This is a genomic window from Sorangium sp. So ce834 (assembly GCF_051521425.1).
Taxonomy (GTDB): Bacteria; Myxococcota_A; Polyangia; order Polyangiales; family Polyangiaceae; genus Sorangium; species Sorangium cellulosum_D.
Genome location: NZ_CP150351.1, coordinates 9,555,423 through 9,782,655, shown reverse-complemented (window position 1 = coordinate 9,782,655; position 227,233 = coordinate 9,555,423). Strand labels below are relative to the sequence as shown.

203 protein-coding genes, 1 tRNA gene and 1 pseudogene (1 of these 205 running past the window's edge) are annotated in these 227,233 nt (G+C 71.3%); 107 read left to right on the top strand and 98 right to left on the bottom strand.

Annotated elements, in window-relative coordinates; translation table 11 throughout:
• The first annotated feature begins 1,136 nt into the window (after positions 1–1,136).
• Both WMF20_RS35895 and WMF20_RS35890 read left to right on the top strand, forming a co-directional pair.
• Positions 1,137–2,021 (top strand): hypothetical protein, encoded by an 885-nt coding sequence (locus tag WMF20_RS35895; protein ID WP_437606305.1) that lies wholly within the window; start codon positions 1,137–1,139, stop codon positions 2,019–2,021.
• 800 nt (positions 2,022–2,821) lie between these two features.
• Complete coding sequence (locus WMF20_RS35890) at positions 2,822–3,283, top strand: hypothetical protein (RefSeq protein ID WP_437606304.1); 462 nt, start codon at positions 2,822–2,824, stop codon at positions 3,281–3,283.
• Positions 3,284–3,484: 201 nt separating this feature from the next.
• On the opposite strand, the gene WMF20_RS35885 is transcribed toward WMF20_RS35890, so the two are convergent.
• Positions 3,485–4,093, bottom strand: a complete 609-nt coding sequence (locus WMF20_RS35885) for a hypothetical protein (protein ID WP_437606303.1) — start codon at positions 4,091–4,093, stop codon at positions 3,485–3,487.
• Positions 4,094–4,511: 418 nt separating this feature from the next.
• A complete protein-coding gene (locus WMF20_RS35880; protein ID WP_437606302.1) occupies positions 4,512–4,778 on the bottom strand; it encodes a hypothetical protein in 267 nt (88 codons plus the stop codon).
• Between the two features lie 218 nt (positions 4,779–4,996).
• Here WMF20_RS35880 and WMF20_RS35875 point away from each other — a divergent pair.
• The 3 genes and pseudogenes from WMF20_RS35875 to WMF20_RS35865 form a co-directional block, all read left to right on the top strand.
• Positions 4,997–6,133: pseudogene (locus WMF20_RS35875) on the top strand (tyrosine-type recombinase/integrase); the annotation flags it as partial.
• Positions 6,134–6,344: 211 nt separating this feature from the next.
• Positions 6,345–6,428: transfer RNA gene (locus WMF20_RS35870), tRNA-Leu, on the top strand.
• 711 nt (positions 6,429–7,139) lie between these two features.
• Positions 7,140–7,340, top strand: a complete 201-nt coding sequence (locus tag WMF20_RS35865; RefSeq protein ID WP_129578501.1) for a hypothetical protein — start codon at positions 7,140–7,142, stop codon at positions 7,338–7,340.
• A 334-nt stretch (positions 7,341–7,674) separates the two neighbouring features.
• On the opposite strand, the gene WMF20_RS35860 is transcribed toward WMF20_RS35865, so the two are convergent.
• Complete coding sequence (locus tag WMF20_RS35860) at positions 7,675–8,022, bottom strand: hypothetical protein (RefSeq protein WP_437606301.1); 348 nt, start codon at positions 8,020–8,022, stop codon at positions 7,675–7,677.
• Between the two features lie 107 nt (positions 8,023–8,129).
• Positions 8,130–9,689 carry a histidine ammonia-lyase gene (hutH, locus tag WMF20_RS35855; RefSeq protein ID WP_437617200.1) on the bottom strand — a complete coding sequence of 520 codons (1,560 nt, stop codon included), beginning with the start codon at positions 9,687–9,689 and terminating at the stop codon, positions 8,130–8,132.
• 332 nt (positions 9,690–10,021) lie between these two features.
• On the opposite strand from hutH, the gene WMF20_RS35850 reads away from it, so the two are divergent.
• Positions 10,022–11,734: a hypothetical protein gene (locus WMF20_RS35850; protein WP_437606300.1), complete on the top strand. Its 1,713-nt coding sequence runs from the start codon at positions 10,022–10,024 to the stop codon at positions 11,732–11,734.
• A 187-nt stretch (positions 11,735–11,921) separates the two neighbouring features.
• The gene (locus WMF20_RS35845; protein WP_437606299.1) at positions 11,922–12,911 is read left to right on the top strand and encodes a D-cysteine desulfhydrase family protein; all 990 of its coding nucleotides are present in this window, start codon (positions 11,922–11,924) and stop codon (positions 12,909–12,911) included.
• 64 nt (positions 12,912–12,975) lie between these two features.
• Here the strand turns inward: WMF20_RS35845 and WMF20_RS35840 are convergent, their stop codons facing one another.
• The gene (locus tag WMF20_RS35840) at positions 12,976–13,743 is read right to left on the bottom strand and encodes an NTP transferase domain-containing protein (protein WP_437606298.1); all 768 of its coding nucleotides are present in this window, start codon (positions 13,741–13,743) and stop codon (positions 12,976–12,978) included.
• Positions 13,744–13,886: 143 nt separating this feature from the next.
• Between WMF20_RS35840 and WMF20_RS35835 the strand changes: the two genes are divergently transcribed.
• Positions 13,887–14,660, top strand: a complete 774-nt coding sequence (locus WMF20_RS35835) for an acyl-CoA desaturase (RefSeq protein ID WP_437606297.1) — start codon at positions 13,887–13,889, stop codon at positions 14,658–14,660.
• 130 nt (positions 14,661–14,790) lie between these two features.
• On the opposite strand, the gene WMF20_RS35830 is transcribed toward WMF20_RS35835, so the two are convergent.
• The gene (locus WMF20_RS35830) at positions 14,791–15,885 is read right to left on the bottom strand and encodes a hypothetical protein (protein WP_129578496.1); all 1,095 of its coding nucleotides are present in this window, start codon (positions 15,883–15,885) and stop codon (positions 14,791–14,793) included.
• A 130-nt stretch (positions 15,886–16,015) separates the two neighbouring features.
• Between WMF20_RS35830 and WMF20_RS35825 the strand changes: the two genes are divergently transcribed.
• Complete coding sequence (locus WMF20_RS35825; protein ID WP_129578495.1) at positions 16,016–16,933, top strand: TIGR01777 family oxidoreductase; 918 nt, start codon at positions 16,016–16,018, stop codon at positions 16,931–16,933.
• A 519-nt stretch (positions 16,934–17,452) separates the two neighbouring features.
• Here WMF20_RS35825 and WMF20_RS35820 read toward each other — a convergent pair.
• Positions 17,453–19,324, bottom strand: coding sequence for a HEAT repeat domain-containing protein (locus WMF20_RS35820; RefSeq protein WP_129578494.1), 1,872 nt, complete (start codon positions 19,322–19,324; stop codon positions 17,453–17,455).
• Between the two features lie 904 nt (positions 19,325–20,228).
• Between WMF20_RS35820 and WMF20_RS35815 the strand changes: the two genes are divergently transcribed.
• The 8 genes from WMF20_RS35815 (at position 20,229) to WMF20_RS35780 (ending at position 36,854) form a co-directional block, all read left to right on the top strand.
• Entirely contained in the window at positions 20,229–27,536 is a 7,308-nt protein-coding gene (locus WMF20_RS35815; RefSeq protein ID WP_437606296.1) for a SpvB/TcaC N-terminal domain-containing protein, read from the top strand.
• Positions 27,537–27,580: 44 nt separating this feature from the next.
• On the top strand, positions 27,581–27,928 hold the full coding sequence (locus WMF20_RS35810; protein ID WP_129578492.1) for a hypothetical protein: 348 nt from the start codon (positions 27,581–27,583) through the stop codon (positions 27,926–27,928).
• Between the two features lie 219 nt (positions 27,929–28,147).
• Positions 28,148–30,232, top strand: a complete 2,085-nt coding sequence (locus WMF20_RS35805) for an RHS repeat-associated core domain-containing protein (protein WP_437606295.1) — start codon at positions 28,148–28,150, stop codon at positions 30,230–30,232.
• A 4-nt stretch (positions 30,233–30,236) separates the two neighbouring features.
• Positions 30,237–30,746 carry a hypothetical protein gene (locus WMF20_RS35800; RefSeq protein WP_437606294.1) on the top strand — a complete coding sequence of 170 codons (510 nt, stop codon included), beginning with the start codon at positions 30,237–30,239 and terminating at the stop codon, positions 30,744–30,746.
• Between the two features lie 596 nt (positions 30,747–31,342).
• Entirely contained in the window at positions 31,343–33,862 is a 2,520-nt protein-coding gene (locus tag WMF20_RS35795) for an RHS repeat-associated core domain-containing protein (RefSeq protein ID WP_437606292.1), read from the top strand.
• On the top strand, positions 33,859–34,245 hold the full coding sequence (locus WMF20_RS35790; RefSeq protein WP_129578491.1) for a hypothetical protein: 387 nt from the start codon (positions 33,859–33,861) through the stop codon (positions 34,243–34,245). The genes WMF20_RS35795 and WMF20_RS35790 overlap by 4 nt, the downstream gene beginning before the upstream one ends.
• 412 nt (positions 34,246–34,657) lie before the next feature.
• On the top strand, positions 34,658–35,206 hold the full coding sequence (locus WMF20_RS35785; RefSeq protein WP_129578490.1) for a barstar family protein: 549 nt from the start codon (positions 34,658–34,660) through the stop codon (positions 35,204–35,206).
• A gap of 406 nt (positions 35,207–35,612) precedes the next feature.
• A complete protein-coding gene (locus WMF20_RS35780) occupies positions 35,613–36,854 on the top strand; it encodes a glycosyl hydrolase family 18 protein (protein WP_437606291.1) in 1,242 nt (413 codons plus the stop codon).
• Between the two features lie 35 nt (positions 36,855–36,889).
• On the opposite strand, the gene WMF20_RS35775 is transcribed toward WMF20_RS35780, so the two are convergent.
• Complete coding sequence (locus tag WMF20_RS35775) at positions 36,890–37,975, bottom strand: acyltransferase family protein (protein ID WP_437606290.1); 1,086 nt, start codon at positions 37,973–37,975, stop codon at positions 36,890–36,892.
• Between the two features lie 387 nt (positions 37,976–38,362).
• Between WMF20_RS35775 and WMF20_RS35770 the strand changes: the two genes are divergently transcribed.
• On the top strand, positions 38,363–38,950 hold the full coding sequence (locus WMF20_RS35770; protein WP_437606289.1) for a thioredoxin family protein: 588 nt from the start codon (positions 38,363–38,365) through the stop codon (positions 38,948–38,950).
• On the opposite strand, the gene WMF20_RS35765 is transcribed toward WMF20_RS35770, so the two are convergent.
• The 8 genes from WMF20_RS35765 to WMF20_RS35730 form a co-directional block, all read right to left on the bottom strand.
• Positions 38,901–40,202 carry a tyrosine-type recombinase/integrase gene (locus tag WMF20_RS35765; RefSeq protein ID WP_437606288.1) on the bottom strand — a complete coding sequence of 434 codons (1,302 nt, stop codon included), beginning with the start codon at positions 40,200–40,202 and terminating at the stop codon, positions 38,901–38,903. The two genes, WMF20_RS35770 and WMF20_RS35765, sit on opposite strands and share 50 nt — an antisense overlap.
• Positions 40,199–40,558 carry a hypothetical protein gene (locus WMF20_RS35760; RefSeq protein WP_437606287.1) on the bottom strand — a complete coding sequence of 120 codons (360 nt, stop codon included), beginning with the start codon at positions 40,556–40,558 and terminating at the stop codon, positions 40,199–40,201. The genes WMF20_RS35765 and WMF20_RS35760 overlap by 4 nt, the downstream gene beginning before the upstream one ends.
• Positions 40,555–41,499 (bottom strand): hypothetical protein, encoded by a 945-nt coding sequence (locus WMF20_RS35755; protein WP_437606286.1) that lies wholly within the window; start codon positions 41,497–41,499, stop codon positions 40,555–40,557. The genes WMF20_RS35760 and WMF20_RS35755 overlap by 4 nt, the downstream gene beginning before the upstream one ends.
• Positions 41,496–41,858, bottom strand: coding sequence for a hypothetical protein (locus WMF20_RS35750; protein ID WP_437606285.1), 363 nt, complete (start codon positions 41,856–41,858; stop codon positions 41,496–41,498). Before WMF20_RS35750 ends, WMF20_RS35755 begins: the two co-directional genes overlap by 4 nt.
• Positions 41,855–43,033 (bottom strand): hypothetical protein, encoded by a 1,179-nt coding sequence (locus WMF20_RS35745; RefSeq protein ID WP_437606284.1) that lies wholly within the window; start codon positions 43,031–43,033, stop codon positions 41,855–41,857. Before WMF20_RS35745 ends, WMF20_RS35750 begins: the two co-directional genes overlap by 4 nt.
• Positions 43,034–43,239: 206 nt before the next feature.
• Entirely contained in the window at positions 43,240–44,196 is a 957-nt protein-coding gene (locus WMF20_RS35740; protein ID WP_437606283.1) for a BRO-N domain-containing protein, read from the bottom strand.
• A complete protein-coding gene (locus tag WMF20_RS35735; protein ID WP_437606282.1) occupies positions 44,193–44,465 on the bottom strand; it encodes a hypothetical protein in 273 nt (90 codons plus the stop codon). The genes WMF20_RS35740 and WMF20_RS35735 overlap by 4 nt, the downstream gene beginning before the upstream one ends.
• A 287-nt stretch (positions 44,466–44,752) precedes the next feature.
• Positions 44,753–45,424, bottom strand: coding sequence for a hypothetical protein (locus WMF20_RS35730; protein WP_437606281.1), 672 nt, complete (start codon positions 45,422–45,424; stop codon positions 44,753–44,755).
• Positions 45,425–45,555: 131 nt separating this feature from the next.
• Here WMF20_RS35730 and WMF20_RS35725 point away from each other — a divergent pair, with 131 nt between their 5' ends.
• The 33 genes from WMF20_RS35725 (at position 45,556) to WMF20_RS35565 (ending at position 72,798) form a co-directional block, all read left to right on the top strand.
• Complete coding sequence (locus WMF20_RS35725) at positions 45,556–45,876, top strand: helix-turn-helix domain-containing protein (protein ID WP_437617199.1); 321 nt, start codon at positions 45,556–45,558, stop codon at positions 45,874–45,876.
• Between the two features lies 1 nt (position 45,877).
• Complete coding sequence (locus tag WMF20_RS35720) at positions 45,878–46,495, top strand: hypothetical protein (protein ID WP_437606279.1); 618 nt, start codon at positions 45,878–45,880, stop codon at positions 46,493–46,495.
• A 69-nt stretch (positions 46,496–46,564) separates the two neighbouring features.
• Positions 46,565–46,921: a hypothetical protein gene (locus WMF20_RS35715; protein ID WP_437606278.1), complete on the top strand. Its 357-nt coding sequence runs from the start codon at positions 46,565–46,567 to the stop codon at positions 46,919–46,921.
• A gap of 88 nt (positions 46,922–47,009) precedes the next feature.
• On the top strand, positions 47,010–49,112 hold the full coding sequence (locus WMF20_RS35710; RefSeq protein WP_437606277.1) for a hypothetical protein: 2,103 nt from the start codon (positions 47,010–47,012) through the stop codon (positions 49,110–49,112).
• Complete coding sequence (locus tag WMF20_RS35705; RefSeq protein WP_437606276.1) at positions 49,109–49,825, top strand: peptidoglycan-binding protein; 717 nt, start codon at positions 49,109–49,111, stop codon at positions 49,823–49,825. The genes WMF20_RS35710 and WMF20_RS35705 overlap by 4 nt, the downstream gene beginning before the upstream one ends.
• Positions 49,825–50,238 carry a hypothetical protein gene (locus WMF20_RS35700; RefSeq protein WP_437606275.1) on the top strand — a complete coding sequence of 138 codons (414 nt, stop codon included), beginning with the start codon at positions 49,825–49,827 and terminating at the stop codon, positions 50,236–50,238. Before WMF20_RS35705 ends, WMF20_RS35700 begins: the two co-directional genes overlap by 1 nt.
• Positions 50,228–50,800 carry a hypothetical protein gene (locus WMF20_RS35695; protein ID WP_437606274.1) on the top strand — a complete coding sequence of 191 codons (573 nt, stop codon included), beginning with the start codon at positions 50,228–50,230 and terminating at the stop codon, positions 50,798–50,800. Before WMF20_RS35700 ends, WMF20_RS35695 begins: the two co-directional genes overlap by 11 nt.
• A complete protein-coding gene (locus WMF20_RS35690) occupies positions 50,797–52,119 on the top strand; it encodes a DEAD/DEAH box helicase (RefSeq protein WP_437606273.1) in 1,323 nt (440 codons plus the stop codon). Before WMF20_RS35695 ends, WMF20_RS35690 begins: the two co-directional genes overlap by 4 nt.
• Positions 52,120–52,126: 7 nt before the next feature.
• Positions 52,127–52,519, top strand: a complete 393-nt coding sequence (locus tag WMF20_RS35685; protein WP_437606272.1) for a VRR-NUC domain-containing protein — start codon at positions 52,127–52,129, stop codon at positions 52,517–52,519.
• Positions 52,519–54,231, top strand: coding sequence for a hypothetical protein (locus tag WMF20_RS35680; protein WP_437606271.1), 1,713 nt, complete (start codon positions 52,519–52,521; stop codon positions 54,229–54,231). The genes WMF20_RS35685 and WMF20_RS35680 overlap by 1 nt, the downstream gene beginning before the upstream one ends.
• 702 nt (positions 54,232–54,933) lie before the next feature.
• Positions 54,934–55,188 carry a hypothetical protein gene (locus WMF20_RS35675; RefSeq protein WP_437606270.1) on the top strand — a complete coding sequence of 85 codons (255 nt, stop codon included), beginning with the start codon at positions 54,934–54,936 and terminating at the stop codon, positions 55,186–55,188.
• Positions 55,189–55,413: 225 nt separating this feature from the next.
• On the top strand, positions 55,414–55,623 hold the full coding sequence (locus WMF20_RS35670) for a hypothetical protein (RefSeq protein ID WP_437606269.1): 210 nt from the start codon (positions 55,414–55,416) through the stop codon (positions 55,621–55,623).
• A 20-nt stretch (positions 55,624–55,643) separates the two neighbouring features.
• Positions 55,644–55,865 (top strand): hypothetical protein, encoded by a 222-nt coding sequence (locus WMF20_RS35665; RefSeq protein ID WP_437606268.1) that lies wholly within the window; start codon positions 55,644–55,646, stop codon positions 55,863–55,865.
• Entirely contained in the window at positions 55,862–56,392 is a 531-nt protein-coding gene (locus tag WMF20_RS35660) for a hypothetical protein (RefSeq protein WP_437606267.1), read from the top strand. The genes WMF20_RS35665 and WMF20_RS35660 overlap by 4 nt, the downstream gene beginning before the upstream one ends.
• A gap of 77 nt (positions 56,393–56,469) precedes the next feature.
• Positions 56,470–57,093 carry a hypothetical protein gene (locus WMF20_RS35655; protein WP_437606266.1) on the top strand — a complete coding sequence of 208 codons (624 nt, stop codon included), beginning with the start codon at positions 56,470–56,472 and terminating at the stop codon, positions 57,091–57,093.
• The gene (locus WMF20_RS35650) at positions 57,090–58,784 is read left to right on the top strand and encodes a hypothetical protein (RefSeq protein WP_437606265.1); all 1,695 of its coding nucleotides are present in this window, start codon (positions 57,090–57,092) and stop codon (positions 58,782–58,784) included. Before WMF20_RS35655 ends, WMF20_RS35650 begins: the two co-directional genes overlap by 4 nt.
• Positions 58,781–60,154, top strand: coding sequence for a phage portal protein family protein (locus WMF20_RS35645; protein WP_437606264.1), 1,374 nt, complete (start codon positions 58,781–58,783; stop codon positions 60,152–60,154). The genes WMF20_RS35650 and WMF20_RS35645 overlap by 4 nt, the downstream gene beginning before the upstream one ends.
• On the top strand, positions 60,151–61,332 hold the full coding sequence (locus tag WMF20_RS35640) for an HK97 family phage prohead protease (protein ID WP_437606263.1): 1,182 nt from the start codon (positions 60,151–60,153) through the stop codon (positions 61,330–61,332). The genes WMF20_RS35645 and WMF20_RS35640 overlap by 4 nt, the downstream gene beginning before the upstream one ends.
• A 1-nt stretch (position 61,333) precedes the next feature.
• Positions 61,334–61,744, top strand: a complete 411-nt coding sequence (locus WMF20_RS35635) for a hypothetical protein (RefSeq protein ID WP_437606262.1) — start codon at positions 61,334–61,336, stop codon at positions 61,742–61,744.
• A gap of 15 nt (positions 61,745–61,759) precedes the next feature.
• The gene (locus WMF20_RS35630) at positions 61,760–62,731 is read left to right on the top strand and encodes a Mu-like prophage major head subunit gpT family protein (protein ID WP_437606261.1); all 972 of its coding nucleotides are present in this window, start codon (positions 61,760–61,762) and stop codon (positions 62,729–62,731) included.
• 105 nt (positions 62,732–62,836) lie between these two features.
• Complete coding sequence (locus WMF20_RS35625) at positions 62,837–63,310, top strand: phage protein Gp36 family protein (protein WP_437606260.1); 474 nt, start codon at positions 62,837–62,839, stop codon at positions 63,308–63,310.
• Positions 63,307–63,699: a hypothetical protein gene (locus WMF20_RS35620; RefSeq protein ID WP_437606259.1), complete on the top strand. Its 393-nt coding sequence runs from the start codon at positions 63,307–63,309 to the stop codon at positions 63,697–63,699. Before WMF20_RS35625 ends, WMF20_RS35620 begins: the two co-directional genes overlap by 4 nt.
• Positions 63,696–64,232 (top strand): hypothetical protein, encoded by a 537-nt coding sequence (locus WMF20_RS35615; protein ID WP_437606258.1) that lies wholly within the window; start codon positions 63,696–63,698, stop codon positions 64,230–64,232. The genes WMF20_RS35620 and WMF20_RS35615 overlap by 4 nt, the downstream gene beginning before the upstream one ends.
• A gap of 1 nt (position 64,233) precedes the next feature.
• Positions 64,234–65,694 (top strand): DUF2586 family protein, encoded by a 1,461-nt coding sequence (locus WMF20_RS35610; RefSeq protein WP_437606257.1) that lies wholly within the window; start codon positions 64,234–64,236, stop codon positions 65,692–65,694.
• Positions 65,695–65,698: 4 nt separating this feature from the next.
• Positions 65,699–66,199 (top strand): hypothetical protein, encoded by a 501-nt coding sequence (locus WMF20_RS35605; protein WP_437606256.1) that lies wholly within the window; start codon positions 65,699–65,701, stop codon positions 66,197–66,199.
• A gap of 2 nt (positions 66,200–66,201) precedes the next feature.
• Positions 66,202–66,687, top strand: a complete 486-nt coding sequence (locus tag WMF20_RS35600) for a hypothetical protein (protein WP_437606255.1) — start codon at positions 66,202–66,204, stop codon at positions 66,685–66,687.
• A 177-nt stretch (positions 66,688–66,864) separates the two neighbouring features.
• The gene (locus WMF20_RS35595; RefSeq protein WP_437606254.1) at positions 66,865–68,916 is read left to right on the top strand and encodes a hypothetical protein; all 2,052 of its coding nucleotides are present in this window, start codon (positions 66,865–66,867) and stop codon (positions 68,914–68,916) included.
• On the top strand, positions 68,913–69,479 hold the full coding sequence (locus tag WMF20_RS35590; RefSeq protein ID WP_437606253.1) for a hypothetical protein: 567 nt from the start codon (positions 68,913–68,915) through the stop codon (positions 69,477–69,479). The genes WMF20_RS35595 and WMF20_RS35590 overlap by 4 nt, the downstream gene beginning before the upstream one ends.
• A 2-nt stretch (positions 69,480–69,481) precedes the next feature.
• Positions 69,482–70,162, top strand: a complete 681-nt coding sequence (locus tag WMF20_RS35585) for a hypothetical protein (RefSeq protein WP_437606252.1) — start codon at positions 69,482–69,484, stop codon at positions 70,160–70,162.
• Positions 70,159–70,680: a hypothetical protein gene (locus tag WMF20_RS35580; protein WP_437606251.1), complete on the top strand. Its 522-nt coding sequence runs from the start codon at positions 70,159–70,161 to the stop codon at positions 70,678–70,680. The genes WMF20_RS35585 and WMF20_RS35580 overlap by 4 nt, the downstream gene beginning before the upstream one ends.
• On the top strand, positions 70,677–71,189 hold the full coding sequence (locus tag WMF20_RS35575) for a hypothetical protein (RefSeq protein WP_437606250.1): 513 nt from the start codon (positions 70,677–70,679) through the stop codon (positions 71,187–71,189). Before WMF20_RS35580 ends, WMF20_RS35575 begins: the two co-directional genes overlap by 4 nt.
• Complete coding sequence (locus WMF20_RS35570) at positions 71,186–71,641, top strand: hypothetical protein (protein WP_437606249.1); 456 nt, start codon at positions 71,186–71,188, stop codon at positions 71,639–71,641. Before WMF20_RS35575 ends, WMF20_RS35570 begins: the two co-directional genes overlap by 4 nt.
• Entirely contained in the window at positions 71,641–72,798 is a 1,158-nt protein-coding gene (locus WMF20_RS35565; RefSeq protein ID WP_437606248.1) for a baseplate J/gp47 family protein, read from the top strand. Before WMF20_RS35570 ends, WMF20_RS35565 begins: the two co-directional genes overlap by 1 nt.
• A 5-nt stretch (positions 72,799–72,803) precedes the next feature.
• On the opposite strand, the gene WMF20_RS35560 is transcribed toward WMF20_RS35565, so the two are convergent.
• Positions 72,804–73,643: a hypothetical protein gene (locus tag WMF20_RS35560; protein WP_437606247.1), complete on the bottom strand. Its 840-nt coding sequence runs from the start codon at positions 73,641–73,643 to the stop codon at positions 72,804–72,806.
• A gap of 35 nt (positions 73,644–73,678) precedes the next feature.
• On the opposite strand from WMF20_RS35560, the gene WMF20_RS35555 reads away from it, so the two are divergent.
• From WMF20_RS35555 to WMF20_RS35515, 9 genes are all read left to right on the top strand, one after another.
• Positions 73,679–74,488, top strand: coding sequence for a hypothetical protein (locus WMF20_RS35555; RefSeq protein WP_437606246.1), 810 nt, complete (start codon positions 73,679–73,681; stop codon positions 74,486–74,488).
• Positions 74,489–74,491: 3 nt separating this feature from the next.
• Entirely contained in the window at positions 74,492–75,073 is a 582-nt protein-coding gene (locus tag WMF20_RS35550) for a hypothetical protein (RefSeq protein WP_437606245.1), read from the top strand.
• 15 nt (positions 75,074–75,088) lie between these two features.
• Positions 75,089–75,667 carry a hypothetical protein gene (locus WMF20_RS35545; protein WP_437606244.1) on the top strand — a complete coding sequence of 193 codons (579 nt, stop codon included), beginning with the start codon at positions 75,089–75,091 and terminating at the stop codon, positions 75,665–75,667.
• A gap of 175 nt (positions 75,668–75,842) precedes the next feature.
• Complete coding sequence (locus WMF20_RS35540) at positions 75,843–76,241, top strand: hypothetical protein (protein WP_437606243.1); 399 nt, start codon at positions 75,843–75,845, stop codon at positions 76,239–76,241.
• A gap of 1 nt (position 76,242) precedes the next feature.
• Positions 76,243–76,449, top strand: a complete 207-nt coding sequence (locus WMF20_RS35535; RefSeq protein ID WP_437606242.1) for a hypothetical protein — start codon at positions 76,243–76,245, stop codon at positions 76,447–76,449.
• Positions 76,450–76,455: 6 nt separating this feature from the next.
• The gene (locus tag WMF20_RS35530; RefSeq protein WP_437606241.1) at positions 76,456–77,055 is read left to right on the top strand and encodes a hypothetical protein; all 600 of its coding nucleotides are present in this window, start codon (positions 76,456–76,458) and stop codon (positions 77,053–77,055) included.
• Positions 77,052–77,399: a hypothetical protein gene (locus WMF20_RS35525; protein WP_437606240.1), complete on the top strand. Its 348-nt coding sequence runs from the start codon at positions 77,052–77,054 to the stop codon at positions 77,397–77,399. Before WMF20_RS35530 ends, WMF20_RS35525 begins: the two co-directional genes overlap by 4 nt.
• Positions 77,396–77,581 (top strand): hypothetical protein, encoded by a 186-nt coding sequence (locus tag WMF20_RS35520; protein ID WP_129576612.1) that lies wholly within the window; start codon positions 77,396–77,398, stop codon positions 77,579–77,581. Before WMF20_RS35525 ends, WMF20_RS35520 begins: the two co-directional genes overlap by 4 nt.
• Positions 77,582–77,591: 10 nt before the next feature.
• Positions 77,592–77,894 (top strand): hypothetical protein, encoded by a 303-nt coding sequence (locus tag WMF20_RS35515; RefSeq protein ID WP_129576611.1) that lies wholly within the window; start codon positions 77,592–77,594, stop codon positions 77,892–77,894.
• A 163-nt stretch (positions 77,895–78,057) separates the two neighbouring features.
• On the opposite strand, the gene WMF20_RS35510 is transcribed toward WMF20_RS35515, so the two are convergent.
• The 8 genes from WMF20_RS35510 to WMF20_RS35475 all read right to left on the bottom strand — a co-directional run bounded on the left by WMF20_RS35510 (position 78,058) and on the right by WMF20_RS35475 (position 81,530).
• On the bottom strand, positions 78,058–78,342 hold the full coding sequence (locus tag WMF20_RS35510; protein ID WP_129576610.1) for a hypothetical protein: 285 nt from the start codon (positions 78,340–78,342) through the stop codon (positions 78,058–78,060).
• A gap of 14 nt (positions 78,343–78,356) precedes the next feature.
• Positions 78,357–78,935 (bottom strand): hypothetical protein, encoded by a 579-nt coding sequence (locus WMF20_RS35505; RefSeq protein WP_437606239.1) that lies wholly within the window; start codon positions 78,933–78,935, stop codon positions 78,357–78,359.
• Positions 78,932–79,138, bottom strand: a complete 207-nt coding sequence (locus WMF20_RS35500; RefSeq protein WP_437606238.1) for a hypothetical protein — start codon at positions 79,136–79,138, stop codon at positions 78,932–78,934. Before WMF20_RS35500 ends, WMF20_RS35505 begins: the two co-directional genes overlap by 4 nt.
• Positions 79,113–79,706: a hypothetical protein gene (locus WMF20_RS35495; protein ID WP_437606236.1), complete on the bottom strand. Its 594-nt coding sequence runs from the start codon at positions 79,704–79,706 to the stop codon at positions 79,113–79,115. Before WMF20_RS35495 ends, WMF20_RS35500 begins: the two co-directional genes overlap by 26 nt.
• Before the next feature lie 79 nt (positions 79,707–79,785).
• On the bottom strand, positions 79,786–79,956 hold the full coding sequence (locus WMF20_RS35490; RefSeq protein ID WP_437606235.1) for a hypothetical protein: 171 nt from the start codon (positions 79,954–79,956) through the stop codon (positions 79,786–79,788).
• A gap of 95 nt (positions 79,957–80,051) precedes the next feature.
• Positions 80,052–80,582, bottom strand: coding sequence for a hypothetical protein (locus WMF20_RS35485; RefSeq protein ID WP_437606234.1), 531 nt, complete (start codon positions 80,580–80,582; stop codon positions 80,052–80,054).
• Positions 80,579–81,244 (bottom strand): hypothetical protein, encoded by a 666-nt coding sequence (locus tag WMF20_RS35480; RefSeq protein WP_437606233.1) that lies wholly within the window; start codon positions 81,242–81,244, stop codon positions 80,579–80,581. Before WMF20_RS35480 ends, WMF20_RS35485 begins: the two co-directional genes overlap by 4 nt.
• 82 nt (positions 81,245–81,326) lie before the next feature.
• Complete coding sequence (locus WMF20_RS35475; protein ID WP_437606232.1) at positions 81,327–81,530, bottom strand: hypothetical protein; 204 nt, start codon at positions 81,528–81,530, stop codon at positions 81,327–81,329.
• 379 nt (positions 81,531–81,909) lie between these two features.
• Between WMF20_RS35475 and WMF20_RS35470 the strand changes: the two genes are divergently transcribed.
• From WMF20_RS35470 to WMF20_RS35420, 11 genes are all read left to right on the top strand, one after another.
• A complete protein-coding gene (locus tag WMF20_RS35470; RefSeq protein ID WP_437606231.1) occupies positions 81,910–82,095 on the top strand; it encodes a hypothetical protein in 186 nt (61 codons plus the stop codon).
• A gap of 125 nt (positions 82,096–82,220) precedes the next feature.
• Entirely contained in the window at positions 82,221–82,454 is a 234-nt protein-coding gene (locus tag WMF20_RS35465; RefSeq protein WP_437606230.1) for a hypothetical protein, read from the top strand.
• Between the two features lie 373 nt (positions 82,455–82,827).
• Entirely contained in the window at positions 82,828–83,031 is a 204-nt protein-coding gene (locus WMF20_RS35460; protein ID WP_129578484.1) for a hypothetical protein, read from the top strand.
• A gap of 83 nt (positions 83,032–83,114) precedes the next feature.
• Positions 83,115–83,393, top strand: coding sequence for a hypothetical protein (locus tag WMF20_RS35455; RefSeq protein ID WP_437606229.1), 279 nt, complete (start codon positions 83,115–83,117; stop codon positions 83,391–83,393).
• Positions 83,390–83,632 carry a type II toxin-antitoxin system RelE family toxin gene (locus WMF20_RS35450; protein ID WP_129578482.1) on the top strand — a complete coding sequence of 81 codons (243 nt, stop codon included), beginning with the start codon at positions 83,390–83,392 and terminating at the stop codon, positions 83,630–83,632. The genes WMF20_RS35455 and WMF20_RS35450 overlap by 4 nt, the downstream gene beginning before the upstream one ends.
• 761 nt (positions 83,633–84,393) lie before the next feature.
• Complete coding sequence (locus tag WMF20_RS35445) at positions 84,394–85,104, top strand: hypothetical protein (RefSeq protein ID WP_437606228.1); 711 nt, start codon at positions 84,394–84,396, stop codon at positions 85,102–85,104.
• A 348-nt stretch (positions 85,105–85,452) separates the two neighbouring features.
• On the top strand, positions 85,453–86,190 hold the full coding sequence (locus WMF20_RS35440; RefSeq protein WP_437606227.1) for a hypothetical protein: 738 nt from the start codon (positions 85,453–85,455) through the stop codon (positions 86,188–86,190).
• A 191-nt stretch (positions 86,191–86,381) separates the two neighbouring features.
• Complete coding sequence (locus WMF20_RS35435) at positions 86,382–86,660, top strand: hypothetical protein (protein WP_437606226.1); 279 nt, start codon at positions 86,382–86,384, stop codon at positions 86,658–86,660.
• Between the two features lie 411 nt (positions 86,661–87,071).
• Complete coding sequence (locus WMF20_RS35430) at positions 87,072–87,257, top strand: hypothetical protein (protein ID WP_437606225.1); 186 nt, start codon at positions 87,072–87,074, stop codon at positions 87,255–87,257.
• A gap of 553 nt (positions 87,258–87,810) precedes the next feature.
• Positions 87,811–88,677 (top strand): STAS domain-containing protein, encoded by an 867-nt coding sequence (locus WMF20_RS35425; protein ID WP_437606224.1) that lies wholly within the window; start codon positions 87,811–87,813, stop codon positions 88,675–88,677.
• A gap of 35 nt (positions 88,678–88,712) precedes the next feature.
• Positions 88,713–89,468, top strand: a complete 756-nt coding sequence (locus WMF20_RS35420) for an SAM-dependent methyltransferase (RefSeq protein ID WP_437606223.1) — start codon at positions 88,713–88,715, stop codon at positions 89,466–89,468.
• Positions 89,469–89,683: 215 nt separating this feature from the next.
• Here WMF20_RS35420 and WMF20_RS35415 read toward each other — a convergent pair whose 3' ends face one another.
• Entirely contained in the window at positions 89,684–91,174 is a 1,491-nt protein-coding gene (locus WMF20_RS35415) for a hypothetical protein (protein ID WP_437606222.1), read from the bottom strand.
• A gap of 2 nt (positions 91,175–91,176) precedes the next feature.
• The gene (locus WMF20_RS35410; RefSeq protein ID WP_437606221.1) at positions 91,177–93,405 is read right to left on the bottom strand and encodes an SUMF1/EgtB/PvdO family nonheme iron enzyme; all 2,229 of its coding nucleotides are present in this window, start codon (positions 93,403–93,405) and stop codon (positions 91,177–91,179) included.
• 487 nt (positions 93,406–93,892) lie between these two features.
• Here WMF20_RS35410 and WMF20_RS35405 point away from each other — a divergent pair, with 487 nt between their 5' ends.
• Positions 93,893–95,320: a porin gene (locus WMF20_RS35405; RefSeq protein WP_437606220.1), complete on the top strand. Its 1,428-nt coding sequence runs from the start codon at positions 93,893–93,895 to the stop codon at positions 95,318–95,320.
• Between the two features lie 237 nt (positions 95,321–95,557).
• The gene (locus WMF20_RS35400; RefSeq protein ID WP_437606219.1) at positions 95,558–96,379 is read left to right on the top strand and encodes a hypothetical protein; all 822 of its coding nucleotides are present in this window, start codon (positions 95,558–95,560) and stop codon (positions 96,377–96,379) included.
• Between the two features lie 358 nt (positions 96,380–96,737).
• On the opposite strand, the gene WMF20_RS35395 is transcribed toward WMF20_RS35400, so the two are convergent.
• From WMF20_RS35395 to tssI, 5 genes are read right to left on the bottom strand one after another with little or no spacing between them, the layout of a single operon-like run.
• The gene (locus WMF20_RS35395; protein WP_437606218.1) at positions 96,738–98,222 is read right to left on the bottom strand and encodes a hypothetical protein; all 1,485 of its coding nucleotides are present in this window, start codon (positions 98,220–98,222) and stop codon (positions 96,738–96,740) included.
• A gap of 10 nt (positions 98,223–98,232) precedes the next feature.
• Positions 98,233–98,649 carry a PAAR domain-containing protein gene (locus tag WMF20_RS35390; protein WP_437606217.1) on the bottom strand — a complete coding sequence of 139 codons (417 nt, stop codon included), beginning with the start codon at positions 98,647–98,649 and terminating at the stop codon, positions 98,233–98,235.
• Positions 98,650–98,683: 34 nt separating this feature from the next.
• Positions 98,684–99,667 carry a hypothetical protein gene (locus tag WMF20_RS35385; protein WP_437606216.1) on the bottom strand — a complete coding sequence of 328 codons (984 nt, stop codon included), beginning with the start codon at positions 99,665–99,667 and terminating at the stop codon, positions 98,684–98,686.
• Between the two features lie 36 nt (positions 99,668–99,703).
• Positions 99,704–101,377, bottom strand: a complete 1,674-nt coding sequence (locus tag WMF20_RS35380; protein WP_437606215.1) for a hypothetical protein — start codon at positions 101,375–101,377, stop codon at positions 99,704–99,706.
• A gap of 51 nt (positions 101,378–101,428) precedes the next feature.
• Positions 101,429–104,086 (bottom strand): type VI secretion system tip protein TssI/VgrG, encoded by a 2,658-nt coding sequence (tssI, locus tag WMF20_RS35375; protein WP_437606214.1) that lies wholly within the window; start codon positions 104,084–104,086, stop codon positions 101,429–101,431.
• A 308-nt stretch (positions 104,087–104,394) separates the two neighbouring features.
• Between tssI and WMF20_RS35370 the strand changes: the two genes are divergently transcribed.
• Complete coding sequence (locus WMF20_RS35370) at positions 104,395–104,853, top strand: VOC family protein (RefSeq protein WP_437606213.1); 459 nt, start codon at positions 104,395–104,397, stop codon at positions 104,851–104,853.
• Positions 104,854–105,004: 151 nt separating this feature from the next.
• Here the strand turns inward: WMF20_RS35370 and WMF20_RS35365 are convergent, their stop codons facing one another.
• The 9 genes from WMF20_RS35365 to WMF20_RS35325 form a co-directional block, all read right to left on the bottom strand.
• Positions 105,005–105,682: a hypothetical protein gene (locus WMF20_RS35365; RefSeq protein ID WP_437606212.1), complete on the bottom strand. Its 678-nt coding sequence runs from the start codon at positions 105,680–105,682 to the stop codon at positions 105,005–105,007.
• Positions 105,683–105,850: 168 nt separating this feature from the next.
• A complete protein-coding gene (locus WMF20_RS35360; RefSeq protein ID WP_437606211.1) occupies positions 105,851–106,903 on the bottom strand; it encodes a hypothetical protein in 1,053 nt (350 codons plus the stop codon).
• On the bottom strand, positions 106,903–108,186 hold the full coding sequence (locus WMF20_RS35355) for a lactonase family protein (RefSeq protein WP_437606210.1): 1,284 nt from the start codon (positions 108,184–108,186) through the stop codon (positions 106,903–106,905). Before WMF20_RS35355 ends, WMF20_RS35360 begins: the two co-directional genes overlap by 1 nt.
• Before the next feature lie 52 nt (positions 108,187–108,238).
• The gene (locus WMF20_RS35350) at positions 108,239–108,919 is read right to left on the bottom strand and encodes an NrsF family protein (protein WP_437606209.1); all 681 of its coding nucleotides are present in this window, start codon (positions 108,917–108,919) and stop codon (positions 108,239–108,241) included.
• Complete coding sequence (locus WMF20_RS35345) at positions 108,909–109,595, bottom strand: RNA polymerase sigma factor (RefSeq protein WP_437606208.1); 687 nt, start codon at positions 109,593–109,595, stop codon at positions 108,909–108,911. Before WMF20_RS35345 ends, WMF20_RS35350 begins: the two co-directional genes overlap by 11 nt.
• Positions 109,596–109,648: 53 nt before the next feature.
• The gene (locus WMF20_RS35340) at positions 109,649–110,674 is read right to left on the bottom strand and encodes an HvfC family peptide modification chaperone (protein WP_437606207.1); all 1,026 of its coding nucleotides are present in this window, start codon (positions 110,672–110,674) and stop codon (positions 109,649–109,651) included.
• Entirely contained in the window at positions 110,671–111,552 is an 882-nt protein-coding gene (locus WMF20_RS35335) for a DUF692 domain-containing protein (RefSeq protein WP_437606206.1), read from the bottom strand. The genes WMF20_RS35340 and WMF20_RS35335 overlap by 4 nt, the downstream gene beginning before the upstream one ends.
• A 31-nt stretch (positions 111,553–111,583) precedes the next feature.
• Positions 111,584–111,994, bottom strand: a complete 411-nt coding sequence (locus tag WMF20_RS35330) for a hypothetical protein (RefSeq protein ID WP_437606205.1) — start codon at positions 111,992–111,994, stop codon at positions 111,584–111,586.
• Positions 111,995–112,179: 185 nt separating this feature from the next.
• Complete coding sequence (locus WMF20_RS35325; protein ID WP_437606204.1) at positions 112,180–113,028, bottom strand: hypothetical protein; 849 nt, start codon at positions 113,026–113,028, stop codon at positions 112,180–112,182.
• 402 nt (positions 113,029–113,430) lie between these two features.
• On the opposite strand from WMF20_RS35325, the gene WMF20_RS35320 reads away from it, so the two are divergent.
• Positions 113,431–114,066, top strand: a complete 636-nt coding sequence (locus tag WMF20_RS35320) for a hypothetical protein (RefSeq protein ID WP_437606203.1) — start codon at positions 113,431–113,433, stop codon at positions 114,064–114,066.
• A gap of 384 nt (positions 114,067–114,450) precedes the next feature.
• Positions 114,451–114,825 carry a hypothetical protein gene (locus tag WMF20_RS35315; RefSeq protein ID WP_437606202.1) on the top strand — a complete coding sequence of 125 codons (375 nt, stop codon included), beginning with the start codon at positions 114,451–114,453 and terminating at the stop codon, positions 114,823–114,825.
• 56 nt (positions 114,826–114,881) lie between these two features.
• Here the strand turns inward: WMF20_RS35315 and WMF20_RS35310 are convergent, their stop codons facing one another.
• The 3 genes from WMF20_RS35310 to abc-f form a co-directional block, all read right to left on the bottom strand.
• A complete protein-coding gene (locus WMF20_RS35310) occupies positions 114,882–115,139 on the bottom strand; it encodes a hypothetical protein (protein ID WP_129578458.1) in 258 nt (85 codons plus the stop codon).
• Positions 115,140–115,240: 101 nt separating this feature from the next.
• On the bottom strand, positions 115,241–117,793 hold the full coding sequence (locus tag WMF20_RS35305; RefSeq protein WP_437606201.1) for an ATP-binding protein: 2,553 nt from the start codon (positions 117,791–117,793) through the stop codon (positions 115,241–115,243).
• Positions 117,794–117,897: 104 nt separating this feature from the next.
• A complete protein-coding gene (gene abc-f / locus WMF20_RS35300) occupies positions 117,898–119,520 on the bottom strand; it encodes a ribosomal protection-like ABC-F family protein (RefSeq protein ID WP_437606200.1) in 1,623 nt (540 codons plus the stop codon).
• A gap of 196 nt (positions 119,521–119,716) precedes the next feature.
• Between abc-f and WMF20_RS35295 the strand changes: the two genes are divergently transcribed.
• From WMF20_RS35295 to WMF20_RS35285, 3 genes are all read left to right on the top strand, one after another.
• A complete protein-coding gene (locus WMF20_RS35295; RefSeq protein ID WP_437606199.1) occupies positions 119,717–120,892 on the top strand; it encodes an SMP-30/gluconolactonase/LRE family protein in 1,176 nt (391 codons plus the stop codon).
• Positions 120,893–121,006: 114 nt separating this feature from the next.
• On the top strand, positions 121,007–121,363 hold the full coding sequence (locus WMF20_RS35290) for an arsenate reductase family protein (RefSeq protein ID WP_020739063.1): 357 nt from the start codon (positions 121,007–121,009) through the stop codon (positions 121,361–121,363).
• A 277-nt stretch (positions 121,364–121,640) separates the two neighbouring features.
• Positions 121,641–122,495 carry a hypothetical protein gene (locus WMF20_RS35285; protein ID WP_437606198.1) on the top strand — a complete coding sequence of 285 codons (855 nt, stop codon included), beginning with the start codon at positions 121,641–121,643 and terminating at the stop codon, positions 122,493–122,495.
• 16 nt (positions 122,496–122,511) lie between these two features.
• Here WMF20_RS35285 and WMF20_RS35280 read toward each other — a convergent pair whose 3' ends face one another.
• From WMF20_RS35280 to WMF20_RS35260, 5 genes are all read right to left on the bottom strand, one after another.
• Complete coding sequence (locus WMF20_RS35280) at positions 122,512–123,225, bottom strand: hypothetical protein (RefSeq protein ID WP_437606197.1); 714 nt, start codon at positions 123,223–123,225, stop codon at positions 122,512–122,514.
• Between the two features lie 299 nt (positions 123,226–123,524).
• A complete protein-coding gene (locus WMF20_RS35275; protein WP_437606196.1) occupies positions 123,525–124,583 on the bottom strand; it encodes a hypothetical protein in 1,059 nt (352 codons plus the stop codon).
• 113 nt (positions 124,584–124,696) lie between these two features.
• Positions 124,697–126,268 carry a serine/threonine-protein kinase gene (locus WMF20_RS35270; protein ID WP_437606195.1) on the bottom strand — a complete coding sequence of 524 codons (1,572 nt, stop codon included), beginning with the start codon at positions 126,266–126,268 and terminating at the stop codon, positions 124,697–124,699.
• A 75-nt stretch (positions 126,269–126,343) separates the two neighbouring features.
• Positions 126,344–126,565 carry a hypothetical protein gene (locus tag WMF20_RS35265; RefSeq protein WP_437606194.1) on the bottom strand — a complete coding sequence of 74 codons (222 nt, stop codon included), beginning with the start codon at positions 126,563–126,565 and terminating at the stop codon, positions 126,344–126,346.
• Between the two features lie 75 nt (positions 126,566–126,640).
• Positions 126,641–128,728, bottom strand: a complete 2,088-nt coding sequence (locus WMF20_RS35260; RefSeq protein ID WP_437606193.1) for a hypothetical protein — start codon at positions 128,726–128,728, stop codon at positions 126,641–126,643.
• A 386-nt stretch (positions 128,729–129,114) separates the two neighbouring features.
• Here WMF20_RS35260 and gndA point away from each other — a divergent pair, with 386 nt between their 5' ends.
• Positions 129,115–130,647 carry an NADP-dependent phosphogluconate dehydrogenase gene (gene gndA, locus WMF20_RS35255; protein ID WP_129578449.1) on the top strand — a complete coding sequence of 511 codons (1,533 nt, stop codon included), beginning with the start codon at positions 129,115–129,117 and terminating at the stop codon, positions 130,645–130,647.
• Positions 130,648–130,723: 76 nt separating this feature from the next.
• Here gndA and WMF20_RS35250 read toward each other — a convergent pair whose 3' ends face one another.
• The 5 genes from WMF20_RS35250 to WMF20_RS35230 form a co-directional block, all read right to left on the bottom strand.
• Positions 130,724–131,212 (bottom strand): hypothetical protein, encoded by a 489-nt coding sequence (locus tag WMF20_RS35250; protein WP_165374357.1) that lies wholly within the window; start codon positions 131,210–131,212, stop codon positions 130,724–130,726.
• Between the two features lie 362 nt (positions 131,213–131,574).
• The gene (locus WMF20_RS35245; RefSeq protein ID WP_129578447.1) at positions 131,575–132,717 is read right to left on the bottom strand and encodes a hypothetical protein; all 1,143 of its coding nucleotides are present in this window, start codon (positions 132,715–132,717) and stop codon (positions 131,575–131,577) included.
• 130 nt (positions 132,718–132,847) lie between these two features.
• The gene (locus WMF20_RS35240) at positions 132,848–133,996 is read right to left on the bottom strand and encodes a hypothetical protein (protein ID WP_437606191.1); all 1,149 of its coding nucleotides are present in this window, start codon (positions 133,994–133,996) and stop codon (positions 132,848–132,850) included.
• A 250-nt stretch (positions 133,997–134,246) separates the two neighbouring features.
• The gene (locus tag WMF20_RS35235) at positions 134,247–134,711 is read right to left on the bottom strand and encodes a response regulator (protein ID WP_437606190.1); all 465 of its coding nucleotides are present in this window, start codon (positions 134,709–134,711) and stop codon (positions 134,247–134,249) included.
• Positions 134,712–135,028: 317 nt separating this feature from the next.
• Positions 135,029–139,144 carry a chemotaxis protein CheB gene (locus tag WMF20_RS35230; protein WP_437606189.1) on the bottom strand — a complete coding sequence of 1,372 codons (4,116 nt, stop codon included), beginning with the start codon at positions 139,142–139,144 and terminating at the stop codon, positions 135,029–135,031.
• Positions 139,145–139,401: 257 nt separating this feature from the next.
• Here WMF20_RS35230 and WMF20_RS35225 point away from each other — a divergent pair, with 257 nt between their 5' ends.
• Positions 139,402–140,073: a hypothetical protein gene (locus WMF20_RS35225; RefSeq protein ID WP_437606188.1), complete on the top strand. Its 672-nt coding sequence runs from the start codon at positions 139,402–139,404 to the stop codon at positions 140,071–140,073.
• A gap of 159 nt (positions 140,074–140,232) precedes the next feature.
• Here WMF20_RS35225 and WMF20_RS35220 read toward each other — a convergent pair whose 3' ends face one another.
• Both WMF20_RS35220 and WMF20_RS35215 read right to left on the bottom strand, forming a co-directional pair.
• On the bottom strand, positions 140,233–140,847 hold the full coding sequence (locus WMF20_RS35220) for a hypothetical protein (protein ID WP_129578442.1): 615 nt from the start codon (positions 140,845–140,847) through the stop codon (positions 140,233–140,235).
• A 98-nt stretch (positions 140,848–140,945) separates the two neighbouring features.
• Positions 140,946–143,447: a M1 family metallopeptidase gene (locus WMF20_RS35215; RefSeq protein WP_437606187.1), complete on the bottom strand. Its 2,502-nt coding sequence runs from the start codon at positions 143,445–143,447 to the stop codon at positions 140,946–140,948.
• A 363-nt stretch (positions 143,448–143,810) separates the two neighbouring features.
• Here WMF20_RS35215 and WMF20_RS35210 point away from each other — a divergent pair, with 363 nt between their 5' ends.
• A complete protein-coding gene (locus WMF20_RS35210; protein ID WP_437606186.1) occupies positions 143,811–145,025 on the top strand; it encodes a hypothetical protein in 1,215 nt (404 codons plus the stop codon).
• A gap of 11 nt (positions 145,026–145,036) precedes the next feature.
• Positions 145,037–146,503: an OmpA family protein gene (locus WMF20_RS35205; RefSeq protein WP_437606185.1), complete on the top strand. Its 1,467-nt coding sequence runs from the start codon at positions 145,037–145,039 to the stop codon at positions 146,501–146,503.
• Between the two features lie 111 nt (positions 146,504–146,614).
• On the opposite strand, the gene WMF20_RS35200 is transcribed toward WMF20_RS35205, so the two are convergent.
• The 5 genes from WMF20_RS35200 to WMF20_RS35180 form a co-directional block, all read right to left on the bottom strand.
• Positions 146,615–147,664 (bottom strand): hypothetical protein, encoded by a 1,050-nt coding sequence (locus WMF20_RS35200; RefSeq protein ID WP_437606184.1) that lies wholly within the window; start codon positions 147,662–147,664, stop codon positions 146,615–146,617.
• Positions 147,642–149,297: a protein kinase domain-containing protein gene (locus tag WMF20_RS35195; protein WP_437606183.1), complete on the bottom strand. Its 1,656-nt coding sequence runs from the start codon at positions 149,295–149,297 to the stop codon at positions 147,642–147,644. Before WMF20_RS35195 ends, WMF20_RS35200 begins: the two co-directional genes overlap by 23 nt.
• 81 nt (positions 149,298–149,378) lie before the next feature.
• Positions 149,379–150,431 (bottom strand): TOMM precursor leader peptide-binding protein, encoded by a 1,053-nt coding sequence (locus WMF20_RS35190; protein ID WP_437606182.1) that lies wholly within the window; start codon positions 150,429–150,431, stop codon positions 149,379–149,381.
• Between the two features lie 22 nt (positions 150,432–150,453).
• Positions 150,454–151,236 carry a SagB/ThcOx family dehydrogenase gene (locus WMF20_RS35185; RefSeq protein ID WP_437606181.1) on the bottom strand — a complete coding sequence of 261 codons (783 nt, stop codon included), beginning with the start codon at positions 151,234–151,236 and terminating at the stop codon, positions 150,454–150,456.
• Positions 151,237–151,247: 11 nt separating this feature from the next.
• Positions 151,248–153,368 (bottom strand): TOMM precursor leader peptide-binding protein, encoded by a 2,121-nt coding sequence (locus tag WMF20_RS35180; RefSeq protein ID WP_437606180.1) that lies wholly within the window; start codon positions 153,366–153,368, stop codon positions 151,248–151,250.
• A 2,219-nt stretch (positions 153,369–155,587) separates the two neighbouring features.
• On the opposite strand from WMF20_RS35180, the gene WMF20_RS35175 reads away from it, so the two are divergent.
• Positions 155,588–157,333: an amidohydrolase family protein gene (locus WMF20_RS35175; RefSeq protein ID WP_437606179.1), complete on the top strand. Its 1,746-nt coding sequence runs from the start codon at positions 155,588–155,590 to the stop codon at positions 157,331–157,333.
• A 52-nt stretch (positions 157,334–157,385) separates the two neighbouring features.
• Here WMF20_RS35175 and WMF20_RS35170 read toward each other — a convergent pair whose 3' ends face one another.
• Positions 157,386–158,477, bottom strand: coding sequence for a serine/threonine-protein kinase (locus WMF20_RS35170; protein WP_437606178.1), 1,092 nt, complete (start codon positions 158,475–158,477; stop codon positions 157,386–157,388).
• Between the two features lie 871 nt (positions 158,478–159,348).
• On the opposite strand from WMF20_RS35170, the gene WMF20_RS35165 reads away from it, so the two are divergent.
• The 3 genes from WMF20_RS35165 (at position 159,349) to WMF20_RS35155 (ending at position 162,767) form a co-directional block, all read left to right on the top strand.
• Positions 159,349–160,617, top strand: a complete 1,269-nt coding sequence (locus WMF20_RS35165) for a hypothetical protein (RefSeq protein ID WP_272826401.1) — start codon at positions 159,349–159,351, stop codon at positions 160,615–160,617.
• Between the two features lie 116 nt (positions 160,618–160,733).
• Positions 160,734–161,387 carry an MBL fold metallo-hydrolase gene (locus WMF20_RS35160; RefSeq protein WP_129578431.1) on the top strand — a complete coding sequence of 218 codons (654 nt, stop codon included), beginning with the start codon at positions 160,734–160,736 and terminating at the stop codon, positions 161,385–161,387.
• A gap of 258 nt (positions 161,388–161,645) precedes the next feature.
• Positions 161,646–162,767: a branched-chain amino acid aminotransferase gene (locus WMF20_RS35155; RefSeq protein WP_437606177.1), complete on the top strand. Its 1,122-nt coding sequence runs from the start codon at positions 161,646–161,648 to the stop codon at positions 162,765–162,767.
• Between the two features lie 83 nt (positions 162,768–162,850).
• Here the strand turns inward: WMF20_RS35155 and WMF20_RS35150 are convergent, their stop codons facing one another.
• The 10 genes from WMF20_RS35150 to WMF20_RS35105 all read right to left on the bottom strand — a co-directional run bounded on the left by WMF20_RS35150 (position 162,851) and on the right by WMF20_RS35105 (position 176,134).
• A complete protein-coding gene (locus tag WMF20_RS35150; RefSeq protein WP_129578429.1) occupies positions 162,851–164,245 on the bottom strand; it encodes a sigma-54-dependent transcriptional regulator in 1,395 nt (464 codons plus the stop codon).
• A 189-nt stretch (positions 164,246–164,434) separates the two neighbouring features.
• Entirely contained in the window at positions 164,435–164,833 is a 399-nt protein-coding gene (locus WMF20_RS35145; protein WP_165374354.1) for a CBS domain-containing protein, read from the bottom strand.
• Positions 164,834–165,085: 252 nt separating this feature from the next.
• Positions 165,086–165,535 carry a response regulator gene (locus WMF20_RS35140; RefSeq protein ID WP_437606176.1) on the bottom strand — a complete coding sequence of 150 codons (450 nt, stop codon included), beginning with the start codon at positions 165,533–165,535 and terminating at the stop codon, positions 165,086–165,088.
• A 69-nt stretch (positions 165,536–165,604) separates the two neighbouring features.
• Positions 165,605–167,206, bottom strand: coding sequence for a protoglobin domain-containing protein (locus tag WMF20_RS35135; protein WP_237244377.1), 1,602 nt, complete (start codon positions 167,204–167,206; stop codon positions 165,605–165,607).
• Between the two features lie 11 nt (positions 167,207–167,217).
• Positions 167,218–167,751: an adenylyl-sulfate kinase gene (locus WMF20_RS35130; protein WP_129578425.1), complete on the bottom strand. Its 534-nt coding sequence runs from the start codon at positions 167,749–167,751 to the stop codon at positions 167,218–167,220.
• The gene (locus tag WMF20_RS35125; protein ID WP_437606174.1) at positions 167,748–168,950 is read right to left on the bottom strand and encodes a phosphotransferase; all 1,203 of its coding nucleotides are present in this window, start codon (positions 168,948–168,950) and stop codon (positions 167,748–167,750) included. The genes WMF20_RS35130 and WMF20_RS35125 overlap by 4 nt, the downstream gene beginning before the upstream one ends.
• A gap of 160 nt (positions 168,951–169,110) precedes the next feature.
• Positions 169,111–171,075 carry a multicopper oxidase family protein gene (locus tag WMF20_RS35120; RefSeq protein ID WP_437606173.1) on the bottom strand — a complete coding sequence of 655 codons (1,965 nt, stop codon included), beginning with the start codon at positions 171,073–171,075 and terminating at the stop codon, positions 169,111–169,113.
• A 290-nt stretch (positions 171,076–171,365) separates the two neighbouring features.
• Entirely contained in the window at positions 171,366–173,285 is a 1,920-nt protein-coding gene (locus tag WMF20_RS35115; RefSeq protein ID WP_437606172.1) for a multicopper oxidase family protein, read from the bottom strand.
• 297 nt (positions 173,286–173,582) lie between these two features.
• Positions 173,583–174,677, bottom strand: a complete 1,095-nt coding sequence (gene xylF / locus WMF20_RS35110; protein WP_129578424.1) for a D-xylose ABC transporter substrate-binding protein — start codon at positions 174,675–174,677, stop codon at positions 173,583–173,585.
• 74 nt (positions 174,678–174,751) lie between these two features.
• Entirely contained in the window at positions 174,752–176,134 is a 1,383-nt protein-coding gene (locus WMF20_RS35105) for a glycoside hydrolase 5 family protein (RefSeq protein WP_437606171.1), read from the bottom strand.
• A gap of 730 nt (positions 176,135–176,864) precedes the next feature.
• On the opposite strand from WMF20_RS35105, the gene WMF20_RS35100 reads away from it, so the two are divergent.
• Positions 176,865–177,983: a sterol desaturase family protein gene (locus tag WMF20_RS35100; RefSeq protein WP_129578422.1), complete on the top strand. Its 1,119-nt coding sequence runs from the start codon at positions 176,865–176,867 to the stop codon at positions 177,981–177,983.
• 78 nt (positions 177,984–178,061) lie between these two features.
• Here the strand turns inward: WMF20_RS35100 and WMF20_RS35095 are convergent, their stop codons facing one another.
• The 3 genes from WMF20_RS35095 to WMF20_RS35085 all read right to left on the bottom strand — a co-directional run bounded on the left by WMF20_RS35095 (position 178,062) and on the right by WMF20_RS35085 (position 181,362).
• A complete protein-coding gene (locus WMF20_RS35095) occupies positions 178,062–178,541 on the bottom strand; it encodes a nucleoside deaminase (protein WP_437606170.1) in 480 nt (159 codons plus the stop codon).
• A 172-nt stretch (positions 178,542–178,713) separates the two neighbouring features.
• Entirely contained in the window at positions 178,714–180,519 is a 1,806-nt protein-coding gene (locus WMF20_RS35090; protein WP_437606169.1) for a carbohydrate binding domain-containing protein, read from the bottom strand.
• 216 nt (positions 180,520–180,735) lie between these two features.
• A complete protein-coding gene (locus WMF20_RS35085) occupies positions 180,736–181,362 on the bottom strand; it encodes a hypothetical protein (protein WP_237244374.1) in 627 nt (208 codons plus the stop codon).
• Between the two features lie 18 nt (positions 181,363–181,380).
• On the opposite strand from WMF20_RS35085, the gene WMF20_RS35080 reads away from it, so the two are divergent.
• Positions 181,381–182,445, top strand: a complete 1,065-nt coding sequence (locus WMF20_RS35080; protein WP_437606168.1) for a DUF4423 domain-containing protein — start codon at positions 181,381–181,383, stop codon at positions 182,443–182,445.
• Positions 182,446–182,470: 25 nt separating this feature from the next.
• Here the strand turns inward: WMF20_RS35080 and WMF20_RS35075 are convergent, their stop codons facing one another.
• From WMF20_RS35075 to WMF20_RS35065, 3 genes are all read right to left on the bottom strand, one after another.
• The gene (locus tag WMF20_RS35075; protein ID WP_437606167.1) at positions 182,471–183,049 is read right to left on the bottom strand and encodes a superoxide dismutase; all 579 of its coding nucleotides are present in this window, start codon (positions 183,047–183,049) and stop codon (positions 182,471–182,473) included.
• 286 nt (positions 183,050–183,335) lie between these two features.
• Entirely contained in the window at positions 183,336–184,718 is a 1,383-nt protein-coding gene (locus WMF20_RS35070; protein WP_437606166.1) for a DUF1552 domain-containing protein, read from the bottom strand.
• A gap of 44 nt (positions 184,719–184,762) precedes the next feature.
• The gene (locus WMF20_RS35065; RefSeq protein WP_437606165.1) at positions 184,763–186,394 is read right to left on the bottom strand and encodes a DUF1592 domain-containing protein; all 1,632 of its coding nucleotides are present in this window, start codon (positions 186,392–186,394) and stop codon (positions 184,763–184,765) included.
• A gap of 597 nt (positions 186,395–186,991) precedes the next feature.
• Between WMF20_RS35065 and WMF20_RS35060 the strand changes: the two genes are divergently transcribed.
• Together WMF20_RS35060 and WMF20_RS35055 are read left to right on the top strand one after the other, a co-directional pair.
• A complete protein-coding gene (locus tag WMF20_RS35060) occupies positions 186,992–187,825 on the top strand; it encodes a helix-turn-helix domain-containing protein (RefSeq protein ID WP_437606164.1) in 834 nt (277 codons plus the stop codon).
• Positions 187,826–187,916: 91 nt separating this feature from the next.
• Positions 187,917–188,381, top strand: coding sequence for a VOC family protein (locus tag WMF20_RS35055; protein WP_437606163.1), 465 nt, complete (start codon positions 187,917–187,919; stop codon positions 188,379–188,381).
• A gap of 124 nt (positions 188,382–188,505) precedes the next feature.
• Here the strand turns inward: WMF20_RS35055 and WMF20_RS35050 are convergent, their stop codons facing one another.
• Entirely contained in the window at positions 188,506–189,078 is a 573-nt protein-coding gene (locus WMF20_RS35050; protein ID WP_437606162.1) for a response regulator, read from the bottom strand.
• Between the two features lie 777 nt (positions 189,079–189,855).
• On the opposite strand from WMF20_RS35050, the gene WMF20_RS35045 reads away from it, so the two are divergent.
• From WMF20_RS35045 to WMF20_RS35035, 3 genes are all read left to right on the top strand, one after another.
• Complete coding sequence (locus WMF20_RS35045) at positions 189,856–191,079, top strand: hypothetical protein (RefSeq protein ID WP_437606161.1); 1,224 nt, start codon at positions 189,856–189,858, stop codon at positions 191,077–191,079.
• Positions 191,076–191,834: a ferritin-like domain-containing protein gene (locus WMF20_RS35040; RefSeq protein ID WP_437606160.1), complete on the top strand. Its 759-nt coding sequence runs from the start codon at positions 191,076–191,078 to the stop codon at positions 191,832–191,834. The genes WMF20_RS35045 and WMF20_RS35040 overlap by 4 nt, the downstream gene beginning before the upstream one ends.
• Before the next feature lie 153 nt (positions 191,835–191,987).
• Positions 191,988–193,310, top strand: a complete 1,323-nt coding sequence (locus WMF20_RS35035) for an esterase/lipase family protein (RefSeq protein ID WP_437606159.1) — start codon at positions 191,988–191,990, stop codon at positions 193,308–193,310.
• A 261-nt stretch (positions 193,311–193,571) separates the two neighbouring features.
• Here WMF20_RS35035 and WMF20_RS35030 read toward each other — a convergent pair whose 3' ends face one another.
• Positions 193,572–194,513 carry an NAD(P)-dependent alcohol dehydrogenase gene (locus WMF20_RS35030; RefSeq protein WP_437606158.1) on the bottom strand — a complete coding sequence of 314 codons (942 nt, stop codon included), beginning with the start codon at positions 194,511–194,513 and terminating at the stop codon, positions 193,572–193,574.
• Positions 194,514–194,725: 212 nt separating this feature from the next.
• Between WMF20_RS35030 and WMF20_RS35025 the strand changes: the two genes are divergently transcribed.
• Complete coding sequence (locus WMF20_RS35025; protein ID WP_437606157.1) at positions 194,726–195,655, top strand: undecaprenyl-diphosphate phosphatase; 930 nt, start codon at positions 194,726–194,728, stop codon at positions 195,653–195,655.
• Here WMF20_RS35025 and WMF20_RS35020 read toward each other — a convergent pair.
• Positions 195,637–195,921 (bottom strand): cupin domain-containing protein, encoded by a 285-nt coding sequence (locus tag WMF20_RS35020; RefSeq protein ID WP_437606156.1) that lies wholly within the window; start codon positions 195,919–195,921, stop codon positions 195,637–195,639. The genes WMF20_RS35025 and WMF20_RS35020 overlap by 19 nt on opposite strands.
• A 538-nt stretch (positions 195,922–196,459) precedes the next feature.
• Between WMF20_RS35020 and WMF20_RS35015 the strand changes: the two genes are divergently transcribed.
• The 3 genes from WMF20_RS35015 to WMF20_RS35005 all read left to right on the top strand — a co-directional run bounded on the left by WMF20_RS35015 (position 196,460) and on the right by WMF20_RS35005 (position 197,499).
• The gene (locus tag WMF20_RS35015; RefSeq protein WP_437606154.1) at positions 196,460–196,849 is read left to right on the top strand and encodes an RNA recognition motif domain-containing protein; all 390 of its coding nucleotides are present in this window, start codon (positions 196,460–196,462) and stop codon (positions 196,847–196,849) included.
• Positions 196,850–196,957: 108 nt separating this feature from the next.
• Positions 196,958–197,140, top strand: coding sequence for a hypothetical protein (locus WMF20_RS35010; RefSeq protein WP_437606153.1), 183 nt, complete (start codon positions 196,958–196,960; stop codon positions 197,138–197,140).
• An 8-nt stretch (positions 197,141–197,148) separates the two neighbouring features.
• Positions 197,149–197,499 (top strand): hypothetical protein, encoded by a 351-nt coding sequence (locus WMF20_RS35005; protein ID WP_165374351.1) that lies wholly within the window; start codon positions 197,149–197,151, stop codon positions 197,497–197,499.
• Positions 197,500–198,712: 1,213 nt separating this feature from the next.
• On the opposite strand, the gene WMF20_RS35000 is transcribed toward WMF20_RS35005, so the two are convergent.
• A complete protein-coding gene (locus WMF20_RS35000) occupies positions 198,713–199,117 on the bottom strand; it encodes a hypothetical protein (RefSeq protein WP_437606152.1) in 405 nt (134 codons plus the stop codon).
• A gap of 525 nt (positions 199,118–199,642) precedes the next feature.
• Between WMF20_RS35000 and WMF20_RS34995 the strand changes: the two genes are divergently transcribed.
• From WMF20_RS34995 to WMF20_RS34980, 4 genes are all read left to right on the top strand, one after another.
• Positions 199,643–200,608: a DUF72 domain-containing protein gene (locus WMF20_RS34995; RefSeq protein ID WP_437606151.1), complete on the top strand. Its 966-nt coding sequence runs from the start codon at positions 199,643–199,645 to the stop codon at positions 200,606–200,608.
• Positions 200,609–200,715: 107 nt separating this feature from the next.
• A complete protein-coding gene (locus WMF20_RS34990) occupies positions 200,716–204,003 on the top strand; it encodes a hypothetical protein (RefSeq protein ID WP_437606150.1) in 3,288 nt (1,095 codons plus the stop codon).
• Between the two features lie 68 nt (positions 204,004–204,071).
• Positions 204,072–205,175: a deoxyhypusine synthase family protein gene (locus WMF20_RS34985; RefSeq protein ID WP_437606149.1), complete on the top strand. Its 1,104-nt coding sequence runs from the start codon at positions 204,072–204,074 to the stop codon at positions 205,173–205,175.
• A 14-nt stretch (positions 205,176–205,189) separates the two neighbouring features.
• Complete coding sequence (locus WMF20_RS34980) at positions 205,190–205,735, top strand: hypothetical protein (protein WP_437606148.1); 546 nt, start codon at positions 205,190–205,192, stop codon at positions 205,733–205,735.
• A 12-nt stretch (positions 205,736–205,747) separates the two neighbouring features.
• On the opposite strand, the gene WMF20_RS34975 is transcribed toward WMF20_RS34980, so the two are convergent.
• From WMF20_RS34975 to WMF20_RS34960, 4 genes are read right to left on the bottom strand one after another with little or no spacing between them, the layout of a single operon-like run.
• The gene (locus tag WMF20_RS34975; protein WP_437606147.1) at positions 205,748–206,908 is read right to left on the bottom strand and encodes a homogentisate 1,2-dioxygenase; all 1,161 of its coding nucleotides are present in this window, start codon (positions 206,906–206,908) and stop codon (positions 205,748–205,750) included.
• A complete protein-coding gene (locus WMF20_RS34970) occupies positions 206,908–208,059 on the bottom strand; it encodes a 4-hydroxyphenylpyruvate dioxygenase family protein (protein WP_437606146.1) in 1,152 nt (383 codons plus the stop codon). The genes WMF20_RS34975 and WMF20_RS34970 overlap by 1 nt, the downstream gene beginning before the upstream one ends.
• 39 nt (positions 208,060–208,098) lie before the next feature.
• The gene (gene maiA / locus WMF20_RS34965) at positions 208,099–208,764 is read right to left on the bottom strand and encodes a maleylacetoacetate isomerase (protein WP_437606145.1); all 666 of its coding nucleotides are present in this window, start codon (positions 208,762–208,764) and stop codon (positions 208,099–208,101) included.
• Positions 208,761–209,738, bottom strand: a complete 978-nt coding sequence (locus tag WMF20_RS34960) for a fumarylacetoacetate hydrolase family protein (RefSeq protein ID WP_437606144.1) — start codon at positions 209,736–209,738, stop codon at positions 208,761–208,763. Before WMF20_RS34960 ends, maiA begins: the two co-directional genes overlap by 4 nt.
• Positions 209,739–209,876: 138 nt before the next feature.
• Between WMF20_RS34960 and WMF20_RS34955 the strand changes: the two genes are divergently transcribed.
• Positions 209,877–212,303 carry a substrate-binding domain-containing protein gene (locus tag WMF20_RS34955; protein WP_437606143.1) on the top strand — a complete coding sequence of 809 codons (2,427 nt, stop codon included), beginning with the start codon at positions 209,877–209,879 and terminating at the stop codon, positions 212,301–212,303.
• Between the two features lie 40 nt (positions 212,304–212,343).
• Here the strand turns inward: WMF20_RS34955 and WMF20_RS34950 are convergent, their stop codons facing one another.
• Entirely contained in the window at positions 212,344–212,697 is a 354-nt protein-coding gene (locus tag WMF20_RS34950; RefSeq protein ID WP_237244369.1) for a DUF1801 domain-containing protein, read from the bottom strand.
• A 226-nt stretch (positions 212,698–212,923) separates the two neighbouring features.
• Positions 212,924–214,330 carry an NAD-dependent succinate-semialdehyde dehydrogenase gene (locus WMF20_RS34945; RefSeq protein WP_129578397.1) on the bottom strand — a complete coding sequence of 469 codons (1,407 nt, stop codon included), beginning with the start codon at positions 214,328–214,330 and terminating at the stop codon, positions 212,924–212,926.
• A gap of 237 nt (positions 214,331–214,567) precedes the next feature.
• Between WMF20_RS34945 and WMF20_RS34940 the strand changes: the two genes are divergently transcribed.
• From WMF20_RS34940 to WMF20_RS34930, 3 genes are read left to right on the top strand one after another with little or no spacing between them, the layout of a single operon-like run.
• Positions 214,568–215,578: a hypothetical protein gene (locus tag WMF20_RS34940; RefSeq protein WP_437606142.1), complete on the top strand. Its 1,011-nt coding sequence runs from the start codon at positions 214,568–214,570 to the stop codon at positions 215,576–215,578.
• On the top strand, positions 215,575–216,321 hold the full coding sequence (locus WMF20_RS34935; RefSeq protein WP_129578395.1) for a metallophosphoesterase family protein: 747 nt from the start codon (positions 215,575–215,577) through the stop codon (positions 216,319–216,321). Before WMF20_RS34940 ends, WMF20_RS34935 begins: the two co-directional genes overlap by 4 nt.
• 36 nt (positions 216,322–216,357) lie before the next feature.
• Positions 216,358–216,852: a metallophosphoesterase family protein gene (locus WMF20_RS34930; protein ID WP_437606141.1), complete on the top strand. Its 495-nt coding sequence runs from the start codon at positions 216,358–216,360 to the stop codon at positions 216,850–216,852.
• Here the strand turns inward: WMF20_RS34930 and WMF20_RS34925 are convergent.
• The 6 genes from WMF20_RS34925 to WMF20_RS34900 form a co-directional block, all read right to left on the bottom strand.
• A complete protein-coding gene (locus tag WMF20_RS34925) occupies positions 216,849–217,685 on the bottom strand; it encodes an alpha/beta hydrolase (RefSeq protein ID WP_129578393.1) in 837 nt (278 codons plus the stop codon). The genes WMF20_RS34930 and WMF20_RS34925 overlap by 4 nt on opposite strands.
• Before the next feature lie 1,121 nt (positions 217,686–218,806).
• Positions 218,807–219,166 (bottom strand): hypothetical protein, encoded by a 360-nt coding sequence (locus WMF20_RS34920; protein ID WP_437606140.1) that lies wholly within the window; start codon positions 219,164–219,166, stop codon positions 218,807–218,809.
• A gap of 115 nt (positions 219,167–219,281) precedes the next feature.
• The gene (locus WMF20_RS34915) at positions 219,282–219,827 is read right to left on the bottom strand and encodes a hypothetical protein (RefSeq protein WP_437606139.1); all 546 of its coding nucleotides are present in this window, start codon (positions 219,825–219,827) and stop codon (positions 219,282–219,284) included.
• Positions 219,828–219,938: 111 nt separating this feature from the next.
• On the bottom strand, positions 219,939–220,406 hold the full coding sequence (locus WMF20_RS34910; RefSeq protein WP_129578390.1) for a peroxiredoxin: 468 nt from the start codon (positions 220,404–220,406) through the stop codon (positions 219,939–219,941).
• 110 nt (positions 220,407–220,516) lie between these two features.
• On the bottom strand, positions 220,517–221,725 hold the full coding sequence (locus WMF20_RS34905; protein ID WP_165374350.1) for a serine/threonine protein kinase: 1,209 nt from the start codon (positions 221,723–221,725) through the stop codon (positions 220,517–220,519).
• A 99-nt stretch (positions 221,726–221,824) separates the two neighbouring features.
• Positions 221,825–223,255 (bottom strand): hypothetical protein, encoded by a 1,431-nt coding sequence (locus tag WMF20_RS34900; RefSeq protein ID WP_437606138.1) that lies wholly within the window; start codon positions 223,253–223,255, stop codon positions 221,825–221,827.
• A gap of 131 nt (positions 223,256–223,386) precedes the next feature.
• Here WMF20_RS34900 and WMF20_RS34895 point away from each other — a divergent pair, with 131 nt between their 5' ends.
• Entirely contained in the window at positions 223,387–224,121 is a 735-nt protein-coding gene (locus WMF20_RS34895) for a hypothetical protein (protein WP_437606137.1), read from the top strand.
• A 213-nt stretch (positions 224,122–224,334) separates the two neighbouring features.
• Here the strand turns inward: WMF20_RS34895 and WMF20_RS34890 are convergent, their stop codons facing one another.
• From WMF20_RS34890 to recA, 4 genes are all read right to left on the bottom strand, one after another.
• Positions 224,335–225,306 carry an HDIG domain-containing metalloprotein gene (locus WMF20_RS34890; protein ID WP_437606136.1) on the bottom strand — a complete coding sequence of 324 codons (972 nt, stop codon included), beginning with the start codon at positions 225,304–225,306 and terminating at the stop codon, positions 224,335–224,337.
• 180 nt (positions 225,307–225,486) lie between these two features.
• Positions 225,487–226,227, bottom strand: a complete 741-nt coding sequence (locus WMF20_RS34885; RefSeq protein ID WP_237244367.1) for a hypothetical protein — start codon at positions 226,225–226,227, stop codon at positions 225,487–225,489.
• Positions 226,228–226,664: 437 nt separating this feature from the next.
• The gene (sixA, locus tag WMF20_RS34880; protein ID WP_129578385.1) at positions 226,665–227,168 is read right to left on the bottom strand and encodes a phosphohistidine phosphatase SixA; all 504 of its coding nucleotides are present in this window, start codon (positions 227,166–227,168) and stop codon (positions 226,665–226,667) included.
• Positions 227,169–227,185: 17 nt separating this feature from the next.
• Positions 227,186–227,233 carry the final stretch of a recombinase RecA gene (recA, locus tag WMF20_RS34875; RefSeq protein ID WP_437606135.1) on the bottom strand. Its footprint extends 1,131 nt past the window's final position, so the window shows 48 of its 1,179 coding nt (coding positions 1,132–1,179); its start codon lies beyond the right edge, outside the window — the gene reads right to left on this strand; it ends in the stop codon at positions 227,186–227,188.

The window sequence follows — 227,233 nt, the reverse complement described above, 5'->3', positions numbered from 1 at the left end:
CGGCGTTCCTGCGCGGACGGCCGATAGATCCAATCCCACCCGTCGTGCCCCTCCTGCGCATCGTGGGGAGGTAGCGTAGCCGACGGCCAACCCGACATGTCAAGCCTTCGGAACGAGTCGATAAGGCGATTCGATCGACGCACTGTTGCGACGCGTCGTAGGCGGCGGCGACGCCGGAGGTGGCGAGGTCAGCGGAGGGCCGATGCCCTTCGGCAACGGGGCGGCATCGCCTCGCTGGCGCTTGAGGAGAGCCCCAAGCCTTAGCAACGGCCCGAGGGGGCGCCATCTTGCGCCGTCGTCGGGTGCTCCGACATGATCCGAACAGCCGTTCCGACGCGATCCGAGCGGTCGTTCCGACGGCGCCCGGGCAGATGTTCCGGTGACCGGAGCGGTCGTTCCGGCGACACCCGAGCACCGGTACCGGAGACCCCGGCAGCCGCCCCGACGACACTCGGGCGCTGCGACGGCGCAGGTGACGCGCGAGCGGGGGACGCGCGCGCTGGGTTGGCAGGGCGGAGCGATGACCGTCAATCGGCTGGTCACACGGGGGACACGGCGCGTGCACAGGCCGCGCGGTGACGGCGCACTGACGGCCGCACGCTCAGAGCTGGACGACGGCGCTCATGCGCGACCAAGCGTTCCCCGCGAGCACGGCCCTCGTCGCCGGCAATCTGCCAGAGCTCGGCGAAGTGGACGAGAGCTCGCCGACACGCGCGTTGCCCTCTCCGTGGCCGTCCCATCGCCGATGCTGCGCGCTCCACCGCGTGCCCGCCGTTCGCCGATCTTGGTGAGACCGGCTACAGCTGATCTGATGGGGGGGTCCTGGTCGGAAAACTGCTCTCGCGGCGCAACCTGGCGGGAAGAACGAGCCGGTCAAGTGAGCCGTGTTTGGCCGATCGGCGTGATGCTTGCTGCTCGCGCGCAGCGCCGCGCTGCGCCCTCTCGCATCGGACCGCGCTCTAAGCCATGGAGATCCTTCGGCTTTGCCGTTGGTGCTCCATGCCACAGAGCGGCTGGAGTGCGAGGATCTAACTTCGCGAAATGATTCGGCATCCGGAAACGAAGGCGATCGATTTACGTCGCCGTAAATAGAGGGCAGATTCGACCCGACCGCCTCCGTCAGTACGATGGTGCGGATGGACGCCCCTCCCCCGAAGCCGCAGCCGCCGCCGCTGCTCGAGCTCCTCGCTGTTGCCGCCCCGGCGACCGTTGCGCTGCTCACCCAGGACCACACCGACCACCACACGCGCGAGATGCAGATCGCCCTCGAGCGCCGTCAGCTCGAGCAGGCGCGCGCGGAGCTCGTGCGAAGGGAGCGGGCGCTCGAGCGCCGAGAGGCGGAGCTCGAGCGCGCGCGGCTGCAGGCCGAAGCCGCGCGCATCGCGCAGCACACGCCAGCCGGCAACGCGGGGCGCCACCAGCGCCGCAGGAGGCCCGCGCCGCCCGGCAGCACGACCGCCTGCGGCTACGACGACAACCACCAGTTGCGGCTGCTGTTGCCGGAATGCATCACGTATGCCTGGTGCGTTGCCTTCTACCGGGCGTCGCTTGACGTGCGCGCGGAGGTGTCGCAGGCGCGCCGGAGCCAGTACCGGCGGATCGCCCGGCTCCCGCCCTATCTGGGAGAAAAGCTCGACAAGGCTGGCGTCCCGTTCGCTGCGCTGCGCTTCGTGGCGTACGGCGCGACGCTCGTGGAGCAGGAGGAGAGGGCCCGGAAGATCCTCGCGGGCGAGCGGCCGCCGCGCCGGATGCCGCGACCTGAAGAGCCGAACGCCTCCGAGCCGAACAAGCGCCGGAGGGGACGACCCGCCTACCCCCGCGCGCGACCCAGCGAGAGGCAGAAGCCCCGAGCCGCTGAGCAGAGCAGCCCCATCGCGCAGCCCCACGGCGATGATGTCGCCGCGCGGCATGCCACCAAGCTCCGCGAGTTCGCCTCCGCGTTCGCCTACCACCTCATCACCAAGCGCGACCCCGACAGCGAACGGGCCGACGACGTCGTCGAGGGGGAGGACCCGATCTAGCGCACACTGTGGATCGTCGTGTTCGAGCATGCGCGCTGGCTACCGTTCGTCACTTCGCCGGTGACGGCGTGCTGGGCGGTCCGTCGCCAAGCGACCCGGTGCGACTGGTTTCGGAGCGCGTCCCAGAGATTGTCCTCGGATCGGGCCGGTACTTGCCGTACCTTACGGCGTTCCTGGCGGCGATGAGCAGCTGCTGGTTCCAGGCGACATCACCCGGATTGAGCCGGGGGCGGAGTGGTAGCAGGAACTGCGCCAGAAGGTAGCCCTGCAGAGCTCGGTCACGACGGGCGCGTTCGGCCGACCTGCGGCTGGCGTGGCATCGAGCTGATCTCCGACTGTGCGCCCCACGAGCGATACCGCACGGAATCGACGCAGGTCCGCGCCCCGTCGTGCTCCGATGTGCAGTGGAGAAAGTCCGATGCCGCCGATGAACCCTACCGCCACGGTCCGGCCACCCCCGCGATCGCTGCCGGTCTCGGCGCAAACCCCGGCCTGCCTCCACGCGGCACCGCGGGTTACTCCGAGATACCAAATTGACCCCTTCGGACCCCCTCTCTCTTGCCCCCTCAGCAGCGCTTCCCAGGGTAGCTAACCCCGCGTGATAACAGCGATTCTCCCCATGAGCATACAAGGGTAATTCGCGTAGAGATACCTTCGGCTCCGAGATACCTTTTCGGGCCTCTTCCGGCAGCGTCGGTCACGGTTGCCCAAGAACCCTACACGGATGGAGGTACGGCATGGCATCGGTGGCTCTTGCGCGTGTATCGTCACAGCTTGCTATCTGTGGGGCTGACAACAGTATGCGCGCGATCGAGAGGACGTTCCCGGCGACGCCCATGGGCGGATCGCAGCGCCCCAGGGTGAGCAACCCCTCTGCCACGGCCACTGCGACGCTCGCGATCCCGCTTGACGGGCTCACCATCGCAGCGCCGCAGCCGGAGATGCTCTCGCAGAAGAACGTCGAGTCGGTCACCGGCATCCCGGCGCGCGTCTTCCTCGACACCATCCGCGCGCCGGGCTTTCCCCTGCCGGTCACGAAGCTCGGCAAGCTGCGCCTGGTCCAGCGCGAGGCGTTCGTCGGCTACCTCCAGGTGCTGGCCAGTGGTGACCCGGCACCGCGCCGAGCCGTGGCGGCGGACGAGCGGACGGGGGTCGCCGCGGTGCTAGCCGCTGCCGGCCTTGAACCGGTCCGGCAGCCGCGAGCTGGCCGGGCGAGCGCTCCTCCCGAAGGCACGAGGCGTGGCAGGCTGCCGCCAAAGTAGAGTGGTCCGCTTGGCGCTACCACCGGCTCGGCGCGGACGCGTGTGGCTGGCCGGGGGCCATTACGACAGCGCCGGCCTCCCAGCTCCCGGTGCTGGGCGCTCCGCGCAGGGCCGCCTGTGGCTCGCGAGCGTGCGCGCCAGCTGAGCGCGCGGCCCAGGCCGAGGTGGACCACCTCCACACCCGAGGTCCGCAGAGGCCTCTCAGGGCGTGGATTCGCGAGGTCGCCGGCCCCTCTTCGAAGGCGCCTCAGGCGTGGACGCGACCGGCGGCGCAGCGAGGCCGGCCTTCTGCGCGAGCGCTCCCGAGCGGGCGCCGATCCGATCGACGAGCGCGCCGAGCGCGGCTTGCACCGCGGCGTCGGCTTCGTGGAGCTTGTCGAGACGGCGCACCCAGGTCGAGAAGCGCACGCCCGGCGGTCGTTGCGGGATCGGCTCCCGCGGGTCTGGCCCGGCGCCGAGCGCGGCCCGTGCCCTCGTCCGGCGTGCGAGAGCCTGCTCGAGGACACGCTCCTCGGGACGATGCCGTGGCGAACGATAGACGAGCCCGGCGCAGCGACGGCAGCGCAGGCCTGGCGCATCGATGTAGAGCACCGCCGCCCGTGCGGAGCACCCGGGGCAACGCACCCAGACCCGGAGGCGGCCCGCGGCCATGCGGGTCGTCTCGAGCGGCAGGGCGACCGTTCCGGCCAGCACGAGGCGCGCGTCGGCGATGTCGATCTCGACATCGGTGTCGACCTCGCCGCGTCGTGCGGCGCTGGCAAGGGCAGCGATGTTGACAGAGGCGATCTCAGCGGTGGTGCGCCTGGGCACGCCGGCAGCGTAGCAGGGTTTGAGGCCGGCAGGCGGCTGCGAATGTCAGAGTTCCGGTGCGGGACGTCGTGCCGGCACGTCCTGCCCGCACGCACGCACCTTAGGAGTTCAGTCCACCCTCCAGGGCATCGAGGCCGGCGCGCGCTTACCTCCGCGACGACCTTTTCGTGCGGGATTCAGGGTCCGTCAGCTGGCTTCGCGACTGCCTTACGCTCCTCGTCGGTGATCATTTCGCTCTCGACCACGGGCGCGCGAAGAAACGCCTGCCAGACCGGATCGTCTGCGGATAACCCGCTGGCGAACGGCAGCGGCGGTGCTGTTTCGTCGAGGGCTCATGGATCAGGGCCACGACGGGACGCCTGTTGGATCGACGACGCCAAATTTGGAAAGCGCAGACCGCAGCGCGCAATGGACCACCTCAACGTCGCGCGTTTTCCCGCTCCCAGCGCTCCTGCGCCGCGATCGCGTCGTCCGCGGCGCGGACACCCGAGACGAAGAGCGCTGCGTCCGCAGGGTCGTCCAGGTCGAGGCCAAACCGGAGCATCACGGCGCGGTCGCGCGGCGGGACGGAGCGGAGGATCTCCGCGGCGGAGCGGTCGCGGCGGTAGGAGGGCACATTACGAGCATACCAGACGTTCCGTGCTGACGTCGTAAACGAGAAGTAGAAGAAGGTGCCGCTCGTCATCACCTTGTCGGGCGAGCGGCGTTGATGGCCCGGCTCGACCCGGCTCGAGACGAAGCATCACGCCGCCCCCGCGCTCCCGGAGCGCTCCCGGAGGACGACCCGAGCAAGGGGGCGGCGCAGCGGCGGTGCTCCGTGAGGTCGGCCTCCGGCTGGCCCCCACGCCGGCGGGCCGCCCCAGGCGTGAGCGCGGCCGCAATTCGCGGTAGAAGAGAACCGCCATGCCCCGCAGGCCCACTGGATCGCTCTTCCGCAACGCCGCTGACCGGCTCTACGTCCGCGTCCTCGTTGGCGACAACGACCGCGAGAGCTTCCCGCTCGACCCCAAGCTGACCGAAAAGCAGGCTGAGCAGCGCAAGGAGCTCGTCGCCGACCTCGCCGCGCGGCTGCGCGCCTCGCGCAACGTCACGCGGGACGCCATCGTCGCGCTGCTGGAGCGTGCGGCGGTACGCGAGGGCAGGGCGCTCCGCGACGTCATTGAGGCGGTCGAGGTCGTCTGCCGGGGTGGCGCACAAGCGAAGGTGGTCCCCGGCGGTGGCTCGGTACCGAAGCAGGTCACCCTCCAGCAGTTCGGTGAGCTCTGGACCTCGGGCGAGCTCGCGCGCATGTACCCCGACCACGTCAAGCCGAAGCGCAGCGTGGAGCAGGACGTCTACCGCTTCGACCGCCACATCTACCCGATCGCCGGCCGCGTCCCCGTCGCGGCCTTCACGCTCGACGACGCCGAGCGCGTCATGCGCGCACTCCCGCCGATGTCCCCCGCGTCGCGCCGTCACATTGCGCAGCTCCTGCACCGGCTCATGGCGATGGCCGTCTTCCCCTGCCGCCTCCTCGCGACGAACCCGCTCCCCCGCGGCTTCCTCCCGAAGCTCGGCCCTGCGAAGGCGAAGGCCTGCCTCTACCCAGACGAGGACGCTCGCCTGCTGGCCTGCACCGCGATCCCGCTCTGCTGGCGCGTTCTCTGGGGCTTCCTGAACCGCGAGGGCCCGCGCATCAGCGAGGCGGCGCGCCTGCAGGTGCAGGACGTCGATCTCGACCGTGGGGCGCTGCGCCTCGAGAAGAACAAGACGAACGACCCCCGCGCCTGGGCGCTCTCTCCCGGCGTGCCCCAGGCGCTCCGCGCCTGGCTCGCCCTCCGCGGCAACCCGCCCCCCTCCGCCCCGCTCTTCGTCAACGAGGAGGGCGGCCGCTTCAGCGTCGAGCACGCCGCCGAGCGGTTCCGCGCTCATCTCCAGCTCGCCGGCATCGATCGCCCCGAGCTCTTCGAGGACTCCGACGAGCGCCAGCAGGTCCGCGCCCACGACACGCGCTCGACCTTCATCACGGTCGCGCTGGCGAACGGCCGCAGCGAGACCTGGGTCGCCGACCGGACCGGGCACCGGAGCTCGATCATGATCCAGAGGTATCGCCGGGCGGCCAGGACGTTTGCAGAGCTAGGCCTTGGCGAGCTAGCTTCCCTCGCCGAGGCGATCCCCGAGCTCCGGGGCAGGGGAAAAGGCACAGGAAACGGCACAGAACAGGGTGGGGGTGGGACAAGAATCCGGATAACAGAAGTAAAATCAACAACTTGGCCCCGTGGCGAAATGGCAGACGCGGTGGATTTAAAATCCGCGGCCCCTCGCGGGCGTGCCGGTTCGAGTCCGGCCGGGGCTACCTCATGGGGGACGTGCCGAGCTGGCCCACGCTGTGACGTGATGGGGGCGCTCGGTGCTTCCAGCTGGAAGCCGCCGGGCGGCGCGAGCTTCGCCCCGGAGGCGGGCGGGCCCTGCCGGGAGTGCGCGTCGACGACCTACAGCTGTCGAGCTCTGCCAGTTCCGCCGGTTCCGCGTGACCGCGTGCCCTCCAGGCTCGTGGGCGTCCTGCCGTCCCTCGCGATCCCTTACCCCTGAGCTTCCTGCCTGAGACGCTCGTCCTGAGCCCTCCCTGACACACGCTCTGCCGTCGCTCATGGCATCTCACACCCTCCGGGGCTGTGGAGTGTTGCACCTGCCCTGCGGTGAGCTCGGAGCTTCACATGACGTCCCGCGTCATACTCGGGCGGGAGCCGAGCGGAAGCCGCAGCGCCCATCCACGGCGACGGCTCGCCCATCGGCGGCGACGTCTCGCCCATCGGCGGCGACGTCTCGCCCATCCACCGCGACGTCTCGCCCATCCTCCGGCGACGTCTCGCCTGAGCAGCTTGCTCGCCTCGAACGGGACCAGGTCGCTCTGTGTCCCACGTGGCGCCGACCTGCCGGGGACGTCGCGCGCCTGTCACGGTCTGATGGCGCTTGTCGTGGTCTGAAGGGAGGCGGCGCGCGCCCCGTTGGGGGTCCTCTGGGGCTCGACAAACCAAGTGGATTCGAGTAATGGGAGCGCCACTACATGGATCTGGACATCGATTGTCTGCGTGAGGCGAAGGTAGAGAACGTAGAACGTCTTGCACACGCTCTGGGCGTCAGGCTGCCCGAGCACAAGCGTCATGACAGGCGTGCTTACACCCGCGAGCTCATTCGCGTGGTGATGCAGGGCATCCGGCGCGATGCCGAGCGGTCCCGCGGCCGCAGGTTCTTCGGTCGCAGCTGACGATTCTACCCACACAGTACGCACCCTGAGCGTGCCGGCTGGACTGTCCGTTCCCGCCGAGCCCCGCTGTTGTGCCTCTGCTGTGGCCGTCCCTTGCTTCTGGCCGTCCCTTGCTCCTGGCCGAACCGTAGGCCCCCGGAGGGGCTGTTCTCCGCGCGGTGTGGGGGATGGGCCGATGTTTGAGCCTTTGCCTTTGCTCCTCCGGCTTGCCGGAGGAGCAAAGGCAAAGGCGAGTTCGGCGGGGCCCCCGCACCGCGCGGAGAACAGCCCCTCCGGGGGCCGATCCGCGTGGAACCTCCTCCCGGCTCCCTCGCCCCGCTTCCTCGCCGCCCCCCTACCGCCCCTGGGGCTTGCTCCGCATGGCCAGCCGGCTCCCCGTCACGCGGCTCCGCGCCGCCAGCAGGAGCGGCGCCGCCGGCGTGAGCGGATCGACCAGGTCGTTCACCTGGAGCATCGCCTTGTCCGTCACCTTCCACGCCGCCGAGTGACCCGACACCCCCTGCTGGGGCGACCCCGCCAGATCCAGCGCCCGGCTCAGCTCCCGCCCCACCTGCGCGATGCGCGCCAGCTCCTCCCGCGACGCCCCCCCGTCCTTCGCCGCCGCGTAGATCGCCCGCACCACGCCGAGCAGATCTCGAACGGCATCGAATGGAAACGGCGGGGTGCTGACCGGAATGGGCACTGCGCCAATGTACAGCAACTCGCCCTTCGATGGAGCATTTGCATTCCGATGAGCCGCGTCAGATTTCCACAGGATCGTCTCAGTTGTAATTCTTAAAACAGAAAAAATCAGTTGAGCGGACCCACCGCCTCCTCCACCGCGGCGATCAGCGCTCCGCTCCGGATGAGCTCGGTGGCCGCCGCGATGTCCATGTAGAGCGGCCGGTCCTCGACCAGCTCGGGCACCACCCGGCGGATGGCGGCGTGGGCCGCGACCACCCCCGCGCTCGGGCGGAGCGGGCGCCGCTGGTCCACCCCCTGCGCCGCCGTGATGAGCTCGATCGCCAGCGAGCTGCGGACGTTCTCGATCACCTGCGCGAGCTTCCGCGCGCTGATGCTGCCCATGCTCACGTGGTCCTCGCGGCCGGCGCTCGAGGGGATCGAGTCGACGCTCGCCGGGTGGCAGAGCACCTTGTTCTCGCTGACCAGCGACGCGCTCGCCACCTGGGCGATCATGAACCCCGAGTGCAGCCCGCTCCGCGGCGCCAGGAACGGCGTGAGGCCGGTCGAGAGCGCAGGGTTGACCAGCTGCTCGACCCGCCGCTCGCTGATGTTCGCGAGCTCCGCCGCCGCCACCGCCGCGAGATCCAGCGCCAGCGCCACCGGCTGCCCGTGGAAGTTGCCGCCCGAGATCAGCTCCGCGACCCCCCCTCCGCCCCCTTCTCCGCCCCCCTCGCCGAGGAACACCGTCGGGTTGTCCGTCACGCTGTTGACCTCCCGGGTCAGCACCTCGGCGGCCCAGGCGAGCGCGTCGCGCGTCGCGCCGTGCACCTGGGGCATGCAGCGGAGCGAGTAGGCGTCCTGCACCCTCGGGCAGTCCGCGTGGCTCTGCATGATCTCGCTGCCCCCGAGCAGCGCGCGCAGGTTGCCGGCCGTGCCGGCCTGGCCCGGGTGCGGGCGCACCCGCATGAGCCGCTCGTCGAACGGGCGCTTCGAGCCCATCAGCGCCTCGAGGCTCACCGCGCCGGCGATGTCCGCCACCGTGCAGAGCGCGGCCGCGTCCCGCAGCGCGAGCGCGCCGAGCGCCGTCATGTACTGGGTCCCGTTGATCAGCGCGAGCCCCTCCTTCGCGGCGAGCTCGATCGGCGCGAGGCCGGCCTTCGCGAGCGCCACCGCGCTCGGCATGAGCTGCCCCTCGAGCCGCGCCTCCCCCTCGCCGATGAGCGACAGCGCGAGGTGCGCGAGCGGCGCGAGATCGCCCGACGCGCCGACCGAGCCCTGCGCAGGGATGCGCGGGCACACGCCGCGGTCGAGCAGGGCGGCGAGCAGGTCGAGCACCTCCGTGCGCACCCCCGAGTGCCCCAGCGCGATCACCTGCGCGCGCAGGAGGATCATCGCGCGCACCTCGGCCTCGCCGAGATCCGGCCCGACCCCGCAGGCGTGGCTCCGCACGAGGTTCCGCTGGAGCGCACGGATGTCGTGATCGGCGATGCGCGTCTCCGCGAGCGCGCCGAAGCCGGTGTTGATCCCGTACACCGCAGGCGCGGCGTCGCCCGCCGCCGCGATCGCGTCGATCGCGCGGCGCGAGGCCGCGGCCCGCTCGCGCGCCTCGGCGCAGACCGCCACCGGCCGCCCGCGTCGCGCGACCTCCTCGAGAGCCGCGAGCGAGAAAGGGCGGCCCAGGAGCAACGGAGAAGGAGAAGGAGAGACGGCGGCGCGCGGCGTGGAGAGGGTCACGGGGGCGCACGCTAGAGCGGCGGATGCCTCGAGAAAAGCCGCTGGCGCCACGATCCGCGGCGCCGCCCGGCCGCCCGCCGGCGACGGACGAGGCCCGGCAGCGCCCCGGCTGGAAAGCGCGGAATCGCGCTCCGCCGCCGCCGATGAGCGCGGAATCGCGCTCCGCCGCCGCCGACGGGCCGCCCCGTCTGCGCCGGAAGAAGAATCCAGTGCCCCGCAGGGATCGATCCGCCTATCCTGCCGGCGCGCTCCGGCCTGCGCCGGCACGCGGCCGCTTGCTTCCGATGCGCTTCGCCCTGGCCCACCTCGCCCCCCTTGCGCTCGCCGTCGCGCTCGCCTCGCCGGGCGCCGCGCAGCCCGTCGAGGGCGCGAACGCGGGGCAGGGAGCGCCGCCGGCCGCGGCAGACGCCGACCGCTTCGAGGAGCGGCTCGTGCTGGACACCGGCCGCTCGCCGCCCCCCCCGCCGGACCCGACCCGGTCGACGTTCTCGGTGCAGGGCGAGTACCAGCTCCGCTACCGCGCCATGACCGACCTCCGGCTCCGGGCCCCGCGCCTCTCGGATCCGGGCGCGACGACGCTCGGCCAGAACCAGTACATCGCGCACTGGCTGCGCCTCTCGCCGCGCTTCCACTACAAGGACAAGGCGTCGATCGTGGCCCAGATCGACGTCGTCCGCGGGCTCATCGCCGGCGACACCACGCGGCACGTCGAGCAGGTGCGCGACGCGCGCGCCGCCCTGGCCTGGTACGACGTGCACCCGCGCCACCTCTACCTGGAGCTGCCGTCGTCCGTCGGCGTCTTCCGGCTGGGCCAGCAGGGCGCGCACTGGGGGATGGGGCTCGTCGTCAACGACGGCGAGCGCGCGACCCTCTTCGGCGACCACGAGCGCGGCTCGCTGGTCGAGCGCGTCATGCTCGAGGCGACGCCGATGGGGCGGGCCGGGCCGCTCGTCGTGACGGTCGCGGCCGACCTCGTGTTCGAGGACAACGCGGCCGACCTGCTCGGGAACGACGTCGAGGGGCAGGACGAAGGGGAGGGCGATCGCGCGGTCCAGGCGGTCGTGTCGGCGCTCTGGCGCGAGCGGCGCGGCGAGGTCGGGATCTACGGCGCCCTCCGGCGGCAGGCCCGCGAGCGCCGCGCGAAGACGAGCCCGGCCCGGTTCACCGAGGCGCTCGCGGCGGCGGTGATCGACGTGGCCGGCAGGTTCGACGCGCCGGTGCCGGGGGGCGGCGCCCACGTCTACGGCGAGCTCGAGGCCGCGGTGATCCTGGGCGCGACGTCGTTCGTCCCGCGCGGGCCCGCGCCGCTCGCGGGCGCGGCGGCGGGGCGCGCGCCCGTGGCGGTGCGCTCGGTCGGCGGCGCGGCCACGCTCGGGGCGGTGCACGTCGCGGGCCGCGGGCGGCGGCCGGCCGAGCGGTGGGGGCGCGTCGTGACCGAGCTCGAGGCCGGCTACGCGTCGGGCGACGACGACCCCAGGGACGACGTGGCGCGGCGGTTCACCTTCGACCCGAGCCACAACGTCGGGCTCCTCCTCTTCGACCAGGTGCTCGCCTGGAAGACGGCGCGCTCGGCCACGATCGCCGAGCGGGAGCTCTTCGCCGCGTCCCCCGAGCCCGGGATCAGGTCGCTGCCCTCCAAGGGCGGCGTGTTCGGCGCCGCCTACGTGAACCCGCGGATGGTGGTGCGGCCGGCGCGCTGGCTCGACCTCAAGGCGGGCGCGGTCATCGCCGAGGCGACGGCCGACGTGGTCGACCCGTACGGCACCCGGTCGGGCGGCAACCTCGTCAACTACGACGGCGGCGACAGGCGCCGCCGCGATCTCGGCGTCGAGCTCGACCTCGGCGTCGACGCGCGCATCGCGATGGGCAGGCTCGTCACCATCCAGCTCGGCACCGAGGCCGGCGTCCTCTTCCCCGGCGGCGCGTTCGACGACGCCGCCGGCACGGAGCTCCCCGATCAGTACCTGCTCACGCTCAAGCTGGGCGTGATCCACTGATCCGGCCGGGGCTCGCCGGCCCTCGAGCGAGCTCGCGCGCGACACGGCAGACGAGGGCCGCCCAGGGTGGTAGAGGGCGTCTGCGTGGCGGGCGCGGCGCGGCGCGGCGGGCGCGCGGCTCGTCGAGGTCGGGCGACGGCGCCGGCCGCGGCCTCGCCCTCCGGAGGAGAGACATGGGAGAGAACCGATGCGCAAACGACTCGCGCTGAGCCACCTTCCGACCCCGATCCAGCGCCCGCGGCGGCTCGCCGAGGCGCTCGGCGTCGACCTCTACGTGAAGCGCGACGACATGACCGCCGGCGCGGAGGCCGGCAACAAGATCCGCAAGCTCGAGTACCTGCTCGCCGCCGCGCGCGAGGAGGGCGCCGACTGCGTGATCACCTGCGGCGGCCTCCAGTCGAACCACGCGCGCGCGACCGCGCTGCTCTGCGCCTCGCTCGGCCTGCGCTCCTTGCTGTTCCTGCGCGCCGCGGACCCGTCGGCCGGGGCGCCGCTCGCGGGCAACGTGCTGCTCGACCGGCTCGCCGGCGCGGAGCTCCGGCTGATCTCGCCCGAGGCGTACCGGGGCCGCGACGCCGTCATGGCCGAGGCGGCCGCCGAGATCCGCGCGGCGGGCGGCCGGCCGTACGTGATCCCCGAGGGCGGCTCGAACGGCCTCGGCGCGCTCGGCTACGTGCGCGCGATGGAGGAGATCCGGAAGCAGCTCGACCTCGGCCTCGCGGGGGGCAAGCCGTTCGACGTCCTCGTGCACGCGTGCGGCTCGGGCGGGACGGCGGCGGGCGCGGCGCTCGGCGCGGCCCGCTACGAGGTGGCCGGCGAGGTGCGCGCGATGGCGGTGCGCGAGGACAAGGCGACGTTCGCGCGCGTCGCGGTCGAGATCATGGACGACGCGCGCTCGCTCGATCCGCGCCTCGGCGCGCCGGCCCACCTCGTGATCGACGACTCCGCCCGGGGGCCGGCCTACGGGGTGTCCACGCCGGAGCAGCGGGCGCGCATCGTCAAGGCGGCGCGGCTGTCGGGGCTCGTCCTCGACCCGGTGTACACGGGCAAGGCGTTCTGCGGGCTCTGGGACATGGCCGAGCGGGGCGAGCTCGCGGGCAAGCGGGTGCTGTTCCTGCACACCGGCGGGCTGCCCGGGCTCCTCGCGCAGGGCGCCGACTTCGCCGACGCTTTCTAGGGCGGGCGCTCGCGCCGGCCGCGCGCCGGCCGCATCTCAGGCCCCGCCGCGCGCCGGCCGCATCTCAGGCCCCGCCGCGCCACCACGCGTCGGCCAGCGACGCGTCTTCCAGCGTGTCGATCTCCATGTAGCCGCCGTGCGTGTCGATCTTGTGCAGGGCCGCGCCCGACTCGAGCATGTGCTGGAGCAGATCGATGAGGTAGGCGCGCCGGAACGAGCGGCCCTCGCGGAACTCCGGCCGCTCCGCGAACGCGGCGCGCGCGGCGTCGAACGCGGCCAGCAGCCGCGCGGCGCCCAGCGCGGAGAGCTTCATCACCCCGATGAACTCGCCCGTCGCCGCCTCCGAGGGGATGCGGCGCGAGATCTCCACGACGCGGTCCCCGTCGGCGCGGAGCTTCTCGGCGTCGGTCTCGGGGTGCTGCGAGCGGTTCACATACCGGCGCCGCCAGTCGGTGTCGCAGGCGAGCGCGACGTCGTGCGGGGAGCGCACCAGATCCGCCACGATCCCGGGCCGGTAGACGATGTCCGCGTACGTCGAGACGAAGCCGCCCTCGAGGTGCTCGCGCGCGCAGAGGAGCGAGAGCAGGATGTTGTTCTGCTCCCAGTCGCGGTTCTCGACGTACGTGATGTCCGGGTAGGCAGCCCGGATCACCTCGGCCTTGTAGCCGCAGACGAACACGACGTCCGACCGCTTGAAGCCGCCCGCCGCGAGCGCGTCGAGGATGCTGTCGAGCATCGGGCGGCCGAGGATCGGGACCAGCGTCTTCGGCAGCTCTTCGGTGAGGTGACGCAGCCGGCTGCCCCGGCCCGCCCCGATGATCACGGCCTTCACGGCTCCGCCGTTACCACGGACGGACGCGGGAGAGCCCACGGACCTGAGGAGCCACGAGAAAACACGCGGGATCCAGGCCCCCGTTACGGAAACGTGACCGTGCGCTGACCCCCTGCCGCGGACCGCCGGGCTACGACGCGAGCATGGAGATCGCGATCGTCCTCATCGCCCACTCTACGTTCTCGGTCTTTTTCCAGACCTTCTTCCTGCACCGGTACGCCTCGCATCGGATGTTCACGATGTCGAAGCGATGGGAGCGGACTTTTCACCTCCTGACGTACCTGACGCAGGGGTCTTCGTATCTGGTTCCGTGGGTTTACGCGATCTTGCACCGCATGCACCACGCGTACAGCGACACGCCGAAGGACCCGCACTCGCCGCGGTACTACTCGAGCGTCGTCCCGATGATGCTCGACACCGCGAAGCGCTACGACGCGATCTACGAGGGCACGGCCGACGTGGAGCCGCGCTTCCGCGGCGGCTACCCCGAGTGGCGCACGCTCGATCGCATCGGCAACTCGTGGATCAGCCGGCTCGCGTGGGGCACGGGCTACGTGCTCTTCTACGCGGCCTTCGCCTCGCACTGGTGGCAGTTCCTGTTCCTCCCGCTCCACTGGACCATGGGCCCGCTGCACGGGGCGATCGTGAACTGGTGCGGCCACCGCTACGGCTACCGCAACTTCAACAGCGACGACGACTCCCGCAACACGCTGGCCCTCGACCTCGTGACGCTCGGCGAGCTCTTCCAGAACAACCACCACAAGTACTCGATGAGCCCGAACTTCGCGGTGCGGTGGTTCGAGATCGACCCGGCCTACCAGGTCATCCGCGTGTTCGCCTGGCTGGGCATCCTCCAGATGTCCGACAAGGTCCAGGTCGCCCGCCTCGAGCCCGAGGTCGCGCGGGCCGAAGGGTAGGGCGACCCGCTCCCCCGGCCGCGCGCACGGCGCGGCCGGCCCGCGAGGCCGCGCGCACGGCGCGGCCGGCCCGCGAGGCCGCGAAGCGAGGCGCGCGGCGCCGAGGCCCCGCGCGCCGACCCCCTCGACGTTACTCGAACAGCAGCCGGAACGCGCCGGGCACGTCCTTCGGCCCGATCTGCGCCTTGCGCTCGTTGAACTCCGGGAGACAGGCCTGGTAGGCCGCGTCCACCCGCAGATCGCTCCCGTCCCAGCTCGGCCGCCAGATCTCCATCGTGTCGCGCGCGAGATCGATGACGTCCCTGAACTGCCCGCGCTCCTTCAGGATCTGCGTGCTGAGCCCGTACATCAGCAGCCCGCCCGGGATCGCCCCGAGCGCCGTCGTCGCCAGGGCCGGGTAGCAGATGCGCGCCGTCTTCACCCCGAACCGCCCCTGGATCTCCGCCATCGTCTGGCGCTGCAGCTTCTTCGCGCCGGCGAGCGGGCCCATCGCGTAGACCGGATCGTCGCTCGGGTAGTCGTAGTCGCAGAACGACACCACGCTCTCGCCCTTCGCGAGCAGCCCCGCCGCGGCGAGCGGCTCGGCCCACAGGAGCGACGACGTGCCCATGAACTTGTTCGTCCGCTCGATGTCCGCGTCGTTCGCGACGTCCACCTCGACGAGCCCGAGCTTGCGGATGTTCTCGGCGCGCGAGAAATCCGGCACCTGGAGCACCGGATCGAACGCGACGTCGAGGTCCTTCACCTTCGTCGGCCCGTGCTCCGCGTACCGCTTCATCGCGCCCGCCGCGATGCCGTTCACGAGGTGCACCGCCCGATACCGCTCCTTCAGCGCGGCGACCACCTCGTCGATCACCTGCGGCCTCGTGGCGTCGTTGTTCCAGAAGCGCGCCGTGAGCCCCTCGGCCGCCGCCGCGTCCGTGATCGCCTTCACGTGGTGCGGGCCGATCTGCATCTTCTCGCTGTCGAAGTGCACCGCGAAGACGGCGGCCCGCTCCCCGAAGAGCAGCTGCAGCGCGAGCGCCCGGGTGATGCCGTTCGAGCCGCCCAGGATCAGCACCGCCGTGTCCGGGGCGATCTGCGTGCCCGCCGGGCTGATGCGGGCGCGGTGCGCCGCGAGCTGCTCGTTCGCCACGCGCGCGCCGTGCTCGGCCAGCGCGCCGACGAACGAGCGGCGATCCAGGCCGCCGAGGGGAAGCTTCTTGAAGGTCTCTAGGTCATCCATCACGTCCGGCGTCTTACCGTCTCCCGCGCTCCGCGTCACGACTGGACAGCTGGCGCCCGTCCCGGCGCGCCCCCGTCGCGGCGCCGAAGGGGGAGCCCCGCCTCCGTCCGAGCCGTGATAGAACGATCCCGTGAAAACGGTTCTTGTCACCGGCGGCAGCGGGTTTATCGGGCGCGGTCTCGTGAAGGAGCTGCTCGCGCGGGGGGATCGGGTGACGGTGCTGACGCGCGACGTCGGGCGGACGCAGGCGGCGCTGCCCGGGGCGCGCGTCGTGTCGTGGAGCCCCTACAGCGCGGGGCCCTGGTTCGAGGAGCTCGACGGGGTGGACGGCGTGATCCACCTGGCGGGCGAGTCGATCGTCAAGCGGTGGTCCGAGGAGGCGCGGCGCGAGATCGTGAACAGCCGCATCGACACGACCCGCCTCATGGGCGAGGCGATCGGCAAGGCCAAGCGCAAGCCGGGCGCGTTCGTCTGCGCCTCCGCGGTCGGCTACTACGGCCCGCAGCCGGGCGAGAAGGTGCTCGACGAGGGCGCCCCGCCCGGGCAGGGCTTCCTCGCCGACGTCGTGGTCCGCTGGGAGGAGGCCGCGCGCGCCATCGAGGAGCAGCACGGCGTCCGCTCGGTGCAGCTGCGGATCGGCGTGGTGATCGGCGAGGGCGGCGGCGCGCTCGACAAGATGATCGCGCCCTTCCGGTTCTTCCTCGGCGGGCCGATCGGCGACGGCAAGCAGGTGATCCCGTGGATCCACCGCGACGACGTCGTGGCGCTGACCCTGCTCGCCCTGGACAGCGACGCGGTCCGCGGCCCGCTCAACGTGACCGCGCCGCACGCGGCGACCGGCGAGGAGGTCGCGCAGACGATCGGCGCCGTGCTCCGCCGGCCGTCGTGGCTCCGCGTGCCCGAGGCCGTGGTGAAGCTCGGGATGGGCGACGCGGCCGAGATCGTGACCACCGGGCAGCGCGCCTACCCCCGGCGGGCGGAGGAGCTTGGCTACAAGTTCCGCTACGCCCACCTGACGCCCGCGCTCCAGTCGATCTTCAGCCGCTGAGCGACGGGCCCGCGCCGCGGAGCGCCCGCGGCGGAGCGGGCGCCCATCCGCCCCGGCAGCGAAGGATCTGCCTGGGCAGCTGGGCGCCGCGGCGCGGCGCCCAGCTGCTGCCCACGCAAGAAGAGCCGCCGGTGGCGCGCTGAGAAGTCGACCGTTGTCGAGCAGCGCACCATCGGGAGCCCGGACGGCGGTTTCCCAGCGCTCCCCCAAGCGCTCCGTCCGCTTCCATGCTTACGACATCGCGCACCGAGAAGCTTTCGGGATGAGTTGGATTGGCGCGTGCAGGGTATCCCGACTCATGGGCGTAGCGCAGCCCCCCATCGCGACGCCAGACACAAAGTCGTTAGGGGAATCCCCTTGCCGCAGCGCACAATCGCGAGGTTGCTCGTCGGAGGCGGTTTTCCAGCGCGTGAGCGGGGGTGAGGGGCGGACGCAGCCAGCTGTCGCCGTCCGGACAGGCAACTACCCCGGCTCCACGCCGGGCGGCGCGGCCGGGGGCGGACAGGCGCGCTTGTGCGCTCATGGGCTGATGCCGCGACTCTGGAGGATCTCGCGCACCACGGCCTGCGTCGAGGCGGGCAGCTCGGCGAGCGAGGCGCGGGCGAGCTCCACGAACTTCATGCCGCGCGCGCGCTTCAGCGCCTCGACGGCCGCGGCGCGCTCCTCGGCGCCCTCGTGCTGGAGGATGCCGAGGAGCATCTCGCCGGCCTCCAGCGTGTCGATCTTCGCGATCGCGCGCACGGCGCTGGCGCGGACGGCGGGCGCCTGCGACTCGCGGTAGATGCGGGCGAGCGGATCGAAGGCGTGGGCGAAGCGGAGCTCCTCGAGCGCGCGGGCGGCCTCGTGGACGACGGTGGGGTCGGGGTCCACGAGCGCGTCGCGGAGCGTGATGAACGTGCGCTTGTAGAGGAAGCGGGAGAGCGCGCGGACCACGGCCACCCGGATCTTCGGCTCGGGGCGGCGGAACAGGTGCTCGAGCGGCGAGAGGATCGTGTAGAGCTCGACCGTCGCGAGCTGCTCGGCGAGGCTGATGAGCTGCTGCGCGGGCGAGCGCTGCGCCGGGGCGGCCTCGGGCGTCGCGCCCTCGACGGCGAGCGCGGTCAGGCGGGCGAGCATCGCGCGGCGGCGGGTGACCTCGGACCACTGCGCCGGGTCGAGGACGATGTCGCCGCACGCCTGGCTGGCGCTGCCGGCCTGCTCCCACTCGACCAGGTCGATGTGCCAGACGTCGGGGAAGCCGAGCTCGTGGCGGAGGTGCGCCGGCAGCGGCGACGCGTCGATCGGCAGGTCCTGCGCGTTGACGTAGCGGCCGCCGGCGCGGGCGTAGTGCTTCTTCCGGTTCTCGTCGAGCGGCAGCTGCGTGAGGGCGCGGTAGACGCTGCCCACCTTGCTGTACTGCCCCGCCTCGCCGAGCGCGATCACGGCGGCGAGCAGCGCGTTCTCGGCGATCTCGGGCGGCGCGGCGCGCTTCTGCGAGACGGCGGACACCTCCTGCCAGAGGCGGGCCTGCGCGAGCACGGCGAAGTTGGCGACGGCGGTGAGCCCCTCTTTGCGCGCGTACGCGGCCATCTCGCGGGCGAGCGTGGCGGCGGCGGAGATCTCCCCCTGCTTCTCGGCCGCGGCGACCGCCTCCTCGTAGGACTGGAGCGCGTAGTAGCGCAGGTGGTCCTCGCGCAGGATGCGGATGACGTTCACGTAGCCCTCGAGGACGTGCTCGAAGGCGCGGCTCTCGCGGCCGACGGCGATGAGGACCTGGTAGCAGTCGAAGGCACGCTCGCGCTGGCCGATGGTCTCGTACCGGTCGGCGGCCTCCTCGAGCAGGTGGACGGAGGCGAAGACGGCCTCGCGCGCGGCCGCGGCGTCGCCCGTGCGGAGCGAGGTGCGGGCGAGGTTGAAGCGGGCGAGGCCGGCGGCGTAGAGGTCGCTGCCCGACGAGGAGAGCAGCTGGGCGAGGCGCGACCAGAGGGCGCGGGCGCGGGCGAAGTCCTGGCCGCGCTCGCGGGCGATGGCGGCCTGCGCGACGAGGCCGGCGGCCTCGTACTCGTCGGCGGCGCGGGCGTAGAGCCGCTTCTGCCGCTCGGGGTCCTGCTCGCGCTCGGCCCAGGCGAGCACGGTGCGCGCGCGGTCGATGGGCGGGACGTGGGCGACGAGGGGGCGCTGGCTGTGCTCGCCGCCCGCGTACCAGGCGACGGTGAGGGCGCTCCTCGGGTCGCCGAGCCGGACCAGCACGTCGCGGAGCTCGTCCGTCATGGCGACGTAGTCGTCCTCGCGGGCGATGGTGTGCTGGAGGGCGCTGAAGAGCGCGTCGCGCGCGCGGGAGAGGTCGCTCCTGGCCAGCGCGGAGCGGGCCTCGTCGCGGAGCTCGTGCAGGGGGCGGACGCCTTGGGTCATGCGGGTGGCTGGCGGGGGAGCGTAGTACAGGTCGGGGAGGGCGGCGCGGCGCCTGCGAGGGCGGCGCGGCGCCTGCGAGGGCGGCGCGCCGCCTGCGTTCCCGTCCTCTCGCGTGGGAGGTCGCTCGCCGTCGCTGCGAGACGAGGTCCTGTCATGGCACGAAGCCCGACCACACGAGGTGCGATCCGGGCATGCTGGGGCCCGACGCCGGGCGGCCGGGGCTTGAACGGAGGGCCGGCGGCCGGCGGGGGCGCAGGGGAACGGGCGGTCGGACCGCCCGGCGAGGCGCGATCTCGATGGGCAGAGGGCGGTCGGACCGCCTGGCGAGGCGCGATCTCGATGGGCAGAGGGCGGTCGGACCGCCCGGCGAGGCGTGATCTCGATGGGCAGAGGGCGGTCGGACCGCCCGGCGAGGCGTGATCTCGATGGGCAGAGGGCGGTCGGACCGCCCGGCGAGGCGTGATCTCGATGGGCAGAGGGCGGTCGGACCGCCCGGCGAGGCGTGATCTCGATGGGCAGAGGGCGGTCGGACCGCCTGGCGAGCGGTGATCTCGATGGGCAGAGGGCGGTCGGACCGCCTGGCGAGCATGGGCGCGTGTTGGTCCAGCGCGTGGATCTCGTGGATACACATCCGGATCACCAGATGGGCCGGGCGTTTTTTCGCTCGCGATGTGGGACGAGGCGCGCCACGATAGCTCCTATCGAGCATCTCCTGCGTGCGGTGTCGGGCCGTGAGCCGCGGACGCTCGCAAGGAGTCGATTGAGCCATCGAGTAGGCTCGGCAGGTCCGGCTTTGGCGCGTGATCCCGTATCGAGGCCAAGGTCGGCCGGTGGAAGACGTTACCGTGCCGGAGCGAGGCGCTCCGGGCGCAGGCCGCCCATTGCCATGGGAAGAGGGAGACGGATGAACGCTCGTGAGCCCAAGAAGGAAACCACCGCTGCGCAGGCAGCATCACCGGCCGCGCCGGACGCCGGAGCACGCGGCAAGAGCCGAGACCCCGCGTCCGCCCGGGCGGGGTCCGGTAAAGGCACCGAGGCGCCGAAGGGCCTCCCCGGCGCGCCCAAGGCGCCGGAGCTGCCCGCGCCCGCGCTGCCGAAGGGCGGCGGCGCGATCCGCGGGGTGGATGAGAAATTCTCCGCGAACCCGGTGACGGGCACGGGGTCGTTCTCGATCCCGCTGCCGCTGAGCCCCGGTCGCGCCGGGTTCGGGCCAGCGATGGCGGTGACGTACGACTCGGGAGCTGGCAACGGCCCGTTCGGCGCCGGCTGGCAGCTGTCGATTCCGCGCATCGCGCGGAAGACCGACAAGGGCCTTCCGCGTTACGACGACGCGCACGAGAGCGACGTGTTCGTGCTGTCCGGCGCGGAGGATCTCGTGCCCGCGCGGTCGATCGACGGAGCCGAGCTCGATCGGTACGAGACCGAGAGCGAGAAGGTGATCCGCTACCGTCCCCGCGTGGAGGGCGCATTCGCGCGGATCGAGCGCCGCGAGGTGAAGGCGAGCGGGAACGTGTACTGGACGGCGACGACGCCGGACAACGTCACGAGCGTCTACGGGCGGAGCCCGGAGGCGCGGATTGCCGACCCGGCCAGGCCGGAGCGCATCTTCTCATGGCTGCTGGAGGAGACGCGGGACGACAAGGGCAATGTCGTGGCCTACGCGTACAAGGCGGAGGACCTGACCGGCGTTGCGCGCGACGAGGCGGCGGAGGGCCACCGCCACGCGGGCCGCGCGGCGGTCGCGAACCGCTATCTCAAGCGCGTCCGCTACGGGAACACCGTGCCGGGCGACGCGGAGAGCAGCCTGTTCGAGGTCGTCTTCGATTATGGCGAGCACGACGCCGAGGCGCCCACGCCCGAGGAGAGCGCTTCGTGGCCGGTCCGCCAGGACCCGTTCTCGGTGTACCGCGCCGGCTTCGAGATCCGCACGTACCGGCTCTGCCGTCGCGTGCTGATGTTTCACCGGATGTCCGAGCTCGGCGAGGCGCCGTGCCTCGTGCGGTCGCTCGACCTCACGTACGCGGAGAACGCTACCCTGACGCGGCTCTCCACCGCGACGCAGGCCGGCTATGTCCGCGATCCGCAGACGCAGGCGTACAGCCGCGAGGCGCTCCCGCCGATCGCGCTGACGTACAGCGAGCCGGTGATTCACCGCGAGGTGAAGTCGCTCGACCCCGAGAGTCTGCGCGACCTGCCCGTCGGCGCGATGGGGTCTGGGCGGCGGTGGGTCGATCTCGACGGAGAGGCGCTGCCCGGCGTGCTGATCGATGAGGGCGAGGCGCTGTATTACAAGCAGAACCTCGGCGGGGGCGTCCTGTCCCCGGCGCGGCCGCTGCCGTCGCGGCCGGCGGTCCTGAACGGCGGGCAGCTGCTCGACGTCGACGGGGACGGGCGCAAGGAGATGGTGGTGTTCGAGCGGCCGGTGGCGGGCTACTTCGACCGCACGGACGCTGGTTGGGCGCCGTTCCGCCCGTTCGCGTCGCAGCCGAACGTCGACTGGAGCGATCCGAACGTCCGTCTCATCGATCTGAACGGCGACGGGCACGAGGACATCCTGATCACGGGGCCTGACACGTTCACATGGTATCCGTCGCTCGCCAAGGGCGGCTTCGACCGGCCGATCACGATCGCGCGGCCGAGCGACGAGGAGCGCGGGCCATCGCTCGTCTTCGCCGACGCGGCGCAGAGCATCTTCCTGGCCGACATGAGCGGGGACGGGCTGGTCGACCTGGTGCGGATCCGGAACGGCAACGTGTGTTACTGGCCCAACCTCGGTCATTGCCGCTTCGGCGCCAAGGTGCAGATGGGCGGCAGCATGCGGTTCGACCACGAGGGCCGCTTCGACCCGAAGCGCATCCGGCTCGCGGATGTGGACGGCTCGGGGACGACCGACATCGTTTACCTGCACCCGGACGGCGTGCGCTTCTATGCGAACAACGCCGGCAACACGCTGGCCGCGCCGGTGATCCTGCCGCGGCTGCCGGACGTGAGCGAGCTCGCGGCGGTCGACGTAGTCGACCTACTCGGCTCCGGGACCGGGTGCCTGGTGTGGGCCTCGTCGCTGCCCGGGGCGCGACCCGGGGTGCGCTACATCGATCTGCTCGGGAGCAAGAAGCCGCATCTGTTGACGTCGGTCGCCAACAACCTCGGCAGAACCACGACGGTGACGTATGCCCCGTCGACGAAGTTCTACCTCGCGGACCGGGCGGCGGGCCGGCCGTGGGTGACGAAGCTGCCGTTCGTGGTGCACGTCATCGAGCGCGTCGAGGTGTTCGACGCGGTCTCGAGGCATCGCTTCGTGACGACGTATGCTTACCACCACGGCGACTACGACGGGGTGGAGCGGGAGATGCGCGGCTTCGGCATGGTGGAGCAGCGGGACACGGAGTCGTTCTCGGCGTTCAGCGGGACGGGCTTCGCGCCGCCCGCGGCCAACGCCGATCCCGAGCTGCACCTGCCGCCGGTGCTGACGAAGACGTGGTTTCATACCGGCGCCTGGGTCGAGGGGGCGAAGATCTCGGCGCAGTACGAGAGCGAGTATTACGCGGGCGATGCGGGCGCGGTTCGCCTGGAGGATACGGTGCTTGCCGAGGGGCTCAGCGCCGTGGAGATGCGCGAGGCGTGCCGGGCGCTCAAGGGGCGGCCCCTCCGCCAGGAGGTCTATGCGCTCGACGGCTCGGCGGAGGAGCCGCGTCCGTACGTCGTCACGGAGAGCAGCTACGGGCTCCGGCGGCTCCAGCCCGCGGTGGGCGGTGCGCACGCCGTGTTCTTCGCCCATCCGCGCGAGGCGCTGGAGTACCATTACGAGCGCAACGAGAGCGATCCGCGCGTGGCGCACGCGCTCACGCTGGAAGTCGACAACCACGGCGCGGTCAAGCGGACGGCGCAGATCGGGTATCGCCGGCGGGCGGCGTGGGCGGCGTTCCCCGAGCAGGAGCAGGGGAAGGCGACGCTGACGGAGCACGACGTGGTGCACCTGGTTCCCGCTGAGGAGGGTGCTTATCGCATCGGGGTGCCGACCGGGAGCCGGACCTACGAGCTGCACGGCCTGCCGCTCGGCGAGGAGGGGGTGCTCGCGTTCCAGGACGTCCTCGACGCGGCGGACGAGGCGACGGACCTCGCTTACGACGGGACGCCGAGCGGGGGCTTCGAGAAGCGCCTGTTGCAGCACACGCGCACGAGGTACTGGAGCGACGATCTCACGGGGCCGCTGCCGTTCGGCGAGGTCGGCGGCAGGGCGCTGCCGTATGAGAGCTACGCCAAGATCCTCACGCCCGCGCTGATCACGTCGGTGTTCGGAGCCAGCGTCACGAGCGGCGTGCTTGCGGAGGGCGGCTACCTGCAGCTCTCGGGCGACGTGGACTACTGGGTGTCCTCGGGGCGGGCGGTGCCTTCGGCGGCCCACTTCTACCAGCCGACGGCGTTCGTCGATCCGTTCGGCAATACGTCGCAGGTCGTTTATGATGCGTATCGCCTGCTCGTGACCCAGGTGACGGATCCTCTGAGCAACGCCGTGATTGCCGTCCCCGACTACCGCGTCCTCGCCCCACGGCAGCTCACCGATGCGAACGGCAACGTGAGCGAGGTGCGCTTCGACGCGCTGGGCAGGGTCACGCTCTTGGCGGTGATGGGCAAGCCGGGGGGCGGCGAGGGCGACACGCCCGAGGACCCGACGGTCACGTTCGCGTACGACCTCGAGCGATTCGTGCTCGCCGGCAAGCCGAACGTGGTGCACGCCCGCGCCCGCGAGCAGCACGGCGCTGGCAACACGCGCTGGCTGGACACGTATACGTACTCCGACGGCTCGGGCAACGAGGTGCTGCGCAAGGTGAATGCGGAGCCGGGGCTGGCGCCCGAGCGCGACGGGACCGGCGCGCTGGTGCACGACGCGCAGGGCGACCTGGTCTTCTCGCACGCGGCGCCGCGCTGGGTCGGCACCGGGCGCACGGTGCTGGACAATAAGGGCAATCCGGTCAAGCAGTACGAGCCGTTCTTCAGCGCGACGTACGAGTATGAGGACGAGGCGGAGCTCGTGGAGTGGGGGGTCACGCCGATCCTGCGGTACGACCCGCTCGGCCGGCTCATCCGGACCGACCTTCCGAATGGCACGTTCTCGCGGGTGGAGTTCGATGCGTGGAAGCAGACGTCGCACGATCCGAACGACACGGTGCTGGAGAGCACGTGGTACGCGGCGCGGCATGCGCTGGCTGCGGGCGACCCGGAGCGGCGTGCGGCGGAGCTCGCTGCGGCGCACGCCGGGACGCCGGCGGTGAGCCACCTGGACGCGCTGGGGCGGGTGTTCCGCGCCGTGGCGGACAATGGGGCCGAGGGGCAGTACGTCACGCAGAGCGCGCTGGATATCGAGGGGCAGCCGCTCGCGATCACCGACGCGCGCGGCAACCTGGCGATGCAGCATCGGTTCGGGCTGGGCGGGCAGCTGCTGGTTCAGAACAGCAACGACGGCGGGGAGCGGCGGATGCTGGCGGGCGCGACCGGCCAGCGGCTGCGGGCATGGAACGGGCGAGGGTTCGCCTACCGCTCGTCGTACGATGGGCTGCGCCGGCCGACGCACGAGCACGTGCAGCTGGGCTCGGGCAGCGAGCGGGTGGCGCGCCGTTACGTCTATGGCGAAGCGCATCCGCAGGCGACGTCGCTGAACCTGCGCGGTCGACCGTACCAGGTGTATGATGGCGCGGGTGTGGTGACGAGCCAGGCGTACGACTTCAAGGGCAACGTGCTGCAAGCGTCGCGGCGGCTGCGCAGTGACGTGCACGCGGACGCTGACTGGTCGGCGCTGGCGGGGCTGACGGATGTGTCCGCCATCGCGACGGCGGCCGAGCCGTTGTTGGAGATCGAGAGCTTCGAGACGCAGACGGCGTACGACGCGTTGAACCGGCCGACGAGCGTGACGGCGCCGGACGCGAGCGAGGTGAAGCCGACGTACAACGAGGCGGGGCTGCTGGAGCGGGTGGAGGCGAGGATTCGCGGCGCGGTGGCGTGGACGACGTTCGTGGACGACATCGACTACGACGCGAAGGGGCAGCGCGAGCGGATCGAGTATGGCAACGGCACCTTCACGGATTATACGTATGACCCGTTGACGTACCGGCTCACGCGCCTGAAGACGACGCGGAGCTCGGACAGCACGGTGCTGCAGAACCTGAGGTACGTGTACGACCCGGTCGGTAACATCGTGGAGATCGGGGACAGCGCGCAGCAGACGGTGTTCTTCAACAACGACGTGGTGTCGCCGAGCGCGCAGTACGTGTACGACGCGGTCTACCGGCTGATCGAGGCGACGGGGCGGGAGCACGCGGGCGGGCTGTCGGACGCGCCGCGTGACCAGAACGACCTTCCGATCCAGTCGCTGCCGCACCCGAACGACCCGCAGGCGCTGAGGAACTATACGGAGCAGTACGTCTATGACGCAGTGGGCAACCTGCTGCGGATGGTGCACCAGGCGGGTACGGGGAGCTGGACGCGGTGGTATGCGTACGAGACGGCGAACAACCGGCTGATGAGCACGACCGGAGACCCGGAGCACGGGCCGTTCCGCACCTATGCGCATGACGCGCACGGCAACATGACGTCGATGCCGCACATCACCGCGCTGACCTGGGACGAGAACGACCAGGTGCGGAGCACGGATCTCGGCGGCGGCGGCGATGTCTATTACGACTACGATGCTGCGGGGCAGCGCGTGCGCAAGGTGTGGGAGCACAGCGGGCTCGTGGAGGAGCGCATCTACCTCGGCGGCTACGAGGTGTACCGGAGGCACAACAGCTCGGGGCTGGAGCTGGAGCGGCAGACGCTGCACGTGATGGACGGCGCGCGGCGGGTGGCGATGGTGGAGACGAAGACGGTGGACACCTCGGGGCCGTTCACGGTGACGCCGCGGGTGCGCTACCAGCTCGACAACCACCTCGGGTCGGCGTCGCTGGAAGTCGACGGGACGGGGCTGGTGATCGGGTACGAGGAGTATCACCCCTATGGGACGACGGCGTACTGGTCGGCAGCGTCGGGGATCGAGGTCTCGCAGCGGCGGTACCGGTACACGGGCAAGGAGAAGGACGAGGAGACGGGGCTGTACTACCACGGGGCGAGGTACTATGCGCCGTGGCTCGGGAGGTGGACGAGCGCGGATCCACTCTGGCCTCCGCACGTCACCATGTACGCTTATGGAGACTCCAGTCCCATTATTAAGAGCGACCCCAGCGGGCTACAGGCGACACCCGGAGCTGACGACGTCATTTATCAGGGCAATGTGACAATCGACGGTGTCGAGCATCGGCAGTACTCCACGTACGCCGGCGATTTCGTCTGGCAAGAGCCTATTATTTCTGCGGATCACTCGCCGCCATTGCCGGGATCTTCTAAGCCCGCAGCAAGGCCACCCTCTAAGCCCGCAGCAAGGCCACTCGCCCCGTCGGCTTCGCAGCCGAAATTCTCGGAAGCCTCGGACTCGTCATCCTGGAAGGATAACTCCTTGGTGCAGTTCGGCGCCGGGGCGATCATTGGTGGTCTTCAGGGTTGGTTACCGTTCGGTTTCGTTGGAAACGCAGTGTCGATGCCCACGCGATACTCCGAGCTGGGCCGCGGCGTCGGCGAAGCCGCCATGGGCTTGGCGCAGATCATCGGCGGGATCGGGGCCATCATCGGCGGCGGAGGTGCAGCGGTGGGCGGCGTGGCGGCCGCGCCTGTCACAGGCGGCGCGAGCATCCTCGTCACGCTGGCAGGCGGATCCGCCGCTGTTGGTGGATTGGCAGCAGTTGCCCAAGGGGTCACAAACGTCGTTGCTGCTGCTGGTTCGATAAGCCATGCGATGTCGATGTCGGGGTCTAGTGGCGGCGGAAACGGTCCAAAGAAGGCACCCGAGAGTACAAAGATCGATCCGAGCGAGTATGAGACTCATGCGCGAGACGTACTCGGTGGAAAGAAGCAATCCGTTGATATTCCGGGGGACACGCCTGTAGATATTGATGCTGCTACAGAAACCCACTTCTGGCAAATTAAGCGCATCACGAGTTTCAACAAATGGCCCGTGGATCGGCTTCCGGGGGATCTGGTGCGCCAGCTCGAGAGAACCAAGGCGGCGGCTGCGCTCCACGGCAAACAGATCGGTATTGCGACTCACCAGCCAATTCCAAGTAACTATGCCGAGATGATAAAGAAGCTCGTCCCAGGTGTCCAGTTTCGTGTGATTTCTCCGTAGTCGGATCGTTGGTTTCGTTGTCTCTGTTTTACGCGTGGGGTGTTATGGCAGGCAGCCTTTTGCATGGGCCGAAATTTGAGCAGGTCTGGTACACCGCCGGCGATGGCCAGCGGCATTACGAGCTGTTGCCGCGCGGCGGTGACATTGAGGTGATGTCCAATTCGTCGTGGCAGGAAGTTGTTGAGTACTTTGAGTCTCTGGGTGTGCCACGGGAGATGTGGCCGGTTTGTGAAAGCAACATAGATGCTCCGTTGACGAGGATCCTGTCGCAGAACGAAGATCTGCGTAGAGTTTTTCGCGATGTGACATTGGGCCCGGTGCGTCCAAGCTGGGCCGATTTTGTATTCCGAACTGTCGCCGCTGGCGAATTCTTGTTCTATTGCGTTGAATAGTCTCTGAGCTCGTCGTTCGAAATGATGTCTCGTCTGGCCCGGTGCGAGAGTTTTATTCTCAACGACAGCGTCCGTCCGACCCGCGCCGGTCCAGCCGCAGTGCCGCTGGGCCGTCGGAAGCTGCTCAATCCGGAAGGCTCTTGTCTCGTCTGTCGAAGATTCCCGACGAACCGTCAATGCGGGCACTGCCTGAAGACGACGCGGAGCCCGGACAGCACGGTGCTGAAGAACCTGAGGTACGTGTACGACCCGGTCGGTAACATCGTGGAGATCGGGGACAGCGCGCAGCAGACGGTGTTCTTCAACAACGATGTGGTGTCGCCGAGCGCGCAGTACGTGTACGACGCGGTCTACCGGCTGATCGAGGCGACGGGGCGGGAGCACGCGGGCGGGCTGTCGGACGCGCCGCGGGACCAGAACGACCTGCCGATCATGTCGCTGCCGCACCCGAACAACCCGCAGGCGCTGAGGAACTATACGGAGCAGTACGTCTACGACGCGGTGGGCAACCTGCTGAGGATGGTGCACCAGTGGGTGCACCAGGCGGGGACGGGGAGCTGGACGCGGTGGTACGCGTACGAGGCGGCGAACAACCGGCTGACGAGCACGACCGGGGACCCGGAGCACGGGCCGTTCCGCACCTATGCGCATGACGCGCACGGCAACATGACGTCGATGCCGCACATCACCGCGCTGACCTGGGACGAGAACGACCAGGTGCGGAGCACGGATCTCGGCGGCGGCGGCGATGTCTATTACGACTACGATGCTGCGGGGCAGCGCGTGCGCAAGGTGTGGGAGCACAGCGGGCTGGTGGAGGAGCGCATCTACCTTGGCGGCTACGAGGTGTACCGGAGGCACAACAGCTCGGGGCTGGAGTTGGAGCGGCAGACGCTGCACGTGATGGATGGCGCGCGGCGGGTGGCGATGGTGGAGACGAAGACGGTGGACACCGCGGGGCCGTTCACGGTGACGCCGCGGGTGCGCTACCAGCTCGACAACCACCTCGGGTCGGCGTCGCTGGAGGTCGACGGGACGGGGCTTGTGATCGGGTACGAGGAGTATCACCCCTACGGGACCACGGCGTACTGGTCGGCGGCGTCGGGGATCGAGGTATCACGGAAGAGGTACAGGTACACGGGGAAGGAGAAGGACGAAGAGACGGGGCTTTACTACTACGGGGCAAGGTACTACGCGCCATGGCTAGGGAAGTGGACGAGCGCGGATCCAGCGGGGATGGCGGATGGTCCGGGGTTGTATAATTACGTGAGGGGGAATCCGGTTCGGTTGACGGATCCGACAGGAACGGAGAGTGACCAGATCGTTCGGGTTGACGAAGACACCATTGCGCACGTTGGCACGGGAGATGTCGCACACCGTGGCGAAACCTATATCGAGCGCTACAACGTGTCGTTCGAGGACCGGCATCTAGTCGTCTTTGCTGATGATCCGCTCCATTCTGCTCCAAGCCGTCCTGCGAAGACCCCGACGAGGCCTGCACCCGCAAGACCGCAAGAGGTCGTTGACGACTTTTCTGACGTCACCGGGAAAGCCGAGGGAGTCGGCTCATTTTTAGAAGGAGCCATCGCAGGCGGGTTCTCGGAGAACGACTCGTGGAGCGCGACTGCGGGCCAGGTGCTCGTAGGACTTCTGCCGGTTGTGGGGCAAATCGCCGACATTCGGGATATCGGCGCGGCCGCCCGCAACGTCATGGAGGGCAAAGATGGAGCAGCGATTGAACTCGGCATCGCGGTCGTGGCGGTTGTTCCGGGGCTCGATCTCCTGAAGGGGGGAACGAAGGCCGGCAGGAAGGCGCTTCGTGAGGCGGCGGAAGAGGGCATTGAAGGAACCGCCGGTGCTGGCATGAAGCGCGCGGCGAAGAGGCTAAGCAAGGCAGGAGCCGCGAAGGCTGCGAAGGAACTCAAGGCTCTGAACGTTGCACGCACAGAGATGATGGCACGGCTGGACGTGATGATAGGGGATCCAAGGCTGTCCGAGGCCATGCATAACACGCTCAAGCACGCACAGAATGCCTTGTCTACCCATCTGAAGCCGTCCGACCTCTCCGGCGCGCTGCGTGATACACTTGGCTTGCCGGTACGCAGGCCGGGCACTGGGGAAGCGTTTGAGCATCTGAAAGAGGTCAACGAGGGTTTGGCTTCACTCGAGAATGTGCGCAAATTGGTGCGGAGGCAGATGTTCCACGAAGAGGCTGGGTCTGATGTTCACAAGCTTCTGTCCGCGCAGGCCGAATCCCTCGCAGAGTTTTCTGCGCGTGCGAAACGATTTTTGACATCAAGGTAATCAAATGAGCAAAATCCAATCAAACGCGCAAGATGAGCGGCTAATCAATGACGAGCGCGCGGCCGCAACGGATCGAGCTTCTGCTATTTCGAGAATTGGCTCAGATCGTTTGTATCAACACGAAAAATCAATATCTATGCTGTTGCAGCATGAGGAGCCTGTGCTCCGAGAGAGGGCGGCGGCCGTCCTGGTCGCGCTCTGGGGAAGGAAAAGCTACGTGGACGCTGTGATCCACATGCTCCATCAAGATGCCGATCTGTACTGTCGGCTGAAGGCGTCGAGTATTCTTTGGAACTTTGCAACATTCTCCGCGTCGAATCGCGAAGATCGGGACATTGTTCTGCGCGCATTGGCGCAGTCCGTCGCGAGGGATAAGGATTCGATGGTGCAGGCAGCGAGCTATAAACATTTCCTGGAGCTAACTTCGCCGGAGCGCGCGGCCGGGGTTCCTGATGAGCTTGATCGTGATAGCGATGTTGAATGGGAGCTCATGATGCCATACTTGGCAAATTGACACTTGCTTGTGCTGGGTTGTATGATGGTAGCCGCCGAGCCGTCGCCATGGCCACTTGCGGATCTCGCGTGGGCCGACGATGCTCGACGCGGGGCACGCGGCCCTCCTATAGCCGTGGTGGGGCCGCCCCGGATAGAGCTCCGCTGCCGAGCACCAGTCCACGCGCCTTCGACCCGTCCTGGCGATCTCGGTGGCCGCCTTCATGATGCCTTCCACGGCGGTCCGGCTCATGGTGGTGACTGTCCGGATATCGTCGGGCTCGGGACACGGGGAGGATCTCGCCAGCAAGGTGGTCGAGCATGACCAGGAGGTGCTGGAGACTCGCGATGCCCGTCGGACTAGCGAAAAAAACGAGTGAACGTTCAGACCACGCTCTTCCCCGAGTTCGTTTACGGTTGACCTCATTCGAACCGCCGGAAGACCTTTCCCGTGGGCAGCTGGGATCTCGTCGGTCCTCTCCAAGCCGATCCAAGCCGAAGCGAGCGATCCTCTCCAAGCCGAAGCGAGCCAGGGCGTCCTTCTCGGCCAGTACCGGGTCTGTCACAACGGCGTTGAACCTGCGCGGCAGGGCGTACCAGGTGTATGATGGCGCGGGTGTGGTGACGAGCCAGGCGTACGACTTCAAGGGCAACGTGCTGCAGGCGTCGCGGCGGCTGCGCAGCGACGTGCACGCGGACGCCGACTGGTCGGTGCTGGCGGGGCTGACGGATGTGTCCGCCATCGCGACGACGGCCGAGCCGCTGCTGGAGACGGAGAGCTTCGGGACGCAGACGGCGTACGACGCGCTGAACCGGCCGACGAGCGTGACGGCGCCGGACGCGAGCGAGGTGAAGCCGACGTACAACGAGGCGGGGCTGCTGGAGCGTGTGGAGGCGCGGATTCGCGGCGCGGTGGCGTGGACGACGTTCGTGGACGACATCGACTACGACGCGAAGGGGCAGCGCGAGCGGATCGAGTACGGCAACGGCACCTTCACGGATTATACGTATGACCCGCTGACGTACCGGCTCTCGCGCCTGAAGACGACGCGGAGCTCGGATAGCGCGGTGCTGCAGAACCTGAGGTACGTGTACGACCCGGTCGGGAACATCGTGGAGATCGGGGACAGCGCGCAGCAGACGGTGTTCTTCAACAACGACGTGGTGTCGCCGAGCGCGCAGTACGTGTACGACGCGGTCTACCGGCTGATCGAGGCGACGGGGCGGGAGCACGCGGGCGGGCTGTCGGACGCGCCGCGCGACCAGAACGACCTTCCGATCCAGTCGCTGCCGCATCCGAACGACCCGCAGGCGCTGAGGAACTATACGGAGCAGTACGTCTATGACGCAGTGGGCAACCTGCTGAGGATGGTGCACCAGTGGGTGCACCAGGCCGGGCTGGGGAGCTGGACGCGGTGGTATGCGTACGAGACGGCGAACAACCGGCTGACGAGCACGACCGGGGACCCGGAGCACGGGCCGTTCCGCACCTATGCGCATGACGCGCACGGCAACATGACGTCGATGCCGCACATCACGGCGCTGACCTGGGACGAGAACGACCAGGTGAGGAGCACGGATCTCGGCGGCGGGGGCGATGTCTATTACGACTACGATGCTGCGGGGCAGCGCGTGCGCAAGGTGTGGGAGCACAGCGGGCTGGTGGAGGAGCGCATCTACCTCGGCGGCTACGAGGTGTACCGGAGGCGCAACAGCTCGGGGCTGGAGCTGGAGCGGCAGACGCTGCACGTGATGGATGGCGCGCGGCGGGTGGCGATGGTGGAGACGAAGACGGTGGACACCGCGGGGCCGTTCACGGTGACGCCGCGGGTGCGCTACCAGCTCGACAACCACCTCGGGTCGGCGTCGCTGGAGGTCGACGGGGCGGGGCTGGTGATCGGGTACGAGGAGTACCATCCGTACGGGACGACGGCGTACTGGTCGGCAGCGTCAGGAATCGAGGTCTCGCAGAGGAGGTACAGGTACACGGGCAAGGAGAAGGACGAGGAGACGGGGCTGTACTACCACGGAGCGAGGTATTACGCGCCGTGGCTAGGGAGGTGGACGAGCGCGGATCCGGCGGGGATGGTGGACGGGCCAAACCTGTATGAATACGTGCGAGGGAGTCCGGCTCGGCTGAGGGATCCGAGTGGAACGCAGGGAGACGAGCCCAACTACGGGCTTGAGGCGCTCCAGCGGATCAACGAGGTGAACGCAGCCCAGCTCGGGGTGCCCTCTGCAACGCCGGAAGAGCAGAAGGCGCGGAGAAAGCACGCAGCCGAGGCAGCGACGGCCAGAGCGGAAGCTGCTAAGGAAGCGGCCCTGAGGGCTCGTGCCACTCCTGCGACGAAGGAGGAGCGCTGGGAGGCCGCCAAGACGGGCATCAAACACGATGTGACCGAGAGCGCTGGGCACGCTCTGCTTGCCTCGGCGCTACTGCCAGCCGGACCAGTGCTCTTCTTGGGGTCCCTGTTCGTCGACCTCAGCGGGCTGCATGGCGAAGCGCCGTCTGCTGGCGCAGAGGGGCTACGCAAGTTCCAGCTAGAGGATAACTACGAGACTGGACGGGCGATTTCACAGACCGTTCAGGCAGGAGCCGCTTTCGTCCCGTGGAGCGAAATCGCTGCGGGGGCGCGAACGGCAGCGGGGAAGCTGCCTGAGTTGTACGGCCTGGGAGCAGGCGGCGGCGGCAAGGTGGTCACCTTCTCGGAGCGGTTCGCCGCGGAAGCAGCCGCTGAGACTGGCGCCGCCGCAAGGGTAGCACCCAGGACCTTCACCAGCACCGATCCGCAGGTTGGAGAGCTGGCGACCGAGATCGAGAGGCGCGTTCCCGGGATCGTGGAGGATGTCAACATAAAGACGATGCGGCCCAACGGCCTGCCTGGTACGGACCTCGACATCGCGTTGACCGATGGGCGGGTGATTCGAATAAAGACTGGCAATACGAAGGGTTTGACGACTCAAATGGAGGAAACTGCGGCGCGCGGCTGGGATCCCATCGCCTATGCGCCCAATGCGTCAAGAGCCTTACAAACACAATTCGCGCAGAGAGGGTGGCCGCTGGCCACCACCCCAGAGAATCTTTATGATATTGTAAAGGCCGGTCCTCGGCCATCGCATTGGATCCAAAAGCCATGACCGATACCCTAACGATTGCCGCACCGCCCGGGGAGTTCATTGAGAGCCTCGCCGCGCCACTTGACGAAGTGTTTCAGCTCACCAAGACGGAGTTTGGTGGGATCACAATTGCCGCCCCTGGGGAGAGGTGGATCGTTCTCAATCCAAACCCGTACGCGGAGATCGAGGATCCTGATACCGTCCCAATGATCACTAGGCTCATCGGAGCTGCTCCGAGTTTCTTCACCCTGACGACGAGCAACCTGCCGCTCACGCGTCGGGTGGTGCAGAAACTCGCGGAACGACGTGACCTCGTGGTGGATACGCAGCATGGCATCATTCTGCCGCTTCACGAATTCGCTGAATTGATCCGAGCTCGACCAATGTGGGACTGGCGTCGGTGAAGGAGGGCGGTGCAGCAGCCGCTCGTCCAATCCAAGCGCCTTCGACCAGCCCGGTGTTGTTAGTGTTGTGTTGTTGTTGTTGACGCTTGCCATCGACCGCTGTTCATGCGCCAGGTGAGCGGGCCGAAGATGGGGATGGTGAGCGCCCGGAGCGGATAGCGGAGCGGTTTCCAGCGGCGGTGTTCCAGAAGCTCAAGCTTGCGGCACACCGCGTTCCCCCGGATCGACCCATCGGATCTCCCGGGAAATCAGCGCATCGAGCAGCCGGCTTCGAGCGAAGCTTCTGGGACGCCGCCATCATGGGCTCGAAGCGCCAGATGGAGGACCGAGGACGACAAGCAGAGCTTCTCGGCCGCCTTCCGGATCGAGAAGCCCCGGGCACTAAGCTCGATCGGAGCAAGTGAGCAATTCGATGATCATGGATCTGATGCATTTTCAAGGCTCTGTTGAGCGGGATATTCACGTCTTTCGTGATGGTGTGCGGATCGAGAGCGTCGAGACGGCGCTGCGGCAGGTTGCGCGCGATCTGTCGTATCAGTTTACTGTGCTTCGCGGGGATCGAATGGCGAATGAGGCGGAGGTGTTAAGAGAGCTCGCTCAAGCGTTCGGGTTGCCTCATCGTGGTGATGCGGGCTATAATCGGAGCTGGGATGGTGCCGCAGACTGTATCACGAGCATGCGTTGGTCGCATCGGTCGCAGTCGCCCAGTGAATCCCAGCGTGGGCATGTCGTGCTGTTTCGCGAGCCGGCGCATCTCATCGCCGCCGATGCGCTCTCGTTCGCAACGTTGCTCGATCTCCTCGGCACGCGAGCCGAGTCCCCCGAAGGCCGCGAGGTGCCGTTTCACGTCGCTGTCGGCCCGATGAGCTTCCGCCACGAATTTTTTGCGACCCTTCTAAAGGTGGAACGCCACTTCTGCCATGACTGCCAGCTGGTGGACCGAGCCGAGGAGGACGAATAGGCTCTGCGCGCCGAGGCCAGGGACTGACGGCGAAGGCGTGAAGGAGTCCGTAGTCCACGCCGAGTAAAGAATCTGCACCACGTCCGTGCGCCACGTGACGACGCCTAGCCCACTCGGGTCGGGGAGCCGTTCGCCGGGCCCGTGCGCCCTCGACCTACCCGGTGTTGTTGATCTTGAGCCTCGCCACCTAGCGATGTCCATGCGCCAGGTAAGCAGTCCGAAATTTCAGGCTCGGGCGCCTGAAGACGACGCGCAGCGCGGACAGCGCGGTGCTGCAGAACGGGCGCTCGGCGCGGAGATGGAGCGGCCGTCAAACGGCGCATCTCGGGCGCATCGTGAGGCGCCCCGCGGAACCGCGCGATCCCGGCTGTAGCTCGGGCCGCGGGCTGCTAGAGGGGCGGCCGCCATGAAGCTGCTCCTCCGGATCCTGCCGCTCGCCTGCTCCGCCGCTGCCGCCGCCTCGTGCGGCGGCGGGGTGGAGCGCACGCCGCTCATCGTCGAGGTCGGGAGCGCCGCTCCCGGCGCGCCGGAGGCGCCCGACGCGCCGCACGCCGCGGCGCCGCGCGAGGGGGCGGCGGGCGATCACCGCTTCTGCGGCTGGCTGCACGAGTTCCTCGGAGATCCCGCGTCCACGGATCTCGGCTACGACACCTTCGCGGCCCGCGCCGAGGCGTTCGACGCCGTCCACCCGAAGTGGTGGCGCGTCGCCTCGCCGACCACGTTCGAGAACCACCCGCGCGGCCGGTCCGCGCCGTTCGCGGGCTTTCACGACCCGCGCGTCCTCGACCGCACGACGCCCGGCGGCGGGCGGACCCGGCTCGTCCCGCTCGTCGCCGCGGTCGACCGGCCGGACGTCGTCGCGGTGCACGCGATGATCCACGATCCCGCGCTCCGGGCGCAGCACGTGGCGGGCCTCGTGGCCCTCGCGGTGGAGAACGGCTACGACGGGCTCGACATCGACTACGAGCACCTCGCGTCCGTGCTCGGGCCGGGCGAGACCGTGGAGGCCGAGCGGGCTTCGTTCTCGGCGTTCATCGACGAGCTCTCGCGCGCGCTCCACGCGGCCGAAAAGACGCTCTCGCTCGCGGTCCCGGCGGTCGCCTCCGCGACGGGGGTGTTCGACTACGAGGCGCTGAGCGCCTCGGCGGATCACGTGCACGTGATGAGCTACGACTACCACTTTGGCGGCGGCGCGCACGCCGGCCCGGTCGCGCCCCTCGGGTGGGTGGAGCGGACCGTCGCGTACATCGGGGGCCTCGACGGCGGCGCGCGCCGCGAGAAGTTCATCCTCGGCCTGCCGAACTACGGCCTGCTCGGGCCGGAGGCGCCGGGGGACGGGGGCGCCGTGGTGGGGTGCGAGCCGCTCGGCAAGTGCCTTGAGCTCGCGGGCGGCGACGGCTACGACACGAGCACCGACCACATGCGCCGGTGCCCGGAGGACGGGGCCGCGCGGCTCGCGGCGGGGAGGGCGCCGAACCGGGTCCTCGCGAGCGGAGAGCACCTCTTCTTCGAGGACCTCGGGTCGCTCGAGGAGAAGGTCGCCGCCGCCAGGCGGGGCGAGCTCGGCGGGGTGACGTACTGGAGCATCGGCGGCGAGCCGGGCGGGGCGGCGTTCTTCTCGATGATCGAGCGCCACTTCCCCAGGTGATCGCGCCGCGGCGCGCCTCAGACCTTGAGCGCGCCTCAGACCTTGAGGAAGATGCCCCGGCGGTGGAGGGGGTAGAGGAGCACGAGCCAGAGGGCGACGGCCGCGAGCGCGAAGGCGAGGGAGGCGTTCAGCGGCGAGAGCCACGACGCGAAGAGGCGCGTGTAAAGGAGCTCCAGCGCGCTCGTCCTCGCGCCGTCGTCTCCGGTCCTGCTCACGTGATAGAGCAGGTGTCCCATCATGGTCGAGCCCACGTAAGCCGCGATCGGGTTGGCGCCGAAGATCAGGAACGGAGCGCCCCAGCGCCGCCATCCCTTCAGGTCCACGATCCACACGCAGGCGGCGAGGACGACCGCGGCCACGCCGGCGGTGAGCAGCGCGAACGAGCTCGAGTACAGGCTGCGGTTCCACGCGAACCACGGCGCCCAGGCGGCGCCCAGCGCGATCCCCGCGGCGCCGGCGGCGAGGAGCCCGGCGACGCGCGCGCGGAGCCCGGCGGGCGCGGTGAGCCAGCGTCCGCCGAGGCTCCCCAGCATCACCGTCATCGCCGCGGGGAGGGTGGGGAGGATGCCCATCGCGTCCCAGCCTTTGCGCGCGATGTGCCCCCCGAGGAAATACCGGTCCACGCGGGCCGCCAGCGTCTCGTGGGGATCGTCGAGCGGATGGAGCCGGAGGACGAGCCAGTAGCCGATCAGGGCCGCGGCGATGATGCCCGCCTGCTGCCTGGCGGTGGTCTTGAGGCAGAGGAGCGCCGCGAGCACGTACGCGGCGCCGATGCGCTGGAGGACGCCCGGGATGCGCAGCTCCGTCAGGCGCTCTTCGGGAAAGAACGGGAACGCCGACAGGAACAGCCCGAGCAGGATGAAGATCGCGCCGCGCCGTACGATCTGGAGGGCGAGCTCACGGTCGGTCGCGCCGCGCGCGCGGCGCCCTGAGATGGAGATGTGCAGGGTCACGCCGACGATGAAGAGGAAGCAGGGAAATATCGTGTCTGCGAGTGTGCAGCCCTCCCAGTACGAGTGGGCCAGGGGCGGATAGATGGCCGGGAAGCTGTCCTGGAAATTGACGAGGAGCATCGCGACGATGGTCATTCCGCGGAAGATGTCCAGCGATTGGAGCCGCATGCGATGAATGTAGTGCGCGTGGCATGATGAGCCATGACAGCGTCTCTCCGTCGTGCGCTGTCCGTCAGCGGCATGACGAGGGCGTCTCCCTGTACGTGCCTGTCCGGCGTGCCCGGCTGTTCGGGGGTTCGTGGCGCCGGCGCGCCCGCCTCGGCCTGTCGCGCGCCGGCTGCCGGCCGGTCCTGGTCGCGCGGCCCGGCGGGGGAGCCGGCGCGGGCCGGCGGGGGAGCCGGCGCGGGCCGGCCCGGGGCAGCCGAGCGGAGCGACGGCCGGCGACCTCGGGCGCGGCCGCGGCGCGGGCGGGGCCGCCGCGGTGCGCGGAGGGGAGCGCGGCCGTCCCGCTGCGTGGTATGGTGCGCGCCGTCACAGCGAGAGGAGATTTCTGCCATGGCACGCACCCCGTCCACGATGCTTGAGCTCGGCACTCCGGCGCCCGACTTCCGGCTGCCGGATTTCACCGGAAAGCAGGTGGCGCTGTCGGATTTCACCAGGGAGCGGGCGCTCCTCGTGATGTTCATCTGCAATCATTGTCCGTTCGTCAAGCACGTCCGTCACGAGCTCGCCCGGCTGCGGCGCGATTATCGCCCCGAGGATGTGGCCATCGTGGCCATCAATCCGAACGACATCGTCGCTTATCCGGCGGACAACGCCGAGGCGATGGCGAGGGAGGCGCGCGAGTTCGGTTATACGTTCCCGTACCTCCTCGACGAGGCGCAGCAGGTGGCCAAGGCCTATCGGGCGGCCTGCACGCCGGATTTCTACCTCTTCGGCCCGGATCGCCGGCTGGTCTACCGCGGTCAGCTCGACGACAGCCGCCCTGGCAACGACGTCCCGGTGACCGGCCGCGACCTCCGCGCCGCCATCGACGCGGTGCTCGCGTCGGCGCCCATCCCCTCGGATCAGCGCCCGAGCATCGGGTGCAACATCAAGTGGAAGCCCGGCAATGAGCCGGAGTATTACGGGCGAATTCAGTAACGATTACAGCTGGTTGGACCCGAGGTCTACCCCTGTCGGGCAGAATTCCGGGCAGAAATAGCTCTGCCGGCAGCGGGGGGAAGACCTCCGACCGGAGGAACTCGACCGACTCGGCCTCGCGCACGTACTCCATCGTGGTGCTCATTTGCTCGTGACCGACCCTGTGCATGATATGCAGCGGCTCGTCGCCGCGGATGGCCATCCACGTGATCCCCGTCGCCCGGAGGTCGTGCCAGGTGAGGCGCTTCCGGGTGGCGTCGTCGGCGAAGAGCTCGGCGCGTGTCACCCCGGCGCGCTGGAGGTACTTCCGGAGGCGCGGCGCGAGCGCGTGTAGCGGCGGCACCGCGACGAGCCGAACCGCGCCGACTGCTCGGGCGTCGGCGACGAGAACCTCGAGAAGCGGCAGCAGCTCGGGCTCGATGGTGAAGCGCCGTGGCATGTTCGTCTTCACCTCCTTCAAGCCGCCGCGCTTCCGATCGATCGCGCGGTGGACGTGTAGCACGCGATGGCGCAGGTCGATGTCCTCCACGTGCAGCGCCTCGACCTCGCCGGCCCTCGCGGCGCAGTAGACATGCAGCGCGACCAAGCGGCGCCACCGGAGCGGGACCGCGGCGCAGTGCATGAGCGCGAGGAACTCCGAGGGGTAGAGATAACTCTTCGCCCGCCGCACGCCCTCGTCGGGGCCCGCGACGTTCAGCGCGGGGTTGTCCTTGCGGATGCGGAGCGCGAGCGTCTTCGACTTCACCGCGTCCTTGAACGCCTTCGCGACGAGCATCCAGATGTTCTTGGCCGTTTTCCATGAGAGCTCCTCGGCGCGGACGCGCGCGTCGAGGTCCTCGACGAGCTGCTCCAGGTCGGAGCTCTCGATGCTGGCCATCGGGCGGGAGCCGAGCGGCGGGTCGAGCCGTGGGAGCACCCAGTTCCGGAGGTTGGCCCGGTTGTCCGCGACCGAGGCGAGGCCTCGCCGCTCGCGGTCGGTGCACCAGGCCTCCGCCCACGCCTCGAAGGTCGGGCCGGCGGGGGCGACGGCGACCACCGCCGGCGCGCGTGTGACGCCCTCACGCTGGGCGAGCTCCGTCAGCGCGCGGGCTTTTTCGCGCGCCTTGGCCTCGGACATGCCCGGCGGCTGGCACACGCGATCGCCGCGGCTCCCGTCTGCGAGGGTCGGGCGCACGTCCCAGTGGTCGCCGTGGCGCTCCACGGAGCCGGTGCGTGGCCGGCCGCGGCCGCGCCGTTGCGTCGGCTCGGTCATGTCGAGACCCTCCTCTTGCGCGTGGACGGCTTGGCCGCAATCGCGAGTTCGTCACGTAGCGAGAGATCGCCGTCCGCCTGCGGTTTCGTCCGTGGCGCCGGCGGCGGCTGCGACACCATCCAGGCCTCGACGTCTTCCCAGAGCGCTGCGGCCTGCTTGCCGCGGCGGAAGGTCTTGAAGGCCCCCGCCGCGGCGGCCTCACGGAAGGCCCGCGCTGAGCCGAGCGGGTTCTCCCTCGCGGTCGCATAGCGGGGCGCTGGCGACACCTTCAGCCGATCCGTGAGGAGATCGGCAGCGAGCTCGGCGGCCATGGTGGCGACCGCACGCGCGAAGGCCTCGACGGCGGCGGAGTTCACTGGGCGCGCGCCTCCGCGAGGCCGTTCCGGCGCGCTGGCGGGAGGAGCTCCGCGGCGAGTTCGGAAGCGGGGGCCGCGGCGAGCCGCGGGAGGATCCCAGCCTCGCGCACAACCTGGGAGACGGTGACGCCACGGTCCGGGATCACCATCTGCGGCATGAACTCGCTCTCGAAGTCCACGACACCCGACTCGATCGCTTCGAGCTTCGCCTTGATGATCAAGAGCATGGCGCGCCAGCGCTGCTTGATCGCCTGCTCGTGCGCGCCCGCCTGATCCTTCTCACCGCGCCTCTTCCCTCCGGCGTCGCGCTCGAACTCATCGAGCCGGGGGAGCACCAGCTCGAACCTGATGAGCCGCTCGTGCGCTCGGAACGTGAGCGTCGTCGTCGAGGTCTTGGGGTTGGTCTGGTAGGTGAACGAATCCGCGCCGTAGCGCGCCAGGACCTTCTCGATCTGATCGCGCGACTCGGCCGCGCTCACCTTCGTGGTGCAGCCGTACTGGCCGTTTCCACGCTTCCGCTTCGACGTGCGCATGTCCTTGTTCCTCCTCGCCTCGTCCTTCGACGCCTTCCTTGGTCTCTGCGGGCGCGCCCGCTCCGGCGAGGCCGGCTCCATCGGAGCGGGCCCGTCGCCTATGTACCCGACCGCGGCCTCCTCATCCTCGACCAGGACGACGAGTACGCGCGCCGGGTCGGCCTCACGCACCTCGTCGCCTCGCCACCCGAAGCACACATCGAGGGTCCTCGCCGCAGCCTCGGCGGAGACCACGGCGATCACCACGTCGCCCGCGGTCCGCGCCCCGGGCAGTCGCGCGACGTCCGCCGCGATCGCTTCCGCGGTCGGCGCGGCGAGGAGGACCTGGCGAGCGCGCCCCGGCCGGCGCGACGCCCACGCGTCCGAGAGCGCCTCGCGAGCGCGCTCGTCCAGGTCCCAGCTTGTCACGGCCTCTCCTCTCGGTCGGCGCGCCGCTCGCCGCGGGCCTCCGCCAGGAGCCGCCGGTGGAGTTCAGCGCACACGAGCACGTAGCGCTCGAGCCGGGACAGGATGCGCGACACGTCCATGGTGTCGAGCAGTTCTTCTCCCTTCGCCCCCGGCCTCAAGGCGGCGGCAAGTAGGCTCAGATCGTCGGCGACGTCCTCGAGCATCCCTTCGACCGGATCGAGACTGCTGGCGGAGAGCGCCTGTACGAGCAGGCTCGCGGTGTCGAGCTTCTCCCGGTTCGCGGGCGTGTGGATGCTCGCGCCGAGCTCCAGGCCGAGCCGGCCGTCGGTCACAACCCGAATTTCAGCGGCGCCGGTCATCGCTTGCCCTTTCCACCCGGCGCAGCGCTGCCGTCGCTACTCTCGGCGGCGTGCTCGCGCCGCTCTTCGACCATGCGGAGGTGAAGCTCGAGCGCAACGCGCACCCGATCGCCGAGCCCGGTTAGCGTCAGGTCGAACGTCAGGTCCGGATGGTCGCCGCTCTCCAGGGCTCGAGCGACCGCAAGGTTCACGACCTCGATGTCGGAGGCGACGGTGTAGAGGATCCCTGCAACCGGGTCGTCGGAGCCGGAGCACAGCCCCTTGGTGATAACGTCGATAAGGTCGTCGCGATGCAGCGTGGAAGACCGCGTATCACCATCCTTCGTCAGGCCGAGCGGGGCACGACGCTGGGACGTCGCCGAGGCGGACGCCGAAGCTGGCGCGGGCGGGGGAGGAGGCGTCGCGCCCTGCTGCGCATCCGTCGTTCCGGAGGAGTGCGGCGCCTCCGGTTTTTCGGCGAGCAGCCGGTCGACGTGGGTCATTACCCGCTGGTACAGCAGGTGCGCGGCCTCCGTTCGGCTCTGGAGCCGGTAGAGCTGCATCTGGAGCGTGGCCTCGTCCAGCTCCTGCTCGCCAGCGATTGCGCTCTGGAGGATGGACAGGTCGTCCTTGATCGAGTCGAGCATCCCGTCGATGGGATCCGCGATCGGGTCGCCCGCGTATGACCACGCGAGGAGCTCCACCGGGTTCGCGGCGTGCAGGGTGCTGCCGTCGTGCTCGTGCTCGATGCCGAGGGCGCGGAGCACGGAGCGCGCCGGGCGAGGGGCGGGCCCGGGCGTGGGCGACGCGGCGACCCGTGTGGCGCCGGGCGGATCCATCTTGCCGCGCGAGATCGCCAGGGCGGTCTCGTGCAGCTTGTCGGCCTCGTCCTCGACGAACTTGGCCAGCGGCGAGCCGAGCGCCCGGATCATCATGTCCAGGACCGCCAGCAGGTAGAGGGCGGTGTTGGCCGCGGCGCTCTCCTCTTCGGGCTGGCGGGCCCAGTCGCGGGGCAGCCAGCGCTGGTACAGCGCGGCCACCTCGTCGAGGAAGGCGCGCGGCGGGTACTGGCGCACCTTGGTTGGCGACTCCGCGGCACCGGCCTCCTCGGCGGAGCGCGGCGCGCTGGCCCCGTTCATCTGCCCGCGATCCGGCTTGTGAGACGCTGCGTGAACCGACTCCTGTGCATGCATCATGGCAACCTCGTATCGTTCAGTCCGTTGACGTCATGGGTCCGCGGGCACACGACGGCCCACGGAGACCCGCTCACCAGGCTCCACCAACAGAGCGGTTTCCCCCTTTCAAGCCTTACGCCGAGCGCGCCGAAATTCTCACGTTGGGTGCGCGCTCACGGCGTTTCCTTAAGCTCCAGCACCAGCGGCTGACTCCGCTCCGCGCGCGCTCACGCGGCGGTCGGCCCCTCCTTCTCCGGCGCGTCGTTCGCCGGGGTAGGGGTGGGATCGGTCGGGAGCGCGGCCGGCGCCTTCTTCTTCGAGCGCTTCGGCGTCCACGGGTTCGCGGCGATCCACTCGCGGATCTCGGCCACGGCCGCCTCGCAGTACTCGAGGCAGTCGACCGTGCCGTGGCCGTGCGACTTCAGGTCGCGCACCACGCGGTGCATGTCGCTGCGCTCCTTCTCGCGGAGCTTGAGAGCGGTGAGCGCCCGGCTCACCTCGTAGCGGGTGACTCCCAGCTCGGCCGCAATCTCGTCGGGGCGCTTCCAGCGCTGCTCCTGCACCGGGAGGAGGCGCCTCGGGTCGAGGCCGGTGCAGAGCGCCACGACGTGGGCGCGGATCACGTCTTTCTGGTCGGCGGCGATGTGCTCGCCCATGCCGCGGAGCGCTTCGGCGACGAGCTCGGCGCGGCGGAGGTCGTCCGACGGCGGCATCGCCGGCGCGGCCGGCTGGGCGGTCGGATCGTACTTCCCGGTCCGGGCGATCTCCGGCACGACGTCGCCGGCGAGCCAGAGCTGGAACTCGACGGCCCGCGGCTTCCCGCTCTTCAGGAGCGCCAGGTTCAGGCCGACGTCGGTGATGACGATGAGCTCCGAGGCGAACCTCAGATCCTCGCCGTCGGAGGCAAGCGCGGGATCCGCCCCTGCCTCCAACTGCGCCTTGGCATCGCGGAGCTCCTCGCCCTTCAGCCGGTACCAGTGCACCCCCTCCCGGATGATGTGCTTCCAGTCCGTCGTAAGGTCGCGGACGAACCGTTTCCCGCCCTCTTCGTAGTCGAGCGCCGCGCCGCAGTCGCGGGCGACTCGGCACCGTTGCCCTCGGACGCTCACGCTCCGGACGACGTGGCCGTGGAACGTGTACCCGCTCGCCCCGGCCGCGCCGGGCTTGATGATGTCGCTGCTCACGAGACCGCTCCTCTCGTCACGCGCTCCAGCCACACCTGCACTCCGTTCGAACCGCGCGTCGCCATGTCGCGCTCGAGCCACGGCCCGTCGAAGTCGGACCACAGCACCTCGTCCAGCGCGCGCGGCTCGACCTTGATGGACTCGGCGGCCATCGCCGCGTCGACCCGCTCCCTGAAGCGGCGGATCCGCTCGCGCGGCGGCCCGGGCTTGATGTCCTTCGGGTCGGACAGGTACGTCACCTTGAGGACGCCGCGGACCGTGAGAAGCATCGCCTCGTTCGGCTCCGTTTCGGCCTGGCGCGTGGCGCGGCTGGCGGGCTTGGGGCGGCTGCTCACGCGGCCTCCAGCAGGCGCAGCAGGCCGGTGCCCGCCAGCTCCGCCAGGACGTCGAGGAAGCGCGCGGCGGCGGTTCAGGAGCGGGCCGGCCCTGGCGGGCGCGGCGGGTGGTGGGGGTAGGGGCAGGGCTGTACGGCGAGCGTCCGGGGCGAGGCATGGCCAATATCTTGACCAGCAGCCAAGCGCTTGTCAACTAAGTTCTTAGCCGCCAGCGACTCGATCTATTTCTGCTTCGCCTTCTTCTGGGGAGGATGCTCGCGCGCCTCGCCGGCTGCGGCCTCTGGGGCCCCTCCGAATGCGTCCTTGGGGGCGATGAGCTCCAGCAGCGCTGAGAGAGACCGCAGCCGCATGTGCTCCCACTGCTCCCGGTCCTCCGAGCCAGCCAGGGGGGCGCCGTGCCCCTTGTTCAGGTAGTCCGTCATCTCGGACGCGACGAAAAGGCGGAAGCGGTCCGCTAGACTCGGCTCGTTTTTCGGCGCGTCAACAATCTCGGTTGCTTGCATGCGAAGCTCTAGTCTGTGGTAGAAATGCGCCAGGGAGACCACGTCGGCCGGCTCGATGAAGTCGTCTCGGTCGACGATCACCGACAGGCCCGCCCGGTCGACGTAGGCCTCGATCCCTGGGTTGGCCGTAACCGCCATACGGCGCAGCGTCGGCCACATTGGATGCGCCATCATCGGACAGGCTGTCTGGTCGGGCGGGGGATCCGCCCGGTGTACCGCCGGCTCTTTGGGCGACCCTTCACCGCGCGCGAGCCACAGCGCGCTTACCCCTGCCGCGTCGGCGACCTTGGCGATCGTGGTAAACGCCACACGATCCCCGAGCGTTCGGATCATGGCGCCCACGTGGCCGGGTGCTAGGCCAGCCTTCAGGCTGAGCTCGCGGGCGCTCATCCCTTTCTCCTGGAGGACCCACTTCAGTCTCTCGGCGAGTGACGACATCCGAGTGCTGTACACCACTAACAAGCGCTTGTCACCTCTAGCCCTTGGTTGACAAGAACTTGGTTTCGGTTAAGCTCTTGGCCATGACGGAACCCGCTCGTCCCCCGGAGACTTTGGGGGCTCGACTCCAGAACCTGAGAACTTTCGCGGGAGTGAGCCGGCGCAGGCTGAGCCAGATCGCCGGCATCGCCCCTGCGCTTGTCGGGATGATCGAGCGGGGGAAGGTCGCGTCCCCCCAGGCTGGCACCTTGGTCAGGATCGCGCGCGTCCTCGGGTGCAGTATCGACTGGCTCGCGACCGGCACGGGCCGAGCCCCGAGCAGGGCCCGGGTCATGGCTGCCGTAGCCACGGCCACCGCCGCAAACGAGGCCGCCGCGAACCCGCTCCCCCCGCCCGCCGCCTGACGTGCCCGCGCCGGCCTCCTCCTCGCCCCCGCCCGGCGTCATCTACGTCGCCGTCGCCTTCGGCCGCCCGCCGTCCGGCATCCGCTGCCCGGCGGGCCGGTACACGTGGTGCGCGTGGTGGCGAGCGAAGCCGACGCGCGAGGCGCCCACCCGGCCCGACGGCCTGGGCGGCGCCGCGTCGCACGCCGCCGGCCTCGCCGAGGCGGAGCGCATCGCCCGCGCCTTCGGGCGCACCTGGCCGCTCGAGGAGCTCCCGGCCGCCTGGGCGAAGTGGGCGCGGACCGGCGAGTGGCCGGAGGAGCGCGCCGCCCGGATGGCCGAGGAGGAGCGCCGCTGGCGCGAGATCCACGCGGAGGCCCAGGTGCAGGCGGAGCGCGACGCGCAGGATGCCCGCCGCCGCATCGAGGATGCGCTCTGCCGGATCCGCGGCAACCCCGTCGCCGACGCCGCCGCGCTCGCCGCGCTCGGCCTGGCCCGCGACGCCACCGCCGATGACGTGAAGCGCGCCTTCAAGCAGCGCGCGCTCGCCGCGCACCCCGACCGAGGGGGCTCCCACGAGGCCTTCCTCGCGCTGACCGCCGCCCGCGACCGCGCTCTCGCGGTGGTCGGCGGCGCCTGACTCCCTCGCCGGCCCGCGCCGGCGCTCTCGTCCGAACCGCGGCCACGGCCGCCCAGGAGACCGACCGACATGAACGAGAACACCCCGTCATCCTCGTCGCTCATCACCCCGGAGGAGCGCGCCGACTTCGACGCGTCCATCCAGCGCTCGGCGGCTGAACGCCGCGCCGAGCACGCGATCCGCTCGCAGTCCTCGCAGAAGCTTGCGGCGGTCCGGGACGCCGGCGATCCGCCGCCCACCCACACCAAGTTCGTCAAGGTGAACTGGGGTGGTGACGACTGGACCCAGAACTACGGCCGCAGCTTCCCGGCGACGACGACGGACGAGGCCGCCGTGTCGAGCGCGCTGGAGGAGCTCCAGGAGAAGGTGCGCGCCGGCGAGATCAAGCCCGGCCGCGTCAAGAGCGTCAAGGTGATCGACGCCTGACCCTTTCGGCAGCGGCCGGCCGTCGCTGGCCGCTGCCCTGTTCACCGACACGACACCGCGGCTTTGCCGCCCAGGAGACCGACTCGACATGACCGACCAGAAGAACACGCCCGCCCGTGACACTGCGCATCCGTTCCGCGACGACAGCCTCGAGGCATTGCGCTGCATCGCCTGGCATGCGACGCCGTTCACGTCCGAGGACGCCGAGCACTTCCGCCGGATCGGCGGCTCGGTCGGCGGCGAGGAGCGCGGCGAGCGCCCGGAGGATCCCATCGTCGCCGCGCTCGACGACGCGGTGACTGGCTTCGTCGAGGCCGTCACCAGATACCGGAGCGACGGGAGCCTCGTGCCAACGTCGCCGGACGACGCGCCGAAGACGCCAGAGGATTGCTGCGCGCTGACCTATCGAGAGGCGCGCGACGCCACGATCGAGCTGGTGCGCGCGGTGCTCGTGGCGGCTCTTGACGAGAGCGGCGTGGGGGCGCGGCGCGACGCCGAGCCCGAGAACGTCGCCGCTGGCGCGACCGCACCTCCCGCGCCGGCGCGCCGCAAGGGCTTCCTCGAGCGGCTCCTCGGCTGGGCCGTCGACACCGCCGTCACGCGCGCGCCGGGCTATGACGTGCAGCTCATCGAGCAGCCCGCCCACGCCGCCGCCGGGCGGTGGATGATAGAGCCGCAGCGCCGCGCCCTGCTGGTCGACTGGCTCGCTGCGAGGTACCCGGGGATCGCCAGCGTAGATCGCGTTGCCCTGATCGATCTGGTGCTCGCGAGCGTGACCGCCGCTCCTGGGCCCGCGGCGCCGGCGCCCGTGGTCGTCGGGAACGAGGGCTTCGGCCGCTGCCCGCATTGTGGCGAGCGGGACACGTCGCCCATGGCGCTCGGGGCGCGCGGCTGCCGCGACTGCGGCCGGATGTACACGGTGACGTGCGTCGGTGGATCGACACCGGGGGACGGTGCAGGCGCTCCGTCGGCTCCACCGTCGTCGCACGGCGCCGGCCTCGACGCCGCCGCGGCGCGCCTGGCCGGGGTCATCACCGGCTTCCGGTCCGACGGGAGCTCCGCCTACCTGGCACCGGAAGACCCGGAGGAGAGCGTCGAGCAGTACGGTTGCAGGCGGCACGCCGAGGCGCGCGACGGGCTGATCGAGCTGGTGCGGGAGGCCCTCGCATCCGTGATGCGCGATGTGCGGCTCCTCAATCGGGAGGTCGGCGCGCTGCGTTCCATGGTCGATCCGCTCCCGATCGCCGATGCGTCGCGCCAGCAGACAACGCGGTACAAGCGCCTGCGCCCCTTCATGCCCGACGCGACGCCGCCGGCGGTGGGTCAGCTGAAGGTGCGCGTCGAGGTTGGTGCCCCCACCGGCTCGAACCGCACGTCGAGCGTGGTCGCGTTCGACGCGAAGGGTCGCCAATGGCTGCTCCAAGGCGTTCGGTTCGAGGAGTGGGAGATCCCGCGCGAGGTCCGCGACGGAAAGGTCGTGCGGACCGGTCAGCCGTTCGCGCGCCTCATCGCGGAGGCGCCGCTCGTCGAGGAGCTGATTCCGGTGGATGAGCCGGTCGATCCGTTGCGGGGCGAGGTGCCCGCCGCGCCGGCTCCGGCGCACGCGGGCGTCCACGTCACCGCGCCCGAGGCGACGGCGCCGGCGGCCGGGTCGTGCCACGACGACGCCCTCGCTGAAGCGGCCGAGAACTACGTGTTCGAGAACGGCGTATTGGTCTCACTGCTCCCGCACGTGGAGGACCTGGTCCGCGCCGCCGTACCGCTCGCGCGGAACCTCGCCGAGGCGCCGCTGGATCCGTCGGCCGCCGCGTCGCGCTTGGCGGGCCCGATCCTCTCGTGCCTCTTGGAAGTCGTCGACGCGGCGCAGAACCACGATCGCGCCATCTCACAGGCTTACGAGGCACGGCTGAAGGAGAAGTACGGCATCGACGTGTCGCAACTCCCCTTTCCCAATGGGGAGGGCCCAGACCCTCTTCCGGACGTCAAGAGGATCTTGCTGCTCGGCTCTAGGTTCGCCGGGAGCTGCTACGTGGATAGCGCCGGTCACCTGTACCATCCCGACGACCCGCGGGTCTTGGCCATGCTGAGCGCCCGGGCGCGCGAGGCGACCGGCGAGGAGGAGCGCCTGCGCGGGATCTTCCGCGAGCGCGCCGAGCAGGTGGGGCTTGACGGCGCGGAGGTGAGCCGATGACCGAGCCCCGGCTTCTGCGGATCGGGTGCGAGGGCGACGACGTCGCGGTGTGGCAGAGGCAGCTCGTCGCGCTCGGGTACCGCCTCGTCGTCGACGGCGACTTCGGGCCGCGCACGGACGCCGCGACGCGGAGCTTCCAGCGCGCCCGCGGCCTGGCCGTCGACGGCATCGTGGGCCCCAGGACGATGGCAGCGGCCGCTGCGCTCACCGCCCCGTCGGGGCTCGTCGCGAAGGTCACGACGCCGCTCTCGGAGAAGGCGCTGCGGGACGTGCTGGCCCGCGGGCACGAGCTCCGCTTCGGTCGCGCGCCGTCGCCGAAGCGGCTCGCCTGCGCCTGGGCCCACGTGGCCCACGAGAACGCCCGGGGCCGAGCGGTGCACTGCAACAACCTGGGCAACATCTCGGCGTTCAGCTGGTCGGGCGCGTACTACGTCATCCGCGTGCAGGAGCGCGTCCAGAAGAACCCGGACGTGTGGCGGTGGATCGACATGCGCTTCCGGGCGCACGCGGCTCCGGAGGTCGGGAGCTCCGACTACTGGGCGGTCATGGCGCAGAGCTACGCCGCGGCGGTGGTGCTGTTCGACGCGGGCCGGCCGTACGACGCGGCGCTCGCGCTCGGCCGGAAGGGGTACTTCACGGCGCGCCCCGAGCCGTACGCGACGAGCATGGCGCAGCTCTATCGGAGCTTCCCGGCGGAGGGAGGAGCGAAGTGATGAACGACTTCCAGCTCAACTGGGCGCGCGAGGAGATCTACGACTGGGCCGCGTTCAGGCTCATCGCCATCATCGGGATCACCGGCGGCGGGTCGATTGCCGCGGCGGCGTTCGGCGGACCGAGGGCGCTGCAGGTCCTGCTGGCCGTGGCGGGCGTCTTCGCGCTCGTCGTGCTGGGGATCGCCTGGGTGCGGCTCCGGGCGCTCCGGGCGCGCCGCGACGGGGCCACGCTCCTGGGCGTCGAGCCGACCTGGTACCCGCCGGTGCCGCCGCGGGTGACCGGCTGCAGCATGTGCAAGCACCTGCAGGACGAGCGCGCGGGCTTCCTCCACGAGATCGAGGGACTCCGGCTGGAACTCGCGGCCCTGCGCGTCGCGAGCCGGAGCGATGAGGGCGCACCGCTTGCAGGCTGAGGCGCGGAGCGAGGGGCGGCCGCGGGATCGTCCCGCGCCCTCGGCGACGTGCCCGAGGTGCAGTCACCTGCGCGGGCTCCTGCTCGAGCAGCGGCGAGCCCTGCACGAGCTCACAGCGGGGCTCGCCGTCTTCCTCGCCGCTCGGAAGTCGGAACGCCTCCGCCGGCGCCGAGCCGCGGAAGCGCTCTACGACTACGAGGCCGAGGCCGACGTGCTCGGTGCCATGCTGCGCGGCGCGTGCCCGCTGCCGCCGGCGCTGTTCGCCGCGCCGTGGCATTACGAGCTCGCGCTGGCCGTCGCCACGGGGCAGCTCGATCAGACGCTCTTGCTGCCCGAGATGCGAGGCTACCGCCGCGGGCTGATGCGGCGGCGCTGCACGCCGGAGCGCATGGACGAGGCGATGGAGGACGTCGTCACGCTCGCGCGATGCCGCCGCGCTCTCCGCGCCGTGGAGGAGGCCGCGAAGGCCCTGCGCCGGCCCGGTGGCGTGGGCGCTGCTCGCGAGGAGCTCCGCCACGCCCTCTCCCTGCTGGAGCAACCCCAAGACGAGGTGAGCCCGTGAGCCTGCCGCCGCTGCGAGGCTACCAGCACCGCGCGGTCAACGAGGCGCGGCGCGCGTTCGGCGCCGGCGCGCGCGGCGTGCTTGTCCGAGCCCCGACCGGGGCGGGAAAGACCCGGATGGCGCAGGAGATCGCGCTCGCCGCGCTCGCGAAGCGCGCGGAGTCGCGCGTGCTCTGGCTCGCCCACCGGATCGAGCTCATCGACACGCCGGCGGCGCGGCTGCGCGAGACTGGTTTGCCGGTGCGGGTCGTCCGGGCCGACGAGGCGAGCGGCAACGAGGACGCGCGGCTTGTCGTCGCGTCGACACAGACCCTCGCGCGGCGCGGGGACCTGCCTGCTGCCGACCTCGTCATCTTCGATGAGGCGCGGCACTACTCCGCCCCGCTCTGGGCCGAGATCGCTCGAGGCTACGAGCGCTCATGGCGGGTCGGCCTCGACGCCACACCCGATCGGCCGCTGCGGCACCTGTTCGACGCCATCGTCGATGTGGCGACCGATGAGGAGCTCGTCGCCGGCGGCTTCCTTGTCCCCTGCCGGACCATCGCGCCCTCGACGAGGGTCAAGCATCTCGCTCGTGGTCCGGTGGAGGCATGGCACGAGTTCACCCCGGGGCAGCGGGCGATCTTCTTCTGCGCTTCCGTCGACGAGGCCGAGCGCGTCGCGCGCGAGTTCACCGCCGCCGGCACGCCCGCCGCCGCGATCCATGAGGGCACCGATCCGGAGCGGCGCCGCGAGGCGCTCAGGACCTACTGCGACGGCAGCGGCCCCCGCGTGCTGACCAACGTGTTCTGCTTGACCGAGGGCACCGACCTTCCGCCGACCGAGGTCGTGGCCGTCTTCCGCTCGTGCTCGAGCGAGTCGACATGGATCCAGATGATCGGCCGCGGCCGCCGCCCGGCGTCTGGGAAGGAGCGGATGACGCTCCTCGACCCGTACGGGCTGTATCACGAGCTCGGCCTCCCGGAGGACGAGCGGCACTGGTCGATCGACGGCGCTCCTCCGCGGCGCGCCACCGCGCTGCCGCCGGCCATGCAGTGCCCGAGGTGCCTCGGGTGGAGCCGGGGGACACCATGCCCGTCGTGCGGTGCTACAAAACCGACGCGGCCAGCTCCGCGCGTCCAGCGCCGCGACATGGCCGAGGTGCGGCGCGAGGCCGAGCGCCACACGCCCGAGCGGCGCCTCGACGCGCTGCGGAGGTGGGCCCAGCGCGAGCGAGAGGCCGGGCGGTCCCCGTGGCGAGCGCGCCACATCTACAAGGGCGTTTACGGCGCCTTCCCCGACGATTCGATGATGCGCGAGGTGACCAATGAGACGAGATGAGGCGCGGTTGCAGCGCGAGATCCTCGTGGGGCTCGGGCGCGAGCACGACGTTTGGGTGCACCCCAACGTCGTGGGCGAAGGGTTCCACGGGGCCGTCTACGGCCAGCTCATGCGCGAGCTCGACGGCGCGGCGCGCGAGAACGTCATGCGCGTGCTCACGCGCTCGAGGCTCACCTACGGCCTCGGGGTTGGCTCGCCGGATCTCCTGCTCTCGGTCGGCGGGCGGATCGGCTGGCTCGAGCTCAAGCGCGAGGGCGGTGGCGGCGCGAGCGCCGGGCGCGTGAGCGAGGAGCAGGCGCGGTGGCACGAGGCGGCCCGGCGGCGCGGCATGCTCGTCGAGGTCGTGCGCAGCGTCGAGGAGGCCATGGTGTTCGTCCAGGCTTTGAGGGGTGCCGGTTGATGAGCGAGGTGAGCGTCGAGACGCAGCGCGGCGGGCGTGTGGATCAAAGGCGGGCACCGCGCGGCGCGCCGCCGCCCATCCCGATGAACGACACCGGCGACGAGGACATCGAGCGCGACGCGATCCTGGACGATCGGCCGGTCATCCGGCTTGGCGAGGTGGAGCTCCACGAGGCGATCCGGCTCGGCGTCGCCGCACTGCGTGGCGATCCTGACTTGTACCAGCGCGACGCGACCCTCGTGCACGTCGTGCGCGCACCGACCCTAGGCGACGAGGAGGAGGGGGCGCCGCAGATCCACGCGATCGCCGTCGACACGCTGCGCGCGCGGCTGACCCGATACGCCAGATGGGAGCGCTTTAGCCCGCGGACGGGGGAGAGCATCGCTGTCGTCCCGCCCGACAACATCACCAAGGGCATCCACGCCGCGAAGGAGTGGGGTGGCATCCGCCCGCTCGTGGGGGTGATCGACACGCCGACGCTGCGGCCAGACGGCACGGTGATCTCGTCCCAGGGCTACGATGCGGCCACCGGCTACATCTACGCGCCCAGTTGCGCCTACCCGACCGTTCTGGCGAAGCCGACGCGCGAGGACGCGCAACGCGCCCTGGCGGTCCTGGAGGACGTCTTCATCGACTTCCCGTACGGCACACCCGCGGGCCGATCCGTGGCTGTCGCCGCCGCGCTCACGCTCATCGCCCGTCCTGCCATCCGCGGGGCGACGCCGGTCGCCATCTTCGACGCGAACACGCCAGGCAGCGGCAAGACGCTCCAGGCTGACTCCGCCTGCGTCTTGGCGACGGGGCGCGACTCGGGCAGGAAGAACTTCCCCACCGACAAGCGAGCGGCCGACGAGGAGGTGAACAAGATCCTCTGCGGTTACGCGCTCCTGGGGACGCGCTGCATCAACTTCGACAACCTCTCGCCCGAGGTGCAATTCGGCGGATCGGCGCTCGAGATGGTCGTGACGGCCGAGAACAGCGTCGACTTCCGGCTGCTGAGCACGAACCGCATCCTCCAGCTCCCGTGGCGCACGGTGGTCTTCGGCAGCGGCAACAACGTGAGCCTGACGCGCGACATGCTGCGCCGGTGCATGGTCGCTCGCATCGAGAGCCCCTACGAGCGGCCCGAGAACCGCCCGCTCTCGGACTTCAAGCACCCGGAGAGGGCATTCGGCCTGAAGCGCTGGATCCGCGAGCACCGGCCCGAACTCGTCGCCGCTGCGCTCACCCTGCTGCGAGCCCACGCTGTCGCGGGGAGGCCGTCTCCAGGCAGGACCTGGGCCAGCTTCGAGTCGTGGACCGCCGTCGTGGCCGACGCGATCGTCTGGGCCGGCGGCGCAGACCCGCTCGAGTGCCGCCCGAGCGAGTCGGCTGATGCGAACCCGGAGCGGGTGGCCCTCGCCGCCCTCATGGCGGGCATTCAGCGCCTCGACGAGGAGGGGAAGGGGTTGAGGCTCCGGGTGCTCCTGTCGAGCCTCTACCCGCCCGAGCGCGTACGCGGAGAGGCCATGCCGCCCGACGGGCACGAGGACACCCGGGAGGCTATCGAGGCGCTCGTCGAGACCAAGCCAAGGACGCCGCCGGACGCCACGAAGCTGGGGAAGGTCTTCGCCAAGTACAGGCGGACCAACATCGGCGGGGTCATGCTCGACTCCCGGGAGGACCGCCGGGGCAACAACACCTGGCGCGTCGCCCAGGTGCCGCGCGCGTAGCTCTCGCCGCGCTCCGCGCCCGCAGGCGCGTCGACGTCGCGCTCGGTGCGGAGCTGCTCCGGGCTCATGCAGCGGGGCGAGCCCATGACCTCGCCCGCCGTGGAGGTGTCGGCGACGAGCTCCCGAGGCGGCGCAGGCCGCGGTCGCCTCGCGCTTGTCGTCGTGCCTGGCTGGGCGCCTAGGGGGGCGCCGCAGTGCCTGGCGGTCGCAGGGGTCGTCGGGCTCCCCCCGACGAGCTGTCCGCGCGCGCCCGCCGGGCCGCCGCCGCTGGCCTCGGGGCATGGTCGTGACGGGGGTCGCGACGGGGATGACGGGGGTGGTGACGGGGGTGGTGACGGCTCCACCCCCGTCACTTAACTGCGCTGAATCACACGTGTTTCCGATGATGACGGGGGATGACGGGGGATGTTTTGTATATTCTACGCACGCGCGCACACGCGCGCGCCCGTACACCAGGCCCTGGGTGCAAAGACCCCCGTCACCCCCGTCACCCCCGTCACCCGGTGTGGCCGGATCCTTGGCTCAAGTGCTCGGAATCGTTGGCCTAAGTTGCCGAGGAGGCGCACGGAACCGCACCCCCGTCACCCCCGGCAACGGAGGCGGGCTGCTAGCGTCTCGGCGCTGCCGGTGATGCGTCCGGGTGAGAGGCGGCGTAGGTTTGGCCGGGCCCGCTGTGGGCCCGCTGGCACAGGAGGTGGCGCGATGGCTGTGAGATCTGGCACGGAATGGGAGCCTGGGGCGTACGACGAGGACCCGATGGTGAACGCCGTCCTGAATGTGGCGCGTGAGCTGCGCCGACTGGCAGACGCGACGAACGGGCTCCTCTACGGTCTCAAGTACGGAAAGGAGCAGGGCCTGAGCATCGCCGAGGCGGTCGAGGTGGGCTGCAAGGCGGCAGGCGAGAGCATCGCGACCTCGATCCAGCAGGCAGCCGAGACGCTGAGCGACTCCGAGTAGACCGCGCTCTGCTGCACCCCCCCGCGAACAGTGTTTGAGGGGGTCCGAGGCGACGGGTCCCGCTGCGTGTGATTCGACCCGGATCCGAGCTGGATATTTTATTCCTGGCGGCACTGGGCCACGCTGACCAGATCGCAGATCAGAGGTCGCAATCACCGGTGTTCGCCGCGGGTATGCCCTGCCGAATATTCCTCCGCGAATGCGGAGGCGCGCTAGACCTCACACGTGCGCAGCAAAGGCATGGTGGCGTTGCGGAACGCGGGGCGGCAGGAGGACATCGCGCGGAAGCTCGGTGTCTCGCAGGGCACGGTGAGCAAGTGGGGCTCCGGCACCAAGCCGCTGTACGAGAACCGCATCCTCATGCGGGACCGGCTCAAGATCCCGGTGCAGGCCTGGGACGAGCCGGTGGAGACCTCGCCGCAGGCGGCAGCTTAGCAATGGATAGCTCTGTACTCATGATGTCCGCCGCACATCTGGCGGAGAGGGCCGTGCGCTGCGCTGTTCGCGGCGCGAGTGAACTGCCCATCCGCGCGGCGCTGCGTCGCTTTCGCGAGGCGATGGGCAAGGCCGAGATCGGCGTCTGGCCGGTCACGGTGCGTCTCGACCAGCCCGCGCCCGAGCGCGCGGAGCCCCGCATCAAGGCGGGGTACCTCGCCGTCGAGCGCCCTGAGCCGTGACCAGCGTCGCGGACCTCTACACGCCCGCTGACGCGGCGCAGGCGCGCTGGGCTCGTGAGGTGGACCTGGCGCTACGTGCGCGCGACGGCATGGCCGTACGCGCGGCGTGCGCGCGCCTCGCCCGGCAGCTCCGTGGGGAGATCATCCTCGGCGCCGACGGCCGGCCGTACCTGGTCCGCTACCAGCTTGCCGAGTACCCCCGCGGCGGGCCGCGCGTGTACCTCCACCACTTCCAGCAAAGCGACCAGGCCGAGAAGCTGCACAACCACCCCTGGGACCGCTCCGTGAGCCTCATCCTCGCCGGCGGGTACCGCGAGCACCGGCACCGCGCGGCCTCTCGCCTGCTCCGGCTCGGCGACACGAACGAGATCCGCGCCACGGACTTCCACCGCGTCGAGCTCGTCGAGGCGGATGCCTGGACCGTGTTCCGCACCGGCCGGTACGTGGGGACCTGGGAGTTCCTCGACACGAGGACCGGACGCCGGATTCCGTGGCGGGACTTCGCAAACCGCCGAGAACACGCGTGATATTCGATATCGAATAATCGACCCGCGCACAGGGTGAATATTCGTCCAAGCATACGTCGCTGCCTCACGCTTGAGGCGTGTCGTGTTGCCCGGTCGGCAAGCACAAGCAGCGCTCGGAGATCGAGGCGCTCATCGCTACGTGCGATGACGACCTCGCCGTCGCTGACCGCTTCCGCGGCGTGACCCGCGCGGCGGTGAAGAAGCACCGTGCGCACATGCCTGCCGCCGAGCCAGCGCCGGCGCCGCCGCCCGCACCGGCCGCGGCCAGATCCGCGACGGCGCGCGTGGTTCCGATCCGCGGCAAGCGCGCCGCTGCCCCAGAGCCGGAGCTCGACGAGGAGGCTCCGGCATCGGAGCCCGCGCCGAAGCGCGCCGGGCGCGGCATCACCGACGAGGATCTGGAGTCCGCGTACCGCCGGTCCGTGCGGTTGCTCGAGGCGCTGGAACGGCTCGTCGAGAGGCTTGAGGGCGACGAGGGCGCGAGCCATCGCGATCTGCTCGGTGCGTACAAGGAGCTCCGGGAGAGCATCACGCTCCTGGCCCGCCTGACCCGCGAGCTCGGCCCCGAGCGCGAGGTCGTGATCGTGCAGTCGCCGCAGTGGAAGAAGGTCGAGGCGGCCCTGTTCCAGGCGCTGCGTCCCTTCCCGGAGGCCGCGAAGGCGGCGGGCAAGGCGCTCCAGGCGCTCGAGGAGGCCGCTTGAACGGCGGGCTCGGGCGCGTCGAGAAGGCGACGAAGCACGCCACGATGGCGGGCGCGCTGGCCGCCGGGCTGCTCGCGATTGCGCATGCCGCGACCGTGCCCTCGTGGCCGTCGGAGAAGTACCGCAACGACCCGGTCGCATTCTTCCGGGAGGTTCTCGGGATCGAGCCGTGGGACCGACAGCTCGAGGTCATTGAGGCGATCCGCGACCACGACCGCGTGAGCGTGCGCGCCGGCCAGAAGGTCAGCAAGACGAACACGGTCGTCGGCGCAGCGCTCTGGTTCTACTGCTCCTACGAGCCGGCCCTCGTGCAGATGACCTCCGTCACCGCGCGGCAGGTGAACACCATCCTGTGGCGCGAGCTCAAGTTCGAGGTCGCGCGCTCCGGGCGCTGCGCCGAGTGCCGCGCGCGGGACTTCACCGGGTTCAGCCGATGCGAGAGGTGCTCACCGGCGCCGCTGATCGACGGTGACCTCTCCGAGGTCCCGGCGACCGGTCTGCGTACCGCGGGCGAGCGCCGCAAGATCTCCGGCTTCACCGCGAAGGAAGCGGAGGCCGTACAGGGCGTCTCCGGCAACGTCCTCTGGATCATCGACGAGGCCAGCGGCGTCCCCGAGCCCATCTTCGAGGCGATCGAGGGCAACTGCGCCGGTGGTGGCAAAATCCTCCTGACGGGCAACCCGACGAAGATTGAGGGGACGTTCTTCCGGTCCCACAACGAAGGGAAGGAAGCCTGGCACTGCATCCACATCCCGAGCACCGATAGCCCGAACGTGCGTGAGGGGCGGACGGTGATCCCCGGGCTCGCGACGAGGCACTGGGTCGAGCTGCAGGCCTCGAACTACGGCGAGGATTCGGCCTGGTACTACGCCCGCGTCAAAGGCGAATTCCCGATCGCGGACTCGACGAAGGTCGTCCCGATGTACCTCATCAACGAGGCTCACGAGCGCTGGGAGGACTTCCTCTACCAGCACCGCGAACTCGGCAAGGAGTACGAGGGGCGGCTCCAGGTCGGAGTCGATCCCGCGAGCACCGGCGACGACGAATCGATCTGCATCCTTCGCCGCGGGGACATGGTGCTCGGTGCCCCCCGCGCCTGGCGAGGGCTCGACGAGAAGCGCGTCGCGGCCGAGGTGATGCAGGTCATCCGCGCGGAGCTCGCCGAGCGTGCCAAGCGTCGCGGGCGCCCGGAGACGCAGAAGCCGCTCCTGAAGTTCGACAAGTGCGGGACGGTCGGAACCGACTTCTACGCCGCGATCCGCGAGTACAAGGACGAGATCGACATCGTGCCTGTCGACGCGTCGCTGCCGTCGTCGCGCAAGAGCGAATACCGGACGCTCCGCGACGAGATCTGGTTTGGGGTCGCGATGTGGCTGCGCGAGGGCGGTGCCATCCCGCCGGAGAAGAAGCTCGACGTCGAGTTGATGACGCCGAGCTACGAATTCGACGACCGACAGCGCCGCATCGTCGAGAACAAGGACGACCTCAAGAAGCGCATTCGTCGCTCCCCGGACCGCGCCGACGCGCTCGCCCTCTGCGTCTACGAGCCGCACCAGGTGCGCGCCGAGGACTACCTGCAGGGGCCCGCGGCGCCGTCAAGGGACGGCGAGCAGCGCGCGTTTGACCCCTACGCCGCGAGCCGGCAGATGAACCCCTACGCCGCGAGCCGGGCCTTCGGGAGGCGCTCATGAGCCTGCTCTCGCGCGTGCGCGCCGCGGCTGGGGCAGCAGTCATCCAGGCGGTTGGCAAGGAGCGCGTCGCGCGCGCCCTCGGCGTGCCGCTTCCGGAGAACGTTGAGCGGGTGCGCAAGATGTTCGGTGGGCAGCTCGCACCGCCGCCCGTCTCGATCCTGGAGTGGTTCCAGGACGACATCCACACTGCGAAGCGCGCGGCCGACACTGGCGATCTCAAGCTCGCTGGGCAGCTCTGCCACGCGCTGCGTGGTGACGGCATGGTGCTCGGCCTCCTCAAGGCCCGGACCGGCTACCTCGTGCGGCTCCCAAAGCGCTTCACGGGCAACGTGGAGATGCGGGCCGCGCTCGAGGGTCCGGACCACCGCCGCGGCGTGTTCGAGGCGATGTTCCCCGCCAAGGAGCTCGCCGCGCTCGTGGCCGACGGGATCCTGCTTGGCGTCGGCATTGCCGAGCTGCTCCCTGTGGAGGGGCGGAGCTTCCCTGTTCTCCGTCGGCTCGATCCTCAGTACCTCCGGTATCGATGGAACGAGGGGCGGTACTACTACGACTCGATCGCGGGGCCGCTGCCGATCACGCCTGGTGACGGGCGGTGGATCCTGCATTCGCCGGGCGGAGAGATCGCGCCGTGGAACGGCGGAGCATGGTTCGGGCTCGCGCGAGCCTTCGTCTCTAAGGACCACGCCTTCATGTACGAGGAGGCCTATGCCGCCAAGCACGCGCACCCTGCGAGGGTCGCGCGGACGGCGGCAGGTGCGACGCAAACTGAGCGCCTTGGTTTCCTCGAGCAGCTGATCGCCTGGGGCATCAACACCGTGATCGAGATGCCTCCCTCCTGGGAGCTCGACCTCATCGAGTCGAACGGTGTCGGCTACGAGGTCTACGAGCAGCTCACGAATCGGCGCAACGAGGAGATCGCGCTCATCCTCTCCGGGAGCAAGGTGCTCGTCGACGGTGGTAGCGCGTTCTCGAACGACAAGGTGTACGAGGCGATTCGCGCGGACCTCGTGCAGGAGGACGCGGATGGGCTCGGGCACACGCTGAACACCCAGGGGATCCCGCCGTGGGTCAACGTGACGTACGGCGCCGACGCGCTCGAGGAGGCCCCGCTCGTCGAGTACGACGTTACGCCGCCCGCCGACCTGAAGGCGGAGGCGGAGGCGCAGAAGGCCTCCGCGGAAGCGATCGCCGCGTGGGATGGCCTGACCGGCAATCGCGTGGACCGCGACAAGATGGCCGTGCGCTACCGCGTCCCGATCAAGGGGGACGTGGACGGCGACGGCGAGGTCGATGAGGGCGCGCCAGGCGTGGAGCTCGAGGAGCCTGGCGAAGGCGACGACGACGAGCAGGAGATCGACGAGGCAGCATGAAGAAGCGCACGCGCCCAGCAGCAGCGCCTCTGGTCCGCTCGGCGCAGGTGCGCTCGATCGATGAAGAGCGCCGTCGGATCTCGGCAGTCGCCTCAACGGAGGCGGTCGACTCCTACAGTACGATCCTGCGCGCAAACTGGGAGCTCGCGAGGTTCAACGCGAACCCTGTGCTGCTCTTCGCGCACAACGACTGCATGCTGCCGGTCGGCACGTGTGAGAACGTGCGCGTCGAGGGGAAGGCGCTTCTCTTCGACGCCGTCTTCGACGACGCGACCGAGTTCGACCAGCAGGTCTGGGAGAAGTACCGGCGCGGTGTGCTCCGCGGGTTCTCGGTTCGCTTCAACCCGCTGGAGCGTCGAGTCATCGAGGACGGTGGGCGCCAGGTCATCGAATACACCCGAAGCGAGCTGATGGAGATCAGCTGCGTTCCGGTACCAGCCAACCCCGAGGCCCTTCGGCGCTCGGCGGGCGAAAAGGGAGACGCTATGAAGAAGGGCGCGCTGATGAAGGCGCTCCGCGCCATCATGGACGGCGACGGGAGCGACGACGAGAAGAAGGCCGCCGCCGAGCTCTACGAGAAGATGGGCGGCGACGACGCCATGAAGGCGGCCGAGGGCGAGGACGACGAGGGCCGCGCTGAGGGCGACGAGGGCGACAAGAAGTCCGAGGAGGACGGGGAGAAGAAGGGCGACGAGGACGGCGACCGCTCCGCGCGGGCCCCCGCACCGCCCCGTCCCGCGGCACGGCCTCCTCAGGTGCGCTCCAGTGGAGGCGAGGTCATCGATCTCGCCGTCCGCGTCGCGCAGCTCGAGGCGTCGGAGCAGCGGCGTGCCGTCGCGTCTCTCGTCGAGAAGCACAAGGACCGGTTCACGGAGACCACCCGCGCGTGGGCCCTCGGCGAGAGCCTCGAGGTGGTCCAGCGCTACATCAAGAGGGCGCCGAAGGTCGACCTCAAGGCGCCCGCCGCGGCGCCCGCCGTGCGCGGCGCCGAGCAGGGGACGGGCGACGCCGCTGCGGCCATCCCCGGGGAGGACGAGAAGCGGCTCGACCGGATGTTCGGGATCCAGGAGGAGACCGACCAGATCGGATACGGCCAGTTCGATCCGATCCGTGGCGTCCGCGTCTTCCAGGCGCCGAGCCCCGGCAAGGTCCGCGCTGCTGCGAAAGGGGTGAAGTGACATGGCCGCTGCAACGAAGAACCGGCCGACGTCGAGCAAGGTCGTCGACTACATCGTCCTCGGCGCCGCCGCGAATGCGGTGCTGTACGGCGGCACTATCGGCGCGAGCAACGCCAGCGGATACGGTGTGCCCGCCACGTCGGCGACCGGACTCAAGATCTGGGGCAAGGTCCGCAAGACGGTCGACAACACTGGCGGATCCGCCGGCGCCAAGAAGGTCGTGATCGACTTCGGTCACGAGGTGGAGGTCTACCTCTACGCCAACGACACGGGCACGGCGCTCACCATCGCGGATATCGGCACTTCGCCGTACTGGCTCGACAACCAGACCGTGACCGGCGACGACACGGGGCGCAGCCAGGGCGGTACGGTCTGGGACGTCACGTCCGAGGGCGTCTGGGTCTTCTTCTGATCGGAGGAACGAGAGATGCTCTGGACCATCAATCATGTGCTGAACACCGAGGCTCGCCTGACCAAGCTGCAGGCGGACTCCTTCGCGCTCGCGCTGCGCAACGTCTGGTACGACCGCCTGATGACGGTGCGCCCCGGAGAGGGCGCGCGCCAGGTCTTCGAGTGGCTGCTGACCACCGCGCAGATCTACAAGCTCGACGACGGCAACGGCCTTCGCTTCGACGACCTCATGACGCAGTCCACCGAGGTCGTCCACGACGACTACGGCGTCGGGCTCAAGATCAAGCGCAAGCAGTGGGAGGACGACGCGTTCGGCTTCGCCGGGGACTGGGCGCGGCAGATCGGGTCGGCCATGGCGCTCGATCCGCAGTACGCGCTGATCACGCTCATGCAGAACGGCGAGACGTCGAACGGGTACGACGGGCAGGCCTTCTACTCGAAGGCTCATCCGATCAACCCGTTCATCGGCACTGCATCGGGGACCTACGACAACCTCATCGACGACATGAACGACATCGACTCGTCGTTCGCCAACGCGACGAATCCGGCGCTGAACTCGGCGAATCTCGTCGCGGCGATCGCCTACATCAAGACGATCAAGATGCCGAACGGCAAGAACCGGAACCTCCGGCCCGCGGTCCTCCGCATACCACCGCAGCTGGAGAAGACGGGCATCGAGCTCACGAGCGCCGCGTTCATCGGGGCGACCGAGAACGTGATCCGCAACTACCAGCTCGACACGCTCGTTGTGAACGAGCTCGGCAACGCACCGACGCACTGGTACCTGGACTGCCTCGAGGGCGAGACGCCGGAGCTGCTGCCCTTCGTCCGGTTCGCCCGGATGCCGTTCGAGATGACCAGCTACAACGGCATGACGCAGGCGGAGCTCTCGCGGAAGTTCGAGCTCGAGTGGCACGTGCGCGGCCGGTTCGGGCACATGTACGGCCACCCCTACCAGAGCTTCAAGTTCAAGGGCTCCGGTCCCTGATCTGACCCCCGCGGCCGCGCCGCACCCAGTCCAGGCGCTCCAGGAGCAGCGCCGCCCGACCCCGACCGGCCCTGCGCCGGCGGGGCTTTCGGGTCAGGAGACCCCATGTCGCTGTACGCAACCCTCCTCAATGTCAAGGACTTCGGCGTCATGCCGAGCGAGGACATTGACGAGCTCGAGCGTCGCGATCCTGGCATCACCGAGCGGATCAGTACCATGGTCTCGGCGCTCTTCGACGCGAAGCTGATCAAGCGCTACGCGGCGCCGTTCGAGGAGCCATATCCGGACGTGCTTGTCTATCAGGTATCGCAGGCCGTCACGTACCACCTCTATCTCAAGCGTGGCTTCAACCCGTCCTCGGCGCAGGACGCCGAGATCAAGGCCAAGAACGACGCGGCCTGGGCGTGGCTCGACGAGGCGGCCAACGCGAAGGAGGGGCTCGTCGAGCTGCCGCGGCGGCAGGAGTCGCCGCCGGGCGGGGGCGCGGTGAACGTGGGCGGCCCGCTCTCCTACAGCGAGGAGAACCCGTACACGTGGATGCGGCGCCAGCGCGAGCGGGCGCGCGGAGGGTTTCGATGAGCGGCGGTGACTTCGCCGCGCTCGAGCGCATGATCTCGTCCTGCCAGGCGCTGGCGCGGCTGCCCGAGGACGCGGCCCCCATTGCCGCGCGCAAGGTCGCTGAGGAGCTCGACCGGACGGCGAGCGCGGGTCAGGCGCCGGACGGCACGCCCTGGGCCGACAAGAAGTCCGGCGGCCGAGCGATGGTGAACGCGGCGAAGGCGATCGCCGTCAAGGCGTTCGGCACGGTCATCCTGATCACGCTCACCGGCCCCGAGGTGTTCCACCACTTCGGCGCGGGCGGGAAGCCGCGGCGGCAGGTCATCCCGCAAGGTTCGCTCCCGGCGAAGCTGGGCAACGCGATCCGCCTTGGCTTCGTCGAGCCCTTCCGAAAGGCGGTGAGCAAATGAGCCTCACTGCGCTGTATCGCCATGTACAGGAGCGTCTTGAAGTCGCCGGCGTTACGGCAGAGGTGCGTTTCGGTCGTCGCGAGCCCGCCAAGCAGATCAACCAGGGCGTCGGCCGCGCCAACCGCGTCGTGTTCTCGCCGGGCGACGATGGCGGCGGCCTGGGTGGTTACGAGGCGCCCGTGAAGCCAGGGAGGAACCCGCGCCCGATCTGGGACTGGCTCCTCGTCGCCCGGGTCTACGTCTGGGCCTACGACGGCTCGGCACCCAACGACGAGGCCCTGCAGTGGGACGCCGTGACCGAGCTGCACGACCTCGTCCTCGAGGCGATCCACAGCTACACGGCGGGCTTCTACCAGCCCTCCTCGCCTCGGGTGCTCGGCACGACAGAGCGCCGCTTCGGCGAGGAGATCGTCTTCCTGCTCGAGCACCGGCAACCGGTGCTGGCGACGCCGCGGCCGCGGCGCGAGGCGCCGATCGTGGCGCCCGGCCAAACATTCCTGGTGACGCCGAACGGCGAGGAGCAAGGGTGCTGAGATGACGCCGAGTGTCGAAATCGAAGTCTTGGACAACCAGCTCGACATCCGAGCTCCGCAAGACGCCATGCTCGCCGTCGTGGCCACGGCGGCGGACGGACCGATCGGCGTGTTCGCGCCGGTCACGCAGACGCAGGAACTCGTCGACACGTATGACGAGGGGCCGCTCGTCGAGGCCTGCGCGTACGCGATCGAACGCTTCGGTCTCACCGTCCTGCCGGTCCGCACGGACGCGAGCGTCGCCGGCGGCTATGGCACGTTGACCGACGGCATCACGGGCACGAGCGAACCGACGCTCGACGTTACCGCCGAGCCGATCGACGAATACGAGGTCGTGATCCGGTTCAAGACCGGCGGCACGATCGGCGTTGCTGGGATCACGTACTGGCTGTCGTATGACGGCGGCCGCAGCGGGCTCAACTCGACGGATCCGGTGTACGCGCTCGGTACCGCGACGAAGCTCGTTGTGCCCGGTGGTGGGGCGGTCGACTTCGACGCCGGCACGATCATCGCCAACGACCAGCTGAGCTATCCGACGACGGCGCCCGGGTTCAATGCCACGGAGCTCGGCGCCGGCCTCACGTCGCTGCGCCTGACACAGGCGCGCTGGACTGCGCTGTCGGTGTACGGCGACCTGGACGCGACGAAGCTCTCCGCCCTCGACGCCGGCCTCGAGGCGATGCACACCGCCGGCCGCGAGCGGCGCGCTGTGGCGCACGCCCGGAAGCCGACCCCAGGTGAGAGCGAGGCCACCTACCTCGCAGCGATGATCACGGCGTTCGGTGGCTCGGCGAGCCGGCGCGTCGCGCTGTGCGCGGGCGGCGCCAAGATCGACTCGTCGATCTCCCGCCGGCGCTACCGGCGCTCGCCGGCGCTCGCCGTCGGGGCGCTCGCTGCTGCGGTCTCGGAGGAGATCGACCTCGCCGAGCTCGCCTATGGGCCCCTGCCCGGCGTGGCGATCGCGGACGGCAACGGCAACCCCGACGAGCACGACGAGCGGATCAACCCGGGCCTCGACGACCAGCGCTTCCTCACGCTGCGCAGCTGGGAGGGGCGCGCGGGCGTCTGGGTCAACAACCCGCGCCTGTTCGCGCCGGTGGGCAGCGACTTCCTGTATCTCCAGTACGGCCGCATCGTGGACCTCGCGTGTACCGTCGCGCGGTTCGAACTCGAGCCGATCCTCAACCGCGGTGTGCTGGTGCGGGCCGACGGCACCGGGCGCATCGATCCGAACTTCGCGATCGCGGTCGAGGGGCAGATCAGCGCGCGTCTCGGAGACGCGCTCGTCGGCCAGCGCAAGGCGACCACGGTCGTGTTCACCCTCTCGCGCACGGATGACGTGCTGCGTACCGGGTCGATCGGCTGGCAGGTGCGTGTCGTGCCGCTCGCCTACCTCAAGAAGCTCCGGGGCAAGGTCGCGCTCGTCGCGTCGGCGAACGCCCCGACCAACATCGCGGGGTGATCACATGACCACGGGCAAGGACGTCTTTCGCCGCAACGGATATGAGCTCGCCTGGGCGAGCATGCAGGCGAAGGTCGATAACGACGAGTTCTACGGGTTCACGGGCGTCGACTACGAGGAGAAACTCGAGCGCGCCTTCGCGTGGGGCATGGACAAGGCAGGTGTCCCCCGCGGCGTCACCAAGGGCAAGTACAGCGTCGAGGGCAGCTCGATCAAGATGTACAAGGCCTCCGCGCTGGCGCTGATCGAAGCGCTGGCGCGGAAGTCGCCGGGCGGGAAGAGCTACGGACACGTGCTCTTCCACCTCACGCTCCAGTACGTGGAGGAGGACATCTCCGTCACAGAAGAGCTCTTCGGGTGCCGCATCGCCGGCGCGAAGCGGAGCATCGCGCAGGGCCCTGACGCCGCGATCGACGAGATCCCGATCACCGTCATGTACGCCAAGATCTCGGGCCCGAACATCCAGGGCCTGACACTCTTCGACAACAGCCAGGGGAGATACTGACCATGCCGACGATTCATGACGACGAGCAGGAGCAGGCGCGAGACGCGGAGAAGGAGCTCGAGGCGCAGCTCGACAAGAAGCGCGCGGAGCTCGCCACGCTCCAAGCCGGGCGCGAGAAGTCCAAGCGCCTCGCCGAGCTCCAGGCCGAGCTCGCGGAGACCGAGCGGAAGTGCCAAGAGGAGGCAGCGCTCGCGGAGGCAGAAAGCAAGTTCGGTCCGCTCGGGAAGAAGCTCGCCGCGCTCGACACGGTCGACGGCCTCGTGATCGTCAAGCAGCACGACGGGGTCAAGGTGCGTCTCTGGGCGGACAAGAACGGCGAGAAGCCCTCGGTGCAGGCGTGCCGAGAGCTCGTGCGCCCGTGCGTGGTGCACCCCGCGCTCGAGCGCTTCGACGAGATGGTGAAGGACCGCCCGCTGCTCCTCGTCACGGCCGCCGGGAAGGTCCTCGAGCTCGCCGGCATCGGCGCCAAGGAGGTCTCGGGAAAATAGAGCAGCTCGTGGAGCGGGCACGGGGGAATGACGGGCTGAGCGCAGAGCTCATCCGGTGCCTGTTCCAGGAGCGCGGACGCAACGAGGCGGAGCTCATCAGGGGTCAAGCGGGTGCAGTGGTGCTCTTGAGGGAGTTCCGCCGCATCGAGTCAGCGATCAAGTCGCGCGGGTGATGTGATGGCCGGATCGGGTGACCAGACAGCTAGGTTTGCGGTCGAGCTCGACGCCAAGGGCGGCGATAAGGCTCGCGACCTGGCCAATGCGCTCTCCGGCCTTCGCGACAAGATCAAGGCCGACCAGAGCGCGGTGGCCGAGCTCCAGTCCGCTCTTCGTCGCCTCCAGGGGGGAGGCCAGACGAACACCGAGGTGTTCAAGAAGCTCCGCGACCAGCTCACGGCGAAAAAGGCGGCGCTCGCTTCGGCGCAGGAGCAGTACGTGAAGTTGGGAGGCACCTTCGGTCCGGTCGCGAGCGGCGCGAGCGTCGCGAACGCGGGGCTGTCCAACCTCATCTCGACGGTCACGGGATCAGGAGACCCGGTGTCAGGCCTCATCGGGCGCGGGCAGCAGCTCACCGCGATCCTGGGCAAGGCGGGGGTCTACGGCGCGATCATCATGGTAACGGTCGCCCTCGTCGGCCTCACTGTGGCCGCGGTGGCCGCGGTGGCTCAGCTCGCCGCCTATTCGCTCCAGGCGGCGAACGCAGCGCGCGACACGCGGCTCCTGTTCGACGCGGTGGACGTCGGCTCGGGCGCCGGGCAGCGCCTCGGCGTGCAGGTTGAGCTGCTCGCTGAGCGGGTGAACCTGGCGCGGGGGCAGCTCAACGAGATGGCCCTCGCCCTGGGGCGCACGCGGCTCCAAGGGCGCGCGCTGGAGGCGGCATTCAGCGCAGTGGCGACGACCACCGCGGTCATGGGCCAGGCTGCGGGCAGCACGCTCCAGAGCATCGCGACCGAGGCGGCGAGGACGCGTGTGTTCATGCTCGGCGCGTTCTCCCTCGACGGGACCGGCCTCAAGGTGGCCGACGTCGCAGCGCAGCTCGCGAAGCGCCTCGGGGTCTCGATGAAGGCCGCGACCGAGGCGATCCGCAACGGCCGCGTGCGGGTGAGCGAGGGCCTCGCCGCGCTCGACGCCGCGGTGCAGGCGAAGTTCGGAAAGATCGCCACGGCGCAGATGCTGAGCTTCGACGTCCAGATGAAGCGCGCCCGGGAGAACGTCGGGGCGATCTTCAAGGACGTGAAGATCGAGCCGTTCCTCGAGGCGCTGCGCGACGTGCTGCGGCTCTTCGACCGGAACACGGTGGCCGGGCAGCAGCTCAAGTTCATCGCCGAGACGTTCCTCAACCCCATCTTCGACACGGCGCGCGCGGTATCGCCGTTCGTGCAGGGGATGTTCAAGGGGATGATCATCGGTGCGCTGCTCGTCGCCATCACCGTGCAGCGGCTCAAGAAGGCTTTCGACGACGCCTTCGGCTCGAGCACGAAGTCGAAGATCGATTGGGTGAAGGTCGGGATGTACGTGGGCGTTGCCGCGGTGATGCTCCTCGGCGCGGCGCTCCTGTCGCTCGTCCCGATCGCTGGCCTGATCGCCCTGTCGTTCCTTCCTCTCGGGGTCCTCGTCGGGGTCATCGTGGCCGGGCTCGTGCTCGCCATGGTGGCCGTCGGGGCGGCCGTGTTCGCGGTCTACGCGGCCTTCCGGTGGGCCTACCAGGCCATCGCCTCCCTCGACTTCGCCGAACTCGGAACGAGGCTTGTGGACGGCCTCGTCTTCGCCATCACTGGGGGCGTGGGGCGGCTCGTCGGCGCGGTGAAGCGCCTGGGCTCGTCGGCGGTGAGCGCGCTCCGGAGCGTGTGGGACGTGAACTCGCCGTCGAGGGTGTCGGCCAAGATCACGACCCACTTCGTCGAAGGCTCGGAGCTCGCGCTCGAGCACGGGACGGCAGGTGTAGAGGCGGCCTCGCGCGGGCTCGCCAGCGCCGCGGTGGACGGGCTGGACGGCATGCAGGCGGGCCCTGGCGTGGCTGCGGCGGCGCGCGGCGGCGATGCACCGAAGCCTGCGCGCGGCCCGGGGGCCGGCCGCGCCGGCATGGTGCTGCACGTCGAACACCTCGAGATCAACGGGGTCAAGGACGCCGACGAGCTCACGAGCCGCAAATTCCTCGTCCGGCTTGTGGACGTGCTCGAGGGCGCGGCGACGTCGGGCGGAATCCCCATCAACCCGGAGCCCGCATGATCAACCCGCTGATCGACTCGGATCCGTGGAGCGTCGTCGTGCTCGCCGGCAGGAAGAACCCTGGCCTGGCCGAGGTGGTCGGCGCCGGCTCGCCGCGGGACTGGGACATCCGGAAGGGCTACGGGCTCAGCGGGGCCTTCGTCGTCTACACCGGCGACAACCTGGCCAAGTTCAGCGTGCGCGTGCGGCTGTTCGAAGACGCGCACTTCGACGCGTGGGACGCGTGGGCGCAGCTCCTCGCGAAGCCGCCTCGCGGCGTGCGGCCCAAGGCACTCGACATCTACCATCCCGCCCTCGACGACCTCGGCATTCGGTCCGTCGTCGTGGAGGACCGAACGCAGCTCGCGCCGGAGGACGAAACGGGCATGTGGATGTCCGAGATCAAGTTCCTCCAGTTCCGGGCGCCCACACCGATGCTGGGAAAGCCCGAGGGGAGCAGCGCCACCTTGAAAGAGCCCACCGCAGAGGACTCGTACGACAAGTCGATTTTGTATCTGAAAGATCAGTTCCAGCGGCCAACGGACGATCTGGGCACGGTGTTTAGCCGCGCGTTGGGAGGCTGAGGATGGCGCTGTTTGCGAGCGTAAACGGGTATCGTGTGCTGTCCGCGGCGCTCTACGTGCCTCACGCCGGCCTCTGGTATGCCGACCTCGACGTTGACCTCGCCCAGGGCCTGTCGGGCGCTGCGGTGGTCAATCTCGGCGCGCTCGAGCTCCGCGGCACCGTCAACGTGTCCCGCTCGGGCGCGTTCCAGGAGCGCAGCCGCGTGCGGGTCGTCGCCGGCGCCGGCGGCTGGCTGAAGCGCTGCAAGCCCCGCGAGTTCCACAACGATGCAGGGGTGACGGTCAGGAGCGCCGTCACGGCGCTCGCCGCGGACGTGGGCGAGACGTTCGACCCGACGACGCTGTCCGGGCGCCTCGACGCCGTGTTCGTGAGACAGGCCGCGCCGGCTTCGCGCGTGCTCGAGCAGATCCTGGGCGATACCCCGTGGTGGGTCGACTACCAGGGGATCACGCGCGCCGGGCAGCGGCCGCGGGTCGAGACGCCGGAGAAGGCCTATCAGCTCCTCGACTTCGACGAGCGCGCGAAGGTGGCGGAGCTCGCGCTCGACGACCCGGGTGCGGTGGTGGTCGGGTCGGTCCTGCGCGGCCGGCTCGCGCGGCCCCTTCTGGTCCGGGAGCTGCGGATCGAGATGAGCAAGAACACGCTGCGCGCGAGCGCGGTGGGAGAGGAGCTGTCCTCGTGACGGGCGACAGGCTGCTCCAGGTTATCCGGGCGATCGCCCGGGAGATGTTCCCCCGCTACGACTTCCTGGGTCGGTACCGGTACCGCGTGATCGCGATGCAGGGCGAGCGCGCCGTGCTCCAGGCAGTGCGGAAGGAGCCGGGCCTGCCCGACCTCCCGCCGATCCCCATCGTGGCCGGCATGGCCGGGCTCTTCGCCGAACTCACGCCGAGCGCGATCGTGCTCGTTGAGTTCATCGAAGGAGACCCGAATCTGCCCATCATCACGGGCTTCTCCCGCGACGGCGGCGAGACGTTCGTGCCGGTGTCGCTCACCCTCGACGCCGTCAACGCGCTTCTCTTCGGGAGGGACGCTACCCGGGGCGTCGCGCGACTCGATGACAGCGTGACCACGTTGCTACCGCCGGCGACGTTCACGGGCACGATCGGGGGCTCCCCGGCGGTGGGAATGGTCGTCTGGTCGCCCGGCCAGACGATGGGGAACATCACCACCGCGAGCGCGAAGGTGAGGTCGGAATGATCACGGACCTCGGCTCGATGACTCTCGGGGCCGCGCTGCCCGCTGCGGTGAGCGCGACGGCTGCCATCGACGTTGCCTGCGACATCGCGGCGCCGAACGTGTCCGCGCAGCTCGACGCGCTCGCCTCGTTCACCCCGACGGCGTCGCTCACCCTCGCCGCGCAGCTCGAGCTCGCGCAGGCCATCGTGAGCAACATCCAGGAGGCGATCACGCTGGGCATCGAGCCACCGAGCCTCGACGCTCAGGTGGCCGCTGCGGCCGCCGTCATCGCCCAGCTCCAGGGGATGCTCGAGGCGGTGCAGGCGCAGGCTGCGCTGGGCCTGGCGCTCGAAGCACAGCTCGCGGTCGGGGGCGTGCGTCTCCTGGCCTTCTCGGGCGCGCAGGACACCCTCGGCGGCGAGCTCGCCACGGCGCTCGGGCCGGACACCACGTCGGCCCACGCGCTCGTCCTGGTGACCACGAGCGGCCCTGCCTGGGCGGCGATGCAGGAGGTGTTCACGACGTCATGAGCCTGCTCGAGGACATCATGGCCGCGGTCGTGGCCGACGCGGGCGCCGCGGCGGCGCCGGCGGCCGCCGTGGCGGGCTTCGGGGTCGACCTCGACTGCGCCGACGACCTCCGGGAGGACATGCGGCTCGCCTCGCCGACGCTGACGCTCGCGCAGGCCGCGTATCGCCGCCTGACCACGCCGCGCGGCGCCGTGCTCGACGCGCCGGACTACGGCCTCGACGTCCGGCAGTTCTTCTCCCGCGGCATGACCGCTGCCGAGGTGGCCGCCATCCCGGGACAGGTCCGGAGCGAGCTGACGAAGGAAGAGCGCCTCGAGGACGTCGAGGTGCGGGCGCGGATGCTCGATGGCGCGACGCTCGAGCTCGTCGTCCGCTGCCGGACCGCCGCGGGGCCCTTCGAGATGACCATGAACGTGACCGCGGCCGCTGCGGTCCTCGCCGGAGTGCGGTGATGCTCCCGATCGACCAGCTCATCAAGCCCCTGACCAGAGACCAGGTGAAGGAGTCGATGTATCGGCTCCTCACCGCGGCGGGGCTCCAGGTCACGTCGTGGCAGGAGGGCGGTGTCGCCCGCACGATCATCGCGGTCTGCGCGGCGATCTTCGCGGGTTTCACCGAGGTGATCGCTCTCGCCATCCGGGCGAACTTCCTGGACCTCGCCGAGGGCATCTGGCTGACGCTCCTCGCCTATTACGTGTACGGCGTGACCCGCATCGAGGCGACATTCGCCAGCGGACAGGTCACCCTCGTGAACACGGGCGGTGGGGTGTACGAGTTCGAGCCCGGGGAGTTCTTTTGCAGGAACCCGACCACAGACGCGCACTACACGAACGTGTCGGCGTTCACGCTCGGGGCCGGGCAGACGCTCACCATTGACGTGCGCGCGGTCGAGGCGGGCGCGGGCGGGACGTCCTCCGCGGGGCAGATCTCGTCGCTCGTCACGGCGATGCTGTACGTCACGGTTTCGAACGCGACGGCGATCGTCGGGCGAGACCAGGAGTTGGACCCGGCGCTGCGCCAGCGCTGCCGGGACGCGCTCGGCAGCCTGTCGCCGAACGGGCCCGAGGCGGCCTACGTGTACTGGGCGAAGAGCGCCAAGCGCTCCGACGGAACGACGGTCAACGTCAACCGCGTCTGGGTGAGCAAGTCGAGCAGCACCGGACAGGTGCGCGTCATCGTGGCGAGCCCGAGCGGCGCCGTCTCAGGGACGATCGGCGACCTCACGACGGACCTCGGCGCGGTGAACCACGCGATCCAGACGAAGGTGGTCCCGCTTCCGGCGACGTGCACCGTGGAGAGCGCGGTGCCAGTTGCGATCGCCGTCACGGGCACGGCGTGGGTGATGGCCGCGGCGAACCTGGGCGGACCGGCGTGGCAGGCCATGTTCTATGACCAACTCGACAATTACCTTTCGGAGGCGCCCATCGGAGGCTACGTGCTCACCGTCGCCCCCGGGCGCATCTACCAGAATGCCATCATCGGCCAAGTGGAGAGCGTGTCGAAGAGCGTGATCAAGTTCGACGCGACCGGCCCCGGTGACACCTCGCTGGCAGTGGGCGAAGTGCCGGTTTCAGGCGTTCACTCGATTGCCGTAAACCAGGTGTCGTGATGAAGCTAAAGGCAAGTACCTTCGACCGTCATACCGTTGCTTCGGCGCACTCGACACCATGTGCCGGATGGGCAGTAGCCAGGCCCGTGGGACAGGCAGCCACCGTAGGAACCGTCATCGTTCAACCACCGGATCACGTAGCTCCTGTCCTGGAACCCGTCGCAGTCCTCGAAGATGCCCTCCGGCGTCGTGCAGCGAACGGTGATGTACGGCACGCAGGCGCCGCTCTGGCAGAGGCCGCCCGAGCACGTGGTACCCGTCGCGATCGCCTCGTGCGTGGGCCCCGCGGGGCCGCAGGCGTCGGCCGTGCACGCGTTGCCGTCGTCGGCGACGTCGGCGGGCGCAGGTGCCGCCTCCTGGCCGCCGCGGCCGTCGCAGCGCTGCTCGATGCAGTCCCCGGCGGTCTGTGCGGACAGCGGCGTCCCCGCCGCGGTGAGCTGGAGGCCGCACGCGCCGTCGCTGCAGGTCCGCCGGGCGCAGGGCCCGTCCCGGCCGGGGCAGTCCTCCGCGCGCAGGCACTCGGGCTCGGGGGTGCCGCCACCCGCGCCGCCAGCACCGCCCACCCCGGCCGCGCCGCCGGCGCTAACGTCGCCGCCGGTCGAGGAGCTGCTCGTCGCGCTAGCGCCGTCTCCACCCTGCCCGCCGGCGCCGCCCTCGCCGCCTGCTCCCGCGTGCCCGCCGGCGCTGGCTGTCGAGGAGGCCTCACCGGAGCTCGTGGAGCTGCTCGTCGCGGGGTCCTCGATGGCCGGCATCGGGGCGGGCCCTGGGCCGGTCCAGAAGAGCCCCTCGGCCTCGGGAGAGCTGCACCCGAACAGGAGGACCACAGCGCCGACGACTGCACGCATGGCCTAGGAGGCTACGCGGAGCTGGGGGGCCGTCAATGCGCCTGAGCTTTCGCGAGTCGCTGCGCCGATTTGTGCCCCCCTGGCTCTCGGATCGGCCGGGGCGCACCGTCGCCTTCCGGTATCTGTATGGGATTGCCGCGGTCCTCGATGCGGGCGCCGAGGTGCTCGTGCAGGGCATCCAGGCGCGCATGCCCGGCCTCGGCACCCCCACGGCGCTGGAGTACATCGGGCGCGATCGGCTGATCGTCCGCGGGCCGCAGCAGACCGACGAGGCCTACGCGGCGGAGCTCCGTCGCTGGCTTGAGTACTGGCGCGGTGCGGGGAACGCGTACACGCTCGCGCTCGCGCTCCAGACGTTCCTGTACCCCGGCGCGCCGCGCGTGCGCATCGTGAACCGGGCGGGCCTGTGGTGGACGCTCGACCCGTCGGGCGAGCTCTCCTGGCACCAGGCCTCGCCGAGCAATTGGGACTGGGACTCGATCACCCACCCGGAGAACGCCGGCAACTGGTCGGACTTTTGGGTGATCGTGTACCCACCGCACTTCGACGACGCGGGCGACTGGGGGACGAGCGACGGGCAGACGTGGGGCGCGGGAGAGGCTTTCGGGCTCGACGTCGAGACCGGCGCCATCGAGACCATCAAGCGCCTCGTGCAGCAGTGGAAGGGCGCGCACTCCAACTGCGTCTGCCTCATCGTGGCGTATGACGAGGACAGCTTCGACCCGGAGGCCGCGCCGGGCGCGCCGGGGATGCCAGACGGCCTGTGGGGCTTCTGGTCCAAGGACAACGGGTCAGGCGGTCGGGTCAAGTCGCGTCGCGACGACGCGCGATACGTGGAGGTGTGAGCCGTGCTGTATGCAGGTAATGACACGTTCCCGGCTTCCGCCGATCTGGTGGATGACGGCGACGACCGAGATGCGGCGAGCGTCAACGTGGGCGCCGAAGCGGCGCTCGACCGCACCACGTACCTGCGCGCCCGCGGGTTCGTGGACAAGCAGGTTTGGAGCTACCTCACCGAATCCGGCCTCGGGAGCACGTTCCCGTTCAACACCACCAGCTACGCGGTCAACACGAGCGACGCGACCGCCATGTCGGTGCAGTTCACGAACGTGAGAGTCGGTGACATTTTCCTGATCCAGTTCCACGGGAACACGTTCAACAGCGGCGCCGTGCTCGCCGACGAGCTCCTCCTGGCGGTCCACGCCACCGACGACGTCGGGGGCGCCGGCGTCGAGACGAAGGTCAGCTCGGCGGTGGCAAGGCTCGCCATCTACAACACCCCGCTGGCCGTCATATCGGCTGGCTGTTGGGTGGCCGCGGCGGCGGGGACGACGCGGCTCCGGCTGCTGGGCAGGATCGCGTCTGGTGCATGGGTGGGCGGTATCGCGTCGGTCGGCGCGCTCTGCGTCTCCAGGTTCCGCACGAAGTGAGGGCATATGGCTGGAATGCTCAACTGGATCGACACCCTGTTCTTTGGCGTCCGCCGCATCTTCGCCGCTGGCGTCGAGCAGCCCGAGCGCCCCGCGATCAACTTCACGGGCGCCGGCGTCGCGGTGGCCGATGACCCGGCGAACAACCGGACCACGGTCACGATCGCCGGGGGCGGCGGGGGCGGCCCGAGCGTGCTCCGTTACGAGCGCGCGGCGGACTCAGACCCTCTTGACGAAACGGTCACGCACCTGAGCTCGTTTCTGACAGAGAGTCGTCGAATTACGACAGCGCACTTTTTGTCGTACGACGATTACGACAGCGGTAGTGCCGTTGATATCGCTCGTATCCAGCTGGTGGCGCAATCTCCAGGGCTCGAGGATATTTTGCTGGGTGAGATCGCCACCAATACGGGCGGTGGCGTCTCCGGTTGGACAGGCGTTTACAGCGAACTTGGTGCGTCGATGATCGGTATTCCGCTTGACATACCAACCGTGCCGGAGCCTTACGCTCTCGTTTTTCGTGTGCTCAAGCAGGGGGCCGGTTCGACTCTGCCGAGAATTATGCTTTTCGTCACATGGGCCCCGGAGGATTGAGGCGATGGCCATCGCAAACGCGATAGGCGGTCGTCGCGGTCCCCAAGGGCCTGCAGGACCGCAAGGCGCGCCCGGTGCCACGGGGGCGACTGGTCCTACCGGCCCCGAGGGCCCGCCAGGCGCTGACGGTGCGCAGGGCCCTGCTGGTGCAGCGGGCGACGCTGGGCCGAGCTGGGTGATCTTCGGCGTCAATGCGCTCGGCACGAGCGGCACGAGGTACTTCTTTCCCGCCGGTTACGTCAACGCCGTCGCTGCGACCAACGTCAAGCGCGCTCGGATGCCGTTCCGCGGGCGCGCGACGCGGCTCATGCTGACGAACTCGACGCCCGGCTTCTCGAGCGACGGCACCGGCGGATACACGCTCAACTTCTGCACGGTGGCGGCGGACGTGGCGACCGCGACGCCGCTCACCATGACCCGCGGCGTGCTCGATCGGACGGGCGACGTGACCGGTGACTCCGGCATCCTCGAGGAGGGCCAGGAGTTCGCCTTGCAGGTGATCTTGACGGGCACCGTCACAAACAGCCCTGTCGACACTTTCGTGACGATCATCTTCGAACCTGAGGAGGCATGACATGTCCACGCACGTTTTTCGCAAGGTCGGCCCGTCGGCAGCAGAGCTCGAGCTCAACGCACTCCCGCCCGGTGTGACCGTGCAGCGCGGGCCCATCGTCCCGGAACAGATCATCACCTACACGCTGAGCGACGACGCTGCGCTCGAGCCGCTCAAGGACTGGCTCGCGAAGGACTGGGAGCACGTCGGGATCGCCGAGGAGGGCTGAGCCGCCATGGCCATCGCCTACCCGCGCGCCGGCGCGCCGGAGCCGATCACGTACGTGCACGTCGACGACGAGGGCGCGCCCATCTCGGGCGCGGACGTCGCGGTGCGGGTCAGGCGCGCCGACGGGCTCTGGTACGACTGGGCCGACGGCTCGTACGCCGCGCGCGGCGCCGTGGCGCAGCTCGACGAGCCCATGCCCGAGCTCGACGAGCCCGGCACGTACGAGGCGACGTGGCCCGGGGGCGCGGACGGCGAGCGCTTCAAGGCCTTCGTCGCGGTCGACGGCGTCGTTCGCGGCGTCGTGGAGATCCACGTAGGCGGGCTCGCCGCGCCGGGCGACGAGATGACGCTCGCGGCGGGCGCGGTCACCGCAGTGCAGGCCGGCCTCGCTAGCGCGGCCGCGCTCGCCGACGTGGCCAGCGACGCGGAGATCGCCCGGAAGGCGCTCGACAACCGCCAGGAGGTGGACGACGTCGGCGGCGGCCGGTGCATCACCTACGACGACGACGGGGAGACGCCCTGGCGGACGAGGACGCTGCGCGACGGCTACGGCAACGCGATCGCGCTCGGTGCCGGCGTTCCGACGAGGAGGGGTGCGCCGCAATGAACTGCTCGAGCGCCATCCCGAAGTACTGCACGCGCCAGGGCGCGCGCGACCCGGTCGCCCTGCGCATCGTCATCGCGGCGAGCGACGCCGTCCCGGACCTTACGCTGGTGACCGCCGTCGAGCTCTCCGTGGTCGATCGCCGGGCCTCGCCGCCCGCTCCGGCGACGTGGACGACGACGATCCTCGAGCGCGTCGGGGACGAGCTCGTCGTCGAGCACCGCTACCGGGAGGCCGACACCGCCGCGGCACGGACGTGGCGCATCACGCCATGGCTGACCATCTCCGGGGCCGCGAACCCGGTCGCCGCCGCCACCTTCGACCTGCAGGTGATGGCACGCCCATGAACCTGTTGGGCTTGCTGTCGCAGCTCGGGAGCGCGCTCGTGTCGCTCGGTCTGGGGGGGCCGGGCGAACAGGAGCGAGAGGCGATCCCGTGCCCGGAGGTGCGCGCTACGGCGGACGCGCACACGATCGTCGAGGTGACCGCCGAGAGCCACACCGTCGTGCAGGTCACGACGGACTGCTGAGGAGCCCCCCATGAACGAGAACGAGCGACGTCCACCGATCATCCCGACCGAGCCGCCGCCGCCTCCGCCGGCGCGAGCGCCCGAGGAGCCCATCGAAGAGCCGCCGCCCACGGTGCCACCGACCGAGCGCCCCCGGCATCCCTCCTCGCCCGACCACGCCCCTTCGCAGCGCTCTGGCGGGCGCGTGACGCTCAAGCGCAAGGAGACGCCGCCCGAGGGGACCCCGGTCATCATCGACCGCCAGCGCGGCAGCGCCCGCGCCCAGGCCGGCATCCACAGCGCGGGCCTCGCCGGCGTCTACCTGCTCGGCTGAGACGCCGCGGTGTGGCCGGTCGTCGCCGCCGCTCTCCTGCTCCTCGCGATGGCGGAGAGCGCGGCGATCGTCGTCCTCGCGCTCGTCCTCCGCGCGATGCGGCGCGAGCGCGCGCCGGCGCCAGAGGCCGCCCGGGAGAGCGAGCCATCGCCCTCCGAGGAGCTCACCCCGGCTCGCCGACCGATCGGGTTCCGGCCGCCGTGACGGCCTCCTTCGCTCGCTCGGCGCGCACCCGCCCAAGCCACGCCGCGGCGTGCTCGCACGCAGGCTCGACGTCGACCTCCGCCGTCGCTGGCCCAGTCATGTTGGTGCGCATCATCCAGCGCACCCGGGTCACCGTCCACTTCCCGCGGTAGCCTCGACTGTCTTGACCGGCAGCCATGATTGTCTCGCCGACGCGCGGGACGTCGCCGGTCCAGTCGCAGACCTCCACATCGTCGTCGGCCATCGCGCAATGCAACATCACGCCTCCTCGCGCATCAAAGCGCGCCCTTGCAAGAATACCAGCACCGCCCCCATGACGCCCGCCTGCGCCGCCACGACGGCCCACCCCCACCCGAGCTTGGCCCAGGCCTCGGGGAAGCCCAGGGGCCCCGCCAGCGCGACCACGTCCCCGCCGGCGAGCACCAGCGCGCAGGTCTCCGAGACGCCCGCGGTGCGCGGCGAGCGCCAGAACGACACCGCGGCCGCGCCCTGGACGACGACCGCCGCCACGTGCGCGGCGAGGGGCGCGTGCGGCCAGAACCACGGCCAGGCGACCGCCAGCCAGAGCGCGGCGGCCCAGATGGCGAGCGGCGCGGCCGGCGCCGCCCACGGCGTGAGCCCCGCGAGCACCCGCAGCGCGCACCACGCCGACAGCGCCGGCGCCGCCAGGTAGAGCGCGAGCTCGACCTGCGGCGGGAGCTCCAGCGCCGCCCGTACGACGTCGCCGGCGAGCGCGCCCCCGAGCGCCCAGGCGAGCGGCCGGTGCGCGGCGTCCCGCCTGGCGATGACCGCGGCCAGGACGACCGCGGCGCCGATGATGAGGCGGGGAACGATCACGCGTCGCCTTCGCGAGCGCGCGCCGAGGCCTCCTCCTTGAGCTCCGGGTGCCGACGCAGGGCGCTCTGGAGCGAGCTCGGCGTCGCGAGGCCGAGCCAGCGCGCGGCCTCGCGGAACCTCCACCCCGTCGCCTCGAAGGCCTCGCGGATGAGCGCCTCCTCCTCGGCGAGGTGCTTGTCACGCAGCGCTTTGAGCTTGTCCATCCCGCTCCGCGTCTACCACAGCCGGCCCCTCGCCGTGGGCGCGGCGGCGCACCGACGAGTCAGGCGCGCTATCGGGCTCACGTGTGGTCCACGCGGCGGCCAGATCGCGGTCCGCGTGGCGGAGCAGCGAGGACAGCAGGGCGAGCTTCTCGAACGCCCGGAGGCGCCTCGCGCGCGGCTTGAACCGCTGGGCGGTGGCGATCTCGACGATCTCGTCCACCACCTCAAGCATGCCTTTGACCTCGCGCGAGAACGCGGCCAGCTTCCGATGCTGCCGGCCATGGTCGTCCATGGACATCGTCCGCGGGACGCAGGCTCGCGTCTCCGCGGCGGCCAGGTGCTGCGCCGCCAGCAGGATCGCCTGCACGCAGTCGCCGCTCTGCCGCACGATGGACCGGCTGGTCCCGCTCCGGGACCCTCGCTCGAGACACGTCAGGGTGCCGACCTCCATCGCGAGGTCCTCGATGGACATCCGAGCGCTCATGAGGAAGCTCCGGAGCTCGACGAAGATGTCGGCAGGGGCGGGCAAAGCAGGCGACGGCTGAATGGTGCGAGCAGTGTTGTTCATGGTGGGCTCCTCCCAATGGCTCAAGCCGGGCACCGCGCTCTCGCGCAGCCCCGGCCGAGCCGCCCTCCCCGGGCCGCCCTCACTCCTCCTCGGTCACCAGCTCAAGAATCGCGCTCTCGAACTCGTCCTCGTCCCAGTCCGCCGACGCCGCCCGCTCCCGCGCCTCGTCGAGCAGCGCCCGGATCTTCTTCGCCGTCTCGTACTTCAGCATCTCCATCGCCTGCCGCTCCTCGATCTGCTGGATGGTCATCGCCGCACCTCTTGATCATTAGTGTACTCACTTGAGTACACTTGGCAAGGACTCATGCGGTAGGCGGTGTCTTTTTTTGGGGGGTGGGCGGGCGCCTACCAGCCGAAGCGCGCCTGGACGGCGGGCTCCCAGCTGAGCCCCTCCCAGGCGAGGGTGTTCACGTAGCGCGCGCCGATGCCCAGGCTCGTCGAGACACCTGGCGAGGCCTCGTACGTCACGCCGGCCAGCGCTCGCGGGAACAGGCCCCAGAACCTGAGGCACAGGTGCCACCCGTTGCAGACGGGGATCCGCCCGGCGTCGAGCGCGAGCCCTCCGCCCGCGCGCCAGCTCTCGCTGATGCGGTAGTCGGCGCCGAGCTCCGGGCCAGCGAGGACGCCGAGCCAGCGGAGCGACGAGAAGTCGAACGCCGCCGCGGCGAGGCCGACGGAGACGCGCGCGCGCTCCGACGCGGGCCACCACCGGCGCGCGGCGATCGTGGGCGTCCAGCCGCCCGTCGGGTGCTGGTCACCGAGCGCGACGTGCGTCGCCCCGAGCTCGACGGACCAGGGGCGCTCGTCACGACGCTCCTGCGCGGCGGCCGGCGCGGCGAGCAGCAGGCCCGCGGCGAGGGCGGCGCCCGCTCTCAATGGTCACCGCCAGGTTCGTCGCCGGGCGTCTGGCCTGGCGGGCCGCTCGGTCCCCCCGGGCACCCCCAAGCATCCGGGTGCTCGGCGAGCGGGCAGAGGACGGGGAGCAGCCCCGGGGGAAGGCCTCCGGGGAGGGGAGGCGGCGTCTCGGAGCTGATGAGCGCCTCGACGGTGTCGTCGATCGTGACGGCGTCGGGGTCGACGCAGTCCTGCGGCAACTTCTCCGGCTCGTAGCGGGAATCCCAGACGTAACGGCACTCGCCATCGAGCCCCAGCCGGTCGAAGGACGCGGCGGCGCGCCGCTGCATGGTGAGCTTCCACGCATCGACGCACGAGACGTACTGCGCCTCCACGACGCTCGTGCGTAGGCACCTGAGCACGTCCTTGACCATGAGCGACTGTCCGAGCTGCGACCACGCGCCGAACTTGTCGCCGTTGCGCACCCTGCACTCGTACTTCCCGACCTGGTCGTTCGGCGGCCGGCCGTTCAGGTACTGGATGGCCTTCGCATTCATCGTCATGAGCTTCCAGGCTTCCCCCTGCGCGCTGGGAAGCGACGCCACCATGTCGCGCAGGCTGGCGCGGTCGTCGGGGTCCACGATCGAGCACGCGGTCGCGATGCTCGCCGTCACCACCACCATCAGGATCATCAGCCTCTTCATCTCGTCTCCGTCTCCCGCACGCGCACACGCGCGGGCGCCCGACCCCGCACGCAGGGGCAGGCGGCCGCGGACGCTCGCGGCGTCAGCGCGCGACCGGCTCCGGCTCGAGCTCCGCCAGCTCGGCCTCGGGGAGCTCGTCGCACTCCCTCTCGGCGATGCACTCGCTCTCGCAGTCCGCGCGGCCCCACCCGCAGAGCTTCCGGCACGCGCTGCGGCACGAGTCCGCGGTGTCAGGGGCCATGCACGCGGCGACGGCCAGCGCCGCCGCGGCGACGAGGAGCCTCATCGCGAGCCCCCTTCGCCGTCCTCGGCGAGCCGCTCGACGTCGGCCTCGAGCGCGTCCCACACCAGCGAGGACGCGAGGATCTGCCGGCCTATCAGGGCGAGCGCCGCCGCGGCCTCAGGGTCTCGGGCATCAGCTGAGGTGGGCAGAGGAGGGGCAGGGGAATTCTGCCCGAATTCTGCCCGGGGACGAGGTTCCGGACACTTAGATGCGCTGGAACGCGCATCACCACCATCAGATTCCTGGCCGTTTTGCTGCGTATCTCCAGCAGATCGCAGATCCGTAGTCGGGCAATGAGCCGGAGTATTACGGGCGGATTTAGCGGGAATCACAGCCGATTGGATCCGGGTGGAGGTCCGCTCGGCGTGGCAGGCTCGCGCACGTGCCCCGCCCTCGCTCCGCTGCCGAGATCCTCTGCTCGGTCCCGCCCCGCGATCGCGCCGTGCTGCTCCGGCTCGGCATGGATCTGGACGACCGCGAGGCCGCGAAGCTCTTCATCGAGGGCGTCCGCGCCGCCGACGACGCGATCGCGGAGCAGGTGCGCTGGGAGCGGGAGCACCTCGGCTGAGGCGGAGCATTCCGGCCTGCCGTGCACACTTTCCATGCCCGGCGCCGTCGATCTGGCGAGGGGCCCGTAGTATCCTCCCGGACATGGGCCCGCGACGAGACAGCGCTGCCCCCGCCAGGAAGCGTGTGATCCCCGAGAACGACCCGGTCTGGCAGGCCGTGCTGCGCGCGCCGACGCGCTACGACGAGGAGATCAGCGACGAGGAGCGTGCCGCGGTGGCGGCTGACGCGAATGCTCCGGGGATTCCTGGCGAAGTGGTGACAGCTGAGATCCGTAAGAGGGCGGAAGCCGAGGGCGCCTTGGCGGAGTACGAGGAGATCATTCGGGCCCACGGGCGCGCACCGTCCCTTCCTCGATGACCTGGCAAGTCGAGTGGACGCCCGCAGGGCACCATCTCGCTTCAGCGGATCTCATGGCAGGACGTCGAGCGCATCGACGCGGCTGTCCAGCGCTTCGCAACTACCGCAGAGGGCGACGCTTACCGGCGTCCCGGAGACGACATCACAACCGTGCGGCTCCTACGACGTCCGCGCCACGTTCGACCCATGGGACGGCACGATGCGGGTCTGGTGGGTGTACTCGGTGTAACGCCCGCTCGCCGAGCGCGCCGGAGGCGGCGAGGCACCACGTCGCCGCGACGATGCGGTCGCCTTCCTCGGCTAGCCGCCCGCCTCCGGCGCTCGCTGGCGGCACCGAGGTATGCCTTCGAGGGCTGGGCGTCGATGCCGCCGAGTGGTCGGAGCGACGCTCGTGGGCCGCCGCCGCTCCGCCGCCGAGATCCTCCGCTCGGTCCCGCCGTGCGACCGCGCCGTGATGCTCCGGCACGGCCTCGACCTTGACGACCCCGAGGCCGCGGAGCTCTTCGTCGAGGGCGTCCGCGCCGCAGACGACGCGATCGCGGAGCAGGAGCGCTGGGAGCGGGAGCGCCTCGGCTGAGGCGCGAGCATTACGGCTTGCCGCGCGCATTTTCCATGCCGGACGCCGTCGCTCCGGCAGGAGGCCCGTAGTACCCTGCCGGCATGAGCCCCCGACGAGACAGCGCCGCCCCCGCCATGGCCCCCGACCTCGGCGACGATGAGGATCCGGTCCTCCGCGCTTTCCGCCTCGCGCCGGTGGTCTACGACGAGCAGATCTCGGACGAGGAGCGCGAGGCGGTCGCGGCCGGAGCGGCGGGGCCCTTCACGCCGCACGAGGAGGTGAGGGCCGAGATCCGGCGGCGTGCGGAAGCCGAAGGCGCTTCGGCGGAGTACGAGGGGATCATGCGGGCCCGCGGGCGCACGGCCTCTCGTCCTCAATGACGTGGATCGTCGACTGGACCCCGCCCGGACGCGTCGCGCTGGAGCGTCTCCCGTGGACCGACGCCGCCAGGATCGATGAGGCCGTCGAGCGCTTCGCCCGGGCGGGCGAGGGCGACTTCTACCGGCTGCCGGAGGACGACGCTGTGACGCTGCGCCTGCGCGTCGGTTCGTACCGCGTGCGGCTAACGCGTGACGTACGGGAGCGGGTGCTGCGGGTCTGGTGGGTGTACCGGGTGTAGCGCGCCCCGCGGCCGGCGATACGGAGCGCTCCTGCGTTCGTGCCCTCTACTCGCACGCGCAGATCCCGCCGTGGTGTGAGCAGCATCCGCGTCGTGGGGTGGAGCAGGTTGGCGACACGCTGCCGTCGCAGCAGCAGACACGGCCGACGTTCTGAGCAGCGCGCTCCCGAGCCTCGGCGGCCCGCTCGGGAGCGCGCTGCCGCTCCCGCGCGGACTCGGAGGCGGCATCGCGCAGCCTGGTGAGCGTGTTCCGCAGGGAGGCCGCCTCGTAGGCGTCGTCCGTCGCGGCGAAGATAAGGCGCTCGGTCTCTGGGTTGCAGACGCCACGCGGACAAGCCTGACGGAGCGCCTGCTCGCGGCCCGACGGCGTCATCGCGCGGTAGCGCTGGACCCGCGGGTCACGTGGCGGCGCGGTCGCGGTTGGCCGTGTCGGTGTGGTCGGCCCGACCGCGATCCGGGCGCTTGAAGCCGAGGCTGACGCCACCGAAGCCGGCGGAGCCGCTGCGGTCTGCTGCTGCACTAGGGGGCGCGCTCTCGGCGACCGGCGCGGCACCATCACGGCCGTGGCCACCGCGAAGGAGAGCGAGCCCGCCGTCAAAAGCGCGGCCACGACCGCGCATCCAGTACCTATGGCCCGATCGCCGTCCCCCATGGGCGGCAGTCTACAACTGATCGGACGGCGGCGGTGCGAGCGCCAGGTGCGCGTCGCTCCTAGCACCAAACGGCAGTCGGTCGCCTCCCGATGCTGGTAGCCTGGTTGCATGGGGGACGACTACCCGACGCGCTGCGAGCGGTGCGACATGCGGGCGCCGGAAGGGCAGACCTACTGCGACGCGTGTCAGCGGGTGCGGCGCGCCCAGGCGACCGCCGACGAATCGGGCTGGGGCGGGCTCACGTTCATCCAGAAGACTGGCGTCATACTCCTGCTGTCCGCGATGTTCGCGTTCATCGTCTCGGGAGCGTTCGACGACCTCTCGCCGCCGGACGGCAGTCACCGCCCGAACCCGGACGCGGATGTCTTCGCCAGGACCGTGCGCGCGAACCAGGCGCGTCGTGAGGAGCAGGAACGAGAGCAGCGAGAGCGCGAGCGGAAGCAGGAGAAGGCGCGCCTTGCGGCCATCGAAGCGGCCAGGCCACCGGCGGAGCGCGCCGCCCTCGCGACCGAGGCCCTCACGAGCGACGGCCGTGACGCGAAGGAGGCCTATTGCCGCGCCCGTGAGCTGCTCGACCCGATCGAGCCCAAGGACAGAGGCGCCGCGGACGTCCGCAGGGCGCTGTCGCTGGTGAAGGTGACGGAGGCTCGAGTGCTGCAGGCTGAGCGCGCGGCCTTCGAGCAGACGCGCGGGCTGATGTGCAGGGACGGGACGATGAGCCCCACCTGCCGCTGCCATGGGCCGCACCGCGGGTGCTGCTCCCATCACCGCGGCGTTGCTGGCTGTGAGCCGCTGCCAACGGAGGTCTCCTGCCCGTAGCTGGCGCGCGCGGCGCACCGCCATTCCGAAGGACTGGGGGGGCTACAGCGAGCCGAGCACGCCTAGGTCGAGGCGGACGCGCGGAGGGACCGGAGCGAGGGGAGGTCGCGCGGGCGATACGGCTCCTCGCGGTGGACGCGGCCGAGCTGGGAGCTGGCGCCGGGCTTGCGACGAGGTGCTGGTGTGGGCTGACGACGTGAGCCGCCTCGCCGGGCGGCACCGCAGGAGCGGCTTCCGCATGGCGCAGTGGGTCGAGCGGTGGCTCGGGCTGGACCGAGAGACGACCCGGGCCCGACGCCTCCTCCGCCGGCGAGGACCCGGTAGCGGCGGCATCATGGCCCGACGCCCGTGGCTACCCTCCAGGCGCTCGGCGAGCTGATAGAGACGCCCGGCCAGCGTCGCCACCGGGCCGCACCGGAGCACGCGGACCGGCTCCCCGAGGTGGAGGCGGCGAAGCCGAAGGTGGAGGCTCTCCGGGTCGACCGGCTCTACCCCGAGAGCAGCGAGAAGCCGCACGCGTGCCGCCGGTACCTCGCAGCGAAGAGCCAGGCGGCTTACCTGCGTCGGCGCGCCGTGGCGGAGTTCTGCGAGGCGCATAGGTGGAGGGAGTTTGCCGCACACTGCGCACATGAACAGTGCGCGAATCCAAGGCGGATATGGACTTCCGCTGAGGGGGCGCCCGCCTATACCAGCCCCATGCAAAACTGGATCGACAGTCTCTTTCCCGAACTCCCCGACGATGTTCGCGAGCACTTCCGCGCCTTCCCCGACGTACGGACTGCCTGGGAGTCCTCAGGTGACGGTGTGTGCATGCTCCGACTCGCGCGCGCTTGCGCGATGACGGCGCGTGCAGCCAACGACGTCGTCAGCGCCGTCATGGAGCCATCGGCCAGGCTTGGCGACGAGGCCAAGGCGCGCATGAATGGCAAGACGGTCACGGACCCGGGGTCGAGATCCCTCACGAGTACTACAGGGACAACGGCGCGCGGCTGGTCAAGGTATCCGTCGGGTTGCAGCGCTGGGACGGCAAGGAGTGGATCGGGGTGCCGGGGACCGCCCGAGAGATCGTGGTTGACGTGCACTTGAGCTCGACGAAGCGGTAGCTGCGCGCCGGGTCGGGTACGGGCTGGGAGGTGGTAGATCGCGCCGGGCCCGGTGACCCGGGAGGGGGCGGGCGGTCGGAGGAGCCACCGTCGCACACCTACACCCCCCCTCGAACAGTGGTAAGGGGGTGTCCGGGCGGGGACCTAGCGACTTTTTCGCGCAAGACCCCAAACGTGCTCAGCGTTTATGCGGCACTGCATAGAACGGTGCGCCCAAATGCCCCGGTGCGCAGCGAGGGCAGCGTGATGTTGCAGCGGGCCGCGGGAACGCAGTGGGAGAAGGCGCGGAAGCTCGGGGTGAACCAGCGCACCGTGTCGCGGTGGGAGTCGGGCATGTCCCGCCCTCGCAGCTTCGAGGACCGGGACGCCTGCCGGCGCGTGTACGGCATCCCGTTCGAGCCCAGGATGCGAGCCGCGCCGATCAGCGACGCGGCCGCGATGGCAACCGCATAATCGTCCGCGTCGCGTCGATTATGCCCTAACGCATAGATAGACGCTTCACGCTCCGAGCGTGACGTCTGACCGCTGCACCATCTGCCGGCTTCCAGAGGCGAACCGATCGGCGATCGAGGCAGCGCACTCCACGGCTCTCGCTGCCGCGAACCCGGACGAGGCTCTGCTCGACATGGCTTCGGAGCACCGGGTCTCGCGGCTCACGCAGCAGCGGCACCGGACGCATGCGCGCGCCGGCCAGGTGGAGCAGGCCGAGAAGAGCCCCGATGAGCCAGTGCCGCTCAAGCCCGCTCCGACGCGGGCGCGGGTCCGCCCCGTCGAGCCTGCTGCAGTGGAGGCCGACACGGCGCCGCCGTCGGAAGATGCGCCCAGCCAGATGCTGCCGAGAGCTCGCTCGAGCGCGTATCGCTCATGGCCGAACAGGCCCTTCGGAACGCCATCGAGGTGGCGGCGGACCCGGAGGTGACCCCGGCGCGTCTCCGGGAGATCCAGGCCAAGTCGCGGCAATGGGAGGCGCTCCGGGCGAAGTTGCGCGGCGACGCGGGGAAGATCCCGCCGCAGCACGACCCCGACCGGGCGAGCGGCCGGGTAAAATGATCTCGCCGGCCAGCGGGGAGGGAAGACCGCTGTGCGGAGCCGCTCGAGGACGCGCTCCGCCGGCTCCGGACGATGCACCGGATCCGGCCGGCGCGGACGCTTCACGTCGACACCATAATACCGGGTGCGTCATCGGACGACATTGACGTCCTACCGGCGGTCCGCGGCAGGCCCGGAGGGCGGGCGTCGAGGGATCCCCAAGAAGGAGACGCCGGCCATCGCTCCCGTCGGATGCGTCCTCGTAGGGGAGGTGCGGACCCTGCCTGGTACGGCGATTGCGCTGTCGTGGGCTGCGTCTGTGATGGACCACAGGGGGCCAGAACGCTGGTAATGTAGAGACACTGCGCGGGCCTGGGGCCGCATCTCGGGGGGAGCACCTTGCGACGCCACGAATCCATCTGCTTGGCAAGCAGATCGTGGCATCGCGCCGAGCTCCACCCTCCTCTGGCGCGCCGATCGACTTGCGCGATCCGAAGGTGGCTTGTCCTCCTACTCCATGAACACCCCTACGACACAGCATGGCCAAGGCCAGGGCCAAGGGAGTCGACATCCTATGCAGATCTGGATCGACCCGGAGCGCCAGGTGCTGGTGAAGAGCGCCGCGAAGGCGCTCAAGGACAACGCCGTGCACAACCGCAGCGGCCTCCCGCCGTTCCGGTTGTCGCAGGTCGCGCAGCAGATCCTGGACGAGCTGTTCCACTTCCTCTCCACCGGCGACGCGGCGCCCGTCCTGGCGCTCGGGCAGAAGCTCGGGCAGCAGGGGCTCGGGCTGCGCGCCCTCCTCGGGCTGAGCCGCGCCCTCCTGCGCGAGGTGCTGGCGCGCTTGCCCGAAAACGCGCCCGACGCGCTGGAACTGGTGGCGCGCGTGAGCGACTACCTGACGCTGCTCGTGGACGCGGTGGCGGAGCAGGAGAGCCGCGAGATCGGCGTCCAGCGCGACGAGATGCAGCTCGCGCTCGAGCGCGCGATCCAGAACCGCGAGCGCGAGCTGCGCCGCGTGATCCTGGAGCTCTCGACGCCGATCATGCCCGTCCACGACCACATCCTGGTGCTGCCGCTCATCGGCAAGCTCGACGCCGAGCGGGCGGGCAGGATCACCGAGTCGCTGCTGCGCGAGGTGGTGGAGCGGCAAGCGCGCACCGCGATCATCGACGTGACCGGCGTGCCGTCCATGGACGCGGAGGCCGTCGCCGCGCTCGTGCGCACCGCGCGCGCGCTCGACCTCCTCGGCACCCACCCGGTGCTGGTCGGCATCCGCCCGGAGGCCGCCCGCGCGCTGACCGACCAGGGCGCCCACCTCGAGGGCATCGTCGTCCTGGCCAACCTTCAAAGCGGCATCGTCCATGCGCTGCGGCGGGAAGGGCTCGAAGTGTGCGGCAGCCCGCTCCCGCAGCGCGGGGCTGCTCGCTCGTACCGCTGAAGAGGCGCGCCGCGCGCTCGCGCTAGGAGGGCACCATGGAGATCGACATCACCAAGCCGCACATCGGCCGGGTTTACGACTACGTTCTCGGCGGGCACCACAACTACGACGTCGATCGCCGCGCGGCCGCGGCGATCCTGAACCTCGTACCGACCTATCCGAAATGGGCGAAGCTCAACCGCTGGTTCATCCAGCTCGTGGGGCAGCGATGGTCCGAGGCGGGCATCACGAACGTGCTCGATCTCGCCTCGGGGCTGCCGACGCAGGGCCACCTCAACGACTACCTGCCCGAGGCGCGCATCCTGTTTTCGGACGTCGATCCCGTGAGCGTGATCTACGGCGAGCAGATGCTCGCCGACAAACCGAACATGCGCTACGTCCAGGCCGACGTTCGAGAGCCGTCGTCGCTCCTGGCCGAGGCGGCGCGGTTCTTCGGCGCAGAGCGCCGCGTCGCGGTGGGGTGCATCGGCATCGCGTACATGATGGACGATGAGCGCTTGAGCGACCTCCTGCGGAGGGTGCACGCGTTTTGCGCCCCTGGCAGCGTGCTGGCCCTCAGCTTCATCGAGGCGCGCGCTGTCGCCGCAGCGCACCAGCTGAACGGCGCCGCGGCCCTCGCCGGGGTCAAGGTCTACCCGCGCACGTCCGAGGAGCTGGCGGCGCTCATGAAGCCATGGAAGGTGCGTGAATGCCGGCCCCTCGTGGAGTGGCTCGATCTCGACAACTTCCTGACCCCGGAAGAGTACGAGTCGAGCCCGTTCGACATGCTGGGCTTGATCGCGCACCACTGAGGTGCCCTCGCGCTCCCACCACCCATCCATGCGCCCGAGCCCTCGGCACCGCTCACCCCCGCAAACATCGCCCCCCTCACGCGTCTCCCCCCGCGATCCTCGACGCCGTCCCCTTCAACCCCCGTAGGCCCGAGGAGGGAGGTGGCGGTGCACGGCGCCTGGGGGATGGGCCGATGTCTGAGCACGCGCCCTGAGCCTTACCCGCAGGGTAAGGCTCAGGGCGCGTGCGAGTTCGGCGGGGCCCCCAGGCGCCGTGCACCGCCACCTCCCTCCTCGGGCCGGTCTTTCTCGACGAGGATGGCCTTCGCCGCGCTCGCCCTCGCCGCCCCGCTCGCCACCGTCGCGTGGTCGACCACCCAGTGCGCGTCCAGGAGGTCCAGGTAGTCGAGATCGAGCTGCCCCCCGGACGGCAGCATGAACACCGCCGAGATGTGCGCGTGGCTCTGCACCGCCTGCACCATCTCCCGCGGAATGTAGAGCGCCGCGTGCGTGAACAGGTGCACCACCGGCGTGCGCGGATCGTGGTGCCGCGTCAGATCGAGGTCCGTCGCGAGCTCGGCGAACACGCGCGCCGGGTTCCTGCCGCGCTCCCCCTTGAACGACAGGAGGTGCGCCGTGGGGAGCTGGCCGTTCTTCGCGCGGTAGAGCTCGTAGAGCCGCGCGTCGAAGAAGCGGAACGCCACGTCCTCGCCCTCGAGCAGGAGCCGCTTGCCCGTGGCGATCGCCATCCCGCGGGCGAACGTCTGGCGATCGCCGCGCATCGAGGCCGACGCGTCGATGAGCAGATAGTGGATGCGCCGCTGCTCGTCCCGGCTCTGCTCGCGCGCGAAATAGAGCACCTCGTTGTCGGCGATCCGGCGCGCGAGCTCCACGTCGTCCCAGGCGAGCTCCGTCAGCACCATGCTGTCGATCGAGCCGCGCGTGCCGAGCCCCGAGTAGCCGTGCGCCGCCGACGTGCCCGCCGCCGGGCGCGTCTTCGTCTCGAGCACGCTCGGCAGGATCTCCAGCGAGAAGTTCACGATGTCGTTCGCCTCGGGCGACGAGAGCGCCGCGAGCAGGTCGACCTGGGCGAGCGCCCCGGCCGACGCCTCCGAGCCCAGCATGCCGAACAGGCGCAGCGTCTCGACGTCGAGCGCGTCCGACATCGTGAGCACGTACAGCCGCGAGACGTCGAGCGCCTCCAGCGCCCGCTGCTCGAACTCGCGCCGCGCCGACAGGAACAGGCCGCGCAGCTGCGGCTCGATCCCCTCGAACAGCGCCGCGTCCGCCGGGAGCATCGCGCGGTAGGCCGGCGCCGCGTGGGTGCGCGCCGCGACCGCGCCGAAGAGCCGCGAGAGCACGACCGTGACCAGATCGTCGCTCATCCGGAGCTGCGCCGCGCAGCGCGCGGCCTCGCTCTCGGCGAGCTCCCGGAGCATCGACCGGTACCCCTCCAGGATGCGCTCCGCGTCGCGCAGCCGGCCCGCGAGCTCCCTCGCGTCGCAGCGCGGGCCGAGCTCGAGCTGCTCGCGCGGCGTCGAGAAGAGCAGGCCCGCGTCGTGCACCAGCGCGAACGGCAGCACCACCCCGAGCCGCTCGAGGCTCTGGTGCCAGCGGATCGCGCGCAGCGCGAGCGACGAGCTCAGCGGGCGGACCTGCGAGAACGCGAGCGTGCCGAGCGGGCCGGCGATCGAGGGGTTGGCGAGCTGCGAGGCGGGGACCGGCACGGCTACAGGTTCGTGACGCAGCGGAAGCCGATGCCCGGCGCGCTCGCCGTCGCGAGCTGGTGGTAGCGGAACGCCGGGTTCAGCCAGAGCAGGACGCCGCCGTTGTAGCCGCCGCCCCGGATCGCCTTGCGATCGCCGGCCGGCGCGCCCTTCGGGTTCACCTGCTCCTCGTCCTTGTAGGTCTCGAACCAGTCCGCGGTCCACTCCCAGACGTTGCCGACGACGTCGTGGGCGCCGAACCTCGTCTTGCCCTTCGGGAACGAGCCGACCGGCGCCGTGCCGTAGAAGCCGTCGTCGGCGTCGTACATGCGCGTGCTCGGCGTGAGCCCGCGCGCCTTCTCCCACGCGGTGCACTCGGTGCCGCACGCGTTCATGAAGGTCTTGTCGCCGGGCTCGTCGCCCCAGGGGAACTTGCGCCCGTCGGAGCCGCGCGCCGCGTACTCCCACTCGGCCTCGGTCGGCAGGCGCTTGCCGTGGACGTCGCAGTAGGCCTCCGCGAGGCTCCACGGCACGCAGTTGATCGGGTGCTTCTCGAGCCCGGGCTTGCCGAAGGTGCAGAGCTCGGCGAGGGCCGTGAGCGTCTTCTGGTGCTCGGCGGCGGACACCCCCTCCGCCCTCGGGTAGTCGGGCGTGGTCGGGGGCCGCTTGCACTCCCCCTTGTCCGAGCACGCCTTGTAGTCGCCCGCGGTCACCTCGTAGGCGTCGATGCAGAACGTGTCGACCGTCACCTTGTGCGCCGGCTGCCACAGCTTGAAGTCCGGCTCGTCGGAGCCCATGAAGAACTTGCCGCCCGGCACCAGCACCATGCCGGAAGGGCACTCGGTCCGCCGCTCGGGGACCGCGGCCACGGCGGCCACGGCGCTCGCCGTCGCGACGGGCGCGGCGGACGCGGTGGCGACCGGAGCGACCGGCGCCGCCTCCGGCGCGGGCGGCTCGGAGCGGAGCAGGCCCCAGACGAGCGCGCCGCCGGCCGCGAGCGCGAGCGCGGCGCCGCCGAGCGCGAGCGCGGCCTTCGATCTCGGCGCCGCCGCCGTCGACCGCTGCGTCGCCGCGTCGTTCGCGGTGCCGCCCGTGCTGCTCGTGTCGCCCACGGCGACCGACGTCGGCTTGGCCGAGGCGGCGGGCCCCGGCGCCGTGGAGGGCGCCGCCAGCGTCGGCGCGATCTGCGGAAAGGAGATCCGCGGCGCGGAGGACATCCGCGGGGCGGAGCCGCGGGCCGCCTGTGCCCCGGAGGTGGGCGCGGGCGGGCCGTTGCCCGTGGCGACGGCCCAGGCCGGATCGTCCGGGAAGACGGCCCGGCGCAGCGCCGCCCAGAAGCGGCCCATGGTGGGGAAGCGATCCGCCGGCGCGACGGCGAGCGCCTTCTCGAAGACCGCCTCGACCTCGTCGCTGACGGTGAGCCCCAGGGTGCGCGGGGTCGGCCGGCGCGACGGATCGCGGCTCGCGACCGCGAGCTGGAGGTAGTCGTCGCCCTGCAGCGCGGGCGCTCCGCCCAGCATCGCCTCGATCATGATGAGCGCCATCGCGAAGACGTCGGTCCAGGGCCCGGTCGCGCCGTGGGTGCGGCTGAACTGCTCGGGGGCGCCGTAGCTCGGGGTGAACGCGGTGATGTCCTTGCCGGTGTGGGCGAGCGCCGTCGCCGCCGCCGCGTGCTCGGCCATCACCTTGGCGATGCCGAAGTCGAGCACCTTCACGAAGGTCGAGGCGTCGCGCGGCGGGCCGATGACGAACAGGTTCGCCGGCTTGATGTCGCGGTGCGCGATGCCGCGCGAGTGCGCGAGCTCGAGCGCGACCGCCGCCGACTCGAGCAGCGCGATGGTCGCGAGCAGATCGCGCGGCGGCGCGCGCCGGCTCGTCTCCTCGTAGAGGACCTGATCGAGCGGCTTGCCGTCGAGCCACTCGAGGACCATGTAGGGCAGCCACTGCCCGTCCGGCGCGTTGAACGTGCCGATGTCGCGCGCCTGGACGATCGCGGCCGAGCGGCTGGAGAGCTCGGCCATGAGCTTGCCCTCCTGGATGAACGCCTGGAGCAGCTGCTCGCGCTGCTCGGTCGGCGCGTCCGCGAGGAGCGTGAAGCACTTGAGGGCGACGGGCTGCTTCCAGATGACGTGCTCGGCCCTGTAGACGACGCTGAAGCCGCCCTCGCCGACGGCGTGATCGACCCTGTACTTGTCGGCGATCAGGCTTCCGGCGATGTTGAGCGGATCGCGGCGGTCCGGGTTCTGGCTCATGAGATCCCTACGCACCGCGACGGGGCGCCGATCGGAGCGCCTCGTGCGTGCGTCGGGTCATCTTAGTGGCCCGGCGGTCGGTTGGAACTCTTTCGCGCGATCCGGCGTCCGCGCCGCCCCGGCGCCCGCCCTCCGCCGCCGCGCCCCGGCGGGCGCCAGGGCGCCGCCCTCGGTGTCCGGTATGACGGATGGGTCGCGCGCGTGGTTTGGCGCACAATTGTCGTTCTTGGGCGCCATTGTCGACGTATTCAGGATGTCTTGACAGCTTCCGTTGTCCGTTATATTGGACGTCGGAGCTGGGCGCTCCACGGGCGTGGCTGATCGCAGCTAGGCGCCCGTGGCAGCGGTCTGGCGTCTGCGCGTGTGGCGCGAAGCGCCGGCCGCGGGGAGCGAGGTGCCGCCGTCCGCGAGGGCGTGGTGCGCCTTCGCGACGGCGGCCTGTGCCCGCCGGACGCGCGGCAGAGGGTTTGATCCGAGGACAAGACGCTTGAAATCGATCCACCGAAAGAAGTCGCACATGGTCCGCGCGGCGGCAGCGCTCTCGCTCTTCGCCGCCGCGCTCCCCTCCCAGGCGTCCGCTCAGGCGCCCGCGGCGCCGCCCGCCGCGCCGCCCCCGACGCCGGCCGCGCCGGCCCCGACGCCGCCGGAGATCGGGGCGGCGGAGGGCGTCGAGCCGCTGCGTCGCCGGGTCGCGGAGCTCGAGCAGCAGCAGCGCGCGCTGCAGGAGCGCCTCGACGCGGAGCGCCGGGCGGCCGCCGAGGCGGCGGCGAGCGCCGCGGCGCAGCCGGCGAAGGACAAGGGCGGCGACGTCAGCGTGACGGCCGGGGCGGGGAAGGGCTTCACGGTCAAGACGGCGGACGGCCGCTTTTCGTCCACGATCCGGGCGCGCGTGCAGGTCCGCGAGACGTTCACGCACACCGCGGAGGACGACACGCACGAGATCAACGTGAGGACGGTGCGCCTCACGACGAGCGGCCATTTCATCTCGCCCGATCTCAAGTACAACGTGCAGCTCGCCTTCGGCGGCAACGACTTCGAGAAGGACAGCCCCTCTCCCATCTTCGACGCCTTCGTCGAGTACACGGCGATCCGCGATCTCAACGTGCGCGTCGGCCAGTTCCTCGCCCCGTTCAACCGGGCGCGGACCCTGCGCGAGGTCTCCCTCCAGCAGACCGAACGTCCGATCGCCGTCCGCGAGTTCAACCTCGATCGCGACGTCGGCCTGATGCTCTCGTCGCCCGATCTCTTCGGCCTGGGAGGCAGGCTGCAGTACAACCTCTTCCTCGGCGGCGGCGAGGGGCGCAACCGCTTCGGCGCCCAGAAGCACGGCCCGCTCGCGGTGGCGCGGCTCGCCGTCCGCCCGTTCGGCGCGTTCGACGACGATCAGGACGGCGACCTCTCTCGCGAGGCGAAGCCCCGGCTCGCGGTGGGCGTCACGGGCGCTTACAACCATCAGACCAACCGCCAGCACAGCACCTTCGGCACGACGCTCTCGCTCGGCGCGGCCGACTACCTGCACGGCGCGGCCGATCTCATCTTCAAATACGCGGGCTTCTCGCTCGCGGCCGAGGCCGTCGTGCGCCACGCCGAGCGGGACTCCTTCGAGGCCGAGGTCGACGGCGCGGTCGCGCGGGAGTGGACCCGGTCGGGTTACGGCTACTTCGCCCAGGCGGGCTACCTGCTGACCGACCACGTCGAGGTCGCCGCGCGCTGGGACCAGATCTTCGCGGAGCGCGGCACCGATCCGAAGCTCGTCGATCTCGTCGACGCGCAGGGCAAGCAGGTCGGCGGCGGGCTCAATGTGTACCTGAACGGCTATGCGCTGAAGCTCCAGGGCGATTACTTCTACATCTTCGGCAAGGACGCCTCCGAGGGCCGCCACGTCGGCCGGCTCCAGCTCGACGCGAGCTTCTGAGGGGGAGGGGGGCGCCGGAGGGCAGTGTTCACGCTCGAGCCATGAGCCCCGGTGCACGCGGCCTGGCCGGCCTCTGGCCTGCCTTGGCCGGCCAGGCCTGGCGTGCCGAGCCTGGCCAGAAGCATGCGCGGCGCGGTGGAGAGCACGGGCTTTCGAGGTGCCGCGCGTGGCTTCGTTCTTGCCATGGCGCTCCTCCCCGGCGCGATCGATTGCGCCGTTTCAGGGAAGGAGTTCACCATGGCTCGTTCATTCACCTCCCAGGATCTCGTCTCTCTCCCCCGTCTCAATGCCGCCGAGTCGGTCGTGCTCGCCACGGAGCTCATCACGGTCGCCGACGCCAGGGAGCGGCAGCTCAGGCCGAGGAAGCTCCCCGAGGCGATCGGGCGGTCGAAGGGCCGCCTCGCCGCAGCCGTCGCCACGCTCGAGGCGCTCACCCGGCCGCACGGGGGCGATCCGGTGGAGACGAAGACCAAGCCGAAGGCCGATCGCCTCCTCGACAACGCGTGGAGCGGGACGTTCGATTGGCTCGGGGGGTGGTGCAAGCTCCCGCCGGAACGGAACCCGAGCCTCGATGAGGCGAAGGATCTGTTCAAGCTCCTTTACCCGGACGGCCTCTCGTTTACGCGGCTCCCGTACAAGCTCGAATGGAAGGAGTCGAAGGCCCGCCTCGACGCGATCCGGAGCGCGCGGCACGAAAGGACGTTCAAGAAGCTGGGCGGCGAGGCGTTCCTCGCTCACCTGGAGGAGGCGCACGAGGCCTACGGCCGGGCCCTGCACATCACCGCGCCGAAGCCCGAGAGCGCGCCGACGGGCGACGTGCGCGCCGCGTTCCTGGCGACGCTCGCCGCCCTCCGCGACTATGCGGCCCGGGTCGCCGCGCACGCGGATCCGGACGTGCCCGGCAGCGAGGAGGTCAGCGCGGCGCTGCTCGCGCCGCTGGCGGCGTGGGAGTCGCGGCCCGCTGCATCGAGCAGCGAGGCCGGCGACGACACCGAGGCGCCCGCCGCGCCCGCCGCGCCGTCGGGAGCGGACGAGGAGCCCCTGGCCGATCCGGCGTGAGTCGAGCTTGAGGCTGTGATGTCGCTCACGTTGTCGTAAAAAGACAAGCATTCTTCACAAGATACATCTCCGCGGACCAGAACGCGTCGTGGTCGCGGGCGAGCGCGGTCGCGGGGGGACCAGAACGCGTCGTGGTCGCGGGCGAGCGCGGTCGCGGGGGGACCAGAACGCGTCGTGGTCGCGGGCGAGCGCGGTCGCGGGGGGACCAGAACGCGTCGTGGTCGCGGGCGAGCGCGCTCGCGAGGGGGCCAGAACGCGTTGTGGTCGCGGGCGAGCGCGGTCGCGGGGGGACCAGGACGCGTCGTGGTCACGGGCGAGCGCGGTCGCGGGGGGGACCAGGACGCGTCGTGGTGATGGTTCACCGCGGGGGCGCACCTCGCCTGGCGAAGTGCGCGTAGTAGCGCTGGACCATGTCCTGCCACCTCGAGTACTCCGCCGGGTTCCCGCGGAGCCGCTCCTTCCAGGCCGCATCGACCGCCGACCGCATCTCGCTGGAACCCAGGCCGTAGCCCCGGAAGATCTCCTCGGCCGTGGCGGGCGACAGCGCCAGCTCCGCGCAGAGCGCCGCATACGTTGCGAGCGGCAGGAGCATCTCCAGCGGCTCAGGGAGGGGCGCCGTACCACCCTCCCCGGCCGTGCTCGACGGCGCGGAAGGCGGCGATGCCTTGGCGGTCCGTAAGGCAGCTCCGGTCACCGTGGCCGGCGTGGACGCGGCTTGCGTCAGCAGCTCACGGGGGATCGCGAGGTTCAGCGACGTCTCCCGGAGCTCTGCTGCGGCCGGCGGAGCGGGCTTCGATGCTGCCAGAGCTCCGGCACGCCTCGTGGGGTCCGCTGCCGCGAAGGGGATCACCGGGCCGCGAGGGGGAGCCTGCACCGGTGACGTCTCTGCGACCTCCCGGGGGGCTCGCGGCTGCTGCGGCCGGGCTGTCGGTGGGGACGACGCGGAAGTCCCCGATGGTCCGGCCGTGAACGGGAGCGCGGGGCCACGGGGAATGTCCGAGAGCGGCGCGGTTTCCGCGATCTCAGGAGGCGGGCGCTTCACCGCCTTCGCCGCGCCGGATCGCGGAAACGGCAGCTCCGGCCCTCGCGGAACGCCGGGCAAGGGGGCGGTGCCGGTGAGCGACGCCGCGGCGCGAGGAGGCTTCGGCTCGGCCTTTCCGGTCGCGAGCTCGGCGTGCACGGGCACGAAGGGGACCGCTGCGCCTCGGGGGACATCCAGCAGGGGCCCCGTGCCGTGCAGCGCCGCCGGGGCCACGAGGGGCGCCCCAGGGCCGGCCATCGCCTCGGAGGACGGCACGGTAGGCGCGGACGAGGCCGCCGATCCCCGCGCCTCGGCCATCCTCGACGGACGCAGCACCCGGGGGCCAGCCCGGAGCGACCCCAGCTTCCCGGGCTCCGCGTGCAGCTCCTTGAGAAGCTCGCCGACCTTCGCGTCCTCTTCAGCGCGCCGCGCCCATCGGCGGCGGAGCCGCGCGACGTCGTTCATGCCCAGGTCTCTCTCCTGGAGCAGCTCGAACGGGGCCGGGTGCGCCCCGAAGGCAGCAAGGAAGCTCACCCAGGCGGCCGGGTCGCTCGCGAGCGGCTCGACCTGTCGATCCAGCCAGTCCTCCGCCTGTGCCAGCTCCTGCTCATACGCGGCGAGCAACTCCGGCTCGGCGGCCAGCCGCTGCTTCCAGGCGAGATCGGCCCGCGCGAACGTACGCGGCAAAAGCCCCTCGACCGCGAGCACGTCCGCGAGCGGGAACCCCTCGGTCACCGCCGCCCTGACGGCCGCGTACCGCGCCAGCGAGATCCCTTCGCTCGCTCCCTGCGCCCCTGCTGCGGGCTTCGTGGCTGCCGCCATCCGCCGGCCTCTACTCGCCGACCAGCACGGTCCCGGAGGCGATCACGCTCCCGTTCGGCGCGTCGGCCGGGTCGTTGCAGGTCATCGCCGGATCCCCGAGGTGCGCGGCGGGCCTGTTGTTGATGAGCACCGTCTTGCTGCTCGCCTGAACACGGGCCTGGTTCGACGGCGGCCGCTGGAACGTGCCCCCTGGAAGCACATGCGCGGGCGCATTCGCCGCGGTGCTGCCATGGGTAGCGGCCGGTTTTCCCTCGATCAGCACGTCGCGGCTCAGATCGCCGTTCAACGTCCCGCTGAAGGGCAGCGGCGTCGGCGTGGGCACCGGCCCGCCAGGCGAGGGGAGCATCACCACGTGCGTGTCGATGCCGACGACCTTGTCCCCTTGCTTCGCCGCGGGCTTGCCCGCCTTCGGCCCATGCGCTGGCATCCTCGCTTCTCCTTCTCTCGCGGCAATCACCGGCTCACGGCCCGCAGTAGGGCGCGAGCGAGTTCCAGGTCTTCTCATCATGGTGGGCCACGTGAGCCGTCACGCTGAGCGGTTTCTCCGGCTGCCCGGACGGCGCAATAGGCACGAAGGTCATGATCCATAGTGCGTCGCCGATCACGGCGCGGAGCCCTCGATCGTCGACCAGGACACCGAAAAGGTCCTCCACCTTGGGAATCTTGGTGAACGGTAGGTCTTTCCTCGCCCGGACGAAGATGCCGTAGAAATCGTCGTGCGCCCAGGAACATTCATGCTCTTCCGTGGGGTAAAGCCAAGTAGCTGTAATTTCGAGCACCGCGCTTCCGCCATCACCGGGTAGCTCACCACCGCTCACCGCCTCCATGTAGCGGCACTCCGGAGGTTCGCAACGCTTCTGGGGGATGAGACCTTCGGGGGGAGCACGTTGGGTCAATGTCTCTTTCTTGTGCAAGAGGCACCTCTCCGGCGATTCGGCCTGCTGAAACACGACCGACCGTGCCGACCGACCCTGCTCAGAGCACACCCCCTCGAGCACCCGCACGACCCTCGCGATCTGGGGTCCCCAGCTCTCGCGCTGGAGCAGATACTGCCCCGGCGTCATCCGGCACGGCGGAACCCCGTCGCCCAGTATCCACACCGGATCGTCGCTAGAGGTGGCACCTCGCGCCCGGGCGCTGGCTTCGTCCAGCGGTACCTCGGAGTCCTCCTGCACGGGCTCTCTGGGCGGACTCTCCACCATCTCGGGCAAGAGCCAGCGCTTGTCATGGGTGCGTTGTTCTTCATTGAACGTCGCCACCCGGGCGCGCTGAATCGGTGGACATAGGCCGACCTGCTCCCTCGGCGCTGCGGACGGACGAGGAGCGGCGTGCGCGACGCCGGCTTCAGGCTGCGCTTGTCGCGCCGCTGGGCGGCAGGCAGAGGTGGTCACGCCGATCGCGACAGATAGACCAAAGAGAAAAAGACGACTCATCTCGCGCATCATGATACCCGATCGAAGCGGCTGGGACACGACGTCGACCTACATCGCGGTCGCCTGTCGTGCCTCGGTTTCGGCCTGCTTGGCTGCCGCCAGCGCCGCGTCTGCGGCATCCAGCGCCTTTTGCCTCTTGTTTTCTGGCATCTTCTCGCTGGAGGCAGCTCTCTTCACGGCATCACCGGCAGCGCTCACCTTGCTGAGCGCTGCGTCTGCCGAGCGTACCGCCGCACGACATGCGTCCTCCTTCGCCGTGTCGCCGGCGAGGCTTGCCTGGTTGGCCGCTGGCCCCGCCGTCTCTGCTGCACTCTTGATCGCCGTAGCAGCGTCCCTCAGCTTTTGGAGGCCGACATCGTCCTTCGTACCCAACATGTTCAAGAGTTGCGACGCCTTGTGTGCGACGGCGACATCATAGAACTCGTTGAGCACCTCGAATCCCATATCGAAGTGCATCATGTCGCCAAAGTCCTGTCCTCCCCAGCGCAGGCCCACCTTGATCAGCGCCAGCACGACTTCCTTCTTGAGCATCAGGAACCCTCGGCAGGGCTCTCGGAAATTGGTCGCGCTTTCATCGATGCGGTCGGCGCTGATCTTCAAGGCGTTCTTCACCATGCCGTACCGCATCACCTTGCGATCGGCCTCGATCTGGGCGTACGCCTCGCCCAGGAGCCGCTCATCGACGCCCCCTTGCTCGTCGTATGGGCTCCGTTCAGCGAGCTTTCCGCTCCCATCGCGGAGTAAAATCTTGCAACCGCTGAGCGTCGTATCCTTCTCAGATTTGACGCGGTTGATGAAGTCGCTGAGGGATGCCTCGGTCAGGTCCTCCTGTGCGCCGTTAGGATAGCGGTGGGCAAGGTAGCTTACCAGCCCATCATGGACCTTCTTGAACGTATCGTAGGAGCGTGATGCATCGCTCGACTTGCGCGGCTGAATGCTGTGGCCGAAGCAGAAGAGCGTGGCCCGCTGGTACACCTCCAAGCATGGCTCCCACACGTTGATCCTGCTCCACTCGACGTTCCTGTTGTTGTGGATCTCGCCGGTTGGGCCACTGCTGTCGTAGATGGGTACCCATGGTGAGGTCGTATACTCGACGTCGATCGCACTCCCATCTCGGTGGTTGCCCCCGCCGCGCTTCCCCTGTCCTCCGACAAGCTCCTTCGCCGAGCACCATTCCTTGAACTTCTTCTGATCGTCGGCATCGTCAGCCGGAGCGCCCATCGCTTCGCGGTACTGTCGATAGAGCTCCTCCTGCGCGCGAAGCAGTTTCTTGAGGAGCTCCCGATTGACGCCCATCACATTGCCAGAATGGAACCCTACGCCAAGAAATCGGAACCAATAGAGCCGAACGGTTCGCTTGGTGGTTGGCCCGCCCTTAGGGTAGGTAAGCTCCAGATCGGCGGCGTCCTGCGTCTGGGTAATCTCGAGGACCCACTTCGGCAGCGCAGCCGTGAAGGGCGTGCCGGCCGCCTGGGAGATGTGGTTGTCAGGCCCTGGGCTTACGTCAGCAGCAACGGGTGGCGGCGGATCTTTTGGCAAGGTGCTCGGGGGAGGAGGCGGCGGTGGAGGGGCCGGCGGCTGCTCGGGCGGCAGCGCCTCGGGCTCGTGGGGATCGGGCGTGTGATAATCGTACGCTTGCGGCCCGCCCTCGGCACCATCGAACCGGGGATCGCTCCCCCCGCTCGCTCCGCCGGCGCCCCCTCCGCCATCGGTCCAATTCATGACACACCTCGAGAAGACCTGCTTTGCATCCTTCGCGCCCGCATCACGACGTCAGTGGCCATATGCCTCTCTCAGCTTCGCGACGGTCGCGGCGTCGAGCTTGCCGGTCTCTTCCACTCCATGGTCTCGCTGGAACTCCACGAGCGCGTGCTCTGCCGCCTCGGGTAGCTCAGCCATGTCATCCCGGAGCGGCCCCTCGTAGTAGCCCAGGTTGCGCAGCCTGAGCGCTGCGCCCGGCACCGAGCCCGCGGGCGCGCTCTCGCGCAGGCTGAGGGTCCACTGCTGGCGCGGCCCTTCCGGGTAACTCTCGATCCAGACGACGAGCACCGCGCTTTTTGCGGCTTCCGGTACCTCGATCTCGAGCTCACCGCTCGGGCCCGTGGTTCCCTCGTGGACGTGACCGTCGACCGTGAGGCGGTAGTGCTTTTCCGCGTAGGGCACCATCGCGACATCCGACAGCTTGAGCCGCAGCGGCCGGGTCCTCGGCGGCTCCTGGTCCTCGTCGCCCGAGAGCAGGTCGGCCGAGTCGCAGTTGAGCTTGACCAGCTTGCCGCGCAGGTGCGCATCGTCGTCCAGATCGAGCGAGGCGTTCGGGGAGAAGATCCGGATCTTCTTGGCGACGAGCTCGGCCTCCTCGCCCAGCTCGAGCGCAGGGCCCTTGCCCTTGATGCTCGCCCCGTTCGCTCCGGCCAGCGCGAGCACGTTGCCGCCGATCTTCACGCCCTCGGGCGTGAGGGCGATGATGCTGTCGCCACATTGCAGGGTGAGCGAGCGGCTCGCCGTGAGTACGAGGCTGCCCGCGGCTCCGGTCGTGTGATCGCCGAAGACGTAGAAGTCGCTCCGGGACGAATCACCGCGAGAACCGATCGTCACCGCCGCCTGACGCTCCACGTGGAGCGTGTAGGTGTCCTGGCAGAGCGTTGCCGCATCGTCCATGAAAACTTCCTTGGATGCGCCGCCGACGACGAGCCGCCGGTTCCCTCCAATCTCGTTCGTCTGGTCGCGATCCACGCGCACGGTCTGGTGGCCTTGGACCCGTTCCTCGTGATCGCCGCCGACGCTGCCCCGCCGGCTGCCTCCGATACGCTCGTGTCGCCCACCGGCGACCCGATGGTGCTGGTCACCGCGCACGTCGGTCTGTTCATCCTCGCCGATGAACGTCGTTCGGCGCCGCTCGATCCGCTCATCGAGGTCACGCTGCGCATGCACGTAGATCTGCTCGTCGCCGGCGGTGTCATCGAAGCTGAGCTCGTTGGAGCCAGCCGCAGCCGGTGAGCTCTGGGTTCGAATTCCGCTCCTGAGCTTCTCGGCAGGGAGCTGGAAGGGCGGCGGATGCGTGGCGTTGTAGAGGCACCCGAGCACGACCGGGCAGTCGGTGTCCCCGCCGAGGAAGCCGACCAGCACCTCCATGCCCACGCGCGGCACGAACTGCGCGCCGAACGACGCGCCCGCCCAGCTCTGCGCGACACGCAGCCAGGCCGAGCTCTTCTCGTTACGCTGCCCCGCGAGATCCCAGTGGAACTGCACCTTGACGCGCGCGTGCTCGTCGGTGTGAACCTCGTGCCCTGCCGGCCCGGTGACCACCGCCGTTTCGAGGACCTGCCTCGGCTTGCGTCCGGGGGCGCGCGGTCGGAGCAGCGCCGTCGCGGGGATGCACGCGAATCGGTTGCTGTAGGTGCGCTCCGCGGATCGCGCGGACAGCTCGGGGGTATGGCCCTCGTGGACGACACGGGTCACGGCGTAGGCTCCCTCGATCCCGGGGGAGAGCTCGGCGCTGAGATCGATGCGACGCCCCGGCGCGAGCTCGCGGACCCAGCTCTCTCCGCTGCCCACGACGGCTCGGCGCTGGGCCTGCTCCAGGAACACCCGCGCGCGATCGGGTGTGACATCCGGCGTGTCGTAGTCAGCGTGGTGCTGGTACACCTCCAGCGGTGGCGGCCCGCTCGCCTTGAGCCCGACCCGCTCGCTCAGGACCAGGTTTGGTCGGCGGAAGTCATAGTCCCTGAGGTGTACCGAGCTTGGCTTGATGGATCGCTGCAGACCGAAGGAGATGATCTCGCGCCCTGTGGGCATGAGGCCCTCCTCAGGACGCAGGACGAGGGGGCCGGACTCGCTGCCGAACGCTGCGGGGTACTGGGCGGGGTCGTCGAGGAAGATCACGGGAGCGCGGGTCCCCACGGTGCCTGGCGGCGCGTCCGCGAAGCAGAACGCGATCCCCTCCTCGGCCGCGAGCCGCCGCACGAACGCGAGATCGCTCTCGCGGTACTGCACACAGTAGCTGCGGACCGCATACGTCCGCGAGAGGCGGAGCTCGACCGGGATGGAGGCCGCGGCAAGGACGTGATGGAGGATCTGCGGCACGGTCTCGTCCTGGAAGATGCGGCTCGTGGTCCGGCGCCGGAGCAGCGCGAACGGGGGGACGAGGCGCAGGTGCCAGGTCGGGCCAGTCCGCGCGATGAACGCGGCGTCCGCGCGCACCTGGTCGACGAGGGCCTCGATGCGGCGTTCGGCCCCGCGCCCGTCGCGCAGGACGAAGGTGGCGAGGCTGCCGAGCAGCTCGGCGTCGCGGCCCTCGAGCTCGGGGGTCGCCTGCACGACGAGATGGAACGAGAACAGCTCGGAGAGCGCCTCACGCCCGCGGAAAGAGATGACGCGCACGTCCGCGGGCGTGAACGGCCCGGCGTGGAGCTCGAAGGGATCACGGATCACGGGCGCAATGTAACAGGAGTCGCAAGGCCGCCTGCAAGGAGCACGGTTGCCGCGCGACGGATGTGCGCGGCGTTGCGCATCGGATCGCGCTCGATGACGGCGCCCCGCAGCAGCGACGCGATGGTGTCCGCGAGGTCCCCGCGCCCCTCGGCGCGGAGCTGAGCGACCTGACGGGCTGCCGTGGTGAACCCGCCGGGTGCGCAGGTGAATTTCTTCCAATACGTCTTCGGCGCGATCCTCTAGGAAGCTGGCATCCGCCGTTCCCCGGGAACGGTCGCGGTTCGATGCGAGCACGAAGGAGCGCGACGATGACGAAGAGCCAGGTCCCCCCCATCCCCGAAGGTCAGACGTGCTTTCCTTACCTGACGGCGCGGAGCGCCGCGGAGGCGATCGACTTCTACAAGCGCGCTCTCGGCGCGCGCGAGGAATTTCGCGTCACGATGCCCGATGGGCGGCTCGGCCACGCCGAGCTGTCGATCGGTCGAGGCCGGTTCTACCTGTCGGACGAGTATCCCGATCTCGGCGCCGTCAGCCCCGCGACGCTGGGGGGCACCAGCGCGAGCGTCGTCGTCTACGTGGAGGACGTGGACGCGCTCGCCGCGCGGGCCGCCGCGGCGGGCGCGACGATCGAGCGCCCGCCGCGGGACACGCCGTTCGGAGACAGGATGGCGTGGCTCCGCGATCCGTACGGGCACCGCTGGGCCCTCGCGAGCCGGATCGAGGAGCTCTCCCTGGAAGAGAAGCAGCGGCGCCTCCCGGCGACGTAGCTCCGTGTCGAGGAGGTTCGAAGAGCCAGAGAGATGAACCGCAGAGGCACAGAGGGCGCAGAGGGAGAGGGAATGAAACCTATCTCCCTCTTCCTCTGTGTCCTCTGTGCCTCTGTGGTTCAAATTCTTCTCCATCACGGAGCCAGGAACGTCAGGGGCATCGAGCCGCGGTGTACTCGCCGTTGGCGTCGAAACGGTCGGTCTCGGTGCCGCTCAGCCGGACCACGACGTTCGCGGCGTCGATGCTCACGATCTCCAGCATGCCGGACGTGAAGATGCCGCCGAACCGCGAGCAGTCGCCGTCGCCCCTGTCGGGGCCGTTTACATGATAAAGCGATAGCAGATAAAAATTCTCATCGCTGAAATCGATGATGCCGGGCACCTGCAGCGTAGGGGGAATACGGAAGCTCACGCGCCAGTCGCCGCATTCGAGCGCCGCGTTCGGAGCCGCGCAGGAACGCGTCGGGGCGCCGATGATGACCATGAGATCGTCCGGATCGGGGGAAGGCCCGCCGCCCGTGGCGGAGCTGCTCCAGGGGTCATCCGGCGGCTCGGGGAGCTGACTCCCGAGGAGCGCGATCGCGCCGGCCGTCGCCGACTCGGGGCCGCCCCCGGTGCCGAAGTTGCCGCCGCTCCCGACCGGCGAGCCGCCCCCGGTGCTGGAGTTGCCGCCGCTCCCGACCGGCGAGCCGCCCCCGGTGCTGAAGCTGCCGCCGGCGCCGCCGCTGCCGGTCCCATTGGCGTCATCATCGGGGCCTGCCGCATGACCGCTGTCGTCGCCGACCTCGACGAAGGCGGTGCATCCGGCGCCGAAGGTCTGGAGCATCATCAGCCCAAAGAACAATGAAATGGATGGGTTCGCGAGGCGTCGCATTCCTGTCTCCCCGGGCCTGTCAGCGCAGCCCGTTGTCATCCCCCTGCCCTTCATGGCCGCGAGGGCGAGAGCCTATGAAAGAAAATCGATGCCGGGCGCGAATCGCGGGGAACCAGGGATAATTCAGGGGAAATCGACGCCGAGCAGGACGTCCGCCGTCCCGGCGAGCGGCGCCATCTGGAAGATCTCGCGATCCCGGCCCTGCGCGTCGATGTAATAGAAGGTGTCGCGCACGAGCGGCACGATCAGCCCGAGGCCGCCGCCCGCGGTGAGCGGGCCGACGAGCCGCCGGGTGAGACGGACGTCGAGCGCGCCGCCCGCGGTCAGCCGCTGGTCGGCGCGGTCGACGCCGAACCCGAGGCCGCCGACGCGGAGCGCGCCGAGGCGGGCGCCGGCGCACGCGGAGAGCCGCGTGGCGCTCCCGAGCGAGACGGGGCACGCGGACACGAACCCCTCGCCCCAGGAGAAGCGCGTCGTGGAGGCGCCGGTGGTCGCCTCGTTCGGGAACCAGACGGCCCCCCCGACCTCGAACGACCAGAACCGGGGCGGCGTGAGGCGCGCGCGGATCGCGGCGGCGGCGCCGGGCGAGGGCAGCAGGCCGAGCCCGAAGAGCGGACCGGCGCCGACCTCGACGCGCCACGGCGCCGGCGGCGGAGGCGTCGGCGGCGGGACCGGGATCAGGATGCGCTGCACGACGACCTGCGGCTGCGAAGGCGCGGGCGCGGGCGGCTGCGCTGGCGGCTGCGCCGGCGCGGCCGGAGGAGGCGGCGCGCTGGGGGACAGGCTCGCGCTGGGGTCGATCATGAGCGCGATGGCCAGGGCGAGCTCGTCGTCGATCGCCCCGCACCGGGGCGACGCCGTGGCGATCTCGCGCGTCCCGAGCAGCGCGCCGTCCGCGTCGGCGACCGCGATCACCGCGCGCCACCCGCCGGAGCCGCCCGGCTCGACGCGCCCCTCGATCGTGAGGTCGGCCCGGGCGGCCGAGACGAGCGCCGCGCGCCCGAGGCGCGCCTCCACCGCCCGCGCGAGCGCGCGCGCCGCGACGCACGCCTCGGCGCCCGCGAGCCGGACCCAGCTCAGCGACGCCGTCTGCTCCCCGGAGGACGCGCGCGCGGGGCGCGCCGCAGCGACGAGCGCCGCAGCGACGAGCGCGAGGCGTGCTGCGCGGCGCGGCATCACCGGCCCGGCAAGGCCACGATCCCGACGTAGGTGGGCTCGGGGACGGCGGTGACGCGGCCGGTCGGCTCGAGGGCGCCCGTCGCCTCGTCGACCCGGAACGCGACGATGCTGTCCGAGTCCTGGTTCGCGACGAGCATCAGCGCGCCGGACGGCGAGAGCTGGAAGTGGCGCGGGGTCATGCCCTGCGTCGGCGCGTGGCCGACCGGGGACAGCGTCCCCCGGTCGGGATCGACCGCGAAGATGGCGATGCTGTCGTGGCCGCGGTTCGAGCCGTACACGAACCTCCCCGACGGGGAGACCTGGATCTCGGCGCAGGTGTTCCCCCGGCCGCTCACGCCCTCCGGCAGCGTCGAGACGGTCGCCACGGCGGAGAGCGCCCCGCGCGACGGGTCGTAGCTCAGCGTGGTGATCGTGTCGGCGGACTCGTTGATCACGTAGGCGAACCGGCCGTTCGGGTGGAAGTCGAGGTGCCGGGGGCCCGCGCCGGCGGCGAGCGCGACGGCCGCGGGGTCGTTGGGCTCCACCTGGCCCATGTCCGCGTCGAACGTGAGCTGGGCGATGGAGTTGAGGCCGAGGTTTGTGACGAAGGCGAACCGGTTGTCCGGGTCGGTCACGAAGTGGTGCGATCTCGGCATGCGCCCGTCGAAGGCGATCTGGTCGACCGCGTCCCCGAGCGCGCCGTCGTCGCCGATGGGGAGCACCGCCGCCGTGCCCCCGCCGTAGTTGGCGACGAGGACGAAGCGCCCGGCGCGATCGAGCGAGAGGTGGGCAGGGCCCTCGCCCTGCGAGGATGCCCGGTTGAGGAACGCGAGCGTCCCGTCGCCCGCGTCGATCCGGAACGCGGCGACCGCGCCCGACATCTCGCCGTCCACCTCGCCGAGCTCGTTCACCGCGAAGAGGCGCCGGCGCGCCGGATCGACGGCGAGGAAGGTCGGGTTCATCTCGGCGTCGAGCGGGCCCTCCACGGCCGAGAGCGCGCCGTCGGCCTCGTCCAGGCGGAAGACGAAGATGCCCTTGTGCCCCCCGACATAGACCAGCGGCGCGACGGCAGGCGGCACACCGCCGCCGCCGGCCCCGCCGCTCGCGCCGACGCTGCCCGCGCCGCCGCCGCCCGCGCCGCTGGCCGTCGTGGCGTCGCCCTGGCTCATGCCGCCGCCGCCCCCGGAGATCCCCGCCGTCGCGCCGCCGTTCGCGGGGCCATCGGCGGATCTGCCGCATCCGAGCCACAGCCCAGCGGCCAGACAGAGGAGGAGGGGCTGCATCGATCGGTCGACGTTCACCGGACATGCGTTACCCCCGGCCGGCGCCGCGGGGCAAGCGCCACGGCGCTCGTCAGGCTCGCCCGCGCAGCGCCCCCGCGGCGGCGCCGAGGAGCGCGCCGGCCGCGATCGGGAGGCCGTGGGCGAGGGCGACGTGGAGGAGATCGTCGAGCTCGCAGTGCGTCCCGAGGCCGACCACCACCGCGAGGCCGCACAGGGCGCCGATCGCGGCGCCGCGCCACGCCGGGGCCGAGAGGAACGAGCGGCGCAGCACGAGCGCCGCCAGCGCGAACGGCACGAGCCCAGTGCCGACGGCGCTCGCGATGCACCTGAGGTGCAGCTCCAGCGGCACCGGCGGATCGACCACGCGCGACGTCGCGACGGCCGCGGCCAGGAACCCGACCGGCACCGCGGCGACGAGCGCCTGGAGCGCCCGCACGCCGGCCGGCAGGCCCCGGGCGCGCGGCCTCAGCGCGAGCAGCAGGCCGAGGCCGGAGAGCGCCGCCCCGACGGCGAGCGGGACGGCGACCCCGGGAGATCCGAGGTCGTCGCGGAAGCCCTCGATCCAGCTGAAGATCAGGATCCAGGCGAGCCCGACCATGCCCGCGATCAGGGCGCGGCGCTCGCGCGCCGGGCGCGTCAGCGACGGCTCGGCCGGCGCCGCCGCCGGGGCGGGCGGCGGGCGGGCGACGAGGTGGGCCGCGGGATCGGGGATGTCCTCGATCCCGCTCAACAGGTCGCGCTCATTCGCCATCGGCACCTCCCCGGACGCCCGGCTGCCCCTTGCCGCGGCGGTCGCTCCGCCCCGGTTTCGCGGCCGCGGGCCCGTCGCCCCTCTCTCCGGCGCCCTTCTCCGCGCCCCTGCCTTCGCCTGGCTCTGCCTCGGGCTGCCCCTTGAGCTCATCGAGCGCGGCGCGCAGCGCCTCGTAGGCGCGGAAGGCGCGGAGCTTCACCGCGGTCCCGGTCGTCCCCAGGATCGCCGCGGCGTCCTGCACGCTCAGGCCCTCGTACCGGATCAGGATGAACGCCTCGCGCTGCGACGCCGGGAGGCGCGCGAGCACGCGCTCGACCGCCCGCGCCGTCTCGGTGGCGATCGCCACCGCCTCGGCGTCGGCGCCGCGCGCGTCCGGCGGCTCCGCGCCCGGATCGCTCGGGAGCCGCTCGGTGCTGCGGTGCTTCTGGGCGCGCGCGTGATCGACGTACACGTTCCGCGCGATGGCGTACGCCCACGGCGTGACGGCGCCGCCCCGGGCGAAGGTCGATCGGGCGCGGTGCATCCGCAGGAACGTCTCCTGCGCCAGGTCGCCGGCGAGCGTCTCGGAGCCGCACATCCGGGTGAGGTACGCGAGGAGGCGCGCCGAGAGCGCGCGGTGCAGCTCGGTGAACGCGCGCGCGTCGCCGCACGCGTACCGGTCCATCGCTGCGTTCAAGGCGAGCTCGTCCATGGCGCCTCTGACGGCATACACCGTCTGCGCGCCGGCGATCAGCACGGCGCCGCGCCCGGCGCGCCGACGGCCGGCGCGCGCGACGGTCCGAGGAGCGCCCCGCGCTCGGCGAGGTCGCTCAGGAGGGCCGCGGTGCTCTCCAGCACCGGGCCGTCGACCGGGTGCCCCAGCGCGGCGCAGCCCTGGACCACGGCGTCGCCGAGCGCGGCGCCCGCGAGGAGGCGGTCGAGGATCTCGGCCGCGAGCGGCGTGAGCTCGAGGAAGCGCACGTCGAGCTCGGGGTCGCGGTAGACGAGCAGGCGCGTGGGCTCGCGGGCCGGCACGTCGCGCGCCGCCTCGGCGCCTTGCAGCCGGTGGACCGCGTGCTCGTGGCGCACGAGCGCCGCGGCCCGCTGGAAGCGCACGCCGCGGTCGAGCGAGAGCGCCTCGCCGGGGGCGGGCGCGCCCGGTTCGCGCGTCGCGCCCGGGCTGCCCGTCGCGCCGGGGCTGCCCGTCGCGCCGGGGCCGCCCGTCGCGACGGGGCCGCCCGTCGCGACGGCCTCTTCCTCGTCCGGCTCGGCGCACGCCGCCGCGAAGGCGGCGAGCTCGTGGCGCGCGAGATCCGCGAGGTAGGCGGGCACCTCCGGGTCCTCGACCCAGCGCGGCGCCGCGAAGGCCACGAACGCGAAGGCGACGTCGCGGAGGTAGCGCGACCGGGGCAGCTCCGCCTCGAGGAAGCGCGTCGCGTCCGCCTCGAACCGGGCGCCGAGCCGCGCCGCGGTCCGGGGGATGCCGGCGCGGATCGCGCCGGTCAGCCCGCGGCGGACGAGGCTCCGGTAGAGCAGCAGCCGCCTCGGCGGGAGCGCGGCCATCGCGTCGAGGTCCGGTCCCTCGAGCCCGGCGCGGGCGAGCCACGCGCGCGCGTCGGCCGCGATCGCCTCGGCGTCCGGCGCGCTCACGCTCGCCTGGAGCGCCCGCTGCAGCGCCGCGAGCTCGGGCGGCGGCTCGTGCGCCGCCTCGCGCGCCGCGCTCGCGCCCGGGAGCTCCGGCGGCGGCTCATCCATCGCCGCGCGCGCCGCGCTCACGCCCGCGCCTCGCGCGCGGCGAGCCCGCGCCGGTACGCCGCGTCGACCTCCGCGAGCTCGGCGAGCAGCGCGTCGAGCGGCGGCACGTCGTTGTCGCGCTCCAGCACGACCGGCACCGGCCCGGTGCGCGCGACCGCGCGGGCGAGCAGGTCGAGCACCGGCTCGACGACCGGCGCGCCGTGCGTGTCGAGGAAGACCTCCGCGTCGTCGCGCCATTCGTGCCCGGCCACGTGCATGGAGACGACGCGTGCGGGTGGAATTTTCTCCAGGTACGCGACCGGGTCGAAGCCGTGGTTCCTGGCGTTGACGTAGACGTTGTTCACGTCGAGCAGGAGCCCGCAGCCGGCGCGCTCGAGCACCTCGACGAGGAAGTCGGCCTCGTCGAGCGAGGCGCGGCCCGGGGCCAGGTAGTAGGTGATGTTCTCGATGGCCATGGGGCGCTCGAGCCGGTCCGCGGCCTCGCGGATGCGGGCCGCGGCGTGGGCGGCGGCCGCGGAGGTGAGCGGGAGCGGCAGGAGGTCGTGCAGGAACCTGCCGTCGACGCCCGAGAAGCAGAGGTGGTCGCTGTGGAACGGCGGGTCGAGCCGATCGACGAACCCGCGCAGCGCGCGCAGGTAGCCGTCGTCGAGCGGATCGACCCCGCCGACCGAGAGGGTGAGCCCGTGCGTCAGGATCGCGCGGTGCTCCCGGACGCGCGCGATCGCGGCGGGGTAGTAGCCGCCGCGGCGCATGTAGTTCTCGGGGGAGAGCTCGAAGAAGGGGACGGCCAGCGCCGCGCCGCGCGCGCCCTCGTCGGGCGCCTCGAGGGCCGTGAGCACCTCGTCGAGGAACTCCCATCGGAGCCCGAGGCCGACGCCGGTGAGCGCGCTTTCGGTCATGGGGGCGCGGGGCGGGCGGGGCCGACCGGGATCAGGCGCAGGTGCCCTGGCCGCAGCCCGCGTGGCCGGGCTTCTTGGCGGCCGCCTTCTTCGCGGCGGGCTTGGGCGCGGCGGTCGGCGTGGGCGGCGTGGGCGCGGTGGCGGCCGGGGCCGGGGTGGCCGTGGGCGCGACCTGCGGCGAGGTCGCGGCGGACTGCGCGTCGCTCGGCGGCGCGGCGGACTCCGGCGCGGCCGGGGCCGCGGGGACGTTCGCGCCCGCGGCGGCGTCGCCGGAGGTCGTCTCGGCCGGCGCGGGCTCGGCCGGCGCGGCCGGGGTCGCCTCTTGCTCGGCGGGGACCTCGGTCGCGTTGACCGGCGCCTGCGCGGCGCCGCAGCCGCCCATCAGCAGGGCGCCGGCGCTGAGCGCGGCGAGGGTCTCGTAAATGCTCTTCTTCGACAGCATCGTGTGGCTCCTCTGGTTGTCGTCGTGACGGGCCTGCGCCCACTACGGGCGAGGCGTGATCCGGTTTCCCGGCGGCGCACGGAGCGCCGTGTCATCTCAGAGCCGCCGCGGCGCCGCAATGGCTCCCGGGCAGGCGGCGGCCGGCTCACCGCGCCGCGCTGGCTCCCGGGCAGGCGGCGGCCGGCTCACCGCGCCGCGCTGCCCGCCGGCGCCGCGGCTGCCGCCGGCGGCGGGGTCGCCGCGCCGGCGGTCGCGGTGAGATCGAGCGACACCATCGCCTCCTTGGCGACCTTGGGCGCCAGCACCTCGAGCGTCTTCTGGGCGAGCTTGCCGAACGCCTCGCGCGGCCGGACGTCGTGCTCGGCCAGCCCGACCGAGAACGGCTTCGCGGTCTTCACGGTGACGCCGGCGGGCCTGTCGCCCTCGTACCGGAACGTGGCGATGAGCTCCACGGTCTTCGGGGCCTGCCGCTGGTGCAGCAGGAGGTCGCCCGACGCGGTGACGGTCACCGTCCGCTCCGCGCCGGACAGCTTCGAGAGGTCCTTCTCGCCGGAGGTCGAGATCGACCGGATCGCGAACTGGGCCCTGGCGTTCTTCTCGCGGACGTCGTCGGGCGTGTCCTTCGAGATCTCGAGCCAGGTGCGCGCGTGCTCGTTCTGCACGTCGCTCTTCTTCTCCTCGCCGGGCTTGCCGTCGTCGCCCACGGCGGTCTGGAAGAGCTCGAGCGTGGAGAGGTCGACCGTGATGAGGCCCGTCGTCTTCGTGATGTCGGTGGGATCGACCTGCAACGTCCCCCCGGCGGCGCCCTCGATCCGCCCGCGGATCTTCTCTCGCGGCGCATCCATCACGAGCTCGACCTTGCTGCGCGCCCGGTCGATCGCGAAGGCCGCCGCGGCGGGCGCCTTGGCTTCCGGCGCCTTGAGCTCGGTCGCGGCGGGCGCGAGGGGTTGCGCCTCTCCCTGGCAGGCGGTCGCGCCCGGGGCGGCGGCCGCGAGCACGACGAGGAGCAGTGTCCTTGTCCGGATCGTCTTCACGCTCGTCTCCTGGATTTCATGGGGTTGGTGCTCGCGGCCGTGATCGCGTGGCGCTCTCCACTGGAGCAGGAAGGTAGGAAGGCGGGAAGGGCGATCGGGGGCTGCCCCGTCTGCCCGCCCGTTCGCTCGATGTCACCGTTGACCCGAGCGATGCCGTGGCCGCGGGCGGCGTCCGATCCGGGCGAGCGGTGGCTCGGCGCGCCTCGCTTGATGCTGCGTACGGGTTTACGTGCGAGCGGCGGAGCGGTTTCGGCGGCGGGTGCGGCCGTGAGGCGGCGCCCGCGGGCGTGCGTGCGGCGCGGGTGAGGGCGTCGAGCCCGGGATGCACAGCCGCGCGTGGCGTGCGGTGTGCACGAGGCGGTCGTCGGAAGCGGAACCGGTCCACCGGGGGGGAGAACTGCAATGAGCACGCGACGATTCGCGGCGTCGGCCATGGCTGCCGCCGCCCTGATGGGGCTCGCTGGCGCGGCGGAGGCGCAGGGCGCGGGGCGACAGGACCAGCGCGACCGGCCGGCGGGAAACATCCCTCCGGCGGATCAGCCGCTCATCCGGCGCATCCCCGAGCCCACGATCGCGGTCGAGGGCGGCTTCGGCATGCTGGGCTACCTGGGAGGGGCCGCGGGCGTCGGGCCCACCTGGAACGTGCGCGTGACCGGGAGCATGTCGCCGCGCGTGGCCGTCGAGGGCAACTACATCGGCTCGGTGAACCAGCGGGCGACGATGGGCCGGTCGCTGGTGTTGACGTCGCTCGACGCGGGGCTGCGTTACAACGTCTTGCGCGCCGACGAGGCGATCGTGCAGCCGTTCGTGGTCGCGGGGCTGGGTTACGCGGGCTGGGCGGGCGAGGGCGGCGATGCGTTCGCGCTGACGGTGCCGGTCACCGTGGGGGTGGAGCGGCTGGTCACGCGCAACGTCAAGCTGGGCGCCCGGTTCAACTTCCGACCGGCGTTCTTCGACGACCTGACCGTCCGGGGTGCGGCGAGCCAGACGGGCGGCGACAGTTGGGCGCTGCTCGCGCACGGCGGCGGCGCGTTCTGACCGGGGTTGAGGCGGGCGGTCCGACCCGGGTTGAGGCGGGCCGGTCCGACCCGGGTTGAGGCGGGCGGTCCGACCCAGGTTGAGGCGGGCGATCCGACCCGGGTTGAGGCGGGCGGTCCGACCCAGGTTGAGGCGGGCGGTCCGACCCAGGTTGAGGTCGGCGGTCCGACCCGGGTTGAGGCGGGCGGTCCGACCCAGGTTGAGGTCGGCGACCCAGGTTGAGGTCGGCGACCCAGGTTGAGGTCGGCGGTCCGACCCCGGGGCCTCCGGCGGCCCAGGCAAAAGCGCCGGACGACCTCATTCCGTGGAGTAGTCTGCCGGGCGCGCTGGTCGGCGACCTGCCTTTCGGCCCCCGGCCCAGCCTCACCCACGGAGAACGACGGCATGAACACGCGCAGCTGCTCGCCCCGCCGGGGCCTGCTCTTCCTCTTCACGGCGCTCGCGCTCGCCGGGAGCGCCGCCTGCACGCCCCGGCAGCAGGCGGCCCAGGGCACGTCGACGACGGCGACCGGCCCGACCCCGGAGCGCGACTGCTCGGTCGGGCCGCTCCTGGATTGCCCCGAGGGCCAGCTCGACGGCTGCGCCAACGGGACCACCTCGGTGCACCGGTGCGTGGCGGCGGGCCCAGGGAAGTGCCTCGACATCCGGGCCGCGCTCGTGAAGTGCCAGGAGGGCGAGATCCTGACCCACGAGGGCTGCCCCGAGCCCGCCTACATGCAGCGCTGCGCGCCCAGGCCCACGCAGCAGCAGCAGCCGTGACCGGCGGCCCATCCGGGAGGCCCCACGGGCCGCATCATCGACAGATAAACATGTAGTTACGAAGGCTTACGCCCCGATCTCCCCGCCGGGAGCTTCGTGTCCGAGATCACCGGCCCCCCCTCGTACGACCCGGCGCCGCCCTCGCTGCCCCAGCTCTCGACCTCGCCGGGGGGCGCATCCTCTCGCTCGCCGGACGACGTGATCGGCCCGCGCACGCCGGGGACGTCCGCCTGCGGGTGGGGCAGCTTCTCCTCGCTGACCTCGCGTTCGGGACGCGGGGCGCCCAGCTGGTCGCGCGTTGTCTCGTCTCCCATGTTTCCTCCTTCCGGAGGCCTCTGGGGCCGGCGCGCTCGATCGTCCACTCCCTCCCGGGGCGGCCGCCCCGGCGCTCGCCGCGGGCTCTCCCGCCGCCGGACTACCCCTCGGCGCTCCCGATGGGGATCGTGAACCGGAACGTGGTCCCCACGCCCACGCAGCTCTCCACCTGGATGGTCCCCCCGTGCGCGACCACGAGCTCCCGGGCGATGGCCAGCCCGAGCCCGGTGCCCTTGTAGCCGTTCCGCTGGCCGCGCCAGAACCGCTCGAACAGGTAGGGCAGCTCGTCCTCCGGGATCCCCGGCCCCGTGTCCGCCACCGAGAAGACGACGTGCTCCTCCCGGTGCTCGCACCGCACCGTGACCGACCCCTGGGCGCCGGTCACCTTGACCGCGTTGCTCAGGAGGTTCGAGAGCACCTGGAGCACGCGATCGCGATCGCACACGACGAGCGGGACGTCCTCGGTCGACGCCACGCCCAGGTGGATCCCCTTCTCCTGGGCCTGCGGCTCGAACGTCTCGACCGCCTCCCGGCTGATCTCCCGCGGGTCCTGCGGCTGCCGGCGCAGCGCCAGCCGGCCGGCGCGCAGGCTCGCGAAGTCGAGCAGGTCGTGGAGCAGCCGATCCATCCGGTGCGCCGACCGCTGGATCGCCTGGATCGCCTTCGCGTCCCCCTTTTCCCCCCGCGCCGCCGCGCGCTTGGTCACCACGGCGGCCGCGGTGATGATCGCGCTCAGCGGGTTCCGGAGGTCGTGGGACACCGTGGCGAGCACGTTGTCCCGGAGCTCGATCGCCCGCTGCGCGGCCTCGTAGAGCCGGGCGTTGTCCGCGGCGAGCGCCGCCCGCTGCGCCAGATCGTGCGCGACCGCCAGGTCCGCCTCGTCGTAGATCCGCCCGGACTCCGCGGTCGCCAGGGTGATGCAGCCGAACGTGCGCCCCCGCGCCACCATCGGGACCACCATGGCCGACGTGATCCCGAGCGCGCGGACGAGCCGGCCGAAGGCGGCGTGCCCGCCGAGCGAGGCGAGCAGCGGGTGCGACAGGTCCCGGACGAGCTCCGGGCGCTCGCAGCAGAGGACCTGCTCCATCAGCGCCGTCAGCGCCGGGGGCGGATCCATCTCGCGGAAGAGCGCGCGCGCCCTCTTCACGGTCTCCGGGTCCGCGTGCGTCACCGTGACCCGCCGCGCCGCCTCGAGCTCCGGGAGCGTCTGGATGACGCACCAGTCCGCGAGCTCGGGCACCGTGAGGCGGCCGAGCCGGTCGAGCGTGCCCTGGAGATCGAGGCTGTCGCTCAGGGCGGCGCTCGCGGCCGCGAGGAAGCGCTGCCCCTGCTCGGCGCGCGTGCGCTCGGTGATGTCGAAGAAGGTGACGACGCCCGCCGAGACGCGCCCGTCCGGATCCCGCACCGGCGACGAGCGCACGAGGATGCGCCCCCACGTGCCGTCGCCGCGGAGGACGTCGATCTCCTCGTCGCTCACGACCTCGCCCGTCGTGACGGTGCGCGAGAGCGGCCACTCCCACGTCTCGTACGGCTTGCCCGACCGCGGATGGAAGCCGCGGCCGGTATAGCCCTCGATGCTCTGGATGCCCTCGAACGACTGCCGGAAGATCTCCGTGGCCTGCCGGTTCGTGAGCAGGACGCGCCCCGTCTGCCGCTCGCCGATCATGAGCCCCGCCGGCATCTGCTCGACCACGGTCGCGAGCAGCGCGCGGGCGTCGTCCGCCTGGTGCCGCGACGCGCGCTCCTTCGCGACGAGCTGCGCCTGCACGATGATCCCGGTCGCCCGGCTGGTCATCGTGCGGAGCATCAGCATGTCCTCTTCCGAGAACTCCTTGGCGTTGCGGGAGCCGAGGATCGCGACGCCGATGGCGTGCCCCTCGTGGAGCAGCGGCACGCCGTAGACGGCGCGCAGCCCCCTCGACCGGATCTCGCGCGCCGTCACGGGCAGGGCCGGGAGCGCGGCGTCGAGCGAGGTGGGCCCGCGCAGCGCGAGCACCGCGCGGGCGAACTCCCGCGTCGCATCGAGCGGCGGGCCGAGCAGCGGCCCATCGTCGAGCCCGGCCGTCGCGTGCACCTCGAGGCCGTCCCCGAGCAGGACGATCGCCACGTCCACGGCGGCCGCCGCCTCCCGCGTCGCGCGGATGAGCGCCTTCAGGAAGGTGCCCAGGTCGCTGCTGCCGAGGGCCGCCGTCGAGATCGTGTCGAGCGCCTGGAGCAGGCGCACGCGCGCCTCCTGGTAGTGCGACACCGCGCCCGCGATCGCCTCGTCGATCGCCGCGTTCAGCCGGATGAGCTCGCGCCCGCCGTCCCCGCCGCCGTCGCGCTCCCAGAGCTCCAGGATCACGGCGCGGAGCGCCGCGTACTCCATCACCACGTCGGAGAGGTCGTACCCGTGGGCCAGCCGGTTCAGCGCGTGAAACCCGGGCATGCCGCGGAGCTTCCGGTCGACGGAGGCGTCTGCGCCCTCGCTCCCCGTGGCCTCGGCGATGTACGCGAGGACGCTCGGGATATGGTCGGTCAGCATCGTATCCGACAGCCGCCGCGCCGGGCTCAGCGCTTGGACCCGCTGCTTCCACTTCTCCAGGACCGCGTCGTGGTGGCGCTGGATGAAGTCGGAGAGCCGCTTTGGGTTCGGTCTACCGAGCTGCTCCATCGAGGTCCTTACGATAGCGCGAAACCTTGAGCACGTGTTCACCTCGCGCCCCGCGCCGAGTCGCGCTGGCGCGCGGGCGTCGCTCCCGGGCGGCGCCCGCGCCGTCAGCTCCGGATGCCTGGCGCCTCGTGTCCGCTCTGGGCCACATACTCCAGGTATCCGCCGCCGTAGACGCGCGGCCCGTCGGGCAGGAGCTCGAGGACGCGGTTGGACAGCGCGGCGAGGAAGCGGCGATCGTGCGAGACGAACAGCATGGTGCCTTCGAACGAGGCGAGCGCCTCGACGAGCATCTCCTTGGTCGCCATGTCGAGGTGGTTGGTCGGCTCGTCGAGCACCAGGAAATTCGGCGGATCGTAGAGCATGATCGCGAGCACGAGGCGGGCCTTCTCGCCGCCGGACAGCACGCGACACGGCTTGTCGATGTCGTCGCCGGAGAAGCCGAATGCGCCGGCGAGCGTGCGGAGCGAGCCGATGGAGGCCTGGGGGAAGGCAGCGACGATGGACTCCCAGACGGAGCGGGTCGGGTCGAGGAGCTCCATCGCGTGCTGCGCGAAGTACCCCAGCTTGACGCTGGCGCCGACGCTCACCTGGCCGGCGTCCGGCGCGGAGGCCCCGGCGATCAGCTTGAGGAGCGTGGACTTGCCGGCGCCGTTCACGCCCATGACGCACCAGCGCTCGCGGCGGCGGATCAGGAGATCGAACCCGTCGTAGATGGGGCGGTCGCCGAACGACTTCTTGACCCCGTCGAGCCGCGCCACGTCGTCGCCCGAGCGCGGGGCCGGCTTGAACTCGAAGCGGATGGTCCTCCGCCGCTTCGGCGGCTCGACCTTGTCGATCTTCTCGAGCTTCTTCACGCGCGACTGGACCTGCGCCGCCTTGGCGGCCTGCGCCTTGAAGCGCTCGATGAAGCGCATCTCCTTCGCGAGCATCGCCTGCTGGCGCTCGTACTGCGCCTCCGCCTGCTGCTCGTTGATGGCCCGCTGCTGCTCGTAAAACTCGTAATTGCCCGAGTAGCTGGTGAGCTCGCCGCCGTCGATCTCGATGATCTTGGTGACGATGCGGTTCATGAACTCGCGATCGTGCGAGGTCATGACGAGCGCCCCTGGATACTGCTTCAGGTACCCTTCGAGCCAGATGATCGACTCGATGTCGAGGTGGTTGGTCGGCTCGTCGAGCAGGAGCGCGTCGGGCCGCATGAGGAGGATGCGCGCGAGCGCCACGCGCATCTTCCAGCCGCCCGAGAGGGCGCCCACGTCGCCATCCATCATGGCCTGGCTGAAGCCGAGGCCGGCGAGGATCTCGCGCGCCTTGGCGTCGAGCGCGTAGCCGCCGAGCTCTTCGTAGCGGGCCTGCGCCTGGCCGAAGCGCTCGATCAGGCTTTCCATCTCGTCCATGCGCTCGGGGTCGGCGAGCGCGGCCTCGAGCTCGCGGAGCTCCGCCGCGACGACGGAGACCGGGCCGGCGCCGTCCATGGTCTCGGCGACGGCGCTCCTGCCCTTCATCTCGCCGACATCCTGGCTGAAGTAGCCGATGGTGACGCCGCGGTCGATCGCGACCTGGCCGCCGTCGGGCGCCTCTTCCTTGGTGATCATCCGGAAGATCGTCGTCTTGCCGGAGCCGTTCGGCCCCACCAGGCCGACCTTCTCGCCGCGGTTCACCGCCGCGGAGGCCTCGAGGAAGAGGATCTGCTTACCGTGCTGCTTGCTGATGGAATCGAGGCGGATCACGAGGGGCGCTGCCGCGGAGAGGCGGCTCCTTTCCGCGCACGTATACCAGACGGCCCGTCGCGCGACGTGGCAATTTTTCCGCCGCAAGGTGGTGACCACACCGGCGGCTGGCCTGTGATACATCCACGTCGTACGCACCTTGGGATGGAGAACTTTGCTTATGAGAGCTCGATTTTCTCTGCTGGTATGCGGAATCTTGGCTGCGGCCGCGAGCGGCTGTGGTGACGGCGCCGATTCTCCCGGATTTTCCTCGGAAGGGGGCGGCGATCCGGGCGGCTCCACCGGGGGCCAGGATGCCGCGAGCAGCAGCGGCGGCGCGGGCGCGAGCGGCGCGGGCGCGAGCGGCGCGGGCACGAGCGGCGCGGGCACGAGCGGGGCGACGACGGCGAGCGGGGCGACGACGGCGAGCGGGGCAGGCGGCGAGGGCGGCGGCGGGTCCGGAGGGGGCGGGCCCGGGGCGGGGAGCGGCGGGGGCGGCGGGGGCGGCGACCTGCGGATCTGCCCGGGAGGGCCGTATGCGGCCGATCCGCTGCCGGCGAACCGCAGGGCGGAGCGGGTGCGCGGCGGGTTCGACTACGTCGAGGGGCCGGTCTGGGTTGCCGAGCTCGGCGCGCTGTTCTTCTCGGACATTCACCGCTTCCAGCAGAACCAGCCGCCGCTCAACGGCCCGCCGGCGACCCTGCGCCGGTTCACGCCTCCGGGCTCGTTCGACGTGTTCATCGAGAACAGCTCGACGAACGGCCTCGCCCTGTCCACGGATGGGAACCTGATCGCGTGCACCCACGACACGCGCGGCATCTCCGCCTTCGACCTCGGCACGAAGTCGCGGCGCCCTGTGGCCGAGGGCTACCAGGGCAAGCGGTTCAACTCGCCGAACGACGTCGCCGTGCGGGCCGACGGCAACGTCTATTTCAGCGATCCGGAGTTCCAGCTCACCGGCTGGCCGGAGCTGCCGACGGCGGTGTACCGCGTGTCGCCGTCCGGCGAGGTGAGCGTCGTGGGCACGATGAACGAGCCGAACGGCGTCGCGCTCTCGCCCGACGGGCGCGTCCTCTATGCCACCGAGTTCAGCATCGGCCGGATCCGGCGATATCCGCTGGACGAAGGCGGCGCGCCCGGCCCCTCCTCCGATTTCGCCTCGAACCTCGCGAAGGCCGACGGCATGGGCGTCGACTGCGCGGGCAACCTCTACGTCGGGTGGATGGGCGGCGTCGAGGTCCTCGCGCCGAACGGCGCCAGGCTCGGCACGATCGAGGGGATGATCGAGGCGTCGAACGTCGCGTTCGGCGGGGCCGATCGGAAGACGCTCTACATCACGGCGGGCGACTCGCTCTATTCGATACAGATGAACATCCCCGGCTATCCCTACTGAGGGCGCGGCCCGCCGGGCGGATCCATCCGATTCGACGCGAGGCGCAGGGCGCAAAGCAGCGGAGAAGGAGCGGCGGGCCTTGCCACCTCGCGCGCGCGAGGGCAAAGGGCCCGCATGAGCAAGGTCCAGATCCTCTCGTATTCCGGGTGCAGCACCTGCAAGAAGGCCTTGAAGTGGCTCGGCGAGCGCGGCGTCGACGTCGCCGTGCGGCCCATCGTCGACGAGCCGCCGACGGCCGAGGAGCTCGCCCGATGGATCCCGGCCAGCGGGCTCCCGGTGCGCCGGTGGCTCAACACGAGCGGGCAGAGCTACCGCGCCCTCGGCAAGGCGCGGGTGGACGCCGCGAGCGACGCGGAGGTCGCGCGGTGGCTCACCGAGGACGGGAAGCTCGTCAAGCGGCCCGTGCTGGTGAAGGGGAGCCGGGTGCTGGTGGGCTTTCGTGAGGACGACTACGCCGCGCTGTTCGGCTGAGGCCGCATGGAGGCTGGCTACGTCGCTCCCCTGATGTGGGGGCCGCTCCCTCGATCTGCGTCGTCGCGCAGCGGAATCGCCGGCGCCCGGCGCCCGGCGCCCGGCGGGCGCGGGGGGGGGCAGGAGGCGGAGCGGCGACAGCCGCGTGCCTCGGCCATGTTCACCGTTCATTCGGGCAAGAAATCATCCTATCTTCGCCTATGAAAACCTCGGGACGACCATGAAAACGAAGATGTTGCGGGCTCTCGTTCGGTGCACCGGCGAATGTGCCATCGCGATGCTAGGGCTCGGATGTGCGCAGATCTTCGGCTTCGACAAGGACTACCAGGTCGATGGCGGGGCCTACGGGGGCGGCGGCGCAGGCGGCGGCGACGGAGGGAGCGCAGCCGCGGGCGGCGGCGCGGTCACGGGCAGCGGCGCAGGAGGCGCAGCCACGAGCAGCGGGTCGGGGGGCGCGGCCACGGGCGGCGGCGCAGCGGGCGCAGGCGGCGGGGATCCGTGCAAGGTCTTCGAGGCGATGCCGGGGGAGATTCTCGACCTGTCGCTGATCGACGACATGGAAGATCAAGACCTCTCGATCCCCACGGGGGACGGCGCGAACCCTCGGGCAGGGCTCTGGTTCAAGGACAACGACCTGTCACCGGAGGGGATCCACGAGCCTGAGAACGAGCTCGACCTGATGAGCACCGTTGATCCTCCGCGCGGCGATAGCCTCGTGGCCGTGCACACCAGCGCCAACGACGGCTTCCGCGACTGGGGAGCCGGCGTCGCCTTCTTTCTGGACAACGATGACTTCTACGACGCCTCCGAGTACCGTGGCATCACCTTCTGGGCTCGCGCCGGGGACAGCTCTGCCGGGAGGATGAAGGTGATGTTCGTCGATCGGCAGACCCGTCACACGGGGGGCATCTGCGATCTCGAGGCGGATGGATGCTACGACCATTTCCACCAGTACGTCGTGCTGGCGGATGACTGGAAGCACTTCAAGCTTCCAGCGGCGTGCCTCAAGCAGGCAGGGTTCGGTGATCGGTTCGACGCGCCCGCCATGGACCAGCTCTGGGGCTTCTATTTCTTCTTCGATCCGGGGCAGGCGTTCGATGTCTGGATCGACGACGTCGCCTTCTACCGGTAGGCGCAGGGAGGGCGCCTCAGGGCGCCGAGGTGAAGCGGCCTTGCCGGACCTGGGTCAGCTCGAACGAGCTCTCCGGGTCCAGGGTCTTGTCCGTCGTGCCGCCGCGCGTGCGGCTGATCACGACGTCCACATCGCAGCTCTCGGGCTCCTGCGAGCTCGTCGCTTCCAGCTTGCCCGCGTCGATGGTGTACGTCCCGGGATCGCCCCCGACATCGAACGTCTTGGAGAAGATGCATTTGCCGTCCACGTGGATCACCATGTCGTCGCCCGACCCGCTCGGCGCCCACGTGACCGTGAGGTCCTCGCCGCGCGGGACCGGATCCTTGGGCAGCGCCTCGAGGTCGAACGGGTCGGGGAGCGTCCCGGCGTTGTTCGGCGCGTCGTCGTCGTCCTCGCGGTCCAGCTGCACCGTGAACTCGGTGCCTCCCTCCCCGACGTTGAAGTGGGCCACGTAGACACCGGGGTCCTCGGAGGACATCTCGACCTCCTTGCCGTCCGCCGTTGCCGAGATCCGGTCTCCCGTGCTCAGGATGATGTAGGTGTTGCTCTCGTCGCCGCCCGCCTTGAGGGTGGCCTTCACGCTCGTCGACGACGCGCTCTCGGCGGTCGCCTCCAGCGTCGCCGAGATCCCTCCGGTGCGGATCTGCTTCGAGTCGAGCGTCTCCGTGCAGCCCGCGAGCAGCCCGGAGGCCGCGAGCCCGCACATGGCCATCGTGGTCTTGGTGACCATGAATTGTCCTTTCCTCATCGCCATACCTTCCCGCCCGGGCGCGCCGGACTGTAGTTTTTTATTGATACTACACCGGATCGTGTCCATCGTGTCCACCGACGAAGCGCACGTTTTCGACGAATCGGGGAGATCCCGACGTGGATTCCCCTGCATCGATGCCGCAACCCGGGTGCAAGCGGGGTGCAAGGTGACGTGAGCCCGGCGCGTCCGCGCGGCGCGCCGACATGCACAGCGTGATGGGGCGCCGCGGGCGTGGCGTTACGGGCGGGTCGCGCCGGCGGCGACGGGCGGGGGCGGGCTCACCACCGGCTCTGGACCGCGACGCCGCCGCCGCTCGGCCCGGCGAGCAGCGACCAGCTGACCGTCCCGGCCTGCAGGCGGGGCGCGGCGCTGGCTTGCGGGCCGGACGGGGACGGCTCCGTCAGGAAGAGCAGCACCGCCGCGCCCGCGAGCGCCGCCCCGGCGCTGAAGCCGATCGTGCTCACCGCCCCCAGGTCCTTCGCGCGGTCGCCGGCGGCCTTCGCGACGGCGGTGTCGCATTCCGCCACGCCGGGGCCGACGTCCTTGCAATCCTTGTCCGCGCGGCTGCTCTCGTTGAGCGCCATCCATCCGGTCACCGAGCCGACGATCAGCCCGCTCAGGGCGAGCCCGCCCGCCACGTACGCCAGGACGCGCTGGCCGCTGGGCCCGGACCCCTGCGGGGCCCCCGCGGCGCCCTTCGCGCCGTTCGCGGGCGGCGCGCCGAGCGGGTCGGCCGGCCGAGACGCCGGCTTGTCGGGCGGAGGCGCCTCGAGGGGGAGCTTCACCTCGAGCGCGATCGTCTTCGCGTCGGACTTGTCGATCGTGAACCGCACCTCGTGCAGCGGCCCCCCCGGCGCCCTCGTCGTCACGACGTGCTCTCCCGGGTTGACGGGGAGCGGAATGCCGAGGGCAGGCCCCGCGAGGGTGATGCCGTCGCGCTGCACGACCGTGCCCGCGGGCGCGTCGTCCGGCAGCGACAGCGTGAGTTGCGGGACGAGCGGCGCGAGCGTGTCGCGCTGCTCGATCGCGACCTTGTAGCGCTCGATCTGCTGGAGCTTATCGGCCTCCGACATGCGGGAATACAGCGCCAGAAAGTCGTTGTAGCGCGCAACGGCGGTGGCGATGCGCCCCCACTGGGCCTCGCACTCGGCGAGCGTGAACAGCCGACCTGCGCGAGGATCGAGCCGATAGCTCTCGGCGAGGGCAGGGCAACCCCTCGAATGCCGGCCCGCCAGCATGTCCGCGAGACCGCGGTTGAAGAGCGACTCGGCGACGGCCACGGCGTCGGGTTGCGCGCTCGCCGGAGCGGTGAGCGCGATGCTCAGCAATCCGCTCACTAGAGGCGCAGACCAGGCGAAGCGCATCGGTGAATGCAGGAGATACCACTCCTGGTATCGCCGCAGGCAAGAAAACAGCGCTCCGCTGTCGCCGCGTCAGCGCGGGCGCTGCGTCAGTCCGCCGAGTAGAGCGATTCCCGGGGCTTGGCCGAGGAGGACGTCGGCGGCGTCGGCGTGCGCGCCGCGCTGGACGACGGCGCTGCGCTGGAAAGCGGCGCTGCGCTGGAAGGCGGCGCTGCGCTGGAAGGTGGCGCTGCGCTGGACGACGGCGCTGCGCTGGACGGCGGCGCTGCGCTGGAAGGCGTGGCGCCGCGAGGGTGCGGCGCCGCGCGAGGCGGCGGGAGCGCGTCGTTCGCGCTCGCGGACGCTGCCGCGGCGACGGGCGCCACGTCGCCGTCCTCGTGCGGCGCGGGCGTCGCGGGCGCCGCGAGATCTGGCGCTGCGGGCGGTCCGGAGGCCTCGCGGAGAGCGGGCACCGGCACGGCCGATGGGAAGGGCGGCGTGGAGATCGGCGGGGCGGGTGCCGCCAGGGCCGCCGGCGCGTCGGCCGCGCCGGCGCCACCCGGAGCAAAGCGCGCGCCCCCGCCCAGCGAGGCGAAGGCGATGGCGCCGCCGCCGATCAGGGCGACGGCCGCGATCGCGACCGTGGACCAGCTCCGCGGCGACGTGGCGGCGACCCTCGTCTCCAGGCCCGTGTTGGAGGACTGGGCGGGCGCCGGCACCGATGAAGCGGGCCCCTGGTATGCACGCGGGAGCGGCGTGTCCACCACGGACAGGCGCGACGACTTCGCCGGCGCGGGCGCGATGTCGAAGACCTCGGCGAGCGCCTCGACCGCGGCGAATGCGGTCGGAAAGCGCGCCTCGGGGTCGCGCGCCGTCGCCTTCGCGAACCACGCGTCGAAGGCCGGGGGCAGCTCCACCCCGTCGGCCGCCGCGCGCGCGCACGCGGGCTCCTGCGGGCCGTACATCGCGATCACCGCGAACGCGAGCGTGTTGCTGAACTCCCGCATGTCGTTGAGCCAGTAGGCCTTGCCGACGAGGAGCGTGTACGCGATCATGCCGAGCGCGAAGAGGTCGGCGGCCTTCGAGATGGACGCGCCGCTGAACTGCTCAGGCGCCATGTAGAGCGGCGTCCCGAGGGCCGCGGTCGTCGCCGAGTCGAGCGAGGTCTCCGCGACGAGCTTGGCAATGCCGAAATCGAGCACCTTGATGCGGAACTCGTCGTCGTCGCCGAACGCCGCCAGGAACAGGTTCGCCGGCTTGAGATCGCGGTGGACGACCCCGGCGGCGTGCGTCTTGTCGAGGGCGATCGCCGTCTGGCGCAGGTAGGCGACGGCCTCTTCCGGCGACAGGCGCCCGAGGCGGCGGATGCGCTTGCTGAGCTCCTCGCCGCGGAGCAGCTCCATGACCAGGAACGGCATCCCGGTCTCCGGGTCGATACCGGCGTCGAACACCTCGACGATGTGCTCGGTGGCGATGCGGGCGGCGACCCGCGCCTCGAGCTTGAACCGGGCGTGGAACTCGGGGTTCTCGGCGAGGTGCGGGTGCATCACCTTGAGCGCTCGACGGCGCTCCGTCTCGATGTGCACGACCTCGTAGACCGCGCCCATCGCTCCGGTCGCGATGCAGCGCACGACGCGGTACCTCCCTGCAAACAGCCTCCCCTCGATGAAGTTCAGCGACATGGGGTCCACCGCGTCGATCGAGCTTACACCATGAGGTCGGACGGCTGCATCCAGGAATGATCGTCGCATGTCCGCCTACAGCGCTCGCCCGGTGTAGGCCGCGCTGGCGCGATCCGTGCGCTCTCGTCGTCGTGTCGCCGCCGTGTCGCCGTGTCGCCGTGTCGCCGTTGAGTTGCGCCGCTTGCCCAGCTCGATCTCGGCATGGCCGAGCTCCACGCCCACCAGCTCAGTTACGATGCCGTGGAAGAATTCGAAGTCTGGAGCGACGTCTCCTGCTATCGAATCGACGCGGCTCACGCCGCCGACGTCCCGCCGGGCGCCGGCGCCGCTTCGCCAGGGCAGGGCAGCGCCTCCGGCGGCGGCAGACCCGCCTCAGAGCACGAGCACCGCGAGCAGGCGGGGCCCGTGGAACAGGTCGAAGCCGCCGATGTCGATCTTGCGGCCGACCGTGTAGGTCGTCTCGTCTCCGCGCCTCGTCGCGTGGATGCTGGACACGATGCCCTGGCCGACCGCCTCGACGTTGTAGGACAGCTCGGTCAACAGGCGGAGCCGGCTGAGGTACGACGTCAGCCGGAGCCGGAGCCCCACGGACAGGTTGCCGGAGAGCGCGATCATCGTCGCCTCGTCGACCTCGCGCGGGCCGCCCGGGACCGCGAGATCCGCCGGGAAGGCGTAGCGCACCGGTCCGGCGCCGCCGTAGAGGCCGAGGTCGCCGAACGGCGCGAGCCGCGGCCACTCGCCGTTGCCCATCCGCAGGCTGAAGCCGCCCTGGTAGAAGCGCGATGTCACGCTCTGAGCAGGGCTCTGCCGCTCGAAGACGTAAACATCGCCGGTGCCCGGCTCCCGCTCGCGGAGCGCATAGAAGATGCGCGGGAGCTTGTAATCCATGTACCGGAAGCCGAGGAGCAGCTCCTCGAGGTAGAGATCGTCCGCGGCCTCCGGGAAGAGCTTCGTCACGTCGAAGCCGACGTCGATCTGGCGGACCAGGAGCTGGAACGGCGCGCTCGCCACGGCGCCTGCGTCGCGCCCGGTCGCCGGATCGACGGCGAGCTCGGTGACGTTCCCCGAGGTGAACCGCGCGATCTTGAGGCTCGTGCTGATGCCGACGAGGTCGGCGCCGATGTCGAAGACGTCGCTCGCGAAGCCGTTCAGGCCGATCAGCTTCCCGAGCGAGCTGTCGTACGCGATGTCGCCCCCCGACGAGAACAGCCGGTCCGTCTTGAACCCGGCGTTGAGGCGCGCGGCGTTGCGCACGTGCTCGAAATCGTACGTGAGCAGCGCGCGGCCGCCGACCATGAACACGGGATCGACGTCGTAGGCGAGCCGCCGCGTCCTGCCCCGGTAATCGTTGATGCCGCCCGAGGAGCTCGGGCTCGCGAGCTGGTGGAAGAAGAGGAGCTCGACGTCGCTCTTCAGCTGGAGGTGGACGGCGTCGAGGCTGATCGCCCTGCCCTGCTCGAGCAGGCTCTCCTGCATCTCGAAGCCCGCCGTGTCCTCGAGCGGCGTCCGCGCCGGCACGGCGAGCGCCTCGGCGCAGGCGGAGAGCGCCTCGCGCTGCTCCTCGAGGACCCTGGAGAGCGCCTCCGCGCGCGCCGCCGTGGCCCCGTAGCCCGGCTCGCCGCGCGCGACGCGCCGGGCCTGCTTCACGACGTACGGCGCCACGGCGAGCGCCTCGGTGTGCATCCGCAGGAGGAACGACGTGACGCGGAGGGCGTCGCGCGCGATGGTCGCGGCGGGCTCCTGCCCCGCGCTCGCCGCGCGGAGCTCGGCGGCCGCGGCCGCGATGTCCCGTTGCGCTCCGGCGAGCGCCCGCCGCCGCGCGGCGACCCTCCCCTTGGCGGCGGCGATCTCGGGCGTGTCGGGCGCGCCGAGGGGCCTTCCGGCCGACAGCCGCTCGACGCTCCGCTCCTCGGCGGCGAGCGCCCGCGCGTGCTCCGCGAGCGCCTGCCACGCGGCCGGCAGGCGGCCCGCGGCGCTGGAGGCGGGCGGGGGCGCCGCGGGCGGGGGCGCCGCGGGCGGGGGCGCCGTAGGAACGAGCGCCGCGAGCGCCGCCAGCGCGTCGAAGAGCCGCGCGAACGCGGGCGGCGCCGGCCGAGGCGCCGCCGCGCGGGCGAGCGCCTCGTCGAGCTTCACGCGGTAGAGCTTGGCGAGCGGGACCTCGTGCTCCCCGTCGTACGGCGCGGCTTCCTCGAAGCGCTCGCGGAGCCGCTCGCCCTCGTCGTCGTCGAGCCGGAGCGCCGCGACCCACGCGTCGCCCGGGGAGTAGGGGGTGTTCGCGAGGACCTCGTCCGCCAGCCAGACCGCGCGCTCCAGATCGGCCGCGCGGTCGTCGACGATCGCGCGGCGGGCGTCCTCGTTGGCGAAGGCGCGCGCCGCGCGGACGTTGTACGTGGCGGGGACGCACGCCGAGGCCGCGGCCGCGGCGAGGAGGAGGCCTACGAGCGCCGGGCCCGGTCGCACCGGCGCGAGCCTACCACGGCGCGCGAGCGCGCCTCCACGCCGGCCGCGCGGGGCGAGGCGCGCGCGAGGCGCCTCCACGCCGGCCGCGCGGGGCGAGGCGCGCGCGAGGCGCCTCCACGCCGGCCGCGCGGGGCGAGGCGCGCGCCGCCTCCGCGCGTCGCCGGCGTGGCTGGCGTGGCTGGCGTGCAGGCGCGGCGTCCGTTCACGAGCGCACTGGACGCCGCGCCGCCGGCCTGCTCAGAATGCGCGGCCGTGGCTGCCAGCCGACCCAACGAGATTGACGGCGCGCGGGCCGAGGCCTTGCTGAGCCGCTCGATCCGCGCAAGACAGCGCAAGACAGCGGTCGCTGACGGAGCATGAGCAACGCGTGAAGGAGAAGAACCGGGATGAATGATGCCACATCCAGCTGCGACATCGGCATGATCGGGCTGGCCGTCATGGGCGAGAACGTCGCGCTCAACATGGCCGACCACGGGTTCAAGGTGGCCGTGTACAACCGCACGGTGCAGGTCGCGAAGGACTTCGTCGCGAGGAACCCGAGCACCCCCGGCGGCCTGGTCTACTGCGAGACGCTGAAGGACTTCGTCCGCGCCCTGAAGAAGCCGCGCAAGGCGGTGATCCTGGTCAAGGCCGGTCCGCCGGTGGACATGGTGGTCAAGCAGCTCATCGAGGCGGGCGTCGAGCCGGACGATATCGTCGTCGATCTGGGCAACTCGCTCTGGACGGACACCATCCGTCGGGAGCAGGAGTACGCGCAGCAGTGCAAGTTCTTCGGCTCGGGCGTGTCGGGCGGCGAGGTGGGGGCGCGCTTCGGCCCCTCGCTGATGCCGGGCGGCGATCCCGAGTCCTGGAAGCACCTGGAGCCGATCTGGCGTGCGATCGCCGCCAAGGTCGACCCTGCGACCGGCAAGCCGATCGAGGGCGCGGCCCCTGGCAAGCCGGTGGAGGGCGGCGTCCCCTGCACCGCGTACATCGGGCCGAACGGCGCGGGCCATTACGTGAAGATGGTCCACAACGGCATCGAGTACATCGACATGCAGCTCATCTGCGAGGCGTACACGCTCCTCGACGGGCTGCTCGGGCTGTCGAAGGACGAGATGTCGCGGGTGTTCGCCGAGTGGAACAGCGGCGATCTCGACTCGTACCTCATCCAGATCACCGCGGATATCCTCCAGCAGAAGGACCCTGTCCAGAAGGACAAGCCGTTCGTCGATTTCGTCCTCGACACGGCGGGGCAGAAGGGCACCGGCAAGTGGACGAGCGGCAATGCGCTCGACATGGGCATCCCCGCGAACGCCATCGCCGAGGCGGTGTTTGCCCGTTGCCTCTCGGCGCTCAAGGACGAGCGCGTCGAGGCCTCGAAGCACCTCTCGGGGCCCACGCCGGTGCCGGTCAAGGATCGGCAGGGGACGATCACGGCGATCCGCGACGCCCTGTATTGCTCGAAGATCTGCGCCTACGCTCAGGGGTTCCAGCTCATGGCCGCCGCCCAGGCGGAGTACAAGTGGAAGCTTGATTTCGGCACGATCGCGAGCATCTGGCGCGGCGGATGCATCATCCGCGCGCGGTTCCTCCAGAAGATCACGGAGGCGTACACGCGCAATCCTGGCCTGACGAATCTCCTGCTCGACCCGTACTTCAACGATCAGATCAAGCTGGGGCAGGCCAACTGGCGCAAGGTGGTCTCGATCGCCGCGCAGAACGGCGTCTGGGCGCCGGCGTTCATGTCGGCCCTGTCGTATTACGACGGCTACCGCGCGGCCCACCTGCCCGCGAACCTCCTGCAGGCGCAGCGCGACTACTTCGGCGCCCACACCTACGAGCGCACGGATCAGCCGCGCGGCAAGTTCTTCCACCTCGACTGGCCCCACCCCTCCCGTCCTCAGCTCGAGATCAAGGGGACCGGCGGCGGCCACTGACCGCCCCCGCGACCGCATCCTGATGGCGCAGGCCTGAGCGGGGCCGGCCAGGCCGCCGGCCCGGCGAGGCCTCGCCTCAGGTGAGGCTGATCCGCGGCCGCAGGTTCCGCTCGCGCAGGAACGGCTCGAGGTCGTCCATGATGTCGAGCTGCACCCCCGCCAGGCTCATCGCCGCCGCGATCGTCTGGATCCCCATGCGCCCCAGCTTGTTCATCTCGGGCGGCGGGCGGACCACGATGTGCTCGATCCGGTCGCGCACGCTGAGCCCCCACTGCGTCAGGATCACGCGCGCCTCGGTCTCGTAGCGCACCATGAGCGCCATGTCGTAGATGAAGTACGCCCGCTCCCCCGGGCGCATCACGCCCACGAGCTTCTGGTACGCGTCGACCGAGATGAACCGCGCCAGCTCGCCCGTCGCCGCCGTCTCCCGCAGGAGCTGCACGACCATGCCCGCCGGCTGCGTGATCCACACGCCGACGCTCCCGCTGTCGTCGAGCAGGTGCGGCTGCCTTCGGAACGCAAATCTGCGGTTCGACGGGAGCATCTCTCTAATGACAATAGCCATTCCGGCTACCGGGGCCCGCCCGCGACGACCGGAGGCGCCCCGCCCGCCCATCCGGCCCGGCAACGCCGAAGCATGCTGCTGTTCCACACATCACCGGCCGAGCTCCTTCCTCGGGGTCAACGCTGCGCCATGGTGGTCCTAAACGGCGAATACGGCCAGAAATGTGCGATTCTGCCGCTTCAGGCCGCCTGTGGCAACGTCGCGCTGCCGCGCCGGACGCCACCGCGATCCCTTGCGGAAACTTCCTGGAAACACTGGAGAACGGCGGCTTCGCGCGGCCGCCGCTCAGCCCTGGCACGGCCTGCCCCGGCGCGCCCTGCGCCGGCCGGGACACGCCGAGCGGGGGCGACGCGCGCGGCCGATCAGGCGAACAGCGCGGCGCAGGCCGACCCGATCAGGTTGACGTGCTCGAGCCGGGCGATCCGCGGCTCGACGCGCGCGCCGAGGAGGCCGCGCAGCGTCTCCTGCACCCGCGGCGCGTAGCGCGGATCGCCCCAGAAGAGGCTGCCCTCCGCCAGGACGCCGACCCCCGGGGGGCTCTCGAGCACGTCGGCGACCGCCGCGAGCGCCGCCGCCACGAGGTCGGCCGAGCGCTGCAGCAGGTCGCCGGCGACCCGCCGCGCGTCCCCCGTGCCCTCGTCGCGGAGCCGCACCAGGTCCGCCGAGCTGGTCAGCGGGGCGTGGTCCGGGCACAGCCGCGCGAAGAGCCGCGGCAGGTAGGCCCCGGACACCGCCTTCTCGAAGCGCTGCGCCCCCGGGTTCTCCGAGCTCGCGTCGACCTCCGCGTCGAAGGGCTGGAGGTGCGGAGGGTTGAAGTTGCCGTTCTCGAGGTTGACCGCCATCGGCGCGACGAAGTGCCCCGTCTTGAGCTTCGGGATCCGACCGGCGGGGAGGAACGTGGCCATGTTGGTCCCCGTCCCCACGATGAGGCCGATGAACGCCGCGGGCGAGGCCCCGCCGTGCGCGAACGCGCCGCCGAGCAGGCTCGCCACCGTGTCGTTCAGCACCCGGACCGGGCCGGGCCGGAGCTTCCGCGCGGCGAGCGCCCGGCCGAGCCGCTCGCCCACGCACGTGCCCTCGACCCCCGCGACCTGGACGCCCTTGGTCCAGCGGAGCAGCCGCGCGTCGAGCGACGGCAGCGTCTCCGACGGATACGAGAAGCAGTAGCCCACCGGCAGGCCCTGCACGGCGCCGAGGCGCTCGACCAGCTCCGCCTGCACATCGAAGAAGGCGTCGCCCGCGACCTCGGGCCCGCCCGGGAACTTCGCCGGCGCGGGCCCGGCGACGATGCGCGACACGCCGCCCGGCTGGAGCTCCACGATCGCGGCGCGCAGGTTCGTGCCGCCGGCGTCGACCACCACGGCGCGGCCGGTCATCCCCTCCGGCGGCGGCGCGAGGTAGGCGGGGAGCGCGGCGATCTCGGTGCCGGGCGTGGAGAGGCCGAAGACGATGCGGGCCGCGAGGGTGCGGCGAATGTCCTGGAGCTCGGTGAGCGAGAGCTTCATCAGGGAAATGCTTACCCTCTGGCTCCTGAGAAGGAAATAACTTTGCACGTCCGGCCGCGAGCGTGCTTGGCGCCGGCCCCGCTCGGACGGCAGATGTCCAGCGCGCCGCCGCCCGCGATTGCGCTCTGCGTCACCTGGAGGACGTGGCCGAAGAGCGGTTATCGTCCACACCGAAGACGACCGGATAGACCACCGTGGCGACGCTCTTCCGATCCGTGGCGGAGGGGAATCGGAGGCCGCGGAAGACGTCGAGCACGCAGCCGACGACCTTGGGGTCGCGGAGCGGCGGGGCGGGCGAGGACGGCGCCGCCGCGCCGGGCGAAGGGAGCGCGATGAGGAGGGGCGCGTCGGCGGGCGGGTGGTCGGCGTCACCCGCGTACGTCACCTTGCCCTGGCCGTCGACGACGAGGTGCACGGGTATCCGCCCTTCGAGCTTTGGATTCGCGCGAACGCCCTTTTCATAGCAGGCGCGCATGGCGCCGAAGTTCTCCTGGACGACGCGCCGCACGACGTGCGGCGGGATGTGGGCTTTGCCCTTGATCGGCTCATAGGGGTTGCTCTTGCAACGGCCGGCGATGCCCCGCACGACCTTCGCGCCCTTGTCGAGCTCCCGCTCCAGCCCGGCGCGCGCGGCGCCCGCCTTCTTCGGGGTGCGGTCGTTGAGGATGAGCGACGCCCGCAGCTTGCGGACCGCGGTGCTCGTCCGGGCGAAGCTCTCCTGGATGTCCCTGGCCTCGCGGGCGAGCTCCGGATCGGCGGCGCGGACCGCGGCGGCGCCGGCCCACAGGTCGAGCCGATCCGCGATCCGCAGCAGCACCTCGGGGGGCGTGCTCAGGTCGGACTCCCGGAGGACCTCGATCATCCGCGAGGCCTTCTGCACCTCGGGGCCGAGCGCCTTGCAATCGGCCTCGATCGAGCGCGCGGCGCGCTCCTTCGAGGGCGAGGGGACGGGGGCGCGCTCCTTCGCGGCCTCGGGCGCGGCGTCGCGGGCGAGCCGACTCCCGGGCGAGCGCAGCGCAGCGCGCTCCTTCTCTACCGGCGACGGCAGGAGAGCCTCCTCGGGCGACGGCAGGAGGGCCTCCTCGGGCGACGGCAGGAGGGCCTCCTCGGGCGGGGGCAGGGCGGCGCGCGCCTCTCGGATCGAGCCCTCCGGGACCGCGATCGGGGCAGCGCTCCGGAGGTGCGCGGGATCGGCGTCGGTCGCTGGCTCTCTCTGCGACGCCACCCCGCAGCCCAGCAGGGCATGAGCTCCGACGAGGACGAGCAACGCGCTTCGCATCGGTTCCTCCGAGGTCCGTCCGACGTACGGTCCGCCGTTTTGATACAGTACACCGGTCCGAGCAACCGCCGCACGCGAAACGGCGGCGCCCTTCCGGAAGGTGCGACAGGCGGGGCAGAGGGCCCTCACGCGCTCACCCTCGCGAGGCCGCCCGCTCGCGAGGCCGCCCGCTCGCGAGGCCGCCCGCTCGCGAGGCCGCCCGCTCGCGAGGCCGCCCGCTCGCGAGGCCGCCCGCGTCGGAGCGCGCGGCTCAGTACGGCGAGGAGGGCGTCCGGTCCACCTTGTCGGCGTCGACGGCGGGGGCCTTGGACGAGGCGGCCTTGTCGGCGTCGACGGCCGGGGCCTTGGACGAGGCGGCGATGAGCTCACGAATGCTGCGCTCCAGCTGCTCTATCCTGATCGGCTTGCTCAGGAACATCGCGTTCTCCACCTGACGGAGGCTCTCTCGGATCGCCGGATCGCGCGTGCCGGTGAGCAGGATGATCGGGAGGTCGTCGCGGATCTTCCGCAAGTTGGAGACCAGCGTCAATCCATTGATGTCGGGCAAGTAATAATCCGTGACCAGGACGTCGGCCTGCATGATGAGCGCCCGGTTCTCGAGGGCATTCCTGCCGTTGAGGAAGCAGTGCACGCGATGGCCGTCGAGCGAGAGGATGTCCTGCCATCCTTCACACAGCTCCTCGCTGTCCTCGACGATGATGATGTTCAGGAGCATGCTCCCACCACCAATCCGACCTGCGTGTCGATGTTCACGCCGGGCATTCACGACGGATTAGCAGCTCGTGCGGCAGACGTCGAGGATTCCAAAATCCCGCGTCGTGTCCCGCTCGAAGCGCTGGCCGGCTCCGGCGCGGCTTCGGCGCTCTGGGCGAGGTCGGAAGTAAGGCACTGCCTTACATGAGAACATGTAGTCCGGGCGAGATCGCCGGGGTTCAAGCCGATTCGACCGGCCGTGGGGACGAGGCCAGCGCGGCGTCCGGCAACGCCGTGAGCCCGCGGGACCCCAGGCGAGCGTCTGGCCGGCGGGCGGGCTCACACCTGCCGCTGGGGCAGCTCCAGCTCGAAGCACGTATTCTTGTGCTCCGTCACGAGCCGCAGGTCGCCTCTGTGGTGCTGCGCGATGTTCCGCGAGAGGCTGAGGCCGAGGCCGGTGCCGTGCTCCTCCTTCTTCGTCGTGAAGAACGGGGTCATGATCTTCTCCGCGAGCGCGGGATCGATCCCCTTGCCGCTGTCGATCACGCGAACGTGGACCCTGCCGTCCGACGGGCGCGCCTCGATCCGGATCCATCGCTCCCGGAGCGCCGCGATGGCTTCGACGGCGTTGTTGATCAGGTTGATGAGGATCTGGATGATCTGGACGGGGTAGCAGTCGATGACGAGCTCCTCCCGCGGCAGATCGAAGCTCAGCTGGACGCTCGCCTGCTGGAGCCGGAAGCCGCTGACGCGGACGGCTTCCCGGATGAGCTCCTGGACGTTGTGAGGGCGGAGCTTCTCGGACTCCATCCGGGTGATGGACCGGAGGCCGGAGATCACGTTGGTGATGTTCTCGACCATGCCGTCGATCTCGGTCGCGACGCGGGCGAGGCGCTCCTTCTCCAGCTGCCCCCGCTCCGCGAGCCGCTTCAGGAGATCGGTCTTCGTGGTGATCACGTTGAGCGGCGTGTTGATCTCATGGGAGATCCCGGCCGCGACCTCGCCGAGCGACGCGAGCTTGCTGAACCTCGAGAGCTCCTCCTGCTGGGAGAGGATGAGCCGCTGCGCCTGGACCCGCTGCGTGATATCGAAGATGAGGAGGATGAGATAGCCCGGCTCCTCGCCGCCGAAGCTGACCGTGGCCGTCCTGAGCTCGATCCAGAGCTCGCCGCCCGTCCGCTCCGCCAGGTTGATGGTGAACGACGCGAGCGGCTTCTGGCGGGCCGCCTCCGAGACATCGGCGATGCGCGGCGACTCCGCGCCGCGGAGGACGAGGCCGAGCAGCTCGTCGAGCGCGAGGCCGTGGAGCTCGGGCTCGCCCGTGCCGACCTTGTCGGCGAACTCGTTCGAGGCGAAGGTCACCCGGTAGCGCCCCTGGTCCGACTCGAGGATCGCGAGGCCGGCGTTCGACGCGGAGACGACCTTCTTGAAGACCTTGAGGTGCTGCTCCTGGAGCACCCGCTCCGTGATGTCGAGCGCGATGGCGCAGACAGACTGGGCGGTGCGCCGGTCGTCGAGCAGGGGGAACTTCGATGAGAGCCAGTAGCGGAGCTTGCCGCCCACATGCAGGCTCTCCTCCAGCCACATGGGCGACCGGCTCTTCAGCACCTCGAAATCGCGCTCCCGCAGCGCGCTGCCGGCCTTCGGGCCGAACAGCTCCTCGTCGGTCTTCCCCAGCACGTCCTTCTCGGAGCGCCCGAGGACGTCGCAGAAGCGCTGGTTGACGTAGACGTAGGCGCCGATCGAGTCCTTCATGGTCACGAGCGCCGGCGTGTTGTCGAGGATGGCGGAGAGCCGCTCCTTGCTGACCCTGCTCTGGGTGAGCGCGTGCACGAGCTCGGTGTTGTCGACGAAGCTCACGACGGCCCCGTCCACCTCGCCCTTCGAGCCCGCGATGAGCTGGATGCGCGCCTCGAAGTGCCGGTCGAGGACCTCGATCTGGAGCCTCATGGGCCGCCGCTCGCGCAGGCTCTCGACGACGAGATCGAGGACGGCCTCGACGCTCAGGTGCGCGAGGGCGGCGCGGAGATGCTGGCCGCGGTCCACCTCCGAGATGCGGAACAGGTGGCGAGACGCGGGGTTGTAGTCGGTGAGGCGGAGGTTCTTGTCGACGACGAGGAGGGGATAGGCGATCGCGTTCTGGATCGCGACGAGCCGCTGGTTGAGCGTCATGAGCTCGGACGACTTGACGTTGATCTCCTGGTTCAGCGTCGTCAGCTCCTCGTTCGCCGACTGGAGCTCCTCGTTCGTGGTCTCCAGCTCCTCGTTGGTGGACTGGAGCTCCTCGTTGGAGGACTGGAGCTCCTCGTTGAGGGCCTGGAGCTCCTCGCTCGCGGTGTCGTGCTCCTCGATGATGGTCTGGAGGTGCTCCCGCGCCGCCGCGAGCTCCTGCTCGAGCCGCCGGATCTGCTCCTCCGGCGCGAGGCGGGAGCCGCTCGCGGGAGCCCTCGCGGGGCGGGGCGGGTCGTGCGCTTGGCTGAAGCAGACGATGAACTCGGTCCCGCCGTCGGACGGGAGCGGCACGACGGTGAGCTGGAGCTTCTTCTCTTCGCGGTCGACGACGAACGTGTGCCGGTGGTCGCCCTTCGCGGCGTGGCCCGACCGCTCGGCCCGGTGGAGCAGCGCGGAGAGCTCGATCGCCACGTCGGACGGGAGCAGCTTCTGGATCGAGACGGTGGGCTCGCCCTTCGGGAAGTTCAGGTACCGGTTGGCGCTCCCGAAGACGTGCCGCACCCGGTGGTCGTCGTCGACCAGGACCGAGTCCGGCGCGAAGCCGTTCACCATGGCGGTGAAGAGGTCCATCGCCGTGGTGGACTGGCGATCCTTCGTGATGAGCGCGCTCTCGCGGTTGAACTCCTGCCGAGAGTACGACCGCGGGAGATCGCCCTTCTTGCCGGACCGGGCGAAGATCTTCGCGTTCTTGTCCGTGAGCTCGAACAGGTCGCTCACGGTCGTCGCCGACTCGGACTTGCCGAGGAACAGGGCGCCCTGGTCGTCCATCGCGAAATGGAACGTCTTGAGCGTGTGCTCCTGCAGGTGGGGGTTAAAGTAGATGAGGACGTTGCGGCACGAGACGAGATCCAGCTTGAGAAACGGCGGATCCTGGGCGACGTCGTGGCGCGCGAAGACGATGGCGTCGCGGACGTAGTCCTTGATCCTGAACCACTGGTCCTGCTCGTCGAAGTACCTGGACCGCAGCTTGGAGGGGATGTCGGCGACCGAGGCCTTCTGATAGAGCCCCTTGCGCGCGACGGACATCGCCTGCTCGTCGATGTCCGTCGCGAAGATCTGGACGTTGAGCTGCTTGTTCGCCGTCGCGAGCGCCTCGAACACGAGGATGGCGATCGAGTACGCCTCTTCGCCCGTGGCGCAGCCGACGACCCAGGCGCGGAAGCTGTCGCCGGTGCGCTTCTTGTCGATCCGCTCTGCGATGGAGGCCGCGAGGGCCTTGAACGAGGCCTCGTCGCGGAAGAACGACGTCACCGAGATCAGGACGTCCTGGAAGAGGAGCCTGCCCTCCTCGGGGCGCGCGCGGAGGTAGTCGGCGTAGGCCTCGAGCGACTCGCAGCGCGTGGCGATGACGCGCCGCTCGATCCGCCGGCGGACGGTGGTCTGCTTGTACTGGGCGAAGTTGACCCGGCTCGCCTTCTCCAGGAAGGTGAGGATGCTGTGATACGGGTCCTGCTGGCTCAGGCTGAGCTGCCGGAGCGAGGCGTCCGGCTGGTCGGAGCGGCCGGCGAGCTCGTTGAACTTGCTGAGCCGATTGGCCATCTCCTCCAGGCCGAGCTCGAGGTCGACGGCGCCGGTCTGCTTCGCGGCGCGCGGCATCCCGTCGTACTTGGCCGACTCGGGGGTCTGGCAGATGGTGACCCCGCCGGCGGCCTTGATGGCGCGGACGCCCTGCGCGCCGTCCGACCCGGTGCCCGAGAGGACGACGCCGATGGCGTTCTCGCCGTAGTGCTCGGCGATCGACTTGAAGAACAGGTCGACCGAGGGCTTCGGACCGACCTTTGTCTCGGGCTGCCGCAGGAGGAGGACTTGGCCGTCGACCACCACGTCTGCGTTGGGCGGGGTCACGTAGACCGTGTTCGCGCAGAGGACCTCGCCCTCGGAGACCTCTTTGACGCTCAGGGTGGTGGAGTGGCTGATGATCTCGACGAGCCGACTCCGGTGTTGCGGCGCGAGGTGCTGCACGATGACCAGGCTCATCCGATCGGCGGCCTTCAGGCCGCCAATCAGGATCCGGAGCGCCTCGAGGCCCCCCGCGGAGGAGCCGATCCCGACGACGTAGGTGGGGCCAGCCTGGGCGAGCTGCTCGTGGGCGGGCAGGGCCCCGGCGCTCTGGGCGACGGGGCCGGGCGTACGACCCTCCAGCTTCGGTGCGACCTGCGCAGTCGCTGGCTTCTTGTTCCTGCTGGATGGCCGCCTGGCGCGGCTGCTGTTCTTCGTTCTCATGGAGACAACAGATCGCGAGGGCGCTGGATCGTGAGGGTACCGGATGCGGGCGTAGGGAGCCATCCGATACCACGCTGCCCGGGCCGGCGCAGGGGGCCGCGCGCGGTCGCGCGCCCGCGAGGCGCCTCGCTCGGCAGCGCCGCTGCGCGGGGATCGCGCGCCGGGCGAGCGCAGGGAGTGCCGCGCGGGCCGGGGATCGTGCAGGATGCAGGGGGCCTCACGCGGACGGACGCAAGGGGCGGTCGAGAGTGGACAACGTGAACAAGCGCGAGAAGAACGGCCGCGGCGGGGGCGGGAATGACGAGCACAACAAGGGCGGGGGCGAGCTCGCCGAGGCGGCGCGCGCGCTCGAGCGCGAGCTCATCCGCTTCGAGGAGCTCGCAGAGTCGGCGCGGCGGCTGTCCTTGGACACACGCAAGGGGATCGAGCGCGCGGCGAAGTCGACGACCGAGGCCGCGGAGGCGCAGCAGCGCGTGAGCGTGGCGCTCGGGTCGCTGATCGCGGCGATCGCCGCGGCGCGGGATCGCCACGAGGCGACGGCGACGGCGCTGGCCGCGCGGGGGGAAGAGATCAAGCGGCGTGCGGAGCAGCTCGGGGAGCTGTTTCAGCGCTTCGCGGCGCTCGGCGAGGAGGGGCGGAACATCAACCAGCTGGTCCAGGAGGCGGCGGCGCGCCAGCGCGAGGCGACGAGCCCCGAGCAGATCGCGGAGGTGGTGGCGGCCATGGACGAGGTCGAGGGGCGCATGGGGCGCCTCGCCGACGAGGCGCGCGAGCTGGCTCAGGCGGCGACGGCGGCGGGGATCGTGGACCTCGCGGAGCAGGCGGACGGAATGCGGCAGCAGGTGACCGCGATGCGGAACAAGGTGGGGCTCCTGAGAAAGGGGCTGGTCGCGCGGCTCTCGGGGGCAGGGGGGACGCGGCCGAATTAGAGCGGCGGTCACCCGCTTCGGATACGGGCCCATCTCGACGTTTTCGGTGCTCAGCGCACCGGAGTGCGCTTCCGCGCCGAAAACGCCGAGCTGGACCCGTCTCCTGTGCGGGTGAGCGCCGCTCTGTAACGCATGTACGAGAGACGGGCGAAAACCGCTCTAGATCGACGGGGTGCGACAGAGCGTGAAGTAGTGATCGAGCGCCTTCTCTCCCTTGAAGGCGGCGCCGACGGATACGTCCTTGGAGACTCGACGCATGAAGTCGCGCGTTCCGTTGTATACAAAGGCCTGGAGGCCTTTGCTGTTGGGGACGACCTGGGGCCAGCCGTCGGGCACGGGGCCGTCCGGGACCTGGAAGTAGTCGATCACCACCGCGCCGCGCTCCTGCCAGGCCAGATTGCCGGCGGTCGGGACCGCGACGAAGAAGCCAGGGCCGATCCAGGAGCGCGTGAGACCCTCGTTGTAACCAAAGAGCCGGGCGCTGCCGTCCTCGGGGCGGGCAAAACGCTTCTCGAAGAAGCGGAACGGCGACGGGAGAGGAAGACTGTTCCTGCCCTGGTGATGAACCGCGACACGGCGCGAGATGCCGTCCGGGACGAAGAAGTCGAGCGTGATCGGGGGGGAGTGGCTCGCGGCGGCGTAGAGCGACCGCTGATCCGCGCGGGTCGTGGTCGAGAGGGCGCGGAGACGCTCGTCGTGCGTCAGGCCATCGAGGTACTCCGCGAGGCGAGCGACCGGGGCGTTCTGGCGAAGAAGGTGGATGAGCTCCGACATGGGCAGAGGAGCATAGCAGCGTCCGCTTTCGACGCAGGCGGCCAGCCTCGCCTCGACGCGAGGCTGGCCGCAGGAGACGCGTCGCGGGGCGCGAAGCCTCAGCGGCAGTCGGCTGGAGAACGCAGCAAGGCGGCGGCGCGATCGGTCAAGTCCGCGCCGTCGAGGGCGGCGGCGAAGCGGCGGAACGCCTGCTCGTCACCGCCCATCAACGCGAACGCCGCACAGACGGCGCCGGGGTGGACCGAGCGGGCCGCGGGCGCGCGAAGCACCCGAGTCAGGCCCCTGAGCGCCGCCTCGTTGCCAGCCGGCGTGGGCGCGGCAGAGGCCACCACGGCGCGGAGATCCGCGGCGAGGACGTCGGAGACGTCGGTCACGCCGAGCACGCCAGCGAAGAAGTCGCGCCACGCGGGGAGGGCGGCCTGGTCGAGCCCCTCCAGGTACGTCGCGAGGTGCCGGATCGCGAGGACGCGCGCGCGCACCGAGCCCGACGCGAGCGCGACCGGTCCCCACGTGCGGAGCGCCGCGTCGGGCGACAACCTGAACTTGGAGAGGTACTGGAGCCGCGCGTCGGAGACGCCGCCGCACGCGAGCCCGCCCCGCAAGAGGGCCCAGTCCTCGGCGAACAGCTCCTCGGGCGAGACGACGGCGCTGCACGCCGCGTAGCTGTCGACGTAGTCGAGCCCGTAGCTGTGCGGGGCGCCGGCGAGGAGGCCGGCGAGCACGCTCGACCACGCGCCGCGGACCTCGGCGTCGAGGCCCGGCGCGCTCGCGGCGTCGCACGCCGCGGCGAGCGCCACGGCGCGGGCCGCCTCGCCGTCGAGGTCCTCCAGGAAGATCTCGAATTGCTCGGGCGCGAGCCCCGCGGGCAGGCCGCCCTGGAGCGCGGCGAGCTGGTGCGCGCCGCCGACGTCGAGGAAGCGCGAGACCGCCTCGGGAGCCGACGGCACGCGGCGCGGAGCGAGCGCCGCGGCGTAGGCCTCGAGATCGCGCTCGGTGCCGAGGAAGGCCCACTCGGGGTGGCGATCCTGCGGATCGACGACGAGGAGCTCGGAGGGGCGCGCGGGCGCGACCTCGACGCGCTCGCCGGGCGCGAGCGCCTGCACGCGGGTGACGCCGTCCTCGGAGACCCAGGCGAGCTCCAGCGGGGCGACGAGCGCGCCCTCCGGGTCGCGCAGCGTGACGAACGCCCCGCCCGACGGCGCGGGCTCGACGGCGAGCGTCGGGAGCGCCTTGGCCGAGACCGCGCGCCGCGCGCGGGCGAGCGCCTCCGGGCCGAGCGCCGGCGCGAAGGCGTCGAGGAGCTCGTCCGTGCCGATCGTCCCGAAGCGGCGCTCCGCGAGCACGCCGCGGAGCGCCGACCAGAAGGCGTCCTCGCCGGTGAGGCTGCGGATCTGGGTGAGCAGCCAGGCCGCGCGGTCGTAGGGGCCGCTCGTGTACTTCTCGTCCGGCGCGAGCGACGGGTCGCGGACGGCGTCGCCCGCGCGGGGGCCGAGCTCGTCGCCGTTCAGCGTGCCCGCGCCGCTCTCGTCCGTGTAGGCGCGGACGCCCTCCTGCTGGAGCAGCGTCGCCATGCCCTCCTTGATCCAGAGGTCGTCCCACGTCGCCACCGTCACCAGATCGCCGAACCACTGGTGCGCGAGCTCGTGCGTCGTGAGCAGGAGATCCGAGGCGAGCGCGGGCTCGGTGCTCCGCTCCTCGCGCTGGAAGCTGATGCTCGCGTGCTCGACCCCGCCCACCGAGAAGTCCGGCAGGAGCACGAGCGCGTACTTCTCGAACGGGTACGGCCCGAGCAGCTCCTCGAAGCGGCCGATCGCGCGCGCGATCTCGTCCAGCATCTTGCGGTGATCGCCGGGCAGCCCGCGGCGGTGCCAGACCGCGATGGGGAGGTCCCCCTTCGCGCCGCGCTCGACCTCGAAATCGCCGATCGCGAACGCCATGAGGTAGGGCGGCAGCGGGTAGGCGGTCTCGTAGCGGACGAGGCGGCCCGAGGCGCCGAGATCCTCGTCGCCGACGAGATCGCCGTTCGCGATCAGCGACTCGGCGCCGTCGACGCGCATGGCGACCGAGAACACCGCCCGGTCCGAGGGCGCGTCGTGGCACGGCATCCACCGCGACGCCCCGAGCGGCTCCGAGATCGTGTACACCGCGCGCACGGCGACCGGATCGCCCTCGCGCGCCGGCACCGCGCGGAGCGCGTCGCCGGAGAGCGCCTCGTAGTCGATCTCGAGCGCGATCGGCTCGCCGCGCGCCGCCTCGGGCACGCTCGAGAGATCGACCGCGAGCGCCTCGCGCGCCGGATCGATCGCGTGCGGGAGCGCGCCGCCGTCCTTGCGACGGACCTCCTTCACCTCGGCGACGGCGCTGTCGAGCACGACGACCCGCGGGCCGTCGCCGGTGATCGACAGCGTGAGGCCCAGCGTCGCGACGAGGCGGCCCCGCTCCCAGTCGAACTCGCCCCGGAGATCGTACCGCTCGACGTCGAACGCGCTCCCCTCGAGCGGCGCCGGGTCTTCCCCCGAGCACGCCGCGGCGAGCGATCCAAGCAGCAGGCAGGCCACCCGGAACGCTCCGGGGCGGTGTTTCTGGACAGTGCAGTGCATCCGGTCTCCCTCGATCGAATGAGGAGCTTCCCCTCGCCGGGCCGACGCTAGAGCCCGGCATTCGAGCCCGAGCCGGCGCAGCGACGCGTAACTGACCGCGGGACAGTTACAGAACCCGGGCCCGTGGCCAAGCGAAGGCGACGCCCCGGAGAACGGCGGCGAGAGGCCCGGCGCTGAAAAAACAGGCGCTCGGTCGCGCGCGCCACGAGCGCGGCGCGCGGGCCGCCGGCGCAGGCGAGCGCGGCGCGCGCGCGGGCGCTGTCCGAGGCGCGCGCACCCCTGCGCACTCTGGGCGCGTTGCACCGGTCATTTCGCCTTTCATTTGCAAGGGTTGCAGCGACCTATGCGAGGATGCGGCCCGCCATGGCACATCATAGAGAGGGGTGCAGGAGGGGGCGCTCGCTGGTCGCGCCGCTGGCTGTGGGCGCGGCGCTCGCCGTCGCGCTCGTTCCGAAGAGCTCGTCCGCTCAGACGTGGACCGACGGGCGGACGACGCCCGTGCTCGACGAGATCGTCGCGGTCGACAGGACCGGGGAGCCGCGCTGGCCGTACGGCAAAGAGGACGTCGCGGGCGACGGCGAGGGGACGTTCGCGGCTCCGGAGCAGTCGATCGATTTCCGCACGGCCTACGCGGTCGCCGACGCGGGGCGGCTCTGGGTGCGCGCCTACGTGTCGGGGACGACCGCGATCGGCGCCCAGGCGACGCTCTTCGTGTTCATCGACGCCGACAAGAACCGGGGGACCGGCGGCACGGCCCGGGCGCCCGAGATCGACCCGCGGTTCACGGAGGACGAGTCGCCGGGCGGCTACGAGGTCGTGCTCGGCGTGAAGGGCGACGGCACGCGCGCGGGGATCTGGACGTTCGCGGCGTCGGGGAGCTACGAGCCCCTCACGGTCACCGACCAGCAGGTGGCCACCGAGGCAGGGACCGACGTCGATCCGGTGCTGATCGGCGACGAGACGCGGGGATACGCGCAGGGCTCGATCGCGCTCGACATCGTGAGCGTCGGCGTGACGTGCAACGCGAACCTGTACTTCCGGTCGGTGAACGACGCCCCGGGGCTCGGGGCGGGCGATCTCGACATCGGCATCTCCGCGCCGTGCGTGGCCGGCGACGCGGACGGCGACCGGGTGCCCGACGTGATCGTGCCGCCCTCCGGCTGCACGCGCGACGCGGACTGCGCCGGCCGGGGCGTCTGCGTGGCCGGCGACTGCATCCTCCCGGTGTCGTGCGTCGACGACGCGGACTGCGACGCCGACGAGGACTGCTCGCCGGATCACCGGTGCGTCCCCACGCCCAGCGGCACCTGCACGTCGAGCGCCGAGTGCGGCGATCTCGTGTGCGTCAGCGGGCAGTGCGGCCCGTGCTCGCCGGGCTCGTCCGAGTGCGGCGCCGACCTGCTCTGCGCGCCGACCGGGCGCTGCGTCGACGGCGCGGATGCGGTCCAGGGCGGCGCCTGCGCCTGCACGGCGGGGCCCGCGCCCCTCGGCGGCGGCGCCCTGTCGCTGCTCGCCGCCGGCGGGCTCGCGCTCGCCTGGCGCAGACGCCCCCGCCGCGGACCGGGGGCTGGCCGATGAAGAGGAGACCCATGCGCGCACGGACCACCGCCGCCACCGCCTGCAGCATCGTCACGATCCTCGCCGCCGCGACGATCGCGTCGGCGCAGGAGACCAACCTCGACGTCGAGCGCTTCAAGCCCGCCGTCACCCACGACGCGTTCGTCGTCACCGAGGGCTCCGGCGTCCGTGAGCCCGCGGACCCGTGGGAGTTCGGGCTGCTGCTGAACTACGCGCGCAACCCGCTCATCGTCGCGACCGGCGACGGGGGCGTGCGGACCCAGATCGTGAGCGGCCGGCTGGGCGCCGATCTCATGGCCTCGGTCACCATCGCCGAGCCGTTCGCGCTCGGCCTCGACATCCCGTTCTTCCTCTTCCAGTCGGGGGAGGGCTCGCCGTCGTTCGGGGGCCTCGGCGACATCCGGCTCGTGCCGAAGCTGCGCATCCTCGACGACCGCGACTCCATCGGGCTCGGCCTCGTGGCCGAGCTGCGCGTGCCCACGCACACCGGCGACTTCGCGGGCGGCGCGCGCAACGTGGTGTTCTGGCCGCGCATCGTCCTCGATCACCGGTTCGCGCCCGGCCTCAGGTTCGGCGTCAACGCGGGCGTCGCCATCCGCGAGGGGACGACGTACCGCAACGTCGAGGCGGGGAGCGAGCTGACGTACGCGGCGGCGCTCGGCTACCGCTTCGGCGGCATCGACGGGAAGGTCGAGATCGGCGCGGAGGCCAACGGCGGTATCGGCTTCACCGCGGACGACCTGAAGGAGGAGGAGACGCCGCTCGAGGCGCTCGGCTACGTGAAGATCAACCCGAGCGACGAGTGGGAGATCGTCGCGGGCCCGGGCATCGGCGCGCTGGCCGGCTACGGCGTGCCGATCTTCCGCGTGTTCGCGGGCGTGAAGTACACGCCGACCTCGCACGACCGCGACCACGACGGGGTCGACGACGAGCGCGACCAGTGCCCCGACGTGCCCGAGGATCGCGACGGCGACTACGACAGCGACGGCTGCCCCGAGGAGGACGCCGACGACGATCACGACGGCGTGCCGAACTCGGACGACGAGTGCCCGGACGAGAAGGAGACGATCAACGGCGTCGAGGACGACGACGGCTGCCCGGACAAGGGCGATCCGCGGGTCACGTACGAGCAGGGCGAGTTCGTGATGCGGGATACCATCCGTTTCCGGACGGGATCGGCCGAGCTCGAGCCGGAGTCGTACAAGACTCTCGACCAGGTGGCGCTCGTCATGAAGGCGAACCCCGAGATCGAGCGGTTGCGGGTCGAGGGGCACACCGACGAGACCGGCACGCGCGAGCTGAACCAGGAGCTGAGCCAGCAGCGCGCCGAGGCGGTCCGGAAGTACCTGATCCAGAAGGGCGTCAGCCCGGGCCGGCTCACGGCCGAGGGCTTCGGGTCAGACAGGCCGGTGGCCGAGGGCAACGATCCGGCGAGCCTCGCGAAGAACCGCCGCGTGGAGTTCGTGATCGACGAGTGAGCGACGTGCGGGGCGCGCTCCTCCTCTGGAGCGCGCCCCGCCCACCGCGGCGCGGCAGGCCGCGCCCCGCGCGGGCGGCCGCCGCGCGCTGGAGGCCGCCGACGACGCTCGTCAGAACCGGCCGTGGATCCCGAGCCCGCCGCCGTTCGCCCCGACGGCGGGCGTGACCACGATCCGCGCCGCCGCGGGCTGCGCGTCGCCGAGCGACGTCACGAACAGCGCGACGCCGGCCGCGAGCCCGACCCCCCCGACCACGAAGCCGATGTTGGACAGCGTCGCCGCGCGCTTGGCGTCGTCGACCAGCGAAACGCCCCGATCGTCGCAGAGCGTCTCGGTCCGGCAGTGCTCGTCCTGGGCCCGGTTCCACCGCGCGCCGGCGATGAGCCCGAAGATCGAGCCGGTCACGACGCCGGCGACGCCGACGCCGCCGGCCACGAAGGCGAGGGTGCGGCGGGTGCTCGCGCCGCCGTCGTCGCCGCCCGCGCCGGCGCCGGCTGCGCCGCTCCGGCCGGCCGCGGGCGGCCCGCCCGGCTGCGGCGGCGCCGCCGCGGACGCCCCCGGCGCCGCGGGGTCGTCCTCGAGCGGCGGGATCGCCACGGTGACGACCTTGCCGGGGCCGGCGGTCTGCGCCTCCACCGAGAACGGCTTCTTGCCGGGCGCGGTCGCCTCAATGCGGTGCTTGCCCGGGTCGACCGGCAGCGGCGCGCCCCACGCGCCGGCGTCGAGGACCGCGCCGTTGCGCCGCACGACGAGCCCGTCGGCCGGCGCGCTCACCGCGACGGCGAGCCGCTCGAGCCGCGCCTCCAGATCGGCCGCGCGGCGCGTCGCCTTCGCCTCGCGGTCGGCCTGGCCGGCCCGGCTCGCCATGTCCGCGGCCTCGCGGAACGCCGCCCAGGCGCTCGCGGTCCGGCCGAGCCGCTCGAGGCAGTCCGCCAGGTTCCACTGGGTGCCGTAGCCCGGATCGAGCCGCTGGCTCGCCGCGAACTTGGGGCACGCCTCGGCGAGCTTGCCCTGCGCGACGAGCTCGCGCCCCTCGCGGAACAGCGCCTCGGCCGCGGCGGCTTGATCCGCCGACGGCTCCGCGCGGGCCAGGCCCGCCGAGAGCGACAGGAGCGCGGCGATGCACCACGCGGCGCGCCTACTTCCTCGATGTCTCGTCATCGTCATTCCTCGGGGGCCTGGGGGGCGGCGGCGGCCTGACGGCGGACGGCCTCGGCGCGGGCGGGCGCGCGGCGACGCCGGCGCTCGCCGACGCGGCGGCGCGCGCCGTCGCCGTCGCCGTCGGCGAGGGCGGCGCCTCGGCCGTCGAGGAAGCCGCGGCCGGCGCGTCCCCGGGCGCCGGCGCGCCGGTGCGCGGCGGCTCGGCCTCGGCGCGCGGCGCCGGCTTGGCCTCGGCGCCCGCGGACGGCGGCGGCGGCTCGGCCTCGGCGCGCGGGGGCTCCGGGTCGGCCGACGGCGCGGCCGGGGGCGATCCGCCGCCGCGCACCGCGAGGTAGACGCCGGCCCCGCCCGCGATCGCGGCGGCGAGCACGCCGCCGGCGAGCAGCGCCACGGGCGCGCGCGACGCCGGGCGGTCGCTGCGGTTCGACAGCCCCACGCTCGTGGCGGGCGCCGTGCCCGACAGCGCGTGCGGCCCGCCCGGCACGCCCGACGGCCGCGCCGGGCCCGGCGCGGCGTCGAACGGCACGCCCGACAGCCGGGGCGGGGTCGACGCGGCGTCGAACGGCGCGCTCGGCATGCGCGGCGGGGTCGACCCGGCGCCGAACGGCGCGGCGGCGCTGAACGGCGCGCTCGGCATGTGCGGCGGGGTCGACCCGGCGCCGAACGGCGCGGCGGCCCCGAACGGCGCGCTCGGCGCGGCGGCCCTGAACGGCGCGCTCGGCGCCCGCGACGCGCGCGTGGCGGCGTCGAGCGGCACGAGCATCGCCTCGGCGATCGCCTCGCCGTGCGGCAGGAACGCGCGCAGCGCCGCCGCCAGCTCGCCGGCGCTCGCGGTGCGGCCGGCCGGATCGATGATCAGCGTCCGGTGCACCACGTGGGCGACCTCCGGCGGAACCCACGGCGCGACCTCCTGGATCCAGCGCACGGGGGTCGTGCAGATGGCCAGGACGAGCTCGCCGAGGCCGGTCAGGTGCTCGTTGGGGCGGTGCCCGGACAGGGCGTGGTACAGGCTGATCCCGAGCGACCAGAGATCCGAGCGCGCGTCGATGGCGCCGCTGCCGCGCGCCTGCTCGGGCGACATGTAGAGGGGCGAGCCGAGGAGCGCGCCGCTCTTCGTCATCCCGCCGTTGCCGAGGCTCTGATCGGTCACCTTGGCGACGCCGAAGTCGAGCAGCTTGACGACGCGCTGGCCGCCCGGCTTGCGCGCGAGGAACAGGTTCGCCGGCTTGATGTCGCGGTGGACGACGCCGGCCTCGTGCGCGTGCTCGAGCCCGAGGCACGCCTGAAGGGCGATGCGGAGCGCGAGATCGACCGGCAGCGGGCCGAGCCGCTCGATGAGGGACTGCACGTCCTCGCCGTCGAGGAACTCCATCGCGATGTACGGCGAGCCGGTCTCGCGGTCGCGCCCGGTGTCGAACACCTGCGCGATGTGCTCCGACTCGACCGCGCCGACCGCGCGCGCCTCGCGCTGGAAGCGGCGGAGGAGCTCGTCGTCGGCGGCCTGGCCGAGGATGACCTTCACCGCGACGCGGCGGCCGGTGCCGGTGTGCCGCGCCTCGTAGACGGCGCCCATGCCGCCCTGGCCGAGCAGCCGGAGGATCGCGTAGCGCTCGTCGAGGATCCGGCCGATCATGGCGAAAGGCCCGGAGCGTCGGCGGCGGCGTGGGGGCGAACCCTCTTCACGGCCGCAGGCTAGAGCACCTCCGCCGCCGCGTCACCCCTCGCCGCAAGCCCTGCACCACGGCAGCCGCACGAGCGTGTGGTGCGAGGTCTCGAACGTCGAGAGGTCCTGGATCAGGAGCCGGCCTCCGAGCCTCGAGGGCGTGTACGCCGAGAGCACCTGGAGGGCCTCCATGGCCACCATCTGGCCGAGCAGCTGCGCGCCGATCGCGCCGGCGTGGGGCGCGGGCTCGGCCCGGGGGGCTGCGGCGGGCAGGGGGCTCAGCGCCTCGGCCATCGCGCACACCCGGCACGCCGTCTCGCCCGGGAACACGAGGGGGCCGAGGACGGCCGTCGCGCCCGCGAGGTGCGCGAACAGGGAGACGATCCGCGCGCGGTGCGCGAACCGCGCGACGCGCTCCAGGAGCTCCGCGTCGTCGCCGCGCACCGCCGCGACGAGGAGGTGCGGGCGCTCCGCCTGGTCGACGCGCGCGAGGAGGTCGTCCGAGAGGAGCGCGGCGGCGGGGCTCTCGTCCACCCGGCAGCGCGGCGCGCGCTCGCGGATCAGCGCCGCCACGGCGCCGCGGCGGGGCGCGCCGAGCGCCGCCTCGCCCCGCGCCCGGACCACCGCGGCGTCGCCCGGGCCGACGGCGGCGTCGCGCGCGTCGATCAGGCGGAGCGCGGAGATCCCCGCCGCCGCGAGCGCGAGGGCGGCCGCGGCGCCCCACGGCTCGAGGCCCACGACGAGCACGCGCGCGGCCGCGAGCCGCGCTGCCGCCTGCTCCGGGGCCGACGACCAGCGGCGGAGGAACTCGCCCTGCCCGCGGAGGCGCTCGCCGTCGACCGGCGGCGCTTCGGGCGCCGGCTCGATCAGCCGGCGCGCCTCGAGCAGGTCGAGGAGCGCGAGCACGCTCTGCCTGGAGTAGTCGGCGAGCGCCTCGACGATCGCCTCCCGATCGCGCGACCCGTCGAGCAGCGGCGCCACCCGCTCGAGGAACGCGCTCACGTCCGCGCCGGTGACCTGGAAGGTGCCGAGATCGGAGCGCAGGAGGACGCCCGCGTCCGTAGTCGTGATGCTGGCCGAGCGGCTGAGTCGAATGCTGGGCATGGTGCTCTCCGACGCTCCCGGTTCAGGCTCGCTGCGTCCCGGTCCGGCTCCCTGCCGGCGCGGGCTGACCGATGCAGACGAGGTAGATGGCGTCCTCCTCGGCCGGGAGCGACAGGAGGCGCCTGAGCTCCTCGTCGTAGAAGCCGCCGATCGCCACCGGGCCGAGGCCCATGGCCGTCGCGACGAGATAGAGGTTCTGGCCGAGGTGCCCCGCGTCGAGCCACAGGAAGCGATAGCCGCGCTGGCCGTACTTCCACATCGTGCGCATCGGGACTGCCGTGATGACGACCACGACGTTGGTGTTCATGATCATGCCCTGATCCAGGGTCAACCCCACGAGCGCCGTGTGCGCGAGGCCTTCCCGGCGGAGCTCGAGCTCGTGCGCGCGCGCGTCGTAGTGGTACAGGCCGTCCGGGAGCTCCTCCACGGCCTGCGTCGCCACGTAGATCTCGAGCGGGTACAGCCCGCCGGCCGAGGGCGTCGGGCGATCGTTGCTCCACTCCCCATCGATCTTTCGCATGCCGCGGACGCCGTAGCTCGCGTGGAGGAGCCGCCCGAGCGTCGCGAGGGGCATCGGCCGCAGGGCGAAGTCGCGGATCGACCGCCGTCGCTCCAGCACCGCGCCGAGCGGGGCGTCGATCGCGAAATCGCGCCCAGGCAGCGGCGTGCGCGCCGATCCCAGGTACGTGCGGAAGGGGAGCGGCCGGAGATCCGCGTCGAACGGGGGCTCCAGCGGCCGCGCCCTGACGTGGGCGGAATGGAGGTGATAGAGCCGCGCGACGTCCGCCTCTTTGCTCCTTGCCATGGTGTCCTCTCTCAGGCCATCGGGTGGGGGTCAGGGTTGATCCCGCGGGGGGCCATCGAGCGGAGGCGCGGGTTGCCGAGCCGCGCGAGCTCGTGGCCGAAGTGGATCTGCTGGAAGTCGGGCCCGAGGGCCCGGGCGACGCGGAAGGGGGTCGCCATCAGATCGGGCGAGGTCACATCGACGATCGCGATGCGCAGCCCCGCGGCCTGGACGCGCCGCGCGAGCTCGGGCAGCGAGATCTCCTCGGGCTCCTCGAGCTCGGCGGCGGTCACCGTGCCCCCCTCGCGGAGGAAGGCGAAGGCCTCGGCGCGTCGCCGGGGGACGTAGTAGGTGGCGTGATCCTCGAGCGTGCGCACGTCCTCCGGCCGCTCGGGGACGGCGAGCTCCTCGCCGGTCATCAGGCGGAAGACGTAATTGATGATCTGCCCCTGCTCGAGGACGGCTTTCCTGATCGCGGCGGCGGGGCTCAGGTGGGCGGAGATCGAGACCACCGCGCCGGGCCAGCGCTCTCCGTCGCCGTAGCCCACGCACATGACCACAGGGACCGCGATGCCCGCGTCGAGGAGGTACAGCTCGATCCGGGCGCCGCGCTCCTCGAGCTGCCGCGCGATCTCGTGCACCTCGGGGGCGACGGAGTCGTCGGGCAAGATCCGCCGCCCTGGCCGGCGAGCGAGCCACGAGATCATGAAGGCGTCGCGCTCGATGAGCTCGAGCGCGGCCCCCATCGACGCGCCCTCGAGCGTCGGGCCGGCGGCGAGCCCGTTCGAGGTCACCTGGCAGAAGTACGCGTCGGGCCCTGCGCAATAATTATAGTAGGTCGGGAGCGCCGGTACGTACACGGGCTCGCGGGTGTCCATCCACTGCCCGAGGACCCACTCGATCGGCGTGGCCGGATCGAGCCGCGTGAAGGGGAACCCGGGGTTCGCGTACTGCGCCTCGTCGTAGAGGCAGAGCCGCTCCGGAGCGATGAACTCGCCCTTCATCTCGGCGACCGAGCAGCGGAGCAGCCCCTGCTTGTTGAAGAGCCCGGAAGAGTAGCGCTCGATCGCCTCGCCGGTCGCCCCGATCAGAGCGTCGACGGCGGTGATGCCCTTTCCGGTGCCCACCTGAGGCTCATCACAGCAGTGCGCGTGCGCCGAGCCGTCGGTATAGTTGCTGAGGATCGCGGTGGCGATGATCGGCGTCTCCGGGGCGAGCGCCGGGCTCACCGCGCCCAGCCGGAGGTGCTGGACGATGCCCGCCCGTGCATCGACGATGCCGGCCAGGAGCCGGCGGAGCTCCGCCGGCTCACGCGCGTCGACGAGGAGCGCGCTCGAGCCCTTGCGCGCGCGCCCCGCGCGCAGGGCGTCGGCGGCGCCGCCGCAGACCGGGCACCAGGGCATCGGCAGGACGGCGTGGAGCGACGCCTCCAGGTCCACCAGGTTCTGCACCATGAAATGGCCGGCGAGCCGCGACGCGCCTCGCTTCACGAGCAGATCGATGGCCGCGAGCGCGACGGCGTGACCCAGGAGCGCCGGCGTCGGCGCGAGGTAGGTGCGCGCGCGGCGCCCTGGGCGTGCGGCGAGGAGCGACGCCTGGAGCGCGTGATCGGCCTCTGACCGGTCGCTGAGCGCGAGCCTCCGGAGACGGCAGCAGTCCCAGCACGCGGTCTCGCCCGGCACGACGGCAGGGCCGATCACCGCCTCGAGCCCCTCGAGGTGCGCGCTGAGCGAGCGGATGGACGCCGCGTGAGCGAAGCGCGCGACGCCCTGAAGGACGAGGAGATCATCGCCCGAGACGCACGTGAGGATGAGGTCCCAGCCGGTGTCCTCCTGGATGAGCTGGCGATCTGCGGCGACGCGCAGCGCCCCGGCCGTGACCGCGCAGCCGGGCGCGATCCGCGACAGCTCGAGGGCGAGCGAGAGCGCGCGGTCCTTCCCGAGATCCGCCTCGGCGAACGGGCCGAGGTCGTCCGCCGCCACTTCCCTGTCATCGAGGACGTGGAGCGCGCCGACGCCCGCGCACGCGAGCTCGGCGGCCGCGACGGCGCCCCACGGCTCGAGCCCGACCACGAGGACGCGCGATCGCGCGAGGCTATCGCGCTCCGCCGCCGGCGCGGGCTGGGCGGTCCCCTCGGGCGCTGAGGCGATCATTGATGCGCTGGGCAGTCGAATGGCCACGCGAGATCTCCAGGAAAGGGCAACGCGGCGGCGGATCGACCGGCGCCGCGCGGCACCTTCGGTAAAGAGGTTCAAACCTGGCGCCCAAGGAGCGGCGCCCCGACAAGCCAAAGAGAGGAAGAACTCGCAGGCGGCCTGCGGTCCTTCGCTCGAGCGTGGTGAGCCCAGGAAGACGGGAAGTTGCTTTTTTTGAACTCCAGCGCTCCTCGTCTTCCTCCGGCGCTCCATCGATCGGCCTCGCCGGCTTCAGGGCTAGGCGCAGCCACAGCGACAGCGACAGCGACAGCGACAGCGGCAACCGCAACCGCCGCCACAGCCGCCGCCACAGCCGCCGCCACAGCCGCCGCCGCAGCCGCCGCCACAGCCGCCGCCACAATGGCAGTAGAAGCTGGTCGGAGTCGCCGACTCCATTGCTTCCAGCCTGCTCGACAAAGCGTCGATGGCGTTGCGCAGCTCCTTCACCGACACATCCAGATCCTTCGGCGTCCCATTTCCGTTGTTCGAATCACTCATCGCAGAGCCTCCCACAGATAGGTGAGGCACGCAAAGGGGGTTCGTCAATCCTGTGGCTCATCGCCCGGCGACGGATGTCGCGCAGGTCCCTTGTCATCCAGGGCCATAGGCGCCGTGGACGGCGCGAGCGATCCGACCGCTTGCGGGCTGTTCGCGAGACCGCCTATCCCCGCGGTCCACGAACGGCGCTCTCCTAGAACGTCGATCACGTTGAACTCCCGCGAAAATAGATTCATGGGAAGAGGGACGCGAGGGCGCAAGGGACGCAAGGGGAAGAGAAGAATATAATTCCATCTCTGTCTCCTTGCGCCTCTTGCGCCTCTTGCGCCTCTTGCGCCTCTTGCGCCCTTGCGGTCTCTCCTCTTGCTGCATGCCGTGCTCTTCCTGCTTGCTCAAGCTCGCCTGTGACCGTGCGCGGCCATCCGCCCCGGCCGGAGAGCCGCCGGGCGCGTCGGGCACGTACCGCCGTGGCCGCGGCGCTCCGCGCGGCCCCAACGGCCCTGGATAATGCGGCACCCTGCGCGCCCGCATCCATCGAGTCATCAGAGCGACCTCCAAGAATTGCCTTTCTGCGCTCTCTCCGGTACCCGGGGCCGCCTCTTCTCGAGCGCTCTGCGCTCATCACCAAAGGAGTGTCATGCGTCGTACTTCTCTTGGGTTGGCGATAGGCGGCCTGTCTTCCTGTCTGCTTGCTTCGTCAACACGGCTCGCAGGCTGCGGCGCCGAGGAGCGCTACTCGCCGCAAGCACAGCGGCAGCGGCAGCGGCAGCGGCAACTGCAACCGCAGTAGAAGCTGGTCGGATTCGCAAACTCCATTGCTTCCAGCCTGCTCGACAAAGCGTCGATGGCGTTGCGCAGCTCCTTCATCGACACATCCAGATCCTTCCGCGTCCCATTTTCGTTGTTCGAATCACTCATCGCAGAGCCTCCCGCAGCTAGGTGTGGTACGCAAAGGGGGGGCGTCAATCCTGTGGCTCATCGCCCGGCGACGGACGTTGCGCAGGTCCCTTGTCATCCAGGTCGATAGGCGCCGTGGGCGGCGCGAGTGAGCCGACCGCTTGCGGGCTGTTTGCGAGACTGCCTATCTCTCGCGCTTCACGAATGGCGCTCTCCTAGAGCGTCGATCACGTTGAGCTCCCGCGAAAATAGATTCATGGGAAGAGGACCGCGAGGGCGCAAGGGACGCAAGGGGAAGAGAAGGATATAATTCCATCTCTGTTTCCTTGCGCCTCTTGCGCCTCTTGCGCCTTTGCGGCCTCTCCTCTTGCTGCATGCCGTGCTCTTCCTGCTTGCTCAAGCTCGCCTGTGACCTTGCGCGGCCATGCGCCCCGGCCGGAGAGCCGCCGGGCCCGTCGGGCACGTACCGCCGTGGCCGCGGCGCTCCGCGCGGCCCCAACGACCCTGGATAATGCGGCGCCCTGCGCGCCCGCATCCATCGAGTCATCAGAGCGGCCTCCAAGAATTGCCTTTCTGCGCTCTCTCCGGTACCTGGGTCCGCCTCTTCTCGAGCGCTCAGCGCTCATCACCAAAGGAGTGTCATGCGCCGTACTTCTCTTGGGTTGGCGATAGGTGGCCTGTCTTCCTGTCTGCTTGCTTCGTCAACATGGCTCGCAGGGTGCGGCGCCGAGGAGCGCTCCTCGCCGCAAGCCCTCGCCGAGGTGGGGTGTGCGGGCTGCACCGTGCTGAAGGGAGGCACGGTGTTCGACGGCTCGCGCGCGGCCAGGGCGACGGTGGTGATCGAAGGAGACAGGGTGAAACGGGTCGTCTTCGGCGAGCGCGACGCCGAGGTCGCGGGGGGCGAGGTCGTGGACGTCGCCGGGAAGACGGTGCTCCCCGGGCTGATCGACCTCCACGTGCACTCGCTCAGCGTCGCCGGGCCCTACGCTTATATCGACGGCGATCTCCACCTCGAGGACCATACGAAGGCGATGCTCCGGGCGGGCGTGACCTCGTACCTCGATCTCGGCTCCTCCCAGCGCGTCATCTTCGAGCAGCGAGCGCGCATCGACGCCGGAGAGGTCCTCGCGCCGCAGCTCTTCGCCGCCGGGCCGCTGCTCACGGCGACCGGAGGACACCCCTGCTACCACGGCGACCCTCCCGGCGATTTCTGCCTCTTCATCGACGCTCCCGGCGACGTCGCAGCGGCCTTCGAGGCGCTCCTCCCGAAGCGCCCCGACGTCATCAAAATCGTTCTCGAGTCGGGCGGATCGCGGACGCTGCCGCGCCTGTCGCGCCCGTCCGTGACCGCGATCGCCGAGGCCGCCGCGGCCGCGGGCGTCCCGGTCATCGCCCACGCAACGGAGGCCGTCGACATCGAGGACGCGCTCGACGCCGGCGTGACGCTCTTCGCGCACGTCCCGGACCAGGAACGGATCTCGCCCGAGCTCGCGCGGAGGATGGCCGCTGCCAGGGCCGTCGTCATCCCCACGCTCGTGGTGATGGACGGACTTTACCGCACGGCCAGCGGAGCGCTCACCGAGCTCGACGACCCCTCCCTCGCCGACGACGTGCCGGCCGACGTCATCGCCGCCCTGCGCGATCCGTCCCTCGTCGGGGAGCTCAGGACGGCGCGCTATCAGGAGCTCTCGAGGACATCGCGCGATCACGCGGCCGCGAACCTCTTCACCTGCTACGAGGCCGGGGTCACCATCGCCGCCGGCTCCGACGCCGGCAACCCGGCGGTCTTCCACGGGCTCGCCCTCCGCCGCGAGCTCGCGCTCCTCGTCGAGGCCGGGATGCCGCCGGCCGCGGCGCTCGCCGCCGCGACGCGCGCCGCCGCGGACGTGCTCGGCCGGCCCGATCTCGGCCGCCTCGAGGAGGGGGCGCTCGCGGACGTGCTCGTGGTCGACGGCGATCCGCTCGCCGACATCCGCGCGCTCGAGCGGGTGTCGCGCGTCTACAAATCGGGCGTCCTGCTCGATCGCGACGCGCTCGCGCTGCCCCGCAAGACGAGCCTCGCGCGCGAGCCCAGGACGGGCGGCGGCCCCGGCGAGACGTGCCTCGCCGCCTCGGAGTGCGCGCCCGCGCGGTCGTGCAGCTCGGCCCAGGTCTGCGCGGCGACCTGCATCGACGCCGCCGGCTGCGCGCCGGGGAGCGCGTGCCTCTTCGACGGCGGCTCCCCCACGGGGGGGTCGTGCGTCGAGGGCGACGGCTGCGACCTCTTCGCGCAGGATTGCGAGAACGGCGCCGCCTGCGTGTTCTGGGGCAACGGCGCGACGTCGTGCTGGTCAGCCGGCAAGGGCTCGGGCGGGCAGCCATGCGACGCGTCCTTCGCCTGCGCGCCCGGCAGCATGTGCGACTGGGCCTCGCGCGCGTGCCGCGATCTCTGCGACCCGCGCGGCGAGCGCGGCGAGGCGTGCCCGGGCGGCAAGCGGTGCGTCGATCGCGCCGCGATCGCGGGCCTCCCCGTGGGCGTCTGCGAGTAGGCCGGGGAGCCCCGCGGGGCGCGCGCGGCGCGCGCGACGGAGCCGCGCGCGCTCACCGCGACGCGAGCATCCAGGCGATCACGCTCCCCAGCGCGAAGAACAGGAGCCCCGCGCCGGCGAGCACGGCGCGCGAGGTCCGCCGCTCGATGAAGCTCGCCGCCGCCCGGAGGCTGGCCGGGGCGGCGATGGCGAGGCTCGTGTCCGGCGCGCTCATCCTCTGGATGGCGGCGTCGAGCGCCACGAGCACCGCGCGCGCGTGGGGGAAGCGGTGGTCCGGATCCTTGGCGAGCAGGCGCATCACGACCGCCTCGAGCGCGGGCGGGATGACGATGCCGGGGGTGCGCTCGGCGATCGGCTGCGGCGGCGTCGACCGGTGCTGGGCGAACAGCGCCGAGGGCTCCACCGCCGTGAAGGGGTGCTTGCCCGCGAGCATCTCGTAGAGGATGACGCCGAGCGCGTAGAGATCGGCCCGCCGGTCGACGGAGCGCATGCCGAGCGCCGCCTCGGGCGCCATGTACGCCACCGTGCCGAGCAGCACCCCGGCGTTCGTGAGCGAGCGGCGCGAGCCGTCGCCCGTCGTGAAGGAGAACTGCTCGATCGGGACCTTGGCGAGGCCGAAATCGATGAGCTGGACGCGCTCCTCCGGCCCGTCGAGGACCATGATGTTGAGCGGCTTCACGTCCCTGTGCACGATCCCGAAATCGTGCGCGGCGTTCAGGGCGGTCGCGATCTGGCGCGCGATGTTCGCCGCGCGCGGCGGGGGGATGGGGCCCTGGTCGATGAGCTTGCGCAGCGTGATGCCGCGGATGAATTCCATCACCATGAACCACGCGCCGTCGTCGAGCTGGTTGATCTCGTAGACCGCCGCGACGTTGGGGTGGAAGATGTGGCGGCCGGCGACGGCCTCGCGCTCGAAGCGCTCGATGAGCTCGGGCAGCTCCTCCGCGTCCGGGTGGAGCACCTTGACGGCCACGTCCTCGCCGGTCGCGAGCTTCGTGGCCCTGAAGACGGCGGCGATGCCGCCCATCGCGACGAGCTCCTCGAGGCGGTAGCGGTGGAGGAGCGTGCGCCCGATGAGCGCCATCGCCCGCTCGCGCGCCGCCGAGCTCGCCTGACCCCCCGCGAGGTACACCGAATCGCTCATGCGGCGGCGCCTCCCGGCCGAGCCCCCCGCGCGCCGGCAGCGCCGCGGCGCAGGGCGCGCGCAGCCGCCCGGCGCCCGCAAGGCGTCTGGCGGCGGAACAGCGCTTCCACCCTGGCTGACATCATACGCGCTCGCACCGGGCGTCCCGAGGGTAGCGCCCCTGCGGGCGCAGCGCCATCGTCACGGTTCGGCCTGGCGGCGGGACGCGCGCTTGCGCGGGCTCATGCGGCGCGGAGGCTGGAGCTCGCGGAGCGCGGGTGAGCCGCGGCGCCGAGCGCGCGTCGCGCGAGGTTGCGCTCGACGCGCTCGGCGCGGGCTGCCCGTCGATCGCCGCGCCCTCGCGGCTGTTCGCCCGGGATTCGACCGCTCCGCCGTGATGCCGAGTCGCCCGCCGCGCCGTCTCCCGCGCTCATGGCGCGGGCTCATCGCGACTCCGGCCGGACAGCGCGCGAGGAGCCCTCATGGCCTGTGGCCCGCGGCGGCGCGCGCGAGGAGAGACGCTGGTCGTGAGATGCGGAGTCGCGCCCGCGCCCCGTCGACGCGAGACCCCCACTCCGCGCGGGGCGGCGGCCGCCCGTCGCCGGCGGAGCGCGACCACCTCTCGGTAGATCCCGCGACCTCGCCGGGCCCCGTTCCGCGGGGATCCGCGCGCGGGGAGGAGGAGGAGAGGAGATGAGAGCGCGAGGGCAGGGCCACGGACGAGCCGGCTCTGGCGCGCGGGCTCGACCACGGCGGTCGCGCCACGAGCAGCCCACACCGGCGCCCGTCGTGCGTGGACGAACGCGGTGTGATCAACACGCCAAGTTCGCAGATGCGTTTTTTCGGTGGGCTCGTGTAGCCTCTATTCGTGGAGGTTTCCATGCACAGCACCATGCGTCGCACCGTTCTCCCCGCGCTCTTCTCCGGACTTGCCGTGGCAGCTTGCTCCGCTCCCGACGCGTCGAGCCTCTTCGCTACCGGCGGCTCCGGGCCGGGGGGCGTGACCTCCGCAGGCGGAGGCGACGGCGGCGCGCCGGGCGACGGGGGCGCCGGCGGCGAGGGCGGCGAGGGAGGCCGTGGCGAGGCGGGCGCGGGCGGAGGCACCGGGGGCGCGGGCGCGGGGCCCGTCATCGTCGACGAGCCGCCGGAGTGCGGCGACGTCTACGTCGACTGCGATGGGGACGAGCGGAACAGCTGTGAAGTCAACGTGACGAACGACGCGCTCCACTGCGGTACCTGCCCCGTCACGTGCAACGGCATCTGCCGGGACAGCGCCTGCGGCCGCCCGACCCGCCACGTCTCCGGCCAGCAGGATCCGCTCTACATCGCGGTCTCCCGCCGCACCCTGTTCTGGACCAACGGCGAGCAGGGCGTCGTCAGGCAGTATGTGATCGGCGACGAGGTCGCGAAGAACCTCGCCACCGGCCAGGTCCAGCCGGCGGACATCAAGGCCGACGACACCCACGTCTTCTGGGCCAACCAGGGCAATAGCGGCGAGCGGGACGGCCAGGTGATGAGGACGCGCATCGGCGGCGAGGAGGAGCCGGTCGCCATCGCCGCAGGGCAGGCCGCGCCCTTCGGCGTGGCGATCGACGACGAGTTCGTCTACTGGACGAACCGCGAGCGCGGCGGCTCCGTGGTCCGCGCGCGGAAGGACTCGAACGGCAATGGGCCGTTCGTCGTCATCTCGGAGGGCGAGGGGACGACCCACGCCCTCGCGGTCGACGCGACCCACGTCTACTGGACGATCCGCGACGACAGCGGCCGCGTGCTGTCCGCGCCCAAGGGCTCCACGGGCAACGTCCAGCCCAAGGAGCTGGCGGCCGATCAGGGCGAGGTGCGCGAGATCGCGGTCGACGCGACGCACGTGTACTGGACGACCAGCAGGACCGGCACGGTCATGCGCGTGGCCAAGACCGGCGGACGGCCCACGGCGATCGCCACCGGGCTGGGGAACCCGAGGGGCATCGCCGCCGACGCGACAGGCGTCTACTGGACCGACCCGACGTCGCCGAACATCATGAGGATGCTGCCGAACGGCATCATCGGGACCTTCGTCGCCGGGGAGCCTTCGCCCTACGGCATCGCCCTCGACGCGGAGCGCGCCTACTGGACCAACGGGCTCGGCACGGGCGGCACCCTCATGAGCGCTCCGAAATAGCGACCGCAGGCGGCGCGGGGGGATCCGCGCCCTCGCGGCCGAGGCGGCCCGCGGCCCACCAGGCGTCGACGCGTCGCCGCCCCGGCCCTCGTCGCGCGTGGAGGCGGGGGCGCGGCGTGCTACAAGCTCGCCCCGTGCTGCTCGAGACGTTTGCCGTCGGCCCGCTGGGGTGCAACTGCTCGATCGTGGTCGATCCGGCCAGCAAGGCCGCGGTGGTCGTCGACCCGGGGGGCGATTTCGACAAGATCCGCGCGCGCCTCGAGCAGGCCGGGGCGACGGTCGCGGCCATCGTGCACACGCACACCCATATCGATCACGTCGGCGCCACCGCGCCTCTCCAGCGCTGGTCGGGCGCCGCGGCGCGCATCCACGAGGCCGACCGCTTCCTCTACGACATGCTCCCGGTGCAGGCGGCGTTCCTCGGCATCGCGGCGCCGGAGCGCTGCGAGCTCGACGGCGACCTCGACGACGGCGCGGTCGTGAAGGCCGGCGGGCTCGATCTGCACGTGCTCCACACGCCGGGGCACACGCCCGGCAGCGTGTCGTTCCTGGCCCTGTCCGCGGCGGGCGCGGTGGCGTTCACGGGGGACACCCTGTTCCGGCACGGCATCGGCAGGACCGACCTGTGGGGCGGCGACTCGCAGGCGATCTTCCGATCCATCCGGAGCAAGCTGCTCACGCTCGACCCGTCGACCCGCGTGGTGACCGGACACGGGCCCTCCACGACCATCGGTGAGGAACGCGACAGAAACCCTTATCTGCGCGCGTGATCCGCCGCGCGTCGGCCGCGGCGTCGCGGCGTCGCGCCCCCGCGCGAACGCCGGGGCGCGGAGGCGGGAAAACGGGGAGAAAATTCCCGTCGATCTCTCCGCCTTCCAGCCTTGAACGCCCCGCGCGCCGGCGCCGCTTTCCGGCGAGAAAGTGCTTGCATCCCGCCAGGATTCTTCTGAAAAATGCCGCACGACGAGAGCGCGCGCCGCGCCCGCTGGAGCGGGGTCGACCGCCGTCCGTCACGGAAGTCGAGCACGATGAGCACCGATAGCGCGCCCGCCACGAAGGCCGATCTCGAGATCCTCCCCACGCAGCACCCCCTCGGCGACGCGGATCGCGCGCAGCGCATGCAGAACCCCGGCTTCGGGCGCGTGTTCACGGAGCACATGGTCGTGATCCCGTACGCGGCGGACAGGGGCGGCTGGCTGCGGGGGCAGCTCAAGCCGTACGCGCCGATCACGATGGATCCCGCGGCGATGGTGCTGCACTACGGTCAGGCGATCTTCGAGGGGTTCAAGGCCTACCGCCAGCCGGACGGGCGCATCAAGACGTTCCGGCCGGAGGCGAACGCGCACCGCTTCAACAGCTCTGCCCGGCGCCTGGCGATGCCGGAGATCCCGGTCCCGCTGTTCGTGGGCTCCGTCGACGCCCTGATCCGCCAGGATCGCGCGTGGGTGCCCGCGGCGGTGGGCGAGAGCCTGTATATCCGACCGTTGATGTTCGCGACCGAGGCGGCGCTCGGGGTGCGGTCGTCACGCGAGTACGATTTCCTGGTGATCGCGTCGCCCGCCGGCGCGTATTTCCCCCAGGGCGTGAAGCCGGTGACGGTCTGGATCTCGGAGGATTTCGTCAGGGCGGCGCCGGGCGGCACGGGCGCGGCCAAGTTCGCCGGCAACTACGCCGCGAGCCTGCTCGCGCAGATGAATGCGGCGGCGGAGGGCTGCGCGCAGGTGGTCTGGCTCGATGCGGTCCAGCGCCGGTATGTCGAGGAGATGGGGGGAATGAACATCTTCTTCGTCTACGAGGAGGGCGGCCGCACCGTGCTCGTGACGCCCGAGCTGACAGGCACGCTCCTCCCCGGCATCACCCGCGACAGCATCATCCAGCTCGCCCGCGATTTCGGCTATGGCGCGGAGGAGCGCAAGGTCACCTTCGAGGAGTGGCGCGCGGCGGTGCGCGAGGGCCGCATGACCGAGGCGTTCGCGTGCGGCACGGCCGCGGTCATCACGCCGATCGGCGCGGTGAAATCCCGCGAGGGGACCTTCGCCATCCACGACAACGAGACGGGGCCGGTGGCGGCGCGCTTCCGCGAGGCGCTGCTCAACATCCAGCACGGCGTCGCCCCCGACCGGTACGGCTGGATGCACGACGTGGTCTGACGAGGAGCCGCGCGCCGCTCGCGGTCCTCGCTCGACGCGCGGCGCGGGCCTCGTGAGCCGCGCGGCGCGCGGGCGCGCGGCGCCTACTCCGCAGCCTGCGATTTCTTCGATTTCGCCGTCAGACCGTATTCGTGCAGGCGGTACTGGATGGTGCGAATGCTGATGTCGAGCAGCTCGGCCGCGCGCGTCGTCGAGCCGTTCGTCGCCTCGAGCGTCGACAGGATGGCATAGCGCTCGATCTCCGCCATGGTGGCGCCCGGGATCCGCAGGGCGCCCTTGGCGACCGGCGCCGCGTCGATGGGGAGGTGCTCCGCGTCGATGCGCGTCTCGTCGCAGAGCACCACGGCACGCTCGATCGCGTTCTCGAGCTCGCGCACGTTCCCCGGCCACCGGTGCGCGACCAGCTTCGCCCGCGCCTCGTCGGTGAACCCCTCGATCTTGCGGTGGTTCTCCGCCGCGAATCGCCGGAGAAAGTGGTTCGCGAGGAGCAGCACGTCGGTGTCGCGGACGCGCAGCGGGGGCATGTCGATGTGGACGACGTTGAGCCGGTAGTAGAGGTCCTCCCGGAAGCGGCCCTCCTGCACGGCCGCCGCGAGATCGCGGTTCGTGGCCGCGATGAGGCGCACGTCGATCGACACGGTGTCGTTGCCGCCGACGCGCTCGAACGTCCTCTCCTGGAGCACCCGGAGCAGCTTCACCTGCGTCGAGGGCGCGATCTCGCCGACCTCGTCGAGGAAGAGCGTCCCGCCGTGCGCCTGCTCGAACCGCCCGATGCGCCGCTTGTCGGCGCCGGTGAAGGCGCCCCGCTCGTGGCCGAACAGCTCGCTCTCGAGCAGCGACTCCGCGAGCGCCGCGCAATGCAGCGTCACGAAGGGCGCCCTGGCGCGCGGGCCCTTCGCGTGGATGGCGCGCGCGAGCTCCCCCTTGCCCGTGCCGCTCTCGCCGGTGATGAGCACCGTCGCCCGCGCGCCCGCCACCTGCCGGGCCATCCGGTAGACCTTCTGCATCGCCGGGCTCGCCCCGATGAGCCCCTCGACGCCCTCGCCCTCGCGCTCGCGCAGCTGCCGGCGCAGGTTCTCCGCCTCGACGCGGAGCGCGCTCCGCTCGAGGGCGCGCTCGAGGGAGACGAGCAGCGCGTCGAAGTCGACCGGCTTCGTCAGGTAATCCTCGGCCCCGGCCCGCATCGCCTGGACCGCCGAGCTCACGTCGCCGAACGCGGTGACGACGATCACCGGCAGCGCCGGATCCTGCGCGCGGAGCTTCCCGAGCAGCGTCACCCCGTCCATCTTGGGCATCTTCAGATCGGTGACCACGACGTCCGGCGGCCGCTCCGCCGCGATCTCGAGCGCCGCGGCGCCGTCGGCCGCCGCGTCCACGACATAGCCCTCCTGTCGCAGGAGCTTCTCCAGCCCCGAGCGCGCGCTCGCCTCGTCGTCCACGACGAGCACCCGCGCGCCCTGTCTCTTCTCAGCGTTCATGTCGTCCCTTCCGCAGGCCGCCAGAGGATACCGCGCCTCTCGGGCGTCGCGATCCTCCTTCTGCGGCGGCGCGCCTCCGCCGACGACGGCGCGCCGGCGAGCGCCGCCCGGAGGCCGGGCGCGAGGCCGCGCCGTCGCCGTCGTCGACGGAGGCGCGCCGCGCGGTCTCGCGGAAGCGACGAGGCGCCGTCAGCGGCTCTCGGTCGCGTCGACGTTGTCGCGGATGCCCGCGCCGAGGTCGGAGAGCTCCGCGGCGAGCATCACGGTGAGATCGTCGGCCGTGACGATGCCGGTCACCTTGCCGTCGTGACGGACGATCGGCAGCCGCCGGACGCCGCGCTCGCGCATCAGGCGGAGCGCCGTCTCGATGCTGTCGGACTGCTGGAGCGTCGTGGGGTCGTACGTGACGATCTCGGACACCAGCGTCTTCTCGGGCTCGCGCGCGTCGGCCATCACCCGCATCACGAGATCGCGATCGGTGAGGATGCCGATGGCGCGCGCGCCCTGCGTGACGACGACGCAGCCCACGCGGAAGTCGCGCATCCGGCGCGCGACGTCGATTGCGGTCTCGGTGAGCTCGGCGCTCACGGCGCCATGTTCGAAGCGGCTGAGGCACATGCCCGGACCCGGTGCACGACGCGCGCCACGCCGGCCGCGCCCGGCGCTGCGTGCCCGGCGTCGCGCGGCCCCGGCCCGCGACCGCGCCGCGGGCCCGGATCCGCGGCATCCATGGCCGCGGGAGGCCGCGCTGCGGCCCGCCGCCGCGCGCGGCGGGTCGCAGCGGTTGCACGAGGGCGCAAGCCGTTCGCCGGGCCGGGCGCTCCCTGACGAAGGCGGGGCTCAGGCCGGGGTGGGGGAGGGGCGCGGCGCAGGGGCGCTCGGCTGCGCGCCGGCGGCGCGAGAGGACACCGCCTCCACGCTGGCGCGGAGCTCGGCGCTCAGGGCGGCGTAGTCGAGCGGCTTCGTGTGCACCACCGCCTCGGGCTCGAGCCCGCGCCCGAGCCGCGCCACGAGCTCGGGGTAGCCGGTGAGCACGAAGAGCGGGAGATCGGGCCGGAGCGACCGCGCGAAGCGCGCGACCGCGAGGCCGTCGGCGTGGGGCATGCGGAAGTCGGTCACCAGGACATCCGGGACCGGCGTCCGGGCGAGCCGCGCGAGCGCGAGGGCGCCGTCGGTGGCCAGCTCCACCCGGAAGCCGTCGTCTTCGAGCAGGCGCGCGAGCAGGCGCGCGGTGCGGACGTCGTCGTCCACGAGGAGGATCAGCGGCTCTTCGAGGCTGCGCGGTTCCACGCCGGGCGATCTACCAACTTGCGTGCCAGCGCCGTGGGGCGGCCCGCGCGCGCCGCGGCGGCGGGGAGCTCAGCCGGAGAGGCGGATCGGCAGCGTCACGCGAAACAGCGTCTTCCCCGGGCGGCTCTGGAACTCGATGGCCCCCTCGTGATCGGTGATGATGCGGTGGGCGATGGCCAGGCCGAGCCCGGTGCCGTTCGGCTTCGTCGAGTAGAACGGGTCGAAGATCGGCGCGTCCTCGCTCGCGATCCCGGCGCCGTCGTCCTCCACCTCGAGGACGGCGTGGCGCGGCTTCCGGCGCGCGCGGAGGGTGACGGCGCCGCCGCCGGCCGCGCCCACCGCCTCGAGCGCGTTGCGGAGGAGGTTCAGGAGGACCTGCTCCATCTTCGCGGGATCGAGGTCGAGCACGACGTCGGTCGAGGGCAGATCGACCTTCACCTCGGGGCGCGCGCCGCCGCCGTCCGAGGACACGGCGACGCGCGCCGCCCGCTCGCAGAGCGAGACGAGGGACGTCGGCTTCACGACCAGCGGCTTCGGCCGGGCGAAGTCGAGGAACTCGCTCACCAGCTCCGACAGGCGGCGGATCTCGTCGCGGACGACCTGGATCGCCTCCAGCGTGTCCGGATCCCTCATGCCGGCGCGCGCGAGCCCCCGCTCGAGGAAGGTCACGTGGAGCTGCGCGCCGTTGAGCGGGTTCCTGATCTCGTGCGCGAGGCCGGCCGCGAGCGTCCCGACCGCGGCGAGCTTCTCGCTCTGGCGCACGCGCGCGGCGAGCGCCTTCTCGTCGGTCGTGTCCTGCCCGATGGCGAACAGCGCCACCTCGTCGTCCGCCGAGGAGGGGGCGTACGCGAGCTGCCATCGCACGTCGCGGATCTTGCCGGAGCGCGTGCGGAGGCTGCTCTCCAGGAGATCGGCGCCGGGGCGGCGGCCCGCGGCGACGTCCTTCACGAGCGCGCCGTGATCGGCGCGGAGCTCCTCGGGGAGGAGCGCCTCGACGAACGGCGCGCCGAGGATGTCCTCGCGCGCGAACCCGGTGATCCGCTCGGCCTCCCGGTTGAAGAGCCGCACGACCGCCTGCGCGTCGAGGCCGACGACGAGGACGCGGGCGAGCTCGACGGCGCTCTTGTACCGGTGCTCGGTGCGCGCGAGCGTGCGGCCGACCTGCTCGCGGTCGAGGCGCTCGGCGCGCTGCGCGCGCGCGAGGAAGTCGTCCCGGTACGTCTCCAGCATGATGGCGAGCTCGAGATCGAGCACCTTGCTCACCGCGGATCGGACCGCGATCGCCTGCGCGAAGCGCGCGCCCTCGGCGATCTCGTCGAACGCGAGCCGGATGAGCGTCATCGCCGTGAACATGTACCGCTGCGGCAGGCCGACCCGGACGTGGATCCGCCCGATCTTCGCGGCCTCGTCGAAGTACGCCTCGTCGTAGGGCCCGGTGCAGATCCGCGTCATCCAGCGGACGAGCGATCGCTTGAGCCGCTCCACCTGATCTTCGCCGGTGAAGACGTCGTGCGCGCCCTCGTGCTCGCGGATGCGGTCGTAGAACTCGCCCGCGATGCGGGGGAAGTGCGGCGCCGCGTGCGCGTGAAACGCGGCCAGCCGGCCTGCGTCCTCCTCGTCGAAGCGAACGTATCGCTTGATCTCGTCGAAGAGCGTCTCTCGCGCGGGCACGGCGCCGGAGCCTACCATGAGCGCACGTTCGCGGAGGCGGACCACGATCTCGCGCGCTCCAGGATCGCCTCGAGCGCCGCCGCGTCCTCGCCGCCGCGCGCGACGATCTCCGGCGAGGGCGGCGCCTCGTACTCCGAGCCCGCGCCGGGGAGCGCGCCGATCTCGCCGGCGCCGGCCGCCCGGTAGAGCCCTTTCGGATCGCGCTCGCGGCAGACCTCGGGAGAGACATCCATGTAGACCTCGACGAGCCGCGGCGCGAGCGCGCGGGCGCGGTCGCGGTAGTCGCGGCGGTGCGCGGTCGCCGCCACGACCGCGATCGGCCCCTGCCGCGCGATCAGCGCCGCGAGCCGCGCGAGCGTCTCGTAGAAATCGTCGCGCTCCCGCGGCGTGTAGCCGGGCCGCGGGACGAGCGCGTCGCGCACCTCGTCGCCGTCGAGCAGGCAGCTCGCCAGGCCCTCGCCGAGCAGCGCGCGGTGCACCCGCGCGGCCAGGGTGGACTTGCCCGACGCGGGGAGCCCCGTGATCCAGACGACCCCGCCGCTCACGCGAACAGCCTCTCGGCGTCGTCCGGATCGAAGCGCGGGGCGTCGAGGGCGCGCTCCGCGAGGGTGAGCAGCGCCTCCCTCGCGCGCGGCGTGACCGCGGGGTACCAGCCGGGGTTGGCCAGCACGAGCGCGCGCCACGCGAGGAACGGCGCCGCCGCGTCGAGCACGCCCGCGGAGCCGCTCCCGCCGAGGTAGACCTCCCAGAACCGCCGCCACAGCGCGCCGAGGCCGCCCTGCCATGCGCCGGGCGCGTCCAGCGCGAAGAACACGTAGTTGATGGCGAGGCAGGTGACGTCATCCGCGGGATCGCCCTGGGACCCGCGGCTCGTGTCGAGCAGCGTGAGCCGCGACGCGTCGTCGAACACGATGTTGAAGGGGTGGAAGTCGCCGTGCGTGCGCGCGAGCCGGTGGTCCCGGCCGCGGAGCTTCCACCGCCACTCGACGCAGCGCCGCTCGATGGCCTGGAGGCGCGCGGGCGGCGCGCCGGGCACGCCGTCCGGATAGCCGTCGACGATGCCGAAGACGCCCTCGCCGTGGCCCACGAGATCGCGCACCGCGCGGCGGTAGCTGCCCGGCTGCGCGCCCTTCTCGCCGTGGAGCGCGACGAGGTACCTGGCGAGCGCCTCGGAGCGCGCGAGATCCTCCGGGCGCGCGCGGCGCTCCTTCGCGATCCGCCGCAGATCCGCGGCGTAGACGTCGCCCTCGGCGTACGTGGTCAGGAGGTAGAACTCGCCCGCGTCCCGCAGGGACAGGAAGCGCCCGTCGCGGGTCAGCGAGCCGACGTCCACGACCTCGACGTGCGCCGGGATCGACCCGAAGGTGTCGAAGGCGAGCAGCATGTCCGCCGCGCGATCCGCCCGCCGGTCGTGCCCGAACGCGTTCGCGGTCGACGTGTGCAGGACCAGCCGCTGCTTCGAGCCGTCGCGCCTCACCACGGTGATCCGGCGTGGGACGCCGTAGCCGGCGGCCTTCTCGGTCAGGTCGTGGCCCGGGCCGCCGTCCGGTCCCAGGGGGGTGATCTCCTCGACCCGCGCGTCCGGCAAGACCGCCTCGACGAGCTGGCGGACTGCGCGTGAGGGATCGGATTCGTGCGGGGCCGACGGGGCGTTCATGGTCTCCTCCGGCGTGTGGGCTGACGGTCCGCCGAGGTCGGCGGGGTCGTAATCGTCGTACGGCCTGCGTTGCGAGAGTCGGGCCATGTGCCTGACGAGCTCGGTCCCGCTGCGCCCGCGGCCGCGATCCGATCCGGGTTCGACCGGGGTCAGCAGCGGCGGCCGCGGACGGGCCGGGCGGCGGGGGAGCTCGCAGGAATTGCGTGCCCGCGCGAGGCGTGCGCGGCGCCGCACCCTCGGGGGCCGCTCAGCGCATCGGGAGATCGTCGGGGATCGGCCCGATGTGGTAGGGCCGCATCATCTCGTTGTCCTCGTGCTCGAGGATGTGGCAGTGCCACACGAACAGACCGGCGTTCGGGAATTTCACCCTGATCCGCGTGATCTCGCCGGGCAGCGCGCCGACCGTGTCCTTGTACCCCGTCTCCCACGCGGCCGGCGGGCGGGTCGGCGAGCCGTCGAACGGCTGGCGCTCGACGACCTGAAACTGAACGTCGTGGAGGTGGATCGGGTGCGCTTCTTCGGTGAAATTGTAGAGCTCCCAGATCTCCGTGGAGCCCACGGCCGGGGTCTCCGTGATGGGATGGTCCCAGTGGAGCGGCCTCGGCCTGTCGCCCGAGGGCTCGACGGTGCCCAGGAGCAGCCTGACCGCGCCGACGCCGGGCAGCATCTCCTCCGACAGCGATACGCGGCGTATCGCCTCCTCGTCTCCGAGGGGCTCGAACTCCGGCAGCACGAGCCGCTCAGGGGGCACGCTCGTGTCCCTGCTCGTCGCCCGCACGACCCGGAACTGCATCACCTGCCCGGTCGTCTCCGGATCGGCCACGGTCGACATGTCGCCGTGGAGCTCCGGTCCGACGTTGAGGAGGAGGACCTCTGTGCCAGCGGGGACGCGGCTGAAGTCGATGATGACGTCGTTGCGCTCGGCAGGCCCCATCAGGAGCGTCTGGAGCGGCACGGGAGCGGGCACGAACCCTCCATCGGAGCCTATCTGCCAGATCGGGTGCCCGTTGCTCAGCGTCAGGATGAGGAGCCGCTCATTGCTGCCGTTCAGGATCCGGAAGCGATAACGGCGCTGCTCGACCTCGAGGTAGGGCCACGTCCGGCCGTTGACGACGATGGTGTTCCCGTTGAACTCGGGGACCCAGATCGGCGCGACCGGGCCGTTCGGCACGTACACGTCCTCCGCGAGCTCGGGCGGGAGCCCGCGGCTGTCCGGGTAGAAGAGCGAGCCGTCGTCGTTGAACGAGCGATCCTGGATGACGAGCGGAACCTCGTACACCTTGGCGCCTGGACAGTCGTCTGGCCCCGGCGGAGGGCCAGGCAGCACGCCCTTCGGCAGGTCTTGAGGCCCGCCGCGGATGATGTAGAGCCCGGCGAGCCCGGCCTGGGTGTTGAGCCGGGTCAAGCCGAGCGAGTGATCGTGGTACCAGAGCGTGGTCGGCCGCTGGCGGTTGTAATACTGGAACACGGCCGCCCCTGGCTCCCACAGGCGCCCGAGCGGTGACGTCCGCTGGAAGTAATCGAAGAAGGTGCCGGTCTTCGCGTACCCGTCAGGGATGTTGCGTGCCGCCGGGAGGTACCAGGCTTCGGGGAACCCGTCGCTCTCCTGCTCCACCGGGGTGCTCCCGTGCAGGTGGGTCACGATCGGCACCGGGCCCCGGTAAGGCCCCGGCGGGCAATGGCCCCTCACGACGGACCGTCCGTCGCGGCCTTCCAGCCCGCCGGGCGGATTGGCCCAGTGCAGGGTCGGGTCGACGGCGAACAGGTGCGGGAGGAAGCGGCCGGTCCGGAGGTCCTTGAGCTCGTTGATCCACTTCACGCACACCGACCTCCGCCATCTGGCCTCGATGGTGTGACCGGGGTACGAGAACGACTCCGGATGATGGATGGAACCATATCCCCACACCGTCGTCGGGGGCAATCCGAGCTCCGGCGGCAACACGTGCTGCTCGAGCTGGCGAACGGCGATCTCGTAGTGATCGACGAGCGCGCTGTGGCCTCGGCGCCACGGCGCCTTGGGCATGACAGGCGGGATGAGCAGCGGGCGCGTGTACTTGGGGATGTCGGCGCCGCGCAGCGTCGGGGCCGAACCCGGGCGGAAGGTACATTCGCCCACGACGGCGCGCGCGATCCCCCCGCGGCGCAGCATCAGGAGCCCGCCTGTCGCGGCCATACCGTATTTCAGCAGGAGTCGTCGCTTCAGTGAAGACATGAAATCTCCTTGCGCCGCGATCGGCGGCGCGAGCGGATGATCATCATGACTGCGACGTGAGTCCGAGCCATCCAGGATTCCCCGTATTTGAGGTTCCTGCGCGATCACGAGCAGGTCCTGATTGGCCGGGTACACGCGCGATCGAGCGCCGTCCGTGCAGATCGAGTCCGTCTCGGCCGACGCCCGGTGCGCCAGGGAGCGCGGACGGCGCGGCTCGCGCCGTGGGTGGGGGCACCCGGCGAGCGATCCCGCGGCGGCGTAGCCGCTCGGCAGGCCGCGCGCTGGCAGGCTCAGCGCCTCGGGATGTCGGCGGGCATGGGCCCGATCTGATAAGGCCGCATCATCTCGTTGTCCTCGTGCTCGAGGATGTGGCAGTGCCACACGAACCGGCCAGGACTCTCGAATTTCATCTTGATGCGCGTGATCTCGAACGGCAGCGCAATGACGGTGTCCTTGAAGCCCTCCTCCCCGGCCTCGGGCGGGCGCGGAGCGCCGTCGAACGGCTGGCGATCGACGATCGCGAAGTGGAGCTCGTGGACGTGGATCGGGTGCGCGTCCACGGTGAAATTGTATATCTCCCACACCTCGGTCGAGCCCAGGGCCGGGTTCTCGGTCACGGCGTCGTGCCAGAAGAGCGGCCTGGGCGTGCTGGAGCGTGGAGGAGGCTCCAGCACGCCCAGCGCGGCCACCCTCAGGCCGGCGTCGGGCTGGAGCGCGGAGCTCAGGTCGTTCAGGGACACCTGCCGCACGACCGCCACGTCTCCGAGCGGCGTGAGCCGCGGCAGCTCGAGCCGGTGAGGGGGCGTGCTCGCGTCCGTGCCGCTCGCAGGCACGACGCGGAATTGCATCACCTGCCCTGTCGTCGTCGCATCGGCCGGGGTCTGCGGGCCGCCGGTGAAGGGCGCGTCCGGACCGAGGTTGAGGAGGACGATCTCGGCGCCCGCGCGTACCCCGCTGAAATCCACGATCACGTCCGCGCGCTCGGCCGGGGCGAGCAGGAGAGCCTCGCGCTCCACGGGGGAGGGGAGAAATCCGCCGTCCGAGCCGATCTGCCAGAGCGGGAGACCGTTATCCATCTTCAGGATCAAGAACCGCGAGGCGCTGCCGTTCAGGATGCGGAATCGGTACCGCCGCTGCTCGACCTCGAGGTAGGGCCACGCTCGGCCGTTGACGACCATGACGTCGCCGAAGAACTCCGGGACCCAGATGGGCGGAATATCGCCCTTCGGGATGTACGTCGCGTCGAGCGGCGGGGAGAGCCCGCGGGAGGCTGGATAGAAGAGCGACCCGTCGTCGTTGAACGAGCGGTCCTGGATCAGGAGCGGGATCTCGTACACGCCCGCTCCCGCACGGTCTCCTGGTCGCGGAGCTGGTCCGGGGAGGACGTCCTCGGGGAGGTCGTCAGGCCCGCCGCGCAGCAGGTAGAAGCCGGCCGGCCCCGCGTAGAGGTTGAGGCGGGTGATGCCGAGCGAGTGGTCATGATACCAGAGCGTCGTCGCCCGCTGGTCGTTCGGGTACTCGAACACGGCGGCGCCCGGCTCCCACAGGCCTCCGAGCGGCGAGGTGCGTTTGTAGTAGTCGTAGAAGGTGCCGGTCGCCGCGTACCCCTCGGGGATGTCGGTCGCCGCCGGGAGGTACCAGGCTTCGGGATAACCGTCGCTCTCCTGCGCCACCCCGTCGGTTCCGTGCAGGTGCGTGACGAACGGCACCGGGCCCCGGTACGGCCCCGGCGGGCAGTCGCCTGGGAACGTCGGCCGCGAATCGCGACCCTGCGCCCCGCCGGGCGGGTTGGCCCAGTGCAGGGTGGGGTCGACGGGGAGCAGGTGAGGGAGGAAGCGGCCCGTCGCGGGGTCCTTGAGATCGTTGATCCACTTCACGCGCACCGGCCTTCGCCACCTCGCCTCGATGGTGAACGCCGGGTAGCTGAACGTCTCCGGGTGATGGACGGAGCCGTAGCTCCACACCGTCGTCGGCGGCAGGCCCAGCTCGGGCGGCAGGACGTGCTGCTCGATCTGCCGGACGGCGATCTCGTAGCCATCGAGGCCTGCGCTGCCCGCGCTGAGCCCCGTCGCCTGGGGCATGACTTGCGGGATGAGCAGCGGGCGCGTGTACCTGGAGATCGCGGCGCCGGAGAGGGTCGGGGCCGAACCCGGGACGGCCGGACACCTGTCCACGGCGGCCCTCACCGCGCCCACCTGGCCGGAGCGCATCGAGCCCGTCGCAGCGGACCGTGCGTCGGGAGCCGTCGTCGCTTCATGGAGGACATCGCAACTCCTTGCCTCGCGCGGCGCTGCGGGGGCGCAGCATCATGACCAGCGCACGGAGCCGGTCCACCCGGGAAGCTCCGGATTCGCGGGCGTGCATGACCATGATGAGGATTCCGGCGTTGCCAGACCCTCAGCGCGACGGCCCTGATTGTGTCCTGGGAGGGAGCGCGGCGGCCCACCGCGGGGGCGGGGGCGGGGGCGGGGGCGACGGCCGGGCCGTGCGGCCCGGCCGGAGGGGGCCTACTTGGCGGCGCCCGACGGCCACTGGTCCTTCGGGATGTCCTTGTAGACGTCCTCGACCTTGTGGAACCCGTCGGCGATGACCGTGGAGGCGAGGTTGCTCTTGTCCACGGCGATCGGCGCGATGAGCACGCTCGGGACGTCCTTCTTCCCGTTGTTGACCGTCTGCGTCTTCTCGCCGAGCTGCTCCTTCTTCGCCATCTTGATGGCGAGCTCGGCGGCCTTCTCGGCGAGGGACTTGATCGGCTTGTAGACGGTCATGCTCTGGGTGCCGGCCGCGATCCGCTGGCAGGCGGCGAGCTCGGCGTCCTGCCCCGAGACGACGACCTTGCCGGCGAGCTTCTGCTCGCCGAGCGCCTGGACCGCCGCGCCCGCGAGCCCGTCGTTCGAGGCCACGACCGCCGTGACGTTGTTGTTGTTCTTGGTGAGGGCGTTCTCGGTGATCTTGAGCGCCTCGACCGGCTGCCAGTCCTTGGCCCACTGGTCCGCCACGACCTTGATGTCGCCCTTGTCGATGAGCGGCTTCAGGATGTTCATCTGCCCTTCGCGGAAGAGCTTCGCGTTGTTGTCGGTCGGGGAGCCGCCGATGAGGAGGTAGTTCCCCTTCGGGGCCGGCTTCACGAGCGCCTCGGCCTGGAGCTCGCCCACGCGGACGTTGTCGAAGGACACGTAGAGGTCGACGTCGGAGTCGAGGATCAGCCGGTCGTAGGCCATGACCGGCACGCCCTGCTTGTGCGCCGACTCGACGATGGTGGCGGTCGTCTTGGCGTTGTGGGGCACGACCACGAGCACGTCGACGCCCTGCGTGAGCAGGTTCTCCGCCTGGGAGTTCTGCAGGGCGTCGTCGCTGTTCGCGGACTGCACGAGCACCTGCGCCCCGAGCTGCTCGGCCTTCGCCTTGAACAGGTCGCGGTCGCGCTGCCACCGCTCTTCCTTGAGGGTATCCATCGAGAAGCCGATCGTGATCTTCTTCTTGTCCGTACCCTTGGCGTCCGCGGTCTTTGCGGCTTTGTCCTCGGTCTTGCCCGCGTTCGTCTCGCCCTCGGAGGCCGGCTTCGAGCAGCCGGTCGAGAACGCGAGCGAGATCATGGCCATGAGAAAGGTGGAGCGACGAATCAAGGTGACCTCCGAGTCAGATGAGGGATAGGGGCCCGTGCTCGGGCCGGTGGCTACTCGATTGTGTTGATGTTGTCCGCGTAGCTCATGATGATGTTGAGCGTTTCCGTGTCGTCGTCGTACACCGAGTACCACCCCTGGAGCTCATGGGGCGGATCGCCGATGTAATCGTTGCCGAGGAGCCAGTAGTCGTTGCCGTCGTCCGACGGCCTCCCGGTGCCGGCCCAGGCCCAGAAGTTCACGCCCGCGAGCTCCGGGTTGTTGACGACGGCGTCGAAGATGGTCGAGTAGTACTCGTTCCGCTTCTTGACCGTCGACGCGACGGGCTCGGACTTGTCGTCCCGCGCGAGCCCGAACTCCTCGACGACGATCGGCTTGTTCAGCGCCTTCGCGTGCTCGATCTGCAGATCGATGTAACCGTTGCTCTTGGTGATGGCCGCCGCTAGCGACCTGTCGGCGGTGCTGTCGGCCGGCAGCGACGGGTCGTACCACTCCCAGTTCTCCGGCCAGACGTGGAAGGTGAGGTAATCGATGCCGGGCACGTCGTGGAAGTCCCGGTAGTCGCTGTTGGCGTAGTCGCCCCAGTTGTACGAGAGGTCGCCCTCCGAGCCGATGGAGACGAGGTGGTTCTCGTCGATGTCCTTGATGAACTTCGCGTTCCGCTCGACCCAGAGCTTGAAGAGCGCGCCCCAGCCCTTGAAGGAGCGCGGCTCGTTCCCGAGCTGCCACGCCATGATCCCCGGGTGGTCCTTGAGCTTCTCGATGACGACCTTGGCCCGGCTGAAGTAGAACTCCTGTGCCTTCTTGTTGCAAAAGAACAGGCTGGAGAGATCCATCTGGTCGGGCCAGGGGTTCGTGCTCGGGTCGAGCGTGCCCGAGTGGGGGATCGCCCACTCGTTGATGGCCACGGCCTGGCAGTCCTCGCCGGTGCCCTCGCGGAACCGGATCGAGCCGTTGAACGGCACGTCGTGGCCGGCCGCGAGCAGGGGGGCGTTCGTCTCGGGGTGGGTCAGGCCGACCTGGTACGCGCCGAAGTCCTCCCCGCAGGAGGTGCCCGGCTCCTCGTGGGCCCACTTCATGTACTGGGGCATCCCGCCGGACCAGTGCCAGAAGTCGTTCAGGGTCATGACCGCCTTCATGCCGCGGCTGTGGATCTCGTCGAGCACGGTCGCCAGGTGGTCCGCGAACTCCTCGAGCTTCGGGTCGGCGCACGGCTCGTCCGACGACGCAGGGAAGATCCGCTGCGGGCCGTACTGCTGATCGTTCTGCTGCGACGCGGGGATGTCGCCTTCGCTGAGCGCCATGATGCGGAGGTTCTGAACGCCGTGGGCATCGAGGATGTCGAGCTCCGTGCGCAGGCGCTCGAGGGAGATGAAGGGAGCCGACCAGAAGTTCGTGCCCATGTACTTGTACGGTTTCCCGTCGAGCGTGAGCATACTACCTTCCGCGCGGACGTAGCACTTTTCCGGCTGCTCGGCGCAGTCGAGCGCCCCGGCGCCCCCGGTTCCGTCCCCGCCGCCGCCGGTGGCGTCGCTGCCGCCGCCGCCGGTCGCGTTGTTGCCGCCGCCCCCGGCGTCGCCCCCGCCGGTGGCGTCGCCGCCGCCGCCCCCGCCGCCCCCGGTGCCGGAGCCCACGGGGTCGGTCGTGTCGGACGTGCACGCGGCGATGGAGAGCAAGCCCAAAGCGAGCAACAAGGTCTTCTTCATGGTCGGGTGTTCCTTACCTGGTTCGAGTGTCGTTCCTCAAGCGCGGCTGAGCGCTGCCGCCGCAAGCACACGGCCGCTCGCGGCGGCGTGCCGGGCTGGCGCGCCGTCGTCGTGGTGATCGTGTTCCCGTGACCACAGCGAGCTCCCCGGGGCCCGCGCCGATGCAAATCTCCGCTCAGGGTGTCGTCGTCGCACCGGCGCGGTTCGTGGCAGACCACTTAATCGGTTCAGCGTCAACAGCGAAGTCGCGCCGAGCGGCGCCGCACCGGCGCGGGTGCGGCGCTCGGGACGGGCGGTGGGGCCCGGCGGGCGCGAGGAATGCGCCGGAGAATCGCGGAAGGGCGCGCCGGCCGAGGTCGGCCGGTGAGGTGCGCCACCGGGCGTGGCGGGGGTGTTCAGGCTAGAATGGCCGGGCGTGAGCCGAGCCGGTGGGCGCTCGGCTCCGCGGAGGGCCGGGGGCATGTCACCGAGCTTGATCCTGTTTGCGGTGCCGGCTTTTTTCGCGCTCATCGGCGTCGAGCTCTGGCTTTGCCGCCGCCGCGGGCGGCGCGACTACCGCTTCTCGGACGCGCTCGCCAACCTCTCGTGCGGCGTCGGCCAGCAGGCGCTCGTCTCCGTCGTGAGCGGCGGGGTCCTCGTCCATCTCTTCCTCTTCGAGCGCGCCGCGCTCGTGCGGCTGCCTCCGGGCGCGGCGTCGAGCTGGTTGGCCTGCTTCGTCGCGGTCGACTTCTGCTATTACTGGGCGCACCGCGCGAGCCACCGGGTGAACTTCCTGTGGGCGGCGCACGCGGTCCACCACCAGAGCGAGGACTACAACCTCTCGGTCGCGCTGCGCCAGAGCTGGGTCCAGCGGGCGTTCTTCTGGCCTTTCTTCTGGCCGCTCGCCTTCCTCGGCTTCCCGCCCGCGATGGTCGTCACGACGTATACGCTGAATATCCTCTATCAGTTCTGGATCCACACGCAGCTCGTCGGCCGCCTCGGTCCGCTGGAGTGGGTGCTGAACACGCCGTCTCATCACCGGGTGCACCACGGCGTCGATCCCGAGTATCTCGACAGGAACCACGGCGGCGTGCTCATCGTGTGGGATCGGCTGTTCGGCACGTTCCGCGCGGAGGAGGCGCCGCCGCGGTACGGCGTGGTCCAGCCGCTCGCGAGCTTCAGCGCGCTGCGCGCGAACGTCGACCCGTGGCGGAAGCTCGCGCGCATGGCGGCGGCGGAGCCGCGCCTCTCCGGCAAGCTGCTCGTCTGGCTCCGGCCGCCGGACTTCCGCTCCGCGGCGGCCCCGCCCGAGGGGGGCCCGCTGCGCACCGATCCGGGCTACGTCCTTCACGACGTCGAGCGCTCCCCTCTGGTGCGCGCGCTGGCGGCGGCGCTGTTCCTCTCGGCGCTGCTCGGCGCGATCGCGTTCCTTTACGCGGCGCCGGGCCTCGCCCGAGGCTCGCTGTGGGCGGGGGCGGCCGCCATCGTCGGCGCGCTCGCCGCGGTCGGAGCGCTGCTCGACGGGCCGAGCTCGCCGGAGGCGCGGGGCGCGCCGGCGGCCGCGAGCTCGCCGAAGGGGCTGCCGATCGCGCCGGGCTGACGGCGGCCCTGTCCTGCTGGCTCGCGCGTGCTGCCGAACCCTTCCATGGGCGTCTTCCCGCTGGTACGGCCGCGCGCGTCAGCGCGCGGAATGGAAGCGTCGCAACAGCTGGCGAACCTCTTCCGCGAGGCTCTGGACAGGGCCTTCCACGGGCAGTCCCGGAACGACATCGCGGATCGGCAGGCCTCGCACCGGAGGATCCGGAACGCCCCACTCGGCGAGCCAGCCGACCAGTTGTGCCGAGGAGCTCGCGTACACGATGCGGCCGAGCCGGACCCAGCCGTGGGCCGCGGCGCACATGGGACAGTGTTCGGTCGAGGTGTAGACCGTCGCTGCGGCTCGCTCGTCGGGGGCGAGGTTCGCAGCCGCCCAGCGCGCCAGCGCGAGCTCCGGATGGCAGGTCGGATCGCCGCCGCCCACGCGGTTGTGATCCTCGGCGAGGACCGTCCCGTCCGCCGCGACCAGCACGGAGCCGAACGGTTCGTTGCCGGTCTCCAGCGCCAGCGCCGCGAGCTCGACGCAGCGGTGCAGGTGTCTCATCTCGAGTTGGTTCGGCATGGTCGCCTCCTTGGGGGCACGGGAGCACTGCTTCGTTCGCGCTGGAGCGGCCCTCGCAAGAAAGGGACCGCTCCAGAGCCATCGGTGCATGCGTGCTCGGCCCGCTGCCGCGGGACCGCCGAGACCCTTACCATGGGCAGCCGAGCAAGCTCTTGGCAACTGCGCGCCGTCTTTACTGCGCCAGACGAACGAGCTTCACGCTGTCCACGGTGACGGCCGCGGTCCCTGCGTTGCCGACGTTGAAGTCGAGGAGCGCTGCGGAATCCTGCGGGATGTTCGGGAGCTCGAACGAGTAGATGACCCATGCGGGGCCCGCCGCCGCGGTCACGCGACCGTAGCTCGCCCAGTTGTTGTCGCTGTTGCCGTTGCGTCCCAGGTTCACCACGAACGTGCGCACGTCGTCCGCCTTGGCGCGGAATGTCAGCAGGTAGCGCCCCGCCTGCGGCAAGTTGACCGTGGTGCGAGCCTGGATGTGCCACATGTCGGAGCCGGGCTGCTGCACGTTGATGCGCATCTGGCGGCCGGTGAAGTCCGCCCATGCCGAGGCGCCGTTCCAGCTGAGGACCTGCCAGCCGCTGCTGCTCTGGCTCCCCGCGAGCGCGGTGTTGGTCACATTATCGAAAGAGCAGTTGCTGACGAGATTGAGAGGATCTCGGCAAGCGTCGATCAGGCTGACCTTCTCGTGGACCACGCCGCCCAGAAGGCCCGAGAACGCGCGCCAGCCGAGCGACAGGTCATCGCCCACGAGGCCGATGGGATCGATGCCGCCGTACCCGGAGTTGGAGCTGTTGACGCTCTTGTAGAAGTCGCGGATCAGGCCGGTCTCGTAGGCCCACTGCCCCGACGCGGCGTCGCGCTTGTAGAGCGAGAGGCCCTCGTCTCCACCGCCGACCGTGCTGGCCAGCGTGTCGCCGTCGAGCGCCAGGTGCACGTGAGGGTAGGCCGTCGCCAGCGATTGGCTCGCCGTGATCGTGCCGTCGGCCGCCACCCGGTAAAACGAGAGGTGCTGCTGCGGCATCACGTCGTTGACGAGGAACGTCGCGCCGGACGTGACAGCCAAGTTCCCGGAGGCCATGGCGAGGCTTCGCCCGAAGGCGCCGCTCGAGAAATAGCCGCTCGCGAGGGCCACGGCGTTCCAGGTGACGTCGCTGGCATTCCTGCGGAAGATGCGGACCGAGCCGAGCTCGACCCCGGCCTCGCCGCCGTCGGACCACGGCGATCCGACCGCGACGAGGTCGCCGTCGACCGCGACCGCGGCGCCGGTGAAGCGCTCGTCCGGCTCGTTGAGGAAGTGCTCGAGGACCCACGTGTCGTTCGAGGAGTTGTAGCGGTAGATCTCGAGCACGCTGTGTCGCTTGTAGCCGATCACGAGGTAATCGTCGGAGAGGGCGAGCGCGATGTCCTTGAAGCTGCTCAGCGCGGGGTAGCTGAGCGGGATGCGGGTGAGGGCGTGGCTGATGTTCTGGCCGTTCTCGCGCACCGCGCCGTTGCAGTTCCGCTGACCGCCGACCAGGGGGCACTCCGCCCATGAGCCGTTGCTCTTCCGGGCGATGAACACGGAGTTCGCCTGCGGAGAGGTGGAAGAGTTCGTGCCTCGGGTCGCGAACGCGAGGAAGCGGCTCGAGATCGCGAGCTGGCTCCCGGCCTGGAGGTTGAACTGGGCGACGCCCGGGAACTGGTAAACGCGCTCGGGCGTGGCGTTCGTCCCGTTCATCAAATAGACGGCGCCCTGCATCGTGCTGGGGAACGTGGGCTCCGGCTCCCCGCTGATCTTCACGTGCTCTTGGAGCGCGCCCACCAGCGTGTAGGTCCCTGCCCGTGCCAGGGTCGTCCCGGCTTCGGGGTACGCGGTGTTGCCGTGCGGCGTGGGCTTACCCACGACCACGCCTGCCGACGCCTGAGCGGCGACCAGACCGACACAACCGGCGAGCACCCCAGCGAGACTTCTGACCTTGATCTTCCTGGAAACCAAACTCATGAACCAACCTTCTTCTTTGAAACGAGGAAAGCGCCGGCTCAGGCTCGCGCACACGGGAAGCGTGCATCGCGGCGCCAAGCTGCGTCGATCCTCTCCGTCACTACATCCGTGAATCGCCGCGTCGCACCGACGCGGGGAGAAGTCGCTTGCGCCGACCTCGCGCGCCGCAGGCCGCCTCCGTGGGTGAAAGACGGCCGCGCGCGCCGCGGATCGGGCTTAGAAGGCGCCGACTTCGCCGAGCAGCGCCCCGTTCTCGAGCAGGTACACATGGCCTCGAGGGGCCGACTCGCCCGCCTCCCAGCGCGATTCGACGGAGAGGTCGAAGGCGCCGCCGCACCCCGTGCAGCCGTCCCCCGATCCTCCGCCGGCGTACACGTCCGGGAACGGGTTCTCGTCGAAGACGAACGACAGGCGAAGGTGCGCGGCCCCGTCGTCGCCCCGATAGAGCGCCCCGCGCTGCTCGTGGTGGAGGAGGCCGTCGGCGCTCGATAGATGCCCGAGCACGAGGATCTGCAGATACCCGTCGCCACACTCGCCGCTGCGGTCGATGTACGCCACGGTCGGTGAGCTCTCGGTGTCGGCGACGAGCGACCAGCTCACGGCGCTCATCATCCCGGTGGCCCATGCCACGTCGAAGCTCCCGGCCCGGCCTGTCGCGTCGAGGGCCTCCTGGCCGCTCACGCCGAGGGGCGTCGGGTCGGTGAGGCCATGCTCCACGGCCGGACCAGCCGTCAGCGGCAGGGAGTCACAGGGATCGGAGCCGACCTCCCCCGTCTGTCCCCCGGCGTGCGAGCACCCCATGAGCAGCCCCGCCGAGAGCCAGCAAGCGAGTCGTACGTTCATCGAAGTCTCCGCCCCCATTTGGCGCAGCGACCGAGCCAGCGCAAGCGCCTCGTAGCGCAGCCACGCATTATTCTATCGCTCCGATGTGCTACCATCGATGCATATATGCGATACAAGATGCCGCAATACGATGAAATCGCAAAGGATTTCTGCCGGGCGCTCCGCGGCCGGCGCTCGCAGCGGCAGCTGAGCGTCCGGCTCGGGTACGGCACGAACGTCGCCTTCGGCTGGGAGTCCGGGCGGCGCTTTCCCACGCTCCCCACCCTGCTGCGCGTCGCGGCCTACAACGGCGTTGACGTCCATCGCGAGCTCTCGGGCTTCGTGCGCCAGGAGTCGGCCTTCGGCGCCGACGTCGCCGTCTCCGACCCGGCCCTGACGGCCGCCTTCTTTCAGGCCATCAAGGGAGCGCTGAGCAACGCGGAGATCGGCGCCCGTATCGGGCGCAGCGCGTCCCAGGTGTCGCGCTTCATCGCGGGCACGTCCCAGCCCCGGCTCCCCGATGTGCTGGCCCTCGTCGACGCGACCACCGAGCGGCTCCTCGACTTCCTCGCCCTCTTCGTGCATCCGGGGCAGTTGCCCTCGGTGGCGCGCGACTTCCGCGTGCTCGAGGAGCGCCGCCGGATAGCGACGGAGCTACCCTGGTCTCACGCCGTCCTGCGCGTCCTCGAGCTCGCGAGCTACGCGGCCCTCCCCCGGCATGACGACGCCTGGGTCGCCGCTCGCCTCGGGCTCCCGGACGACGAGGTGCGTGCGTGCCGCGAAGCCCTGTCGCGGGCAGGCCTGATCCGGTGGCGCGAAGGGCGGTACGCCACCACGGCCGAGACGGTCGACATGACCCGCGGCGCCGCCGAACCCAGACAACGATTGAAATCGCACTGGCTCGACGTCGCCGCGCGCCGGCAGCGTCGCGGCGATCCGGGGCTGTATTCCTACAACCTCGTCAGCGTCGCGCGCCGTGACCTCGAGCGGCTACGGGCCTTGCACGTGAGGTATTTTCACGAGCTTCGTCAGATCGTGTCGGATTCGCGCGAGCCCGATTGCGTCGCGCTGGTGGCGATGCAGCTCTTCGAGCTGGGCGCGTGAGGCGAGGACGGGGGGAGCGCGCAGGTCACAGCTTCGAGGCGGCGTGGTCCCAGTTCACCAGGTTCCACCACGCCTCGACGTACTTCGGCCGGGCGTTGCGGTAGTCGATGTAATACGCGTGCTCCCACACGTCGCACGTGAGCAGCGGCGTCTTGCCCTCCGTGAGCGGGTTCCCGGCGTTGCCCGTCTGCACGATCTCCAGCTTGCCGGAGCTGTTCTTCACCAGCCAAGCCCAGCCCGAGCCGAACTGACCGACGGCCGCGGCGCTGAACTTCTCCTTGAACGACGACACGCTTCCGAACGCCGCCTCGATCGCCGCGCGGAGGGCGGCGGGGGGCTCACCGCCGCCCTGCGGCTTCATGCTGTGCCAGTAGAACGTGTGGTTCCACACCTGAGCTGCCTGGTTGAAGACCGCGCCGGACGTCGTGCGGACGAGATCCTCGAGGCTCTTGCCCGCGAGCGCCGGGTCCGCTGCCACGAGCTCGTTCAGCTTCGTGACGTAGGCGTTGTGGTGCTTGCCGTGGTGGAAATCGAGCGTCTCGGCCGAGATGTGGGGGACCAGTGCGTCTCTGGAGTAGGGGAGCTCGGGAAGGGTAAAGGCCATGGTTCTGTTCCTCGTGTTGCGTGTCGACGGCTAGCGCTCGTCGCAGCCCGTTGTGAGTAGCTCGGCGAAGACCTCCGGGTGGCGCTCCCGCCACGGATCGAACGCCCGCGCTTCGCGGCCAAGCGGCCGCTCCACGTCGCCGGGTCCGGCGACAATGTAGCAGCTCCGGCGGGGGCGCGTGGCGCCTTGCCAACACGTTGGCAGCTTTCCATCCATTTGGAGAGGCGGCCCCCCGGCTAGCGGGCAAGCGAGTAGCGGTGCTCGGCAGGCCTCCGCGTCCGGCGGATCACACGAGGCCGGAGAGCGGGCCGGAATCGCGCTTTCGGTTCCCGATGCTGCTCGTCTCCAGGCCCATGAGCTGGGCGATCGAGACCAGGAGCTTGGCGTGGTCCTCCCCGTCGTAGTCGAGGTAACGCCCGGTCTTCAGCGCCCCGCCCGCCCCTCCCGCCATCACGAAAGGAACACGCTCCATGCGGTGGGCCGTGCTGCCGAGCTCCCGACCCACCACGACGAGCGTGTTGTCGAGCAGCGTGCCGTCGCCCTCGCGCACGGCGTCGAGCCTCCCGAGCAGGTACGCGATCTGCTCCGAGTACCAGGCGTCGATCTCCTGGAGCTCCCGGCGTCGATCCTGCCCGTCGTGGGACATCGTGTGGTGATCGCTTGTGTGTCCGAGCCACGAGTGCAGGATATGGCTGAAGGCGTAGCTGAGCTGCAGGCTCATGACGCGCGTGATGTCGCAGGAGAACGCGGCCACCGCGATGTCCATCATGTTCCTGATCTCCGCCGGATACTCCGAGCCGCGGCCGCTGGTCTGCTCCGGCGCCTCCGGGACCGTGCAGCTCAGCGCCGGATCGGCAGGCTCCGCCGTCTGGTTCAGCCTGCGCTCCATGGCCAGCAGCCCCTCGAGGTGCGCGTCGAGCTTGTGGTAGTCCTCCTTGCCCACCCGCCTGCGGATCCTTGTGAGATCGTCCTTGAGCAGGTCGACGATCGCCTTGCGCTCGGTCCGCTCCTGCTCCGCCCCCTGATCGCTCGTGGGCGCCCCGCCGGTCGACGTCACCCCGGCGAACAGCCGCTGGAACGCGGCCCTGGGGCTCGTCTCGGGGTGAATCGGAGAGTTCTCGCCGGCGTAGATCATCCGGTTCAGGCTGTTTGGATTCAAGCACTGGACCCCGAGCTCGACGGTGCGGTACGGCGTCTCCTGCACGGGGTCGTCCGGAGCGCGCTCGTACGGCATGCCGCTGCCGTGGGCGCGGGCGATGATCTGGTCGATCGACGCGCCGCTCCCCCAGCCCGTGCGGTTTCCGTTGCCGCCGTCGAAGTTCGCTCCGGAGGACGGACCGTTCAGCGTCGATGCCGTCCAGAGCCCCGCCATGCCGAAGGCGTGGGCCTCGCCGGCCCCGCCGGCCGTCATCTTGAGCCCCCACGGGATCACCAGCTTCGACTTCCAGGGATCGAGCGGCGCGTGAATGGCGTGGAGCGAGAAGCTGCGCTCCGAGCCCTGCGGCCTCCAGTCGACCACGTTGTTCCAGTCCCGCGCCGGCGCGCCGTCGGGCTGGAAGATGAGCAGGAGACGCTTGGGACGCCCCTTCTCCTGCCCGGAGGCGTTCATCAGCGGAAGCAGCGATCCCATCGCCGCCGCCCCGGCGCCGAGGCCGAGGGCCTGAAGCATGCGGCGGCGTGAAGCTCCGATTTGCGTTCGACGGTTCATGACGGTCACTCCTCGCTGGCGGTGAGCCGCACGTGGCGGAAGGCGTCGCTCAGCGCCACCTGAGACAACAGGGTCCGAATGTTCGCGCCCGACGCCTTGAACTCCTCGTGGATGCGCTGGATCGAGCAAGCGTCATCCGTGCTCTCGATCCGGCCCAGGGCGAAGCGAAACCACTGGTTCGCGACGCAGTCGGCGACCTCCGAGCTCCCCGCGAGCTTCTTCGCGAGCTCCACGCCGCCGTAGTACGGACCCGCGAGGTCCTCGCGTGCGCTCGTGATCTCGCCAGCCGCGTTCACCTCGCCGAGGCCGTCCGTCGCGCGGTACTTGCCGATGGCGTCGTAATGCTCGAAGCCGAGGCCGATCGGATCGATGAACTGATGGCAGCCCGCGCAGCCCGGGTCCGCCACGTGCTGGGCGAAGCGCTCGCGCGTGGAGGTCACGTCGTCCACCGGCGGGGGGACGTTGTTGACGTTCGCCGGCGGTGGGCTGAGCGGCTGGCACATGAGGTTCTCACGGACGACGATCCCGCGGTGGATGGGGGAGGTCTGGTTGTGGTGAGACCAGCGCGCGAGGAACGCCGCCTGCGTCAGGATCCCGGCGCGGCGGCTCGGATCGAGCGACACCTGGTCTCCCGGCGTGAACCCGTCCGGCGGCTCGATCTCGTACAGGTCGAACAGGGGGCCCTCCGGGAACGTGTAGTCCGCGCTGAGCAGCGTGCGGAGCAGGCCGTCGCCCTGCCGCACGACGTGGTCCGTGAAGCGGGCGCTCTCGTTCAGCATGGCGTTCGCCATCTCCTCGCTGTACGCCGGGAACAGCTCGGGGGCCTTCTGCGCCTTGGGCAGCTCCGAGAGCCCGAGCCACTGCTGGTGGAACAGCGCGATCGTGGCGCCTGCCCTCGGGTCCTGCAGCATGCGGTCGACCTGTCTTTCGAGCACGTCGCGCGCGAGCAGGCGGCCGTCGGCGGCGAGATCGACAAGCTCGGCGTCGGGGATCGAGTTCCACAAGAAGAACGAGAGCCGCGAGGCGAGGCCGTAGCCATCCATCGGCTCTGGGGTCGCGGAGGGGACGCCGGACTCGCCGACATCGGCGTGGTACAGGAACGACGGCGACTGCAGCAGTCCCTCGATCACCAGGCGAAAGCCGCGCGACTCCCCGCCCGATCGCCGGCCCAGCGCGTACAGCGAAACGAGCCCCTGGATCTCGTCCGCTTCGAGCGGGCGGCGGTACGCGCGCTGCCCGAGCCGCTCGACGAGCTCGGTCGCGCACGAGGTCCCGTCGTCGTCCGCAAGGCTGCACGGCGCGATCAGGTCCATGCGCCCCTCGGCCTCCGACGCCACCCGCGCCGCGAGCTCCGCCGCCTGCTGGACGAGGAGATCCGTGATCGGAGCGATGGCGTTGCTGTGAAACGGCCCCATGCGCTCGTCCGGCGCCAGCGCGTCGGCGGGGCGCCCCTCGACGCCGAGCAGATCGCGAATGGCGTTGTTCAGCTGTTCCCGCGTGAGTCGGCGGAGCCTGGTCAACCCCACGTGAAGAACACCGTTGTTCGCCTCGCAGGCGGCGTCGATCGCGGAGGGGTCGTTCGGGAGCGTCGGGAGCTCGGACTCCTGGACGCCGTCCTCGCCACCAATCCGTCCCATACACCCAGGAAGCAACATTGCACCGCATAGGCTCGCGATCCCGGCCCATGGTGTCTGCCTCGGTCGGCTTACCCCTAAGTTCATATCGACTCCTCGTGCGGCGTAAGACATTGATGCGAAGCGCAAGCCCGCGCTGGCCATCACGACGTGTGGTCGGAGGCGACGTCGGGTGACCGCGGCTCGCCGCGCGGTCGTTGCGAAAAGGAAGTTTAGATGAACCGGTTAACATGATCAAATACATTTGCGCGCCTGGCGATTGAAGAGCCCGCGAGCGCTGGCGAGCGGCATGGCTCCGGAAGCGAGTCCACGTAAAACCCGGTTCAAGAGCGCAGAAGCTCAAAAGTAAATACATGAAACTTTGCTCTCCTCGCGCCTTTGCGCCTTTGAAGGGCGCAAAAACGCAGGGGTAAATACATAGAACTTTGTTCTTCTCGCACCTTTGCGCCTTTGCGCCGAGCGCTCTCTCCGGATCCCTCGGACTCCAGGCGGGCGGGGCCAGCGGCCGGCGGCGCGCTCCGGGGGAATCCGCCCGGAGCGCCGTCGTCGCCGCCCGTTCGCCGCCCGTCCCGTGGCATGCTGTCTCCCACGGGCCGCCCCATGCGCTTCGTCACGTACGCTCCGCCTCCGCCCCTCGGCCGCTTCGTCGGCCGGCTCTGGTACTACGCCGCCCCCGAGCTCCCCGACCTGCTCGAGCGCGTGCTCCCCAGCGGCGCGATGAGCCTCCTCATCAACCTCGCCGAGGACGAGCTGCGCTGGTACGACGCCGCCGCCCCCGCCCGCTGCCACCGCCTCTCCGGCATCGCCGTCTGCGGCGCCCACGCCGAGCACTTCGCGATCGACACGGCCGAGCAGCGCGCGATCGTGGGCGCCGAGCTCACCCCGGGCGGCGCCCTCCCGTTCTTCGGTCCGGCCACGGAGGAGCTCAGCGGCACCCACGTCTCGCTCGACGCGCTCTGGGGCCGCGAGGCCGCCCTCGTCCGCGAGCGCGTCCTCGAGGCGAGGACCCCCGACGACAAGCTCCGCGCGCTCGAGGCCGCGCTCGCCGCGCGGCTCGTCCGACCGCGCGGCTCGTCCGACCGCGCGGGCGACCCCGCGGTCGACTTCGCGCTCGCCGCGTTCGCCGACCCCTCCCGCGCGTACACCGTGGCCGACGTCACCGGGCAGCTCGGGATGACCTCGAAGCGCTTCATCCGCACCTTCACCGAGCAGGTCGGCCTCACCCCCAAGCGCTACTGCCGCGTGCAGCGCTTCCAGCAGGCGATCTCGGCGATCGAGCGCGGCGAGCGCGTCTCGTGGGCGGGCGTCGCCGCCGCGTGCGGCTACTACGACCAGGCGCACTTCATCCACGACTTCCGCGCGTTCGCCGGCCTCACCCCGACCGAGTACGTCGCGCGGCGGCGCGAGCGGAACCACGTCCCGCTCGACGGCTGAGCGATCGCCCGCGGCTCGGCCGGCGTCGCCGGCCGACCCCGCCGGCACGTTTTTACAATACCCGGTCCGGCCGCGCGGACATCCTCCGCCCATGACCACGCGACCTCACCCCATCGCCCCGCCCCCGTACCACACCGTCGTGCCGCACCTCGTCGTGGCCGGCGCCTCGGACGCCATCGCGTTCTACAAGAAGGCGTTCGGCGCGACCGAGAAGCTGCGCCTCGCCGAACCGAAGCTGGGCGGCGCCATCGTCTGCGCCGAGCTCGTCATCGGCGACTCCGTGATCACCGTCGCGGATGAAGCCCCCCAGTGGAACGCCCGCGGCCCGAAGGCGCTCGGCGGCTCGCCCATCGTCATCACGCTGAACGTCGAGGACCCCGACGCCGTCGCCGCGCGCGCCGTCGCGGCAGGGGCCAAGATCATCTATCCCATCGACGACCAGTTCTACGGCCGGCGCGAGGGCAGGATCGAGGACCCGTTCGGGTATCAGTGGAAGCTGTCGGCCGTCATCGAGGACGTCTCCGTCGAGGAGATGCAGGTGCGCATGGCGAGATGATGGGAAGGGAAGGGCCCGAGCGGCGCCTGAGCCGCGCGCCGCCCGCCCGCGTCGCTCCGCCGCCGTCGCGCCGGGGCGCCGCCCGCGTCCGCGCGGGCCGCGGCGCGCACCGCGGCCCCGAGGCTCACCGGGCCCGCGGCCTGCGGGCGCGGGGCGAGGGCGCGACGGCGCTCGCCGGCTGCAGCTCCTGCAGCTCGAGCGCCGCGGGGCCGCACGTCATGCGGCCCACGAACCTCGTGGATCTCGGCGCCCGCGACGACTCCGGCAGCGCTGAAGGCTCGGACCAGTCGCAGGACACGAGCTCGCCCCCCGGGTCCGCGGGCGTGAGCGAGTCCGCCATCGAGTGGACCGAGCGCTTCATCTCGGTGAGTCGCGCCAGCTGGAGGACGATCGCCACCAGCCGATCCGGATGGAACGGCTTGAGCAGGACGTGGTGATAAGCCGCCTCCTTCGAGCGCGCGTACTCCTCGGCCCCGGTGATCAAGAGACAGCTCGTGTACACGGGCATCATCGAGACCTTCCGGAGGAGCTCGTCACCCCTCATCCCGGGCATGAGCAGATCCGAACAGACCAGGTGAAACTCCCTCGTTTCGAGCAGTGCGAGCGCGTGCTCCGCCGACGTACACTCCACGACGTCGACCTCCGTGGACAGGACCGCTGAGATGGTGCTCAGCATCTGCTCGTCGTCCTCGACCACGAGGACGCAGTACCTTCGCCGGCACGATGAGCTGACGGCGCCTCTGTGTTGACCCTGCGAAGAGGTGCGATGGGCTCTTACGGTCGATGACACGGTGGCTGCCTCCTGCGACGATCGCGGGTCCGCGCCCCGTGCCGCGTTGCCGCGGAGGTGCGCGAGCGCGCTTGCGTGTGTTCGAGCGGCCTGCCCGGCGCCCCCCGCGCCGACGGCCTCTTCCTTGGAAGCTACACGACCACGTTTGTCGGAGTCAACACCGCAACACGACCTCTCGACGGGTCAAAAGCAGATCTCGAGATCCGTTCGACCTGCGTAAATTGGCATCTTTTCAGGTAGCCCGGACGTCGAGGGTGTGACGTGAACGAACCGGAACATCGCTGCTGCGGGCGCGATGCATGATAATTAACAAATGTGCGATGTTCGAAGCTTCACATTGGCGCATGATGGTTAACATGGGTGTGATGTTCGAATCTTCACACTGGCGCGCGCCGGGGCCCCCGCCGAGCCTGCCAGTCGCGCGCTGCGGGAGGCCCCGCCGAGCCTGCCAGTCGCGCTGTCTCCGCGCGTCGCGCGGGCGGCCTCGTTCCTGCTCGGCGCCGCGGCGATCTCCGACCTCATCAATATCCGCCATGCGCGCGTCGCGAGCGCCGGAGGCAGATCGCGCGGGCGATTTTGCGACAGCTGTGACCAAGTGCCCCATCGCGGCCCCCGGCTGTCGTGGACAGGGCAGGCACCCGCGTGGAGCGCCTCTTGCACACAGCCCGGGCACTGGAGGTCAAGGTGGCACTTGATTTGTTGAACGAGCCGGGAACACCGCTCGACAAACAGCAGTTCGATTGGCGGGAGCTGGTCAGCATCCCGTCCAGCAAGCTGAACGATGACGCGTTCACCCGCGTCCGGATCATCTTGATGAACGGCATCGAGTCGGAGGCCGTGCGCTTCTCGCACGCCTGCGCTCGCATGAACGGCGCGCTCCAGCAGGAGCTCGCCCGCATCCGCCGGGTCGAGCATCACCAGCAGACGATGGTGAACTGGCTCCTCCCGGGGGACCTGTCGGTGCTCGAGACCACCATCGGGTTCGAGCAGGTGGCCATCGAGGTCACCGCGTCGGTGGCGATGAACGAGCCCGACGAGTACCTGGCCCAGGTCTATCGGTTCGGGATGCTCGAGGACTTCGACCACCTGTACCGCTACGCGGCGCTGATGGACCGGGTGCACGGCAAGGACGCGAACAACATCCTGCAGTGCTACACGGACATCTGCCCCGGCAGGCCCACGAGCGTCGAGCACCGTCACCCCGACGACGACCTGCGGGCCCCCTACGATCGGAGGACCGCGGCGCCGCTCTCCAAGCTGCACGCGCTCACGATCATGGCGTCCGAGCACCAGACGCACGACTACTACATGAACGTCGGCCCGACGTTCGCCGACCCCATGGCCCGGCAGCTCTACGCGGAGATCGCCTCCATCGAGGAGCAGCACGTCACGCAGTACGAGTCGATCATCGATCCCAGCGAGAGCTGGCTCGAGAAGTGGCTGCTGCACGAGGCGACCGAGGTCTACAACTACTACAGCTGTGCGAAGTCCGAGTCGAACCCCCGGATCAAGGCCGTCTGGGAGCGGTTCGTCGACTACGAGCTCGGGCAGCTGCACCACGTGCGCCGCCTCTTCGAGCAGATCGAGGGCAGGGACTCGGCGGAGCTCCTGCCGGCCAAGCTGCCCGATCCCATCGAGTTCCGGAGCCACCGCGAGTTCGTGCGCCGCGTCCTCCAGGGCGAGGTGCACCTGCGCGCCGTCGGCAAGAACATCGTGGATCCCATGCAGATCCCGGAGTCCCCGCAGACGCTCGCCTACCGCGAGCGGATCAACATGAGCGGATCGCCGTCCGAGGCGGTGGCCGCGGGGTACGTGTGGGTCCCCGGGACGGAGCTCGCCGTGCAGGCGGTCCACGGCAAGGAAGCGAACGGCAACGGGGCCAGGGTGTACCGAGTGAGGTCAGCATGAAGACCGAGACGACCGCGGGGATGAACCGCACCGGGATGGACATGTCTCCGATGGACTCGAAGGAGGTCGTCGTCGGGGCGAGGATCATGCCGCCGAGCAGCGTTGGCGACGACTCGGCCATCGCCAACGTCGTCGCGCACTACGCGCGGCGGGAGGAGCGGGTCGGCACCATGCCTCCTCCCGGCACGCTCAAGGGCGCCGTGAAGTCGGCCCTCCAGGCGCTGAAGGGCGAGGCGCCGCTCGTCCTGCTCGACAAGCTGGGCGAGCGCCTCGCCTTCGAGCGGGCGGGGAGCCGGCTATGGAAGGGGGTGCTCGCGAAGTTCGACGCGCTCGGGTCGTTCGAGGGCGGGCCGACGCGCGCGGAGATCGAGCAGATCTACAGGGACGAGGCCGAGCACTTCCTCCTGGTCGCCTCCGTGATCCGGATGCTGGGCGCCGATCCCACGGCCGAGACGCCGCTGGCCGACATCCTCGGGGTCGCCTCGTGCGGCCTCATCAAGGTCGTCACGGATCCGAGGACCAACCTGGCCGACGCGCTGGAGGCGATGTTGATCGCCGAGCTCACGGACAACGACGCGTGGGACGTGCTCATCGACATGTGCCAGGGCCTGAGCGACCAGGAGGTCCTGTCGCGGTTCCAGGCGGCGCGCGCCGCCGAGGCGCGGCACCTCACGATGGTGCGCTCCTGGGTCAAGGCGTCGGTGCTCGCCCGGGCCCAGGGGGACAACGCGCTGAGCGGCAGGACGGCGAGCTGAGCCGCGCCGCGAGGGCAGACGCCTGACGAAGGCCCGCGCGCGGCGGCCCTGCGAGCGACGCACCGGCTCGACCAGGGCGCGTCCGATCCGCTAGGATGGCCCACGCCGGCCCGCGATCGGGCCGCGCGCGACGCCGCTCCGGGGGTGCCCTTCATGCTCGAACAGCTTCGTTTGCAGCTCGGCGGTCGACACGAGGAGCCCAAGGTGGCTCCCGAGGTGAGGGACGTCGTGGTCCTCGTCCCCGGATTCCTCGGCTTCGACCACTTCGGCGGCTTCTTCTACTTCGCCGACCGCGTCTGCGGCGCGCTGCGCGGCGCGCTCGAGGTGAAGCTCGGCCGCCCCGGCCTCGTCCCGGTGATCCCTGTCACGTCGCGGCCCACGGCGTCCCTCGCCGAGTGCCAGGCTTCGCTGATCGTCTTTCTCAAAAAGGTCGTCCAGCAGTTCCCGAGCGCCAATCTCCACCTGGTCGGCCACAGCACCGGCGGCGTGCACGCCCAGCTGCTCACCAGCGCCCGGCCTCAGGGCAAGGACCGCTGGGACGAGGAGGACCTCGATCCGGTGAGCGGGTGGCGTCCGAGGATCCGGTCGGTCGTCTCCCTGTGCGCGCCGCACTGGGGGACGTACCTCGCCCACTCCGATCTGGCGCGGCTGGTCGGCTCCGGCGTCCAGCCGGGGTCGGTGACGGCCATTCCGCCGCTCTTCAACCTGCTTCGCCTGACGGTGGTCGAATCGGCGCTCTCGGCGTTCGATCTCACCTTCGCGACGGTGACGGAGCTGTGGGGGTTCTTCCTCGACGTGGGCAACAACCGGAAGCTCATCGACGCCCTCACGCCGGAGAGCATGGCCGAGGTGCGGGACAGGGACAAAAGCGCCGGGCCGCGGCATCCGGCCCGCCTGCGGAGCTTCGTGACCGTGGCGAACGCGAGCGACGACTCCGATCCTTTCTTCGTCGACCTCCACAAGCGGGCCGCGAACACGGCGTCCGGCGCGCCGAGCCGGATCGCGGCCGAGGCCATCGGGCGCCTCGAGGACGAGCTGCGGCTGCACGCGCAGGGGGGGCCGCCGCGGCCGTGCCGCGTCATCAAGTTCCCGGACAGCCCCGCTGGGCCCATCTCCCCGTCGAGCAACGATGGTGTCGTCAACACCGCCCATCAGCTCGTGGATCCGGGGTCGCCGGAGGAGCTCGCGGCGATCGTGGTCGCCGATCACGCCGACGTCATCGGGCACTACGACCGCTGGGAGCTGCGCGCCGCGCTCCCGGGGCAGGAGGTCCGCTGGTCGCGGTTCAAGCGGGGTCTCTTCCGCAGCGGCTCGCGGTTCCGGGACGAGCAGTTCTTCGAGCTGTACGCGGCCATCGCCGACGAGCTCCTCCCTGCGATGACGGCGGGCGCCGCGCGCTCGAGCGCGTCTCCGGCGGACCGCGCGGACCGCGCGCGGCCGGCCGCGCCGAGCGCCCCGCCGCCGGCGGAGGGCTGAGCGCTCGGCCTCCATGACGCCCCGTCGTCCTGCACGAGAGCGCAAAGCAACGCCTACGCCTCGACGAGAGCCGCCACCGCGGAGGCACACGTCGGAACCGCGCGCAACGCGCGCAACGCGCGTCGCCGGGAGCGCACGATCTTCGCCGCCAGCGGGGCACGTGAAATAGGGGCGACAAGCCGGTGTGCTGCGTCGTGACGAGCAGGTGCACGCGGGCAGCGGCGGGCGGATCTCGACCCGCTGCGTGGCGACGTCACCCCGTCAAGGCACCGTGAGCACCACCTTGCCCCGCACCTTCCCGCCCTCGCACTCCGCGAACGCCTCCGCGGCGCGCTCCAGCGGAAACGTCTCCACCACGACCTTGACCCCGCCCTGGATCAGCCGCTCCAGCTCGGCGTAATCCTCGCGCTTGTCGCGCATGTTGGCGAGGACGACCTGCTTGCCCCCGAAGATCCCGCCGAGCGCGGACCGGAGCATCGCGTCCGGGCCGGGCAGCGTGGTGGCATAGACGCCGTTCGCAGCGAGCGCCGGCGCCGCCCTGGAGAAGCCGACCTGGCCGAAGGCGTCGAAGAAGACATCCCAGGTCCGGCCGGGCGCCGTGACGTCCACCTTGCCGTAGTCGAGCACCTCGTCGGCGCCCAGCGACTGCGCCAGAGCGGCATTCCTGGCGCTGCAGACGGCGATCACCCTCGCGCCCTTGGCCTTCGCGATCTGCAAGGCGAGGTGCCCGACGCCGCCGGTGGCGCCGTTCACGAGCACCGTCTTGCCGGCGAGATCGCCGCACTTGCGCAGGCCGGCGAGCGCCGTCAGGGCGGCGACGGGGAGCGCGGCGCCTTGCTCGAACGTCCAGCCATCGGGCAGCTTGTGCGTGTCCTTGGCCCGCGCGACGACGCGCTCCGCGTGCGCGCCCGGCTTGCCGAGCATGGTGAGCACGACGCCAAACACCCTGTCGCCGGGGGCAAAGCCGCTGGCGCCGGGCCCTGTCGTCCGCACGACGCCCGAGAAGTCCGCGCCGAGCGGCTTCGGCAGGCCTCGGCCGGTGAGGAATCGCATCATCCCGCTCCTGAGCTTCCAGTCCACCGGGTTGATGGAGGATGCCTTGACGTCCACCAGCACGTCGCCCCTGCCGGGCTTCGGCTCCGGGAGATCACCGTAGGTCATGACCTCGGGGCCGCCAATTCCCGTGATGTAGAATGCCTTCATCGTCGCTCCTCTGCTTCTCCGGCCCACCGCGGTCTTTGCGAGTACACGGCGCACGATGCGGCTGCGCGTGTCAAGCCCGGGCGCCGCCGTCGCGCCGGCCCCGGCGCCTGCCACCGCGCCGCCCTCGCGGCGCCGCCGTCCCGCCGCGCGGTCCGAGCCCGCGCGCTCTCTCGCTCCCCACCCGCGGCCCGCGTGCGGCTAGACTCCGCGCAATGTTCTGGTTCGATGCCGTCCTGCTCGGGGTCCTCGAGGGCCTGACCGAGTTCCTCCCCGTCTCGTCCACCGGTCATCTCATCCTGCTCGGCGCGTGGCTCGGCCACGAGAGCGAGGCGGCGAAGACGCTCGACATCGTGATCCAGCTCGGCGCGGTGCTCGCCGTCGTCGTCTACTTCCGCGAGCGGCTCGCCGTCACCGTGCGCGGCATCTTCCGCCGCGATCCGGACAGCCTCCGCCTCGCGCTCGCCCTCGCGTTCGCCTTCTTCCCGGCCGCCCTCGTCGGCCTGCTCTTCCACAAGGCCATCAAGGCGTACCTCTTCGGCCCCGGGCCCGTCGCGGTCGCGCTCATCGCCGGCGGCTTCCTGATGATCGGCGTCGAGTCCGCCCGCCGGCGCCGGCCGGACCAGGGCGCGCCCCGGGTCGAGGACGTGACGCTGCAGCGCGCGCTCGCGATCGGCGTCGCCCAGTGCTTCTCGCTCTGGCCCGGCGCGTCGCGCTCGATGACCACCATCGTCGGAGGGCAGCTCTCCGGCCTCAGCACCGCCGCCGCCGCCGAGTTCTCGTTCCTCCTCGCCATCCCGACGCTCGGCGCCGCGACCGTCTTCGACCTCGCCAAGAACGGCGGCGCCCTCCTCGACGCGCCCGGCGGCGCCGCCGCGCTCGCCGTCGGCCTCGCCGTCTCGTTCGTGGTCGCCCTCCTCGTGATCGCGGTCTTCCTGCGGTACCTCAAGCGCTACGGCCTCGCGCCGTTCGGCTGGTACCGCATCGCGCTCGGCGCCATCGTCCTGTGGCTCTGGGTCGCGAGCCGCCCCGCCACGGCCGCGCCGGCCGACGCCGGCGCCGCGGCCGAGCCCGCGCCGCGCGGGGACGTCGCGGCCTCGGCGGGCGCCCTCGCCCGCGCCGGCGATCACCCGAGCCGCCCGTAGGCGTACAGCCAGCGGGCCGTCGTCGCCCCCCGGTTGCGGACGGTGTGCACCACGCCGGCCGGGATCTCGATCTCCTCGCCGATGCGGGGCACGAGCTTCCTGCCCGCGAGCGTGAGCTCGAGCTCGCCTTCGAGGACCATCAAGAGCTCGTCGTCCTCGTGAACGAAGTCCTCCCACACGCGGCCGGGCGGGTCGGTCCAGAGCCCGCCGTGGAAGCCGCGGGCGCGCCAGCGCTTCAACACCTCATCGCGCGTCGCCGTGTTCATGCGCGCTATTTTGCCCGACGCGCCGGAGATGTTGCCCGCTTCTTCGACGTCGGATCTTTGTCGGGACGGACGGCGGTGGAGCGCCCTGGTGGAGCGCCCTGCCTGGTGGAGCGCCCTGCCTGGTGGAGCGCCCTGCTGGTGGAGCGCCCTGGTGGAGGAGCGACGGCGCCTGCGAGCTCGTCGGCGCCCTGGCCCACGCGCCGGGGCGGCTGGACGCGCGACCTCCTCGAAAGCAGCAGAAACAGCCTCGACCGCGGAGGCGACGGAAGAGCGACGGAAGACGGAACGGCCTGCTTGCGAACGAGGGCACGTCGGGCTAGGATGCTCCTCCTCACGAACGTCCCTGGCCCTCGACACGACGCTTTCCCTCTTCCCTCTCGCGAGGGAGACTGCAGCTCGCTCGGACGACTGGACGACGCACCGTGTGACCGCGCGGGAGTTCCGCGCGGCACGTCTCCGTTCGATCCGTTACGGCTTCGTCGGATGGCAGGCCGAGAGCGCCTCATGGCGCATCAGAAAGCCGTAAAAGCAGGATGACATGGGAAATCGTCTCTACGTAGGAAATCTTTCGTTCAGCACCACCCGCGAGACGCTCGAGTCCGCGTTCGCCGCAGCCGGCGAGGTCCGCGAGATCGCGATGCCGACCGATCGTGAGACCGGGCAGCCGCGCGGCTTCGCGTTCGTGACCATGGGCTCTGTCCAGGCCGCGAACAGCGCGATCTCGCAGCTGAACGGCGCCCTCCTGGACGGCCGCCCGCTCAAGGTCAACGAGGCGCAGGAGCGCCCGGCGCGCGGCGGCGGCGGCTTCGGTGGTGGCGGTGGCGGTGGCTACGGCGGCGGCGGTGGTGGCTACGGCGGCGGCGGTGGTGGCTACGGCGGCGGCGGTGGCGGCCGCGGTGGCCGCGGCGGCGGTCGGGACCGGTACTGATCAACGGCGCGGCGCGGCGGAGCTCGTGCGCCGCCGCGCCTGCGCCTTCAGAGCGCGCCCGAGGGCGCTGAAGAACGCGCCGGATGGCGCCGAAAGGCCTGGTTCCGCATGCAGAAGCAGGGAGCATTGAAGCGGCAAAAGGAACGCGCACGGCAAGAGAAGCAGCGCGAGAAAGACGCGAACCGCCTCGCGCGCCGCAAGGAAAAGGGCCCCGGCAGCAACGGCGCACCGGGAGAGGATCCGGACATCGCGGGGATCATCCCGGGGCCTCAGCCTCCGGTCGTGGAGTGAAACGCGCCGTGCCGAGCGGGGGCGCCGAGGGCGCTCCGCCCGAGCCGGCGACCGATCGGGACAGCGCTGCACCGCCGACCGATCGGCAGCGGTTCATCGAGCAGAGCGCGACCGCCGTGGGCCAGGCGTGGGCCAAGCGGTGGCGTCAAGACCTTCATCGCGAGGGCCGCCCCACCGCCGGCGGATGGCCCGGCACGCTGCGCGAAGCGCGGACGCAGGTAGAGAGCTCCCTCCCAGGCGAGCTGCTGCGCCGCAAGATGCCCGCCATCACCGGGGTGGAGCGCGAGCTCGCCGCCCGGACCGCGAACGCGAGCGCGCGGGACGAGTGGCGCAGGCATCTCGAGCCCGAGACGCCGTAGAGCCGCGATCTCCCGCACACGACAAGGGGTGGTGCGGTACTTACCGCAGGCGGCGCCGCAGCGGATCGAACCGCCACGGGCGCCAAAGTATTGAGATTTCTTGGCGTACTCGATGTGCGCGAGAGGTGCTGGAGCGCGGGCCTGACGCGGGCGGGGAGGGCAGGGCCATCCCGGTCGGGGCGGGGCCGGTAGGCGGGGCGGTAACCGACGTGGGCCACCCGCCTCCGGGGCTTGCTCGAAGGGTCACCGGGAGGCGGGGAGATACCCCGGGGATTGCTCGACGGGTCGCCGGCGCGCTCGGAGATGCCCCGGGGCTTCCCGGAACGGGTTGCCGACGTGCTGGCGCAGGCCGATCGGGCTCTTTCCGGAGGTCGTTGACCTGCTGGAGAGGCCGGGAGGCCTCCCGGAACGGGTGATCGACCCGTCCGGCAGACCTCGAGGCCTCCGGCGCCGGCGCACCGATCGCCGCGCCGAGGCCGGTGGCGCTCGTGACGCTTCCGAAGACCTCTCTCGTCAATTGCGCTGGAAGGCGTCACGTACGAGCTGGGACCGCCAGGCAAGCGCGGTGTGAGCTGGGATTTGTCTGGCGACGAGGTCAGAGGGGGACGGCGTCGCCGTCAAGACGCTTCGATTCCCCCGAGTGAATGAAGCCCATTGTCCTCCGCGTCGCTCTCCATCTGCATGAACCCACTCCGCCGGCACCCCGTGAGTGGATCGCGCATCTGAATCACGGCATCGGCCGCGCTCGAAGAGCGCCGTGTAATCCCCCGGAACCAGTTCGATTACGACTGTTTCGGTGAATGGATCTTGTGGGCACGATTGAAAATGGAAATTTGTGAATAGGTGACTTCGGTGCTGAACGGGGACATGTCCTATTCCACGATGATCCTGATGCGTGTGCCATCGGGGATCCTTCGACACTGGTTCCCAATGCAGGCTCCATGCAGCAGCAGGGGCCGCGCTGCGTCGACGACGCTTTCGGCCGTCCGCGCTGGAGGCGCAGCAGGCGAGCTGGATCGGAGGTGCATCGACCTCATCGCCCGCCATCGCCGTGGATGTGGCCTTTGCTTCGCTCGCTCCTGTGCTTGCGGTCGAGCCGCGCTCGTCGCGCGCGGCCCCGACGTCCGGTCGAGCTCGCTCCAACGTCCTTGGTAGGCTCGGTCCGCTCGCGCCGTCCGAGGCGGCCTCAGGCGAGGACCGCCGTTCCCGGTCCTTACGCCTCGGGGGTCGCCCGGTACGTGGCCGTGGCGACGTACCGGAGGACCCTGGAGCAGAACGCGCTGCCACAGCTCCCCCGACACACGCATTCGCCCTCGAAGCGCGCCGCGTGCGAAGCGAGGGCGCTCAGCACCTCCTGCGTCACGTCGTAGCCGCCGTTGTCGCAGGAAGAGTACGAGCACGGCATCTCGAACAGCGCCGGCGCGTGCTCGACGACGACGCGACGGATGTACTGCGTGTCATTCTTGGCCGCATCGGGCCTGGCCTCGCGGATCTCCAGGTTCAAGCTCATCAGATCCGGCACCTTGTGAAGGAGCTTGCCAGCTGCCTGCTCCCGCTTCCCGCGGAGCAGCATGCGCTCCTCCCGCTCGATATTCCTGCGACGGTTCGCTGAGTACATCGACCACCTCTGTCGTGCAGGAATGCACCAAGCCCCTGCCGTTATTCAGTATAGCGCATGCCGCGGGGCGGCGCATGCACAATCTGGGCTCTCCAGGAACTCGTTGATCCCGGAGGAGAGGCCCGTAGATAGAAGCGGCCCGGAGGAGCAGCGACGGAGGCCCCGACGAGGGGGTGATGGTGGACCGCCTGCGCCGGATCGACATCCGCTGCTCGCGACGCCCGGAGCGCCCCAGAGCGCGTGAGAAAATTCCAATGTCGAGCGGAATGTGTCGAACGCGGCGAGCGGGCATGAGCGTACGTGCGCAGCACGTGCTCGACAGCAGCGCGGATCTCCAGGAGATACGATGAGCGCCTCTGGCCGAATCTCCTGGAGAGCGCTTCCGTCGCCGCGAAAAGGCCTTACGTTGCCCTCGATATGCACCAAGCAGCCCTGCGCGACCCGCCGCGGTCGCCTTCAGAGGAGACTCCGCACCAGCACGAAGATCGGCTCGCGCGCGCCAGCGCTCTCGCGGGGTGCGCGCCTGTGCCCGCCCGCTGGGGCAACGTCCTCGCCGGGACCGCCGGCTGGACCGACCCCACCCTGGTGAAGAGCCAGCGATTCTATCCGAAGGGCGCGTCGAGCCCGGAGCAACGGCTCAAGTTCTACGCGTCCCAGTTCCCCGTGGTCGAGGTCAACTCGACCTATTACGCCCTCCCCCGCACGGCGATGGTGGCGCAGTGGGTCCAGCGGACGGCGCCCGACTTCGTGCTCAACATGAAGGCGTTCGCGCCGCTCACCCAGCACCCGGTGGAGCCCGCCCGCCTCCCCGCGGACGTCCAGCGCGCCCTGCCGCCGGCGCTCCTCGACAGGCGCCGTCTGTATCCCGGCGACCTGCCGGCCGAGACGAGAGACGTGCTCTGGGAGCGCTTCCGGCAAGCCGTCGAGCCGCTGCGGCAAGCGCGCAAGCTCGGGTACGTGCTGTTCCAGTTCCCGCCGTGGTTCACGGCGACGCGCGGCAACGTGAGGGTCATCGAGGACTGCCGCGGTCGCATGGAGGGGATCCCGCTCGCCGTCGAGCTCCGTCACGCGTCCTGGGGCGAGCCCGACCGCATCGAGCGCGTCGTGGACTTCCTGCGGGATCTCGAGGCCTTCTACGTCATCGTCGACGAGCCGCAGGGCAAGGAGAACAGCATGCCTCCCACCCCGCTCGTCGCCGATCCGCGCCTCGCCGTGGTGCGCTTTCACGGCCGCCGCGCGGAGACCTGGGGCGCCTCGGTCAGCGTGAACGAGAAGTTCAGGTACGTTTACGACCCCGCGGAGCTCGACCCCTGGGCCGAGACCGTCGCGCGGCTCTCCCAGCAGGCGGAGCGGGTCCACGCGATCTTCAACAACTGCGTGTCCGATTACGCCGTGCTCGGGGCCAAGGGGCTCATGGCCCTGCTCGCCCGAAGGGCCGAGTCGCTGGATCGCGCGCCGGCCCCGGAACAGGCAGCCTCGACCGTCCACTGAGCGCCGGCCGCCCTCGCGGCGTCCGCGGACACCCCCGCGTCCGGCGGCGCCGGGCGCCGGCGCTCGCGGCGTCGCCGCGGCCGCGGATCACGGTAGGCTCCGCCGCGATGATGCAGTCCAGAGCGGCGGGCGCGCCCCGCCTCGCAGCGCCCCCGCGCCGGTCGCGGCGCGCGGCCGCGCTCCTCGCGGCGCTCGCGCTCGCCCGCTGCGGGGGCGCACCGCCCCGACCCGCGCCGCAGGAGGGCCGCGCGCCCGCGCCGGCGCACCCCCCGCCGCCGGCGCCGGAGCCCCTGCGCGCCCGCTGGGTCGACGCGAGCGGCGCGACCGTGGTCGGCCCCCGGGTCGCCGGCGGCACCATGGCCCTGCTCGGCGGCCGGCGCGTCCTCGTCGGGAGCGACGGCGCAGCCCGGCCGGAGACCGCCCCCTGCCCCGAGCCCCTGATCGAGCTCGCGCTCGTGCCGTCCGCCGCCGGCCCGCGGCTCGTCGGGCGCGGGGTCCACGGCGTCTACCGGTTCGATGATCCGCTCGGCGCGCCCGCCGTCCTCGCCCGGTCCGAGACCGAGCTCCTTCGCATCGGCGGCGGGCCCGCCGTCGTCGCGGTGTGGGACGCCGCCTCGGATCTCCCGAGCTTCCTCGACATCGAGACCGGGCAGCCGCGCGCGCTGCCGGGCTTGCCCGCCCTGCCGCTCCGCGCCGTCGCGTTCCGGGACCTCCGGCAAGGCGCCGGGCTCTTCGAGGCGGCGGGGCTCGCGGTCACGGCCGACGGCGGCGCGTCGTGGCGCCCCGTCGCCCCGGCGCCGCCCGGCGACGGCCCGGGGACCGACCCCGCCGCCGCCCAGCTCCACCTCTCCGGCCTGCGCCTGCGCGGCGACGAACTGCTCGCGGTGGCGCAGGGCGCGGCCGCGCCGCCCGGGCAGCGCGAGGCGCGGATCCTTGTCGCCGAGGCGCGGCTCGCGCCCGCCGGCGACGCGCCCGAGCCCGGCGCGGACGCCCCGCTGCTCCGCTGGATCCGCGCGACCGGGCGCCACCCGCTCGAGGCCGCGATCGCGAGCGGCGCGGCGTGGGGGAACGCCGCGATCGCGGCGAGCCACGGCCTCCTCGCCCGCGTGGACCTCGCCTCGGGCGCGCTGAACGAGCTCGCCGGCTTCGCCCGCGGCGACGGGTGGTTGAGCGCCTGCGGCGTCGGCCGCGCGGGGCGCTCGGCGTGGGTGGCCTGCGCACTCGGGGAAGAGGGGGCGGACAGGCGCCACGATCCGTTCGGCGTGCTCCAGGTCACCGCCGGCGGCCCCCTCGGCCGCGAGCCCCCGGTCCTGCTGCGGAGCGGCGAGGCGGAGCTCCGGGTGTCGCCGAGCGGGGGCGCCATGCTGCTCGCGCCGTGCGACGCGGACGAGGAGGGCAGCGCGTGCGTGCGCCAGCCGAACGGGGCGTGGATCACGGTCCGCCCGGGCACCGACATCCACTGGCGCGGCGCGGGCCCGCTCGCCGACGGCCGGATCGCGATCGTGCGCGGCCTCTGGGACAGCGACGTGGCGCCCCGCGAGGAGCCCGCGGCCGAGCCCGCGCCCCGCGGCGGACAGGGCCGCGAGGGCGCCGCGGCCGGCGCCCACGTCGCGGTGATCGACGCCCGCGGCCGGGAGGAGCCGCTGATCCCGCTCGGCTGGCTGCGCGACGGGGGCGGCGACGTCCAGGTGGTCAGCCCGATCGAGGAGGGGCGCGACGGCGCCCTGTCGTTCGTGGTGGCCGACGAGGCCGGCGCGCTCACCGCCGCGGTCGTGCCCCGCCGCGGCGAGGCGTCGCGGGCTCGCCTGGCCGGCGCCGCGCACGCCCTGATCCACGGCGGCCGCGGCGTCGCGGTCGGGGAGGGCAAGGTGCTCGCGTCGACCGACGCCGGCCGCTCGTGGGCGCCCGTCGAGGCCCCGCCCCGCGCCCTGGAGGCGACCGCCCAGCTCGGCGACCTGCTCGCGGAGCCCGGGGTGCTGGCCGTCAACGAGGTCGGCCTCAAGATCGACGCCTACCTCCGCGTCGGCTGGGGCCCGGCGCTGCCCGCGCCGGGGGCGACCGCCGCCGGGCCGGCGCTCGACGTCGCGCCGCTCCTGCCGCACCGCCCGCCGCCGGCGCTCCCGGAGCGCGCGCTCGCCTGCACGACGCAGCCGGGGCCGCCGCCCGCGCCGCAGGGCGTGCCGCCGCCGAGCAGCGCGCAGGAGGCGCTCGCGCTGCTCGCGGGCGGCGCGACGCCCGGGCCCGCGGGGCAGCGGCGCGCCTCGTCGGTGAGCGACCGGCGCTGGGGCCCGCTCTCCACCGTCGCCGTGCTCGAGGCGACCGCGCCCGACGGCGCGGCCAGGCGCGCCGGCCCGGGGCGGGGCGCCGCGCCGCCGCGCGTCTCGTGGACGCTGCGCTGGCTCGATCCCACCGAGCCAGGGGCCCGGGTTCGCTCGTGGACGGGCCCCGCGCCGGAGGGCGTCGGGCACGACGCGATCCTGACGCGGTTCGCGGCGTCCGGCGACCGGATCGTCTTCGGCGTGCGCGCCTCGGGCCGCGACCTGCTCGTCCGGGCGAGGCCCGGCCGCGGCCCCGAGGCCGTCGAGGCGCCGCAGGAGCTGATGCCCGAGGCGGAGGTCGCCTTCGGCGAGGCGCCGGACGGGCCGATCGCGTGGCTCCACGGCCCGTCGCTCGTCGCGTGGCGATCCGGCGAGGCCCCGCGGCCGATCGCCTCGGTCGCGAGCCGCGGCGCGCGCGCGCTCGGGCAGCCGACGGCCGCCGGCGTGCCGCTGCTGCTCGGCTTCCGCGACCTGACCCTCGGCCGCACGGTGCCGATCCCGCCCGCGGAGAAGGCCGCGCCGGGGGCGCCCGCGCAGCGAGGCGCGCGTGGAGCGCCTCCGGAGACGGCCGCGCCGGGCGCACCTCCGGAGACGGCCGCGCCGGCCGCGCCGGCCGCGCCGGCGAAGGCTCCGCTGCTGCCGCTCGACGGCTGGGAGATCGCCCCGAACGTCCGCGCCGAGCTCACCCGCCTTCCAGCGTGCCCCGCGCGCCCGCGCGGCGCGCGCTTCGTGCTGGACCGCGCGAGCGCCGCCGCGACCCTCGACGGCCGCGGCGCGACCGCGAGCACGGCTGTCTATGACGTTCGTGTGTCAGGGCGTGACGCCTGCGTGGCGAAGATCGCCGCGCTGATCGAGCCCTCTCGCCGGACCGAGGCCCCGCCGAGCGCCCGCCCCGGCGCGGGCGAGATCGCGTTCGTGCGCGCCGATCTCGCGGCCCAGCGCGCCGAAGGTGGCGAGCGTGGGATCGGCGAAGGCGCTGGCAGGCTCGGAGGAACGGCGCGCGGCGCCGTACGTGGAACCGTAACCGTACGTGGAACCGCGCGCCGCCTCGCGTGCTCCCTGCCCGTCCGGCCCTGAAGCGCCGCTGCCGCGGGGAGCTTCGTGCTCGACGCCCCACCCCCCGCGCGGCTATATGTTCGCGCGCTATGTCCTCTTCGAAACACCCGCGCTCCTCGCACCGCCATCTCAGCGATGGAGTCGAAGACAAGCTCGTCCCGCTCGAGGCGCTCGACCCGCTGAAGATCGGGTCGTTCGACGATCTGCTCCGCGCGATGAGCCGGACCGCCTTCAGCGGCCGTGCGCTCGGCGAGGCGTGCGACGTGCTCGAGACGATGGTGCGTGACGACGACTGCCTCGTCGTGGCGACGTTCTCCGGCGCCATGACGGTGGCCAAGATGGGCGTCGTCATCGTCCGGATGCTCGAGGCCGGGATGATCGACTGCATCATCAGCACCGGGGCGCTCATGGCGCACGGGCTGAGCGAGGCGGTCGGCCTGACCCACTACAAGGCGAACCCGGCCATCGCGGACGAGACGTACTTCGAGAAGGGGTACAACCGCGTCTACGACACGCTCGAGATGGAGAAGAACCTCAACGCCATCGAGGTCTTCGTCCGGAAGGAGCTCGACAAGCTGGACGACGGGTCGCCCTTGTCGAGCGAGATCGTCTGCCGCCAGCTCGGCAAGGCGCTGGCCGAGATGGGCGACTCGCCCGGCGTGCTCCGGAGCGCGTACCTCCGCAACGTCCCCGTCTACGTGCCGGCCTTCACCGACAGCGAGATGGGCCTCGACGTGGCGACGTGGATGCTGCGCAAGGTGAAGGCGCAGCACGGCGACAAGCCGGGCTTCGACGTGTGGCGCGAGGCGGTGCCGCCGCCGTACAACCCGTTCCTCGATCTCCTGAGCTACGCCCGCCTGGTCCGCACGAAGAAGCGCCTCGGCATCTTCACCATCGGCGGCGGCGTCCCGCGCAACTGGGCCCAGCAGGTCGCGCCGTTCTACGACATCGTGGGCGATCGCCTCGACATCGAGGTGGATCACCCGCGGTTCCAGTACGGCGTCCGCATCTGCCCCGAGCCGGTGCACTGGGGCGGCCTCTCCGGCTGCACCTACTCCGAGGGCGTGAGCTGGGGGAAGTTCACCCCGTCGCAGGAGGGCGGCCGGTTCGCCGAGGTGTACGCGGACGCCACGGTCGCCTGGCCGCTCCTCGTGCGCGCCCTCCTCGAGCGACTCGGCAAGATGCCGAAATAACGGAGCAAGCCACCATGCGCGCCGCCATGCCCCGCCCGCCGCGCCTCCTCGAGGCGCTCCTCTCCCTGGCCGCCGCCGGCGGCGCGCTCCTCGTCGCCGGCTGCCCCTCGCAGGAGGAGCGTGTCTGCGATCGCATGTGCGACTGCAGCGGCTGCAGCGAGGCGCGGTACCGCGAGTGCATCGACAAGACGGACGCCGCGAGGCAGGCCGCGGTGCAGGCGAGCTGCCCCGCCTTCCTCGACGAGTACCTGGCCTGCGTCGACGAGGAGGCCGAGTGCAAGAACGACGTGCTCTCCTACGACGGCTGCGACGACCAGGAGAGGGACCTCCGCCAGTGCGGCATCTCCGTCTTCCGCACCGTCTGCGAGCGGGCCAACGAGCACCTCATGGGGTGCGGGCAGGGGGCCCCCTTCGGGAGCGGCCCCGAGGCGTGCCCCGAGCCGGTCGCGTGCAACGCCGAGTGCATCGTCAGCGTGTCCTGCGACGGGCTGAACGGGATCAATTTCGAGGAAGCCCAGCGCTTCAACGACTGCAACAGCCGCTGCTTCCTGAAGCCTTGAGCGCCGGGCCCCTCAGGGGCCTGCGATGAAGCTGTCCTGGTAGCCCGGGTCCTCCACCTCGAGCGCGGCCGGGGTGGCCGCGAGCGGGCGGAGCGTGTCGAGCATGACCGCGAGCTCGCTCGTCGCGCGGCTCCCGAGGCTCGCCTCGTACGCGCCGGGGTGCGGCCCGTGCGGGAGGCCGGCCGGGTGGTGCGAGATGCTGCCGGGGCCGACGCCGCGGCGCGAGGTGAAGTTGCCGCGGCAGTAGAACAGGAGCTCGTCGCAGTCGACGGACGAGTGCGGGTAGGGGCAGGGGATCGCCTCCGGGTGGAAGTCGACCGGGCGCGGCACGAAGCTGCAGACGAGCGCGCCCCGCGCCGCGAACGTCCCGTGCCAGTCCGGCGGCAGGTGCACGAGCCCGACGCGCGCCTGGAAGCGCTCGATCGGGAACGCGAACGGGTACACCGTCCCGTCCCAGCCGACGACGTCGAGCGGCGAGCGCTCGCAGGCGAAGCCGTGGAACGCGCCGCCGCGCTTCACGACGAGCGCGCGGATGCCCTCGTCGAGCGGGCCGACGAACGTGGGCCGCCGGAAATCGCGGTGGGAGTAGGGCGCGTCCATCCGCAGCTGGCCGACCTCGTTGCGCCACTGCCGCGGGAGGTGGACGTCCGCGGCCTGGATCGAGAGCCAGCGCTGGGGCGCGGCGTCCGGGAGGAAGCGGTGGAAGAGCCCCTTCGGGACGACGACGTAGTCGTCCTGCTCGAAGCGGAGGTCGCCGAGCATCGTGCGCAGGACGCCGCCGCCCTGGGCGATGAAGAGCAGCTCGTCGGCGTCCGCGTTCGCGAAGTACACCGGATCGGCCGCGTCCGGCTGGGCGAGCCCGATCACCACGTCGTCGTTGAAGAGCAGCGGCACGCGGCAGTCGACCGCGGGCCCGCCCCGCCGCGGCAGCTCCTGCGAGCGGTAGTGCCGCTTCGCGAGCGGGCGCGGCGGCGCGGCGACCGGCAGCGCGAAGCCGTGCTCGGCCCGCGCGAGCCGGTGCTCGTGCGGCCGGCGCTCGTGGTAGGCGATCGTGTAGGGGCCGTCGAAGCCCGCCCGCGTCAGGCACTCCTCGTAGCGGAGCTCCCCCGCCTCGCTCCGGAGGGCGACGTGGTGCTTCGGGGGGACGCTCCCGGCGACGACGCGATCGAGCATCAGCCGCGCCCCTCGACCTTCTGCTGCCGCTCGATGCTCTCGAACAGCGCCCGGAAATTGCCGGCGCCGAAGCCGCGGTCCCCCTTGCGCTGGATGAGCTCGAAGAAGAACGGGCCGGCCTCCGGATCGCGGTGCGTGCCGGCCGACTCCTTGAGGAAGATCTGGAGCAGGTACGACCGCGCGCCGTCGCCGTCGACCAGCACCTCGAGCTCGCGCAGCGTCGCCACGTCCTCGTCGAGCTGCCCGACGCCGAGCCGCTGCAGGCGCTCGGGCAGGAGGTCGTAGTAGGCGGCCGGGGTCGGCATGAACTCCACGCCGCGCGCGCGCATCGCCCGCACGGCGGCGAGGATGTCGTCCACGGCGAGCGCCACGTGCTGCACCCCGTCGCCGCGGTGCTCCTCGTTGAAGACGTTGATCTGCGAGCTCTTGAAGTGCGGCCGGTAGGGCTCGTTGTTGGCGAACTTCACGCCCGAGCCCGGGTCCCACATCACGGCCGAGCGCAGGCCCGAGCCGTGGCCCGCGTCCTTCGCGACGTCGTTCGTGTGGAACGCGATCTTCCAGAACGGCTCGAGCCCGAGCACGTGCTCCATCCAGAGCAGGGCCGGCGCCATCGTCTGGAAGTTCGAGGTGATGTGATCGAACCGGGCGATCCCGAACCGGTTCTCGCCGCCGCGGGGCGCGTCGTAGGCCGCGCAGCCGGGGAACAGCGCGGGGTAGTCGTGCCGCTCCACGAAGCGGAAGGTGGTGTCCCCGAACGGCGTCGTGATCGAGAACGAGGCGAAGGTGCCGCCGCCCTCGGTCACCCGGTGGATCTCGTCGATCGGCGTGCCCCCGCGGCCGTCGAGCAGCCGGAAGGCGCGGTCCACGTCCTCCACCTCGAAGACGATCGTGCCCACCCCGTCGGGGTGCTTGCGCAGGTAGCGCCACGCCCGCCCGCCCTCGCCGATCGGCTGCGAGCAGACGATGGCGCACTCGCCGGCCTGGAAGACGGCCGACCGCTGCGCCGCCGCCGCGCTCAGCTCCGGCGAGCTCGCGGCGGTCTCCTGGAAGTCGAGCTTCTCCGTGTAGAACCTGCGGCTCCGCTCCAGGTCGCGCACGTAGTAGTGCAGGGCCTCCACCCGCTTGATGCCGATCGACTCCACCTTGGCCATCCGGGTCCTCCGTCGCGAGGGGTAAACGCAGGGGGCGAGCTACGCGACCGCGTCGACCTGGCGGTCGGCGTGGGCCGCCTGGAAGGCGGGCAGCGCCATGCACGCCGCCTCGATCCGCGTGAGGGTCGAGAGCGGCGCGAGGTCGACGTCGTAGCGTCGCGCATTGTAAAGCTGGGGCACGAGGAACACGTCCGCCACGGTGACCTGCTCGCCGACGCAGAAGCGCCCGCAGAGCTCGCTCGCGACCGCCTGGAACGCGGCGAGGCCCGACGCGATGAAGCGCCGCGCGAACGCCCGCTCGTCGCCGCCGAGCTCGTCCCGCACGTACTTCAGGGTGGCGGTGTTCTGCATCGGCTGCGTGCCGGAGTTGATCATCTCGGCGAGCTGCCGCGCCTTGGCGCGCAGGTACGGATCCGCGGGCAGGAGCGGCGGCGCGGGGAACAGCTCCTCGAGCAGCTCGACGATCGCCACCGACTGCGACACGCGCCGGACGGCGCCGCCCTGCTCGAACTCGAGCAGCGGCACCTGCGCCATCGGGTTCTTGGCCCGATAATCGTCGCGGAGCTGCTCGCCGCCGTCCCGGACGAGGTTCACCGGCCGGTACGCGTGCTCGACGCCCTTGTAGGCGAGCGCGATGCGCGCGCGCCAGCTGCACGAGCTGCGCCAGTAGCCGTAGAGCGTGAGCCCCGTGAGCGCGGCGCTCATCCGGCCACCACCCGCTGCGCGATGCGCCCGAACAGACTCTCTCCCGAGCGATTCAGCATCTCGATCATGATCGTGTCTCCTGGCTTCATGAAAGGCGTCCTCGCCGCCCCGTGCGCGAGGACCTCGAGCATGCGCTTCTCGGCCAGGCACGAGACGCCGCGCGCCGGGTCCCGGTTCGAGACGGTGCCGCTGCCGAGGAGGGTCCCGGCCGTGAAGCTGCGGGTCCTGGCGATGTGCTCGATGAGGTCGAAGAACGAGAAGTGCATCTCCGGGCCGGCCTCGGGGTCGCCGACGAGCGCGCCGTTGTACGTGGAGCGGAGCCGCAGGTGGACGCGCCCGTCGCGGAGCGCGTCGCCGAGCTCGTCCGGCGTGATCGCGAACGGGGAGAACGCCGTCGCCGGCTTCGAGCAGAAGAACCCGAAGCCCTTGGCGAGCTCGGCGGGCACGAGGTTGCGCAGCGTCACGTCGTTGGCCAGGAGGAACAGGCGGATGTGCCGGTGGGCCTCGTCGCGGCGCGCGCCCTGCGGGGTGTCGCCGAGGACGGCGCAGACCTCGGCCTCGAAATCGAGGCCCCAGGCCTGGTCGCGCAGGACGATGTCGTCGGTCGGCCCGAGGAGCACGCCGGAGCCGCCCTGGTACACGAGCGGATCGGTCGTGAGCGTCTCGGGGGGCTCGGCGCCGCGCGCCCTGCGCACGAGCTCGATGTGGTGGATGTACGCCGATCCGTCGATCCACTCGTACGCGCGGGGCAGCGGCGCGGCGAGCTCTTCCACGGCGAGCGGCGCCACGGCCGCGCCGCCGCGCTCGATGTCGTCGGCGATGCGGCGCAGCGCCGGCTCGGCGCGCTCCCAGTCGTCGAGCGCGGCCTGGAGCGTGGGAAAGGCGGCGCCGGCCGGCGCGTAGGCGAGGCCATCGCGGCGGACGACGACGAGCGTGCCGTCGCGGCCGGGGCCGCGGAGAGAGGCGAGCTTCATGCGGGTGCGAGCTCCTCGTGCGGTACGGTGCTCTCATCGTCTCCGCTTGACAAGCACGAGGCCGCTCGCGCCTGCTAGTGCGGTGCTCCCTTGCGTCGCGCGCAGCGAGCGAACGGGTGACCGGCTGAACGGATCTGCATGAACACCGGACTCGATGTTTTCTCGACGCTCCACCACCTGGTGCAGCGCGCCATGGCCAGCCTCCCCGGCGCGCAGCGCGGCGGCCTGCTGGTGCGCGCGGGACGGCGGCTCGTGTACACGGCGACCGTGGGGCTCGACGGCATCCTGCCAGGCAAGCTGCGCATGCCGTCGGACGGCGGGCTGCTGAGCGCGTCGGCGCCGTTCGGTCCAGCCGCGGCGCCCGAGGCGGCGCGCGGCCCGTGCCTCGTCCCCGCGGCCGCGTGGTACCGGGCGCACCTGCCCGAGGTCGCGGCGCGGCCCGGCTGGCCGCCCGAGGGCGCGTACGTGCAGGTCGTGCCGGTGCCCCTGTTCGGAGGGCCGGGCGCCTACCTCGCGCTGGAGCAGGCGGACGGCGCGCCGCTCACGGGCCCGTACCGCGCGCTCGTGGAGTCGGTCGCGGAGAGCGCGGGCGCCGCGCTCGAGCGGCGCGGCCTGTTCGAGGAGAAGGCGCAGGTCGCCCAGGAGCTGCGCCTGCTCGAGGAGGTGCTGAGCTCCGTCGCCGAGTCGGTCGATCTCGTGGAGCTCATCGAGACGCTCGCGGACGGGATCCGGAGCGTGCAGACGGGCCCGCGCTGGGGCACGATCGACCTCGCCATCCTGGAGGACGCGGGGCGCGAGCCCGCGGCGGACGCGCGGCGCACGCTGCGCCTCTACAGGGCCCCCCGCCGGCCGATGACGGCGTACTGGAACAACGTGCGCGACGGCGCGCTGGCCGCGGGGCGGGATCTGCGGGTCGCGGTGGCGTTCACGAGCGGGGTGGGCGCCGACCCCGCGTCGCAGGAGGCGCTGTTCGAGGAAGGGCTCCGCCGGGGCGTGATGGGCATCGCCGTCGCGCCGATCGATCCGGTCGCGCTCGAGCCGCTCATCCGCCGCGCGGTCGCGGCGGGCGTCGCGGTGGTCGCGATCGACTCGCCGACCGTGCAGGGCAGCGCGGCCCCGGTCTACATCGGGACCGACAACCGGGCCGCCGGCAGGCTCGCCGGCGAGGTGATGCTGCGGCTCCTGCCGCAGGGGGGCGTGGTCGTGACCCAGGCGGCCTCCTTCGCCGTGTCCAACGCGGGCGAGCGCCTCGAGGGCTTCCGCGAGGCGATCGCCGGCTCGGCGCTCCGCGTCGGCGCGCCCCTCGAGAACCACTTCGACCCCGCGCGCGGGATCGAGCTCGCCACCTCCGCGCTGCGCGCCGACCCCGAGATCGCCGGCGCGTTCGGGGTGTGCAGCGAGAACGGCCCGAGCTTCGGCGCGGCCTCGGTGACGCTCGGCCGGTCCGGGGATCTCAAGCTCGTCGCCTTCGATCTCATCACGCCCACGGTCGCCATGCTCCAGGACGGCGTGGTCCACGCCGCGATCGTGCAGCGCGAGTACGACATGGGGTACCGCTCGGTGCAGGTGCTCTACGACATGGCCACGCGCGGCGTCGAGGCGGCGCTCGAGGCCCTGCCGGCGTCGCGCTTCATCGACACGGGCGTCGACGTCGTGACGGTCGAGCGCACGCCGTTCTCGGTGGCGCTCTCGGATCACCTCGCCATGAGCTCCGCCCGCCGGATCACGAACCGCCGGCTGGGCGCGTCGGGCCGCGGGCGGCCGCTCGAGTTCCTGGTGATCGGCATGGCCGAGCGCGAGAGCCTCGTCGACGACGAGCGCGCGCCGGTCGAGGAGGACTCCTTCGTGGGCCGGGTGATGAGCTCGTGCAGCTCGCTCGTCATCGACACCGCGTCGAGCGAGCACCAGCACTTCAGCGACGTCGCCGAGGCCCGCTGGAACGGCGCGCGCACGCTGGTCGGCGTGCCGCTGCTCTCCCGGGACGCGGTCCTCGGGGTCCTCGTCCTGAGCAGCCCGCGGCCCGACGCGTGCTCGGCGAACGACCTGGCGCTGATCGAGCGCGTGGCCGCCGTGGCGGCCGTCGTGCTCGAGAACGCGCGGCTGCTCTCGCGGATCAAGGAGCGGACGCGGGAGCTCGAGTCGCTGAGCCGACGCCAGGAGGCGCTCCTCGACACGATCGCCGCGATGTCGAGCCCTGCCGTGCCGATCGCGCCCGGCGTCCTCGTCATGCCGATCGTCGGCACGCTGGACGCGCAGCGCTCCGGCCGCTTCATCGAGGCGATGCTGCAGGAGATCTCCGAGCACAAGGCGCGCGCCGTGATCATCGACGTGACCGGCATGGCGGTCGTCGACGCGAGCGCGGCGAGCCACATCGCGCAGGCGGCGCGCGCCGCCGCGATGCTCGGGTCCGAGGTCGTGCTCGTCGGGATCGCGCCGGAGGCGGCGCGGCTCATGGTGGAGCAGGGGCTCGACCTCGGGGGCATCGTCACCCGCTCCACGCTGGAGCTCGGGTTCTCGTACGCGCTGGGCAAGACCGGCGGGCGGGTCGTCTACCGGCGCTCCTGAGCCGCGGCGCCCGCCGCTCGGGCCGCGCGGCCCCGCGCGGTCAGCGGTCCCGGCGGAGCTCGACGGCGGCCGCGACCAGCGCGGCGATCTTGGGGACGTCCACGTCCCTGGCCGAGCGGATATGGACGTTCCTGGCCTGCTTGGCGTCACCGGTGAGCAGGCCGCTCGGATCGGGCAGCTCGGCGCCGTGCTCGAAGCCGAGGTTCACGCCGAAGCGCTGCGGGGCGAGCCAGCAGATCTGGCGCTTGTGCGCGTCGCCCATGCGGAAGCTGATGATCCGCCAGCCTGGATAGACGTGCTCGTGCACGTCGGGGATGATGCGGAGGAGCAGCTTGCGCACGCGCAGGGTCAGCTGCTGCGCTGCGGGAGGGTACTCGCTCAGCAGAGCGGCCACGGCCGGATCGTCCGACACAATCGATCACGCTAGGTCGACGTTCACGGAGACGCAACCGGCTGCGCAGGGCGACGCCACGTTTCGGCTCGGGCGTTCGGTCGCGTTCGGTCGCGTTCGGTCGCGTTCGGTCGCGTTCGGTCGCGTTCGGTCTGGCGGCGGCGGGCGCGTGACCCGGGTCACGTGGTTACGTGGTCACGTGATCATGTGGTCGCGCGGGTTACTCGGTTTACTCGGTTGCCGGCAACCCCCTCGGTCGTTCGTCCTTGGCGATCCAGACGGTCTTGATGTTCACGAACTCGCGCAGGCCGTACGACGACAGCTCGCGGCCGTGGCCGGACATCTTGACCCCGCCGAACGGCAGCCGCGGGTCGGACACGACCATCCCGTTGATGAACACCTGGCCGGCCTCGAGCTCGTCGATGAGGCGCTCGCGCTCCTGGGGGTCGCGGGTCCACGCGCTCGCCCCGAGGCCGAACCGGGTGGAGTTCGCCATGTGGATCGCCTCGTCGAGGTCGGCGACGCGGAAGACGGCGGCGACCGGGCCGAAGAGCTCGTCGTCGGCCGCGGGGGAGGGGCTCCGGACGTCGGTGAGCACGGTCGGCGGGAAGTAGTTGCCCGGCCCCTTCAGCCGCTTGCCGCCGGTGAGCAGGAGCGCGCCCGCGGCCACCGAGGCCCGCACCTGCTCCTCGAGCTCCGCGGCGATCTGCGCCGTGGCGAGCGGCCCGACGTCGACCGACGGGTCCATCGGATCGCCCACCCGGAGGCGCCGCATGGCCGCGACGAAGCGCTGCTCGAACTCCGGCACGACCGACTCGTGCACGATGAAGCGCTTCGCCGCGATGCAGGACTGCCCGTTGTTGATGATGCGCGCCTTGATCGCGGTCCCGACGGCGGCGTTGAGGTCGGCGCTCGGCAGGACGATGAACGGATCGCTGCCGCCGAGCTCCAGCACCACCTTCTTGAGGTGCTTGCCCGCGTGGGCGCCGACGCTGCGCCCCGCGTTCTCGCTGCCGGTGAGCGTCGCGGCCGCGATGCGCGGGTCGGCGAGCAGGCGCGGCACCACGTCGGTCCCGGTGAGCAGCGCCTGGAAGGCGCCCTCCGGGAAGCCGGCCCGGCGGAGGATGTCCTCGATGGCGAGCGCGCAGCGGGGGACGTTCGACGCGTGCTTGAGGAGGCCGACGTTGCCGGCGACGAGCGCCGGCGCCGCGAACCGGAAGACCTGCCAGAACGGGAAGTTCCACGGCATGATGGCGAGCACCGGGCCGAGCGGGTGGAACGCCACGTAGCTCTTGCCGGCGTCGGTGGCGACCTCCTCGGGGGCGAGCAGGCGCTCGGCGTTGTCGGCGTAGTAGCGGCACACGGTCGCGCACTTCTGGGCCTCGGCGATGGCGGAGCCGATGGTCTTGCCCATCTCGAGCGTCATGAGCCGCCCGAGCTGCTCCTTCTCGGCCTCCAGGATCTCGGCCGCCCGGCGGAGCTTCTGGGCGCGCTCGGCGACCGGGGTCCGCCGGAAGCTGCGGAACGTGGCGTGCGCGCGCGCCACCTTCTGCTCCAGCGCCGCCGACGAGAGGGGCTCGAAGGTCTCGAGCGTCTCTCCCGTCGCTGGATTGATCGTCGCGATCGCGGTGTTCACGGATGTGCCTCCTCTTCGAGCTTCGAGCGCCGGGGGGCCGCGCCCGTCTCTTGCCGGCCAAGAGCGCGCCGAGCGATCCCGGCAGGCGAGCTTGAGCCAGACCTGCCTCTTCGTGCAATGGTCAGCGAGGACGAACCCACCTCTGTTCCCGCTGCCGTGTCGATGGGGCGCCCGCGAGCGCAGGGTAGGGGCGGAGGGGGGTCGCCATCGCACGTCCTGTTCATTACGCAGAGCGGGATGGCCCGCAGCGGACCCCCTGCCGTCTTCGACGCGGAGCGCGCGGGTTCAGCCCGGTCGACGCGGGCCGGCGAGCGCGCGGCGCTCGCCCCGCCTGCCGCCGACGATGCCGCCGGCCCGCTGTCCCGCGCGGGCGAGCTGGAGGTAAGGGTGAGGGCGCTGGAGTCGCTCCTGTGCGCCGGGGTGCCCTTCATGGTGGCGGGGGCGTATGCCTTCTTTGCGTACACCGGCATCTTCCGGGACACGAAGGATCTCGACGTGATGCTGGACGAGCGGGAGGTGCCGGCGGCGTTCAGGGCGCTCGAGCGGGTCGGCTTCGAGACGGCGCTGCTCGACCCGCGGTGGATCGGGAAGGCGTATGCCGGCGATCGCTTCATCGATCTCATCTTCTCGTCGAGCAACGGCCTGGCCGTGGTGGACGGCGGCTGGTTCGAGCACGCGCGCCCGGCGACGATCCTGGGGCACTCCTGTTTGATCGCGCCGGTCGAGGAGATCATCTTCACGAAGGCGTTCGTGGACGAGCGGGAACGGTACGACGGGGCCGACGTGAACCACCTCATCTACGCGTGCGGCGACGAGATGGACTGGGAGCGGCTCCTCGATCGGTTCGGCCCGCACTGGGAGGTCCTGTTCGCGCACGTCACGCTGTACCGCTTCGTCTATCCCGGCGCGCGGAGCCGGGTGCCCGAGTGGCTCGTCGCGGAGCTCTGCCGGCGCACGCTGGAGCAGTCGCGGGCCGGCGACGCGCCGCTCCGGGTCTGCCGGGGGAACCTGATCAGCCGGCGGCAGTACGCGCACGATTACGAGAAGCTCGGGCTCGTGGCTGCGCCCGCCGGGCCCGCGCTCGAGCCCGAGGTGGCGCTGGGGTCGCCGTGCCGGAAGCGCCGGCGGTCCGGGGCGGCGCGGCGGCGCGTCGGCCACGGGGCGCAGGTCCGCGAGGGGGCGCCGGGCGGCGCGGATCGTCTTGGGGTGGAGGTCGAGGCGGTGCGGCTCCGCAAGCCGGGGTCATGAGCGCCGTCGCCGGGGGCAGCGGGGATCACGGCAAGCGGCGCGTCGCGGCGGCCTCGGACCTGCATTGCCGGCCGGAGCACGCCGGCAGGATGCGCGAGCTCGTGAGGGCGGTGAACGCGGAGGCCGAGCTGCTCGTCCTGTGCGGCGATCTCACCGATCGCGGCCACCCCGAGGAGGCGAAGGTGCTGGCCGACGCGCTCTCCGGGCTGTCGGTGCCGTGCGCCGCCGTGCTCGGCAACCACGATCTCGACCGCGGCGCTGCCGCCGAGGTCACGCGGCTCCTCGGCGACGCGGGCGTCGAGGTGCTCGACGGGGATCACCTGATCCTGCGCGACGACATCGGGGTTGCGGGCGTGAAGGGGTTCATGGGCGGGTTCGGGAGCGCGACGCTGCAGGCGTTCGGCGAGGGCCCGCTCAAGGCCTTCGTCCAGGAGGCCGTGACCGAGGCGCTGAAGCTCGAGGCTGCGCTGTCGCAGCTCGACAGCGACAAGCGGATCGTGATCATGCATTACACGCCGATCCCGGAGACGACGGTCGGCGAGAACGTGGAGATAAGGCCTTTCCTTGGGACGAGCCGGCTGGTCGCGCCGATCGATCTGTACGGCGCCGACGTGGTGTTCCACGGCCACGCGCACCACGGGGCGCTCGAGGGGCGCACGCCGAGGGGGACGCCAGTCTACAACGTGGCCATGCCGCTGCTCAGGAAGCTCACCGGGCGGTCGTTTCTCGTGCTCGAGGTGTGAGGGCGCGGGCCGGATGGAGTCTCCTGCGGGGTCCTCATGACGAAGCGACGAGCGCAGCGGGAGCACCGGATCGGCGTCATCTCGGACACGCACGGCCTGGTGCGCCCGGAGGCGCTGGCCGCGCTCGCGGGCTCGGAGCTGATCCTGCACGCGGGGGACGTCGGCGGCCCCGAGGTGCTCGCGGCGCTCGCGGCGATCGCGCCCGTGACGGCGGTGCGCGGTAACAACGACCGAGGGCGCTGGGCGGACGGCTTGCCGGAGCGGGCGACGGTGCGGGTAGCGGACGCGACGCTGTTCGTGCTGCACGACGTCAAGGAGCTCGGCCCGGGCGCCGGCGCGGCGGGGTACGCGGCGGTGGTGGCGGGGCACTCGCACCGGCCGGCGATCCTGGAGCAGGACGGCGTGCTCTTCCTCAACCCCGGGAGCGCGGGGCCGCGCCGCTTCAAGCTGCCGCTGTCGGTCGCCCGGCTGATCGTGCGGGGCGCCGCGGTGACGGCCGAGATCGTGCCGCTCGCGATTACGGCGTCCTAGGGACGCCGGCCTCCGTGCTTCTGCAGGAAGTCCCGGATCGCGCCGAAGTACGCCGGCGCGAAGAGGAGGATATCGTTGTGCCCTGCGCCATTGATGAGGCAGAGCTCTTTCTTTTCGTGCGGGACGGCCGCGTGGTTCTCGCGCGCGTGGAACGGCGGGAGCAGGCTGTCGTGCGCGCCGTGCAGGGAGAGAACGGGGATCTGGACGCGCTTCAGGAGCTCCGGGTTGGAGAAGCGGCGGTGTGCCTCGTCGCGCAGGTCGCCGAGCTCGATGTCGAACAGGGCGAGGAGGTGCCGGACGTCGCTGAAGCCGCTCTCGAGGATCAGCGCCCGGTAGGCGCTGCCGCGCTCGCTGGCGATGCGCGACGCGGGCGAGCTGCCGAGCGAGCGGCCGAAGAGCAGCGGCTCGGGCGGCCGGTCGAGGCCTCTGGCGCGGCTCGTCTCGGCGAGCTCCCGCTCGAAGAAGTCGGCGACCTTCGCGGGATCGTCGTGGAGCGAGCGCAGCGTCGGCCGGCCTCCGCTCCAGCCGTAGCCACGGTAATCGACGATGAAGAGGTTGAGCCCGATGTCCCGCCACATCTCGGCGATGTCGTCGTAATCGGGGACGGTCTCGCCGTTTCCGTGGAAGGCGAGCACGGTCGGGTTCTGCGGGTCGGCGAGGTGCCATCGCGCCCCGACGGTCACCCCGGGGGCGACGGGGATGTCGTAATCCGTCGCGCTGGCGGGCGGGGGCGTGTTCACCTGCCTGGGATAGAAGACGCCGGCAGAGCGAGGGTTCGCTTCGAGCGCGCGAAGGAGCTCGTCGAGCTGGTTATCGGGGTCGTTCGTCGGCATGGCTCACCGTTCTGTCGAGTTGGCGTGGGCAGTGGGCGCGCAGGATACGTCGTGTCGGGACAGGAAGGTACCTGGGATGGACGACCGCGAGCGCGTCGGGGCGGCAGGGAGGCGGGGCGCGCGGCGCGATGGTGGCTTACGCGGTCGCGATGACGCCTTGCACCGCGGGCTCGCCGTACTCGGCGCCGCCGGTGCGCACGACGACGTTCGGGACGATCTCCGCCACGTCGGCGCCGTGGGTGTGGCCGTAGAGCAACCGCCCGACGTGCCGGGGCTACGGCCCGACGGTCATGATGGCGCTGGCCGGGCGCTTCCTTCCGCAGGAGCGCTAGCCTGAGTGGGTCCTCACTGCCGATTTGACAGTGCGCGGCGCAGCCAAAAACGCGCCGAGCGGGCTCCTTCCCCCCCGACGCGCGGTGGTCGTCGAATCAGCGGTGAGGAATTGCTTGGACGCAAGCTCGTTCCTGTTGTTAAATGGCTTAGCGCGGTTCAGATGCTGAATTTTGATGAGCATCTTTCAATTCGTTACATCAGGACATCGTTGAATATTGCCCATTTGAAGAAATGTTGATAGACTATCGCGGATCGTTGAATTCCTGCGGGTTGTCACTGACTGCATTGGTGCCGGCGGAGTTGATGATGAAGCGCCAGCACGGGCCGAAGGTCTAGCCTAGGGTCACGGTACGTCGATTCTCAGCAAGGAAACCTTGTAGCTCGTTCGCCGCAAGATCCTTGCTGCGTTTGCGAGGTTGAGCTGGCTCAGGAACGGGAGAGATGCGGGCCAGGCGGCCGTGCGCTTGCCGCGAATCCGGCGGCCTCGGCGTGGGCAGCGCCGGTCGCTGCGCCGCACGGCTTTGGGTTGGCGATGGGTGGAGCGTTCTGAGCGAAGCTCGGCGCGCTCGAGGATGCCCAGGATCGCCGGCGGGGCGAGCGCGCGGGTGCCCTCAACCGGGCGGCTCAGCCGCGCGAGCGGCCTTTACACGTCGCCGTCCACCGGCGCCGCAGGCTGCTCGACCGGCTTCTTGTCTGCGGGTTGCTCGACCGGCTCCTTGCGCCGGCCGATCGCGAAGAAGTCGACCGCCGGCAGCGGCTGCTGCTGCGGGTCCCGAGCTCGGGTGGCATCACGGCGACAGCCCGCCGGTCCCGTCCTCCGCCAGCGATGCCGCGAGCGCGCAGCGCGTGAGACCGGCCCTCTGGGCCTCCTCGCGCAGCATGGCGCCCTGTTCTGCGGCCCCCTTCACGCTGAGCATCGTGCGGAGCTCGATCCCATCGGGGTTGGTCACGTGCTCCGCGATCCACGCCGACCGCATCTGCCCGACGCTGATCGGATCGCCTTCTGCATCGAGCCCGGCTCTCCCGTCGACGTCGCACATCATCGCGACGGCTTCGGGGAACGTCTGCCCGGCGGGGGCTTTTGTCTTGGCTTCCGGGGCCGGACCGCAGGCGAGGAGGAGCACGGGGAAAAGGCGACAGGGGTGCATGCCGCCTTGGACAGGAGACGCAGCTGAGGCTTGGCAACGCTCGCCTCGCCCCGGGGGATGGCCGCTGCCCGCGCCGGGCAGAGCTCGAGACCTCGCGCCCGTGGCCTCCCGCCGGCTACTCTTCGCTGTCCTCGTCCACCACCGGCACGAGCTCGATGTCGATCTCCTGAGGAACGAAGTCCTCGCATTCGTCGCTCACGACGGGCGTGAGCGTCTGCTCGAAATCCTCGTAGCCTGTCCCCGAGATCTCCACCCGGGTCACCCCCGCGGTCCACAGCTCGCAGACGAGCTCCTCCAGCGCTTCAGGGGGAGGCTTCGCGCGATCGACGGCGCACACCACGTTGGCCTCGTCGAGCGTCTTCCAGGTGCTCGGGTCGTTCAGGACGAAGGTCGGTTCCTCGGCTGCGCTCCACGCGACGTGAAGGGCGGTGTCCGGCGGGACGGGGGCGCCCCTCGCGCGCACGGCGATGGTGAACATCGCCTGTCGCGGCCCCATTGGGCAGCCGTCGGCGCCGCCCATGCCCGAGCCGCCGGCCCCGCCGCCCCCCGGGGCCTTGCAGGCGCCCACGGAGGCGGCGATCGCGAGCGCCGCCGCGGCGAGCGCCGCGAAGGCCGTGAACGATAGGGCTCGACTTGGCGCGAGGGGAAGGCGTGCAGCCACGAAGGCGACAGGGTAGGGGGGCGACGCTGGCAAATCCAGCGAGAGCAGGTTTTGTACAGGACGCTCGTCCGAGCCCCGCGCCCCCGGGCCGCGCCGCGGGCGCTCTCCAGCTCAGCCCTGGGCCTTGAGCTCCGCGATGTCCTTGAGGAGCGCCTGCTCGTGCCCCTCGGGCTTCACCTTCTGGTACGTCTTCCGCAGCACGCCCTGCGGATCGACGACGAAGGTCGTCCGGTCCCAGTAGAAGTTGCCCTTCCACTCGCTCTGCCCGACGCCCGCGGCCTTGAGGAGCTCGTGCTTCGTGTCGGCGAGCAGATCGATGGTGAACGAGAACTTGTCGCAGAAGCTCTTGTGCGACGCGACGTCGTCCTCGCTCACGCCGACCACCGCGACGTTGGCCTTGTCGAAGTCCTCCTTGGAGGCCGTGAACGACTTGCCCTGGATGGTGCAACCCGGCGTGTCGTCCTTCGGATAGAAATAGACGACGAGCCATTTGCCCGCGAAGTCCTCGAGCTTCACGGTCCTGCCGTCCTGGTTCGGCAGCGCGAAGCGCGGGAACGGCTTTCCAATCTCGACGCTCATCTTCTCTTTGCCTTTGGCTGTGGGCCGGAGGACGGCGCCTCCTGGCCGGTGACGGTCATGTTGTGGTGGAGCGGCGCGGCCCGGGCAATCCTCTCGTTGCCCGCGCCGGCTCAGCGCGGGATGAGCCCGCGGAACCAGGCCGCCACCGACGAGGAGGACTCGTCCTGGTGGAGCGACTCCGGCCCTTCCAGCTCGTCGGCGAGCCCGCCGAGCGGCCCATCGCTGCGCGGGGGCGGCGAGCTCGAGTGGGTCTGCCCGTGGAGCAGGCTCGTGGACCCGTCCAGGGTGGGCAGCAGGTTGAGGCCGCTGCCGCTCGAGGTCGGCTCCTTCGTGAGCGACTTGAACTCGAGGAGCATCATGTCGATGAGCTCGGCGATCTTCTGCGTCCCGTCGACCGCCCGCGCCGGCCCGCCCTTGGCGCGCTCCACGAGCTCGGCCACGTCGTCCTCGCTCACCGGGCGGCCGAAGCGGTAGAGGAAGCGGGTGAGGTCGCGCCCGAGCTCGCGCGCGGTGTGGTAGCGGGCCGCCGGATCGCGGGCGAGCGCGCGGCGGATGATCTGCTCCAGCTCGCGCGGCACCTCGCCGTTGATCTGCTGGAGCGAGGGGACCACCGCGTCGCGCACGAGCCGCACCGTGATGTAGTCGGAGTCGCCGAGGAAGAGCCGGCGCCCGGCGAGCATCTCCCAGAGGATGATCCCGAGCGCGAAGATGTCGACGCGCTGGTCGACGCCCTGCTCGAGCACCGTCTCCGGCGCCAGGTAGCCGAACTTCCCCTTGATGATGCCCGCGTCGCTCTCGGCGAGCTGGCTCGACGCCTTCGCGAGCCCGAAGTCCACGATCTTCACCTCGCCGTAGCGGGTGATGAGCACGTTCGCCGGGGTGATGTCCCGGTGCACGATCTGGAGCGGCTTTCCGTCCGCGGTCGCGAGGTCGTGCGCGTAGGCGAGGCCCTGGCACATCTTCGCGGCCATGAACGCGGCGACCTCGACGCTCATCGGCCGGCCCACCTTCTTCTGGTGCTCGAGGAGGGCCCGGAGGTCGGCGCCGTCGACGTACTCCATGACGATGAAGTACGTCCCGTCGCCGACGCCGATGTCGAACACCGACACGACGTTCGAGTGCGAGAGGTGCGCCGAGAGGCGCGCCTCGTCGAGGAACATCGCGATGAACTGCTCCTTCTTGCTGAGCTGCGGCAAGACGCGCTTGATCGCGACCTGCTTCTTGAACCCCTCGATCCCCGCGCTCTCGGCGACGAAGACCTCCGCCATGCCGCCGGAGGCGAGGCGCTTGATGACCCGGTACCGCTGCTGCTCGGACATGCCCTGTCTGTCGTCCTCCCGCCCCGTCCCGTCTCGTGTGCCCAGTCTAGCGGCTCGGGGCCGGCGGCGGATGAAATCCATGCGGCGCCGCGCCCCGGGTCACCGGAACGTGGCGAGCGCCGCGACCGCCGCGAAGGAGAGCCCGACGAGCGCGGCGAGCGCGAGCACCGACAGGATCGGCTCCGCCCGCACGGTGGCGAGCAGCCGGCCGCGATCTTCCCTGGACAGCGGCGCCCCGTCGGTTCCGTCCTCCCCCTCGCCGCCCGACGCTGCGGCGAGGTGCGCGGCGAGGCGCCGCCGCGCGGTCCGGGCGCGGAGCGCGAGCAGGAGCATCTCGGCGACCCCGGCGGCGCCGAGCACCAGGAGGCCAGCGCGCCGCGCCCGCGAGGCGCGGGCCCGCTCGCGCGCCTCGGCCGCCGGCACCCCGTCCGCGAGCAGCGCCACGCGCCGCGGCGCGACCGGGCTCGCGGCGGGCGAGAGCGGCCAGGCGACCGTGCCCGCGCCTCGCTCGTACGGGTCGCTCGCGACGACCGCCCACCCCGCGGCGCCGGGCGGCTGCCCGTCCGGGAGCGCCAGCGTCCCCGAGAAGAAGCCTCCGCCATCGGCCGCGAGCGGGACCACCGCCCCGAGCAGGCGGCCGTGCGCGCCTCCGATCGAGACGTAGGCGTGCGGCTTCGGCGCCGGCGAGGTGAGCCGGAGCTCTGGCCGCTCGCCCGCGAGGCCGGCCGGGTCGAGCCAGATCGCGCCTGGGATCACGGGCAGCCTCCCTTCCCAGGCGCCGCCCGCGCCCCGCGCCCCGGGCGGCGCGCTCCCGGGGCGCGCCGCGCGCAGCGTGAGCTCGACGGTGTGCGCCAGCGGCCTGATCGTGAGCTCCGCGGCGCCCCGCGCGTCGGCGGTGATCTGCGCCGGCCCGCTGCCCTGTCCCCCGAGATCCGCCCCGACGGCGCTCGCCTCCACGCGCGCCCCTGGCACGGGCGCTCCGTCCTCCGTCTCGACCGTGACGCGCACCGGCTCCGGGAACGGCGCCGCCATGGCGCCCCGCGCGACCGTGACCCGGAGGCGGAGCTCCCCCTGCGCCGCGCCGGGCAGCGGGCTCGCGTCCGCCGCTCCGGGCAGCGCGCTCGCGTCCGCCGTGGGGAGCGGGGGCGAGAGCGGCACCTCCTGCTCCAGGAGCGCGTCGCCGCCCCGCAGGATCCGCACAACGACCGGCGCCTTCAGCCCGCCGCCTGCGCGCAGCAGCGCCTCGCCGATTCCGTCCTTTCCTGTCGAGCCGCTCCATCCCGCGAGCGGCGCCCCCGCGGACGTCGCGCTCACCTCGATCTCCGGCAGCGCCGCCGGATCGTCGGCGCCGTGGAGCCGGCGCACCCCTTCGATGCGGAGCGCGAGCGCCTCGCTCCCGGCGATCGGGGCGCCCCACACCCGCACGCCGGTGGCCATGCGCTGCGCTCCTGGTCCCAGGAACACGAGCGCGGCGAGCCCGATGCTGAGCGCGGGCAGGACGTAGGTCGCCGCGTCGGGCATCGATCTCATGGTCGTCCCAGCATACCTCTCCGTCCCTGCGGCGCGGGCGGGCCTCGGGTCAGGCTGGCTGCTCGTGCGGAGCGCTGGTGGCTTGCCGAGCCCCTTTGCGTCCGGGCGTCTCCTCCGATAGGAAGCCGCCGATGGCAGCCGACAGACCGGTGAAGCGCAAGCGCAAGGGCTCGGGGTCCACGGGGCAGGGGGACGAGGTGCTGCTGCGGCAGCGCACCGATCCGCGGAGCGAGCGTCGTTTCGAGCCCAAGGCGTCGCTCGAGCTCGCCCTCACCTTGCTCGGCATGTCCGTCGCGGCGCTCCTCGCCGGCGCGGGCGTTTACGGCCAGTGGTTTCGGGGCGAGGAGGCGGGCGCGCACCCTGCTGCCCCGTACCTGCTCGTCGGTGCGCTCCTCCTCGGCGCCGCGGCGGGCCTGTTCGGTCAGTGGTCGATGAAGCCCGTCCGCGTCGGCGACGCCGGCGTGGCGCTCGAGAACGGCCCTGGCGAGATCGAGCGCATCGGCTGGAACGAGGTCACCGGCCTGTTGCTGACGGAGTCGGCGCTCACGGTCCAGGGTGGCGGCACCGTGATCGCCATCCCGCTGCGCGCGCATCTCCCTGCGGCCTCTCGCGTCCTTGCGGAGGCGAGGAAGCGCATCCCCGGCCGCGTCGCCGACATCAAGGAGGACGCCCTGCCTGCTCCCGACGACGCTGCCGGCGAGGCGCGCCCGCTGGAGCCGCCCCAGGTCGCCGGCCTTCACTGCAAGGCCACGGACAAGCTCATCGCCTTCGAGGCCGACGCCCGCCTCTGCGGCCGCTGCGGCGAGCTCTACCACAAGGACGGCGTCCCCCCCCGCTGCACGACCTGCGAAGCCCCACTGCGTTGAGCGGCGGTCGCCCGCTGCGGATACGGGCCCATCTCGGCGTTTTCGGTGCTCAGCGCACTGAAGTGCGCCTCCGCGCCGAAAACGCCGATCTGGACCCGTCTCCTGTGCGGGCGACCGCCGCTCAGTGAGCGCGTCGGTGGTTCGGTCCGGGGAGCGCGCCAGGTCGCCTCGGGCCGGGCGGCTCGGCACTCCGCCCCCGCGCGCCGCCGACCCTCAGAGCCCGAAGCGCGCCGCGTTCTCCCGGAGGAACGCGATGTACACGTCGGCCTCCTGGTGCGACGTCACCTCGCCCGCGTCGACCGCCTGCTCCAGCGCCCGCTTGATCTCGCCCACCCGACGCGACGGCGGCAGCCCGAACGCCTGCATGATGGCGTCGCCGATGCCGCTCGGCAGCGGCGGCACCACCGCGTCCTCGGCCTGGACCTGCAGCACCCGCTCGGCCAGGTCGTTGATCTGCTTCAGCCCCTTCCGCTTCTTCTCGGGCCGCTTCGTCGTGATGTCCGCCCGCGACAGGTCGAGCACATCGTTCAGGCAGCCGCCCATCTCCTTCGCGAAGCGCCGCACCGCGCTGTCGGTCCACGACGCGTCGTACTGGCTCGCCCGCAGGTGGTGCAGGATCAGGAAGCGGATGCTGCCCTTCAGCGATTCTTCCTTCGAGAACAGCGGCAGCCGCCGGTCGATCTTGTCGAACATGCGCGCGCCGACCTCGGCGTGACCGAAGAAATGGACCTCCCCCGTCGGCGAGATGGTCCGCGTCCTCGTCTTGCCGATGTCATGGAGCAGCGCCGCCCAGCGGACCTCGAGCCTCGGCACCGCCTGACGCACCACCTGCTTCGTGTGCTTCCACACGTCCTTGTGGCGCCACTCGCCGTCGCCGAACCCCACCATCGCCTCGACCTCGGGCAGCATCGTCGCCAGGGCGCCCGACTCGAGCAGGGCGTCGAGCCCGGCCTCGGCGTCGTCGCTCATCATGATCCGGTCGAGCAGCTTGCGGACGTCGGGCAGGTAGATCGCCGCCGCCGCCTTGAAGTCGGCGGGGCGCCCCGAGATCACCCTGGTCGAGGGGCGTGGCTCGGCGGCCGCCTCGGGCTGCGCGGGCTCGGCCCTCTCTGCTCGCTGAACGGCCCACTCGAGCGCCTCCATGGCCCGCTTCGGGCTCGCTTCCTGGGTGAGAATCTCCTGCACGCTGTCCTTCCACACTTTCGAGGTTACGGGATCGCCCGGGGCGCGCCGGTCGCGCGGCCCGCACGGGGGTCCGCCGGTTTAGAGCCAGCCGGTACTCCGCGCAATGGTTCGTCGCTCGGCGCCGGTTCGTCGCGCGTCGCGCGTCGCGTCGGAGCGCGCAGGTCCGCCGGAGACGGCGCGTCAGGTGCGGAGGAGCCTGCCCACGTGGTCCCGCTCCCACGCGAGGGAGCGCTCGTAGTCGCGGAAGAGCCGCTCGCGGGCGAGGAACTGGGGCGGATGGAGCATCCGGCGCCCGTTGCCGTGGCTCGCGGGCATCACGTGGTGGAGCATCTCGTGGTAGATGACGTAGGAGATGAAGTAGCGGGGGACCCAGGGCCGGTCGAGCACCGGGTGGATGCGGATCAGCCGCTCCACCGCCGAGTAGCTCCCGAGCTTGATGGTGCGCCGCGGCTTCCGCGCCTTGGTCCGCTTGCCCCAGGTGATCAGCGCGTCGACCACGCCGCCGAAGTACGTGTGGTTCACCTTCTGGAACAGGGTCAGCAGATCGTGCGTCCGCCCCTGCGTCGAGAGCGGCGTGCTCACCGGCCGGCTCGCCCGGATGCGATGACCGTTCTCGTCGATGTACTGGCCGACGAGGAGCGACGCGGCCCGGTCCTGGTTCACCACGTACCGGACGAGCGCATCCTGAACGACCGCCGGCGCATCCAGGAACATGTGATGGACGCGCGCCTGCAGGATCCCCTCCCGCAGCGACGAGGAGATCATCTGCCGGTAGTTGTCGGTCACCGAGAGGAGCACCGGCCGCTTCTGGGCCAGCTCCAGGCGCCGGACGAGCGCCTGGCGCGCCCCCTCGTGCACGTAGATCTGCGGCTGGCCCGACGGCAGGTCGATGTCGATCGGATGGTGGCGGGGGTCCGGCACCCGGACGACGGCCCGAGAGACGCGCGGCCACAAGGAAGAGGGTGCTGCACCCTTCCCACCGCTGCGCGACAGACGGCCTGGAGGGGGTTGAGCGAAGGGGAAGACCATCTGTCCCGCCATCTCAATCCTCCTTATTTGGGCGTATTCTCGGGTGGGATCCTTGTCAAGCGAGCGGCCGAAATCATCGAAATCATTCGGATTTGTGATTACGTAAGCAGGGGGCCGGCACCGCCTGCGGGGGTACGGCAGGCGCCCCGGCCGCCGCTCGCCCACAATCGGGATTTCCACAGCAAATTCATGGACTTGCCTGGGCCGCCGCGGCGCGCCGCGGGGCCGCTCCGGTCGACCCGGCTCGGGCCGCGCCGCCTTCCGCCTCGGACGCGTGCGTCTGCTCCCGCTCCATCGCGATGACCCGGCACGCGCACGGCGCGTCCTCGCTAGGCGAGCGCGCGCGGGTCGAGGATCCGCGCCACGCGCCAGCGGTGCTGCGCGTGCGGCGCCGGGTCGGGCTCGAGGGCGACGATCAGGGCCGTGGTGAAGCCGGGGAGGGCCAGACCGGGCGCGCCCCGGCCGGACGCGTCGATGAGCGTCCGGACGAGGTGCTCCACGTTCGGCTGGTGCCCGACCAGGAGCGCGTCGGCCCCGCCTCGGGCGAGCGCGGCGACGAGCGCGAGCGGGAGATCGGCGTCGACCGAGAGCTCGTCCCGGACCTCGACCTCCGGCGCGCCGCAGCGGGGCGCCGCGATCTCGGCGGTCTCGCGGGCGCGCGCCAGGGGGCTCGCGAGCACCCGCGAGAGCGGCGCGCCGCCCCGGATGCGGTGGAGCTCGATCGCGACCCGCTCGACGCGGTCGCGGCCCTCGGGGGTGAGCCTCCGGTCCGCGTCCCGTCCGCTCGCCGCTCGGTCCTCCGCCGGGCCGTGCCGCATCACGTAGAGGTGCATGGCGGTCGCGGCCCGCGTCAGTTCGTCTTGCCCGGGGCGCGCCGGGCGTCCTGGCCGGACGGGCC

Excerpts from the sequence above, each read along its gene's own strand:
- WMF20_RS35565 (WP_437606248.1), top strand. The coding sequence starts at position 71,641 with ATGCTCCCGATCGACCAGCTCATCAAGCCCCTGACCAGAGACCAGGTG.
- WMF20_RS35790 (WP_129578491.1), top strand. The coding sequence starts at position 33,859 with ATGACCGATACCCTAACGATTGCCGCACCGCCCGGGGAGTTCATTGAG.
- WMF20_RS35420 (WP_437606223.1), top strand. The coding sequence starts at position 88,713 with ATGGAGATCGACATCACCAAGCCGCACATCGGCCGGGTTTACGACTAC.
- WMF20_RS35865 (WP_129578501.1), top strand. The coding sequence starts at position 7,140 with ATGGATCTGGACATCGATTGTCTGCGTGAGGCGAAGGTAGAGAACGTA.
- WMF20_RS35810 (WP_129578492.1), top strand. The coding sequence starts at position 27,581 with ATGGCAGGCAGCCTTTTGCATGGGCCGAAATTTGAGCAGGTCTGGTAC.
- WMF20_RS34925 (WP_129578393.1), bottom strand. The coding sequence starts at position 217,685 with ATGCCGACGAACGACCCCGATAACCAGCTCGACGAGCTCCTTCGCGCG.
- WMF20_RS35715 (WP_437606278.1), top strand. The coding sequence starts at position 46,565 with ATGAACGAGAACACCCCGTCATCCTCGTCGCTCATCACCCCGGAGGAG.
- WMF20_RS35410 (WP_437606221.1), bottom strand. The coding sequence starts at position 93,405 with ATGAGCCAGAACCCGGACCGCCGCGATCCGCTCAACATCGCCGGAAGC.
- WMF20_RS35665 (WP_437606268.1), top strand. The coding sequence starts at position 55,644 with ATGATGTCCGCCGCACATCTGGCGGAGAGGGCCGTGCGCTGCGCTGTT.
- WMF20_RS35725 (WP_437617199.1), top strand. The coding sequence starts at position 45,556 with ATGACGGAACCCGCTCGTCCCCCGGAGACTTTGGGGGCTCGACTCCAG.
- sixA (WP_129578385.1), bottom strand. The coding sequence starts at position 227,168 with ATGCACCTCTACGTGATGCGGCACGGCCCGGCGGAGGACCGAGCGGCG.
- WMF20_RS35195 (WP_437606183.1), bottom strand. The coding sequence starts at position 149,297 with ATGATCGGCCGGATCCTCGACGAGCGCTACGCGATCCTCCGGCTGCTC.
- WMF20_RS35010 (WP_437606153.1), top strand. The coding sequence starts at position 196,958 with ATGCAGAAGCAGGGAGCATTGAAGCGGCAAAAGGAACGCGCACGGCAA.
- WMF20_RS35680 (WP_437606271.1), top strand. The coding sequence starts at position 52,519 with ATGAGCGAGGTGAGCGTCGAGACGCAGCGCGGCGGGCGTGTGGATCAA.
- WMF20_RS35200 (WP_437606184.1), bottom strand. The coding sequence starts at position 147,664 with ATGACGAGACATCGAGGAAGTAGGCGCGCCGCGTGGTGCATCGCCGCG.
- xylF (WP_129578424.1), bottom strand. The coding sequence starts at position 174,677 with ATGGCCATGATCTCGCTCGCGTTCTCGACCGGCTGCTCGAAGCCGGCC.
- WMF20_RS35280 (WP_437606197.1), bottom strand. The coding sequence starts at position 123,225 with ATGGTCACCAAGACCACGATGGCCATGTGCGGGCTCGCGGCCTCCGGG.
- WMF20_RS35150 (WP_129578429.1), bottom strand. The coding sequence starts at position 164,245 with ATGAACGCTGAGAAGAGACAGGGCGCGCGGGTGCTCGTCGTGGACGAC.
- WMF20_RS35495 (WP_437606236.1), bottom strand. The coding sequence starts at position 79,706 with ATGAACAACACTGCTCGCACCATTCAGCCGTCGCCTGCTTTGCCCGCC.
- WMF20_RS35425 (WP_437606224.1), top strand. The coding sequence starts at position 87,811 with ATGCAGATCTGGATCGACCCGGAGCGCCAGGTGCTGGTGAAGAGCGCC.
- WMF20_RS35250 (WP_165374357.1), bottom strand. The coding sequence starts at position 131,212 with ATGGCTATTGTCATTAGAGAGATGCTCCCGTCGAACCGCAGATTTGCG.
- WMF20_RS35285 (WP_437606198.1), top strand. The coding sequence starts at position 121,641 with ATGCTAGGGCTCGGATGTGCGCAGATCTTCGGCTTCGACAAGGACTAC.
- WMF20_RS35100 (WP_129578422.1), top strand. The coding sequence starts at position 176,865 with ATGTCACCGAGCTTGATCCTGTTTGCGGTGCCGGCTTTTTTCGCGCTC.
- WMF20_RS35065 (WP_437606165.1), bottom strand. The coding sequence starts at position 186,394 with ATGGGACGGATTGGTGGCGAGGACGGCGTCCAGGAGTCCGAGCTCCCG.
- WMF20_RS35060 (WP_437606164.1), top strand. The coding sequence starts at position 186,992 with ATGCGCTTCGTCACGTACGCTCCGCCTCCGCCCCTCGGCCGCTTCGTC.
- WMF20_RS35390 (WP_437606217.1), bottom strand. The coding sequence starts at position 98,649 with ATGCCAGCGCATGGGCCGAAGGCGGGCAAGCCCGCGGCGAAGCAAGGG.
- WMF20_RS35830 (WP_129578496.1), bottom strand. The coding sequence starts at position 15,885 with ATGGATGACCTAGAGACCTTCAAGAAGCTTCCCCTCGGCGGCCTGGAT.
- WMF20_RS35635 (WP_437606262.1), top strand. The coding sequence starts at position 61,334 with ATGGCCGCTGCAACGAAGAACCGGCCGACGTCGAGCAAGGTCGTCGAC.
- WMF20_RS35385 (WP_437606216.1), bottom strand. The coding sequence starts at position 99,667 with ATGATGCGCGAGATGAGTCGTCTTTTTCTCTTTGGTCTATCTGTCGCG.
- WMF20_RS35310 (WP_129578458.1), bottom strand. The coding sequence starts at position 115,139 with ATGGGAGACGAGACAACGCGCGACCAGCTGGGCGCCCCGCGTCCCGAA.
- WMF20_RS35155 (WP_437606177.1), top strand. The coding sequence starts at position 161,646 with ATGAGCACCGATAGCGCGCCCGCCACGAAGGCCGATCTCGAGATCCTC.
- WMF20_RS35445 (WP_437606228.1), top strand. The coding sequence starts at position 84,394 with ATGGGGGACGACTACCCGACGCGCTGCGAGCGGTGCGACATGCGGGCG.
- WMF20_RS35400 (WP_437606219.1), top strand. The coding sequence starts at position 95,558 with ATGGCTCGTTCATTCACCTCCCAGGATCTCGTCTCTCTCCCCCGTCTC.
- WMF20_RS35360 (WP_437606211.1), bottom strand. The coding sequence starts at position 106,903 with ATGCCGCGCCGCGCAGCACGCCTCGCGCTCGTCGCTGCGGCGCTCGTC.
- WMF20_RS34900 (WP_437606138.1), bottom strand. The coding sequence starts at position 223,255 with ATGAGATCGATGCCCGACGCGGCGACCTACGTCCTGCCCGCGCTCAGC.
- WMF20_RS35890 (WP_437606304.1), top strand. The coding sequence starts at position 2,822 with ATGCGCGCGATCGAGAGGACGTTCCCGGCGACGCCCATGGGCGGATCG.
- WMF20_RS35480 (WP_437606233.1), bottom strand. The coding sequence starts at position 81,244 with ATGAAGAGGCTGATGATCCTGATGGTGGTGGTGACGGCGAGCATCGCG.
- WMF20_RS35365 (WP_437606212.1), bottom strand. The coding sequence starts at position 105,682 with ATGATGCTCCAGACCTTCGGCGCCGGATGCACCGCCTTCGTCGAGGTC.
- WMF20_RS35515 (WP_129576611.1), top strand. The coding sequence starts at position 77,592 with ATGAACGAGAACGAGCGACGTCCACCGATCATCCCGACCGAGCCGCCG.
- WMF20_RS34910 (WP_129578390.1), bottom strand. The coding sequence starts at position 220,406 with ATGAGCGTCGAGATTGGAAAGCCGTTCCCGCGCTTCGCGCTGCCGAAC.
- WMF20_RS35185 (WP_437606181.1), bottom strand. The coding sequence starts at position 151,236 with ATGGCAAGGAGCAAAGAGGCGGACGTCGCGCGGCTCTATCACCTCCAT.
- WMF20_RS35115 (WP_437606172.1), bottom strand. The coding sequence starts at position 173,285 with ATGCGCTCCGGCCAGGTGGGCGCGGTGAGGGCCGCCGTGGACAGGTGT.
- WMF20_RS35585 (WP_437606252.1), top strand. The coding sequence starts at position 69,482 with ATGGCGCTGTTTGCGAGCGTAAACGGGTATCGTGTGCTGTCCGCGGCG.
- WMF20_RS35620 (WP_437606259.1), top strand. The coding sequence starts at position 63,307 with ATGAGCGGCGGTGACTTCGCCGCGCTCGAGCGCATGATCTCGTCCTGC.
- WMF20_RS35085 (WP_237244374.1), bottom strand. The coding sequence starts at position 181,362 with ATGAACGTACGACTCGCTTGCTGGCTCTCGGCGGGGCTGCTCATGGGG.
- WMF20_RS35335 (WP_437606206.1), bottom strand. The coding sequence starts at position 111,552 with ATGACCGAAAGCGCGCTCACCGGCGTCGGCCTCGGGCTCCGATGGGAG.
- WMF20_RS35055 (WP_437606163.1), top strand. The coding sequence starts at position 187,917 with ATGACCACGCGACCTCACCCCATCGCCCCGCCCCCGTACCACACCGTC.
- WMF20_RS35320 (WP_437606203.1), top strand. The coding sequence starts at position 113,431 with ATGAGCACGCGACGATTCGCGGCGTCGGCCATGGCTGCCGCCGCCCTG.
- WMF20_RS35730 (WP_437606281.1), bottom strand. The coding sequence starts at position 45,424 with ATGAGCGCCCGCGAGCTCAGCCTGAAGGCTGGCCTAGCACCCGGCCAC.
- WMF20_RS35595 (WP_437606254.1), top strand. The coding sequence starts at position 66,865 with ATGGCCGGATCGGGTGACCAGACAGCTAGGTTTGCGGTCGAGCTCGAC.
- WMF20_RS35235 (WP_437606190.1), bottom strand. The coding sequence starts at position 134,711 with ATGCTCCTGAACATCATCATCGTCGAGGACAGCGAGGAGCTGTGTGAA.
- WMF20_RS35350 (WP_437606209.1), bottom strand. The coding sequence starts at position 108,919 with ATGGCGAATGAGCGCGACCTGTTGAGCGGGATCGAGGACATCCCCGAT.
- WMF20_RS35380 (WP_437606215.1), bottom strand. The coding sequence starts at position 101,377 with ATGAATTGGACCGATGGCGGAGGGGGCGCCGGCGGAGCGAGCGGGGGG.
- WMF20_RS35370 (WP_437606213.1), top strand. The coding sequence starts at position 104,395 with ATGACGAAGAGCCAGGTCCCCCCCATCCCCGAAGGTCAGACGTGCTTT.
- WMF20_RS35820 (WP_129578494.1), bottom strand. The coding sequence starts at position 19,324 with ATGACCCAAGGCGTCCGCCCCCTGCACGAGCTCCGCGACGAGGCCCGC.
- WMF20_RS35880 (WP_437606302.1), bottom strand. The coding sequence starts at position 4,778 with ATGACGAGCGGCACCTTCTTCTACTTCTCGTTTACGACGTCAGCACGG.
- WMF20_RS35625 (WP_437606260.1), top strand. The coding sequence starts at position 62,837 with ATGTCGCTGTACGCAACCCTCCTCAATGTCAAGGACTTCGGCGTCATG.
- WMF20_RS35555 (WP_437606246.1), top strand. The coding sequence starts at position 73,679 with ATGCGCCTGAGCTTTCGCGAGTCGCTGCGCCGATTTGTGCCCCCCTGG.
- WMF20_RS35120 (WP_437606173.1), bottom strand. The coding sequence starts at position 171,075 with ATGTCTTCACTGAAGCGACGACTCCTGCTGAAATACGGTATGGCCGCG.
- WMF20_RS35605 (WP_437606256.1), top strand. The coding sequence starts at position 65,699 with ATGACCACGGGCAAGGACGTCTTTCGCCGCAACGGATATGAGCTCGCC.
- WMF20_RS35240 (WP_437606191.1), bottom strand. The coding sequence starts at position 133,996 with ATGCGAAGCGCGTTGCTCGTCCTCGTCGGAGCTCATGCCCTGCTGGGC.
- WMF20_RS35095 (WP_437606170.1), bottom strand. The coding sequence starts at position 178,541 with ATGCCGAACCAACTCGAGATGAGACACCTGCACCGCTGCGTCGAGCTC.
- WMF20_RS34960 (WP_437606144.1), bottom strand. The coding sequence starts at position 209,738 with ATGAAGCTCGCCTCTCTCCGCGGCCCCGGCCGCGACGGCACGCTCGTC.
- WMF20_RS35490 (WP_437606235.1), bottom strand. The coding sequence starts at position 79,956 with ATGACCATCCAGCAGATCGAGGAGCGGCAGGCGATGGAGATGCTGAAG.
- WMF20_RS35025 (WP_437606157.1), top strand. The coding sequence starts at position 194,726 with ATGTTCTGGTTCGATGCCGTCCTGCTCGGGGTCCTCGAGGGCCTGACC.
- WMF20_RS35215 (WP_437606187.1), bottom strand. The coding sequence starts at position 143,447 with ATGCACTGCACTGTCCAGAAACACCGCCCCGGAGCGTTCCGGGTGGCC.
- WMF20_RS35560 (WP_437606247.1), bottom strand. The coding sequence starts at position 73,643 with ATGCGTGCAGTCGTCGGCGCTGTGGTCCTCCTGTTCGGGTGCAGCTCT.
- WMF20_RS35735 (WP_437606282.1), bottom strand. The coding sequence starts at position 44,465 with ATGCTTCTCACGGTCCGCGGCGTCCTCAAGGTGACGTACCTGTCCGAC.
- WMF20_RS35180 (WP_437606180.1), bottom strand. The coding sequence starts at position 153,368 with ATGATCGCCTCAGCGCCCGAGGGGACCGCCCAGCCCGCGCCGGCGGCG.
- WMF20_RS35020 (WP_437606156.1), bottom strand. The coding sequence starts at position 195,921 with ATGAACACGGCGACGCGCGATGAGGTGTTGAAGCGCTGGCGCGCCCGC.
- WMF20_RS35030 (WP_437606158.1), bottom strand. The coding sequence starts at position 194,513 with ATGAAGGCATTCTACATCACGGGAATTGGCGGCCCCGAGGTCATGACC.
- WMF20_RS35330 (WP_437606205.1), bottom strand. The coding sequence starts at position 111,994 with ATGCTGTCGAAGAAGAGCATTTACGAGACCCTCGCCGCGCTCAGCGCC.
- WMF20_RS35780 (WP_437606291.1), top strand. The coding sequence starts at position 35,613 with ATGAAGCTGCTCCTCCGGATCCTGCCGCTCGCCTGCTCCGCCGCTGCC.
- WMF20_RS34985 (WP_437606149.1), top strand. The coding sequence starts at position 204,072 with ATGTCCTCTTCGAAACACCCGCGCTCCTCGCACCGCCATCTCAGCGAT.
- WMF20_RS35205 (WP_437606185.1), top strand. The coding sequence starts at position 145,037 with ATGCGCGCACGGACCACCGCCGCCACCGCCTGCAGCATCGTCACGATC.
- WMF20_RS35430 (WP_437606225.1), top strand. The coding sequence starts at position 87,072 with ATGGCCGAACAGGCCCTTCGGAACGCCATCGAGGTGGCGGCGGACCCG.
- WMF20_RS35800 (WP_437606294.1), top strand. The coding sequence starts at position 30,237 with ATGAGCAAAATCCAATCAAACGCGCAAGATGAGCGGCTAATCAATGAC.
- WMF20_RS35785 (WP_129578490.1), top strand. The coding sequence starts at position 34,658 with ATGATCATGGATCTGATGCATTTTCAAGGCTCTGTTGAGCGGGATATT.
- WMF20_RS35775 (WP_437606290.1), bottom strand. The coding sequence starts at position 37,975 with ATGCGGCTCCAATCGCTGGACATCTTCCGCGGAATGACCATCGTCGCG.
- WMF20_RS35700 (WP_437606275.1), top strand. The coding sequence starts at position 49,825 with ATGAACGACTTCCAGCTCAACTGGGCGCGCGAGGAGATCTACGACTGG.
- WMF20_RS35520 (WP_129576612.1), top strand. The coding sequence starts at position 77,396 with ATGAACCTGTTGGGCTTGCTGTCGCAGCTCGGGAGCGCGCTCGTGTCG.
- WMF20_RS35070 (WP_437606166.1), bottom strand. The coding sequence starts at position 184,718 with ATGCTTCAGGCCCTCGGCCTCGGCGCCGGGGCGGCGGCGATGGGATCG.
- WMF20_RS34990 (WP_437606150.1), top strand. The coding sequence starts at position 200,716 with ATGATGCAGTCCAGAGCGGCGGGCGCGCCCCGCCTCGCAGCGCCCCCG.
- WMF20_RS35570 (WP_437606249.1), top strand. The coding sequence starts at position 71,186 with ATGAGCCTGCTCGAGGACATCATGGCCGCGGTCGTGGCCGACGCGGGC.
- WMF20_RS35640 (WP_437606263.1), top strand. The coding sequence starts at position 60,151 with ATGAAGAAGCGCACGCGCCCAGCAGCAGCGCCTCTGGTCCGCTCGGCG.
- WMF20_RS35315 (WP_437606202.1), top strand. The coding sequence starts at position 114,451 with ATGAACACGCGCAGCTGCTCGCCCCGCCGGGGCCTGCTCTTCCTCTTC.
- WMF20_RS34980 (WP_437606148.1), top strand. The coding sequence starts at position 205,190 with ATGCGCGCCGCCATGCCCCGCCCGCCGCGCCTCCTCGAGGCGCTCCTC.
- WMF20_RS35535 (WP_437606242.1), top strand. The coding sequence starts at position 76,243 with ATGTCCACGCACGTTTTTCGCAAGGTCGGCCCGTCGGCAGCAGAGCTC.
- WMF20_RS34940 (WP_437606142.1), top strand. The coding sequence starts at position 214,568 with ATGGCCCGCAGCGGACCCCCTGCCGTCTTCGACGCGGAGCGCGCGGGT.
- WMF20_RS35455 (WP_437606229.1), top strand. The coding sequence starts at position 83,115 with ATGAGCCCCCGACGAGACAGCGCCGCCCCCGCCATGGCCCCCGACCTC.
- WMF20_RS35075 (WP_437606167.1), bottom strand. The coding sequence starts at position 183,049 with ATGGCCTTTACCCTTCCCGAGCTCCCCTACTCCAGAGACGCACTGGTC.
- WMF20_RS34955 (WP_437606143.1), top strand. The coding sequence starts at position 209,877 with ATGAACACCGGACTCGATGTTTTCTCGACGCTCCACCACCTGGTGCAG.
- WMF20_RS35000 (WP_437606152.1), bottom strand. The coding sequence starts at position 199,117 with ATGTACTCAGCGAACCGTCGCAGGAATATCGAGCGGGAGGAGCGCATG.
- WMF20_RS35395 (WP_437606218.1), bottom strand. The coding sequence starts at position 98,222 with ATGGCGGCAGCCACGAAGCCCGCAGCAGGGGCGCAGGGAGCGAGCGAA.
- WMF20_RS35165 (WP_272826401.1), top strand. The coding sequence starts at position 159,349 with ATGCGTCGCACCGTTCTCCCCGCGCTCTTCTCCGGACTTGCCGTGGCA.
- WMF20_RS34970 (WP_437606146.1), bottom strand. The coding sequence starts at position 208,059 with ATGGCCAAGGTGGAGTCGATCGGCATCAAGCGGGTGGAGGCCCTGCAC.
- WMF20_RS35500 (WP_437606238.1), bottom strand. The coding sequence starts at position 79,138 with ATGGACAAGCTCAAAGCGCTGCGTGACAAGCACCTCGCCGAGGAGGAG.
- WMF20_RS34905 (WP_165374350.1), bottom strand. The coding sequence starts at position 221,725 with ATGTCCGAGCAGCAGCGGTACCGGGTCATCAAGCGCCTCGCCTCCGGC.
- WMF20_RS35750 (WP_437606285.1), bottom strand. The coding sequence starts at position 41,858 with ATGACCGGCGCCGCTGAAATTCGGGTTGTGACCGACGGCCGGCTCGGC.
- WMF20_RS34975 (WP_437606147.1), bottom strand. The coding sequence starts at position 206,908 with ATGCTCGATCGCGTCGTCGCCGGGAGCGTCCCCCCGAAGCACCACGTC.
- WMF20_RS35190 (WP_437606182.1), bottom strand. The coding sequence starts at position 150,431 with ATGCCCAGCATTCGACTCAGCCGCTCGGCCAGCATCACGACTACGGAC.
- WMF20_RS35590 (WP_437606253.1), top strand. The coding sequence starts at position 68,913 with ATGATCAACCCGCTGATCGACTCGGATCCGTGGAGCGTCGTCGTGCTC.
- WMF20_RS35040 (WP_437606160.1), top strand. The coding sequence starts at position 191,076 with ATGAAGACCGAGACGACCGCGGGGATGAACCGCACCGGGATGGACATG.
- WMF20_RS35545 (WP_437606244.1), top strand. The coding sequence starts at position 75,089 with ATGCTCAACTGGATCGACACCCTGTTCTTTGGCGTCCGCCGCATCTTC.
- WMF20_RS34930 (WP_437606141.1), top strand. The coding sequence starts at position 216,358 with ATGACGAAGCGACGAGCGCAGCGGGAGCACCGGATCGGCGTCATCTCG.
- WMF20_RS35170 (WP_437606178.1), bottom strand. The coding sequence starts at position 158,477 with ATGAGCGATTCGGTGTACCTCGCGGGGGGTCAGGCGAGCTCGGCGGCG.
- WMF20_RS35600 (WP_437606255.1), top strand. The coding sequence starts at position 66,202 with ATGCCGACGATTCATGACGACGAGCAGGAGCAGGCGCGAGACGCGGAG.
- WMF20_RS35525 (WP_437606240.1), top strand. The coding sequence starts at position 77,052 with ATGAACTGCTCGAGCGCCATCCCGAAGTACTGCACGCGCCAGGGCGCG.
- WMF20_RS34935 (WP_129578395.1), top strand. The coding sequence starts at position 215,575 with ATGAGCGCCGTCGCCGGGGGCAGCGGGGATCACGGCAAGCGGCGCGTC.
- WMF20_RS35125 (WP_437606174.1), bottom strand. The coding sequence starts at position 168,950 with ATGGCCCGACTCTCGCAACGCAGGCCGTACGACGATTACGACCCCGCC.
- WMF20_RS35475 (WP_437606232.1), bottom strand. The coding sequence starts at position 81,530 with ATGAGGCTCCTCGTCGCCGCGGCGGCGCTGGCCGTCGCCGCGTGCATG.
- WMF20_RS35765 (WP_437606288.1), bottom strand. The coding sequence starts at position 40,202 with ATGACCGAGCCGACGCAACGGCGCGGCCGCGGCCGGCCACGCACCGGC.
- WMF20_RS35530 (WP_437606241.1), top strand. The coding sequence starts at position 76,456 with ATGGCCATCGCCTACCCGCGCGCCGGCGCGCCGGAGCCGATCACGTAC.
- WMF20_RS35850 (WP_437606300.1), top strand. The coding sequence starts at position 10,022 with ATGCGCTTCGCCCTGGCCCACCTCGCCCCCCTTGCGCTCGCCGTCGCG.
- WMF20_RS35015 (WP_437606154.1), top strand. The coding sequence starts at position 196,460 with ATGGGAAATCGTCTCTACGTAGGAAATCTTTCGTTCAGCACCACCCGC.
- WMF20_RS35575 (WP_437606250.1), top strand. The coding sequence starts at position 70,677 with ATGATCACGGACCTCGGCTCGATGACTCTCGGGGCCGCGCTGCCCGCT.
- WMF20_RS35210 (WP_437606186.1), top strand. The coding sequence starts at position 143,811 with ATGGCACATCATAGAGAGGGGTGCAGGAGGGGGCGCTCGCTGGTCGCG.
- WMF20_RS35230 (WP_437606189.1), bottom strand. The coding sequence starts at position 139,144 with ATGAGAACGAAGAACAGCAGCCGCGCCAGGCGGCCATCCAGCAGGAAC.
- gndA (WP_129578449.1), top strand. The coding sequence starts at position 129,115 with ATGAATGATGCCACATCCAGCTGCGACATCGGCATGATCGGGCTGGCC.
- WMF20_RS35450 (WP_129578482.1), top strand. The coding sequence starts at position 83,390 with ATGACGTGGATCGTCGACTGGACCCCGCCCGGACGCGTCGCGCTGGAG.
- WMF20_RS35645 (WP_437606264.1), top strand. The coding sequence starts at position 58,781 with ATGAGCCTGCTCTCGCGCGTGCGCGCCGCGGCTGGGGCAGCAGTCATC.
- WMF20_RS35035 (WP_437606159.1), top strand. The coding sequence starts at position 191,988 with ATGCTCGAACAGCTTCGTTTGCAGCTCGGCGGTCGACACGAGGAGCCC.
- WMF20_RS35705 (WP_437606276.1), top strand. The coding sequence starts at position 49,109 with ATGACCGAGCCCCGGCTTCTGCGGATCGGGTGCGAGGGCGACGACGTC.
- WMF20_RS35845 (WP_437606299.1), top strand. The coding sequence starts at position 11,922 with ATGCGCAAACGACTCGCGCTGAGCCACCTTCCGACCCCGATCCAGCGC.
- WMF20_RS35675 (WP_437606270.1), top strand. The coding sequence starts at position 54,934 with ATGGCTGTGAGATCTGGCACGGAATGGGAGCCTGGGGCGTACGACGAG.
- WMF20_RS35220 (WP_129578442.1), bottom strand. The coding sequence starts at position 140,847 with ATGTCGGAGCTCATCCACCTTCTTCGCCAGAACGCCCCGGTCGCTCGC.
- WMF20_RS35290 (WP_020739063.1), top strand. The coding sequence starts at position 121,007 with ATGAGCAAGGTCCAGATCCTCTCGTATTCCGGGTGCAGCACCTGCAAG.
- WMF20_RS34920 (WP_437606140.1), bottom strand. The coding sequence starts at position 219,166 with ATGCACCCCTGTCGCCTTTTCCCCGTGCTCCTCCTCGCCTGCGGTCCG.
- WMF20_RS35090 (WP_437606169.1), bottom strand. The coding sequence starts at position 180,519 with ATGAGTTTGGTTTCCAGGAAGATCAAGGTCAGAAGTCTCGCTGGGGTG.
- WMF20_RS35745 (WP_437606284.1), bottom strand. The coding sequence starts at position 43,033 with ATGATGCATGCACAGGAGTCGGTTCACGCAGCGTCTCACAAGCCGGAT.
- WMF20_RS34895 (WP_437606137.1), top strand. The coding sequence starts at position 223,387 with ATGGCAGCCGACAGACCGGTGAAGCGCAAGCGCAAGGGCTCGGGGTCC.
- WMF20_RS35305 (WP_437606201.1), bottom strand. The coding sequence starts at position 117,793 with ATGGAGCAGCTCGGTAGACCGAACCCAAAGCGGCTCTCCGACTTCATC.
- WMF20_RS35510 (WP_129576610.1), bottom strand. The coding sequence starts at position 78,342 with ATGGCCGACGACGATGTGGAGGTCTGCGACTGGACCGGCGACGTCCCG.
- WMF20_RS35105 (WP_437606171.1), bottom strand. The coding sequence starts at position 176,134 with ATGCTCACGCTCGACGGGAAACCGTACAAGTACATGGGCACGAACTTC.
- WMF20_RS35770 (WP_437606289.1), top strand. The coding sequence starts at position 38,363 with ATGGCACGCACCCCGTCCACGATGCTTGAGCTCGGCACTCCGGCGCCC.
- WMF20_RS35895 (WP_437606305.1), top strand. The coding sequence starts at position 1,137 with ATGGACGCCCCTCCCCCGAAGCCGCAGCCGCCGCCGCTGCTCGAGCTC.
- WMF20_RS35615 (WP_437606258.1), top strand. The coding sequence starts at position 63,696 with ATGAGCCTCACTGCGCTGTATCGCCATGTACAGGAGCGTCTTGAAGTC.
- WMF20_RS35815 (WP_437606296.1), top strand. The coding sequence starts at position 20,229 with ATGAACGCTCGTGAGCCCAAGAAGGAAACCACCGCTGCGCAGGCAGCA.
- WMF20_RS35710 (WP_437606277.1), top strand. The coding sequence starts at position 47,010 with ATGACCGACCAGAAGAACACGCCCGCCCGTGACACTGCGCATCCGTTC.
- WMF20_RS35270 (WP_437606195.1), bottom strand. The coding sequence starts at position 126,268 with ATGTCGCTGAACTTCATCGAGGGGAGGCTGTTTGCAGGGAGGTACCGC.
- WMF20_RS35610 (WP_437606257.1), top strand. The coding sequence starts at position 64,234 with ATGACGCCGAGTGTCGAAATCGAAGTCTTGGACAACCAGCTCGACATC.
- WMF20_RS35245 (WP_129578447.1), bottom strand. The coding sequence starts at position 132,717 with ATGAAGCTCTCGCTCACCGAGCTCCAGGACATTCGCCGCACCCTCGCG.
- WMF20_RS35630 (WP_437606261.1), top strand. The coding sequence starts at position 61,760 with ATGCTCTGGACCATCAATCATGTGCTGAACACCGAGGCTCGCCTGACC.
- maiA (WP_437606145.1), bottom strand. The coding sequence starts at position 208,764 with ATGAGCGCCGCGCTCACGGGGCTCACGCTCTACGGCTACTGGCGCAGC.
- WMF20_RS35835 (WP_437606297.1), top strand. The coding sequence starts at position 13,887 with ATGGAGATCGCGATCGTCCTCATCGCCCACTCTACGTTCTCGGTCTTT.